At 71.8% G+C, this 226,121-nt stretch carries 216 protein-coding genes and 2 pseudogenes (2 of these 218 running past the window's edge); 96 read left to right on the plus strand and 122 right to left on the minus strand.

Annotation, left to right across the window (positions count from 1 at the left end; translation table 11 throughout):
• Positions 1–131, minus strand: partial view of a tRNA (guanosine(46)-N7)-methyltransferase TrmB gene (gene trmB / locus ELX43_RS16230; RefSeq protein WP_127784318.1) — the start only. 568 nt of this gene lie to the left of the window's left edge; 131 of the gene's 699 nt are visible here — the first part of the coding sequence; the start codon lies at positions 129–131; its stop codon lies off the left edge, out of view.
• Positions 132–327: 196 nt separating this feature from the next.
• Here trmB and ELX43_RS16235 point away from each other — a divergent pair, with 196 nt between their 5' ends.
• The 4 genes from ELX43_RS16235 to ELX43_RS16250 are packed head-to-tail and all read left to right on the plus strand — an operon-like array spanning position 328 to position 5,043.
• Positions 328–1,863 carry a dynamin family protein gene (locus ELX43_RS16235; protein ID WP_164860676.1) on the plus strand — a complete coding sequence of 512 codons (1,536 nt, stop codon included), beginning with the start codon at positions 328–330 and terminating at the stop codon, positions 1,861–1,863.
• Complete coding sequence (locus ELX43_RS16240; protein ID WP_127784320.1) at positions 1,860–3,686, plus strand: dynamin family protein; 1,827 nt, start codon at positions 1,860–1,862, stop codon at positions 3,684–3,686. The genes ELX43_RS16235 and ELX43_RS16240 overlap by 4 nt, the downstream gene beginning before the upstream one ends.
• A gap of 30 nt (positions 3,687–3,716) precedes the next feature.
• Complete coding sequence (locus tag ELX43_RS16245; RefSeq protein ID WP_127784321.1) at positions 3,717–4,547, plus strand: thymidylate synthase; 831 nt, start codon at positions 3,717–3,719, stop codon at positions 4,545–4,547.
• A 7-nt stretch (positions 4,548–4,554) separates the two neighbouring features.
• Positions 4,555–5,043, plus strand: coding sequence for a dihydrofolate reductase (locus tag ELX43_RS16250; protein ID WP_127784322.1), 489 nt, complete (start codon positions 4,555–4,557; stop codon positions 5,041–5,043).
• Positions 5,044–5,064: 21 nt separating this feature from the next.
• On the opposite strand, the gene ELX43_RS16255 is transcribed toward ELX43_RS16250, so the two are convergent.
• Positions 5,065–5,598 (minus strand): gluconokinase, encoded by a 534-nt coding sequence (locus ELX43_RS16255; RefSeq protein ID WP_127784323.1) that lies wholly within the window; start codon positions 5,596–5,598, stop codon positions 5,065–5,067.
• A 104-nt stretch (positions 5,599–5,702) separates the two neighbouring features.
• On the opposite strand from ELX43_RS16255, the gene ELX43_RS16260 reads away from it, so the two are divergent.
• The 4 genes from ELX43_RS16260 to ELX43_RS16275 all read left to right on the plus strand — a co-directional run bounded on the left by ELX43_RS16260 (position 5,703) and on the right by ELX43_RS16275 (position 10,780).
• A complete protein-coding gene (locus ELX43_RS16260; protein WP_127784324.1) occupies positions 5,703–6,332 on the plus strand; it encodes a DUF6802 family protein in 630 nt (209 codons plus the stop codon).
• A gap of 223 nt (positions 6,333–6,555) precedes the next feature.
• Positions 6,556–8,385, plus strand: a complete 1,830-nt coding sequence (locus tag ELX43_RS16265) for a phosphoenolpyruvate carboxykinase (GTP) (RefSeq protein WP_127784325.1) — start codon at positions 6,556–6,558, stop codon at positions 8,383–8,385.
• A 122-nt stretch (positions 8,386–8,507) separates the two neighbouring features.
• A complete protein-coding gene (locus tag ELX43_RS16270; RefSeq protein WP_127784326.1) occupies positions 8,508–8,690 on the plus strand; it encodes a hypothetical protein in 183 nt (60 codons plus the stop codon).
• Positions 8,691–8,974: 284 nt separating this feature from the next.
• A complete protein-coding gene (locus ELX43_RS16275) occupies positions 8,975–10,780 on the plus strand; it encodes an acyl-CoA dehydrogenase (protein WP_127784327.1) in 1,806 nt (601 codons plus the stop codon).
• A gap of 10 nt (positions 10,781–10,790) precedes the next feature.
• Here ELX43_RS16275 and ELX43_RS16280 read toward each other — a convergent pair whose 3' ends face one another.
• The 3 genes from ELX43_RS16280 to ELX43_RS16290 all read right to left on the minus strand — a co-directional run bounded on the left by ELX43_RS16280 (position 10,791) and on the right by ELX43_RS16290 (position 13,088).
• The gene (locus tag ELX43_RS16280; RefSeq protein WP_127784328.1) at positions 10,791–11,273 is read right to left on the minus strand and encodes a C40 family peptidase; all 483 of its coding nucleotides are present in this window, start codon (positions 11,271–11,273) and stop codon (positions 10,791–10,793) included.
• 208 nt (positions 11,274–11,481) lie between these two features.
• The gene (locus tag ELX43_RS16285) at positions 11,482–12,000 is read right to left on the minus strand and encodes a C40 family peptidase (RefSeq protein WP_241249330.1); all 519 of its coding nucleotides are present in this window, start codon (positions 11,998–12,000) and stop codon (positions 11,482–11,484) included.
• 212 nt (positions 12,001–12,212) lie between these two features.
• Positions 12,213–13,088 (minus strand): ROK family protein, encoded by an 876-nt coding sequence (locus ELX43_RS16290; protein WP_127784330.1) that lies wholly within the window; start codon positions 13,086–13,088, stop codon positions 12,213–12,215.
• Positions 13,089–13,191: 103 nt separating this feature from the next.
• Between ELX43_RS16290 and ELX43_RS16295 the strand changes: the two genes are divergently transcribed.
• Positions 13,192–14,190 (plus strand): hypothetical protein, encoded by a 999-nt coding sequence (locus ELX43_RS16295; RefSeq protein WP_127784331.1) that lies wholly within the window; start codon positions 13,192–13,194, stop codon positions 14,188–14,190.
• Between the two features lie 15 nt (positions 14,191–14,205).
• Here ELX43_RS16295 and ELX43_RS16300 read toward each other — a convergent pair whose 3' ends face one another.
• On the minus strand, positions 14,206–14,973 hold the full coding sequence (locus ELX43_RS16300; protein ID WP_206518288.1) for a pentapeptide repeat-containing protein: 768 nt from the start codon (positions 14,971–14,973) through the stop codon (positions 14,206–14,208).
• A gap of 92 nt (positions 14,974–15,065) precedes the next feature.
• Positions 15,066–16,454 (minus strand): PLP-dependent aminotransferase family protein, encoded by a 1,389-nt coding sequence (locus ELX43_RS16305; RefSeq protein ID WP_127784333.1) that lies wholly within the window; start codon positions 16,452–16,454, stop codon positions 15,066–15,068.
• Positions 16,455–16,554: 100 nt separating this feature from the next.
• Here ELX43_RS16305 and ELX43_RS17690 point away from each other — a divergent pair, with 100 nt between their 5' ends.
• The gene (locus ELX43_RS17690; protein WP_164860677.1) at positions 16,555–16,707 is read left to right on the plus strand and encodes a hypothetical protein; all 153 of its coding nucleotides are present in this window, start codon (positions 16,555–16,557) and stop codon (positions 16,705–16,707) included.
• Between the two features lie 6 nt (positions 16,708–16,713).
• Here the strand turns inward: ELX43_RS17690 and ELX43_RS16310 are convergent, their stop codons facing one another.
• A complete protein-coding gene (locus ELX43_RS16310) occupies positions 16,714–17,418 on the minus strand; it encodes an SOS response-associated peptidase (RefSeq protein ID WP_127784334.1) in 705 nt (234 codons plus the stop codon).
• Positions 17,419–17,583: 165 nt separating this feature from the next.
• Between ELX43_RS16310 and ELX43_RS16315 the strand changes: the two genes are divergently transcribed.
• Positions 17,584–17,820, plus strand: a complete 237-nt coding sequence (locus tag ELX43_RS16315; RefSeq protein WP_127784335.1) for a hypothetical protein — start codon at positions 17,584–17,586, stop codon at positions 17,818–17,820.
• 18 nt (positions 17,821–17,838) lie between these two features.
• Here ELX43_RS16315 and ELX43_RS16320 read toward each other — a convergent pair whose 3' ends face one another.
• The 3 genes from ELX43_RS16320 to ELX43_RS16330 form a co-directional block, all read right to left on the minus strand.
• On the minus strand, positions 17,839–18,981 hold the full coding sequence (locus ELX43_RS16320; RefSeq protein ID WP_127784336.1) for an acyl-CoA dehydrogenase family protein: 1,143 nt from the start codon (positions 18,979–18,981) through the stop codon (positions 17,839–17,841).
• Between the two features lie 162 nt (positions 18,982–19,143).
• Complete coding sequence (locus ELX43_RS16325) at positions 19,144–20,778, minus strand: catalase (protein WP_127784337.1); 1,635 nt, start codon at positions 20,776–20,778, stop codon at positions 19,144–19,146.
• A gap of 65 nt (positions 20,779–20,843) precedes the next feature.
• Positions 20,844–21,320, minus strand: a complete 477-nt coding sequence (locus ELX43_RS16330; RefSeq protein ID WP_127784338.1) for a Fur family transcriptional regulator — start codon at positions 21,318–21,320, stop codon at positions 20,844–20,846.
• 89 nt (positions 21,321–21,409) lie between these two features.
• Here ELX43_RS16330 and ELX43_RS16335 point away from each other — a divergent pair, with 89 nt between their 5' ends.
• Genes ELX43_RS16335 through ELX43_RS16345 form a run of 3 tightly spaced genes read left to right on the plus strand, consistent with a single transcriptional unit; the run spans position 21,410 to position 23,134 of the window.
• Positions 21,410–21,802 (plus strand): ankyrin repeat domain-containing protein, encoded by a 393-nt coding sequence (locus ELX43_RS16335; RefSeq protein ID WP_127784339.1) that lies wholly within the window; start codon positions 21,410–21,412, stop codon positions 21,800–21,802.
• The gene (locus ELX43_RS16340; RefSeq protein WP_164860678.1) at positions 21,792–22,736 is read left to right on the plus strand and encodes a 2-dehydropantoate 2-reductase; all 945 of its coding nucleotides are present in this window, start codon (positions 21,792–21,794) and stop codon (positions 22,734–22,736) included. The genes ELX43_RS16335 and ELX43_RS16340 overlap by 11 nt, the downstream gene beginning before the upstream one ends.
• Entirely contained in the window at positions 22,733–23,134 is a 402-nt protein-coding gene (locus tag ELX43_RS16345) for a PPOX class F420-dependent oxidoreductase (RefSeq protein WP_127784341.1), read from the plus strand. The genes ELX43_RS16340 and ELX43_RS16345 overlap by 4 nt, the downstream gene beginning before the upstream one ends.
• On the opposite strand, the gene ELX43_RS16350 is transcribed toward ELX43_RS16345, so the two are convergent.
• The 5 genes from ELX43_RS16350 to ELX43_RS16370 all read right to left on the minus strand — a co-directional run bounded on the left by ELX43_RS16350 (position 23,131) and on the right by ELX43_RS16370 (position 28,278).
• Entirely contained in the window at positions 23,131–24,465 is a 1,335-nt protein-coding gene (locus ELX43_RS16350; protein ID WP_127784342.1) for an amidase family protein, read from the minus strand. The genes ELX43_RS16345 and ELX43_RS16350 overlap by 4 nt on opposite strands.
• Before the next feature lie 71 nt (positions 24,466–24,536).
• Complete coding sequence (locus tag ELX43_RS16355; RefSeq protein ID WP_127784343.1) at positions 24,537–25,046, minus strand: pyridoxamine 5'-phosphate oxidase family protein; 510 nt, start codon at positions 25,044–25,046, stop codon at positions 24,537–24,539.
• Between the two features lie 27 nt (positions 25,047–25,073).
• A complete protein-coding gene (locus ELX43_RS16360; protein ID WP_127784344.1) occupies positions 25,074–26,384 on the minus strand; it encodes a DUF2786 domain-containing protein in 1,311 nt (436 codons plus the stop codon).
• 85 nt (positions 26,385–26,469) lie between these two features.
• Positions 26,470–27,153: a hypothetical protein gene (locus ELX43_RS16365; RefSeq protein ID WP_206518040.1), complete on the minus strand. Its 684-nt coding sequence runs from the start codon at positions 27,151–27,153 to the stop codon at positions 26,470–26,472.
• 120 nt (positions 27,154–27,273) lie between these two features.
• Positions 27,274–28,278 (minus strand): toluene hydroxylase, encoded by a 1,005-nt coding sequence (locus ELX43_RS16370; RefSeq protein WP_164860679.1) that lies wholly within the window; start codon positions 28,276–28,278, stop codon positions 27,274–27,276.
• A gap of 506 nt (positions 28,279–28,784) precedes the next feature.
• On the opposite strand from ELX43_RS16370, the gene ELX43_RS16375 reads away from it, so the two are divergent.
• From ELX43_RS16375 to ELX43_RS16385, 3 genes are all read left to right on the plus strand, one after another.
• Entirely contained in the window at positions 28,785–30,491 is a 1,707-nt protein-coding gene (locus ELX43_RS16375) for a helix-turn-helix domain-containing protein (protein ID WP_206518041.1), read from the plus strand.
• 100 nt (positions 30,492–30,591) lie between these two features.
• A complete protein-coding gene (locus ELX43_RS16380; RefSeq protein ID WP_164860680.1) occupies positions 30,592–31,293 on the plus strand; it encodes a protein phosphatase 2C domain-containing protein in 702 nt (233 codons plus the stop codon).
• Between the two features lie 82 nt (positions 31,294–31,375).
• The gene (locus ELX43_RS16385) at positions 31,376–32,062 is read left to right on the plus strand and encodes an EcsC family protein (RefSeq protein WP_127784348.1); all 687 of its coding nucleotides are present in this window, start codon (positions 31,376–31,378) and stop codon (positions 32,060–32,062) included.
• A gap of 75 nt (positions 32,063–32,137) precedes the next feature.
• Here the strand turns inward: ELX43_RS16385 and ELX43_RS16390 are convergent, their stop codons facing one another.
• The gene (locus ELX43_RS16390) at positions 32,138–32,812 is read right to left on the minus strand and encodes a hypothetical protein (RefSeq protein ID WP_127784349.1); all 675 of its coding nucleotides are present in this window, start codon (positions 32,810–32,812) and stop codon (positions 32,138–32,140) included.
• A 347-nt stretch (positions 32,813–33,159) separates the two neighbouring features.
• On the opposite strand from ELX43_RS16390, the gene ELX43_RS16395 reads away from it, so the two are divergent.
• Both ELX43_RS16395 and ELX43_RS16400 read left to right on the plus strand, forming a co-directional pair.
• A complete protein-coding gene (locus tag ELX43_RS16395; protein WP_127784350.1) occupies positions 33,160–33,633 on the plus strand; it encodes a nuclear transport factor 2 family protein in 474 nt (157 codons plus the stop codon).
• Positions 33,630–34,460: an SDR family NAD(P)-dependent oxidoreductase gene (locus ELX43_RS16400; RefSeq protein ID WP_241249345.1), complete on the plus strand. Its 831-nt coding sequence runs from the start codon at positions 33,630–33,632 to the stop codon at positions 34,458–34,460. The genes ELX43_RS16395 and ELX43_RS16400 overlap by 4 nt, the downstream gene beginning before the upstream one ends.
• Here the strand turns inward: ELX43_RS16400 and ELX43_RS16405 are convergent.
• From ELX43_RS16405 to ELX43_RS16465, 13 genes are all read right to left on the minus strand, one after another.
• Positions 34,457–34,669 (minus strand): hypothetical protein, encoded by a 213-nt coding sequence (locus ELX43_RS16405; RefSeq protein WP_127784352.1) that lies wholly within the window; start codon positions 34,667–34,669, stop codon positions 34,457–34,459. The genes ELX43_RS16400 and ELX43_RS16405 overlap by 4 nt on opposite strands.
• A 58-nt stretch (positions 34,670–34,727) precedes the next feature.
• Entirely contained in the window at positions 34,728–37,796 is a 3,069-nt protein-coding gene (locus tag ELX43_RS16410; RefSeq protein WP_241249992.1) for a DEAD/DEAH box helicase, read from the minus strand.
• 226 nt (positions 37,797–38,022) lie between these two features.
• Entirely contained in the window at positions 38,023–39,531 is a 1,509-nt protein-coding gene (locus tag ELX43_RS16415) for an aldehyde dehydrogenase family protein (RefSeq protein WP_127784353.1), read from the minus strand.
• Complete coding sequence (locus tag ELX43_RS16420; protein WP_127784354.1) at positions 39,528–40,403, minus strand: aromatic ring-hydroxylating dioxygenase subunit alpha; 876 nt, start codon at positions 40,401–40,403, stop codon at positions 39,528–39,530. Before ELX43_RS16420 ends, ELX43_RS16415 begins: the two co-directional genes overlap by 4 nt.
• On the minus strand, positions 40,390–41,775 hold the full coding sequence (locus ELX43_RS16425; RefSeq protein ID WP_206518042.1) for an amidohydrolase: 1,386 nt from the start codon (positions 41,773–41,775) through the stop codon (positions 40,390–40,392). Before ELX43_RS16425 ends, ELX43_RS16420 begins: the two co-directional genes overlap by 14 nt.
• Before the next feature lie 4 nt (positions 41,776–41,779).
• Positions 41,780–43,318, minus strand: a complete 1,539-nt coding sequence (locus ELX43_RS16430) for a GMC family oxidoreductase N-terminal domain-containing protein (RefSeq protein ID WP_127784355.1) — start codon at positions 43,316–43,318, stop codon at positions 41,780–41,782.
• Positions 43,305–43,919 carry a thiamine pyrophosphate-dependent enzyme gene (locus ELX43_RS16435; RefSeq protein WP_206518043.1) on the minus strand — a complete coding sequence of 205 codons (615 nt, stop codon included), beginning with the start codon at positions 43,917–43,919 and terminating at the stop codon, positions 43,305–43,307. The genes ELX43_RS16430 and ELX43_RS16435 overlap by 14 nt, the downstream gene beginning before the upstream one ends.
• The gene (locus tag ELX43_RS16440) at positions 43,916–44,416 is read right to left on the minus strand and encodes a thiamine pyrophosphate-binding protein (protein ID WP_127784356.1); all 501 of its coding nucleotides are present in this window, start codon (positions 44,414–44,416) and stop codon (positions 43,916–43,918) included. The genes ELX43_RS16435 and ELX43_RS16440 overlap by 4 nt, the downstream gene beginning before the upstream one ends.
• Positions 44,417–44,454: 38 nt before the next feature.
• Positions 44,455–45,060 (minus strand): glutathione S-transferase family protein, encoded by a 606-nt coding sequence (locus ELX43_RS16445; protein ID WP_164860681.1) that lies wholly within the window; start codon positions 45,058–45,060, stop codon positions 44,455–44,457.
• Entirely contained in the window at positions 45,057–45,719 is a 663-nt protein-coding gene (locus ELX43_RS17820) for a Rieske (2Fe-2S) protein (protein WP_206518044.1), read from the minus strand. The genes ELX43_RS16445 and ELX43_RS17820 overlap by 4 nt, the downstream gene beginning before the upstream one ends.
• A 28-nt stretch (positions 45,720–45,747) precedes the next feature.
• A complete protein-coding gene (locus ELX43_RS16455) occupies positions 45,748–46,782 on the minus strand; it encodes an ABC transporter substrate-binding protein (protein WP_127784358.1) in 1,035 nt (344 codons plus the stop codon).
• Positions 46,783–46,792: 10 nt separating this feature from the next.
• The gene (locus ELX43_RS16460; RefSeq protein WP_127784359.1) at positions 46,793–48,400 is read right to left on the minus strand and encodes an ABC transporter permease subunit; all 1,608 of its coding nucleotides are present in this window, start codon (positions 48,398–48,400) and stop codon (positions 46,793–46,795) included.
• A 134-nt stretch (positions 48,401–48,534) separates the two neighbouring features.
• The gene (locus tag ELX43_RS16465; RefSeq protein WP_127784360.1) at positions 48,535–49,890 is read right to left on the minus strand and encodes an 8-oxoguanine deaminase; all 1,356 of its coding nucleotides are present in this window, start codon (positions 49,888–49,890) and stop codon (positions 48,535–48,537) included.
• A gap of 456 nt (positions 49,891–50,346) precedes the next feature.
• Between ELX43_RS16465 and ELX43_RS16470 the strand changes: the two genes are divergently transcribed.
• Together ELX43_RS16470 and ELX43_RS16475 are read left to right on the plus strand one after the other, a co-directional pair.
• Positions 50,347–51,105, plus strand: a complete 759-nt coding sequence (locus ELX43_RS16470; RefSeq protein WP_241249349.1) for an ABC transporter ATP-binding protein — start codon at positions 50,347–50,349, stop codon at positions 51,103–51,105.
• 128 nt (positions 51,106–51,233) lie between these two features.
• A complete protein-coding gene (locus ELX43_RS16475) occupies positions 51,234–52,160 on the plus strand; it encodes a hypothetical protein (protein ID WP_127784361.1) in 927 nt (308 codons plus the stop codon).
• A 12-nt stretch (positions 52,161–52,172) separates the two neighbouring features.
• Here the strand turns inward: ELX43_RS16475 and ELX43_RS16480 are convergent, their stop codons facing one another.
• Entirely contained in the window at positions 52,173–52,814 is a 642-nt protein-coding gene (locus tag ELX43_RS16480; protein ID WP_127784362.1) for a hotdog domain-containing protein, read from the minus strand.
• 96 nt (positions 52,815–52,910) lie between these two features.
• On the opposite strand from ELX43_RS16480, the gene ELX43_RS16485 reads away from it, so the two are divergent.
• Both ELX43_RS16485 and ELX43_RS16490 read left to right on the plus strand, forming a co-directional pair.
• A complete protein-coding gene (locus ELX43_RS16485) occupies positions 52,911–53,555 on the plus strand; it encodes a TetR family transcriptional regulator (RefSeq protein WP_127784363.1) in 645 nt (214 codons plus the stop codon).
• Positions 53,552–54,061, plus strand: a complete 510-nt coding sequence (locus ELX43_RS16490) for an O-acetyl-ADP-ribose deacetylase (RefSeq protein WP_127784364.1) — start codon at positions 53,552–53,554, stop codon at positions 54,059–54,061. The genes ELX43_RS16485 and ELX43_RS16490 overlap by 4 nt, the downstream gene beginning before the upstream one ends.
• Here the strand turns inward: ELX43_RS16490 and ELX43_RS16495 are convergent.
• Positions 54,058–54,615 (minus strand): potassium channel family protein, encoded by a 558-nt coding sequence (locus ELX43_RS16495; protein WP_127784365.1) that lies wholly within the window; start codon positions 54,613–54,615, stop codon positions 54,058–54,060. The genes ELX43_RS16490 and ELX43_RS16495 overlap by 4 nt on opposite strands.
• 84 nt (positions 54,616–54,699) lie before the next feature.
• The gene (locus tag ELX43_RS16500) at positions 54,700–55,965 is read right to left on the minus strand and encodes a DUF2786 domain-containing protein (RefSeq protein ID WP_127784366.1); all 1,266 of its coding nucleotides are present in this window, start codon (positions 55,963–55,965) and stop codon (positions 54,700–54,702) included.
• 152 nt (positions 55,966–56,117) lie between these two features.
• Here ELX43_RS16500 and ELX43_RS16505 point away from each other — a divergent pair, with 152 nt between their 5' ends.
• The 6 genes from ELX43_RS16505 (at position 56,118) to ELX43_RS16530 (ending at position 61,952) form a co-directional block, all read left to right on the plus strand.
• Positions 56,118–57,167 carry an iron-siderophore ABC transporter substrate-binding protein gene (locus ELX43_RS16505; RefSeq protein WP_127784367.1) on the plus strand — a complete coding sequence of 350 codons (1,050 nt, stop codon included), beginning with the start codon at positions 56,118–56,120 and terminating at the stop codon, positions 57,165–57,167.
• A gap of 68 nt (positions 57,168–57,235) precedes the next feature.
• Positions 57,236–58,228, plus strand: a complete 993-nt coding sequence (locus ELX43_RS16510; RefSeq protein ID WP_206518046.1) for an iron ABC transporter permease — start codon at positions 57,236–57,238, stop codon at positions 58,226–58,228.
• Positions 58,225–59,295, plus strand: coding sequence for an iron ABC transporter permease (locus ELX43_RS16515; protein ID WP_206518047.1), 1,071 nt, complete (start codon positions 58,225–58,227; stop codon positions 59,293–59,295). The genes ELX43_RS16510 and ELX43_RS16515 overlap by 4 nt, the downstream gene beginning before the upstream one ends.
• Before the next feature lie 2 nt (positions 59,296–59,297).
• Positions 59,298–60,122: an ABC transporter ATP-binding protein gene (locus ELX43_RS16520; protein ID WP_206518048.1), complete on the plus strand. Its 825-nt coding sequence runs from the start codon at positions 59,298–59,300 to the stop codon at positions 60,120–60,122.
• Positions 60,119–61,084, plus strand: coding sequence for a siderophore-interacting protein (locus ELX43_RS16525; protein ID WP_127784370.1), 966 nt, complete (start codon positions 60,119–60,121; stop codon positions 61,082–61,084). The genes ELX43_RS16520 and ELX43_RS16525 overlap by 4 nt, the downstream gene beginning before the upstream one ends.
• Before the next feature lie 43 nt (positions 61,085–61,127).
• On the plus strand, positions 61,128–61,952 hold the full coding sequence (locus ELX43_RS16530; protein WP_127784371.1) for a DNA-formamidopyrimidine glycosylase family protein: 825 nt from the start codon (positions 61,128–61,130) through the stop codon (positions 61,950–61,952).
• 11 nt (positions 61,953–61,963) lie between these two features.
• Here the strand turns inward: ELX43_RS16530 and ELX43_RS16535 are convergent, their stop codons facing one another.
• From ELX43_RS16535 to ELX43_RS17695, 3 genes are read right to left on the minus strand one after another with little or no spacing between them, the layout of a single operon-like run.
• Positions 61,964–62,806 (minus strand): DUF72 domain-containing protein, encoded by an 843-nt coding sequence (locus ELX43_RS16535; protein ID WP_206518049.1) that lies wholly within the window; start codon positions 62,804–62,806, stop codon positions 61,964–61,966.
• The gene (locus ELX43_RS16540; protein WP_127784372.1) at positions 62,799–63,614 is read right to left on the minus strand and encodes an alpha/beta hydrolase; all 816 of its coding nucleotides are present in this window, start codon (positions 63,612–63,614) and stop codon (positions 62,799–62,801) included. Before ELX43_RS16540 ends, ELX43_RS16535 begins: the two co-directional genes overlap by 8 nt.
• A 10-nt stretch (positions 63,615–63,624) precedes the next feature.
• Positions 63,625–64,179, minus strand: a complete 555-nt coding sequence (locus tag ELX43_RS17695) for a hypothetical protein (RefSeq protein ID WP_164860682.1) — start codon at positions 64,177–64,179, stop codon at positions 63,625–63,627.
• Positions 64,180–64,269: 90 nt separating this feature from the next.
• Here ELX43_RS17695 and ELX43_RS17700 point away from each other — a divergent pair, with 90 nt between their 5' ends.
• From ELX43_RS17700 to ELX43_RS16555, 3 genes are all read left to right on the plus strand, one after another.
• A complete protein-coding gene (locus ELX43_RS17700; protein ID WP_164860683.1) occupies positions 64,270–64,569 on the plus strand; it encodes a type VII secretion target in 300 nt (99 codons plus the stop codon).
• 65 nt (positions 64,570–64,634) lie between these two features.
• A complete protein-coding gene (locus tag ELX43_RS16550) occupies positions 64,635–65,354 on the plus strand; it encodes a hypothetical protein (RefSeq protein ID WP_206518050.1) in 720 nt (239 codons plus the stop codon).
• Positions 65,355–65,356: 2 nt separating this feature from the next.
• A complete protein-coding gene (locus ELX43_RS16555; RefSeq protein WP_127784374.1) occupies positions 65,357–65,725 on the plus strand; it encodes a hypothetical protein in 369 nt (122 codons plus the stop codon).
• Here ELX43_RS16555 and ELX43_RS16560 read toward each other — a convergent pair whose 3' ends face one another.
• The gene (locus ELX43_RS16560) at positions 65,726–66,808 is read right to left on the minus strand and encodes an alkene reductase (protein ID WP_127784375.1); all 1,083 of its coding nucleotides are present in this window, start codon (positions 66,806–66,808) and stop codon (positions 65,726–65,728) included.
• A gap of 67 nt (positions 66,809–66,875) precedes the next feature.
• On the opposite strand from ELX43_RS16560, the gene ELX43_RS16565 reads away from it, so the two are divergent.
• Positions 66,876–67,310 carry a hypothetical protein gene (locus ELX43_RS16565; RefSeq protein WP_127784376.1) on the plus strand — a complete coding sequence of 145 codons (435 nt, stop codon included), beginning with the start codon at positions 66,876–66,878 and terminating at the stop codon, positions 67,308–67,310.
• Here the strand turns inward: ELX43_RS16565 and ELX43_RS16570 are convergent.
• Positions 67,307–67,768, minus strand: coding sequence for a glutathione peroxidase (locus ELX43_RS16570; protein WP_241249993.1), 462 nt, complete (start codon positions 67,766–67,768; stop codon positions 67,307–67,309). The genes ELX43_RS16565 and ELX43_RS16570 overlap by 4 nt on opposite strands.
• 124 nt (positions 67,769–67,892) lie before the next feature.
• Between ELX43_RS16570 and ELX43_RS16575 the strand changes: the two genes are divergently transcribed.
• Positions 67,893–68,852, plus strand: coding sequence for an FAD-dependent oxidoreductase (locus ELX43_RS16575; RefSeq protein WP_127784378.1), 960 nt, complete (start codon positions 67,893–67,895; stop codon positions 68,850–68,852).
• A gap of 7 nt (positions 68,853–68,859) precedes the next feature.
• On the opposite strand, the gene ELX43_RS16580 is transcribed toward ELX43_RS16575, so the two are convergent.
• The 3 genes from ELX43_RS16580 to fgd form a co-directional block, all read right to left on the minus strand.
• The gene (locus tag ELX43_RS16580) at positions 68,860–69,654 is read right to left on the minus strand and encodes an SDR family oxidoreductase (RefSeq protein ID WP_127784379.1); all 795 of its coding nucleotides are present in this window, start codon (positions 69,652–69,654) and stop codon (positions 68,860–68,862) included.
• 104 nt (positions 69,655–69,758) lie between these two features.
• Positions 69,759–72,578, minus strand: a complete 2,820-nt coding sequence (locus ELX43_RS16585; RefSeq protein WP_127784380.1) for an FAD-binding and (Fe-S)-binding domain-containing protein — start codon at positions 72,576–72,578, stop codon at positions 69,759–69,761.
• Positions 72,579–72,587: 9 nt separating this feature from the next.
• The gene (gene fgd, locus ELX43_RS16590) at positions 72,588–73,601 is read right to left on the minus strand and encodes a glucose-6-phosphate dehydrogenase (coenzyme-F420) (protein WP_127784381.1); all 1,014 of its coding nucleotides are present in this window, start codon (positions 73,599–73,601) and stop codon (positions 72,588–72,590) included.
• A gap of 268 nt (positions 73,602–73,869) precedes the next feature.
• On the opposite strand from fgd, the gene ELX43_RS18105 reads away from it, so the two are divergent.
• Positions 73,870–74,271: a hypothetical protein gene (locus tag ELX43_RS18105; protein ID WP_241249351.1), complete on the plus strand. Its 402-nt coding sequence runs from the start codon at positions 73,870–73,872 to the stop codon at positions 74,269–74,271.
• Positions 74,262–74,789, plus strand: a complete 528-nt coding sequence (locus ELX43_RS18110; RefSeq protein WP_241249353.1) for an HNH endonuclease — start codon at positions 74,262–74,264, stop codon at positions 74,787–74,789. Before ELX43_RS18105 ends, ELX43_RS18110 begins: the two co-directional genes overlap by 10 nt.
• A gap of 8 nt (positions 74,790–74,797) precedes the next feature.
• Here ELX43_RS18110 and ELX43_RS16600 read toward each other — a convergent pair whose 3' ends face one another.
• From ELX43_RS16600 to ELX43_RS16635, 8 genes are all read right to left on the minus strand, one after another.
• On the minus strand, positions 74,798–75,559 hold the full coding sequence (locus ELX43_RS16600; RefSeq protein WP_127784382.1) for an MOSC domain-containing protein: 762 nt from the start codon (positions 75,557–75,559) through the stop codon (positions 74,798–74,800).
• On the minus strand, positions 75,559–76,443 hold the full coding sequence (locus ELX43_RS16605; protein ID WP_127784383.1) for an MOSC domain-containing protein: 885 nt from the start codon (positions 76,441–76,443) through the stop codon (positions 75,559–75,561). Before ELX43_RS16605 ends, ELX43_RS16600 begins: the two co-directional genes overlap by 1 nt.
• Positions 76,444–76,558: 115 nt before the next feature.
• Entirely contained in the window at positions 76,559–78,154 is a 1,596-nt protein-coding gene (locus ELX43_RS16610; protein WP_127784384.1) for an acyl-CoA synthetase, read from the minus strand.
• Positions 78,155–78,210: 56 nt separating this feature from the next.
• Positions 78,211–79,635, minus strand: coding sequence for an amidase (locus ELX43_RS16615; RefSeq protein ID WP_127784385.1), 1,425 nt, complete (start codon positions 79,633–79,635; stop codon positions 78,211–78,213).
• A 159-nt stretch (positions 79,636–79,794) separates the two neighbouring features.
• Positions 79,795–81,201, minus strand: coding sequence for an ABC transporter substrate-binding protein (locus tag ELX43_RS16620; RefSeq protein WP_127784386.1), 1,407 nt, complete (start codon positions 81,199–81,201; stop codon positions 79,795–79,797).
• A gap of 118 nt (positions 81,202–81,319) precedes the next feature.
• The gene (locus tag ELX43_RS16625; protein WP_206518051.1) at positions 81,320–82,765 is read right to left on the minus strand and encodes an MFS transporter; all 1,446 of its coding nucleotides are present in this window, start codon (positions 82,763–82,765) and stop codon (positions 81,320–81,322) included.
• Between the two features lie 10 nt (positions 82,766–82,775).
• Positions 82,776–83,414, minus strand: coding sequence for a TetR/AcrR family transcriptional regulator (locus tag ELX43_RS16630; protein ID WP_127784387.1), 639 nt, complete (start codon positions 83,412–83,414; stop codon positions 82,776–82,778).
• Between the two features lie 33 nt (positions 83,415–83,447).
• Entirely contained in the window at positions 83,448–84,383 is a 936-nt protein-coding gene (locus ELX43_RS16635; protein WP_127784388.1) for a TauD/TfdA family dioxygenase, read from the minus strand.
• A 184-nt stretch (positions 84,384–84,567) separates the two neighbouring features.
• Here ELX43_RS16635 and ELX43_RS16640 point away from each other — a divergent pair, with 184 nt between their 5' ends.
• Positions 84,568–84,936 carry a very short patch repair endonuclease gene (locus tag ELX43_RS16640; protein ID WP_127784993.1) on the plus strand — a complete coding sequence of 123 codons (369 nt, stop codon included), beginning with the start codon at positions 84,568–84,570 and terminating at the stop codon, positions 84,934–84,936.
• 7 nt (positions 84,937–84,943) lie between these two features.
• On the opposite strand, the gene ELX43_RS16645 is transcribed toward ELX43_RS16640, so the two are convergent.
• From ELX43_RS16645 to ELX43_RS16665, 4 genes are all read right to left on the minus strand, one after another.
• Entirely contained in the window at positions 84,944–86,329 is a 1,386-nt protein-coding gene (locus ELX43_RS16645) for a DNA cytosine methyltransferase (RefSeq protein ID WP_127784389.1), read from the minus strand.
• A gap of 60 nt (positions 86,330–86,389) precedes the next feature.
• Positions 86,390–87,688 carry a hypothetical protein gene (locus ELX43_RS16650; RefSeq protein WP_127784390.1) on the minus strand — a complete coding sequence of 433 codons (1,299 nt, stop codon included), beginning with the start codon at positions 87,686–87,688 and terminating at the stop codon, positions 86,390–86,392.
• 1,134 nt (positions 87,689–88,822) lie between these two features.
• Positions 88,823–90,700, minus strand: coding sequence for a DUF2075 domain-containing protein (locus ELX43_RS16660; RefSeq protein WP_241249364.1), 1,878 nt, complete (start codon positions 90,698–90,700; stop codon positions 88,823–88,825).
• 491 nt (positions 90,701–91,191) lie between these two features.
• Complete coding sequence (locus tag ELX43_RS16665; RefSeq protein WP_127784393.1) at positions 91,192–93,069, minus strand: BCCT family transporter; 1,878 nt, start codon at positions 93,067–93,069, stop codon at positions 91,192–91,194.
• A gap of 276 nt (positions 93,070–93,345) precedes the next feature.
• Here ELX43_RS16665 and ELX43_RS16670 point away from each other — a divergent pair, with 276 nt between their 5' ends.
• The 5 genes from ELX43_RS16670 (at position 93,346) to ELX43_RS16690 (ending at position 101,287) form a co-directional block, all read left to right on the plus strand.
• Complete coding sequence (locus ELX43_RS16670; protein WP_127784394.1) at positions 93,346–96,768, plus strand: TM0106 family RecB-like putative nuclease; 3,423 nt, start codon at positions 93,346–93,348, stop codon at positions 96,766–96,768.
• A gap of 80 nt (positions 96,769–96,848) precedes the next feature.
• A complete protein-coding gene (locus tag ELX43_RS16675; protein WP_127784395.1) occupies positions 96,849–97,649 on the plus strand; it encodes a VOC family protein in 801 nt (266 codons plus the stop codon).
• A gap of 185 nt (positions 97,650–97,834) precedes the next feature.
• Positions 97,835–98,983 (plus strand): zinc-dependent alcohol dehydrogenase, encoded by a 1,149-nt coding sequence (locus tag ELX43_RS16680; protein ID WP_127784396.1) that lies wholly within the window; start codon positions 97,835–97,837, stop codon positions 98,981–98,983.
• A gap of 17 nt (positions 98,984–99,000) precedes the next feature.
• On the plus strand, positions 99,001–99,576 hold the full coding sequence (locus ELX43_RS16685; RefSeq protein ID WP_127784397.1) for a hypothetical protein: 576 nt from the start codon (positions 99,001–99,003) through the stop codon (positions 99,574–99,576).
• Positions 99,577–99,646: 70 nt separating this feature from the next.
• Positions 99,647–101,287, plus strand: coding sequence for an NERD domain-containing protein (locus tag ELX43_RS16690; RefSeq protein WP_206518052.1), 1,641 nt, complete (start codon positions 99,647–99,649; stop codon positions 101,285–101,287).
• A 4-nt stretch (positions 101,288–101,291) separates the two neighbouring features.
• Here ELX43_RS16690 and ELX43_RS16695 read toward each other — a convergent pair whose 3' ends face one another.
• The 6 genes from ELX43_RS16695 to ELX43_RS16720 form a co-directional block, all read right to left on the minus strand.
• Positions 101,292–101,714, minus strand: a complete 423-nt coding sequence (locus tag ELX43_RS16695) for an organic hydroperoxide resistance protein (RefSeq protein WP_127784399.1) — start codon at positions 101,712–101,714, stop codon at positions 101,292–101,294.
• A 94-nt stretch (positions 101,715–101,808) separates the two neighbouring features.
• Entirely contained in the window at positions 101,809–102,513 is a 705-nt protein-coding gene (locus ELX43_RS16700; RefSeq protein ID WP_127784400.1) for a type 1 glutamine amidotransferase domain-containing protein, read from the minus strand.
• Between the two features lie 141 nt (positions 102,514–102,654).
• Entirely contained in the window at positions 102,655–103,893 is a 1,239-nt protein-coding gene (locus ELX43_RS16705) for an amidohydrolase (protein ID WP_127784401.1), read from the minus strand.
• 130 nt (positions 103,894–104,023) lie between these two features.
• Positions 104,024–104,449, minus strand: a complete 426-nt coding sequence (locus ELX43_RS16710; protein WP_127784402.1) for an LppA family lipoprotein — start codon at positions 104,447–104,449, stop codon at positions 104,024–104,026.
• Positions 104,450–104,532: 83 nt separating this feature from the next.
• Complete coding sequence (locus tag ELX43_RS16715) at positions 104,533–106,233, minus strand: alpha/beta hydrolase (RefSeq protein ID WP_127784403.1); 1,701 nt, start codon at positions 106,231–106,233, stop codon at positions 104,533–104,535.
• The gene (locus tag ELX43_RS16720; protein WP_127784404.1) at positions 106,230–106,520 is read right to left on the minus strand and encodes a hypothetical protein; all 291 of its coding nucleotides are present in this window, start codon (positions 106,518–106,520) and stop codon (positions 106,230–106,232) included. The genes ELX43_RS16715 and ELX43_RS16720 overlap by 4 nt, the downstream gene beginning before the upstream one ends.
• Positions 106,521–106,688: 168 nt before the next feature.
• Between ELX43_RS16720 and ELX43_RS16725 the strand changes: the two genes are divergently transcribed.
• Positions 106,689–107,852 (plus strand): NAD(P)/FAD-dependent oxidoreductase, encoded by a 1,164-nt coding sequence (locus tag ELX43_RS16725; protein WP_127784405.1) that lies wholly within the window; start codon positions 106,689–106,691, stop codon positions 107,850–107,852.
• Here ELX43_RS16725 and ELX43_RS16730 read toward each other — a convergent pair.
• Both ELX43_RS16730 and ELX43_RS16735 read right to left on the minus strand, forming a co-directional pair.
• A complete protein-coding gene (locus tag ELX43_RS16730) occupies positions 107,849–109,141 on the minus strand; it encodes a cyclopropane-fatty-acyl-phospholipid synthase family protein (protein ID WP_241249366.1) in 1,293 nt (430 codons plus the stop codon). The genes ELX43_RS16725 and ELX43_RS16730 overlap by 4 nt on opposite strands.
• Positions 109,138–109,359: a ferredoxin gene (locus ELX43_RS16735; protein WP_127784406.1), complete on the minus strand. Its 222-nt coding sequence runs from the start codon at positions 109,357–109,359 to the stop codon at positions 109,138–109,140. The genes ELX43_RS16730 and ELX43_RS16735 overlap by 4 nt, the downstream gene beginning before the upstream one ends.
• Positions 109,360–109,522: 163 nt before the next feature.
• Here ELX43_RS16735 and ELX43_RS16740 point away from each other — a divergent pair, with 163 nt between their 5' ends.
• Positions 109,523–110,722, plus strand: coding sequence for a cytochrome P450 (locus ELX43_RS16740; protein WP_127784995.1), 1,200 nt, complete (start codon positions 109,523–109,525; stop codon positions 110,720–110,722).
• Between the two features lie 341 nt (positions 110,723–111,063).
• Here the strand turns inward: ELX43_RS16740 and ELX43_RS16745 are convergent, their stop codons facing one another.
• Positions 111,064–111,366 carry a hypothetical protein gene (locus ELX43_RS16745; protein ID WP_127784407.1) on the minus strand — a complete coding sequence of 101 codons (303 nt, stop codon included), beginning with the start codon at positions 111,364–111,366 and terminating at the stop codon, positions 111,064–111,066.
• A 386-nt stretch (positions 111,367–111,752) separates the two neighbouring features.
• Between ELX43_RS16745 and ELX43_RS16750 the strand changes: the two genes are divergently transcribed.
• Complete coding sequence (locus ELX43_RS16750; protein ID WP_164860684.1) at positions 111,753–112,535, plus strand: SDR family NAD(P)-dependent oxidoreductase; 783 nt, start codon at positions 111,753–111,755, stop codon at positions 112,533–112,535.
• An 80-nt stretch (positions 112,536–112,615) separates the two neighbouring features.
• Here the strand turns inward: ELX43_RS16750 and ELX43_RS16755 are convergent, their stop codons facing one another.
• Positions 112,616–114,703, minus strand: a complete 2,088-nt coding sequence (locus ELX43_RS16755) for a neutral/alkaline ceramidase (RefSeq protein WP_127784409.1) — start codon at positions 114,701–114,703, stop codon at positions 112,616–112,618.
• A gap of 127 nt (positions 114,704–114,830) precedes the next feature.
• Here ELX43_RS16755 and ELX43_RS16760 point away from each other — a divergent pair, with 127 nt between their 5' ends.
• Together ELX43_RS16760 and cmrA are read left to right on the plus strand one after the other, a co-directional pair.
• Positions 114,831–115,676: a PaaI family thioesterase gene (locus ELX43_RS16760; RefSeq protein WP_127784410.1), complete on the plus strand. Its 846-nt coding sequence runs from the start codon at positions 114,831–114,833 to the stop codon at positions 115,674–115,676.
• 61 nt (positions 115,677–115,737) lie between these two features.
• Complete coding sequence (gene cmrA / locus ELX43_RS16765) at positions 115,738–116,550, plus strand: mycolate reductase (RefSeq protein ID WP_127784411.1); 813 nt, start codon at positions 115,738–115,740, stop codon at positions 116,548–116,550.
• Here the strand turns inward: cmrA and ELX43_RS16770 are convergent.
• From ELX43_RS16770 to ELX43_RS16785, 4 genes are all read right to left on the minus strand, one after another.
• Complete coding sequence (locus ELX43_RS16770) at positions 116,547–117,002, minus strand: hypothetical protein (RefSeq protein ID WP_241250004.1); 456 nt, start codon at positions 117,000–117,002, stop codon at positions 116,547–116,549. The genes cmrA and ELX43_RS16770 overlap by 4 nt on opposite strands.
• 82 nt (positions 117,003–117,084) lie before the next feature.
• Positions 117,085–118,344: a molybdopterin-dependent oxidoreductase gene (locus ELX43_RS16775; RefSeq protein ID WP_241250005.1), complete on the minus strand. Its 1,260-nt coding sequence runs from the start codon at positions 118,342–118,344 to the stop codon at positions 117,085–117,087.
• A gap of 85 nt (positions 118,345–118,429) precedes the next feature.
• Positions 118,430–119,476 carry an NAD-dependent epimerase/dehydratase family protein gene (locus ELX43_RS16780; RefSeq protein ID WP_127784414.1) on the minus strand — a complete coding sequence of 349 codons (1,047 nt, stop codon included), beginning with the start codon at positions 119,474–119,476 and terminating at the stop codon, positions 118,430–118,432.
• A 128-nt stretch (positions 119,477–119,604) separates the two neighbouring features.
• Positions 119,605–120,600 (minus strand): ferritin-like domain-containing protein, encoded by a 996-nt coding sequence (locus ELX43_RS16785; RefSeq protein ID WP_127784415.1) that lies wholly within the window; start codon positions 120,598–120,600, stop codon positions 119,605–119,607.
• Between the two features lie 338 nt (positions 120,601–120,938).
• On the opposite strand from ELX43_RS16785, the gene ELX43_RS16790 reads away from it, so the two are divergent.
• Positions 120,939–122,228: an MFS transporter gene (locus ELX43_RS16790; RefSeq protein WP_127784416.1), complete on the plus strand. Its 1,290-nt coding sequence runs from the start codon at positions 120,939–120,941 to the stop codon at positions 122,226–122,228.
• Positions 122,229–123,025: 797 nt separating this feature from the next.
• Positions 123,026–124,309, plus strand: coding sequence for a GGDEF domain-containing protein (locus tag ELX43_RS16795; RefSeq protein ID WP_127784417.1), 1,284 nt, complete (start codon positions 123,026–123,028; stop codon positions 124,307–124,309).
• A gap of 18 nt (positions 124,310–124,327) precedes the next feature.
• Here ELX43_RS16795 and ELX43_RS16800 read toward each other — a convergent pair whose 3' ends face one another.
• Positions 124,328–125,098, minus strand: coding sequence for an S-methyl-5'-thioadenosine phosphorylase (locus ELX43_RS16800; RefSeq protein ID WP_127784996.1), 771 nt, complete (start codon positions 125,096–125,098; stop codon positions 124,328–124,330).
• A gap of 211 nt (positions 125,099–125,309) precedes the next feature.
• On the opposite strand from ELX43_RS16800, the gene ELX43_RS16805 reads away from it, so the two are divergent.
• The 5 genes from ELX43_RS16805 (at position 125,310) to ELX43_RS17705 (ending at position 130,706) form a co-directional block, all read left to right on the plus strand.
• Entirely contained in the window at positions 125,310–126,371 is a 1,062-nt protein-coding gene (locus ELX43_RS16805; RefSeq protein ID WP_127784418.1) for a YbhN family protein, read from the plus strand.
• 108 nt (positions 126,372–126,479) lie between these two features.
• On the plus strand, positions 126,480–127,031 hold the full coding sequence (locus tag ELX43_RS16810; protein ID WP_127784419.1) for a YceI family protein: 552 nt from the start codon (positions 126,480–126,482) through the stop codon (positions 127,029–127,031).
• A 119-nt stretch (positions 127,032–127,150) separates the two neighbouring features.
• Positions 127,151–127,951 carry a DUF427 domain-containing protein gene (locus ELX43_RS16815; protein ID WP_127784420.1) on the plus strand — a complete coding sequence of 267 codons (801 nt, stop codon included), beginning with the start codon at positions 127,151–127,153 and terminating at the stop codon, positions 127,949–127,951.
• Between the two features lie 27 nt (positions 127,952–127,978).
• Positions 127,979–129,013 (plus strand): YihY/virulence factor BrkB family protein, encoded by a 1,035-nt coding sequence (locus ELX43_RS16820; protein WP_206518054.1) that lies wholly within the window; start codon positions 127,979–127,981, stop codon positions 129,011–129,013.
• A 115-nt stretch (positions 129,014–129,128) separates the two neighbouring features.
• The gene (locus ELX43_RS17705; RefSeq protein WP_164860685.1) at positions 129,129–130,706 is read left to right on the plus strand and encodes a GH25 family lysozyme; all 1,578 of its coding nucleotides are present in this window, start codon (positions 129,129–129,131) and stop codon (positions 130,704–130,706) included.
• A 75-nt stretch (positions 130,707–130,781) separates the two neighbouring features.
• On the opposite strand, the gene ELX43_RS16830 is transcribed toward ELX43_RS17705, so the two are convergent.
• Genes ELX43_RS16830 through ELX43_RS16850 form a run of 6 tightly spaced genes read right to left on the minus strand, consistent with a single transcriptional unit; the run spans position 130,782 to position 133,385 of the window.
• Positions 130,782–131,327, minus strand: coding sequence for a hypothetical protein (locus ELX43_RS16830; protein ID WP_127784421.1), 546 nt, complete (start codon positions 131,325–131,327; stop codon positions 130,782–130,784).
• Positions 131,324–131,968, minus strand: coding sequence for a DUF6286 domain-containing protein (locus ELX43_RS16835; RefSeq protein ID WP_127784422.1), 645 nt, complete (start codon positions 131,966–131,968; stop codon positions 131,324–131,326). The genes ELX43_RS16830 and ELX43_RS16835 overlap by 4 nt, the downstream gene beginning before the upstream one ends.
• Positions 131,965–132,360, minus strand: coding sequence for an Asp23/Gls24 family envelope stress response protein (locus ELX43_RS16840; RefSeq protein WP_164860686.1), 396 nt, complete (start codon positions 132,358–132,360; stop codon positions 131,965–131,967). The genes ELX43_RS16835 and ELX43_RS16840 overlap by 4 nt, the downstream gene beginning before the upstream one ends.
• On the minus strand, positions 132,353–132,532 hold the full coding sequence (locus tag ELX43_RS17710) for a hypothetical protein (RefSeq protein WP_164860687.1): 180 nt from the start codon (positions 132,530–132,532) through the stop codon (positions 132,353–132,355). The genes ELX43_RS16840 and ELX43_RS17710 overlap by 8 nt, the downstream gene beginning before the upstream one ends.
• Complete coding sequence (locus ELX43_RS16845; RefSeq protein WP_346773858.1) at positions 132,529–132,927, minus strand: hypothetical protein; 399 nt, start codon at positions 132,925–132,927, stop codon at positions 132,529–132,531. Before ELX43_RS16845 ends, ELX43_RS17710 begins: the two co-directional genes overlap by 4 nt.
• The gene (locus ELX43_RS16850) at positions 132,924–133,385 is read right to left on the minus strand and encodes an Asp23/Gls24 family envelope stress response protein (protein ID WP_127784424.1); all 462 of its coding nucleotides are present in this window, start codon (positions 133,383–133,385) and stop codon (positions 132,924–132,926) included. The genes ELX43_RS16845 and ELX43_RS16850 overlap by 4 nt, the downstream gene beginning before the upstream one ends.
• Before the next feature lie 316 nt (positions 133,386–133,701).
• Here ELX43_RS16850 and ELX43_RS16855 point away from each other — a divergent pair, with 316 nt between their 5' ends.
• Entirely contained in the window at positions 133,702–134,265 is a 564-nt protein-coding gene (locus ELX43_RS16855) for a type 1 glutamine amidotransferase domain-containing protein (RefSeq protein WP_127784425.1), read from the plus strand.
• Positions 134,262–135,131, plus strand: a complete 870-nt coding sequence (locus ELX43_RS16860; protein WP_127784426.1) for a Rieske 2Fe-2S domain-containing protein — start codon at positions 134,262–134,264, stop codon at positions 135,129–135,131. Before ELX43_RS16855 ends, ELX43_RS16860 begins: the two co-directional genes overlap by 4 nt.
• A gap of 111 nt (positions 135,132–135,242) precedes the next feature.
• Here ELX43_RS16860 and ELX43_RS16865 read toward each other — a convergent pair whose 3' ends face one another.
• Positions 135,243–135,632, minus strand: a complete 390-nt coding sequence (locus ELX43_RS16865) for a hypothetical protein (protein ID WP_127784427.1) — start codon at positions 135,630–135,632, stop codon at positions 135,243–135,245.
• Here ELX43_RS16865 and ELX43_RS16870 point away from each other — a divergent pair.
• On the plus strand, positions 135,607–136,143 hold the full coding sequence (locus ELX43_RS16870) for a hypothetical protein (protein WP_127784428.1): 537 nt from the start codon (positions 135,607–135,609) through the stop codon (positions 136,141–136,143). The two genes, ELX43_RS16865 and ELX43_RS16870, sit on opposite strands and share 26 nt — an antisense overlap.
• 122 nt (positions 136,144–136,265) lie before the next feature.
• A complete protein-coding gene (locus ELX43_RS16875; RefSeq protein ID WP_127784429.1) occupies positions 136,266–136,439 on the plus strand; it encodes a CsbD family protein in 174 nt (57 codons plus the stop codon).
• 66 nt (positions 136,440–136,505) lie between these two features.
• Here ELX43_RS16875 and ELX43_RS17715 read toward each other — a convergent pair whose 3' ends face one another.
• Positions 136,506–136,661: a DUF6131 family protein gene (locus ELX43_RS17715; protein WP_164860688.1), complete on the minus strand. Its 156-nt coding sequence runs from the start codon at positions 136,659–136,661 to the stop codon at positions 136,506–136,508.
• A 226-nt stretch (positions 136,662–136,887) separates the two neighbouring features.
• Between ELX43_RS17715 and ELX43_RS16880 the strand changes: the two genes are divergently transcribed.
• Positions 136,888–137,829: a diiron oxygenase gene (locus ELX43_RS16880; RefSeq protein WP_127784430.1), complete on the plus strand. Its 942-nt coding sequence runs from the start codon at positions 136,888–136,890 to the stop codon at positions 137,827–137,829.
• On the opposite strand, the gene ELX43_RS16885 is transcribed toward ELX43_RS16880, so the two are convergent.
• Both ELX43_RS16885 and ELX43_RS16890 read right to left on the minus strand, forming a co-directional pair.
• A complete protein-coding gene (locus ELX43_RS16885; RefSeq protein WP_127784431.1) occupies positions 137,826–139,463 on the minus strand; it encodes an acyl-CoA synthetase in 1,638 nt (545 codons plus the stop codon). The two genes, ELX43_RS16880 and ELX43_RS16885, sit on opposite strands and share 4 nt — an antisense overlap.
• 153 nt (positions 139,464–139,616) lie before the next feature.
• Positions 139,617–140,369 carry an adenylate/guanylate cyclase domain-containing protein gene (locus tag ELX43_RS16890; RefSeq protein ID WP_241249368.1) on the minus strand — a complete coding sequence of 251 codons (753 nt, stop codon included), beginning with the start codon at positions 140,367–140,369 and terminating at the stop codon, positions 139,617–139,619.
• Positions 140,370–140,515: 146 nt separating this feature from the next.
• Between ELX43_RS16890 and ELX43_RS16895 the strand changes: the two genes are divergently transcribed.
• The gene (locus ELX43_RS16895; RefSeq protein WP_127784432.1) at positions 140,516–141,295 is read left to right on the plus strand and encodes a MerR family transcriptional regulator; all 780 of its coding nucleotides are present in this window, start codon (positions 140,516–140,518) and stop codon (positions 141,293–141,295) included.
• A gap of 8 nt (positions 141,296–141,303) precedes the next feature.
• Here the strand turns inward: ELX43_RS16895 and ELX43_RS16900 are convergent, their stop codons facing one another.
• Positions 141,304–141,507 (minus strand): hypothetical protein, encoded by a 204-nt coding sequence (locus ELX43_RS16900; protein ID WP_127784433.1) that lies wholly within the window; start codon positions 141,505–141,507, stop codon positions 141,304–141,306.
• 193 nt (positions 141,508–141,700) lie between these two features.
• On the opposite strand from ELX43_RS16900, the gene ELX43_RS16905 reads away from it, so the two are divergent.
• Positions 141,701–142,717, plus strand: coding sequence for an alpha/beta hydrolase (locus tag ELX43_RS16905; RefSeq protein ID WP_241249378.1), 1,017 nt, complete (start codon positions 141,701–141,703; stop codon positions 142,715–142,717).
• Positions 142,718–142,744: 27 nt separating this feature from the next.
• Here the strand turns inward: ELX43_RS16905 and ELX43_RS16910 are convergent, their stop codons facing one another.
• The gene (locus tag ELX43_RS16910) at positions 142,745–144,307 is read right to left on the minus strand and encodes an LCP family protein (RefSeq protein ID WP_127784435.1); all 1,563 of its coding nucleotides are present in this window, start codon (positions 144,305–144,307) and stop codon (positions 142,745–142,747) included.
• A 178-nt stretch (positions 144,308–144,485) separates the two neighbouring features.
• Between ELX43_RS16910 and ELX43_RS16915 the strand changes: the two genes are divergently transcribed.
• Together ELX43_RS16915 and ELX43_RS16920 are read left to right on the plus strand one after the other, a co-directional pair.
• On the plus strand, positions 144,486–145,784 hold the full coding sequence (locus ELX43_RS16915) for a MurT ligase domain-containing protein (protein ID WP_206518055.1): 1,299 nt from the start codon (positions 144,486–144,488) through the stop codon (positions 145,782–145,784).
• On the plus strand, positions 145,777–146,490 hold the full coding sequence (locus tag ELX43_RS16920) for a glutamine amidotransferase (protein WP_127784436.1): 714 nt from the start codon (positions 145,777–145,779) through the stop codon (positions 146,488–146,490). Before ELX43_RS16915 ends, ELX43_RS16920 begins: the two co-directional genes overlap by 8 nt.
• Here ELX43_RS16920 and ELX43_RS16925 read toward each other — a convergent pair whose 3' ends face one another.
• A complete protein-coding gene (locus ELX43_RS16925; protein WP_127784437.1) occupies positions 146,491–147,327 on the minus strand; it encodes a mycofactocin-coupled SDR family oxidoreductase in 837 nt (278 codons plus the stop codon).
• A gap of 210 nt (positions 147,328–147,537) precedes the next feature.
• Between ELX43_RS16925 and ELX43_RS16930 the strand changes: the two genes are divergently transcribed.
• A complete protein-coding gene (locus tag ELX43_RS16930) occupies positions 147,538–148,503 on the plus strand; it encodes a cation diffusion facilitator family transporter (protein WP_127784438.1) in 966 nt (321 codons plus the stop codon).
• Positions 148,504–148,507: 4 nt separating this feature from the next.
• Here ELX43_RS16930 and ELX43_RS16935 read toward each other — a convergent pair whose 3' ends face one another.
• A complete protein-coding gene (locus ELX43_RS16935; RefSeq protein ID WP_127784439.1) occupies positions 148,508–150,361 on the minus strand; it encodes an SDR family oxidoreductase in 1,854 nt (617 codons plus the stop codon).
• Between the two features lie 160 nt (positions 150,362–150,521).
• Between ELX43_RS16935 and ELX43_RS16940 the strand changes: the two genes are divergently transcribed.
• Positions 150,522–151,118, plus strand: coding sequence for a TIGR03086 family protein (locus ELX43_RS16940; RefSeq protein ID WP_127784440.1), 597 nt, complete (start codon positions 150,522–150,524; stop codon positions 151,116–151,118).
• On the opposite strand, the gene ELX43_RS16945 is transcribed toward ELX43_RS16940, so the two are convergent.
• Entirely contained in the window at positions 151,090–152,376 is a 1,287-nt protein-coding gene (locus tag ELX43_RS16945; protein WP_127784441.1) for an MFS transporter, read from the minus strand. The two genes, ELX43_RS16940 and ELX43_RS16945, sit on opposite strands and share 29 nt — an antisense overlap.
• Complete coding sequence (locus ELX43_RS16950; RefSeq protein ID WP_241249389.1) at positions 152,373–152,807, minus strand: MarR family transcriptional regulator; 435 nt, start codon at positions 152,805–152,807, stop codon at positions 152,373–152,375. The genes ELX43_RS16945 and ELX43_RS16950 overlap by 4 nt, the downstream gene beginning before the upstream one ends.
• A 96-nt stretch (positions 152,808–152,903) precedes the next feature.
• Here ELX43_RS16950 and ELX43_RS16955 point away from each other — a divergent pair, with 96 nt between their 5' ends.
• Entirely contained in the window at positions 152,904–153,740 is an 837-nt protein-coding gene (locus ELX43_RS16955) for a siderophore-interacting protein (protein WP_241249392.1), read from the plus strand.
• Here the strand turns inward: ELX43_RS16955 and ELX43_RS16960 are convergent.
• The 11 genes from ELX43_RS16960 to ELX43_RS17015 all read right to left on the minus strand — a co-directional run bounded on the left by ELX43_RS16960 (position 153,737) and on the right by ELX43_RS17015 (position 165,684).
• Positions 153,737–154,498 (minus strand): hypothetical protein, encoded by a 762-nt coding sequence (locus ELX43_RS16960; protein ID WP_241249394.1) that lies wholly within the window; start codon positions 154,496–154,498, stop codon positions 153,737–153,739. The two genes, ELX43_RS16955 and ELX43_RS16960, sit on opposite strands and share 4 nt — an antisense overlap.
• A 5-nt stretch (positions 154,499–154,503) precedes the next feature.
• The gene (locus tag ELX43_RS16970; protein WP_127784443.1) at positions 154,504–155,301 is read right to left on the minus strand and encodes a hypothetical protein; all 798 of its coding nucleotides are present in this window, start codon (positions 155,299–155,301) and stop codon (positions 154,504–154,506) included.
• 20 nt (positions 155,302–155,321) lie between these two features.
• The gene (locus ELX43_RS16975) at positions 155,322–156,752 is read right to left on the minus strand and encodes an MlaD family protein (protein WP_127784444.1); all 1,431 of its coding nucleotides are present in this window, start codon (positions 156,750–156,752) and stop codon (positions 155,322–155,324) included.
• A complete protein-coding gene (locus tag ELX43_RS16980) occupies positions 156,749–157,930 on the minus strand; it encodes an MCE family protein (RefSeq protein WP_127784445.1) in 1,182 nt (393 codons plus the stop codon). The genes ELX43_RS16975 and ELX43_RS16980 overlap by 4 nt, the downstream gene beginning before the upstream one ends.
• On the minus strand, positions 157,930–159,216 hold the full coding sequence (locus ELX43_RS16985) for an MCE family protein (protein WP_127784446.1): 1,287 nt from the start codon (positions 159,214–159,216) through the stop codon (positions 157,930–157,932). Before ELX43_RS16985 ends, ELX43_RS16980 begins: the two co-directional genes overlap by 1 nt.
• Positions 159,213–160,277, minus strand: a complete 1,065-nt coding sequence (locus ELX43_RS16990) for an MCE family protein (RefSeq protein WP_127784447.1) — start codon at positions 160,275–160,277, stop codon at positions 159,213–159,215. The genes ELX43_RS16985 and ELX43_RS16990 overlap by 4 nt, the downstream gene beginning before the upstream one ends.
• Complete coding sequence (locus ELX43_RS16995) at positions 160,274–161,296, minus strand: MCE family protein (protein WP_127784448.1); 1,023 nt, start codon at positions 161,294–161,296, stop codon at positions 160,274–160,276. Before ELX43_RS16995 ends, ELX43_RS16990 begins: the two co-directional genes overlap by 4 nt.
• Positions 161,293–162,462 (minus strand): MCE family protein, encoded by a 1,170-nt coding sequence (locus ELX43_RS17000; RefSeq protein WP_127784449.1) that lies wholly within the window; start codon positions 162,460–162,462, stop codon positions 161,293–161,295. The genes ELX43_RS16995 and ELX43_RS17000 overlap by 4 nt, the downstream gene beginning before the upstream one ends.
• A 10-nt stretch (positions 162,463–162,472) precedes the next feature.
• On the minus strand, positions 162,473–163,324 hold the full coding sequence (locus tag ELX43_RS17005; protein WP_127784450.1) for an ABC transporter permease: 852 nt from the start codon (positions 163,322–163,324) through the stop codon (positions 162,473–162,475).
• Positions 163,325–163,328: 4 nt separating this feature from the next.
• Entirely contained in the window at positions 163,329–164,099 is a 771-nt protein-coding gene (locus ELX43_RS17010; RefSeq protein ID WP_127784451.1) for an ABC transporter permease, read from the minus strand.
• A 274-nt stretch (positions 164,100–164,373) separates the two neighbouring features.
• Complete coding sequence (locus tag ELX43_RS17015) at positions 164,374–165,684, minus strand: phosphatase PAP2 family protein (RefSeq protein WP_127784452.1); 1,311 nt, start codon at positions 165,682–165,684, stop codon at positions 164,374–164,376.
• 147 nt (positions 165,685–165,831) lie between these two features.
• Between ELX43_RS17015 and gdhA the strand changes: the two genes are divergently transcribed.
• Positions 165,832–167,178, plus strand: a complete 1,347-nt coding sequence (gene gdhA / locus ELX43_RS17020; RefSeq protein WP_127784453.1) for an NADP-specific glutamate dehydrogenase — start codon at positions 165,832–165,834, stop codon at positions 167,176–167,178.
• Here the strand turns inward: gdhA and ELX43_RS17025 are convergent.
• Positions 167,175–167,732, minus strand: a complete 558-nt coding sequence (locus ELX43_RS17025) for a helix-turn-helix domain-containing protein (protein WP_127784454.1) — start codon at positions 167,730–167,732, stop codon at positions 167,175–167,177. The two genes, gdhA and ELX43_RS17025, sit on opposite strands and share 4 nt — an antisense overlap.
• Positions 167,733–167,841: 109 nt before the next feature.
• On the opposite strand from ELX43_RS17025, the gene ELX43_RS17030 reads away from it, so the two are divergent.
• Positions 167,842–168,864, plus strand: coding sequence for an NAD-dependent epimerase/dehydratase family protein (locus ELX43_RS17030; RefSeq protein ID WP_127784455.1), 1,023 nt, complete (start codon positions 167,842–167,844; stop codon positions 168,862–168,864).
• Entirely contained in the window at positions 168,861–170,120 is a 1,260-nt protein-coding gene (locus tag ELX43_RS17035; RefSeq protein ID WP_127784456.1) for an NADH:flavin oxidoreductase, read from the plus strand. The genes ELX43_RS17030 and ELX43_RS17035 overlap by 4 nt, the downstream gene beginning before the upstream one ends.
• A gap of 40 nt (positions 170,121–170,160) precedes the next feature.
• Here the strand turns inward: ELX43_RS17035 and ELX43_RS17040 are convergent, their stop codons facing one another.
• A complete protein-coding gene (locus ELX43_RS17040; protein WP_241249396.1) occupies positions 170,161–171,375 on the minus strand; it encodes an alpha/beta hydrolase in 1,215 nt (404 codons plus the stop codon).
• Positions 171,376–171,516: 141 nt separating this feature from the next.
• On the opposite strand from ELX43_RS17040, the pseudogene ELX43_RS17045 reads away from it, so the two are divergent.
• A pseudogene (locus ELX43_RS17045) lies at positions 171,517–172,917 on the plus strand (wax ester/triacylglycerol synthase family O-acyltransferase); the annotation flags it as partial.
• Between the two features lie 393 nt (positions 172,918–173,310).
• Here ELX43_RS17045 and ELX43_RS17050 read toward each other — a convergent pair.
• The gene (locus ELX43_RS17050; RefSeq protein ID WP_241249398.1) at positions 173,311–174,207 is read right to left on the minus strand and encodes an alpha/beta hydrolase; all 897 of its coding nucleotides are present in this window, start codon (positions 174,205–174,207) and stop codon (positions 173,311–173,313) included.
• A gap of 354 nt (positions 174,208–174,561) precedes the next feature.
• Between ELX43_RS17050 and ELX43_RS17055 the strand changes: the two genes are divergently transcribed.
• Positions 174,562–175,275 carry a lysophospholipid acyltransferase family protein gene (locus tag ELX43_RS17055; protein ID WP_241250007.1) on the plus strand — a complete coding sequence of 238 codons (714 nt, stop codon included), beginning with the start codon at positions 174,562–174,564 and terminating at the stop codon, positions 175,273–175,275.
• Positions 175,276–175,282: 7 nt separating this feature from the next.
• Positions 175,283–176,362 (plus strand): tocopherol cyclase family protein, encoded by a 1,080-nt coding sequence (locus ELX43_RS17060; protein WP_127784460.1) that lies wholly within the window; start codon positions 175,283–175,285, stop codon positions 176,360–176,362.
• Here the strand turns inward: ELX43_RS17060 and ELX43_RS17065 are convergent.
• On the minus strand, positions 176,359–176,847 hold the full coding sequence (locus ELX43_RS17065) for a ribonuclease H (protein ID WP_127784461.1): 489 nt from the start codon (positions 176,845–176,847) through the stop codon (positions 176,359–176,361). The genes ELX43_RS17060 and ELX43_RS17065 overlap by 4 nt on opposite strands.
• A gap of 111 nt (positions 176,848–176,958) precedes the next feature.
• Here ELX43_RS17065 and ELX43_RS17070 point away from each other — a divergent pair, with 111 nt between their 5' ends.
• Positions 176,959–178,224: an FAD-dependent oxidoreductase gene (locus tag ELX43_RS17070; protein WP_277601707.1), complete on the plus strand. Its 1,266-nt coding sequence runs from the start codon at positions 176,959–176,961 to the stop codon at positions 178,222–178,224.
• 53 nt (positions 178,225–178,277) lie between these two features.
• On the opposite strand, the gene ELX43_RS17075 is transcribed toward ELX43_RS17070, so the two are convergent.
• A complete protein-coding gene (locus ELX43_RS17075) occupies positions 178,278–179,000 on the minus strand; it encodes an SDR family oxidoreductase (protein ID WP_127784462.1) in 723 nt (240 codons plus the stop codon).
• A gap of 105 nt (positions 179,001–179,105) precedes the next feature.
• Here ELX43_RS17075 and ELX43_RS17080 point away from each other — a divergent pair, with 105 nt between their 5' ends.
• The 8 genes from ELX43_RS17080 to ELX43_RS17115 all read left to right on the plus strand — a co-directional run bounded on the left by ELX43_RS17080 (position 179,106) and on the right by ELX43_RS17115 (position 186,473).
• Positions 179,106–179,954, plus strand: coding sequence for a LysR family transcriptional regulator (locus tag ELX43_RS17080; protein WP_127784463.1), 849 nt, complete (start codon positions 179,106–179,108; stop codon positions 179,952–179,954).
• 121 nt (positions 179,955–180,075) lie between these two features.
• Positions 180,076–180,789, plus strand: a complete 714-nt coding sequence (locus ELX43_RS17085) for an iron-containing redox enzyme family protein (RefSeq protein WP_127784464.1) — start codon at positions 180,076–180,078, stop codon at positions 180,787–180,789.
• 89 nt (positions 180,790–180,878) lie between these two features.
• Positions 180,879–181,259, plus strand: coding sequence for a Rieske 2Fe-2S domain-containing protein (locus tag ELX43_RS17090; RefSeq protein WP_127784465.1), 381 nt, complete (start codon positions 180,879–180,881; stop codon positions 181,257–181,259).
• Positions 181,256–182,509, plus strand: a complete 1,254-nt coding sequence (locus ELX43_RS17095) for an FAD-dependent oxidoreductase (protein ID WP_127784466.1) — start codon at positions 181,256–181,258, stop codon at positions 182,507–182,509. Before ELX43_RS17090 ends, ELX43_RS17095 begins: the two co-directional genes overlap by 4 nt.
• Entirely contained in the window at positions 182,509–183,966 is a 1,458-nt protein-coding gene (locus ELX43_RS17100; protein WP_127784467.1) for an aldehyde dehydrogenase family protein, read from the plus strand. Before ELX43_RS17095 ends, ELX43_RS17100 begins: the two co-directional genes overlap by 1 nt.
• A complete protein-coding gene (locus ELX43_RS17105) occupies positions 183,963–184,421 on the plus strand; it encodes a Rieske 2Fe-2S domain-containing protein (RefSeq protein WP_127784468.1) in 459 nt (152 codons plus the stop codon). Before ELX43_RS17100 ends, ELX43_RS17105 begins: the two co-directional genes overlap by 4 nt.
• A gap of 68 nt (positions 184,422–184,489) precedes the next feature.
• Positions 184,490–186,046 carry a gamma-glutamyltransferase gene (locus ELX43_RS17110; RefSeq protein WP_127785005.1) on the plus strand — a complete coding sequence of 519 codons (1,557 nt, stop codon included), beginning with the start codon at positions 184,490–184,492 and terminating at the stop codon, positions 186,044–186,046.
• A complete protein-coding gene (locus ELX43_RS17115; protein ID WP_127784469.1) occupies positions 186,039–186,473 on the plus strand; it encodes a RidA family protein in 435 nt (144 codons plus the stop codon). Before ELX43_RS17110 ends, ELX43_RS17115 begins: the two co-directional genes overlap by 8 nt.
• Before the next feature lie 62 nt (positions 186,474–186,535).
• Here ELX43_RS17115 and ELX43_RS17120 read toward each other — a convergent pair whose 3' ends face one another.
• Positions 186,536–187,006: a heme-binding protein gene (locus ELX43_RS17120; RefSeq protein ID WP_127784470.1), complete on the minus strand. Its 471-nt coding sequence runs from the start codon at positions 187,004–187,006 to the stop codon at positions 186,536–186,538.
• A 173-nt stretch (positions 187,007–187,179) separates the two neighbouring features.
• The gene (locus tag ELX43_RS17125; RefSeq protein WP_206518056.1) at positions 187,180–187,845 is read right to left on the minus strand and encodes a TetR/AcrR family transcriptional regulator; all 666 of its coding nucleotides are present in this window, start codon (positions 187,843–187,845) and stop codon (positions 187,180–187,182) included.
• A gap of 80 nt (positions 187,846–187,925) precedes the next feature.
• Between ELX43_RS17125 and ELX43_RS17130 the strand changes: the two genes are divergently transcribed.
• Positions 187,926–189,065, plus strand: a complete 1,140-nt coding sequence (locus ELX43_RS17130) for an NAD(P)/FAD-dependent oxidoreductase (RefSeq protein ID WP_127784472.1) — start codon at positions 187,926–187,928, stop codon at positions 189,063–189,065.
• A 220-nt stretch (positions 189,066–189,285) separates the two neighbouring features.
• Entirely contained in the window at positions 189,286–190,980 is a 1,695-nt protein-coding gene (locus ELX43_RS17135; RefSeq protein WP_164860689.1) for a PucR family transcriptional regulator, read from the plus strand.
• Here ELX43_RS17135 and ELX43_RS17140 read toward each other — a convergent pair.
• Positions 190,967–192,367, minus strand: a complete 1,401-nt coding sequence (locus ELX43_RS17140; protein ID WP_164860690.1) for an MFS transporter — start codon at positions 192,365–192,367, stop codon at positions 190,967–190,969. The two genes, ELX43_RS17135 and ELX43_RS17140, sit on opposite strands and share 14 nt — an antisense overlap.
• A gap of 183 nt (positions 192,368–192,550) precedes the next feature.
• Between ELX43_RS17140 and ELX43_RS17145 the strand changes: the two genes are divergently transcribed.
• Positions 192,551–194,149 (plus strand): hypothetical protein, encoded by a 1,599-nt coding sequence (locus ELX43_RS17145; protein WP_127784475.1) that lies wholly within the window; start codon positions 192,551–192,553, stop codon positions 194,147–194,149.
• A 28-nt stretch (positions 194,150–194,177) separates the two neighbouring features.
• Here ELX43_RS17145 and ELX43_RS17150 read toward each other — a convergent pair whose 3' ends face one another.
• Positions 194,178–194,813, minus strand: a complete 636-nt coding sequence (locus ELX43_RS17150; RefSeq protein ID WP_127784476.1) for an alpha-ketoglutarate-dependent dioxygenase AlkB — start codon at positions 194,811–194,813, stop codon at positions 194,178–194,180.
• A gap of 35 nt (positions 194,814–194,848) precedes the next feature.
• On the minus strand, positions 194,849–196,258 hold the full coding sequence (locus ELX43_RS17155) for a deoxyribodipyrimidine photo-lyase (RefSeq protein ID WP_241249400.1): 1,410 nt from the start codon (positions 196,256–196,258) through the stop codon (positions 194,849–194,851).
• Between the two features lie 46 nt (positions 196,259–196,304).
• On the opposite strand from ELX43_RS17155, the gene idi reads away from it, so the two are divergent.
• The gene (idi, locus tag ELX43_RS17160) at positions 196,305–196,862 is read left to right on the plus strand and encodes an isopentenyl-diphosphate Delta-isomerase (protein ID WP_127784477.1); all 558 of its coding nucleotides are present in this window, start codon (positions 196,305–196,307) and stop codon (positions 196,860–196,862) included.
• A 9-nt stretch (positions 196,863–196,871) separates the two neighbouring features.
• Here the strand turns inward: idi and ELX43_RS17165 are convergent, their stop codons facing one another.
• A complete protein-coding gene (locus ELX43_RS17165) occupies positions 196,872–197,159 on the minus strand; it encodes a putative quinol monooxygenase (protein ID WP_127784478.1) in 288 nt (95 codons plus the stop codon).
• A gap of 161 nt (positions 197,160–197,320) precedes the next feature.
• Between ELX43_RS17165 and ELX43_RS17170 the strand changes: the two genes are divergently transcribed.
• Positions 197,321–197,983 (plus strand): lipocalin family protein, encoded by a 663-nt coding sequence (locus tag ELX43_RS17170; protein WP_127784479.1) that lies wholly within the window; start codon positions 197,321–197,323, stop codon positions 197,981–197,983.
• 39 nt (positions 197,984–198,022) lie between these two features.
• On the opposite strand, the gene uvrA is transcribed toward ELX43_RS17170, so the two are convergent.
• The 5 genes from uvrA to ELX43_RS17195 form a co-directional block, all read right to left on the minus strand.
• Positions 198,023–200,500 (minus strand): excinuclease ABC subunit UvrA, encoded by a 2,478-nt coding sequence (gene uvrA, locus ELX43_RS17175; protein ID WP_127784480.1) that lies wholly within the window; start codon positions 200,498–200,500, stop codon positions 198,023–198,025.
• Between the two features lie 108 nt (positions 200,501–200,608).
• A complete protein-coding gene (locus ELX43_RS17180; protein ID WP_127784481.1) occupies positions 200,609–201,901 on the minus strand; it encodes an amidohydrolase/deacetylase family metallohydrolase in 1,293 nt (430 codons plus the stop codon).
• A gap of 33 nt (positions 201,902–201,934) precedes the next feature.
• Entirely contained in the window at positions 201,935–202,741 is an 807-nt protein-coding gene (locus ELX43_RS17185; RefSeq protein ID WP_127784482.1) for an ABC transporter ATP-binding protein, read from the minus strand.
• A gap of 42 nt (positions 202,742–202,783) precedes the next feature.
• Positions 202,784–203,689 carry an ABC transporter permease gene (locus tag ELX43_RS17190; RefSeq protein WP_127784483.1) on the minus strand — a complete coding sequence of 302 codons (906 nt, stop codon included), beginning with the start codon at positions 203,687–203,689 and terminating at the stop codon, positions 202,784–202,786.
• Positions 203,690–203,712: 23 nt separating this feature from the next.
• Positions 203,713–204,690 (minus strand): ABC transporter substrate-binding protein, encoded by a 978-nt coding sequence (locus tag ELX43_RS17195; protein ID WP_127784484.1) that lies wholly within the window; start codon positions 204,688–204,690, stop codon positions 203,713–203,715.
• 273 nt (positions 204,691–204,963) lie between these two features.
• Here ELX43_RS17195 and ELX43_RS17200 point away from each other — a divergent pair, with 273 nt between their 5' ends.
• A complete protein-coding gene (locus ELX43_RS17200) occupies positions 204,964–205,665 on the plus strand; it encodes a FadR/GntR family transcriptional regulator (protein WP_241249416.1) in 702 nt (233 codons plus the stop codon).
• Positions 205,666–205,678: 13 nt separating this feature from the next.
• On the opposite strand, the gene dnaB is transcribed toward ELX43_RS17200, so the two are convergent.
• The 6 genes from dnaB to ELX43_RS17230 form a co-directional block, all read right to left on the minus strand.
• Positions 205,679–207,070 carry a replicative DNA helicase gene (gene dnaB, locus ELX43_RS17205; protein ID WP_127784486.1) on the minus strand — a complete coding sequence of 464 codons (1,392 nt, stop codon included), beginning with the start codon at positions 207,068–207,070 and terminating at the stop codon, positions 205,679–205,681.
• 541 nt (positions 207,071–207,611) lie between these two features.
• Positions 207,612–208,067: a 50S ribosomal protein L9 gene (rplI, locus tag ELX43_RS17210; RefSeq protein WP_127784487.1), complete on the minus strand. Its 456-nt coding sequence runs from the start codon at positions 208,065–208,067 to the stop codon at positions 207,612–207,614.
• Positions 208,068–208,081: 14 nt separating this feature from the next.
• The gene (rpsR, locus tag ELX43_RS17215) at positions 208,082–208,318 is read right to left on the minus strand and encodes a 30S ribosomal protein S18 (protein ID WP_127784488.1); all 237 of its coding nucleotides are present in this window, start codon (positions 208,316–208,318) and stop codon (positions 208,082–208,084) included.
• Between the two features lie 67 nt (positions 208,319–208,385).
• Positions 208,386–208,919, minus strand: a complete 534-nt coding sequence (locus ELX43_RS17220) for a single-stranded DNA-binding protein (protein ID WP_127784489.1) — start codon at positions 208,917–208,919, stop codon at positions 208,386–208,388.
• Positions 208,920–208,966: 47 nt separating this feature from the next.
• Entirely contained in the window at positions 208,967–209,290 is a 324-nt protein-coding gene (gene rpsF, locus ELX43_RS17225; protein ID WP_127784490.1) for a 30S ribosomal protein S6, read from the minus strand.
• 151 nt (positions 209,291–209,441) lie between these two features.
• Positions 209,442–210,440, minus strand: a complete 999-nt coding sequence (locus ELX43_RS17230) for a hypothetical protein (protein WP_127784491.1) — start codon at positions 210,438–210,440, stop codon at positions 209,442–209,444.
• A 195-nt stretch (positions 210,441–210,635) separates the two neighbouring features.
• Between ELX43_RS17230 and ELX43_RS17235 the strand changes: the two genes are divergently transcribed.
• A complete protein-coding gene (locus ELX43_RS17235; RefSeq protein WP_127784492.1) occupies positions 210,636–211,406 on the plus strand; it encodes a deoxyribonuclease IV in 771 nt (256 codons plus the stop codon).
• A 24-nt stretch (positions 211,407–211,430) separates the two neighbouring features.
• Here ELX43_RS17235 and ELX43_RS17240 read toward each other — a convergent pair whose 3' ends face one another.
• Entirely contained in the window at positions 211,431–212,984 is a 1,554-nt protein-coding gene (locus ELX43_RS17240; RefSeq protein ID WP_241250014.1) for a glycosyltransferase 87 family protein, read from the minus strand.
• A gap of 254 nt (positions 212,985–213,238) precedes the next feature.
• Between ELX43_RS17240 and ELX43_RS17245 the strand changes: the two genes are divergently transcribed.
• A complete protein-coding gene (locus tag ELX43_RS17245; protein WP_127784493.1) occupies positions 213,239–214,129 on the plus strand; it encodes an SGNH/GDSL hydrolase family protein in 891 nt (296 codons plus the stop codon).
• A gap of 114 nt (positions 214,130–214,243) precedes the next feature.
• Here ELX43_RS17245 and ELX43_RS17250 read toward each other — a convergent pair whose 3' ends face one another.
• The gene (locus tag ELX43_RS17250) at positions 214,244–216,466 is read right to left on the minus strand and encodes a transglycosylase domain-containing protein (protein ID WP_127784494.1); all 2,223 of its coding nucleotides are present in this window, start codon (positions 216,464–216,466) and stop codon (positions 214,244–214,246) included.
• Between the two features lie 31 nt (positions 216,467–216,497).
• Positions 216,498–216,908 (minus strand): DUF5318 family protein, encoded by a 411-nt coding sequence (locus ELX43_RS17255; RefSeq protein WP_164860714.1) that lies wholly within the window; start codon positions 216,906–216,908, stop codon positions 216,498–216,500.
• Positions 216,909–217,078: 170 nt separating this feature from the next.
• On the opposite strand from ELX43_RS17255, the gene ELX43_RS17260 reads away from it, so the two are divergent.
• From ELX43_RS17260 to ELX43_RS17290, 7 genes and pseudogenes are all read left to right on the plus strand, one after another.
• Positions 217,079–217,771 (plus strand): PadR family transcriptional regulator, encoded by a 693-nt coding sequence (locus tag ELX43_RS17260; RefSeq protein ID WP_127784496.1) that lies wholly within the window; start codon positions 217,079–217,081, stop codon positions 217,769–217,771.
• Complete coding sequence (locus ELX43_RS17265; RefSeq protein WP_127784497.1) at positions 217,764–218,855, plus strand: inositol-3-phosphate synthase; 1,092 nt, start codon at positions 217,764–217,766, stop codon at positions 218,853–218,855. The genes ELX43_RS17260 and ELX43_RS17265 overlap by 8 nt, the downstream gene beginning before the upstream one ends.
• A gap of 124 nt (positions 218,856–218,979) precedes the next feature.
• Positions 218,980–220,482, plus strand: coding sequence for a carboxyl transferase domain-containing protein (locus ELX43_RS17270; protein ID WP_127784498.1), 1,503 nt, complete (start codon positions 218,980–218,982; stop codon positions 220,480–220,482).
• 50 nt (positions 220,483–220,532) lie between these two features.
• Positions 220,533–222,185: an acyl-CoA synthetase gene (locus tag ELX43_RS17275; RefSeq protein ID WP_127784499.1), complete on the plus strand. Its 1,653-nt coding sequence runs from the start codon at positions 220,533–220,535 to the stop codon at positions 222,183–222,185.
• 185 nt (positions 222,186–222,370) lie between these two features.
• Positions 222,371–222,925 (plus strand): annotated as a pseudogene (locus tag ELX43_RS18115) (MFS transporter); the annotation flags it as partial.
• 446 nt (positions 222,926–223,371) lie between these two features.
• The gene (locus ELX43_RS17285) at positions 223,372–223,848 is read left to right on the plus strand and encodes an MFS transporter (RefSeq protein ID WP_127784501.1); all 477 of its coding nucleotides are present in this window, start codon (positions 223,372–223,374) and stop codon (positions 223,846–223,848) included.
• Positions 223,845–224,435, plus strand: coding sequence for a TetR/AcrR family transcriptional regulator (locus tag ELX43_RS17290; RefSeq protein WP_127784502.1), 591 nt, complete (start codon positions 223,845–223,847; stop codon positions 224,433–224,435). The genes ELX43_RS17285 and ELX43_RS17290 overlap by 4 nt, the downstream gene beginning before the upstream one ends.
• Here the strand turns inward: ELX43_RS17290 and argJ are convergent.
• Both argJ and ELX43_RS17300 read right to left on the minus strand, forming a co-directional pair.
• Complete coding sequence (gene argJ, locus ELX43_RS17295) at positions 224,432–225,586, minus strand: bifunctional glutamate N-acetyltransferase/amino-acid acetyltransferase ArgJ (protein WP_127784503.1); 1,155 nt, start codon at positions 225,584–225,586, stop codon at positions 224,432–224,434. The two genes, ELX43_RS17290 and argJ, sit on opposite strands and share 4 nt — an antisense overlap.
• A gap of 33 nt (positions 225,587–225,619) precedes the next feature.
• Positions 225,620–226,121, minus strand: partial view of an alpha/beta fold hydrolase gene (locus ELX43_RS17300; protein ID WP_127784504.1) — the 3' portion only. It continues 281 nt past the right edge of the window; only the last 502 of its 783 coding nucleotides appear in the window; its start codon lies off the right edge, out of view; it ends in the stop codon at positions 225,620–225,622.

The following is a 226,121-nucleotide window of genomic DNA, read 5'->3' on the forward strand; positions in this document are numbered from 1 at the left end:
GCGTCGGTGCCCATGGCCGGCCACCACTCGTCCCAGGCGCGCTGGCGGGCCGGGGTCAGCGCGTCGCGCCGGGACCGGAAGCTGACCACCCGGGCGCGGGGCCGGTCGAGCGGGGCGGACGTGTCGGACATCGGGTGTGCTCCAGAGTCAGGGCTTCGGGGGTCAGGGCTTCAGGGGTCGGGGCCGGTACCAGGCTGCCTCATGGCCCTGACCGGGTCGTCGACGGACCCTGCCCACTGTGACGGGAGCTGACTGCTGCCGGTCACCCCACGGCAACGCTGCGTCATGGCACGATCGTCCGACAGGCGTGCACCGGAGGGAGGGCTGATGACCGCTGTCGTGGGCCAGGCCCTGCCCGGCGCCCCGGCCACCTCCCTGCGCGACGCCCTGCTCGCGACCTGCCACGACCTGGCCCAGCGCTGCTCCCCGGAGACCGCGGCCGGCGTGGGGCACGTCGCCGCACGGCTCAGCAGTCCCCTGCAGGTCGCCGTCGCCGGACGCATCTCCTCGGGCAAGTCCACGCTGGTGAACGCCCTCATCGGCCGCCGGGTGGCGCCCACCGCGGTGGGTGAGTGCACCCGTCTGGTCACCCGCTTCTCCTACGGTGACGTCGACCGGGTGGAGGTCATCACCCACGCCGGGGCCCGCACGGTGGTGCCGCTGACCGCCGAGGGCATGATCCCGGCCGACGTGGCCACCCTCGCCGGGGTGCGGCCCGAGGAGGTGTCCCACCTCGAGGCCTACCTGACCAGCGCGCTGCTCGCGGAGCTGACGGTGGTGGACACCCCCGGCCTGGGGTCGCTGGACATCGCGTCGTCGGCGCGCACCGATGCGCACCTGGTGGGCAGCACCCGCAGCGCGGTGGCCGGAGCCGAGGCGGTGCTCTACGTCTTCACCCAGACCGTGCGCGCCGACGACGCCGAGGCACTGGCCGCCTTCGCCGGTGCCACCGCCGGGCAGGAAGCGGGCCCGGTGAACGCGCTTGGGCTGTTGAACAAGGCCGACACCGTGGCCCCGGAGTCGGTGGCCGAGGCCGGCGGAAACGTCTCGCAGGCGGCACGGCTGCTCGCCGCCGCCCAGCAGCGGCTGCTGGGGTCACGGGTGGCCGAGGTGCTGCCGGTGATCGGTCTGCTGGGCGAGACCTGCGAGACCGGGGGCCTGGGGGCGCGCGAGGTGGAGGCGCTACGGGTGCTCGCCGCCGTCCCCGACGACACCCGCATCGCGATGCTGCTGGCCACTGACCTGTTCCTCTCCCTGGACTGCCCCCTGGACGTGGCCACCCGGCGGCACCTGCTGGAGGTGCTCGACCTCTACGGGGTGGCGTGCGCGGTGCGGGCCCTGCGCGCCGACCCGCACATGTCCGTGGGCCGCCTGCGGACCGCCCTCAACGCGGTGTCCGGCCTGGCCCAGGTGCGGGAGCGGCTGGCGGTCGTGTTCAGCGCCCGCGCCGAGGGGATCAAGGCCTCCGCCGCACTCGCCTCGCTGTCCGCGCTGGCCCGCAGCTGTCCGCAGCCGAGCGACCAACGGCTGCTGCGCGGGGCGGTGGAGCAGCTGCTGCGACGGCCGGAGACCCACCAGCTGCGCCTGGTGGAGGTCCAGACGCTGCTGCGCACCGGGGCGGTGCCGCTGCCGCCGGCACTGGTGGGCGAGGCGCTGCGGCTGCGCCCCGGCACCGCCCCCGCTCACCAGCTCGGGCTGCCCGGCGCCACCCGCGCCGAGCTGGCCGAGCGCGCGCTGCAGCGGGCGGGGTGGTGGCGCTCGTTCGCCACCTTCGCCGAGGACACCGGGCAGGCACGGGTGGGCCAGGTGGTCCACCGCGCGTACTTCCTGCTCTGGCAGGAGCTGCGGGACGCTGCTCGGTGAGCGGGCTGCCGACCGCGGTCCGCGCCGCGATCACCGAGCTGTCCGCGCTGCTGGCCGAGGCCGACCCCACCGCCGCCGCGCAGCTGAGCCGCCAGCAGGCCAGGCCGACCGAGGCGCCCACCGTGGTGCTGATCGGCGAGACCAACCGCGGCAAGAGCTCGTTGGTCAACGCCCTGCTCGCCACCCCGGAGCTGTCCCCGGTGCAGGCGGGGCCAGCGACGTCGACCTACCTGGTGCTGCGCCACGGCCCCCAGTGGTCGGCTCAGGGTCGCTACGCCGACGAGCGCCCACCGGTGCCAGTGGATCTCGCCGAGCTGCCCGCGTGGGTGTGCGGCGGCCCGAACGGGCGTGCCGAGCCGGTCGCCCCGCCCCGCTACGTGGAGGTCTGCGGCCCTGTCCCGCTGCTGGCCAACCTCACCCTGGTCGACACCCCCGGGGTCGGCGGGCTGCGTCCCTTCCACGCCGAGCTGGCCACCGAGGCCGCTGCCACGGCCACCGCCCTGCTGATGGTGGTGGACGCGAGCAGCCCGTTCACGCGCGGCGAGCTGGACTTCCTGCGGCAGGTGAGCGAGCGCGTGGAGACGGTGGTGTTCGCCCTCACCAAGACCGACGCCCACCGGGGCTGGCGCGAGGTGCTGGCCGCCGATCGCGCCCTGCTCGCCGAGCACGCCCCCCGCTTCGCCGAGGCACCCTTCCTGACGGTGTCGGCCCGTCTGGCCACGCTGGCCGCCCAGGCCCCCAGCCGCGAGGTCGCCACCACGCTCCGCCTGCAGTCGGGCATCAGCGACCTGCAGGAACAGCTGCAGCGGCTGGTCACCCACCGAGCCGCGATGCTGGCCGACGCCAACACGCTGCGCGCCCTGCACTCCGCGCTGGGCCACGCCGCCCAGCAGCGCCGCGACCGGGTGCGGGTGCTGCGCTCCGGGGCGGGCACCGCCACCGAGCTGCGCCGCCGCCGCGCCGAGCTGCTGGCCCAGCGACGCACCGGGCAGCGCGGCTGGTCGCTGCGGCTGCGCGCCCTCGTCCAGCACGCCAGGGTGGAGTCCACCCACGAGGTTGCCCGGCACGTGCGGGAGGTGCAGGCCGCGTTCCGTGCCGCGGTGGACAACGCCGACCGGGAGGCCCTCGCCGCCCTGCCCGGCCAGCTCGAACCCGCGCTGGCCGGGGTGGCGGACAAGGTCAGCGCGGCACTGGCCGAGCGGCTGCGCCTGCTGGTGGAGCAGGTGCTGGCCGAGCTGTTCACGCCCGAGGAGCTGGCGGCGCTGGCTGCGCAGACGGTCCGTGCCCAGCAGGTGCCGCTGGTGATCCGGCCGGTGGAGAAGCGCCAGGCGGCCGCGGAGGACCGGTTGATGGTGATCGCCGGCGCCTCCGGTGGCATCGGTCTGGGCCGGCTGGCGCTGATGCCGCTGGCCCTCGTGCCGGGGCTCAACGTGGTGCTCATCCCGCTCACCCTCGGCCTGGGGGCGGGCGCCGCGTGGTGGATGGCCCGTGCCCGCGGGCACCTGGCCGACAAGACCCACGTGAAGCAGTGGTCGGGCGAGGTGTTCGCGGAGGCTCGGGCCAGCCTCGACCAGGTGGTGGCCGAGCAGCTGATCGACGCCGAGCACCAGCTCAGCGCGGCGCTGGACGAGGCCCTGGCGACCCGGCTGGAGCAGATCGACGGCGAGCTGCACGCGGTGGACGAGGCGCTGCGGATGGACGGTGCCGAGCGCGCCGAGCAGCTGAGCGCCACCGAGCGGCAGCTCGCCTCGCTGCTCGCGGCCCAGGACCGCGCGGCGAGCTTGCTCACCCGGGTACGTGCGGTCCGCGACACTCGGGCCTAGTGCCCTGCGCGCTCGCCTAGGGTGGTCGCGGTGAACACCTCGGCTGCTCCCGGTACCCAGCCCGCCCCGAACACCCAGTACGAGGCCCTGCTCGCGCACGTGCTCGAGCACGGCACGCCCAAGGCCGACCGCACCGGCACGGGCACCCGCAGCATCTTCGGCCACCAGCTGCGCTACAACCTCGCCGAGGGATTCCCGCTGGTCACCACCAAGCGGGTGCACTTCAAGTCGCTGGCCTACGAGCTGCTGTGGTTCCTGCGGGGCGACTCCAACGTCGCCTGGCTGCACGAGCACGGCGTCAGCATCTGGGACGAGTGGGCCGGGGCCGACGGTGAGCTCGGCCCGGTCTACGGCGTGCAGTGGCGGTCCTGGCCCACCCCGGACGGCGGCCACGTCGACCAGATCGCCGAGGTGATGCAGACCCTGCGCACCAACCCGGACTCCCGCCGGATGATGGTCTCGGCCTGGAACGTCGGCGAGATCAGCCAGATGGCGCTGCCGCCCTGCCACGCGCTGTTCCAGTTCTACGTGGCCGACGGCAAGCTGTCCTGCCAGCTGTACCAGCGCAGCGCCGACCTGTTCCTGGGCGTGCCGTTCAACATCGCCAGCTACGCCCTGCTCACCCACATGGTGGCCCAGCAGGCAGGCCTGGAGGTCGGGGACTTCATCTGGACCGGCGGCGACTGCCACATCTACGACAACCACGTCGAGCAGGTCCGCGAGCAGCTCACCCGCACCGCCTACGGCTTCCCCCAGCTGAAGCTGCAGAAGGCGTCCTCGATCTTCGACTACTCCTACGCCGACTTCGAGGTGGTCGGCTACCAGCACCACCCGGCCATCAAGGCGCCGGTGGCGGTGTGAGGCCGGCATGGGTCTGAACCTGATCTGGGCGCAGGCCGCCAACGGCGTCATCGGCCGGGACGGCGACCTCCCCTGGCACCTGCCCGAGGACCTCGCCCACTTCCGGCACACCACCCGCGGTGCCACCGTGGTGATGGGCCGCGCCACCTGGGAGTCGCTGCCGCCGCTGGTGCGCCCGCTGCCCGGCCGCAACAACGTGGTGCTCACCCACCAGCCTGGCTGGACCGCGTTCGGCGCCACCGTGGTGCACTCGCTGGAGGAGGCCGTCGCCCTCGGTGCCGGCGACACCTGGGTGATCGGCGGTGCCAGCGTGTACGCGGCGGCGATGCCCCTGGCCGAGCAGCTGGTGGTCACCGAGCTGGCTGACCCGGTGGACGGCGACGTGCACGCCCCCGAGATCGGCTCTCGATGGCAGGTGGTGGACCGCGACCCCCAGCGGGGCTGGCACACCTCCACCACCGGCCTGCGGTACCGGATCGTCACCTACGCACGGTGAGGAGCTGGCCGAGGCCGGGCGCTACTGCACCCGGGCGACGCCCTCGCCCAGCCGCAGCGCCCGGGCAGCGCGCTCGGCCAGCACGGCGGGCGGGGCGGTGACGTCCTCGGTCATCCCCGCCTCGTCCCGGCCCAGCGGCTCCAGCGCGGCCAGCTGCGAGCCGAGCAGCTCCGGGGGCATGAAGTGCCCGACGCGTGAGCCCAGGCGGCGCGACAGCAGCTCTGGCGAGCCGTGCAGGTGCAGGAACCAGATGTCGCCGGCGGCAGCGCGCAGCACGTCGCGGTGGGCCCGCCGCAGGGACGAGCAGGCCATCACCGCAGTGCGCCCGGCGTCGGCCCGCTCCTGCATCCAGGCACTGACCGCCAGCAGCCACGGCGACCGGTCTGCCTCCTCCAGCGGCTCGCCCGCCGACATCTTGGCGACGTTGGCCGGCGGGTGGAAGTCGTCGGCGTCGCCCACCTCCGCCCCCAGCCGCTCAGCCAGCAACCGCGCCACCGTGCTCTTGCCGGCACCCGCGACGCCCATCACCACCACCTGGGGGCTTCGGCTGCGCATGGCGCGACCCTAGCGCCGGCCGCAGCCGCGAGCATGCCCTGAGGGAACCGAACCCGAGGCGAGGGAGTCTCATCTCCGACCCGAACCTGCCGAGAGGAATGTCCATGCACATCGACGAGAGCCCGGCCGAGCTGCTGACCGTCACCGTGGACGGGGACGAGCACACCTACCACGCCACCGTCGACGCGGACGCCGACGGCATCGCGGACACCGTCCACCTGGACACCGTCGACGGCAGCTACGAGTACTCCGACACCGACGGGGACGGCGCGGCGGACGAGCTCACCCGCTACGACGTGCACGGCAAGGTCCTCGGCCACGCCGTCCTCGATCCCGCCACCGGCACCTGGACCGCGGACGACAGGACCACCACCACCCCCGCAGCCGTGTCCACCGCGCCCACGGTCTCCGCCGAGATCCAGGCCGCCGCAGACCAAGCCGGTCCCTCCACCGTGGACTCCGACGGCGACGGCGTGGCCGACACCGCCGTGCTGCAGACCGCCGGCCGGACCGTCCTGGTGACCGACGTGGACGGTGACGGCACTGCCGACGTGCTGACCGAGGTGACCAGCAGCGGGGAGCACACCTCCTACGAACAGGGTGCTGACGGCCAGTGGCGGGAGGCCGGGGGCGGGGACCTCGGCGACGGCACCGGCAGCCCCGGCGCGGGAGCCACCGAGCCGCCGGCGCCGGCCGTGACCGACCCCGTCACCGGCGAGTGGATCGCCCGGTAGCGCGCTTGCGCCGACTTTGCCAGGGGCCGTGACCAACTTGTGACCAATTCCCCTAAGTGGAGTCGCTTTTCTCCGGGCCGCCCAGTTAACCTAAGGACGTACTGAACCCGGCGCTCGTGCCCGCCACCCGGCAGGCACCCGAGCCGCGTCCCTTCAAGGGCCGCAGCCGGGCCTGTCGGCTCCGCTCGTCAGGTCCTGCTTCGGTCCACTTCAGGAGAGTCTGATGACGGCAGCGACCATTCCCGGCCTCGACGAGCAGAACGGCACCGTGCCAACCCAGCACAGCGACCTGCTGGCCTGGGTACGAGACGTTGCCGAGCTCACCCAGCCTGACCGTGTCGTCTTCGTGGACGGCTCGGACGAGGAGTGGGACCGACTCACCACGCAGCTCGTCGACGCGGGGACCTTCACCCGGCTCAACCCGGAGAAGAAGCCCAACTCCTTCTGGTGCGCCTCCGACCCGGCCGACGTGGCGCGCGTCGAGGAGCGCACCTACATCTGCTCCCGCGAGGAGTCCAGTGCGGGCCCCACCAACAACTGGATGGACCCCACGGAGATGCGGTCGCTCATGACCGACCTCTACCGCGGCTGCATGAAGGGCCGCACCATGTACGTGGTGCCCTTCTGCATGGGCCCGGTCGACGCCGAGGACCCCAAGCTGGGCGTGGAGCTCACCGACTCCGAGTACGTCGTCGTCTCCATGCGGATCATGACCCGCATGGGCAACGTGGCGCTCGAGCGCTTCGGCACCGACGCCCCCTTCGTCAAGGCGCTGCACTCCGTGGGTGCGCCGCTGGCCGAGGGCGAGACCGACGTCGCGTGGCCCTGCAACGACACCAAGTACATCACCCACTTCCCGGAGGACCGCGAGATCTGGAGCTTCGGCTCCGGCTACGGCGGCAACGCGCTGCTGGGCAAGAAGTGCTACTCGCTGCGCATCGCCTCGGCGATGGCCCACGACGAGGGCTGGCTGGCTGAGCACATGCTCATCCTCAAGCTGACCTCGCCGGAGGAGAAGGTCTACTACGCCACCGCCGCGTTCCCCAGCTCCTGCGGCAAGACCAACCTGGCGATGCTCGAGCCCACCATCCCGGGCTGGAAGGTCGAGACCCTCGGCGACGACATCGCCTGGATGCGTTTCGGCGAGGACGGCCGGCTGTACGCCGTCAACCCGGAGTTCGGGTTCTTCGGTGTCGCCCCCGGCACCAACTGGGCCACCAACCCCAACGCCATGCGCACCATCGAGCGCGGCAACTCGCTGTTCACCAACGTCGCGATGACCGACGACGGCGACGTGTGGTGGGAGGGCATGGAGGGCGACCCCCAGCACCTGACGTCCTGGAAGCAGGAGGACTGGACGCCGGAGAGCGGCGAGCTCTCCAGCCACCCCAACTCTCGCTACTGCACCCCGATGTCGCAGTGCCCGGTGCTCGCGCCGGAGTGGGACGACCCCAAGGGTGTGCCGATCTCGGCGATCTTCTTCGGCGGCCGCCGGGCGACCACCATCCCGCTGGTCACCGAGTCCCGCAACTGGCAGAACGGGGTCTTCATGGCCTCCACCATGTCCAGCGAGAAGACCGCTGCCGCCAGCGGCAAGGTCGGTGACGTCCGCCGCGACCCGATGGCCATGCTGCCCTTCATCGGCTACAACGCCGGTGACTACCTGCAGCACTGGATCGACCTGGGCAAGTCCGCGGACGAGTCCAAGCTGCCGAAGATCTTCTACGTCAACTGGTTCCGCCGGGGCGAGGACAAGCGCTTCCTGTGGCCCGGATTCGGGGAGAACGCCCGCGTGCTCAAGTGGGCCATCGAGCGCATCGAGGGCAAGGCCGCGGCGCGGGAGACCGCCATCGGCTACGTGCCCACCAGCGCCGACATCGACCTGGACGGCCTCACCGGCGGCCTCGAGGACGTCGACCTGGCGCTGGAGGTCAACGACGAGGAGTGGAAGCGCGAGATCCCCTCCATCGAGGAGTGGTTCACCATGTTCGGGGACAAGCTGCCCAGCAGCCTGAGCGACGAGCTCGACGCGCTCAAGCACCGCCTGGGCTGACCACCGACGACGCACCCCACGCGGGTGTGAGCGCTTGCCCGAGGGGCGGGTACCGCAGGCCAACCGGCCGGGTGCCCGCCCCTCGGACGTGCAGGGGGAGAGTGGAGCGCGTGGAGACGGTCATGGTGATCGCTGCGCTGGCCGCGCTCTGGCTGGTGTTCAGCCTGGTGGTGCGCCGGCTCCGGCGGCGTGGGCTCACCGGCGAGCACCCGGGGGTGGGCGTCGTCCGGCCCGAGCAGCTGCGCGAGTCGAGGTCCAGGCCGAGCCGTAGCTGGCGGGAGGGCCACCGGCCCTGGCACGAGTGAGCGCGGCCCGGGGAGGTTCACCCTCACCCGGGCCGCGCTGCCGCTCGACGGTCGACGGCGGGTGTCGCGGCCGTACCGCCCCTCCGCGGTCCTGCCTCGACGTGGTCAGCTCCTCTCCTCGTCCCCGGCGGGGTGCGAGTCTCTGCACAACCCCTCAGCCGTCGTCGCCGTGCACAGGTGAGACGGCCGCTCCGGCCCGGGGCGACTCGGTGGGCCTACCCACCGCCGCTGAGTAGTTCCCCCCAGCCCGGCCCGGGCCTGCCGCCGCGTGGTGAGATGACGGCATGGACAAGTCGGGACTGATCCTCTCTCGCCGCGACCTTGCCTTCCTCCTGCACGAGTGGCTGGACGTCACCTCGCTGACCACCCGGCCGCGCTTCGCCGAGCACTCCCGGGAGACCTTCGACGCGGTGCTCGAGCTGGGCGAGCAGATCGCCACCGAGCACTTTGCGCCGCACAACAAGAAGGCCGACGCCAACGAGCCGGTGATGCGCCCGGACGGCACCGTCGAGCTCATCCCCGAGGTCGCCGCCGCGCTGGACGTGTTCGCCAAGGCGGGCCTGATGTCCGGCCAGCTCGACGAGTCCCTCGGTGGCATGCAGCTGCCCAGCGTCGTCGCCCGCGCGATGCTGGCGTGGTTCCAGGCCGCCAACGTCGGCACGTCGGCGTACCCGTTCCTCACCATGGCCAACGCCAACCTGCTGGTCGCGCACGGCACACCCGAGCAGGTGGACACCTGGGTGCGCCCCATGACCGAGGGACGCTTCTTCGGCACCATGTGCCTGTCCGAGCCGCAGGCCGGGTCCTCGCTGGCTGACATCACCACCCGAGCGGAGCCGCAGGCTGACGGCACCTACCGGCTCTTCGGCAACAAGATGTGGATCTCCGGCGGCGACCACCAGCTGAGCGAGAACATCGTCCACCTGGTGCTGGCCAAGGTCCCGGGCGGTCCGGCCGGGGTCAAGGGGATCTCGCTGTTCATCGTGCCCAAGGTCCTGCTCGGCGACGACGGCAGCCTGGGCGAGCGCAACGACGTGGTGCTCGCCGGGCTCAACCACAAGATGGGCTACCGGGGCACCACCAACACCATGCTCAACTTCGGCGAGGGCCAGCACACCCCTGGCGGCGCGGCCGGCGCAGTGGGCTACCTGCTGGGCGAGGAGCACCACGGGCTGGCCTACATGTTCCACATGATGAACGAGGCCCGCGTCGGGGTGGGCCTGGGCGCCACGGCGCTGGGCTACACCGGCTACCTGCACTCGCTGGACTACGCCCGCACCCGCACCCAGGGCCGACCGGCCACCGCCAAGGACCCGGCCTCGCCGCCGGTGCCGATCATCGAGCACGCCGACGTGCGCCGCATGCTGCTGGCCCAGAAGTCCTACGTGGAGGGCGGACTGGCGCTGGGCCTGTACTGCGCCCGGCTGGTGGACGAGCAGGACACCGCGCCGGAGCCGGCCGATCGCGAGCGGGCGGCGCTGCTGCTGGACGTGCTCACGCCGGTGGCCAAGAGCTGGCCGTCGCAGTGGTGCCTGGAGGCCAACAGCCTGGCCATCCAGGTGCACGGGGGCTACGGCTACACCCGCGACTACGACGTCGAGCAGATGTACCGGGACAACCGGCTGAACCCCATCCACGAGGGCACCCACGGGATCCAGGGCCTGGACCTGCTGGGGCGCAAGATGAGCATGCGCGGTGGGGCGGGCCTGCGGCTGCTGGGCGAGTCGGTTGCCGCCACCGTGCAACGGGCGGACCAGGCCGGCGGCGAGCTGGCAGAGCTGGGCGCGCAGCTGCGCGTGGTGGTGGAGCGAGTGGGGGCGGTGACCGCCGCGCTGTTCGCCGCCGGCGACCCCGCGGTGACCCTGGCCAACGCCTCGGTCTACCTGGAGGCGGTGGGTCACACGGTGATCGCCTGGATGTGGCTGGAGCAGCTGCTCGCGGCCCAGCCGGGCACCGGGGACTTCTACGCGGGCAAGCGACAGGCTGGCCGCTACTTCTTCCGGTTCGAGCTGCCGAAGGTCGGCGCCCAGCTCGACCTGCTGGCGTCGTTGGACACCACGGTGCTGGACGCCGACCCGGCGTGGTTCTAGCGGCTGCTGGCTAGATGCGGCGCGCGCCCGTCAGCTCGCCGTAGGGCACGGCCCCGACCTTGACCACGTCGCCGGAGGTGGGCGCGTAGACGTACTGGCCGTTGCCGACGTAGATGCCGACGTGTCCGCCGCCGTAGACGAACACCAGGTCACCGGGGGCCAGCTGGTCGTAGGCGACCGGGAAACCGACGCCGGCCTGCTCCCCTGTGGTGCGGGGCAGCGAGATCCCCACCTGACCGTAGGAGAACTGCACCAGGCCGGAGCAGTCGAACGCGCCGGGGCCGGTGGCGCCGTAGACGTAGGGCTTGCCCACCTGGGCCAGTGCCACGTCCATGGCGAGCACGGACGGGCTGACGACGCTGGCACTGGCCGGTGCCGGCGCGGCCTGCGCGGCGGCGGTCGGAGCCATCGCCAGCACGGAGGCGCCGGCGGCGGCCGCCAGCACCAGGCGGCGGAAGGAGTGACGGGGCTTGGTCGCGATCTCGGAAGGCATGTTTCCTTGGGGGTTCGGGGACGGTTGCGTCGAACCCCGCCCACGTGCGCCCGACGTGGCGCGCATCGCACGGGGTGAACCGGGCTGGGCGGGAAGTGACTCTAACGGTAACGAAATGGTCACGAAGGTCAACAGCCTCGGCTCAAGCCGTGACATACCGCACTGTGGTGACCGGTGCGGTGCGCGGCACCGCACCGGTCGGGGTGCGCTAGGTGACGTGCCGGATCGCGGTGATCTGCCCGTAGGGCACCGAGGCGACCTTGACGACGTCGCCCGAGGTGGGCGCGTGCACGTACTTGCCGTTGCCGACGTAGATGCCGACGTGGCCGCCGCCGTAGGCGAACACCAGGTCACCGGGCTGCATCTGCGAGGCCGTCACCGCGACACCAACCTTCACCTGCTGGCTGGTGGTGCGGGGCAGCGAGACACCCGCCTGCTTGTAGGCGTACTGCACCAGGCCGGAGCAGTCGAAGGAGCTCGGGCCGGTGGCGCCCCACACGTAGGGCTTGCCCACCTGCGCCAGCGCGACGTTGACGGCACGCTGAGCCGCGTTGCTGACGGTGATCTTGCTCGTCGTCGCCTTGTAGGCCTTGGGGGCGACCTGCTTGACGGTCGCCGTCGTGGACTTGGTCGTGGTGGCCGCACCCGTCGGCACCTGGGCCTGAGCGGTTGCGGTGGGCGCCAAGGTCATCGCAGCAGCAGCACCGGCGACGGTCGCGAGCATCATCCGACGCGCCTTGCGACGAGACTCAGTCGCTGGGACGGAGAACATTGCTCCCTCTCTGGGTCGGGGACAGGGTCACCTTGCTCCGGCCGTCCGACCTGGGCATTCGCGCGGCCCAGCTCGATCCCGGCCGTGTCAACGAAGGCAATATCGAAGGTAACCACCAGGCAAAATCAGTCAACCGACCTAGGCACTCGTTGTGACCAAGGCAGCACTCAGAGGTGCAGAGCAGCGGCGCCGACCACCCCTGCCGCGGCGCCGAGCTGAGCGGGCACCACCCGGAGGTCACGGGTGAAGCCCAACCGGGCGTACCGCTGCACCGCCTCCCGCAGCGGCTGCCAGAGCGGCTCCCCGGCGAGGGAGAATCCGCCGCCCAGCACCACCAGGCCCACCTCCAGCAGCGCGGCGCTGGAGGCGAGCGCCTGACCAAGGCCGGTACCGGCCCTGGCCAGGGCTGCCACCGCCACCGGGTCGTCCGCAGCCGCGGCGGCCGCCAGCGCCCGACCGTCCGCCCCCGCCCAGCCGCGGGCCCGCGCCCACCGCACCGCCGCCGGCCCGCTGGCCACCGTCTCCAGGCACCCGACGCCGCCGCAGGCGCAGGGCTCCCCGTCGGGCTCCACCACGACGTGCCCGATGTGGCCGGCGTTGCCGGTGTGACCGTGCACCACCGCCCCGGAGCGGACCACGCCGCCGCCGACCCCCGTGGAGGCGACCACCCCCAGCAGGTCCTCGACGCCGCGGCCGGCCCCGAAGCGCTGCTCGGCAATGGCCATGCAGCCGCCGTCGCCAGCCAGGCGCACCGGTCGGCCGGGCCACGCGTCCTCGACCGCCGCCACCAGGGGAAACCGACGCCAGGTCGGGATGTTCAACGGGCTGACCGTGCCCGCCGCTCGGTCGATGGGCCCCGCGGACCCGATACCGATGCCGGTGGGCTGCTGCGTGCCCGCCGCCCGCCGCAGGACCTGGTCGACGGCCTGCCACACGTCCCGCTCCGGGGTGGCCACCGTGGCGGAGCTGAGCACGGTGCCGTCCTCGTCGAGCAGCGCCGCCGCGAGCTTGGTCCCGCCCACGTCCAACCCGAGCACCGCCATGCCCCGCAGTCTGCCAACCGCGAGACGGCCTGCGGGTCAGCGAGTCCCGCAGGACCGCCGCCCATGATCCACGTCACGCCGACCGGTGAGGCACTATCAACGAATGGCTTGGCTCATCCCGTCCCCGCGCGAGCTCCTCGGTGCTGCCCGCGGGGTCGCCGACTGGTCCCTGGAGACGGCGGCACTGGCCGTGACGCTGCCCGGCCGGGTCGGGGCCGCACTCACCGACGTCGAGCTGCTGCTGCAACGGGTCTCCAAGGTGGTCGACGAGGCCGAGGCCACGGTCGGCGAGGTGCGCACGGTGGCCATGGACGCCAAGGCGGTGGTCGGGATCGTCGAGCTGGTGGCCGCCCAGGCCCAGGCCGTGGTGGGCACGGCCAGGGTGGTGGCACTGGAGGCCGGGGACGTGGTGGGAACCGCCCGCGCCGTGGCGCTGGACGCCGCTGACGTGGTGGGCACGGCCAGGGTGGTGGCACTGGAGGCCGGCGACGTGGTGGGAACCGCCCGCGCCGTGGCACTGGACGCCGCTGACGTGGTGGGCACGGCCCGGGTGGTGGCCCTGGACGCCGGGGAGGCGGTGGGCGCCGCCCGCGGGTTGGTGGTGCAGACCGGCGACGTGCTGGGCTCGGCCCGTGGGCTGACGCTGGAGGCCGCAGACACCCTGTCCACCGCACAGGGGGTGGCCGGGGGCGCCGGCGAGCTGGTGCTCTCCGCCGAGCAGCTCTCCGGGGTGGCCCAGGAGCTGCTGGACCTGTACCGGCCCCTCGCCCAGCAGGCCGCACCCAAGCTGCGCAGCTTCCTCGACTCGCTCTCCGAGAAGGAGCTGCAGGCGATCATCCGGTTCGTCGACCACGCGCCGGTGCTGGTCGAGCACATGGAGAGCGACATCCTGCCCATCTTGGAGACGCTGGACCGGGTGGGCCCGGACGTCAGCGACCTGCTCGAGGTGGCCAAGGACGTGCGCGAGGCCGCGGTGGGCATTCCCGGCTTCAAGTTCTTCCGCAAGCGCGGGGAGCAGAAGATCGAGGACGACGAGGACGAGGCCGGTCCGGTGCGGACGGACCCCACCCCGGACGGCCCCACCCGGCCCCACCAGGCCTAGCCCCGCCCGCGCAAGCTAGGGCAGCCAGTGCGCTGGCCGTTCCAGGGTGGCAGGCAGCCTGGTGGCTGCATCACCGCGGGCGGCGCGCAGCTGTGACGCGGTGAGGAACAGGGCTCCGCGCAGGTCCGCCCCGGAGAGGTCGGCGTCGCGCAGGTCGGCACCGATGAGGTCCGCCAGCCGCAGGTCCGCCCCGCGCAGCGTGGCCGCCACCAGGTACGCGCCCCGCAGGTTCGCTGCCCGCAGGTCGGCACCGGCCAACGCCGCACCGACGAGGTCGGCGCCCCGGTGGTTGCGCCTGCTGCGGGCCTTCCGGGACAGCGGCACCTCGGCCCGCGCCAGCTCGCTGGCCCGCAGCAGCAGCGCGCTGACCTCGGCACGGTGCGCGGCCACGTCCAGCGCGAGCAGCGCCGCTGCGTCGCCGTTGCTGAGGCGCTCGATCAGCGCAGCGGCCTGGGCCAGCTCGGTCCGCAGCGGCTGCGCTGCGGCCAGGGTCTGGGCCTCGGCCAGGTACCAGAGCAGCTCGTGCAGCTGCCGGACCACGGGCAGCACCGCGAACATCTGCCGCGCCGTGTGGGGCGCCTGCCGCCAGTCGTGTCCGCCGAAGGTGTGCTGCGCGACGTGCTGGCCGGCGCCGAAGCAGTCGAACACGGTGCAGCCCCTGAACCCGGCGGGGCGCAGGTGGTCGTGGATGCCACAGCCGAAGTCCGGCTTCAGGTTAGGGCAGGGATCGCCGGCGTCCTTGTCGATGGCGAAGTCGGCCGACGCAGCGAAGGGCAGCGCCACGCAGCAGAGGCCGAAGCAGCTGCTGCAGTCGGCCACCAGGTTGCGACTCCCCGTGCTGGCCACCACCCCATCCTAGGAGCCACGTCGTGCGGTCAGGACCGCAGCGGGTCCAGCGCACGCGCCAGCCGTCCCACCGCGGTGACGATCTGCGCCTCGGTGAGGCTGGCGAAGGACAGCCGCAGGTGTGCTCGAGCCTGCTCGCCCAGCGTGTAGTGCCGGCCGGGGACAACCGTCACCCCCTCGGCGAGCGCAGCCCGGGCCGCGTCGGTCTCGTCGATGCCCTCGGGCAGCTCCAGCCACAGCGACACCCCGCCCCGCGGTGGGGTGAAGCGGCAGTCGGGCAGCTCCGCCGCCAGCGCGGCGGCGAGGGTGGCGCAGCGGCTGGCCAGCCCGGCTCCGAGGGCCCGCAGGTGGCTGGACCACGCCGGGGCGGTGACGATCTCCACCGCCGCGTGCTGCAGCGGGCCGGAGACGAACAGGTCGTCGACCAGCCGCATGCCCATCACCCGCTCGGCCACCGGGCCGCGGGCCAGGATCGCGCCGATCCGCAGGCCGGGCCCGGTGGCCTTGGTCAGCGAGCTCACCGTGAGCACGTGCCCGTGCTCGTCGTCGCGGCTCAGCGCCGGCGGCGGCGGGGTGCCGTGCCCGAGCCAGCGGGCCCAGTCGTCCTCCAGGATGAACGCGCCGAAGCGCCGGGCCAGCTCGAGCACCTCGCCGCGCCGCTCCGCGGCCAGCACGCTGCCGTCCGGGTTGGCGTAGGCCGGCTGCAGGTACACCAGCCGCGCCCCGCTCAGCTGCAGCGCCCGCTCCAGCAGCTCGGGGCGCACGCCGTCGCCGTCGGTGGGCACCGGGACCGGGGTGAGCCCGGCGCTGCGGGCGATGGCCACTGCCCCCGGGTAGGTGGGCGTGGCAAACAGCACCGGCTCGCCCGCCGGCACGATCGCCCGCATGATGGCCGACACCGCGCCCTGCCCGCCCGGGGTCACCAGCACCTCGTCGGGCTGCCCGCCCACCTGGGCGGCGAACCACGACCGCAGCTCGGGCACACCCGCCACCGGGGGCCGGGCCCACACGTCCGGCCGGCGGGCCGCCCGGGCCAGCGCCGCGGAGAGGCGGTGGTCCGGGCGCAGCTCGGCACCGAGGTAGGCCGCCGACATCTGCAGCACGTCGGGGTCCACGGTGCCCAGCGCCTCGGGCAGCCCGGCGGTCTGCACCGGGCTTGCCCCGAGCGTGACCTCCTGCCAGGTGGTGTCGCGGGCCACCGAGCGACGACGCGGTGCGGTGAAGCTGCCTCGGCCCGGTCGAGTGACCACCGCACCGTCGGCCACCAGCCGGGCCACCGCCTGCGCGACGGTGGTGGCGCTGACGCCGAGCTCGTCCACCAGCACCCGGGTGCTGGGCAGCCGTGTCCCCGCCGGGGCGCCCTCGATGCGCCGAAACACCTCTCTCGCAACCCGACCCACACTGCTATCGTCAAACATGAGACGCAACGATAGCGCTATCGCCCCCAGTTCGCTGCCGCTACTGCTCGGGCGGCAGTCCACGCCGCACCGGAGCTGGGTCCGCTGGACCAGGACAGCTGTGGCCTGGCGGCCCACCCCGCGCCTGCTGCGCCTGTTCGCCCCCGCCGTCCCGCTGGTGGGCCTGCTGCCCACCGATCACCGGGACCGCGACGCCGCGCGCCAGCGGACGGACCTGCGGGCCGTGCGCGACCGCGAGCAGCACTGGAGCTAGCGGTGCTCAGACCGGGCGCAGCAGCTCGGGGCTGTTGTTGGCGACGTTGTTCACCGCGGTGCTCACCACGTAGGGCTCCAGGTGCGGCTCCCCCACCTCGGCCAGCAGCTGCTGCACCTCGTGCGGGTTGGTGATCGTCGGGTCCAACCACGCGTCGCGGAGCTCCCCGGGCACGAGCACCGGGCTGCGGTCGTGGATGTGGCCCAGGGTGTCGCTGGCGGTGGTGGTCAGCACCGTCACCGACAGCACCCACCGGTCCGGATCGTCCGCGGCCGCCTGCGGGTCACGCCACAGCTCGTAGAGGCCGGCCATGGCCAGCACCCCGTCGCCGTGCAGGAAGTGCGGGACCTTGGTGGCGCCCTGCTTCTCCCACTCGTAGTAGCCGTTGGCCGGCACCAGGCAGCGCCGGCGACTCGCGGCTGCCTTGAAGGACGGCTTCTCGGTGATGGTCTCCATCCGCGCGTTGATCAGCTTCGCGCCGATCTTGCGGTCCTTGGCCCACGAGGGGATGAGACCCCAGCGGGCGGTGCGCAGCTGGCGCACCGCGGCGGAGTCGGGGTGGTCCTTGGGCACCCGCTCCAGCACCGTGCGCACCGGGTCGGTGGGTGCGACGTTGTAGGACGGCGGGAGCGGCTCACCGACCGCCTCGGCGGCGCCGAACACCTGGAGGAGCTCGTCATCGGTCTGGGTGGTGGCGAATCGGCCGCACATGCGCCCCAGTCTGCCCCGGCGCCCTGACGGCACGCGGCGCAGCCAGTGTCTGGTTCGTCATAAATCAGTGGAACATCCCGGCGGCGCGGGCCTACCTTTGTTGTGAGCACGAAGCACCAGGCGGCCGGGCAAGCCAGCGCGGCCGCTGACGAAGGAGTGACCCCCATGGCCAAGGCCGAGAAAATGTTCGCCCTGCACGTGGTGCCGCTGGAGGACGCCGTCGCGCACCACACCGACGACTGCGTGTGTGGCCCCAGCGTCACCTTCCGCGACGACGGGCGGGACACCTTCCGCTTCCAGCACCACCGCCTGGAAGATCGCGCCGGTGGCTGGGCCTACCTCCGGGTGGTGCAGCAGGACCTGCCCGAGCTGGACCGCCAGCGCGAGTCCGACGCCGGCTGACCCGCCCGAGTGCCGGCGCTAGCCCGCCGCCAGCCCCCGGCTGATCACCAGGCGCTGGATCTGGTTGGTGCCCTCGAAGATCTGCATCACCTTGGCCTCGCGCATGTAGCGCTCCACCGGGAAGTCCCGCACGTAGCCGTAGCCGCCCAGCACCTGCACGGCGTCGGTGGTCACCTTCATGGCCGCGTCGGTGGCCACCAGCTTGGCCACGCTGGCCTGCCGGCCGTAGGGGCGACCCAGGTCGCGACGCCGGGCCGCGTCGAGGTAGGTGGCGCGGGCGGAGTCCACCGCCGCCGCCATGTCGGCCAGCAGGAAGCCCAGGCCCTGGTGGTCGATGATCGCCTTGCCGAAGGTCTTGCGCTCCTTGGCGTAGGCGACGGCGTCGTCCAGCGCGCGCTGGGCCAGCCCGGTGGCGACCGCGGCGATGCCCAGCCGCCCGGAGTCCAGCGCGCTGAACGCGATGCGCAGGCCGTCCCCCTCGGCGCCGATCAGCCGACCGGCGTCGATGACGGCGTCGTCGTAGCTGGCAGCGGTGGTGGGCACCCCGCGCAGCCCCATCTTGTCCTCCGGCCGGCCGAAGCTGAGCCCCGGCGTGTCCGCCGGCACCAGGAAGCAGGAGATGCCCTTGGAGCCCTCGCCGGTGCGGGCGAACAACGTGTAGAAGTCGGCCCTGGACCCACTGGTGATCCAGGCCTTGCTGCCGTTGAGGACGTACCCGGCGTCGGTGCGGCGGGCCCGGCAGGTCAGCGCCGCGGCGTCGGAGCCGGCCTGCGGCTCCGACAGGCTGTAGGCACCCAGCAGCCGTCCACCGAGCATCTCCGGCAACCACGCCTGCTGCTGCTCGGCAGTGCCGTAGGTGGCCAGGGGAAAGCAGGACAGCCCGTGCACGCTGGTGGCCACCGCGACGGCGGCCCAGCGGGAGGCGAGCTCCTCGAGCACCTGCAGGTAGACCTCGTAGGGCTGACCGCCGCCACCGAGCTCCTCGGGGTAGGGCAGGCCCAGCAGGCCGGCCTCGCCCAGCGTGGCGAACAGGCCCTCGGGACAGGTGGCGTCGCGCTCGTGCTGCTCCACCACCGGCGCCAGCTCCTTGTCCGCCAGCTCGCGGGTGAGCGCGATGAGGTCCGCGGCCTCGGCGGTGGGCAGCAGGCGGTCGACAGCCACGGTGGGGCTCCTTCAGCTAGTACGGCGTGCGCGGAGCACCACGGTATCGACTGCAGGATGGGCCGACACCGGAGACAGCACAGCGGGGGCGGGAGCACGATGTGCTCCCACCCCCGCTGGAGTGCTGCTGACCGTCACGGGCGAGTGGCCCCGTGGCCAGCATCAGCTGGTCTGGACGTCCCGCTCGACGGGGACGCAGTGGGTCATGACGACGCCGGTGACGTCGCGACGACCGTTCTTGCCCAGGTTCGCGGCCCGCTTGAGCTCGGCCTCGCTGAGGGTCTGCGTGGCCAGGGGGTCGAGGTGGCGAACGTCGTCCGCCGTCATGCCCAGGCCCTCGCCGACGCGCTGGCCCAGCTCGTCCTCGGCCATGAACAGGTGCCACAGCATGCGCTCCTGGATGGGCTTGTCGCACTGCGACAGGTTGCCGATCCAGTTGCTGACCAGCTCGTCCTTCTCCCAGTCCATGGAGAGCAGGTAGCGCTCACCAGCCTGCTGGTAGTCGTTGGTCCGCTCGATGCGGGCGCGGGTGAGGCGTCCGCTGATCTCCGGGCCCTGCTCGCTGTGGGCGGGCTTGGGCGCCTCCTGCAGGCCGCCGGTGATGGACGGCTCGTAGTTGACGCTCGGGTTCTGCCCCTCCGCCAGGTCGACGCCGAAGGTCATCTGGCCGTCACGCTGGTTGGTGGCGACCTTGGCGTTCTTGGCCGAGTTGACCGGCAGCTGCAGGTAGTTCGGGCCGACGCGGTGGCGCTGGGTGTCGGAGTAGCTGAACGTGCGGCCGACGAGCATCTTGTCGTCGGAGAAGTCCAGGCCGTCCACCAGCACGCCGGTGCCGAAGGCGATCTGCTCGCTCTCGGCGAAGAAGTTCACCGGCTTGCGGTTGAGCACCATCTTGCCGACCTTGCGCAGCGGGAAGTCGTTCTCCGGCCAGGTCTTGGTGTCGTCCAGCGGGTCCCAGTCCAGCTCGGGGTGGTCGTGGTCGTCCATGAGCTGGACGTACAGCTCCCACTCGGGGTACTCGCCGTTGTCGATGGCCTCGTAGAGGTCACGGGTGTGCACGCCGAGCTCGCGACCCTGCACCACGGCAGCGTCCTCCTCGGTCCAGCTCTTCACGCCCTGCTTGGGCACCCAGTGGTACTTGACCAGCTGGGTCTCGCCCTGCTCGTTGACCCACTTGTAGGTGTTGACGCCGAAGCCCTGCATGGTGCGGTAGCTGGCCGGGATGCCGCGGGGGCTCAGGACCAGGTTGAACATGTGCAGCGACTCGGGAGTCTGCGAGGCGAAGTCGAAGACGCGGTTGGCGACCTGACGCTCGAAGGTGACCGGGTCGGGCTTCTGCGAGTGGATGAAGTCGGGGAACTTGATGGCGTCCCGGATGAAGAAGACACCCAGGTTGTTGCCGACCAGGTCCCAGTTGCCGTCCTCGGTGTAGAACTTCACCGCGAAGCCGCGGGGGTCGCGGGCCGTCTCGGAGGAGTCCTTGCCGCCGGCCACGGTGGAGAAGCGGACAGCGAGCTCGGTCTGCTTGCCCTTCTCCTGGAACAGCTTGGCGCGCGTGTACTTGGAGATGGGCTCGTCGCCGCAAGTGCCGTCAGCCTCGAAGTAGCCGAACGCCGTGGCGCCACGGGCGTGCACGACGCGCTCCGGGACTCGCTCGCGGTCGAAGTGGCTGATCTTCTCGAGGAACTGGTAGTTCTCCAGGGTCGCCGGGCCACGCGAGCCGACCGTGCGCGAGTTCTGGTTGTCGTAGACAGGGTGTCCCTGTCGGTTGGTAAGAGTCCTGGCTTGGTCAGTCATCGGTGGAGACCTTTCGTTCGGTGTTCTCAGGTGCCGCGATTGTGCAGTTCAGGGGGCCGTGCGGTTCAGGGGGAATCGTGCCGCTCTAGGGGCTGGCCCGGCTGCGTGGTCGCCGCGCAGCTGGGGCACCACCCCCAAAAGATTACTTCGGTGGCCTCGACCCGAAAGCCGTCGACCGGTGCGGTGCGCACGCAGGCGTCGCTGCCGGCCAGGGCCGGGACGTCGCTGGTCTGTCCGCACCCGCGGCAGACCAGGTGGTGGTGGTCGTCGGGCACGTGCGTCTCGTACCGCACGGGGTGCCCAGCCGGCTCGATCGAGCGCAGCAGCCCGGCGCGGGTGAGCGCGTCCAGGCAGTCGTAGACGGTTTGCGTGGACACCGAGCCGAGCACGGGGCGGACCTGCTCCAGGATGGCCCCGGCCGGCAGGTGCTGTCGGTCCAGCCGCGCCTGCTCCAGCGCCTCGAGCACGGCCACGCGGGGCTTGGTCACCCGCAGGCCGGCAGCGCGCACCCGAGCGGCGGCGGAGCTGGCTGCTGGTGTCATGTGCCCATCAGACCGCAAACTCTGGAATGAGTCAAGAAAAGCGGCGAGTCTGACAGCACACACCTCGCCATCGCCCTAAGGTTGCTGTCATGGCATCCGAGCTCACCGAGGAAGAACTGCAGTTCGTCCAGTCCCTGTTCGAGCACGCCCGGGAGGGGCGCACCGGTCCGCTGACCGAGGCCCTCGACGCCGGCGTTCCGGTCAACCTCACCAACACCAAGGGCGACACGCTGCTGATCCTGGCGGCCTACCACGTGCACCTGGACACCGTGCAGGCCCTGCTGGAGCGCGGCGCGGACACCTCGAGGGTGAACGACATGGGTCAGACCGCGCTCGCCGCGGCCGTCTTCCGGCAGGCCGAGCCCATCGTCACGGCGCTGCTCGAGGCTGGGGCCGACCCCGAGGAGGGGCCGAAGTCGGCGGTCGCCATCGCTGAGTTCTTCAACCTCCCGGAGATGGCGAAGCTGCTGCGTGCGCGCTGAGCAGTCGGTGGACGAGCCGCGCATCGCCCTCGTCGGAGCCGGTGCCGTGGCCGGCCTGGTGGCGTCCTGGCTGGAGCTGGCCGGCGCGCCCACCCCGCTGCTGTGCACCCGCACGCCGGTCGAGCAGCTCACCATCACCGGCGACGGCCGGGGCGGACGAGGCACGCGCACCGTGCCGGTGACCCCGGTGCCCGGCCCGGCCGACGCCGAGCCGGTGGACTGGGTGATGCTCACCGTCAAGGCCCAGGACACCGCCGCCACCCAGCCGTGGCTGGACGCGCTGGTGGGGCCGGACACGGTGGTGGTGGTGCTGCAGAACGGTGTGGACCACGTGGAGCGGGTGCAGCCGCTGGTGGGCACGGCGACGGTGCTGCCCGCCCTGGTGCGCGCCTCCGCCGAGCGCACCGGCAGCGGCGCCGTCACCCACCACCTCGGCAACCAGCTGATCGTGCCGGAGGAGCCCGCCGGCAAGTCGCTGGCGGCGCTGCTGGACGGCGGCGCCTCGGTGCGCCAGGACCCCGACTTCCGCACCGCCGCCTGGCACAAGCTGATGGTCAACATCGGCTCCAACCCGCTGACCGCGCTCACCCTGCGCCGCTGCGAGGTGCTGCGCGAGCCCGAGGTGGCCGAGCTCTGCCGGTCGCTGCTCATCGAGACCGCCGCGGTGGGCTCGTCCGTGGGGGCCCGGCTCAGCGGCGCCGACGTGGAGGAGGTGCTGGAGCTGTTTCGCTCCTACCCCGACGACAACGGCACGAGCATGTACTACGACCGGGTGGCCGGCCGCCCGTTGGAGCACGACCTGCTCTGCGGGGCCGTGGTGCGCGCCGCTCAGGAGCACGACGTGCCGGCCCCGCTGAACCAGGCGATCTGGGCCCTGACCAAGGCTCTCAGCGAGGGCAGCACCGGCAACACACCAACCGAGGGGAACCCATGACCACCCACGCAGGCGAGCTCGACCGGCTGGGCACCGCCAAGTACGTGCTGCTCACCACCCGGCGCCGCGACGGCACCACCGTGCCGACCCCGGTGTGGGTGGCCCACGACGGCGCCGCGCTGGTGATCTGGACCGCCACCGACGCGGGCAAGGTCAAGCGCATCCGCCGCGACCCGGCCGTCACGGTCGCCCCGTGCGACGCCCGGGGCAAGCCCCGGGGCTCCGCGGTCAGTGGCACGGCCACCGTGCTCGACGCCGACGCCACCGAGCGGGTCCGCCAGCTCATCCAGCGCAAGTACGGCATCGCCGGCCGGGTGGCGATCCTCGGCAGCCGGCTGCGGCGGGGTCGCAGCGGCACCGTCGGAGTGGCCGTCACGCTCGACCAGCAGCAGCCCTAGCGGGTCGGGGCGGTGCGGGTCCAGGGCCGCATCCGCTCCAGCTGCAGCGCCAGCCCCAGCAGGGTGGCCTCGCCACCAGGCCGGGCCACCAGCTGCACCGACAGCGGCAGGCCGTTGGGGTGGGTACCGGCGGGCACCACCATCGCCGGCCAGCCAGCCAGGTTCCACGGTGCAGCGAACGGGGCGTAGCGGATGTTCGCCCACAGGTTGGACAGCCAGCTCTTCTCGCCCCAGCGGTCGGCCGGCAGCGGAGGCTGCGCCAGTGCGGGCGTGAGCAACACGTCGTGGTCGGCGAAGAACGCCTCGGCCTTGTGCTGCCACTTGTCCCGACCAGCGGGCTTGGGCAGCCCTGCCCGCAGCAGTGCTCGGCCCACCGCGGCGTGCCTGGCGGTGCGGGCCTCCAGCAGCGACCGATCGCTGAGCGCTCGCGCCTCCAGCTCGGTGCCGACGAGCCAGCGCACCAGCTCCGACTGTCCCACCGAGACCGGGTAGGACGGGTGGGCCTGGGCCACCCGGTGGCCCTCCTGGGCGAACAGCTCGCCAGAGCGGCGGGCGGCCTCGGCGTAGTGCCGGTCGACCCGCACTCCCGGCACTGGAGAGCGGGTGGAGACCGCGATCCGCAGGGCCGTGGGCTCGCGCACCTGGGCCAGCTCGGGCTGCTTGGCCAGCACCGAGAGCACCGTGGCGCAGTCGGCGACGGTGGTGGCCAGCGGGCCGTTCTCGGCCATGTCGAACCACGCGCCGTCGCCCAGCTGGGCGGGCACCACGCCGAGGCCGGGCTTGAGCCCGACCAGGCCACAGCACGCCGCGGGGATACGGATGGACCCCATGCCGTCGTTGCCGTGCGCAACGGGCACCATGCCCGCGGCCACCGCGGCGGCGGACCCACCCGAGGATCCCCCGGGGCTGCGGGTGGTGTTCCAGGGGTTGCGGGTGACGCCGAAGGCGGAGTCGGTGGTGCCGAACACGCACAGCTCAGGCACCCGGGTCAGCCCCACCACGACGGCGCCCGCCGCCCGCAGCCGAGAGACCACCGGGTGGTTGCGCGGCTGGGGGGTGGCGTCGCTGCCCAGCGACCCCTCCCGCATCGGCTCGCCGGACACCGCCACGTTGTCCTTGACCGCCACCGGCACCCCGGCCAGCGGCAGCGCGTAGCGGTCGGCCCGGGCGTCCACGGCGTCAGCCTCGGCAAGGGCCCGCTCGGTGCGGACCACCTGGAAGGCGCCGAGCTCGCTGTCCTGCTCAGCTATCCGCGCCAGCGCCGCCTCGGTGGCCGCTCGAGCGGTCAACGATCCCTCGCGCACGGCCGCAGCAGTTTCGGTAGCAGTCATCACCCCGCGGACGCTACGCGGGAGCTCGCCGGTTTGCCCCGTTCCGCAGGTCGCAGCGGGACTGTCGCGGCTCAGTCGGCGAACCGCCACCGGGTGGGCCGGCTGGCGAAGTCCTCCTCCCGCTCGATCACAGCCACGGCTCGGGCCGGGGTCACCTCGACCACGAGGTGCGCCAGGACGAACGCGGCGTCGAGGTCGGCGAAAAGGGGCTGGTACTTGCCCACGTACCGGCGGGCCCACTCCTGCCGCCGGGCGTCATCGGTGACCACCTCGGCGCTGCCCTGCAGGGACAGGCACTCCACGGTGTCGTCCAGGGCAACGGCCACCCGCGGGTTCGCCGCGAGGTTGCGGGCCTTGCGCGAGCGTGGCCCGCAGGAGAACGCGAAGCGCTGCTCGTCGTCGTCCCACACGCCCCACACCGGCAGGGCGTGCGGCGCTCCGGCGCCGGAGACGGTGACCACCCAGTAGCTGCGTCCGGCGCCGAGCCGCTCGGCCGCCCAGCTCCAGGGCAACGGGCGCCAGCCCTGCGCCTGCACGCCGTAGTCGGGCATGTACGGCATCTCCGCGACGGGCTCAGCCATGGCCACACCGTACGACGCTGCAGGGTGCTACCGCCGCCGGAGACCGCCCGTTCCGAGGTCGGCCTCGTCGGCTGCGGCACGCCCCGCGCGCCAGCCCTGCGGGTCGACCGGACTGGTCCGCTTGGTCACCACCTGTGGGAACAGCTCGGTGAACACCTCGCGGACCGCCTCGGAGCGCTGCTGCAGCACCGGGACGAGGGCGGTGCCGTACACGTCGGCTGCCGCTGCGTGCGCCTGCTGCTGGGAGTCGGCCAGCCGCTCCCGGATGCGCACCGCGTAGGACAGCAGGAACGCCCGCCGAAAGGCCTTCACCCCGGTGTGTCCCGGCGCGGCGGCCGACACCGCGCGGGTGGCCTGGACCAGCAGCGACGTGAACAGCACCTCCACCAGCTGCAGGTCGGTGGGCAGGCCGACCACCGTGGCGATCCCGTAGGCGGAGGTCCACACCACCCGCACACCGTTGGCGGCGCCCACGCCGTCCAGGAGGTGCACCTTGGCCTCGCCGTACGGGTTGTCCACGTGCAGCCGCCGAGCGCGGACCTGCTCGGCGAGCCGGGCACCGGCCGCGGCTCCGACCACCGCAGCGTCGATGGCGTGCCTGGTCATCAGGTCCTGCGCCTTGGCGGTGAGCGCCTCGGCCTCCTCCGGAAAGTCGGTGGACTCGGCCTTGGCGAGCAGCGCGCGCACCCGGCCCAGGACCTTGGCGTCGACCGCCGCGCTGGGGGCCGGGCGAGGCGCGGCGGCGGCGCGACCCCACTGCGACGGGGGCGGGCACAGCGGCTGCAGCCCGCCCCGCAGCGAGCGCAGGTAGCCCAGCAGCCGCAACGCGTCCTGCCAGGCCTGCACGGCCGTGAGCTCCTCGGACCCGCGCCAGGCGCTCAGCACCGCTGGTCCTGCCGCCGGCACCGTGGGCAGGGCCGCCAGCTGCTCGCGCCACTCCGCGGGGGCCCGCTCCTCGGCGTGACTCGTCCGGGCCTCGCGCGTCACCACGGCCGCGGCCAGGCGCCCCACGCGCTGGGTCCACTGCCGGCGCGCCACGTGCACCACGTCGGCCGGCTGCCAGCCGTTCTCCCACAGCCGTGCCACCTGCTCGACCAGCGCCTGGGCCGCCCGTCCGGACGCGGCACCCTGCTCGCCGTCCAGCTCGGTGAGCACGATGGCCGCCTGCTCCAGCGCCGCGGCGTCAGCCCACGGCCCGAAGGCGCGCTGGGCGCCCTCGTCGATCACCTGCTCCACCAGCTCCGGCCCCACGGGCCCCGGTCCGGGCCTGCGGCGGGCGTGGCCGCCGGAGGGGTGCCTGAAGTGCCGGTACCGGGCGTCGACGCGGTGCTGGGCCATGACCACATCTTGGCCGGGCCCCCCGACAGCTCTGGATCCCGGCGGTTCGGAGACGGACCAGCGGGCACCGGCGGTGGACGCTCAGCTACTCGGGGCTCACCTCGAGCGTCTCCAGCTGGTCCAGCTCGTCGGCGCTGAGCTCGCCGAGCTCGGCCAGCACCACGTCCTGCTGGGCGCCGATCCGGTCGTTCACCAGCTCGGTCAGCGCGAACACGATCGCCCCGGTCTGTCGCACCGTCATCAGGTCCACCAAGGGTTGCTGCAGCGAGGTGAGGGCCAGCCCACCGGCCAGGCCGTCCTCGTTCTCGGAGATGGCGACGAAGAACCGCTCGCGCGGGTTGTCCACCGGGCTGCTGTAGTGCTCCGCCAGCTCTATCAGCGCCCGGTGCCACTCCAGCAGCTCCCCCTCCAGCTCCGTCTTGGCCAGGTCGTGCTCGGTGAGCCGGGTGCCCAGCGCCGAGGGGCTGAAGCAGCGGGCGTAGGACAGCAGCGCCGTGGTCCACAACGACTCCACCAGCACGCGGTCCGCGGCGCGCTCGGCGTCTGCCGCCTGCTGATCGGTCTGCTCCTCGCTGCCCTCGGCGCCGCCGAGAGCAACCACCAGCCGCTCGCAGCACTGCAGCACCATCCGCAGGTCGTCGAAGGTGGCGGTGTACCCGGCCAGGATCGCAGCGCCCTCGGAGTCCAGCCGCCGCAAGAGCTGGGGCCCGCCCTCCTCAGGGGCGCTCACGCCCGCGCCCAGGCTCGGCCACCAGCGCTCGGCAGGCATCGTGGCGTGCTGTCCATGGCGTGTCCTCCTGGCGTGCTGCTGGTGGTGGTCCTGCTGTGCACCACGGCACCACCGGTTGGCCGCGCCCGCAACCCGGTGCCCGCCGGCAACGAGCACTGCTCAGCGGTTCAGCTCCTCGGGCCGGTCGAGCCCGAGGTCGGTGAGCACCAGGGCGAGCCGGGTCCGGGCGCGGTCCAGGCCATCCTCGAACCGTGGTGGGGCCACCGGCGGTTGGGACCAGAGGGTCTGCAGCTGGCGGGCGGCGTCCAGGCAGGGCGGCACCCACACCGCCAGCCAGAGGTCCATCAGCGCCAGGTTGTGCATCGCGAACTCCCGGTCCGCGGCGAGCTGGCCGAACATCGTCGTGGTGTAGCGGAGGTCGCGGCCGGCGTAGCAGCGCTGGCCGGTGCGCAGCACCGTCGAGGTGATGTTGTCCCCGTTGCGCAGGCAGGCCTGCTGCACCAGGTGGTTGCGGAAGAGCTCCCCCACCAGCGGCTCGAAGACTATGTTGGCCACGAACACCGCCTCCGCCCAGTCGGTCACGGCCGCGAGCTGCTCGGTGACTCGCCGCACCCCCGCCCAGGCCGGGTCGTGCTGCCACACCCGCACGTGGGCTCCGCCCTCGAAGTGCGGGACCTCCTCGGCCAGGGTGTGCAGCAGCAGCGCCAGGTTCTGGCCGAAGCGGATGCGGTGCATGCTGTTCAGCGCGATGGCGTTGCGGTGCGCGGGCGTGGGGCTGCGCCGGTTGGCCTCGGCGAAGAGCCCGCGCCCGAGGTTGCGCTCCACGTGCATCCACGCGCCGACGTTGTTGGCCACGAACCGTGACCACCGGGGGTCCCAGCGACCAAGGTCGCCGGTGGACCTGGCGACCTGCACCTGCCGCGCCACTGCTGCCCCGACCGCCGCGGTGTCCTGGTGGACGATCGCCTCCCCCGCCAGGTTGCCGTCGTGGAACTCCTGCCACCCGGGGGCGCTGCGGGAACCTGCGCCTCGGGTGGTGGCGCGTGGCGGCGCGTGCCCCCAGGCACGCAGCACGGTCCAGTCCAGCGGCAGCCCGACTCCCCCCTCGGCCGAGGCGTTCCACCAGCTCGGGCCGCCCTCGGCGTGGTCGGGGTAGGGGCTCACCTGCGGTTCTCTCGCTCTGGCCCGTGCCGGACGTGGCTCGAGTCCGGTGAATACCGCCTTGGCTACATGGTCGGGAATGCTCATGCGTGGTCCTCTGGTGTCGGCCCTGGCTGGGCTCCTCGTGGGTGGGCGTGCGGTGGGGTCAGGGGGTCAGGACTTCCTGGTTGACCCTCACCCTGCGGAGGCCGCGCCGGGCCGGGACTTCTCACATTGAGACCGGCCCCGCGCTGGTCGGGCGTGTCCAGGAACCACCGCTCGCACGGGCCCGTCCAGCACCACGCTTCGACAGGCGCACCGCAGCGGTGGTGGCTACCGTGAGGGGGACGAGACCCACCGCCGCGGGCGGGGAGCCGAGGTCGGTGCGCAGCCGAGAAGAGGCTGCCCGACCGCGTGATGAGTTGGGCGAGGCAATGAGGCCAACACCACCGAGTTCAGCGCCAACCAGGCCAGGGACGGCGTGGAGCAGCGCAGCACAGCGGGTCAGCCTGCTCTCCGCCGAGCCGGAGGTGCGGGGGCCGATCCTGGCCTCGTGGCGCCGATCACGCGACCGTGACCTCGCTGCCGACCAGATCGAGCTGCCCTACGTGCAGGACCCGGACACCGACACTCCGCTGACGCGCAGCGCCGAGCCGGTGCTGCGCCACCTGTGCGAGCAGCTGGACGGACAGCCGGTGAGCGTCGTGCTCACCGATCCCAGCGGCTTGGTGCTCCTGCGGCTGACCGCCGACTCCCAGCTGCAGCGTCACCTCGACCACGTCCAGCTCGCCCCCGGGTTCTCCTACGGCGAGCACTACGCCGGCACCAACGGCATCGGCACCGCCCTGGTGACGGGCAAGCCCACCGAGGTGATCGGGCCCGAGCACTACGTCGAGAGCCTGGAGAACCTGGCGTGCGCCGGCGTGCCCGTCCGCCACCCCGTCTCCGGTCGCACCGTGGGCGCCGTCGACCTCACGTGCTGGCGCAAGGATGCCGGGCCGCTGCTGCTCACCCTGGCCAAGACCACGGCGGAGCAAATCCGCCAGCAGATGCTGACCGAGACCGGGTCCAACCATCTGGAGCTGTTCCACGAGTACATGCGCACCTGCCACCGCACGGCCGGCGTGGTCTTCGCGGTGAACCACAACATGGCCATGCTCAACGACTACGCCCGAGCCACCCTCGACCCGGCCGACCAGGCCGCGCTGCTGAGCCACGCCGCGGAGCTGCTGGGCAACGGCAGCCGGGTGTCCACCGTGGTGGAGCTGCCCACCGGCATCACCGCCCGGATGCACTGCCGCCCGGTCCGAGAGAACGGCAAGGTCGCCGGGCTGGTGGCGCACGCGAAGCTCGGCGAGCCTGACCACAGGCACAACCTGACCAGCAGCGACCCGGTGCGGATGCCGCTGCCCGGGCTGGTCGGGTACGCACCGCTGTGGCTGCGGGCCTGTCACGAGACCGAGCGGGTCGTCCGCTCGGGCGAGTGGCTCGCGCTGGAGGGCGAGCCGGGCGTGGGCAAGACTGCCCTGCTCCGGGCCGCACAGTCCCGCCAGCAGCCCGACCGCCGCCTGGTGCTGCTGGACGCCGCCGACGCCTCGACCAACCTGGAGTGGTTCGCCGGGGCGAGCCAAGCCTTGCTGCGCAGGGACCACAGCCTCGTGGTACGCCACGTGGACCGGCTCCGGCCGGCGCAGCTGCGCGAGCTCGGCGCGTTGCTGCGCGAAGCCGCCACGGTGGAGCGCGCCCAGCCGCTGTGGGTCGGGCTGACCTTGGAGCGGGTGAGCGAGGGCCGCGAGCTCAACCGCCTGCTGGGCCTGTTCCCCCGCACGGTGGAGGTTCCGCCGCTGCGCCTGCACATGGAGGACCTGCCCCAGCTGGTGGCGCTGTTCCTCAGCCGCCTCCAACACGGCGCCGACCTGACCTGCGCCCCGGAGACGATGCGGCTGCTGATGCGGTCGTCCTGGCCGGGCAACGCAGCGCAGGTGCTGCAGGTGCTGCGGCAGGTGGCGCAGCGCCGGCGCAGCGGCGTCATCCAGCCCGAGGACCTGCCACCGGCGGCCCAGACCGTGAGCCGCCGGTTGCTCAGCCCGCTGGAGTCGATGGAGCGCGACGCGATCGTGCAGGCGCTCAACGACGCCCGGGGGAACAAGGCCGCCACCGCCCACGCCCTGGGCATGTCCCGCGCCACCATCTACCGCAAGATCCACGACTACGGGATCGTCCCGCCCGTCGGCTGACGACCGAGCCTGCGCCCAGCGGCGCTCAATTCACCATCGACCGGACCCGCGTGATGCACTGTGGAGCAATGCAGGCCCACCGCTTAGTACAGGAGCACGCGTGAACACCAGCCGGTACGCCGCCGCCAGCGACGTGGGGCAGGTGCGGGAGAACAACGAGGACGCCGCCCTCACCACCGACACCGTGTGGATCGTCGCCGACGGCATGGGCGGCCACGCGGGCGGCGAGGTGGCCAGCCGGATGGCGGTCGAGGCAGCCGCCGAGGTGCTCGGTGACCAGCCCGCCGACGTCGACCTGGTCGCCACTGCCTTCGCCACCGCGCACGGCCGGGTGCGCGACGCCGCCCACGGCGAGCTGGCCGGGATGGGCACCACCATGGTGCTCGCCTGCCGCGACGCCGATGGCGAGGTGCTGGTGGGCAACGTGGGCGACAGCCGGGCCTACCTGCTCGCCGACGGCGCGCTGCAGCAGGTCACCACCGACGACAACCAGGCCGAGGTGCTGCTCGCCCACGGCGACATCACCGCGGAGGAGGCCCGGGTGCACCCCGGCCAGTACCTGCTCACCGCGTCCCTCGGCGGTGGCCAGCCCACTCCCCCCGTGCCGGCCGTGCACCACCTGCCCTCCCACGCCGGCCGGCTGCTGCTGTGCTCCGACGGGCTCAACAGCGAGCTGACCGACGAGCAGATCGCGGCCGGCCTGGCGACCGAGGACCCGGCGCAGGCGGCCACCGAGCTGGTCCAGGCAGCAGTGCAGGCCGGCGGGCGTGACAACGTCACCGTCGTCGTCATCGACCTCTGACCCGCGGGCCGACCGCTGAGGCAGAGAGCCGACCGCTGAGCGCGGCAGGCACTTCTGCGGCTGACGTCGCTACGGTGGGGCCATGAGCGAGCTCTCCGACAACCCGGCCCTGCGTGCCACCGGCGACCAGCTGGTGGAGCGGGTGCTCACCGCCGGGGTGGACGGGCTCGGTCCGTGGCGCAGCGCCGAGGCCGTGGCCACCGAGGCGCTCGCGGCCGAGGGGGATCCCGAGCCGGCGATCCAGCGGCTGCTGGTGGCGCACCGCAGGATGGTGGGCGCCACCGGGTTCGCCACCAGCATCGGCGGCGCTCTCGCCCTGGTGGTGGGCCTGCCCGCCGATGTCACCAGCTACCACGTGGCTGCCGCCCGGCTCTCGGCGGCGATCGCGCACCTGCGCGGCTACGACCTGGCCGCGCCGCAGGTGCGCAGCCTGGTGCTGATCACCCTGCTCGGCGAGGAGGGCACCAGCCTGCTCGCCCAGCACGGGGTGAGCACCGACGGCAAGGACGTCCTCACCGCGCTGAGCGGGTTGTCGACCGCCGAGCTGAGCGAGCTGAACCGGTCGGTGGGGTACCAGCTGGTGGCCAAGTTCGGCCAGCGGGGCGCGGTCAACCTGGTGAAGCTGGTGCCGTTCGTCGGCGGCGGGGTGGGGGCCGGGGTGAACATGGTGGGCATCACCACCACGGCCCGCTCCGCCCGCACGCTGTTCCTGCCCCGGCCGGTGGCGGGCCGCTTCGCCGGACCGGGCGTCACCGTGATCGACCAGTAGCGCTCGCTACCGGCGCCTAGAGCTGTCTAGCGTCGGCCCAACACTCCCGAAGAGAGCATGATCGAGCGGTGAAGCTCAGGCGCGCAACCACTCCGACCGCGCGGCCTGGCCGTCCGGGCTGAGCGTGTCCTCCACGGGGGTGGGCCAGCCCTGCCAGCGCACACCGTCGACCTCGGCCGAGGACAGCGTCATGGTGCGCAGGTTGCCCTTGGCGTTGCGGTACTCCACCTCCTCGGTCTCGAACGCGGCGACGAGCCCTGCGCGGACGAGCCACTCCAGGGCGTTGCCGCCGTTGACCAGGACTCGGCGCACGCCGGAGCTGCGCAGCTGCCAGCGCAGGAAGTCCGCGTCCGCCGCCACCAGCTGCTCCCGGACGGCCGGAGGGAGCCCGTGCCAGACCGGGTTGGTCGCCCACTGGACCAGGTGCAGGTGGCAGGCGGTGCCGTCGTAGTAGCTGCCCGCTCCCACCGCGCCGAGCAGCTCCTCCAGCGCGGCGAAGGCAGGGCGGTGCGGGTTGGCCTGGAAGTAGCCGTAGCAACGCGCCACCACCGCGGCGACCTGCTCGTCGGTCAGCGTCGCGGCGTCGGTGACGTCCAACGAGCGCAACGACTCCACCCGGCGGTACTCCCCGGCCAGCCAGGTCCCCGTGGGAGTGGTCAGCTCGAGCTTGCTCGGGTTGACCGTCAGGGTGGCCACCGCGGCCACGCTGGGGTCGCCCTGCGCCACGATGGGCAGGCTGCGCGGGATCACCGAGCACCCTTCAGGAATGGGGCGGCGGACACGATCGGCGAGCTCTTGCGGGACTGGGTGCACCCCCCCATTCTCCCTGCCGGACGACGCCTCGTTCACCACCGCGTCGTGGGCCCTCGACAGCATTGCCCACGGCCTCGCCGGCGGGGTTGCGTCCGGCGCCGCTCGCGCTTTATGCGCCCATCTAGTGATAGGTCAATAACTCTGGATACCCGGCTCGACGGCACGCAGGCGAGCGGGATCGGCAAACGACCGTTCCGGTGAACGGACACTGTGAGAGACATCACGCCTCATCTGCCCTAGGTTGGCGCCGGCGACCACGGAGGTCGCCGGCGAGGGGAGCCGTGGTGACGGTGACACAACTGGAGCAGCTGGTGCAGGTGGAGCGCATCAAGAAGCTCAAGCACGACTACTGGCGAGCCTGTGATGCTAAGGACCCCAAAGGGTTTCGCAGCTGCTTCACTCGAACGGGCTCGTCCATCGACTACGGGACGCTCGGCGCGACCGACGCCGACGGCATGGCCGCGGTGTTCGAGCGCATCGCGCTGGCCCAGGACGGTGGCGGCCACCGGGTGCTGGACATGCACCACGGCTTCCACCCCGACGTCACCATCGTCGGCCCCGCCGAGGCCACCGGTCGCTGGACCCTGCAGTTCCGCCAGGTCGACCTGCACGCACGCACCGAGACGGTGCTCAGCGGCGAGTACGACGACCACTACGTCATCGAGGACGGCGACTGGAAGATGGACCGCTGCCACTTCACCCGGGGCTGGTCGATCACCCGCCCGCTCACCGACGACACCGTGGTGGAGCAGCCGTGAGCGCGCACAAGGTCGCCCTGGTCACCGGAGGCGGACGAGGCGTGGGCAAGGGGGTGGCCAGCGCGCTGGGCGCGGAAGGCTGGACCGTCTACGTCACCGGCCGGCACGCCGACCGGCTCGCGAGCACTGCCGAGGCCATCACCGCCGCCGGTGGAGCCGGCCACGCCATGGCCTGCGACCACCACCAGGACGACCAGGTGGCGGAGGTGTTCGCGCGCATCGCCGACGAGCAGGGCCAGCTGGACCTGCTGGTGAACAACGCGTGGGCCAACCCCGATGGATACGCCGGGTTCACCCAGCCGTTCTGGAAGCGGCCGGTGCAGGACTGGGACAGCCTCATCGGCATCGGGCTGCGCGCCCACTACGTTGCGTGTGTCGAGGCGGCCAAGATCATGGTGCCGCAGGGCTCCGGGCTGATGGCCAACATCTCCTCCTTCGGCTCCCGCGGCTACCTGCACTCGGTGCTCTACGGGATGTCCAAGACCGCACTGGACAAGATGGCCGCGGACATGGCCGTCGAGCTGGCCGGCACCGGGGTGACCGCAGTGTCGCTGTGGCTCGGCCTGGTGCAGACCGAACGGGTCAAGTCCATGGGCGACAGCTTCGAGGGGTTCTCCATCGCCGACGCCGAGGAGCCGGAGTACATCGGCCAGGTGATCAACGCCCTCGCCCACGACGAGAAGCTGCGCGCCTACAACGGCCACACCGTCATCACCGCCGAGTACGGGCGCGACCACGGCCTGACCAACTCCGACGGGCGCCAGCCGCCCACCCACCGGCCGTTCTTCGGTGGCGGACCGCTGTTCCCGCCGCTGCAGGAGGTCTAGCCCAGGCGCCGGTAGCAGTCCCGCAGGTAGGCCACGGCCCGGTCGCTGCCCAGCGCGGTGCGCAGCAGCGCCGGGTCGAGCTCGTCCACCACCGGCCGGAACCGCACCGGCGGCACCGGGACGCGGGCGCTGGGCTGGTAGTAGCGGTCCAGGCAGTCAGCCAGGTCCGTGTCCAGCGGGCCCACCGGTGCGCTCGCACGCTCACTCACCGTGCCCTTGGGTTCGGTCGCACGCTCACTCACGGTGCCCTTGGGTTCGTTCGCACGCTCACTCACCGACGGCCTCCTCGCCCAGGGTCATCAGCGCGCGCAGCTCGTCCGTGCCGAGCTCGGTCAGCCAGGTCTCCCCCGCGCCCACCACCACATCGGCCAGCTCCTGCTTTCCGGTGAGCAGCGCGTCGATCCGCTCCTCCACGGTGCCCACGCACACCAGCTTGCGCACCTGCACGTCGCGCTGCTGACCGATGCGGAACGCCCGGTCGGTGGCCTGGTTCTCCACCGCTGGGTTCCACCAGCGGTCCAGGTGCACCACGTGGTTGGCCGCGGTGAGGTTGAGCCCGGTGCCACCGGCCTTCAGCGACAACAGCATCACCGGCGGGCCCGCTGGGCGCTGGAACGCCTCCACCATCCGGTCGCGGCGCCCCTTGCTCACGCCGCCGTGCAGGAAGGGGACCGGCACGCCCAGCTCGCGGCCCAGCCACGGCGCGAGCAGCTCCCCGAACTGGGTGAACTGGGTGAACAGCAGCACCTTCGACGGCGGACAGTCCGGGTGCTGACCGGCGGCCTGGGCCAGCACCGAGTACAGCAGGTCCTCCACCAGCTCGAGCTTGCCCGAGCGGTGCTCACCGTCGCGCAGCACGCCGCTGCCGTCGGCCAGGAAGTGCGCCGGGTGGTTGCACACCTGCTTGAGCCGGGTGAGCGTGGACAGCACCAGCGCCTTGCGCTGCATCCCCCGCGACTGCTTGATCGTGGCCAGCATGTCGTCCACCACCGCCTGGTACAGCGCCGCCTGCTCCACCGTGAGGTTGGCCCGCACCGTCATCTCCAGCTTCTCGGGCAGGTCGGCGATCACCGCAGGGTCGGACTTCACCCGGCGCAGCATGAACGGCGCGGTGGCCGTGCGCAGCCGGGCCAGCGCCTCCGGGTCCTGCTCGCGCTCGATGGGCACCGCGAAGCGAGCCCGGAAGGCCTGCGGCGAGCCGAGCATGCCGGGGTTGGCGAAGTCCAGCAGGGCACGCAGCTCCTCCAGCCGGTTCTCCACCGGAGTGCCGGTGAGGGCGACGCGGTGCCGGGCCGGCAGGGCGCGGGCGGCGCGGGCCTGCTCGGTGGCGCTGTTCTTCACGTGCTGCGCCTCGTCGAGCACCACGCGGTCCCACTGCACCGCGGCCAGCTCGTCGCGGTCGCGCGCCAGCAGCTGGTAGGTGGTGAGCACCAGGTCGCTGCGCCGGGCGAGCGCCCCCAGGGCCGCCCCCCGCGCCCGCTCCGGCCCGTGGTGCACCGCCACCCGCAGCCCCGGGGCGAAGCGCTCGGCCTCCCGCTGCCAGTTGCCCACCACCGACATCGGGCACACCACCAGCGTCGGCTCGGTGCGCTGAGCCTGCTCGTGCACCAGCAAGCCCAGCAGCTGCAGGGTCTTGCCCAGGCCCATGTCGTCGGCCAGCACCACCCCCAGGCCCAGCCCGCTCATGAACGCCAGCCAGTCCAGCCCGCGCTGCTGGTAGGGCCGCAGCTCGGCGTGCAGGCCGGGCGGCAGGCCCACCCCCTCGGGCGCCTCGCTGGGCACCCGGCCCGCCAGCAGGTCGCCGAACCATCCCTCGGCCACCACCTCCGTCACCGGCGCGGGCGGCTGGTCGTCGCCGGCGAGCATCGCCAGCAGCTCCGCGAGCGTGGCGTCGCTGCCCTGGTGCTCGGCGACGTAGCGGGCTGCGCGACCGGCCACCTCGGGATCGACCTGCACCCACTCGCCGCGCAGCCGCACCAGCGGTGCCTGCGCCCGCGCCAGCCGGGTCAGCTCGGCGCGGGTCAGCTCCACCTCCCCCAGCGCCATCCGCCACCGGTAGCCGAGCAGCTGCGCCATGCCCAGGGCTGCCTCCTCCGCCGCCACGTGGGCGTCCGGCGCCACCACCCGCAGCGCCAGCGTGGGGTCGCGCCGGGCCCACGCCCGCGGCAGCAGCACCGTGATCCCCGCCGACCGCAGCGCGGCCGCACCGGTGGTCACCAGGTCGAGCGCCTCGGCGGTGGTCAGGATCAGCACGTGCTCGTGCAGGTTGGGGGTGTGTCCGCGCAGCGGCGGGTAGGCGGCCATCGCCCGGCCCAGCGCGTGCATGGCGGCGCTGTCGTGGGTGGCCGAGCGCGGCAGGCTCCGCAGCGGCACCGGGGCGGTGTCGGCGGTGCGCACGCAGGCCTCCAGCATCCAGCGCGGGCTCGGCTCCTCGGTGGCGCCCGGGTAGGGCTCCTCCGCCTCGTCGTCCGGGGGCTCCAGCAGCCGGAACACCACGTCCGGGGTGTCCAGGGTGGAGCTGGTCGCCCAGCGGTGCAGCCGGGTGCTCAGCCGGGCCGGGTCCGGGGCGTCACCCTCGGCCAGCGGCTCGCCGGTGTCCAGGGCCTCGAACAGCGGGTGCGCGGGCCGGCGCACCCGGGGCTCCACCAGCGACAGCGTGGCGCTGGTGATGCTGTCGCACAACGACTCCAGGAGGCTGTCCACCACCGCGGTGCCGCTGGGGGTGCACCCGTTGACCACCTCCGCGCGCAGCACCGGGGGCAGGGCCGCGCCCACCTGGGTGCGCCACGTGCGGATCGGGCCGTCGTCGGCAAGCACCCACCGGGCCCGCCACTGCTGGCCGTCGCGCACCACGGTCGGCACCACCCGTCCGGAGTAGACCCAGCGGGCAACACCGGCGGCCACGTCACCGAGGAACGCCAGCTCGTCAGCGACGACCCAGGCCCCGTTGCTCGGGGTGCGCAGCGAGGCAACCTCCATCAGCAGGTCAGCCGAGTCCACCCGGGCCACCGCGCAGGCGGGGACCTGCCACGGCGCCAGGTCCGTGCCGCGGGCTGCCCCGGCGTCGGGCGCCCGCAGCGCCGGCGAGGGCAGCGGGGCGGGTGCCAGGCCGGCGATCGTGCCGGTGGGCAGCAGCAGGGTGGGCAGCCGGTCGAGCTCGTACGGGGTGAGCGCCTCCTTGAGCGGCCCCGACCAGTCCGAGGGCGGAGGAGGCAGCCTCGCGGGGTCGGCCACCGCCAGCGGGTGCAGCCCCGCCGGAACGGGCGCACCCGCACGCTCGTCGGTCTCGGTCCACAGCAGGAGTCCCGCCGCCGACGACCACAACCCGTGCGCCACGAACAAAGCTGCTGCTCCTCTACGGTCTGCGGAGCGCGACTGCCTCAGCGGCGCGTTCACCAGGGGGTGGCGTTGGTTCGCCCGGCGTCGGAGCCCGAGGCCGGGCACCCACCACCAGCCTACGAACCTCCCGCTGCCCGACGCCAAGCTGCTGCCGTCTCGGCCTGGCACACCACCCCGCCGCACGGACTCGCGATGAGACCGCACGCCCCACCGGCCTGGTTCCTCACACGGTCATGCACACCGTCTTGGTCTCGAGGTAGCTCTGCAGCCCCGCCGCACCGTTCTCGTATCCCCAGCCGGACTGCTTGTGGCCGCCCTTCACCAGCTCGGGTGAGAAGTAGGAGTGGCAGTTGATCCAGACGGTGCCGGCGCGGATCGCGCCGGCCAGCCGGTGGGCACGGGAGAGGTCAGAGGTCCAGACGCTCGCAGCGAGGCCGTACTCGGTGTCGTTGGCCCAGGCGACCACCTCGTCGACGTCGTCGAACGGGGTCACCGTCACCACCGGGCCGAAGATCTCCTCCCGCATCATCGGCAGGTCCGGCGCGGCGTCCACCACGACGGTGGGCTCGTAGAAGCTGCCCACGTCGCCCACCTCCCGGCCCCCGGCCACGACCGTGGCACCGCGGCGCACACCGTCATCGACGTACGAGGCCACCGTTGCCCGGTGTCGCCGGCTCACCAGCGGACCGAGGTCAGTGCCGCTGTCCAGCCCATGCCCGAGCCGCAGCGCCCCGGCAGCATGCGCGAGCCCGTCGACCACCTCCTCGTAGACGGAGCGCTCGGCATAGACCCGGCTCCCGGCGACGCACACCTGCCCGCAGTTGGTGAAGATGCCGCGCGCGACACCCGGAATGGTCTCGGCCAGATGGGTGTCGCCGAGCACCACCACTGGGGACTTCCCGCCCAGCTCCAAGGTCAGCCGCGTGAGGTTACCGGCCCCTGCCCCCGCCACCAGCCTCTTCCCCACCTCGGTGGAACCGGTGAACGTCACCTTGTCGACTCCCTGGTGCTCAGCCAGCATGCGTCCGACCTCGCCGCCACCGGTCACGATGTTGACCACCCCTGCCGGCATCCCCACCTCGGAGAGCAGCTCACCGAACCGCAGCGCCGTGAGCGAGGTGTCCTCAGCCGGCTTCAGCACCACCGTGCACCCGGCAGCGAGCGCGGGGGCCAGCTTCATCGCGGCCATCAGCAGCGGAGAGTTCCACGGCACGATCGCGGCCACCACACCGACGGGCTCGTGCACAGTGTGCGCGAGCACCTTCCGACCCTGCGGCTGGTAGGTGATCGACGGCGTCACTGTGCTGCCCGTGATCTTGGTTGCCCATCCCGCGTAGTACCGAAACTGCTCGGCGGCGGCGGGGATCTCCGCGAATCGCGCCGTCGCCCAGGCCTTGCCCTGGTCCAGCGTCTCCAGCTCGGCCAGCTCATCGGCATGCGCATCGATCACCTCGCCAAGACGCCACAGGATCCGCGCTCGTGCGCTCGGGGTGAGGGCGGTCCAGCTGCCGTCAAGGGCCGCGCGCGCGGCCTCCACCGCGGCGTCGACATCCGTCGCGTCCGCCGACCCGAGCACGGCCAGAACGCGGTCCGTGGCCGGATCCACCGACAGGAGCTCCGGACCGCCCCCGGTGCGCCACTCGCCATCGATGAGCAGCTTCTTCGCGGCCCCGGACAAGAAGTCGGCGCTGTGCCGGACGGTGGCGGCTGGCGCCACGGACAGGCTGGTCATCGGGAGCCCTCCTTGCTGGGGTGAACCTGGGTGAAGGGGAGCGCACCCCAGCGCAGCCCCTTGGACTTGAGCCAGCGCCGGTAGGTGACGGAGGAGCTGTCTGCGCGGGTGGGGATCTCTTCGCGAGGTTCGAGCGGAAGCAGCAGCGGACGCTGGTTCTCGACGATGATCCGGTCCTGCAGGAAGATGATCTGCTCGAAGTGCAGCAGATCGGTGTGCTCCGAGTCCGGGTCCACGAGGTACATCACCGGCTGCGCCCGGCACAGGTCCTCAGCGATCGGCTGGATGAACAGGGCAATGGCGTCCCTGCGGCTCGGATCCACCGGCGACACCCGGTACAGCATGACCATGTACGGCGCGGGGACTCGGTAGGTCAGCTGGGCGTAGGCGCCCTCGGTCGCGGCGGAGACCTGCGGCTGGAAGAACCTGCAGTTCGTGGCCCACACCTCGTCCACGTCGTGCCGGATCTCCGCCTGGTACTTGGCGACCTCGGTGTTCGCATCACCACCCAGGATCCCGGTGTGCACGAACGGGAAGTGCGCCATGTCCAGGAAGTTCTCCACCACGCGTCCCGGCGAGGTCCGCAGGGTGATCCAACCGCAGGGCACGTAGCGGCGGTCGGGCTCACGGGACTCCTCAATGTCGAACACGTCGCGGGCCGGCGTGCCCAGCGTGGTCCACACGAAGCCGTACCGCTGCCGAACCGGCACCGGACTGCCGTCAGCCGTGACTACCGGCTTGCCACCGGGCTCACGGCCGCAGCAGAGCTCCGCGCCGAGCAGCCGGGTGTTGACCACTCCGTCGACGAGCTCGTCCTCGGCGCACACGGCGTACCACTGGTCCAGAACCACCGGGTCGTCACACTTCTGCATGGAACACGCCTTTCAGGTCACCTTCATGGGTGCTCGCCAACCACTGGGCACGGCGCGCGAACAAGCCGGGCACGGCCGCCCGGGCACGGGCGATGATCGACGGCAGGTCGTGCTCGACCAGCTTCCCGTCACGGACGACGACACAGCCGTCCACCATCGTCAGGTCGACGTCGCCGCCCCGGACGGCGTGGACCAGGTTGTGGTGCAGGTTCGCGAAGGGGCCGTCCACGAACAGCGGCGTCATGCGCGGCGTGTCGGTGCGCACCGCAATGAGGTCCGCCTTCTTGCCTGGTTCCAGGGACCCGATGTCAGCGTCCATCCCGAGCGCGCGGGCACCACCCGTGGTGGCGGCCTCCAGGACCGTCCAGCTGTCCATCGCGGCCGCGTCGTTCCTGACGAGCTTGCCCAGCAGGGACGCGACCTTCATCTCCTCGAACATGTCGAGGTTGTTGTTCTCCTTCTCGCCGTCCGTTCCCAGCCCCACCGCGACCCCCGCGTCGAGCATCGCGGTGATCGGCGCGATGCCGCTGGCCAGCTTCATGTTGCTGACCGGGTTGTGGGCGACTCCAACCCCGCGTTGCGCGAGGTGCCTGATCTCGGCGTCGTCCAGCCACACCGCGTGCGCGAGCATGGTCCGCGGCGTGTCCAGGAACCCGAGCCGCTCGAGGGCGAACACCGGGCGCGCGCCGAACCTCCGATCGAACTCGGCGATCTCGATCTCTGACTCGCTGCAGTGCGTGTAGAAGCCGGTGTCGTAGTCGCGGGCCAGGTCGACGGCGCGCCGCTGGCCGGCGTCGTCGGCGTAGAACACGTGCTCGAGACCGACCCACACGGTCACCCGTCCGTCGGCCGCTCCCTGGCAGCGCTGCAGCAGGCGCTCGTTGTCGTCGAGCGAGTCGAAGTAGTCGTGGTCTGGGTGGGCACCGACGTAGCTGACGGTGACTAGCCGGTTTCCGATCTCGGCCGCAGCGGCCACGCTGCGCTCCATGAAGCGCCACATGTCGACGACGGTGGTGGTTCCCGCCAGCACGCTCTCCGCGTAGCAGAGCCACGACGCGGCTTCGGCCTCGTCCGCGGTGAGGACGCGGTGCATCGGGTCGATGTGCACCCGCAGCCACTCCCACACCGGGAGGTGCTCAGCAGTTCCCCGCAGGAGCCCCGAGTGCGAGTGGGTGTTCACGAGCCCCGGCATGAGCAGCCGCCCGGACAGGTCGACCTCGGTGGCGTCGGGGAACTGGGACCGCAGCTCGGTGGCGGTGGCGACCGCGACGATCCGGTCGCCCGACACCACCACGGCTCCGCCGGGGACCACGGTTCGATCGGCGTCCATCGTCACCACCGCATCGGCGGTCAGCAGGGTCAGCTGGGGCACGACGTCATTCCTCTCCACGAATCAACGCGGCGCCGCGCTCGGCGAGAGCGATCACTGGTGCGTTGGTGTTGCACGACGGCAGTACTGGCATCACCGAGGCGTCCACCACCCGCAGGCCGTCGGCGCCGTGCACGCGCAGCTCGGCGTCGACGACCGCATCCGCCCCGTAGCCCATGGCGCAGGTGCCTGCGGTGTGGAAGAACGTGGAGCAGCTCATCCGCACGAACTCCGCGGCTTCACTCGGTCCGAGACGCCGCTCCGGCGCCACGGGGCGTTCCACGAGCGCTCGGTACGCCACGGTGTCCGCGAGGTCGAAGACACGGTCGAGCCCCGCGACCAGGGCAGCGAGGTCCCGCGGATCGGACAGGTAGCGCGGATCGATGTGCGGACTCACCCCCGGGTCGGCCGACCGCAGGGTCAGCTCCCCCACGCTGTGGGCGCGCATGAGGCCGGGCGAGACCGCAAAGACGTCGCCGGTGAGGTCGTGGCGGGCAGCCACCTCCGGGGTGGCGTGCGCTCCCTGCACCACGAACGCGTGCAGGTCCGGGTGCTCCAGCTGCGGATCGGACCGCCAGTTGAGGATCGCCCCGCCGCCGTTGTCCCGCGCGGGGCCCAGCGGAGCACGGGCGCGGAAGTTCACGCCCATCAGCAGCGGGTGGTCCTGCAGGTTGCGCCCGACGCCCGGCAGGGACAGCCGCACTGGGAGCCCGTGGCGGCGCAGCTGAGCAGGGTCGCCAATGCCAGCGAGCAGCAGCAGGTGCGGGCTGGAGATGGCCCCCGCGCACAGCAGCGTCTCCACGTCCGCGTGGATGTCGGCGGCGCCGTCCGGGCCGTCGACCCGCACCCCCGTGCAGCGGTTCCCCTCGAACAGCAGCTCTCTGACGGTCACTCCCACTCGCACGGTGAGGTTGCCGCGGCGGGCCGCCGGGTCAAGGTAGGCACGGGCAGTGCTCACGCGCTGGCCATCGGCGATCGTGAGGTTGGCCAGCGACGCGCCCGCGACGTCGGGGCCGTTGGAGTCGTCGAGCACTACCATGCCGAGCTCAGCGGCGGCCTCCAGCAGCGCGCGGGCGGCCGGGTGCGGATCCACGGGACGGGTTATGCGTATCGGGCCACCGGCACCCCGCAGGTCGGTGGCACCTCCCTCCCAGTCCTCCGCTCGTCGGAAGTAGGGCAGCAGGGACGCGAAGTTCCAGCCCTTCGCCCCCGCCGCCTCCCACGCGTCGTAGTCGGCGGAACAGCCGCGGTACCACAGCATCGCGTTGATGCTGCTGGAGCCGCCGAGCACCCGTCCGCGCGGAATCGGCACCGCCCGGCCGCCGAGCCGAGGGTTCGGCGCGTAGGTGTGGCCCCAGTCGTAGGCACCGCCGAGCAGTGCTGCCCACGTGGCGGGCTTCTCCAGCTGCGTGGCGCCGGCGTGGCCTGGACCCGCCTCCACGAGCAGGACCCGGGTGTCGGGGTCCTCGGAGAGCCGAGCGGCAAGAACGCACCCCGCTGACCCGCCGCCCACGATGACGTAGTCGAAGACCTCAGTTGTGCTCACTGGGCCCCATGATGGTGATCTCTTCCGTCGCCTCCACGTGGCGGACGAAGATGTACTTGTCCTCCCGTCCGTCGCTGTGCTTGCGCCTGATGCCCGGCTGAACGGCGCTGGACACCTTCGCCACCAGCACGTAGGGCTCGTCCGCCGCCAGCCCAGCCACGCAGTGCTTGTCGAACTCCTCCACGGTGGTGGCCGTGTAGGCGTGCTCGATGCCCGCGCCCCGAGCGATGGCGGCGATGCTCACGATGCCCTTGGCGGTGTGCGTGGGAGGCCCGCCGATGGACTGGTAGCACTCGTTGTCCCACACCACGGTGAACAGGTTGCGGGGCCGCTCGTTGGCCACGGTCGCAAGGATGCCGAGGTTGAACAGCATCCCGCCGTCGGTGTCGAGGGAGATGATCCTGCGGTGGGGCAGACCGGTCGCCAGCCCGAAGGCCTGCGGCGTCACGCAGCCGAGCTGCTGCTGGAACAGGCTCGCCTCCCGCATGTGCGGCGCGGCGTTGTACCACTCATCGACGCTGGCGCCGAGCGAGACGATCACCAGCTCGTCGGACAACTTCTCGGCGAGCAGCGTCATGCAGTCGAAACGGGTCATGGTCATCGGACGAGTCCTCCACCCAGAGCCACAGCGGAATGGTGATAAGCCGCGTAGGACCAGTCGAACGCGTCCGTGATCGCGCGTTCCACGGAGTCCACCTCGCGGACGATGCGGTACGGAATCCGGAGGGCATCGAGAATCGGCTCCATGGTGATTCCGTGCGGAACAGCCCACCAGTTGTTCTCGCCGAGCTCGCCGCGGTAGCTCATCAGCATGATCACGGGTATCCCGGCGCCGAGGCCCATGCGAGCCAGGGGCTCGACGGAGGCGCGCAGCCCCGAGTTCTCCATGATGAGGGCTGCCCGCTTGCCGGACAAGAAGATTCCGCCGCAGATGGCGGCACCCTCCCCCTCGTTGGTCACCTGGATGGTGCGGATGTCCGGGTCGGCGTCAAGCGCGGGGTAGAGCTCCTTGAACAGCGAGTCAGGCAAGTAGCAGACGGTGCTGACACCGGCCCGCTTGAGGCCGCGGATGACCGCTGCAACGGTAGATGAGTCCATTGTCGTGCTGGACCCTTTCTCTTGGAGGGAAATGGTCTTCAGGGAAAGACCGGAATGCCGGGCATCTCGGTGAAGCCGGGCAGCAACTTGACCTTGCGCATCCAGTGCCGCAGGGCCGGGAAGCGGTCGTGGTCAACCCCGATGTCGCGGCTCAGTGCGGCGGCCGGGAACAGGGCAAGGTCGGCGATGGTCGGACGGTTCCCCACCACCCAGTGGTCCTGGAGTCGTTGTAGCGCGAGGTGGTCGTCGAGCGTGCGCAGCGCCGACACCGCAGCACCCGGGTCGAACGGTTCGGTGGTGTACATGGCGGTGTCCCTGGCCGTGTACACCGCAGCCAGCGGTCCGGCCGAGAACTCCAGCCAGGTGTCAACGCCCGGTCCGGCCCAGGTCCGCCGGTGATCGGTCAGCTGCACGAGGTGCTGGAGGACCCGCGCAGTCCCCACCACGACGGTGCCGCCATGCTCGACCACCGGCAGCTCTCCGGTCGGGGTCAGCCTCCGGTAGACGGCCCCGCGGTGCTCACCACCCGGGTACACGTCGACCGGCCGGACTTGGTGGTCGATGCCCAGCACCGACAGCGCCAGCCGCACCGCGTAGCACCGTGGATCAAGCGCAAAGTCGTGCAGGACCAGGGTCCCGGTCACGCGGTCACCAGCTCCGTCGTCGCGTGCACACGGTCGCGGAGCTCGTGGGCCCACCGCACGACGGAAGTGACCGCGGCAGTGTCGGCTCCCGCCTGCGCGACGACGTGCAGAGCGGTCACCTCGTCGCCCATCGCCTGAGTCCCCACCAGCACCGGCGTGCCGCCGACCACTACCCGCACGGTGGTCCCGGCGACCTCCCCGCCCCCCGTGCACGAGATCATCTCGTCGAGGACGCGGTGCCGGTCGGCCTCGACGAACACCGAGCACGCCGGTACTGACTCTCCTTCTGCCCGGCGGTCGGCGGAGAATGGGCCCTCGTCGTCACCCGGCAACGCCACCCACACCATCGCGGACTCCTCCCGCACCCGGTAGCGCACCGTGCGCACGGCTGCTGGAGGAGCGAGGTCGGGGTGGGCGGGGATGTGCCGACACGCACCGACCTGGTCGAACTGCCAGCCGTGGTACAGGCAGACCAGTCGCTCGCCGCGCACGAATCCCAGGCTCAGGCGCATGCCCCGGTGGGGGCAGCGATCGGCCCACGCGTGCACGGATCCGTCAGCACCGCGCCACAGCGCGACCGCCGCACCGCCGATGCTGGTGCCCGTTGCCGAACCGGGCTCGATGTCGCGCGCGAGCGCGACCGGGATCCACTCCGTCATCAGATGTTCTCCCTCCTGGGGTGCGCCGTCAGAGACGGTCGAGGATCGACGTGGTGAACAGCTGGTCGGCCGTCACAGCAATGCCAGCGGTGTTGAGCGTCTTGATGTTCTGCTCCATCAGCGCCGGTGGGAGGGTCAACAAGCCCCCGGCGTTCGTGTCCGGCGTCACCATGATCTGGGGGATGGTGCGCGACTCGACGAGCTGCTGCGCGCGGTCGAATCCCTGGTCCTTGCCGAACACGTTCACCGTCAGGTCGGCGCCAAGCTGGGGATCGGCAATGTTGGCCTCCCAGCCGCGGCGCTCCGCCAGCAAGAACGCGCTGAGTTGCTCGGGGTTCTCGCGCACGGTCTGGGTCTTCGCGAAGTAGACGCCGGAGAACAGCGTGTAGCCGTGGTCTGCAAACAGAAAGGTGTGGGTGTCGATGCCCTTTGCCTCGAGCTGGGTCGGCTCGTTGATGACAAAGACGACCTGGCCATCCACCTCGCGGTTCGCGACGGGGGCAGGGTCGAACTGCACCGGAACCACGTCGATCGACGCCGGGTCGATGTTGTTGATCTTCAGCAGCAGGTTGAACACGGTCTCGTTCGCCGCCGCGACACCGATCTTCTTTCCGACCATCTCCTGTGGCGACTTGATCGGGGTGTCCGCCAGCGACAGGATGCAGAACGGACTCTTCTGGAACCGGGTGCCGATGATCTTGAGATCGGCACCCTGCGTGATCGCCTTGGCCACCACGTCGGCCTCGCTGCCGCCGACCAGCGCCTTGCCGGACATCACCACCGTCTCCCGGCTGGTGTTCGGTCCACCGTTGAGGAACTCCACCGACAGCCCGCCGTCTCGGTAGAAGCCACGGTCGGAGGCGATCCAGCTTCCCGAGTGCTCAGTGGTCGGCAACCAGCTGAGCTGGTAGGTCATCGCCCTGGTGCCGTCCGCGGCCACCTGGTTCGTGGCGCCGGACGCGCACGCCGACAGGACGGCCGGGCCGCCGAGGGCGAGGGCGCCCAGCCCCAGTGCGCCCCGAAGCAGGGTGCGGCGTGAGAGCGGAGATGTTGCAGGGGTCATTGATGGCTCCTTAGTGAAAGCGGATGCGGGTGAGAGCGTTCTCGGCAGCGGCGGCGAGCGCGTAAGCGGTGAGGGAGACGACTGTCATCAGCACGACCGCAGCCCAGAGTCGGTCGTAGCTGGCATTCATGGACGCGCGGAGCATGAGGAAACCGATGCCGTCCCCGGTCGCCAGCCACTCAGCGAGCAGCACCCCCATCACCGCCGAGGGAGCAGCGATCCGGGCGGCGGCGAAGACGCTGGGCAGCGCGTAGGGGACTCGAGCCCGAGCCATGACGCCGAGCGTGGAGGCCCCGTACGCGGTCAGCAGGTCGACCGCGCCCTGCGGGACCGTGCGCATGCCCGTGACGATGGTGACGAGCGAGGGGAAGAAGGTCACGATGCCGGCGATCACCAGCACCGTGACCAGACCGCGGCCGAAGACCAGCGCGATGAGCGGGGTCATCGCCACCAGGGGTACCGCCCGCAGCGCGATGGCCAACGGCATCACGGCGGCGTCCACTGCCGGCCACACGAGGATGGCCACCGCAGTGGCGAGCGCGGCAGCGGTGCCGAGCACGTATCCACCCAAGGCGTGGACCACCGTCGTCTCGAGGGCTTCGAACAGCTGCGTCCGGTCTTCCCCGGGCGTGGTCAGGTAGGTCCACACGTCTGCGGGACCCTTGGCGAAGTACGGGTCCAGGCCACCGATCGCCAGCTGCCACAGCACGGCTGCGCCCGCCGTGGCACCGACCGCGGTGACGGTGGTCGTGGCGACCCGCTTCAGCATCGACTGCGGCGCCGGGGCCGCCCCTGCGCCGTTGGCCATGTCCGCCGACCAGTAGCAGACCTTCCGCTCGACCAGGGCGGTGGCGGCGTAGGCGGCTCCGGCAAGGAGCGTGGCGTACAGCGCCAGCGCCCAGGTGCGCTCCACGTCGAGGGACTGCTGGGCGTAGACCATGGCGACGCCCAGCCCGGACTGCGCGCCCAGGTACTCGCCGATGATCGCCCCCAGCACCGCTGCGGGAGCCGCAATCCTCAGTCCGCCGAACGTCGCGGGCAGCGCCGCGGGCAACCGGATTCGGCGGAACTGCTGCCACCGGGAGCCGCCGGCGCAGTCCACCACGTCCAGGGACGAGCGATCTGCCGACTTCGCGCCCAGCATCAGCGCCACCAGCGTCGTGAAGAACACGCTCTGCGCGGCGATCGCGATCTGGGGGCGATCACCGTCGAGCACGGCGGTGAGGATCGGCGCGATCGCGATGACCGGAAGGCAGTACAGGGCCAGGGCCACCTGCGTCGCAATCTTCTCGACCGGACGCACGGTGAGGAACACCAGCGCCAGCGCGAACGCCAAGCCGTTGCCGAAGAGCCAGCCCAGGCCGGCTTCCTTGGCCGTTTGCACCAGGTTCGGCTGCACCAGCGACCAGTCAGCCACTGCTTGCGTGAGAATCGCGGTCGGAGCGGGCAACGCGTAGTAGGACGAGAACACCGTGGCGGCAAGCACCTGCCACACCACGAGCACCGCGACGACTCCGCCGGCCCGCCGCAGCAGCCCTCCGCCCCGTTGACGGAGCAGGCCGACAGCCGCCCCGGGGGCCGCCGTGCGGCCCGCGCCGGCCATCGGTACCGCGGTCATCGCGCCCACCCCTTCGCGCGCAGCGGCGGGTTCTCCAGCGCACCCGCCAGGTGGGCGGGAACAACACGGGGCTTGTGACTCTTGCTGATCACCATCACGTGCAGAACCTCCGATCTGGCTCGGCTGGCGAGACGTCAGTGCACGAGTGCGTGCTGCAGGCGGGTGGCGATGCGGCGGTGGTCGGTCAGCGCATCCGCCAGGCCAGGCAGGACCAGCTGACCGGAGTCGACCAAGATCCGGCCGTTCACCACGGTCGTCCAGGCGCGCGCAGGGCCGCACCGCAGCAGCGCCTCCACGGGGTCGCTGTGCGCACCCGCGAGCGAGACCGGGTCCATGTGCCAGGCGACCAGGTCAGCGACCGAACCCGGGACGAGCTTGCCCAGCTCGTCCTCCCAGCCGAGGCACCGTGCCGAGCCGACGGTGGCGATCTCCAGCGCGTCGCGCGCAGTCATGGCGGTCGGACCACCGGCGAAGCGCCCCAGCAGCAGCGCGGTCCGCGCCTCCAGCCACAGGGACGCGTGATCGGTGGAGGCGGAGCCGTCACACCCCAGTCCGACGGGCACTCCGGCCCGGCGCATCGCTGCCACGCCCGCCGTCCCGCTGCCGATGAGCATGTTGGAGCTCGGGCAGTGCGCCACACCGACGCCGGCGTTCGCCAGCCGCTGGATCTCGTCGGCGGACGGGTAGATGCAGTGCGCGACCCACGAGCGGTCACCGGCCCAGCCGACGTCCTCGAAGTGCTCGACCGGGGTCCGTCCGTACCGCTCCAAGCAGAAGGTGTGCTCGTCGACGTCCTCGGCGAGGTGGGTGTGCATTCGCACCCCCGTCCGTTCGGAGAGCTCCGCGGTCTGCCGCATCAGCGTGTCGTCCACAGAGAATGGCGAGCAGGGTGCCAGCGCAATTCTGGTCATCGCCCCAGGCGCGGGGTCGTGGTACGCATCGATGAGTCGCTGGCTGTCCGCCATAATGGTGTCGGTGTCTTGCGTGACGCTGTCCGGCGGCAATCCGCCATCCTTCACCGACAATGACATGGAGCCGCGGGTCGGATAAAAGCGAAAACCAATGTCGCGGGCGGCTCGGATCTGTGCGTCGACGAGATTGGGGCGGGGGTGCACGTAGAGGTGGTCGGTGGACGTCGTGCACCCGCCCAGCAGCAGCTCGGCAATCCCGACGTAGGTGGAGACGTAGACCGCTTCCTCGTCCAGGCCCGCCCAGATCGGGTAGAGCCCGGTCAGCCAGTCGAAGAGCGATCCGTTCACCACCGGCCCGTAGGAGCGAGTGAGGTTTTGGTACATGTGGTGGTGGGTGTTCACCAGGCCGGGCGTGACCGTTCGCCCACCCACCGAAACCACTTGTTCCGCAGCAGGTTCCGTGCCAGCCTCGCCCACTGCCGCGACACGGCCGGACGTCACCGCCAACCAGGCGTTGCTGAGCTCAGACCCGGGCTCGAGGACGAGGTGGCCGATGTCGCGAATGACCAGGTCGTGCATGAGGTACCTCCCACAGACAGACGAATGTGTGTCTGCGATGGCCCTCGCGCCCATCACTGGAGATGACGTCCTCCGCTGGAGGGGAGCTCCAGCTCGTTGCCGGCTGAGCCGGACGGACTGCTCGGGCCAGTGGTTCACGCCCTCGCAGAAAGGAAGCTACGCGCGGCGAACAACGGCGTGGTTGCTGTCGCGTTAACGGTGCGTAACGCACCACTGCCGCTTGACAGCAGATGTTGCGGCCGGGCACGGTGAGCGCTCGGCAAGCGCAGCGCAATCATCTGCCGGAGCGTGTGCTTTCGCCAGGTCACCATTTCCGGATGCTGTCTCGGCCATTCTTCCCAGCCCCCTTCCGTGCCCACCGATCGGAGCTCCGACAACGTGATTGCCACTCGCTCACCCGCGGAGCACAGCACCGCCGCTGCCCGTCCCCAGCGCCCGCTCGGCACGGGCCTCGACGTGACCGGCCTGACCCGTTCCTTCAAGTCTGGGCGCACCTCCGTCGCGGCCCTCGACAACGTGGACCTACGCACCTCGGAGGGCCAGTTCCTGTCCTTGTTGGGCCCCTCGGGCTGCGGCAAGTCCACCGTTCTCCGCATCCTCGCGGGACTGGACCAGCCCGATGCGGGGCAGGCCCTCGTCCACGGCATGAGCCCGCGAGAGCTGCGCACGGCGCACGAGCTGGGGGTCGCATTCCAGGACTCGGCGTTGCTGCCCTGGCGCACCGTCGAGGCGAACATCGCGCTGCCGCGGCAGGCGGCTGGTCTGGCAGCCGAACCGGAGCTAGTGCGGGAGCTGATCGACCTGGTCGGCCTCAGCGGCTTCGAGAAGGCCAAGCCGGCGCAGCTGTCCGGCGGCATGCGCCAGCGGGTCTCGATCGCCAGAGCCCTCGTGCTCCGTCCGTCGGTCCTGCTGCTGGACGAACCCTTCGGTGCGCTCGACGACATGACTCGCCAGCGGCTGAACCTGGAGCTGCAGCGCATCTGGACCGAGAAGCCGGCAACCACCCTCATGGTCACCCACGGCATCAGCGAGGCCGTGCTGCTGTCCGACGCCGTGGCGGTGATGAGCGCGCGGCCCGGTCGGGTGATCGAGGTCGTGCCGATCGACCTGCCGCGTCCCCGCACCGCGGCGACGATGCGGACCGCCGAGTTTCACGCCTACGTCGACACGCTGACCGAGCTGCTGTTCCACGGCGGTGAGCTCCCCGACGGCTGACCTGATCCCTGAACCTGGGTGAGCCCCGCGCACCCCGGCGATGAGACCGCACGCCCCACCGGCCTGGTTCCTCTATCGTCGGTGAGCAGAACCATCGCTGCCGCGCTCGCTGAGAGGCAGGGGCATCCATGCTGGTCGGCCTGCTCTGCGCCCTGCTCGCCTGCATCAGCTACGGCACCTCGTCGGTGCTGCAGGCCTACGCCGCCCGCCGCTCCGCCGCCCGGGCCAAGGCGCAGGGTGCGACCAACCAGGCCACCAGCTCCGGCGCCCCCACCCTGGCCGCCACGCTCGCCGCGGTGCTCAGCTTCTGGTACGTCGCCGGCACCCTGCTCGACGTGCTGGGCTTCGCCAGCAACGCCGTCTCGGCGCGGCTGATCCCGCTGTTCCTGTCCCAGACGATCATGAGCTCCAACCTGGTGGTGACGGCGCTGCTGGCCGTGGTGGTGCTGCACACCCGGCTGTACCGGCGGGACTGGGTGGCCATCGCGGTGGTCGTGGCCTCGCTGCTGGCCCTGGGGGTCTCGGCCGGCAAGGAGGGCGGCGGCGACGTCGACCCGGTGCTGCACTGGAGCCTGCTGGGGATCGCCGTCGCGCTGCTGGTGATCGGCCAGCTCACCGTGCGCCGGCTGGGCAGCCGTGGATCGATCGCCGCCGGGTTGTTCGCGGGGCTGGGGTTCGGGGTGCTGGCCATCGCGGTGCGGGTGACCGAGGGGCTGGACCCGCTGGACGTTCCCGTGCTGCTCAGCGACCCGGCCTCGTGGACCATCGCCCTGGGCGGCATCGGCGGGTACTACCTCTTCACCGTCGCCCTGCAGCTGGGCTCGGTCACCGGGGCCACCGCCGCGCTGGTGGTGGGCGAGACGGTGATCCCGGGCGTGGTGGGCGTGTGGCTGCTCGGCGACGCCGCCAAGCCCGGGCTGCAGTGGCTGGCGGCGCTGGGCTTCGTCTTCGCGGTGGTGGGCGCGGTGGCCGTGGCGGTGTTCGGCAACGCCGAGGCTGAGGGCGGCGGGGCGACCGAGCCCGGCGGTGAGCAGCCCGCCCCGGCCACCGGGTAGGCCGCCGTGGCGCTAGTCCTGCTCCGGCTGCTGCATGCCCGGCAGCGCGATGAACAGTCCCTCCGCGGAGACGCAGACCTGACCCTCGTGCTCGATGCTCCCGACGGTGCGGATCTTGCGGCCCTCGATGCTCAGGCACTCGGTGCGCACCGTCAGCGGGACGTTCAGCGGGGTCATCCGGTGGTAGGTCATGGTCAGCGACGCGGTCACTCCGGGCTTGCCCGCCCAGCCGTTGCACACCCCGAGGGCGTGATCCAGGATCAGCGCGCTCACCCCACCGTGGGCGTGGTGCGGCGGCCCGTGGTGCAGCCAGTTCAGGGTGACCTCGCCGATCATCGTGCGGGGTCCGTCGCCGACCAGCCGCAGGGGCGGGGCCACCACGTTGCGGGCCCCCGAGGCCGGGTCGTGCTCGGGCGGGCGCTTCCACCCGCGCAGCTCGTCAGCGACCTGCTCGTGGCTCGGGGCGCCCACGGCCAGGCGGGCGGCGATGGCGTCGAGCTGGGCGGCGATGTCCTGCAGCTCCTCGGCCGGCAGGTCGGTGCGCAGCAGGGCCTCCCCCACGCGCCGGGTGGCCTCCACCACTGCCACCGGGTGGCCGGTCGGACTCTGGCCGTTGGGGCTGGCCGAGCCGAAGCCGGTGTCTGCCTGGGTCATCTGCATTCTGCCTCTCGGGGCTGTTCGCCCGGACGGGCAGGGAAACTAGTATGTATTCTAATTGTGTACCACCCAGGACGGTGGAAGGGTAGGCAGATGCCTCGTGTAGCCGACAGCAGGTCAGCGGCCGCTCCCACCACCCAGCCGCAACGGGCCCGCAGGGTGCGCATCCTGCAGGCCGCGACCGAGCAGGCCATGGCCAAGGACTTCGACCGGGTGCAGATGCACGACGTGGCCGAGGCCGCCGAGGTCGCCATCGGCACGCTGTACCGCTACTTCCCGTCCAAGACCCACCTGTTCGTCGGCGTGATGGCCCGGCAGGTGCAGGGCCTGAGCGAGGGCTTCGCCCGCAACCCCCCCACCGGCGGCACCCCCGCCTCGCGCATCTTCGACACGCTCTGGGGCATCCACGGCTACCTGTTGGACAACCCCACGCTGGCGTCGGCGATGATCCAGGCGGTGCAGTCGGCCAACGCCGAGACCGTGCCCGAGGTGCGCGTCATCGACACCTCCATCCGGGAGGCGCTCGCCCGGGTGCTGGGCACCGACGACCCCGACCAGGACACCGCCGCGGTCATCCGCATCCTCATCATGATGTGGTTCGGCATCCTGCAGTCCAGCCTGAACGCCCGGTTCACCACCGCGGAGGCGGAGTACGACCTGCGGCTGGCCTGCCACCGGCTGCTGGACGGGCGGGCGGTGGGCACCAGCGGAGCCCCCGGGGCGGAGGACCAGCCGTGACCGAGCTGCGGGTGGTCGAGGGCGACATCACCGCCCTGCCGGTGGATGCCGTGGTGAACGCAGCCAACTCGGGGCTGCTCGGCGGTGGCGGGGTGGACGGGGCGATCCACCGTGCCGGCGGCCCGGAGATCCTCGCGGCGTGCCGGCAGCTGCGCGCGAGCAGCCTGCCCGACGGGCTGCCGGCCGGGCAGGCGGTGGCCACCACGGCGGGTCGCCTGCCGGCCCGGTGGGTCATCCACACCGTGGGCCCGGTGTACTCCCGCAGCCAGGACCGCTCAGCTGTGCTGCGCTCGGCCTACACCGCCAGCCTCGCCGTGGCCGACGAGCTGGGCGCGACGAGCGTGGCCTTCCCGCTGATCTCCGCCGGGGCCTACGGCTGGCCGCTGGAGGACGCCGTGAGCCAGGCGCTCACCGCGATCCGCAACGCACCCACCACGGTGGACGAGGTGACGCTGGTGGCGTTCTCACCGGCGGTGGCCGAGGAGATCCAGCGCCAGCTCCGCTAGGACGGCGGGTCGTCCCCGGCGGCGGACCGGCTGCGCCCGGCGCGCACCGCCAGCAGCACCAACCGCCCGCCCAGGCCCAGCAGCACCAGGTTGGCCAGCATCTGCACCGTCACCACCGCACGGGCCGCGTCGGTGTCAGCGGTGATGTCGCCGAAGCCGACCGTGCTGGCCACCGTGACGGTGAAGTACAGCGCGGCCATCCGGGACAGCGGCTCGGCGAAGCTGGTCGGGCTGGCCTCGCTCATCAGGTGGTAGACCATCGCGAACCCCACGAGGTAGGTCGGCACCACCGCGGCCAGCGCCTCCGCCGCCTGCACCACCGGGTACCGGTCCCGGGTGATCCGGTAGACCTGCCACGCCGCGACCACCACGACGACGACGAGCACGGCGACCAGCAGCACCCAGGTGCGCACGTCGTCCACCCGCCGCAGTGGAAGCACGAAGTACGCCACCACCAGCACCACCGCGGTGCCGGTGGGCCACACCACCGCCCGACGCAGCAGCGAGCGGCGCTGCTCCGCGCTGAGCTGCGCGTAGGAGCGACCTGTGGACACCCACGCCTCCCCGCACGCCGCCGACCGGGGCCAGGACCCGACGCTACGCAGCCCGACAGCGCCCGGCCAGGCGAGCGCGGTGGGTTACTGGGCCAGGCGGGTGCGGTTGGCGCCCAGGTCAGCGGAGTCGGCAGCCGCGCGGCCGGCGTGCCAGCCCTGCGCGTCCACCGGTCGGCTGCGGCGCACCACCACGTCGGGAAACAGCTGGGTGAACACCTCCGCCACCGCCTCGCCGCGCTCGCGCAGCACCGGCACCAGCTCCGCGCCGTAGGCCTGCGCGGCCTCGTCCTGGGCGTGGCGGCTGCTGCGCTCGAGCAGCTCGCCCACCCGCACCGCGTAGGCGATGAGGAAGGCCCGCCGGAAGGAGCGCGAGCGGTTCTCGCTGCCCTGCCCCGGCTCGGTCATCGCCCGGGTGGCCTGCAGCAGCAGCGAGGTGAACAGCAGCTCCACCAGGTCGAGGTCCTCGGGCAGACCCACCAGGGTGGCCACGCCCAGGCTCTCCGCCCAGATCAGCCGGGCCCCGTTGGCCTCGGCCACCACGCTGAGCAGCTGTGCCTTGCCGTCGGGGTAGGGGGTCTCGACGTGCACCCGGCGGGCGCGCACCTGGCCGAGCACCCCGCTGCCGGCACCGGCCCGCAGCACGGCCACGTCGATGGCGTAGCGCGTCATCAGGTCCTGGGCCTTGGCGCTGAGCGCCTCAGCCTCCTCGGGATAGTCGGTGGACTCCGCCTTGGCCAGCAGGGCCCGGATGCGGGCCAGCATCTTTGGCTCGCCAGCGCCTCCGCTGCCCGCCACCGGGGTGAGCACCGGGCCGGTGGACCACTGTGACGGCGGAGGGCTGAGCACCTGCAGCGTGGGCAGCGTGGTGAGGCGGTGCAGCAGGCACGCCACGTCGTACCAGGCCTCGGTGGGTGAGAGCAGGTGGCGCCTGCTCCACGCCGCGGTGTCCGCAGCAGCCGTCTCGGCGCCGATCGTGTGCAGCTGCACCGACCACTCCTCCGGCAGGTCCGGCCGGGCCCGGACGTCGCCCGCCACCAGCCCCACGGCCAGGTCGACCACCGTGGCCGGCCAGTCACGCCGCACCACGTGGGCCACGTCGGCGGGCTGCCACCCGTGATCCCACAGCGTCTCCAGCACCGGCTGCAGCACCGGCCAGGCGCCCTCGGCCTCAGCATCCAGCCGCGCCAGGCGCTGCACGTACCCGTCGAGGCGACGGGTCTCGGTGCGGGTGCCGCCCACCAGGGCCGCCGCGGCGTGCAGCAGCTCGGCCACCGACGCGTCGGCAGCCGGCTCGGGGGCCAGACGGGAGGTGCGCTGGGCACCCGGACGCTTCTTGCTCGAGGAACCCACGGGTCCATTGTCCGTCTTCGCCCACTTCCTCCGACCGTGGGCTCCCTCACCGTCCACAGCAACGCTGCAGGCAGCGCTGGTGCCGCCCCGGTAGGCAGCGACCCACCCCTGCTGTTAGGTTCCCCTTACCTAACCGTCGTCTGAGGAGAACCATGTCCCTTTGGAGCCGCACACGCGCGATCGCCGCCGTGTCCGTGGTGCTCGGACTCGCCCTGGCTGGATGCTCGACCGGAACCTCCGACGACAGCGCCGCCACCGAGCCCACCACCAGCTCGTCCACGGCCTACCCGGTCACCATCAAGCACTCCTTCGGTGAGACCACCCTCGCCAAGCAGCCCACCCGCGTCGCCACCGTCTCCTGGGTGAACGCCGACGTGGCGCTGGCGCTGGGCGTCGTCCCCGTAGGGATGTCCAAGGACGAGTTCGGTGGCAACGACAAGGGCTCGACCCCCTGGAAGGACGAGGCTCTGAAGAAGGCGGGCGCGGAGATCGGCACCAGCAAGGCGCCGGCGCAGTACTCCGAGACCGACGGCATCAACTTCACCGAGGTCGCCAAGGCCCAGCCGGACGTCATCCTGGCCGCCTACTCCGGCATCACCCAGGAGGAGTACGACAAGCTGAGCAAGATCGCCCCCGTGATCGCCCCGCCGGGTGTCGCCTACGGCACCTCCTGGCAGGACTCCGCCAAGATGATCGGCCAGGCACTGGGCAAGTCCAGCGAGGCCGACACGCTGATCGCCGACAACGAGAAGCTCATCGCCGAGAAGGTCGCGCAGTACCCGCAGCTGAAGGGCAAGACCTTCATCTACGGCAACCTCGACCCGTCTGCGGCGGAGAAGATCTACCTCTACACCGACGTGGACAACCGGCCGCGCTTCCTCTCCTCGCTGGGCATGACCCTGGCCCCGGTGGTGGCCCAGAACGCCAAGGGCGAGGAGTTCTACGTCAGCTGGTCCCCGGAGCGGGCCGACCAGCTCGCCGCCGACGTCTTCGTCAGCTGGGTCGCCGACGCCAAGACCGTGGACACCATCAAGGCCGACCCGCTGCTGAGCCAGATCCCCGCGGTGAAGAACGGCGCCCTGGTCACCACCAGCGACAACACGCTGACCCTGTCGCTGTCGGCGGCCAGCGTGCTGAGCATCCCGTGGGCGCTGGACCAGTACCTCCCGCTGCTGGCGGACGCCGCCGGCAAGGCCTCCTGACGGTGACGCAGACCCCCACCCGCGCGGCGACCGCCGCGAGCACCCCGAGCCGGTCACGCGCATCCCGCGTGGCCGGCTCGGCCGCGCTCGTGCTGGCCCTGCTCGTGCTGGCGGTGGTCTGCGTCCTGTCCCTGAAGTACGGCGCCCGGACGGTCGCCTGGAGCACGGTCTGGCAGGCCTGGACCGACCACGACCCGGCCGACACCGACCACACCGTGGTCCGCGCGCGGCTGCCGCGCACCGTGGTCGCCGTCGCGGTCGGCGCCGCACTGGGCCTGGCCGGCGCGGCCATGCAGGGCCTGGCCCGCAACCCCCTGGCCGACCCCGGCATCCTCGGCATCAACGCCGGTGCCTCGCTGGCCGTGGTGATCGCCCTCTTCGTCTTCGGCCTGAGCTCCCTGCAGGCCTACATCTGGTTCGCCCTGGCCGGTGCCGCCGTCGCCGGGGTGGTGGTCTACACCGTCGCCAGCATCGGCCGCGAGGGCGCCACCCCGGTGAAGCTGGCCCTGGCCGGCGCCGCGTTCAACGCCGGCATCGTCTCCCTCACCAGCGCCGTGTTGGTGAGCAGTCGGCAGACACTGGACACCTTCCGGTTCTGGCAGGTCGGAGCCGTCGCCGGTCGCGGCTGGGACGAGGTGCGCACCGTGGCGCCCTTCCTGCTGGTGGGTCTGCTGCTCACCCTCGCCACCGGCCGGGTGCTCAACGCCCTGGCACTGGGCGACGACGTGGCGCGGGGCCTCGGCCAACGGGTCGGGCTCACCCGCGTGGTCACCGGGCTGGGCGTGGTGCTGCTGTGCGGCGGCGCCACTGCGCTGGCCGGACCCATCGGCTTCGTCGGGCTGGTGGTGCCGCACATCCTGCGAGGCTTCGTCGCCGGGGACTACCGGTGGATCCTGCCCGGCTCGGCGCTGCTCGGCGCGGTGCTGGTGGTGGTCGCCGACATCATCGGCCGGGTGGCGCTGCCCCCTGGCGAGGTGCCGGCCGGGGTGATGACCGCCGTGATCGGCGGCCCGGTGTTCGTCTGGCTGGTCCGTCGCCGCAAGTCCGTGGCCAGCTCGTGAGCCTCCGCACCGGCACCGGAGCCGACCAGGAGGCGCTGACCGAGGCCCGCGCCACGGTGCGCGCAGTCCGCCGCGGTGACCGGCGCCGCACCACCCTCACCGCGGGCGCGCTGGCGCTGGCGGTGCTGGTCATGTTCTTCGTCGACGTGCTGCTGGGCTCCTACACCGTCACCATCCCGGACTTCTTCCGCATCCTCCTCGGCGAGACCATCCCCGGCGCCAGCTTCATCGTGATGGAGGACAAGCTGCCCCGGGCGGTCATCGCCGTGCTGGTGGGCGCGTCCTTCGGCATCAGCGGCACCATCTTCCAGACCATGCTGCGCAACCCGCTGGCCAGTCCCGACGTGATCGGCGTGACCGCCGGGGCCAGCGCGTCGGCGGTGTTCGCGGTGGTGGTGCTGGGCGCCACCGGCACCACGGTGTCGCTGGCCGCCTTCGTCGGCACCTGCGCCGTGGCGCTGGCCATCCACGTGCTGTCGCGCTCCGGTGGCCTCGGCGGGCAGCGACTGGTGCTGGTGGGCATCGGCATCGCCGCCGTGCTGCAGGCGGTCACCTCGTTCCTGCTCACCCGCACCAGCATCCAGTCCGCCTCGGACGTGGTGCGGTGGCTCAACGGGTCGCTGAACAACAGCAGCTGGGACCGCGCCGCACCGCTGGCCATTGCCCTGGTGGTGCTGCTGCCGGCCGCGGTGCTGGGTGCGCGCTACCTGACCGGGCTGGCCCTGGGCGACGACACCGCCGCCGGGCTGGGGGTGCCGGTGGCCCGCGCCCGCCTGCTGCTGCTGCTCATCGGCGTGGCGCTGGCCGCGGTGGCCACCGCAGCAGCCGGGCCGGTGGCCTTCGTGGCCTTCCTCGCCGGCCCCATCGCCCGGCGGCTGCTGGGCGGCCGGGTGGCACTGCCGGTCGCCGCCGCCGTGGGTGCGCTCATCGTGCTGACCGGCGACTACGTGGCTGCCAACCTGCTGCCCGGGGCGGCCGTGCCGGTCGGCGTGGTCACCGGTGCGCTGGGTGCCCCGTTCCTGCTGTACCTGCTGATCACCGCCAACCGGGTGGGCCGAGGAGGATGACCGTGAACCGCGAACACACGCTCGAGGCGCGGTCGCTGACCCTGGCCTACGACCAGCGCACGGTGGTGGACGACCTGTCCCTGACGCTGCCGCAGGGGCAGGTCACCATGATCGTGGGAGCCAACGCCTGCGGGAAGTCGACGCTGCTGCGCGGCCTGGCGCGACTGCTGAAGCCGGCCTCGGGGGCGGTGCTGCTGGACGGCCGCGCCATCCACCAGCTCTCCACCCGCACGGTGGCCCGCTCGCTGGGCCTGCTGCCCCAGTCGCCGGTGGCGCCGGAGGGCATCACCGTCGCCGACCTGGTCGGCCGTGGCCGCTACCCGCACCAGGGGTGGTTCCGGCAGTGGTCCGACGCCGACGAGGAGGCCGTGGCCCAGGCGATGGCCACCACCGACACCCTGGAGCTGGCCGGGCGCAGCGTGGACGAGCTCTCCGGCGGACAGCGCCAGCGGGTGTGGATCGCCATGGCGCTGGCCCAGCACACCGACATACTGCTGCTCGACGAACCCACCACGTTCCTCGACGTGGCCCACCAGGTCGAGGTGCTCGACCTGCTGACCGACCTCAACCAGGAACGAGGCACCACCGTGGCGATCGTGCTCCACGACCTCAACCTCGCCGCCCGCTACGCCGACCACCTGGTGGCCATGAAGGCGGGCGCGGTGGTGGCCAGCGGCAGCCCGGCGGAGGTGGTCACCGAGGAGATGGTGCGCACCGTCTTCGGGCTGCGCTCCACCGTGGTGCCCGACCCGGTGACCGGCACGCCGATGGTGGTGCCGCTGGGCCGGCACCGCTCCGGCGCGACGACCGCCCCGGTGCGCCGATGACCGCCCCGGTCGAGGTGCCCACGCTGCTCGCCTTCCCGGTGACGGTGGCCGCGGTGCAGCGCCTCTCCCCCAGCTACCTGCGCATCACCTTCCGAGGTGCTGACCTGGCGCAGTTCCACCGCGGCGGACCGCTGGGCACCCGCGACCTGCGGGTGAAGGTGATCGTGCCCGGCGAGCTGGGCGATCCGTGGGCGCCGCTGGACCTCTCGCCCGGCTGGTACCCGCGCTGGCTGGCCACCGACCCGCGGGTGCGGGGATGCATGCGCACCTACACCGTGCGCGGGCTGCGGCTGGACCTGCCGGTGCCCGAGCTCGACCTGGACTTCGTGCTGCACCTGGACGCCGACGGCCACGGCGGCCCCGCCACCCAGTGGGCGGCCGCGGCCGCCGTGGGCGACCCGATCACCATCCTCGGCCCCAACCAGGCGACCGGCGGGGTGCTCGGGGGCATCGAGTGGCACCCGCCGCGGGCCAGCGAGGAGCACCCGGTGCGGGTGCTGCTGGCCGGCGACGAGACCGCGGTGCCCGCGGTGACGTCGGTGCTGGCCACGCTGCCCGCCGGCTACCACGGGCAGGCCATCCTGGAGGTGCCCTGCGCCGAGGACACCTTCGCGGTGACCACTCCCTCCCAGGTGGAGGTGGTGTGGCTGCCCCGGGACGGCCGGCCGCACGGCGCTGCGCTGGCCACGGCGGTGCGCGCCGCCCTGGCCGACGTCCCACCCGCGACCGCGAGCCGGGACGCACCGCCGGCCGACGTGCTGCCCGAGGTGGACATCGACCGCGACATCCTGTGGGAGGCCGCCAACGACGAGGACGGCTCGTCGTCGTTCTACGCCTGGATCGCCGGCGAGGCCGCCACCGTGCGTGACCTGCGCCGGCACCTGGTGCGCGACCTCGGGGTGGACCGCACCGACGTGGCGTTCATGGGCTACTGGCGGCTGGGCCGGGCCGAGGGCTCCTGACACCGGCGGCCTGGCGAAGTCGGCGGGCTGCCAGACTGACCCGGTGCCTGAGCTGCCCGAGGTCGAGAGCGCCCGACAGGTCCTGGAGCGTGCGCTGCACCGGCGCATCACCGAGGTCGACGACACCGACACCTACGTCTGCCGCCCGCACGTCCCCGGCGAGATCGCAGCCGCCCTGCGCGGCGGCGAGCTCGTCGCCGCCCACCGCGTGGGCAAGTCGCTGTGGTGCGAGACCACGACCGCCGACGGCGACGCCGGCCCTCGGCTGGGCATCCACCTGGGCATGAGCGGGCGCATCTACGTGCTCGACCCGGAGGGCCCGCACGTCTCCGGCGGCCGCTACGGCGGCGGGGAGCCGTTCCTGGTCGCCGGCGACAACGACAAGCCGGTGTGGACCCGCTTCCGGATAACCTTCGCCGACGGCGGCGAGCTGACGCTGTTCGACAAGCGCCGCCTGGGCCGGGTGCGCCTGGAGCCGGACATCCACCTGCTGGGGCCGGACGCCCAGCAGATCGGCCGGGAGGAGCTGCGTGAGCGGGTGGGCGCCAGCCTGGCGCCGATCAAGGCGCGGCTCATGGACCAGACGGTGGTCGCGGGCATCGGCAACCTGCTCGCCGACGAGGTGCTGTGGCAGGCGATGATCCGGCCCAGCCGACCGGCCAGGGACGTGACCGCGCCCGAGCTGGACCGGCTGTGGGAGGCCCTGGGCCGGGCCATCGATTCCGCCATCGCGATGGGCGGGGTGCACACCGGTGAGGTGGTCGCCGCGCGGAAGCGGGACGGCACCTGTCCGCGCTGCGGGGCGCCGATGGAACGGGCCACCGTGGGCGGGCGCACCACCTACTGGTGCTCGCGCGAGCAGGCCTAGCCGGGCTCGGCTCAGGTGGCCGCAGCCGCCGCCACGCCCAGCCGCTCGGCCAGCGCCATGGCGTCGAACGGGGCGTGCACCTTGACGTCGTTGTCGAAGTAGACGAACACGTCGGCCTGCTCGGCCCAGCGCCGGATCTTGCGCGCCCACGCCTGCAGGGCCTCGTCGGTGTAGCCGCTGGTGTAGAGCTCCTCGGCGCCGTGCAGGCGCACGTAGACCACGTCGGCGGTCACCGTCTCCAGCAGCGGCCACTTGCCCGCGGTGTCCGCCACCACCAGGCCCACCTGGTGCTCCTGCAGCAGCGCAGGCAGCTCGGGGGTGGTGAAGCTGGCGTGGCGCACCTCCAGCACGTGGCGCAGCGGCCGGTCCTGGCTGGGCGTGGTCCAGCTGCGGCCGTCCATCCGCTCGTCGTGCCGCTGGGCCAGCTCGGCGGCGGCGAAGGTGGTGCGGGGCAGCAGGGCGAAGAACTCCGCGAGGCGATCGGCGTGGTAGCCGAGGTTGGGGGGCAGCTGCCACAGCAGCGGGCCGAGCTTGTCCTCCAGCGCCAGCACCCCCGAGGCGAGGAAGTTCGCCACCGGGGTCTGCACGTCGCGCAGCTTCTTCATGTGCGTGACGAAGCGCGGCCCCTTGACCGAGAAGACGAAGTCGTCGGGGGTCTCGGCGTACCACTGCTGGTAGCTGGTGGGTCGCTGCAGCGAGTAGAAGGACCCGTTGATCTCGATGGTGCGCAGCTTGCTGGCCGCGTAGGACAGCTCGCGGCGCTGGACCAGCCCCTCGGGGTAGAACACCTTGCGCCACGGCGGGTAGCGCCACCCGGAGATCCCCACCCGTACCTGGTGCGCCGCCTCACTCACCGGGGTTGAGCGCCCGAGTGACGAAGTCGGTGACGTCGTTCAGCACCTCGTCGCGGTTGGTCTCGTTGAAGATCTCGTGCCGGGCGCCGCGGTAGACCAGTGCCTCGAAGCGGGTGCCGCGCAACACCTCCACCCCGGACCGGGTGGCCGCCAGCGGTACCAGCTGGTCGTCCTCGCCGTGCAGCCACAGGGTGGGCAGCCCGCCGAGGTCGGGGCCGTCGTTGACGGCGGTGATGGCGGTGGCGAGGGCCTCCAGCGTCGGCCGCTTGAAGGGTCCGTGCCACACCAGCGGGTCCTCGGCGTAGGCAGCTCCGACGGCGGGGTCGCGGGAGAGGGTGGTGACGTCCAGCGGCTCGTCCGGGATCTCCGGCAGCCCGAGCAGGTGCTCCACGGTGGGCCAGCTGCCGAGGACCGGTCCGGACAGCACGAGCGCGGCCAGGGAGTGCCCGTAGCGCTGGGCGTACCGCGCGGCGATCAACCCGCCCATGGAGTGGCCGACGAGCACGGTGGGCAGGCCGGGGTTGTCCTCGCCGGTCTGGCGCACCAGCTGGTCGAGGTCGGCCACCACGGACTCGAAGTCGGTGATCACCGCCCGCTCGCCGCCGCTGAGGCCGTGGCCCTGGTGGTCCAGCCCGGCGACCACCGCGCCGTGGGCCACCAGCGCGTCGGCCACGTGCTCGTACCGCCCCACGTGCTCGCCGTAGCCGTGGGCCAGCACCGCGACGTAGGTGGCGTCGGGGTTGGGCCAGGTGCGGGTGGCGAGACTCTGGGTGCTTCCTCGTACCTCGCCCGTGCGCGCGTCAGCCATGCCCGTCTTTCTACCGCAGGTCGCCCTGCAGTGCGGCGACGAACGCGGGGTGCGGGTCCTGCACCAGCACCGCGGAGGTGTCACGGGTACAGGTGGTGCCGGTGAGCGTGGCCAGGCTGCCCCGGGAGAACGGCAGCACCGACAGCAGCACCAGGGCAGCGCCACCCAGGAGCGGGGCCATCAGCCACCCGACGGGCTCGCCCAGCGCCAGCCGGAGCACCACCACCGCGAGCAGCAGCACCACCCCGAGGCCGAGCACCGCCCGGGTCAGCGCGCTCCACCTGCGGCGGGTGCGGGCGCAGTCCGCGCACAGCGGCCACCCGGCCAGCTGCACGTAGGTGGCAGCGCCCATCCGGCCGGCGAGGTCACCCATGCGGGCCAGCGGCATCCATCGCGGCGAGGCCGGCAGGTCAGGGAGCTCTCCGGGCGCCGGCAGCCACTTGGCGGCCAGGTCCACCCGCCGCGCCGCGGGCGCCCCGTGGCGCGAGCACACCGGGAGCTGCGTCGCGTCCAGCCGTGGCGGCCCCTCAGCGGGGACGGCCACGGGAACCTTCAGCTCAGTCATGACGAATCATCTTGCCGCAGGAACCCTTTCGGCGTGGGCAGCGTCAGAATCCCGACCGTCCCCGCGATCGCCCTCTCGAGAGGAGTCCTCATGCCCTTCGCCGTCGTCCCCCAGGACGTGGAGAGCTACGCCACCCAGCTCGACGACCTCGCCAGCCAGGCCCAGCAGGCGGGCACCTACCTGCTCCAGCACGTGTCGCTCACGGCCAACGAGGGCCGCATGTTCGCCACCGTGGTGGCCGCGGCCGACGAGGTCTGCCGCGAGCTGCCGCCCAACTACACGAGCATGGAGCGGCTGAGCGCGGACGCCGCCGTGGAGCTGGACAAGGCGAGCGTCTTCTACGCCAGCACCGACACCGCCACGGCCGCCGACCTCGACTCCCGCTACTGAGCCAGTCCAGTACTGAGCCAGTCCAGTACTGAGCCAGTCCACTTCTCCCCCCTCCAGGAGTGACGATGACCCCCCAACCCGTTGACGAGCTGGTGCCCCCGGTCGCGCACGACCCGGTGCCCGACCTCGTCGAGAAGATTCTCGGCGTCTCCGACTACGTGAGCCCGGCCTACTGGCTCGGCTGGGTGGCCGAGCAGGCCACCGGCACCAACCCCTGGCAGTGGATCGCCGACCAGTACGCCGGCGACTGGCAGGCGGTGCAGAAGGCGGGCAAGGCCCTGGAGAACCTGGGTGAGTTCAACACCGGGTACGGGGTGGCCCTGCGCACCGGGATGAGCACCCTGTCCGGCACCTGGGACGGGAAGGCGGCGGGCTCGGCCAGCACCTACTTCACCACCTTGGGCGACGCGGTCGAGTCGCAGGCGCCGGACCTCAAGGCCATGGGCCAGGAGCTCATCACCATGGCCACTGGCATGTACGAGACCGCCAACGCCATCAGCGGGCTCTTCGCCACGCTGCTGGACCTGCTCATCGCCGCCGCCGCCGAGGCCGCCGCCACCGCCGCCACCAGCTGGACCGGCGTGGGCCTGGTGGCCGGCGGCGCGGCTCTCGCGCTCACCCTCGCCAAGGCCACCAGCGTGTGGCGCGCGGTGCTCGACGCGCACTCCGCCGCTTGGATCGCCTGCCAGGGGCTGGTCGGGGTGATGGCCGGCTACCTCGGCGGCCTGCACGACCTGGACGTGCACGCCCTGCCGTCCGCCGCCTACGACCACCCGGGAGTCTGACCGTGCCTGTCCCGAAGGAGCGCCTGCTCGACGTGGCCGGCGGCGACCCCGTGCTCTCTCGCCAGCTCACCGACTCGCTGCGCACGCTGTCGCAGCGCAGCGACGACCGTGACTTCAGCCGCCTGGTCGAGGATGTGCTGGCCGGGCGGCGCACCCTGCGCGAGGCACACACCGACCCCGCCTACGCCCGGGTGATGAACGTGCACGTGCGCGCCTTCGCCCAGCGCTGGGAGGCGCTGACCGACGAGGAGAAGGCCGAGCTGGCGGCCGAGGGCGAGCGGCAGGCCGCCGCAGCCCGGTCCGGCCCGGGTGAGCAGGACGAGGACGACGGACCGGACGGCCCGCTGCTGCGCTCGCCGTTCGACCGCTAGCTAGCGGCGGGCCAGCGGCGGGTAGTCGGTGTAGCCCTCCGCGCCGCCGCCGTAGAGCGTCTCCTGCTGCAGCTCGTTGAGCGGCGCCCCCAGGGCCCAGCGCTCCACCAGGTCGGGGTTGGCGATGAACGGCCGGCCCACCGACACCGCGTCGGCCGCCCCGTCGGCGAGCAGCCGCTCCATCTCGTCGCGCTCGCTGAGCACGGCGAAGCCGGTGTTGAGCACCAGCACGCCGCTCCAGGCGTCCCGGATCTTGCTCAGCACCGGGTCGTCGGACTCGATCAGCACGTGCAGGTAGGCCAGGTCCAGCGGCTCGAGCTGGGCCAGCAGCTCGGCGTAGGTGTCCCAGTTGTCGGTCTCGGTGATGCCGTTGGCCGCGTGCCCGGGTGAGATGCGGATGCCCACCTTGTCGGCGCCGATGGCCTCGGCCACCGCGCGCGCCACCTCCACCACCAGGCGGGCCCGGTTCTCCGGGCTGCCGCCGTAGGAGTCGGTGCGCAGGTTCTCCCCGTTGGAGAGGAACTCGTGCAGCAGGTAGCCGTTGGCGGCGTGCAGCTCCACCCCGTCCAGGCCGGCGTCCACCGCGCGGGTGCACGCGGCGACGAAGTCCGCCACGATCCCGGGCAGCTCGTCGGTCTCCAGCGCGCGCGGCGTGGGGGTGTCCTGCATCCCGCTCTTGGTGAACGTCTGCCCCGGGGGCGCGATCGCCGAGGGAGCCACCGACTCGTGGCCGGAGTTGTCCGGGTGCGACATCCGCCCGGCGTGCATCACCTGCACCACGATGGTGCCGCCCTGCTCGTGCACGGCGTCGGCCACCCGCGCCCAGCCGGCCTGCTGGGCGTCGGTGTGCAGGCCCGGGGTGTTGGTGTAACCCTTCCCGCCGGCGGAGGGCTGAGTGCCCTCGGCGATGATCAGTCCGGCGCTCGCGCGCTGGCGGTAGTGCTCCACCTGCAGGTCGGTGGGAACCCCGTCGTCGGTGGCGCGGCTGCGGGTGAGCGGTGCCATGAACAGACGGTTGTTCGCGACCAGGGAGCCGACGGTGATCGGCTGCAGGAGGGGAGAGTCAGATGCGAGAGCGGTCATGGGTGGCACAACCACCGGCCGAGGCCGGTGCTTCCCGATGTGGGTCTTCCCACAAGGGATTTCGGCAGTGACCGGGGTGCAGTGGACCGGGGTGCACTGGCTCTACCCGACCAACCCGGGACGGCGGTGCTGGGTGGGCCGCGACGCCCAGGACGTGCTGGCGCCGGGCAACGTGCGCTCCCGCGAGCGCGTCGGCGAGGACGGCACCGCCACCTGGCTGCTCAGCTCCGGCTACCGCACCATGCGCCCCGGCGACCTGGTGTGGCTCTACGCCGCCGGCCAGCAGGTGCTCTACGCGGTGGCGCGGGTGCTGGACGTGCGCCACGACGAGGCGGAGGGCTCCTGGGTGGCGCAGGTGGCGTGGTGCCACGAGGCGACCGAGGTGCTCGACGCCGACCCCCTGCCGCGTGCCTTGTTCGGCCAGGTGCCGCAGAGCGTGCAGCGGGCCAACGCCCGCACCGTCGAGGTGCTGCAGGACTGGCTCAGCTCGGCGGGGCTCTAGCCGGACAGCACCGCGCTGATCGCCTCGCGCACCTCGGGTGCGTCCGGAGTGGTCATCGGGCGGAACCGGTTGACCACGGTGCCGTCCGGAGCCACCAGGAACTTCTCGAAGTTCCACTGCACGTCACCGGCCGCGCCGTCGGAGTCCGGCACCGCCGTCAGCGCGGTGTAGATCGGGTCGCGGGAGTCGCCGTTGACGTCGACCTTGTCGGTCATCGGGAACGTGACGCCGTAGGTGGTGGAGCAGAACGTGTCGATGTCCTCGGCCGAGCCCGGCTCCTGGCCACCGAACTGGTTGCAGGGCATGCCGATGACCGTGAACGCCTCCCCGCCCAGCTCCTGCTGCAGCTGCTCGAGCTGGGTGTACTGCGGGGTGAGGCCGCACTTGCTGGCCACGTTGACCACCAGCGCGGCACGGCCGCCCAGCAGCGCACCGAAGGTGGTCTGCTCGCCCTGCAGAGTGGTGACCGGTTGGTCGAGAAGCTCGCTCACGGTGAAACCTCCTGCATGGTGACCACGGCTGGTGCTGGTGGCGCTGACGCTAGCCGTTGACACCGGCGGCCGACGTCGGGAGTCTCGGGTGATGGCTGAGAAGTCCCCGTCCGCGGTGGTGGTCGGCGCAGGGGTGACGGGGTTGACCACCGCCATCTGCCTGGCCGAGGCCGGCTGTGCGGTGCAGGTCTGGGCCGCCGAGGCCCCGCAGGACACCACGTCGGCGGTGGCCGGTGCGCTGTGGGGTCCGTCCTTCCAGGAGCCACTGGCCAAGACGCTGCAGTGGACGGAGCAGTCCCTGCGCGACTTCCGCTCGCTCGCCGAGGACGACCGCACCGGGGTGCGGCTGGCTCCCACGCTGACCGTCGGTGAGCTGCCGCCCAGCGACGAGCTGCCGCCGCAGGCCCGGCTGATCCCCGACCTGCGGCCGTGCCCGGCGTCGCAGCTGCCGCGCGGCTTCGGCAGGGGCTACACCGCGACCATGCCGCTGGTGGACATGCCGCGCTACCTCGACTACCTCACCGACCGGCTCGCCGACCTCGGCGGCAGCCTGCAGATCCGGCCTGTGGTGTCGCTGGCGGAGCCGGTGGCGGCGGCGGAGGTGGTGCTCAACTGCTCGGGCCTGGGGGCGCGGCAGCTGGTGGGCGACACCGAGGTCCAGCCGTCGTTCGGCCAGTGGGTGGTGCTCACCAACCCCGGTCTGGACCGGGTGTTCCTGGAGCTCGCCAGCGCCGCGGAGACCACCAGCATCTTCCCGCACTCCGACCGGGTGCTCTGTGGCGGCGTGAGCATTCCCGGCCGCCAGGACCGCACCCCTGACCCGCAGGTGACCGAACGGATCCTGCAGCGCTGCCGCGCGGTGGAGCCCCGGCTGGGCGAGGCCGAGGTGAGCGCGGTGCGCACCGGCCTGCGCCCGGAGCGACCGGCGATCCGGCTGGAGGCGGAGACCATCGGCAGCACCCGGGTGGTGCACAGCTACGGCCACGGTGGCAGCGGGGTCAGCCTGTCCTGGGGCTGCGCCCGTGCCGCCGCGGCGCTGGTGTTCCGGTAGCCGGGGGCTAGAGGTCGGGGAAGGGCATGTCCATGTTGGTCACGGCCAGTCCGCCGTCCACCGCCAGCACCTGACCGGTGACGTAGGACGACGCCGGACTGGCGAGGTAGAGCACCGCGGCGGCGATGTCCTCCACGGTGCCGATGCGCTGCAGCGGGGTGGCGTCCTCCAGCGCCTGCTTCATGGCTGGGTCGGCGGCCACCACCTCGAGTGACTCGGTGAGGATCGCCCCCGGCGCCACGGCGTTCACCCGGATCTTGGGGTTGAGCTCGGCGGCCAGCAGCCGCACCGCGTGGTCCAGCGCGGCCTTGCCCGACCCGTAGCCCACGTAGCCCCGGCCCACCACGTGGCCGATGGCGCTGGAGATCATCACGATGCTCGCGGCGTCGGAGCCGAGCAGGTGCGGCACGGCGTTGCGCACCAGGCGCAGCCCCTGGATCACGTTGGTCTCGAAGGACATTGCCAGGGAGCGGTCGCTGGTCTTGAGGAACGGCTTGGGGGTGCTGCCGCCGGTCACGCTGACCACCACGTCCAGGCGGCCCAGGTCGGTGACGGCCCGCTCCACGGCAGCGGCGACGGCGTCGGGGTCGGCGGCATCGGTGGCCAGCGGCAGCGCGCGACGGCCCAGGGCGCGCACCTGCTCGGCCACCCCGTCGAGCTGGGACTGGGTGCGGGAGAGCAGCACCACGTCGGCGCCGGCCTCGGCCAGGGCCAGCGCGGAGCGGGCGCCGATGCCGCGCCCCGCCCCGGAGAGCAGGGCCACGCGGCCGTCCATCCGGAAGCTCGACATCACGGCGTCCATCCGTACCTCCTGCTGATTCTGCGACCTGGTGCAGGCCAGCAGACACCGCGGGGACCGCCGGTGGCCGGCCGCTCCCGGTGAGCGGTATCTGCCGGAGTCCCTGCTCAGCCCCGGTCCAGCCGGGACGCGAGCAGCTGCGCGAGGTGCTGACCGGGCCGGTCGCTGAGGTCAGCCAGCTGGGTGCGGCAGGAGAACCCGTCGGCGAGCACGGTGGTGCTCGCGCCGGCCGCGCGCACGGCGGGCAAGAGCTGCTGCTCGGCGACGGCCACCGACACGTCGTAGTGCCCCTTCTCCATGCCGAAGTTGCCGGCCAGGCCGCAGCAGCCACCCAGGCGCTGCACCTGCGCACCGGCTCCGTGCAGCAGGGCCGCGTCGGCACCCCACCCCATCACCGCGTGGTGGTGGCAGTGCGGCTGCGCCACCACCTGCTCCCCGGCCAGCGACGGCGGCTGCCAGCCCCGCTCGGTGAGCAGCTCGGCCAGGGTGCGGGTGGCGCCGGCGACCGCCGCCGCCGCCGGCGTGCCGAGCAGCTCGGCGGTCTCCGCGCGCAGCACCCCCGTGCAGGAGGGCTCCATGCCCACCACTGGCACGCCGGCCTGCACCGCCGGCGCCAGCCCGTCCACGGTGCGTCCCAGGATCCGGCGCGCGGCGGTGAGCTGACCGGTGCTGATCCAGGTGAGCCCGCAGCACTGCTGGCGCGGGGTGAGCCGCGGCGCGTAGCCGGCGGCCTGCAGCACCGCCACCGTGGCCTGGCCGACCTCGGGGGCGAAGTAGTTGGTGAAGGTGTCCACGAACAGCACCACCGGGTCGCCGTCGGCGCTGCGCTGGCCGGCGGTGCGGGCGAACCAGGCGCGGAAGGTCTCCGGGCTGAACGGCGGCACGGCGCGGCGCGGGTCGGCACCGGCCGCCGACAGCGCCGCTCGACCGGCGCCGGGCAGGCGCAGCGCGGCGTTGACCACCCGTGGGGCGTGGCTGGCCAGGCGCGCCCACCGCGGCAGCCAGCCCAGCGAGTAGTGCGCCACCGGGCGCAGGCGGCGCCGGTAGCTCTGGTGCAGCACCTCGGCCTTGTAGGCGGCCATGTCCACCCCGGTGGGGCAGTCGGAGGCGCAGCCCTTGCAGGACAGGCAGAGATCGAGCGCGGAGTGCACCTCGGGGGCGCGCCAACCACCGGTCACCGCGGTGCCGTTGAGCATCTCCTGCAGCACCCGGGCCCGGCCGCGGGTGGAGTGCACCTCCTCGCGGGTGGCCAGGTAGGACGGGCACATCACCCCGCCGGTGGCGGTGTTGTCCGCCCGGCACTTGCCCACCCCGGTGCAGCGGTGCACCGCCTGGCTGAAGTCCCCGTCGTCGTGGGCGTAGGCCAGCGCGAGGTCTCGCCGGAGGGTGGGCGCAGACGGGACGCGCAGGTCGGCGTCCAGCGGCACCGGGTCGACGAGGATCCCCGGGTTGAGCAGGTTGTCCGGGTCGAAGGCGTGCTTGACCTGGCTGAACAGCTGCAGCGCGGCGGGTGAGTACATCACCGGCAGCAGCTCGCTGCGGGCGCGGCCGTCGCCGTGCTCGCCGGAGAACGACCCGCCGTAGCCGGCCACCAGCGCGGCGGCGGCCTCCACGAACGCGCGGTACACCGCCGTGCCGTCGGGGCGGTGCAGCGGCACGTCCACCCGCACGTGCAGGCAGCCGTCGCCGAAGTGTCCGTAGGGCAGGCCGCTCAGGCCCAGCTGCGTCATCAGCGCCTCGAAGTCGCGCAGGTAGTCACCCAGCCGCGCCGGGGGCACCGCGGCGTCCTCCCACCCGGCGTGCGCGGGCAGCCCGGCGGGGCTGCGGCCGGACAGGCCCGCGCCATCGGCCCGGATGCGCCACAGCTGGGCGGCCTGGGCTGGGTCGGTGACCACCCGGGCGTCCAGCGCCCCGCAGCTGCGGGCCACGGCGTGCGCGGTGTCCAGGGTGGCGCCCAGGGTCTCGCCCACCACCTCCACGAACAGCCACGCCCCGCCGGCCGGCAGCTCGGGCACCGCGAGCGGCCCGCGGCGCCGGCGCAGCACGTCCACGATGCGGGAGTCCATCCCCTCGCAGGCAGTGGGGGCGAAGGGCAGCACCGCGGGGACAGCGTCGCCGGCGGCAGCGATGTCGGGGTAGCCCAGCGCCACCAGCACCCGGTGGGCGGGCTCGGCGACCAGGCGCACCGTGGCCTCGGTGACGACGCCCAACGTGCCCTCGCTGCCCACCAGCAGCCGGGCCACGTCAAAGCCGTTCTCCGGCAGCAGGTGCTCCAGCGCGTAGCCGGAGACCTGTCGGGAGAAGGTGCCCAGCTCGGTGCGGATGGTGGCCAGCCCGCCAGCGGTGATCGCCTCCAGCGCGTCCAGGGTGGGCGAGGACGGTCGGGTGCCGGTGGCCAGGGTCAGCGCCTCGCCGGTGCCGGTGAGCACCCGCAGGCCGAGCACGTTGTCGGAGGTGCGGCCGTAGCCCAGGGCACGGGTACCGCAGGCGTTGTTGCCGATCATCCCGCCCAGGGTGCAGCGAGTGGAGCTGGACGGGTCGGGGCCGAAGCGCAGCCCGTGCGGCGCCACGACCCGCTGCAGCTCGGCCTGCACCACCCCGGGCTGCACCACCGCGGTGCGGGCCTCGGCGTCCACGTCGAGCACCGCGCCCAGGTGCCGGCTGAAGTCCAGCACCACCCCGGCGCCGACGGCGTTGCCCGCGATCGACGTCCCCGCCCCACGGGCGGTCAGCGGCACCCCCGACTCGCGGCACACCGCCAGCACCGCCGCCACCTCCTCGACGTGCCGGGGCCGCACCACCAGCAGGGGCGGCACCCGGTACAGCGAGGCGTCCGAGGAGTAGGCGGCGCGGGTGGTGCCGTCGTCGAGCACGTCGGAGACGCCGGCACCGCGCAGCGCGGCGGCCAGGGCGGCGGCGTCAGTCATCTGGCTGGGTCAGGCGAGCTGGCGCAGCCGCGGCTCCAGGTCGGCCTTGAACAGGTCGAGGAAGCGGCGCTGGTCGTGGCCGGGGGCGTGGAAGACCAGGTGGTTGAGCCCGGCGTCGACGTAGGGCTTGACCTTGGCCACCGCCTCGTCGGGGTCCGACGCCACGATCCAGCGCTTGGCCACCTGTTCGATGGGCAGCTCGTCGGCCGCGCGCTCCATCTCGATGGGGTCCTCGATGGAGTGCTTCTGCTCGGGGGTGAGCGACAGCGGGGCCCAGAAGCGGGTGTTCTCCAGCGCCAGGTCCGGGTCGGTGTCGTAGGAGATCTTGATCTCGATCATCTTGTCGATATCGGCGACGTCGCGCTCGACCTTGGCCGCGCCCTCGGCGACGGCGGGCAGCAGCTTGTCGGTGTAGAGCTCCATGCCCTTGCCCGAGGTGCAGATGAAGCCGTCGCCGGCGCGGCCGGCGTAGCGGGCGACTACGGGTCCGCCGGCGGCGACGTACACCGGGACACCGCCCTCGGGGACGTCGTAGATGGAGGCGCCGCGGGTGCGGTAGTACTCGCCGTCGAAGTCGACGCGGTCGCCCAGCCACAGCTCACGCATGAGGGTGACGGACTCGCGCAGGCGGGCGAAGCGCTCCTTGAACTCCGGCCACTCGCCCTGGTAGCCGGTGGCGATCTCGTTGAGCGCCTCGCCGGTGCCCACACCGAGGAAGACGCGGTCGGGGTACAGGCAGGCCATGGTGGCGAACATCTGCGCGACCACGGCGGGGTTGTAGCGGAACGTCGGAGTCATCACCGAGGTGCCCAGCTGCAGGCGCTCGGTGCGCTCGCCGACGGCGGTCATCCAGGCGATGGAGAACGGTGCGTGCCCGCCCTCGTGGCGCCACGGCTGGAAGTGGTCACTGACCGTGGCAGAGTCCATGCCGGCGGCCTCGGCCAGCACGCCCAGCTCCACCAGCTCGCGGGGGCCGAACTGCTCGGCCGACGCCTTGTACCCGAGCTTCAGTGGTCGTGACATCAGCAGCACTCCGATCGACGTGGGCTCGCGGTGTCCGAACCGTTGTACCGCTAGTTGACCACTTCCGGCGGGCAGGGGCGGTGGCGGGCATCCCGCTGGCCGGGCTGAGGCAGGTGGCTCTCCCGCTCCTCTGGGGGCATTGAGGGCCCTTGTCGCCCTCAGGGACGCCGGACAAGGGCTTAGGGCCCCCGATGCCCACCAGTGCTCGTCGAGCATGGCAGTGGAGCACCTTCACCACGGCTGGGGTTCAGCTGGTTAGCTCCGTTGCGTGACAGAGGTATTCGACGACGCGCGGCTTCGGCTCGAGGCCATGGCGTGGCTGGCCGTCAGAACTCACGACGGGCTGAACCCCATCTCCTCCGCCGAGCTGCGTGACTTCACCTTTGACGGCGAGCCCTTTCGGCTGATGGACAACCAGCGCGGCATCCGCAAGCCCCGCCAGCTCACCTCCGCCCTGTCCATCCGGACCGTCTATCGCCCCGAAGGGGTCACCCGGCCGTACGAGGACGCGACCGGTGCTGACGGCCACCTGCGCTACAAGTGGCGTGGCAACGACCCCGACCACGCCGAGAACCGTGCGCTGCGGGAAGCCATGAAGCAGGAGGCGCCACTGATCTGGTTCTTCGGCGTGGTCCGGCGCTCTACCAGCCGGTCTATCCCGTGTACCTGATTGGCGAGGAGGTCGACCACCAGCAGTTCGCCATCGCCACCGAGGCCGGCCACGCGCTGCGACCAGACTCTCCAGTGGAAACCGCCGCCGATGCGTTGCTGCGCCGGTACGCGGTGGCCGAGACCAAGCGACGGCTGCACCAGCCGGTGTTCCGCGCCACCGTCATGCGGGCCTACGAGACCCGGTGCGCGGTGTGCGCGCTGCGCCACGGTGAGCTGCTCGATGCCGCCCACATCGTCCCGGACGTCGAGGAGCAGGGTCTTCCGGTCGTCACCAACGGCCTGGCGCTGTGCAAGATCCACCACGCCGCGTACGACACGCAGATTCTCGGCATCCGTCCGGACAACGTGGTCGAGATCCGCACCGACCTGCTCGACGAGGTGGACGGCCCCATGCTGCGCCACGGGCTGGTGGAGCGGCACGGTCAACCGCTCATGGCGGTGCCCACCAAGCGATCCGAGCAACCCAGCCAGAAGCTGCTGGCGATCCGCTACGAGCGGTTCCGCGCCGCGGTCTGACGGCGTGGTTACCGGGTGGTCACCGCGTCGCCGAGGTGCACCGTGCCGGGCTGCAGGACGGTGGCGTACATGCCCAGCAGCAGCCCCTCGCGGTGGCTCTGCAGCGCGTCGAGGGTGTTGAAGTCGCGGCTGCCGTCAGCGGGGTTCTGCTTGGTCACCACGCAGCGGGGCACCCGGTCTCCCACCGACAGCACCACCTCGCCGATGCGCACCTGCCCGCCGGCCCAGCCCTCCTCCTCGTACGGGGCCAGCCCGTCCAGCTCCAGCAGCATCCGGAAGCGGTCGGCCCACTGCTTCGCCGGGGCGGCCACGTCCGCCCGCAGCTGATCCATGCTGGCGTTGCCGATCACCGTCACCGGGTGCACGTCCACCCCCGCGCCGGGCTGGTCCACCCGCACCAGGCGCAGCTCCTTGCCGACGGCCTCGCTGATCGCCTTCGCGAACGGCCCACCCACCACCGTGCCGGCCACCGGGCGGCCGTAGAAGCCGGTCTGCACCCGCTCCGCGGTCAGCTGCACCGGCTCGGCGAGCACGGTGCCGTCGGGCAGCCGCGTGCTGAGCACCGGGCTGTCCGGCCCGTCGTCCTGCACCTCGCAGTGCACGGTGGCCAGCGGTCCGCACTGCTTGCCGTTGACCAGCCGGCCCTCGGGGTCGATGAAGTGGAACAGCCGGTTGTGGCGACAACCGTGCTCGTCCAGCTGCACCGAGTCGGGGTGCTGCAGCGCGGTGCCCTTCACCGGCGTCACCGAGATCCGGGTGACCGCGGCCATCAGAGCACCACCTCGTCGCCCACCCGGACCACGCCGCCCTGCTCCACGCCGGCGTACACCCCCGCGCAGGCCCACACCCCCAGGCCGGGGATCTCCTTGCGGTGGTGCTTGGCGATGGTGCGCAGCGTGGCCGGGTCGGCCGGCAGGTCGTGCTGCGCGAGGGTGGTCATCACGCAGCGCATGGTCAGCATGGTGACGCCGATGCGGGCGCGCTCGCCGATCGCGACGGTCTGCCCCACCCAGCCGTCCTCGACGAAGCCTGGCGCACCTCCGTCGAGCACCAGGTTGGGCCGGTACCGCCGCACGTCGAAGTCGGCCTCGGGGTTGAGCTCGGCAAGCCGCTGCAGCGTGGCGGTGCTGAGCACGTGCAGCAGGGCCAGGTCGTAGAAGGTGCCCGGCGCCAGCATCCCCAGCGGCATCGTGCTGACCGTCTCCCCCGTGGGCTCGGTGCCCGAGGCGGTCGAGGCGATCACCTCCGGCGGCGCCAGGCCGTCGATGTCCGGCCACACCTCCTCGAAGCGCGCGTCGCCCGGGTGCTCGCACACCAGCCGCACCGGTCGGCCCACCGCCGCCGACAGCGCCTCGTCCACGCCGGGGTCGTCGCTGCGCAGCACGCTGCCGTCGGCGAAGGTGATCTCCACCGGCGGCGGCACCTCGCCGGAGTGCGGCTCGGCCACGAAGCGCGCCCGCATCTGCAGCAGCGCGGCCCACTTGCGGGGGTTCTTGCCGCTGGCCACGGTGCCGTCCTCGGTGTCGAGCAGGGCGTAGGCACGATCGCCCACCACTCCGCGGTCACCGATGACGCAGCTGTCGAGGTCTTCCCCGAGCATCGACTTCACCGGGAAGCGGTGCAGCGAGGCAACGGTCGTCGTGGGGGTGCTCATCAGGCTTCTCCTTGCGCGGCGCAGTCACCTCCCACCTTGACACGCCACCCCGACGAACACGCGCTTCTCGTGACTCTCCGTAGCGATTTCGCGTGTCGCTCCTGCTTTTCGGACGCTACGGGGCCGACACCGTCGCCTTGGCCCACCGGTAGTCGGCCTTGCCGCTGGGCGAGCGGGGGATCTGCGGCACCACCACGATGGACCGCGGGATCTTGTACCCGGCCACCAGCGTTCGGCAGTGCTCGACGAGCTGGTCCAGGTCGGTGTCCTCGGCGCCCTCGCGCAGCTGCACCACGGCAGCCACCCGCTCGCCGAACCGCTCGTCGGGTGCACCGGCGACCAGCGCATCCATCACCGCGGGGTGGTTCTTCAGCGCCTCCTCCACCTCCTCAGGAAACACCTTCTCCCCACCGGTGTTGATGCAGCCCGACCCACGGCCCAGCAGCACGATGGTGCCGTCGGCCTCCATCCGGCCCATGTCGCCCATGACGGCCATCCGCACGCCGTCGACCACGGGGAAGGTGTCCGCGGTCTTCTGCGGATCGTTGTAGTAGGCGACGGGCACGTGCCCGGTGCGGGCGATCCGGCCGATGGTGTCCGTGCCCGGCTCGATGGGCTTGAGGTCGTCGTCCAGCAGCAGCATGTTGTCGTTGCGCCGGATGCGCATGGTGCCGTCGTCGCCGATCTCCACCGTGCCGTGGCTGCCGGTCTCGGACGCCCCGAACGCGTCGCGGACCACCAGTCCGGGCACCAGCTGGGCGAGCTGGTCCTTGGTGGTGCGGGAGAACAGCGCACCACCGGACCCGAACGCGCGCAGCGAGCTGAGGTCGAACTGGCCGGGGTGGGCGGCGATGGCGTCGGCGATGGGCCGAGCGATGGCGTCGCCCACCACGGTCACCACCACCACGTTCTCCCGCTCGATCAGCCGCAGCGCCTCCACCGGGTCGAAGCTGGTCATGAGCACGCGGGGTGCGGCCATCAGGAAGCCGGTGAGCACCGAGTACACCGCCGCGCCGTGCATCAGCGGCGGCGTCAGCAGCGCCACCCGCGGGTGGGTGTTGGCCACCGCAGCGGCCACCACCTGCTCCACGGTGTCGTGCGGGACTCCGTCGATGTTCGCCCCGGACAGCGCCGCGTAGTAGAAGTCCTTGTGCGGCCACACCACGCCCTTGGGCATGCCGGTGGTGCCACCGGTGTAGATGATGAAGTGGTCGTCCTCGCTGCGGGGGGCGAAGTCGCGGGCGTCGGACTGCGCCGCCACGCTCGAGGCGTAGTCGTCCACCCGCACGGCGCCCCAGGTGGTGTCCGCGGCCTCGTCGCCGACCACCACCACCGTCTCCACCGTGGGGCACTCCGGCAGCGCGCTGGCCACCGTGGCGGTGAACTCGCCCTGCACCACCAGCACCTTGGTGTCGGAGTTGTTGTAGAGGTACACCAGCTCGGCGTCGGTGTAGCGGAAGTTCACGTTGATGGCCACGGCGCGGATCTTCAGGCAGGCCAGCAGCGTCTCGACGTACTCGATGCTGTTGCGCATGTGGATGGCCACGTGGTCGCCGGGCTGCACGCCCACCGACTGCAGGTAGTGCGCCAGCTTGTTGGCCCGCAGCTCCAGCTCGCGGTAGGTCAGCCGGTCGTCACCGCAGATCACCGGGACCCGGTCGGGGATGGCGTCGGTGACGGCTTCGAGCAGGTCGGCGAGGTTGAGCGACATGGACGAACCTTCCGGAAGGGGTGAGCGGAGCTCGGGGGGAGCGCAGGGGCGCAGCACTACAGGGGCGGGTGGCGGTCAGCCCACGGCTGGGCCTGCTCCAGCTGGGCGGCCAGGCGCACCAGCACGTCCTCGCGCCCGTAGGCACCGGCCAGCTGCACCCCGACGGGCAGGCCGCCCGCGGTCCAGTGCAGCGGCAGCGAGATGGCCGGCTGGCCGGTGATGTTGAGCTGCGGGGTGTACTGCAGCAGCTGCACCGTGCGCTCGAGGCGCTGCTCCGGGTGGGTGAGCCAGCCGATCTCCGGCGGGACACCGTTGAGCACCGGGCTGAGCAGCACGTCGAAGCCGTCCTCCGCCCACCAGGTGGCCATCCGGCGCTGGTAGCGGTTGATCCACCGAGTGGTGGCCAGCAGCTGCGCGGCGGTGATCGCCCGGCCACCGGTGACGCTGCCCGCGGTGACCGGCTCCAGCAGGGTGTCCACCGAGGTGCCCAGCACCTCCGCCCACCGGTCAGCCTCGGCCGCCATCGAGCTGGAGACGACGGCTCCGTAGTGCGCCCACAGGTCGGTGTCGCCCATCGCCGCCGGGTGCGACACCTCGACGTGGTGGCCCAGCTCGGCCAGCAGCTTCGCGGTGGCGTTCACCGCGGCCGCGGCGTCGGGGTCAGCGGACGCCCCGGCCATCGCGGGGTGGTCGAGCACGCCGATGCGCAGCCGACCCGGGTCGGCGCCCACCTCCGCGGCGAGGGGACGGGCCAGCGGCGGCGCCGGGTACGGATCACCCGGCTCGGCGCCGGACATCACGTCCAGCAGCGCGGCGGTGTCACGGACCGTGCGGCTGAGCACGCCGTGGGCGGACAGCCCCATCCAGCCCTCCCCGGCGTCGGGGGCCATGCTCACTCGCGCGCGGGTGGGCTTGAGTCCGACCAGGCCGCACTCGCTGGCCGGGATCCGGATGGAGCCGCCGCCGTCGCTGCCGTGCGCCACCGGCACCATGCCCGCCGCGACCACCGCGGCCGCCCCGCCAGAGGAGCCGCCCGTGGAGCGGGCGGTGTCCCAGGGGTTGCGGGTGGGTCCGGTGGCCAGCGGCTCGGTGGTGATGGCGCCGGCGAGCTCCGGGGTGGTGGTCTTGCCCAGGATGACGAACCCGGCGCGCTTCAGCCGGGCGACGAAGGCGCTGTCGTGGTCGCTGCGCCAGTCCCGCTCCCGCAGGAAGCTGGTGCCGGCGTAGAGCGGGTCACCGGTGGAGTGCGCGGCGATGTCCTTGAGCAGCAGGGGAACGCCGCGGAACGGGCCGTCGGGCAGGTCGGCAGAGGCCTCCGCGCGGGCCTGCTCGAAGCGCTCGGAGACCACCGCGTTCACCTGCGGGTCGAGGCGCTCGATGCGCTCGATGGCGGCGTCCACCAGCTCCAGCGGGGTGAGCTCCCCGTCGGCCACCAGCTGAGCCTGGCCGTGGGCGTCGGTCCAGCGCAGGGCGTCGGTCATCGGGTCCTCCCGGACAGCACGGGGTGCACTCCTGGCGCGCCCCTGGGTGATGGCCAGCAGTAGAACCCGCAGCCGAGCCACAGCGGGGTGTGATCCCGAACACTGAGACAGGTGAGTGGGGCGGCGCTGGCACCGGCGCCGCCCCACTCACCTGCGCGATCAGCCTTGCGGCTTGATCACGTCGGGGGTGAGGAAGGTGGTCGCGATGCGCTCGGCGTTGAGCTTGGTGCCCCAGGCCGCCTCCGGGACCTTGCCCAGGTAGGTGTCCTTGCACTCGAACTCACCCAGCTTGGCGGGCACCACCTGCTTCCAGGACGCCCCGTCGAGCTTGAGCAGCACGCCGCACTTGGTGGGGATGTTGGCCCCCGGGTCGGTGGGCGCGTTGAGCCCGCCGGCGGTCCACTCGTGCACGGTGGCGAGCTTGTTGATCACGCACTGCCGGGTGAGGTCGGAGCCACACTCCTTGGCGGCGTTGGCCCACAGCAGGAACGACGAGGTGGCCTGCATGCTGAGCAGGGACGGGTCGGCGCTGCCGGCCTTCATGATGTCCAGGTAGTCCTGCACCGCGGGTACGGCCGAGGCGTTCTCCAGGGGCTGGAAGGCGCTGGGTGCGTGGAGGTTGTCCGCGATGCCGCCGTTGGCGCCGTTCCACTTGGCGAACTCGGTGGTGTAGCCGTTGGCCACCATCATGTAGTCGGTCTGCACTCCGGCCTGCTTCATCGCGGTGAGGAAGTTGAAGACCGGGACGTCCGGGCTGGTGGCGACCCAGACCATCTTCGCGCCGCAGTCCTTGAACTTCTGCGCGAACGGCGCGTAGTTGGCCTCGCCCTGCATGTTCACCGTGACGCCGCAGTCGATGACGTTGAAGCCGGCGTCCTTGATCAGCGGCAGGCTCTTGGTGACGTTGGTGGCCGCCGCCGGGTTGTTGGAGTTCATCACCGAGAACGCGCCCCTGGTCTCGGGCTTGAGCGCGGCGAGCTGGTTGTAGATCGCGGCCGGGTTGAGGTCCACCGGGTTGGGCAGCGCCTGGTACATCATCGGGGCGTTGGCGAAGTTGGCCCCGACGGCGAAGGCGGGCACCGCGGGGAGCGTGCAGCCGATGCGGGTCTGCTCCGCGCCGTCGTCGCCGGCGAAGCCCTCCCCGACGAGCATGAAGTCGCTCTTGCACGCCTGCTGCATCACCGTGTTGACCTTGGTGATCGCCGCGTCGTAGTTGGTGCCCTTGATCTGGCGGCCGTTGATGCCGCCCTGGTCGTTGCACCACTTGATCATCGCGGTGACGCCGTCGCCGACGTCCTTGTTCAGCCCGGGGCTTCCGGCGAAGCCGCGGTCGTCGCCGTAACCGATGCTGATGGCGCTGTCGGTGACGCCCTGGTCGGTGGAGCCCTTGGCGTCACCGTTGCCGCACGGCGAGTCCATGGTGCCGAACTTGGTGGCCGCGCCTGCGGATGCGCTGGCGCTGGGGGCCGCGCCCGCTGGGTCCTCGGCGCGGTCGCTGCTACACCCCGCGACGGCGATCAAGAGTGCGAAACCAGCTGCCCCCAGCTTGATGGTGGATCTGTGCACAGCGTCTCCCCCGGTCTGCGGGCTCGAGCAGCCCGTGTGACGCAGGACACTATGGGCCGGTCGGACTCCCGTCCAGACATGTGTTCACGACGTGGGAGCGGTGGAGTCGTGGCGCTCCTCAGGCGGGAGCGGCCGCGGTGCGCTCCTCGTCCTGGAGCAGTGCCGCGGTGCGTGCCGCAGTGCGCAGCGACCACTTGTTGGTGCTGAGCCCGCCCACCACGAACACCGCGGCGCCACCGGCCACCACCACCCACCAGGCGGCACGGCTGGCGTCCGGAAAACCGGTGCCCACCGCGGCCCCGGCCAGTCCCGCGCTGAGCAGCGACCCGACCACCGCCACCCCCAGCGCGGTCCCCACCTGGCGACTGGTGGAGGCCACCGCTGCGGCCACCCCGGCCTGGGCTCGGGGCATGCCCGCCATGGCCGTGTTGGTGATGGGGGCGTTGACCAGGCCGAAACCGGCGCCGAAGACCACCAGGCTGGCGATCACCCACACCATCGGGGTCTCGGCGCCGACGTCGACGAGCATCAGCCCGCCCGCGCACATCGCCGCCCCGGCGAGCAGCAGCGGCACCCGTGGCCCGCGGGAGCCGACGATGCGGCCCGACAACGGGGCCAGGAAGAAGGTCATGACCGCCAGCGGCAGGATGCACAGCCCGGCTCGCAGCGCCGAGAGCCCGCGGGCCTCCTGCAGGTACAGGGTGCCCAGGAAGAGCAGCCCGGCAAACGCCCCGAAGGCGCTGACCGCGATGACGGTGGCGCCGGAGAACGGGGCGCTGCGGAAGAAGCGCAGCTCCACCAGCGGATCGGCACGCCGCGGCTCGTAGCGCAGCAGCGCCACCAGGGCCGCCACCGCCACCCCCAGCAGCACCAGCGTGCGCCAGGAGCCCCACCCCACCCGGGGCGCCTCGATGATGGCGTAGGTGAGGCTGGCCAGCAGCACGATCACCAGCGCCTGCCCCACCAGGTCCGCCCGGCGCGGGCGGGGCGCCTTGGACTCGGGGACGTAGCGCCAGGCCAGGCCGAGCGCGAGGATGCCCAGCGGGATGTTCACCCAGAAGATCGATGGCCAGCCTGCCGTCTCGATGAGCACGCCGCCGAGCACCGGGCCCACCCCCAGGCTGATGCCGACCACCCCGCCCCACACCCCGATGGCTTGCGCGCGCTCGCGCGGATCGGTGAAGACGTTGGTGATGATGGACATGGCAACCGGGTTGAGCATCGATCCACCGATGGCCTGCACCATGCGGAAGGCCACTAGCCAGCCCAGGCTCGGGGCGATGCTGCACAGCGCCGAGCCGGCGGTGAACAGCACCAGCCCCAGCTGGAAGACGCGGCGGCGGCCGAAGCGGTCGGCCATGGAGCCGGACAGCATGAGCAGGCTCGCCAGCACCAGGATGTAGGCGTCCACGGTCCACTGCAGACCGGACAGGGAGGCGCCCAGGTCGGCGCCGATGGACGGCAGCGCCACGTTGACGATGGTGTTGTCCATGCCCACGATCAGCAGGCTCATGCAGCAGATCGCCAGCACCAGCAACCGGCGTCCGCGGCTCAGCTCAGGCATTGCACCGATGCTAGTTCTGTTGCCCGGGCGCAGCCTGCAGTGCAGCCACGCCGGTGTCGACCAGGTCGTCCACCAGGTGCTGGAAGCTGGCGTGCAGCTGCGGCAGGCCGGCCAGCTGACGCTGCTCGTGGGCGGCCAGCGCGCTGGGCAGCATCCCGAGCACCAGGTACACACGGGCCCGGGCCGCCTCCGGCGACAGCTGGGGCAGGCTCAGGGCCAGGCGCCGGGCCACCTCCAGGAGCGCGTCGGTCACCTCCCGCAGGTCCGCGTCGGTGAAGTTGGTGACGGGTGCGGCACTGGCGATGAACTGTGCGTAGTGCCCTTCCGGTGCGGACTCCAGGAACTCCGCCAGCGGCACCAGGTAGGCGCGCACCAGGGCGCGGACGTCGGAGCCCTGGCCCTGCCGGTCGAGCTCGTCGAGCACCTCCTGGCGGGCGAGGTTGATGTCGCGCATGCGGTAGGCGAACACCGCGTGCACCAGGCCCTCGCGGCTGCCGAAGTGGTACTGCACCGCGGAGTTGTTGCGCTGGCCCGCCGCCGCGGCAACCTCGCGCATGGACACTCCGTGCAGCCCGCGCTCGGCGAAGAGTCGCTCGGCCGCCTCCACCATCTGCTGCCGCGCGCCCCCTGCCCTGCCCGGTTCGCTCATCCGTGCAGCATGCACGGCCGGCTCTGGCCAGCCTCAGCCGGCAACGCCCACGGGCCGGTCGCCGATGATGGAGATCCGCTCCATCACCCGGCGGGCCGGGAAGTAGTCGCTGGCGGCGTAGTGCTGGCAGGCCCGGTTGTCCCAGAAGGCGATGGTGTTGGGCTCCCACCGCAGGCGGCACTGCAGCTCCGGACGCTGGACGTGGCGGTAGAGCGTCGTGAGCAGCTCGTTCGACTCGGCCGGATCCATGCCCACGATGTGCTGGGTGAACAGCATGTTGACGAACAGGCACTTGCGTCCGGTCTCCGGGTGCACGCGGACCACGGGGTGGTGCACCGCGGGGAATTGCGGCCGCAGCGCCTCCACCGCCTCGGCCGGCATGGAGCGGCCGAAGGAGCTGATCCAGTCGTGCTCAGCCACCAGGGGGTCGATCCTGGCCTTGAGGTCGGCGGGCAGCAGGTCGTAGGCGGCGCCGGTGTCGGCCCACAGGGTGTCGCCGCCGACGGGGGGCACCTCCACCGCGCGCAGCACGGCGCCGAGTGAGGGCGTGGCGTGCCAGGTGATGTCGTGGTGCCAGTTGTTCTCCGTGCCCGCGGTCTCGGCGTCCTTGGCCAGGGTGACGACGTCCACGTCGGTCTGGCCGGGCTGGATGTACTTGAAGAACGGGTGCTGCTCCAGCTCGCCCCACTGCTCGGCGAAGGCCCGGTGATCGGCGCGGTCGATGTCCTGGTCGCGGAACACCAGCACCTTCCACTCCAGCAGGGCACGGCGAAGCTCGGCGAGCAGCTCGTCGTCCAGGCCGCCGGTGAGCCGGACGCCACCGATCTCGGCGCCGATGGTGGGGGTCATCGGGCGCACGGTGAAGCGCTCGTAGGGGCGGTCGTCGAAGGCCTCCGGCACGCGGGGGGCGATCAGCGGGCCGTACGCGGCGAGGACGTCCGTGGGCCCGGGATAGATGAGTGTCTCCATGTCCGGACGCTATAAGTCAGTGTCTTACTACGTCAAGAGCTGCTGCACCACGGGTCGCATCCGGGTGCGATGCTGGGAGGGCGCGAAGGGAGGCAGACCTGTGACCAGCCAGGACCAAGTGGTGGTGCCCCGCCGAGGCAGTGAGCCCTCGCGGGTGCGACCGGCCGCGCCGCTGACGGCCAAGATGTCGGCGCTGGCGCGCCGCGACACCGCGCCCGAGCTGGCGCTGCGGCGGGAGCTGCACCGCCGCGGGCTGCGCTACCGCCTACAGGTCAAGGTGCCCGGCAACCGCCGCCGCACCATCGACATCGCGTTCACGCGCGCGAAGGTGGCAGTGTTCGTGGACGGCTGTTTCTGGCACGGCTGCCCGGTTCATGCGACCAAGCCCATGGCCAACAGCGACTGGTGGCGCTGGAAGATCGAGGGCAACCAGGCGCGCGACGAGAACACCACGCAGCTGCTCGAGGACGCGGGGTGGAGCGTGCTCCGCATCTGGGAGCACGAGAGCGCTGACGCAGCCGCCGACCAGGTGGTCCGGGCGCTCGGGCGGTGACTTTGCGTCAGCCGGCGAGCGCGACCGGGGTTCGCGCCCCTGGACGACCCAGCTCGGCCAGCACCTCTTCCTTCTCCAGCGCCACATCGGGGTTCAGCGGCGCAGCATCGACAGCAGCCACCAGGCCAGCCGCGTTCTGTGCGATGACGTCCCGGTCGCGCAGAACCTGCTCCCGCAGCACGTGGTAGGCGACGGCGACGTTCACGCCGTTGCCCAGCTGCTTGTAGGTCAGCGCCTCACGCTGCTCGCCAAAGGTGAAGTCCTCCGGCAGGCCCTGCAGGCGCGCCGCCTCGCGCGGGGTGAGCCGGCGCTTGTGCGCGCCCAGGATGCTGGTCTGGGTGATGGCCACCAGCGCGGGTGTGTAGGTCGGCTGCTTGGCCCGGATGCCGGAGGGGCGGAAGTGCATCACCGTCTCCCAGAGCGACGGGGCGTCCTTCGCCTGCCACTCGAGCTTGCGGCGCGACGCCGGGAAGTGCGCGAGCCCGTTCCAGCGGCTCAGCCACTCGTCGATCGCCTGCCGGTGCGTGGTGTAGAGCAGGGCGTTCTTGTGCAGGAAGTTCTTCTTCCAGTCCGGAGTGCCAACGGGGATGCGCAGGTGGTCCAGGGGCGTGAAGTGATCGGCCCACACCGGAAATCCCGGGAGCTGGCGGACACCGTCGCGCCGCAGGGTGGCCACGAAGTCGTCCCAGGCGTTGATCCACTCGACCTCGTCGCCGTTCAAGGCGTAGCGCTCGCGTCCGTCGACCTCCGACTCGGCGGTGAGCGGCAGGTGCTGCTCCAGCGACCACGACTGCGGGTCCCACGAGTCGACGGGACCGCGCGTCACCACCGGGAGCGGGTCGATCTTGGCCGCCTCCGACCCGGCCAGCGTCGCGACGATGAAGACGCGCTCGCGGATCTGTGGGCGCCCGCCCCGCTCTGGCGGCAGCAGGTGGGGGGAGAACACCGCGGGCTGGCTGGAGACCTGGTAGCCGAGCTCGCGGAGGCTGGCGATGATCACCTCCCACTCGTGGCGGTGGCGCGGTCCGGCGATGTTGCGCACGTTCTCCAGCAGGACCACTGCCGGTCGGCGCTCCTCCAGCACCCGCAGGATGTTCCAGAACAGGGTGCCGCGCGCCTCGTCCATGCCCCGCTGGAAGCCTGACTTGCTGAACGGCTGGCACGGGAAGCCAGCGGCGAGCACGTCGTGCTCGGGGACGTCCATCCGGTCGGTCGTCGCGTCCACGATGTCGCACAGCGGGTCCATGCTCCAGTTGCGCTCGTACACCGCAGCGGCGTGCCGGTCGATCTCGGAGGCGAAGACACACGTACCACCCATGGCGGTGAGCGCGGCATGGAAGCCCCCGATGCCCGCAAAGAGGTCCACGAAGGTGAAGCCGGGTGCCGCAGTCATGGAAGGAGCTTAGAACGTGCGTTCGAGCTTGGCAAGCTGCAGCACGGCGAGTCGGCAACCTCACAAGTCGCGGCTGGCCAACAACATCGGAGAGCTACGCGCCTTGGCAAGGTTGAGGCTGAACTTCGGCTTTCGAGGGGCGCCCGACGCCTGGTTCCCCTGCCGCATCAGTGACATCACCTTCTCCTCCAGCGCTTGCCCGAGCACCGACTCATTCGTGATGAAGTACGCCTCCAGGCGCCGTGGGGTGAACGCGTGCTTGGACCGCCGGGCGTATCGAGGCGGAGCCGCCCGTCTCGCTGGCACCTTGCCCGCGGTGGCCCGTTGGTCGCGCTGCCACTGCCGGAATGCGCCGTCGTCGTACTGGGCCTCACCGGACAGGACGATGAACCCGAGACCCTTGCCCTCCTTAAGGCAGGCGACCACCCCGTCGACCGCGTTCAGCGGAGACACTCCAGTCGACGCGGCGTGGAGCTTGAAGTCCCACACCTGACCGAGGGCGTAGTCGAACGTGGTGTTCTCGTACTTCGCCGGTTGCCCACCGAAAGCGTTGATGCACGCCGGAATCCCGACGAACTCGAGGAAGAAGCCGGCCCACTCGTCCTGAGCCCACTGCGAGTACTCAGCCTCCCGCATCCGCTCGACGCAGTCGCGACCCACCATCTGCGCGGGCAGGGCGAGGGCCAGCGCCTCGAGGATTCCCTCGGCCTCGTGACGGGGAGAAGACGCAACACCCGGGACAGGGCCCCGGTTGCGGCGGCCCAGCTGGCGCTCCGCAGCCTCGAGCAGCGTGTTGAGTCCTTCGAGCGTGATCGTGTGCCCCGCCGACCAGCAGGTGTCAGTCCAGCTCGCTCCCAACCTTGTCGCGATGGCAGCGCCGAGCGCTGGCTTGGCAAGGGTCTGATCGACCTCGAGCTGGAGACCGGTCACCAGCTGGAGCAACGCCGACTTCCGCTCCTTGCTCCCCGGCCCCAACGACTCGGGGGGTCCGTCGAACAGTGCGCTGATCCGGGTGACGGCCTCGAGCTTGCTCCGAGCCGCTACGAACTCAGGAGGAGCAGCTCGCCCTTTCTGTCGGCGCTTCTCCCGCTCTCGCTCAGCTCCAACGAGCAACGCATTGAGCCCGGCCAGCGTGATCGTGTCTCCCGTCGACCAACACTCCGGCGTCCACTCGACCTCCAGCTGGCTGGCTATCTCCGCTGCCAGGCCGGGCTTCGGCAACGCCAGGTCCACAGTCAGACCAAGTCCGCCAGCCAGCCCGACCAGCGCGGACTTGCGCTCCTTGCTTCCGGGCCCGAGCTTCTCGGGAGCGGCCCCCGCGAGCGCGCTGATCCGCGTGACTGCCTCCAGCTTGCTCACCGCAGGAAGAAACTGACCGCTTGCGCCCACCATGCGCCCCCAATCTCACGCCCACCCCGAGCCGAGACCGGAACCTTATCTATTGCGCAACAAGGTAAACGGCGCGCGTGTCCTGGCCGACGGCCTCACGACGCTGGTGCGCGTGTGGACGAGAACCACGTGCACCGGTTCCGGTGCCGACCCAGGGCCTGACGATCGGGGCGCTGCGCTGACTCTGCGGGCAGTCGCACACGCCTTCGGTCATATGTCATGTACTCCGACCCTTTGAGCTCTGGTGACACCGCGAGCAGGAGTCCTCGAGTCACGGTGAGCAGGTGGAGGTCGAAGAGTGTGTGCACATCTGCGCGAAGAAGCAGTCCGTTCGACACGTGCTGCGTGTGGGCGCCCGCGTAGGAATCAATGTGGGCCGCTTCAAGGACCGCAAGGACTCTCGAGCCGGTGACTGCGCACTGACCTCCGTAGGCCGCGATCAAGCCGGCCCGAAACCCCTCCTGTCCGCGGCGCTGCGCCACCGCACTCAGGACCTTTCGACGCGTGTCTGTCTCGCTGTGCTGGTATTGCACGTCACTCAGAGGTAACGCGACGTCCGATCGAACGGGGACCACCGTGCGGGTCGGCTTCGGCGGGGCGAGCGCGCTTGACCGAGGATTGAACAAGGACCGCAGGTACTTGGCGCCGGTTTCGCTGTCGATGCGCACCGGACCGCGATTGAGAGCTGAAGCGGTTCCTGTTCGTCGTTGCACCTCCGCCCAACGCGGCTGGCTGACCGGCCGATCCGACACTGTATTGAAGCCGAACCTTGCGACATAGCGCGCTACCTGACGATCACGCCAAGGAATAGCTGGCCTGCTCGGAACTGGCGCCACTGGCGACGACGACGCACGGACCCACGACACAACACTGGCCCCGCCCAACCAGAAGATGACGTCGTCGCCGGCCACAATGGGCGTACGGCGGGTGAGGTCCCAGGCGTGATGGTTGCGTGCGATGGCCCAGTGATCGGGAAACTCTTCGCCGATTGGTATGACCCATGCGGTCAACGGACGTGCTCCTACCCGTGTTCACATCGGGTGGGGGCGTGTCCTTGGCGGAAGCCCGTCGGGCCGTGCTCAGCTGATGGTTGTCAGAAATCTCTTACGCGAGCACTAGTTCACGCAGTGCTTGTCGTGTCTGGGCGTCCGTGGAGTACAGCACCGTTCCGACCATTCCCCGCGTCAGCAGCACCTTGTAGACGTGACGCACCAGCTGATCGAACTGTGCGTCCGACACCTTGGTGGTGCTGCGCATGTCGGGATCGCGGTTGGCCGCCCGCACGGTGGTGAACCGACCATCGCGCCACACCAGGTCCGGACCAAGGATCACTCCGCTCCAGTCGTACTCGAAGCCCTGCGCGGTGTAGATGCAGCCGACCTGCCCAAACCCGCCGTCCTCGGTGGCCCACAAGGCGGAGGGCGGCGCCTCGCCCACGCGCCGGTCGCCCTTGAGGTTCCAGGGCCGCGCCCACGCGCCGACCTGCACGTCCGGCACCAGGGTGCCGTCGGGTCGTGGATCGCTCCAGGGCCAGCAGTAGCCGGCGGACATCCGCGCGGAGTAGCCACCCTCTCGCTGCTGCTGGAGCAGCTGCTCCAGCTCCTCCGGGCTGTCGGCCACGCGGACCTGGAACTGTGGATCGCCATGCCACTGCTCCGGTGCGCCTGCCTCACTCAATCCGAGGAGCTTCTGGGTCCACAGCAGGTACTCCTGGCTGCCTCCACATCGGAACTGCTCGCCCAGGTGAACGTGCTGGGTCTCTAGCCCCATCGACTCGGCGTGGCGGAGGATCTGGTTGAGCGAACCCATCTCCCCTGGGCGCACCACCTGGTGCTCGTCGAGCAAGAAGACCGGCACGCGCGCCGCCGCGATCAGCTCATCGATCTGCGGTCGGTCCGTGCGCAGCGCGGCCTTGGTGTAGCGATCGACCGAGGTCGCGCGGATGCGGTGTGCCTCGTCCAGCACCAGCACGTCCAACCCGTTCGTCTCCGCGGTCATGAACTGGTTGAAGTACTTGAACATCGACTTGACCCGGGGGGCGCGATGCCCGGCCACCTTGCGCAGAGTCTGGGTGAACGAGCGCGAACCCGTGGCGTGCAAGACCGAACGACCCTGCCGCGCCAGCTCCCCCAGCAAGGACAGCGCCACCACGCTCTTGCCGCTGCCCGGCCCGCCACTGACCACGACCACCCGCTTGGTGTTCGACGCCCGTGCCTGTTCCACCGCGTGCAGCACGAGGTCGACAGCGAGCTGCTGGTTACCCAGCAGCCGAAACTGCTCCCGGTCACGCACCTCGTCCGCCGCCACCTTCAGCAGCTGCTTGGAGGGGGCAACGGCCGAGCGGACCAAGGTGTCGGCAACGGAGTGGCCGGCTGATCCCGGAGCCAGGCGTGAGCGCAAGAAGCTGAGCAGGTCACCCCGGTCAGCACCGGTGAACAACCGGCCGGTCGTGGATACGGGGTAGCGGCGCAGGTCCGCAACCGACGCTGGGTCGGTGGCGTTGTGCAGGTAGGCCAGGCCCGCCAGGGCGTCTGGCTGGTCTTGTAGTGCGCGGAGGAAGTCAGCGAGGTAGGCGCAGTAGCCCTGCACCTGCGCCACCGGGTGGAGCTTCGGCCCGCCGGGCATGCCCGGCACGTCCACCAGCTCCACGCTGCCCTCGTACGAGCGCGCGGACGACCACTGCTTGAGCTCCACCACGACGTAGGACGGTTCTCCGGTGTCCGGATGCGTGCCGGCGAGCACCACGTCGGCCCGTTGCGAGGTGAGGGGCAGGTGGTACTCGACCAGCATCTCCACGCTGCCCAGGCCGGCGTCCACCAGGTCGCGGGCCAGCACGGGCAGGCTGCGGCCCCACGAGGTCTGCTCTGCCGGACTCGGTCGGTGTCCGGTGCGGATCAGCATCTGCTCCAACAGCTGTTCGACGAGTGAATCAGGGCTGGCGAGGCCGACGATGTTGGTCGGCGTTGTGCGCAGCAGCGTCACGGACAGGTCCCCCCGGGCAGCACGAAGTGATTCGTGCGGGTGGGGGCATGTCCTGGCGCGCTGCATCTTTCAGCGCTCGGAAGCCGGTCGGGCCGCGGCATCAGGGTAGCGGCACCAGAAGCCGGGGCGACCACCACGCGCCGCGCATCCGCAGGCCCGCACCGTCGGCATGAAGCCCAGGCCAGCATCCGTGTCACCGGCGTGACCGCCACCGACCTGGACACGACCATCCATGCAGCGCCCGAGTCCCCCCGGCGCTGGGGTCGGCCAGAACCGCGCCGAACACATCGCCGCGGCGCCCGACATGCCGTTGCGAACCACGCCAACGCCGTCGTCGTTAGGGACGGGATGGTGCTGCCCGGGCTGGTTGGGTGGTCACGCCGTCACGCCGGTGCCCGGATCGCCGCAGGGATGAGGGAGCGCCGCTCCGGGCGCCGTCAGGTGGCGCGCCGGGCAGCCCCGCCAGCGCGCGCGGCAGCGACTGAGCCGGGTCAGCGACCCTGCGCGCTGTCCGCGGCCTGCGAGCGGCCCTCGGCCGAGTCCGCGAACTGCGGAGTGTCGAACGACTCGCCCCGCAACGGGTCGCGCGGGCTGTTGTCGGCGGAGTACTCCACCGACCCGGTCGTCCGGTTGACCTCCAGCTCGCCCGCGGTGACGGGGTGCACCGCCACCAGCAGGTGGCCCGAGTCGCTCGACGCCGCGGCCTCCGGAGCGGGAGCCAACCCGGAGAAGGTGGCTGAGATGCCGGCGGCGGTGCGGCGGCGCGGTCCCGGCTCGCGCACTGCCGCCGGCGAGTCCGAGACCGGTGCGGCCTGGCCGTCCGGCCTGGCGATCCGCACGTAGTGCGGCGTGCTGGCCACCTCGTAGCGGAAGGCCTTCAGCATGGACACGCAGGCCAGCACCAGCACGATGGAGAACGGCACCGCGGTGGCGATCGAGGCCGTCTGCAGGGCGGTCAGCGACCCGGCGCCGCCCACCAGCAGCAGCACCGCGGCCGCCACACCCTGCAGCAGGGCCCAGTACACCCGGGTGATCTTGGGGGTCTCCAGCTCGCCGCCGAAGGCCAGGATGTCGATCACCAGCGACCCGGAGTCGGAGGAGGTGACGAAGAAGAACACCACCACGGCGATGGCCAGCAGGCTGGTGACCGTGGCCAGCGGAAAGCCGTCGAGCAGCGCGAACAGGGTGGTGTTGGTGTCCACCGCGCCGTCGTCGAGCATGTCGTTGTCGTTGCGCTGCCGCAGGATGCCGGCGCCACCGAAGATGGTGAACCACAGCGAGCCGATGATGGTCGGGGCCAGCAGCACCCCGAACACGAACTCACGGATGGTGCGCCCGCGGGAGATGCGGGCGATGAACATGCCGACGAACGGCGCCCAGCTCATCCACCAGCCCCAGTAGAAGATGGTCCACGCGCCGGCCCAGCCGTCGTCGGCGAAGGGCGAGGTGCGCAGCATCAGGTCAGGCAGCGCCTGGACGTAGCCACCCAGGTTCTGCACCCACGACTGCATCAGGAACAGCGTGGGGCCCAGCAGCAGCACGAAGATCGCCAGCGCCGCCGCCAGCACCATGTTGATGTTGGACAGCCACTTGAGTCCCTTGGTCACCCCGGAGACCACGGAGAACATCGCGATACCGGTGACCGCCACGATGAGCGCCACGGTGAACCAGTTGTTGGTCTCGATCCAGCCGAGGTACTCCAGGCCGGCGGAGATCTGCTGGACGCCGAAGCCCAAGGAGGTGGCCACGCCGAAGAGGGTGCCGACGATGGCGACGGTGTCGATGGCGTGCCCGACGAAGCCCTCCACCCGGGCACGGCCCAACAGCGGCTCCAGCAGCCACCGCACCGACAGCGGGCGGCCCTTGCGGTAGGTCATGTAGGCCATGCCGAGGCCGACGACGACGTAGATGGCCCAGGCGTGCAGGCCCCAGTGGAACAACGTCAGCTCCATCGCCTGGTTCGCGGCGGCGTCGGTGGAGCCCGCCACACCCCCAGCCTCCGGCGGGGTGACGTAGTGCGACAGCGGCTCGGCCACGCCGTAGAACACCAGCCCGATGCCCATGCCGGCCGAGAAGAGCATGGCGAACCAGGACAGCACCCCGAACTCGGGCTTCTCGTCGTCGCGGCCCAGCCGGATGTTACCGATGCGGCTGGCCCCGCAGTACAGCGCGAAGAGCACGAAGCCGGTGGCGCTGAGCACGTACCACCAGCCCACACCGTCGGTGATCGCCGAGTTCAGCGACTCGAAGGCGTCCGAGGCGGTGGTGGCGAAGACCACCGAGAACACGATCATCGCCACGATCACGATCGAGGCGGGGATGAAGACGGGTTTACGGAGTCCGCTCCACGCCTTGTGCACTGAGCTCACGCGACATCGTTCCTCTGCTGTCTGCCCTGTCGGGGGCCGGTCTCGGGATGCCGCGGCACACCAACCAGAGCTGGCCTCGCACCCAGCTGGGTCTGCGGGGGCGCTCTGCGGGTACCGCGCACCGATCACGGACGCGCGCGGCTAGAGCTAACAGGGCCGGAGACACCGTGGATCGCCGTCGCGTCGTCATGGATCCTCACGCAGCGTAGTCGCCGAGCCGGCGTCCGGACCTGTCGGACCCCGCCCCTACCCTGACCAAGGACTGGGGAGGTAGCCGTGCGACGGTTCGGACAGACGTGGTTGTACTCGCCGCGGGACGTGCTGGCCGTGCTGGAGTGCGAGCACCGCCTGCAGCTGGAGCACGCCGCGGCGCAGCACCTGCTGCCGCGCGCCGCCGGGGGCCCCGACGCCACGCTCGAGCTGGTCAAGAGCCACGGCCTGCGGCACGAGCACGACGCGCTGGCTGCCCTGGGCCGCGTGGCCGAGGTCCGCACCATCGACGTCCCCGGCCACGACGACCCGGCCCTGCTCGACGCCGCCCAGGCCACCACCGACGCCATGGACGCCGGTGTCCCGGTGATCTACCAGGCGGTGCTGCTGGTGGACGGCTTCCTCGGCTACGCCGACTTCCTGGTCGGCGTCGACCTCGGCACCGGCAAGCCCCTGCTGGAGGCCGACGGGCGGCAGCGCTACGAGCCGGTGGACACCAAGCTCGCCCGCCACGCCAAGCCCACCGCGCTGCTGCAGCTGGCCTGCTACGCCGACGCCCTGGTCCGTCTCGGCCGCCCGGTGCCCCGCCAGGTGCACCTGTGGCTGGGCGACGGCTCGCGCCAAGCCGTGCCCGCGGCCGACGTGCTGCCGCTGGCCCAGGAGTACCGCGGCCGGGTCCTCGCCCAGCTCACCGCCGAGCCGGCCGTACCCACCCCGACCTGGGGCGACGCCCGCCCCGCCTGCGGCACCTGCGGCTGGTTGGAGCACTGCGCCGACGGACGCCGGCAGGCCCGCGACCTCAGCCTGGTCGCGGGCATGCGGCGCGACCAGATCCACCGGCTGCGCGAGCAGGGCGTTGCCACCGTGGACGCGCTGGCCACCGCCGCCGATGGGCAGCGACCGCCCACCATGGGTACCGACACCTGGACCCGGCTGCGCGCCCAGGCGGCGCTGCAGGTCGCCGGGGCCGGGGCGCTGCCGCCGCGGCACGAGGTGTTCGACCCCGCGGGCCTGGCGCTGCTGCCGGCCCCCGACCCGGGCGACCTGTACTACGACATCGAGGGCAATCCCTTCGCCGAGGACGGCGCGGGGCTGGAGTACCTGCACGGCCTGGTCGACACCAGCGAGCGGTTCACCGCGTTCTGGGCACACAACCGCCCCCAGGAGAAGCAGGCCTTCGAGCAGCTCGTGGACGCGCTCACCGCCGCGGCCGCCGCCCACCCGGGCATGCACGTCTACCACTACGCGCCCTACGAGCGGACCGCCCTGACCACGCTGGCCGCCCGGCACGCCACCCGGGAGGAGCAGGTGGACCAGCTGCTCCGCGACGGGCGGCTGGTCGACCTCTACGGAGTGGTCCGCCGCGCCGTGCGGGTGTCCACCGAGAGCTACTCCATCAAGAAGCTCGAGCCGCTCTACATGGGTGCGCAGCTGCGCACCGGCGACGTGACCAACGCCGGTGACTCCATCGTGCAGTACGAGCAGGCCGTCGAGCACCGCCGCGCCGGGCGCCACGCCGCCGCCGACGAGCTGCTGGAGTCGATCCGCGACTACAACGAGTACGACTGCGTCAGCACCCACCGGTTGCACCAGTGGCTGCAGTCGCTGCAGGCCACCACCACCTCCGCCCCGCTGCCCCCGGCCGAGGTGGTGGAGCGGGAGACGCCGGAGACCGAGCTGCTCGCCGAGCGGTTGCGCACCGGGGTGCCCGACGCCGACCGCACCCCCGAGCAGCAAGCCACCGCGCTGGTTGCCGCAGCGCTCGGCTACCACCGGCGCAACCAGAAGACGTTCTGGTGGGAGCACTTCGACCGGCTGCGTCGTCCGCTGACCGAGCTGGTGGACGACGACGCGGTGGTGGTGCTGGAGTGCGCGGAGGGCAGCGAGTGGGCCAAGCCCACGCCCCGCAGCAACCTGGCCCGCACCGTCACCGCGGACACGGTGTCCACCCCCGAGGACGTCGCCAGCCTCGGCCAGCAACCGTTCGTCGTCTACGGCTCGCCGTTGCCCGAGCACCTGGAGCCCAGCGCCGACTCCGACCGCGCCACCCACACCGGCGCCAAAGACCTCACGGTCGCGGTCGGCTCCGTCAGCTTCACCGAGCGTGCACCCAAGGGCAGCGAGGGGTGGACGCAGCTTCCGCTGGCGCTCACCCCCGCCGCTCCGCCGCACACCGCGGCCCTGGAGGCGGTGCTCTGCGGCCTCGGCGAGCACCTGCTCGACGATCCCGCGCCGCGCGCGGCCTGGTTCGCGCTGCTCACCGCCTGCCCGCCGGTGACCCCGCTGCCGCGGACCAAGGACAACGTCGCCGACATCACCGCCGCGGTCGCCGCCCTCGACCACGGGGTGCTGGCCGTGCAGGGACCGCCCGGCACCGGCAAGACCTACGTCGGCAGCCACGTGATCGCGGCGCTGGCCCAGCGGGGCTGGCGCATCGGGGTCACCGCCCAGGGGCACAAGACGGTGGAGAACCTGCTGGAGCGGGTGGTGGCCCTCGGCGCCACGGTGGCCAAGGAAGTCCCCGCCAGCGGCCCGCGCGGCACCGAGACGTGGCAGACCCCGAAGAAGCTGGTCGACTGGATGGCCGCGCAGGAGGGCGGCTACGTGGTGGGCGGCACGGCGTGGACCTTCGCGCGTCCGGCGGTGCGCGAGCACCCGCTCGACCTGGTGGTGGTGGATGAGGCCGGCCAGTTCAGCCTGCCCGACGCCCTGGTCACCGGCTCCGCGGCCAGCCGCATCCTGCTGCTCGGCGATCCCCAGCAGCTGCCCCAGGTGAGCCAGGGCCAGCACCCCGAGCCGGTGGACGTCTCCGCGCTCGGTCACGTGCTGGGCGAGCACGCGCTCATCCCGGCCACGCACGGCTACCTGCTCGACGTCACCTGGCGGATGCGGCCGGAGGTGTGTGCCCCGGTCTCGGCGCTGCAGTACGAGGGCGCCCTGCACTCCCACGAGCAGTGCATCCGTCGCACCCTGGCCGGCGTCGCCCCGGGGGTGCACCTGGTGGACGTCGACCACCACGACAACCGCACCCGCAGCGACGAGGAGGTGGCCGCAGTGGTGCAGCTGGTCAGCGGCCTGCTCGGTGCCGAGTGGACCGACGTCGACGCCGCGCCCCGGCCGCTCGACCAGTCCGACGTGCTGGTGGTCGCCCCGTTCAACCGCCAGGTGGTGGCGCTGCGGCGCGGCCTGGACCACGCCGGCTACCCGGACGTGGCGGTGGGGACGGTGGACAAGTTCCAGGGCCGCGAGGCGGCGGTGGTGATCGTCAGCATGACCACCTCCAGCGGGGACGACCTGCCCCGCGGCGTGGAGTTCCTGCTCAACCGCAACCGGCTCAACGTGGCGCTGTCCCGGGCCATGCACACCGCCTACCTGGTGCACTCGCCGCTGCTGCGGCGCATCACGCCCACCTCCACCGACGGCCTGCGGGCCCTCGGCGCCTTCTTGGGGGTGCTGCACTCGGCCGAGGCGCCGCCGGCTGCGGGGTAGCGGCCAGTCCGGCGATGAATCGGCGCCCGGCGCCGCGTCTGCCCGGGAGATGGCAGCACCACCCACCCCAAGGAGACGTCATGACCGAGCCTGTGTCCTCCCAGTCCGCCAGCACGCCCACCGCATCCGCGCTCGCCGGAGCACCCGTCTGGATCGAGCTGTTCAGCTCCGACCTCGACCGTGCCGACCGCTTCTACGGTGAGCTGCTCGGCTGGTCCGCTGCGCACATGGGGCCCGAGTACGGCAACTACGTGCAGTACAGCCGGGACGGCAAGCTGGCGGCCGGGGGGATGCCCAACGACGGCTCCTCCGGGGGCCCCGACGCGTGGTCGGTGTACCTGTCCACCGACGACGTCGAGGGCACCACCGCGTCGGTGACCGCCCACGGCGGCGCGGTGCTCGTCCCCCCGATGCCGGTGATGGACCTGGGCACCATGGCCGTCTACGCCGACCCCGGCCAGCACCCGATCTCCGCCTGGCAGCCCGGCACCCACCCTGGCTTCGGCGCGCTGGCCGAGCCGGGCTTTCCGGCGTGGTTCGAGCTGCACACCCGCGGCTACGACCAGACCGTGCAGTTCTACCGGGACGCCTTCGGCTGGGACGCACACACCGCCAGCGACGCGGAAGACTTCCGCTACACCACGCTGGGCGAGGGTGCGTCGCAGAGCGCCGGCATCATGGACGTCAGCAGGTTCCCGGACGACCACCACACCGGCTGGAGCATCTACTTCACCACCGAGGACACCGACGCCTCGGTCGCGCAGGGCCGGGAGCTGGGCGCCACCGTGATCCGCCCGCCGGAGGACACGCCCTTCGGCCGGCTCGCCACCCTCGCCGACCCCACCGGGATCGTCTTCAAGCTCTCCGGCCCCACCGGCTGACCCACCGCGCACGCCCACCCCGCCGGGCACTCCTGCTGCCACACCAGGTTTCAGCGAGTGCCCGGCCGCCCGGGGTGGCAAACTCGGGGCACGCTCCGCGGGACGGTCCGTATCGGATCTAGAAGCACCCGCCGCCACGTCGCGGCGCGGTCCTGCACCAGACGATGTTGCGCCCTGGAGGCTTGATGCGAGCGATGGTGTACCGCGGGCCCTACAAGGTCCGGGTGGAGAACAAGGACATGCCCAAGATCGAGCACCCCAACGATGCGATCATCCGGGTGACGCAGGCGGCGATCTGCGGCTCTGACCTGCACCTCTACCACGGGATGATGCCCGACACCCGGATCGGGCACACCTTCGGCCACGAGTTCATCGGCGTGGTCGAGGAGGTCGGCCCCTCGGTGCAGAACCTGCAGCGCGGCGACCGCGTGATGGTGCCGTTCAACGTCTACTGCGGCGCCTGCTACTTCTGCGCGCGGGGGCTGTACTCCAACTGCCACAACGTCAACCCCAACGCCACGGCGGTCGGCGGGATCTACGGCTACTCGCACACCTGTGGCGGCTACGACGGCGGCCAGGCCGAGTTCGTGCGCGTGCCCTTCGCCGACGTCGGGCCCTCGATCATTCCGGAGTGGATGGACGAGGAGGACGCGCTGCTGTGCACCGACGCCCTGGCCACCGGCTACTTCGGTGCCCAGCTGGGTGACATCGTCGAGGGCGACACCGTCCTCGTCCTCGGCGCCGGCCCCGTCGGGCTGTACGCCGCCAAGTCCGCCTGGCTGATGGGTGCCGGCCGCGTGATCGTGGTCGACCACCTGGAGTACCGGCTGGAGAAGGCGCGCACCTTCGCCCACGCCGAGACCCGCAACTTCGCCGAGTACGACGACATCGTGGTGGAGATGAAGAAGACCACCGACTACCTCGGCGCCGACGTGGTGATCGAGTGCGTGGGCGCAGAGGCCGACGGCAGCTTCCTCCAGCAGGTGACCTCAGCCAAGCTCAAGCTGCAGGGCGGTTCACCCACTGCCCTCAACTGGGCCATCGACTCCGTGCGCAAGGGCGGCAACATCTCGGTGATGGGTGCCTACGGCCCCATGTTCAGCGCCGTGAAGTTCGGCGACGCGCTGAACAAGGGGCTGACCCTGCGGATGAACCAGTGCCCGGTCAAGCGCCAGTGGCCGCGCCTGTTCGAGCACATCCGCAACGGCTACATCAAGCCGAACGAGCTGGTCACGCACCGCATCCCGCTCGAGCACATCGCCGAGGGCTACCACCTGTTCTCGGCCAAGCTCGACGACGTCATCAAGCCCATCATCGTGCCGGACGCCAGCTAGCTCGGAAGGAGCGCCACATGACCTACACCGCCGACCGGCCCCAGCCACCCGAGTCCGCCGACGAGCTGCGTGCCCGCATCCCCGGGTGGGGCGCTGACCTCGACCCCAAGGACCGTCCCTCGGTGCCCAAGCTGCGCTTCGACCCCGGTGCGACCGGCGCGCACTGGGACTTCCCGGAGCGCCAGCCCGAGCACCAGCCCCGGGAGCGCTCCATCGAGCACGCGATGCTCACCCCAGTGTTCGGCACGTCGGCGCCGCTGCACGGCGTGTCCGGAGCGATCCGGCGCCTGGCCTACCGCCGGTACAGCGAGGCCCGGGCGGCGCACTGGCTCATCCTGCTCGGCGCCGACCGGGTCGACGCCGTCGGCAGCCACGTGCGGTCGTTGCTCACCCTGCACCCGGACAACCCGATCACCGAGACGGGCATCCGGGCCGAGCTGACCGGGCACGGCCTGACCTCGCGGTTCGGCCGCAAGCGGGTGGACAACGCGCACACCTGGATCGACCCGATCCTGGTGGCCGGACCGTGGGTGGCCGCCGCCGGAGGGGTCGCCGCCGGGCTCGCCGCCCTGGAGAAGCGCCGCCGCGCCTGACGCTGCGCACAGCTGTCGGACCCCCCTGGGCATGATGTGGTTCTCACCACACACATCGGGGGATGCGACAGTGCCAACACTGCTACCGGAGAGTCCGCGCCTGGCCAACGGCGCCGAGCAGGTCGTGTGGGACGCGCTGCGCGAGCAGTGCGGCAGCAAGGACCTGCTCGTCGCCGGCCAGCGGGTCACCAACCATGCCAAGGACTTCGAGATCGACGTGGTCGCTGTGCTGGACGGGGCCGGCATCGTCACCATCGAGGTCAAGGGTGGCGACGTCTGGCACGACGGGCAGTCCTGGCGGCAGCGGCACGGACCGATCGACCCCGTAGGACAGGTCCGCGGCGCCAAGTACGCGCTCCGCAGCTACCTCGAGTCCGACCCCCGCTGGGGCCGCCGCGGTCGGGTGCGGTGGGCGCACCTGGTGGTGCTCCCGCACGCGGCCGTCGAGATGGACTTCGCCCTGCCCGACTGTCCCCGGTGGTCGGTGGTGGACCGCACCCAGCTCGGCAGCATCGCCGAGCTGGCACGCGACGCGCTGCGCCAGCAGGCCAGCGCCAACCGGTGCGCCAACCCCGAGGACGTCGAGGTGGTGCAGGAGGTGCTGGGTGGGCGCATGCTGCCGCAGCGCGACGTCGTCGCTCGCGCCATGGAGCACGAGGACGCCGCGGACCGGCTCACCGAGGCCCAGTCGTCAATCCTGTCCGCGACGAGGGCGCTGCACCGCATCGAGGTGCGCGGCGGCGCCGGCAGCGGCAAGACCTACCTGGCCTGCGAGCAGGCCCGCCGGCTCACGCGGGAAGGACAACGCGTGGCGCTGCTGTGCTACTCGCACGGGCTGGCCTCGTACCTGCGGCGGTTGTGCGCTGAGTGGCCGCGCAACCAGCGGCCGGCCTACGTGGGTGAGCTGCACGAGCTGGGGATGCGGTGGGGTGCCGACGAGGGGCCACCGGAGAACTCCGACGAGGCGCCCCGCTTCTTCGAGCAGCGGCTGCCCCAGCAGATGACGGAGCTGGCCGAGGCGCTCCCTCCCGGTCAGCGCTTCGACGCGGTGGTGGTCGACGAGGCGCAGGACTTCGCCGACTCGTGGTGGTACCCCGTGCTGGCCGCGCTCAAGGACCCCGAGCGCAGCGGACTGTACGTGTTCAGCGACGAGGGCCAGCGGGTGTTCGAGCGATACGGCAGCCCGCCGGTGCCCCTGGTCCCGCTGATCCTGGACGCCAACCTGCGCAACACCCGGCCCATCGCGGAGTCGTTCACCCCGCTCGCCGGGCAGCGCATGCGCCTGCAGGGTGGCGAGGGCCCAGCCGTCCGCTTCGTGCCCTGCAGCAGCGACGACGCCGTGGACTGCGCCGACGACGCCGTGGAGGCGCTGCTCGAGGCAGGCTGGCGTCCGGAGGACGTGGCCCTGCTGACCACCGGCAGCCGGCACCCCGAGCAGAAGGAGCGGCAGCAGCAGGGCCACGAGGCCTACTGGGACAGCTTCTGGGACAGCGAGCAGGTGTTCTACGGCCACGTGCTGGGCTTCAAGGGGCTGGAGCGGCGAGCCGTGGCCCTGGCGGTGAACTCCCTGGCCGAGCACTCCCGCATCCGCGAGCGGCTCTACGTCGGGCTCAGCCGGGCGCGCGACCAGCTCGTCGTCTGCGCCGACCCGCAGCTGATCCGCAGGGTCGGTGGAGCTGAGCTGGCCCGCCGCCTCGGCGTCGACGACTGAGCGGTCAGTCGTCGCTGACCACGAGGGTGACCTCGATGTTGCCGCGGGTGGCGTTGGAGTACGGGCACACCTGGTGAGCCTTCTCCGCCAGCTCGGTCGCCTGCGCGTGCTCGGTGTTGGGCAGGGTCACCTCGAGGGTGACGGCCAGGCCGAAGCCGCCCTCCTCCCGCGGACCGATGCTGACCTGCGCGCCCACGCTGGAGTCGCCGATGTCGACCTTGGCCTCGCGGGCCACCATCTGCAGCGCGGAGTGGAAGCAGGCGGCGTAGCCGGCGGCGAAGAGCTGCTCGGGGTTGGTGCCCTCCCCGGACCCGCCCATCTCCTTGGGCGCGGCAAGGTCGAAGTCGACGCGACCGTCGGAGGAGCGGGCGTGGCCGTTGCGGCCGGCTCCGGTAGCGAGGGCCTCGGCGGTGTACAGGGTCTTCATGGCTGTTCTCCTTCGGTGAATGTCGCCCCTGCGGACCGCAGGTGGGCGGTGTAGCGGACGAGCGTGTCGCGAGGCTCGCTGAGCTCCTCCTGCCTCAGGAAGCGTTGAGCTGCTCCACGACCAGCTCGGCCACCCGCGTGCTCGACGCCGGGTTCTGGCCGGTGACCACGGTGCCGTCAACCACGGTGTACGGCTCCCAGGCCGCACCCAGCTCGAACTTCGCCCCCGCCTTGCGCAGCCGGTCCTCCAGCAGCCACGGCGCCTTGTCAGCCAGCCCCGCCTGCGTCTCCTCCTGGTCGGTGAAGGCGGTCAGGTCACGACCGGTGAAGGCCCAGCTGCCGTCGGTGCGCACAGCCGGGAGGAAGGCCGCCGGTCCGTGGCACACCGAGGAGACCACCTTGCCCGCGTCGAGCAGCTCGATGAGCAGCCGGCCCAGCTGCGGGTCGACGGCAAGGTCCTCCATCGGGCCGTGCCCACCGGGGATGAACACTGCGTCGTAGTCACCAGCAGAGACCTCCTCCAGCGGCACCGGCTTGGCCAGCACGTCCGCGAGGGCGTCCAGCTCGGCGCGGAGCTTGTCCGACGCCTCCTGCCCGCCCACGGCGTCGGGGGCGAGGCTGCCCTCGTCCACGGTGGGCCGGACCCCGTTGGGGGTGGCGAAGGTCAGGTCGACACCGGCCTTGCGGAACACCGAGACCGGGCTGAGCAGCTCCTCGGCCCAGAAGCCGGTGGGGTGCTGGGTGCCGTCGGACAGGGTCCAGTGGTTGGCGCCGGTGACGACGATGAGCACGGAAGACATGTGGTTCTCCTTGCGATCGAGTGGCCGCGAGTCGGTGCTCGCTTCTCCCCAGGTGCAGCGACCACTCCCCGCCGTGCATTCCATCTGCCCCGTCGGCGCAGGTCAGGGCGCGGATGCAACGGCACCCACCCACCCCCAGGCTCACGAGGCCGGCAGCCACGTCCTGACCGCCGTCACCAGCGCGCTCACGCCGATGCTCAGGGTCGGCTCGATGGCGGGGGCGTACCGGGGCGAGTGGTTGGACGGGATGCTCGCCATGGCGGGATCGGTCAGGTCGCCGGTGGTGAACAGGGCGGGATCGGTTCCCCCCAGCAGCCAGTAGGACAGCGGGGCGTTGGCCGCGGTCGCGAGGTTTCCGACGTCCTCGCTGCCGGCCCCGGCGCCCGGGTCCATGATGTTGCCCGCGCCCAGCCACTGGGCGAACGCCTCCAGCGTCCTCGACAGCGCGGTCGGGTCGTTCACCACGATGGGGAAGCGCTCCGTCTCGGTGATCACGGGTTGCTCCGGAGCCCCCGCGGCGGCCGCCTCGGCCCTTGCGATGCGCTCCACGCTCGTGAGCATCTGCTGGCGAACCGCTTCGGTGTAGCTGCGGAGGTTCAGCCTCAGCTCGGCCTCCCCCGGAATGACGTTGGCCGCGTCGCCGGCGCGCAGCGCGCCGACGGTGAGGACTGCGACGTCGGTGCTCGGAACCTCTCGGGAGACGATGGTCTGCAGCCGCAGCACCGTGGCCGCCGCCATGACGACGGGATCGATGGAGCTCTGCGGCATGGAGCCGTGGGCGCCCTTGCCGATCATTCGCACGCTGAGCGAGTCCGAACCTGCGTAGGCCGGGCCCGGGTGCGCGGCGATCTTCCCGGCGGGCAGCGGGGCCACGTGCTGGCCCAGCACGACGTCGGGCCGGGGGAACCGCTCGAACAGCCCGTCGTCCACCATCGCCTGCGCACCGGACCCCAGCTCCTCCGCCGGCTGGAAGACCAGCACGAGCGTGCCTGCCCAGCCCGCGCCGTCGGCGGCGAGGGTCTCCGCGGCGCCCAGCAGGCAGGTGATGTGCAGGTCGTGGCCGCAGGCGTGCGCCACCGGCACGGTGTTGCCTGCCTCGTCCACGGCGGTTGCGGTGCTCGCATAGTCCAGTCCGGTCTCCTCCTTCACCGGCAGGGCGTCCATGTCCGCCCGCAGCAGGGCCACCGGCCCGCTGCCGCGCTGCAGGACCGCCACCACGCCGGTCTTGCCCACCCCGGTGGTGACGGTGAAGCCCAGCGCGGCAAGCCGATCCGCGATGATTCCGGCCGTGCGGTGCTCCTGGTAGCCGAGCTCGGGGTGGCGGTGCAGGTCCTTGTAGAGCTCGGCAAGAGACGGATCAGCGGTGGCTGGGTGCGACATCGGGGCGTCCTCTCGGCAGGCCTGCGCGGCCCACGCGCGTCGAACACCGCGAAAGACCCTCCCACCAGTCATACGCCGATCGGGCCCCGGGCGGCAGGGCCACGATCGGCCCCACCCGCACCCGACCAGGTCAGGGCAGGTGGCAGCCCGTCGCGCCGCTCACCAGCGTGGTGACCTTGGTGCCCAGGTCGAGGTAGGCCCCGTCCGGCGAGACGAACCGAACCTGGTGGTTGTCGGGCCGGTCCACCTTGACCACCACCTCGGTGAACCCGGCGTCGGCGGCGAGCCGCTGGGCCGCCTCCTGGGCGGCCGCCCACTGCTCGTGAATGGCCCGGGGGGCGAGCAGGTCGCCGACGAACACCGTGGTCGCGTCCAGGCCGCTGAAGGGGGCACCACAGCCGGCGCTGCTCTGCTCGCCGACCGGCTGCCACTCCAGCCCACCGGCAGCCTGGCTCACCGCCTGGGCGACGGCGTCGCGCAGCGAGACCACCGAGGCGGTGGCCTCCGCGGAGCTGGGCCGCGCCTGCAGCACCGAACGGGCCTCGTCGGCATTCATGGTTTCTCCCGAGGTTGTGCTGCACCCGACGAGCAGGGCAGCGGTGGCGATGACGACGGCCACGGCGCTTCGCCGGACAGCCGTCACAGGAAGGGGTTCCAGTTGACGACGTCACCAGCACCGAAGTGCTCGCCGTCCACGATGTCCGCGCGGTTGCCGGCGATCACCGCGGCCATGTTGTACTGCGCCATGGTGCCGTCCTTCACGTACTCGCTGTGCCCCTCCGAGCCCGAGCGCTCCTCCCCGTCCGGGGTGTATCCCGAGTCGGTGGACAGCGTGTTCACCCCGTCCATCTGGTTGGGGTCGTAGCCGAACGCGGCGAAGTCGGCCACGGGGTCGTTCTTGGCCTCCGCGACGAAGACGTGTCCCTCCGGCACCTTCAGGTCCTCGACGTGCGACGTGCCCAGGCCAGGGGAGCCGTAGAGCACCGCGTTGTCCACCCCGGTGCCCTGCTGCAGGGCCAGCCCGGTGGTCAGCGAGCCGTAGGAGTGGCCGAGCGCCGTGAGGTTGGGGTCGGTCGGGCGCGAGGCGTCGATGCCGTTGAGGAAGCTGCTCAGGTTGTCCGCGCCCTTCTGCGCAGCCCCGTCGTTGGTGACCATGTCGTCGTTGTCGAAGTCGTCGAGGAACCCGCCCATCGAGGGCGCCTCGTAACCCATCCAGGTGACGGTGGCGACGGTCTCGTCCGAGCGTCCGTCCAGGCGGAGCTGGCTGAGCGTCTCCTGCCGCAGCGCCGACTGGTCCTTGTCGTAGCCCTCCAGGCTGTCGCGAGTGTTGGAGTCGAGCCCCGAGGTGAACACCGACACGTGGTCGGCGGTGTCGACGTTGCCGGTGGCGATCGCCGTCTTGACCATGTCGCCAGAGCTGTCCAGCAGCAGCAGCTGCTTGTCGTCGCCCTCCAGGGTCGCCTCGATGGCATCCAGGTCCTTGAGCTTGTTGTTGACGACGTCGAGCCGCCCGTCGTCGAAGGTGAAGGCTCCGCCGAAGACGTTGTCGTCCAGGTTCTGCTGCAGCCGCTCGGCCTCCGCCTCCAGCGCCGCCCGCTCGTCGGCCAGGCGCGCCCGGTTGGCCTCGTCGCGGACCTCGGCCGGGACGCCGTCCATGTTGCCGACCACGTCTGGGTGGTTGCTCAGGTAGTCCTGCTGCTGCGCAGGGGTGAGGCTGTCCCACCAGGAGGCGTTCTCCGCGGGCGAGCCGTCCTCCGGCGGGGGCAGCGCTCTGAGGCGGCCGGAGTCGCTGCCGGTGGCGCCCGCGCCGTACAGGCTCGTCCCGTCACCGTCGTCGATCTCGTCGTGCGCCGCGGCCAGCAGCACCTTGGCCAGGTCGGCGTCCATGTCCGTGGCGGTGGCCAGCACCCGCTCGAGCCGTGTCACCAGCTCGTCGCGGATCCGCACCCGGTCGGCCTCCGCCGCCTCGGTCAGGCACATCTCGGGTGACGAGACGTCCCGGACCACGCCGTCGTCGCCGAGGCTGAAGCCGTGCTGCGAGGCGAGGGTGTCCGCCTCGCCGAGCATCTGCTGCAGCGTGGTGACGGTGGCCCCGGCCTGGTCCAGCGCCCTGGCCACGGCCGCGGCCTGGGCGGCCGTGCGGCGCAGCGCCTCGGAGATCTCGCCGTGGCGGGTCTCGGCGGCGGTGGCGCCACCCCCCTGCCACTGCGCCGGTCGAGCGGACGCGTCGAGCTCGTCCTGCAGTCCCACGAGCGTGCCGCGGTGCCCCAGCGCGGCCGTCGCCGCCGAGTCGACCCCGCCGAACGACCAGCGGCGCACGTCCCCGATGGTGAGGCTCACGGCACGGCCCGGAAGTCGCGCGCGAGGGCACCGTCCTGGCTGGAGTACGCCTCGGCCGCGGTCTTGAGCCCGGTGGCGTGGGTGTCGACCTGGCTGGCCAGGCTGTCCACCCGCGCCTTCCACGCGGTGCCCAGCGTCGCCGCTGCCGAGGCGCTCTGCGACGCCGGCAGCGCGGTCTCCACGGTGTCGGCCACCACGGGCAGCTTCACCGCGCCCACCTGCTCAGCCAGGTCCTTCGCCGCCGCTGATGCTGCGCGGATCAGGTCCGGCACGGTCGTCAACGTCATCTGGGGCCTCCCCCGAACCTCGTCCCGTCCGCAAACGCTTTCTGCGCCACACGGTCTCACGTGTCCTGGTCACCCTAACCGGCCGCCGCACCGCCTGGGGGCGTGCTGATGTTCCCAGCGCTGCCCGCGGCTCGGCCGTAGCCTTGCCGGCGGGGCGAGGGGGTGGCGATGACGGCCGAACCAGCACGGACCGCGCACTGGGACCTGGTGGTCGTGGGCGCCGGGCCCGCCGGCTCTGCCACCGCCCTCGGCGCGCTGTCGGTCGACCCGAACCTGCGGGTGCTGCTGCTGGACCGCGACGTCTTTCCCCGCGACAAGACCTGCGGTGACGGCGTGACCCCGCACGTCCTGGACGCCCTGGCCGAGGTGGGGGTGCACGGCATGCTCGACGACTGGACGCCCGTGCCCCAGCTGCGGCTGGACCTGGGCGCCGACAGCGTCTGCCGGCCACTGGCGCGCCAGACCTGGGTGGTGCCGCGTGCCGTCCTGGACGCCCGCCTGGTGGCGGCAGCCACCGCGGCCGGTGCCGAGCTGGCCCAGCACCGGGTGCGCGCGGTGCGCCCGCACCCCGACCGGGTCGTGGTGGACGAGAAGCTCTCCGCCACGGTGCTCGTCGGGGCGGACGGCGCCCAGTCCCTGGTGCGCCGCGCCAGTGGGCTGACGCCGGTGCGCCGGCGGGCCCTGGCGCTTCGTGGCTACGCCCCCACCCCGACGGCCCGTGCCGCCCAGCAGGTGATCGCCTACGGCCACGGGCCCCAGCCCGCCTACGCGTGGTCGTTCGACCGGGGCGACGGCTACGCCAACGTGGGCTACGGGGAGCTGCTGCACCCGGCGGGGGCACCGCCCTCCCGTGCGCTGCTGCTGCGGCGGCTGGCCGAGCTGCTGCCCGGCGCCACCGACGGCGTGGCCGAGGTCAAGGGCCACCTGCTGCCGCTGTCGTCGTGGCGGTGGCCGCACCCGCAGGGCCGGGTGCTGCTGGTCGGCGACGCGGCCGGGCTGGTCAACCCGATGACCGGGGAGGGCATCTACCACGCGGTGACCAGCGGCATCGTCGCCGGCCGCACCGCGGCCACCGCCATCAGGCAGGGGCTGGGCCACCTGGCGGGCGGGCGCTACCGGACGGCGCTGCGTGCCCGGCTCGGCTCGCACCAGCGGCACACCGCGGCGGTGGCCCGGCTGTCCTCCAGCGGGTTGCTGGTGCGCGCGGGCATCCGGGCCGCGGCCGCCGACCAGGTGGTGTTCGACGACCTGGTGGAGGTGGGACTGGCGTTCGGCCGGGTCAGCCCACGCACCGTGGCCCGGGTGCTCGCCGGGCCACGGCGCAGCCGCTAGCCCAGCCACTCCCCGCGGGTGGGCGGCAGGCCGCTGCGCAGCTGGGCGTCCGGACGCACCGCCAGCACCTGGTTGAGGCCGGTGCGCAGCTGCTCGAACGCCAGCGCCGACGCCGCCAGGTACAGCCGCCACACCCGCGCCCGGCCCGGACCGCCCAGCTCCACCGCCTCGTCCCACCGATCGTCCAGCCGCTGCACCCAGGCCCGGCAGGTGCGTGCGTAGTGCTCGCGCAGCGACTCCACGTCGCGCACCTCCAGCCCCGCCTGCTCCAAGGTGTCCACAGTGGTGGCCAGCGGGTGCAGCTCGCCGTCCGGGAACACGTAGCGCACCAGGAAGCTGCGCCGCGGGTCCATCACCGGGCCGGGCCGCCGGGAGATGGCGTGGTTGAGCAGCCGCCCACCCGGGGCCAGCAGCCCGTGCACCTGGTTGGCGTAGACCTGCAGCTGCTCCTGCCCGACGTGCTCGGCCATGCCGATGCTGGAGATGGCGTCGTAGGGCCCGTCGGACACCTCGCGGTAGTCCTGCAGCCGGATCTCCACCAGGTCGCTGAGCCCGGCCTCGGCCACCCGCTTGCGGGCCAGCTCGGCCTGGGCGGTGGAGATGGTGACCCCCACCGCGTGCACGCCGTGCTCGCGGGCGGCGTGCAGCACCATCCCGCCCCAGCCGCAGCCGATGTCCAGCAGCCGCATGCCCGGGCGCAGGCCCAGCTTGGTGGCGATGAGTGCGTACTTGGCCTCCTGCGCCTGGTCCAGGGTGGACTCCGGGGTCGGCCAGTAGCCGCAGGAGTAGGTCATCGTCTCGCCCAGCACCAGGCGGTAGAACTCGTTGCCGACGTCATAGTGGTGCGCGATGGCGTCAGCGTCCCGGCGCAGCGCATGCCGGCGGCCCCGCAGCCGGGACTCCTCCGGCGGCGGCGCCGGCGGCAGCCCCACCGCCCGCAGCCGCAGCGCGGTGCGCACCGCCCCGAGCCGGTCCGGCCAGCTCAGCGACAGGTCGGGGCGCTCCTCGGCGGCGAGCAGGTCCGGCAGCGACAACGCGGCGTACAGGTCACCCTCGATGTCCAGGTCACCACTGACGTAGGCGCGGCCCAGGCCCAGCTCGTCCGGGCTCCACAGGAAGCGCCGCATTGCCCGCGGCGTGCGAATCACCAGAGTTGCCGGGGAGTCGGGTGGTCCGGCCTCGGAGCCGTCCCAGGCACGCAGCCGCAGCGGGAAGTCCTCGCCCAGCAGACCGCGCAGGATCGGACGGAGCTCCTCCACCACCGGCCGGCGCTGGCCGGAAGCCCTCACGGGAACACCTCGTCGCCGGTCTGCGCGTCGGTGGCGGAGATGGCCTCCACCGGGCAGCTCTCCATCGCCTCCTGCACCTCCGGGGAGTCCTGGACGGGGTTGGTGGCTACCACCGTCTGCCGCTCCGGTCCCTCCAGGAACACCTCCGGGGCGCTGCCGCGGCAGTACGCCGAGCCGATGCAGGTGGCGTCAACCTCGACGTTCAACGAACGAGCCATGGATCCCTCCTCGGTAGAACATGTTCTTGACCGGCCCATCTGCGCTGGTTACCGTGGTTCTGGTCGTGTGACGCAGCGCACTTGATCGGAGGATCGTCCGATGACAGCGTCTGAGCAAGGCCACACCCCCACCAAGCGCGGTTGTCCGGTGAACGTCGACCTGATGAATCCGGACACGTTCGCTGCCGGCCAGCCCCTGGGTGAGTTCGCCACCATCCGCGAAGAGGCCCCCGTGTCCTGGTACCCGGCACCGGGCACCTCCGGGGACGGCTTCTGGCTGGTGACCACCCGGGCGGACATCGAGGAGGTGTCCCGCCAGCCCGACGTCTTCTCCTCCTACGAGCGCGGCACCATCATCAGCGCCGACACCTTCGGCCAGCCCGAGGAGCAGCTGCAGACCATGCGGCTGCTCATGCTCAACATCGATCCCCCGGAGCACAGCCACCTGCGCAACATCGTGCAGCGGGCCTTCACTCCCCGCACCATCCGCAGCCTCGAGCCGCAGCTCACCGAGTTCGCCCACCAGATCGTCGACCGAGCCCTGGCCCAGGGTGCGGGCGACTTCGTGGAGGACATCGCCTCGGAGATGCCGCTGCTGGCCCTGTGCGAGCTGATGGGCATCCCCAACGCCGACCGCGCCAAGATCTTCGAGCTGTCCAACCGCATGGTGGGCTTCGACGACCCGGAGTACCAGACCTCCCCGGCGGATGGTCAGGTCGCGTCCATGGAGATGTACGTCTACGCCGACGAGCTCGCCGCCGAGCACCGGGCGAACCCCAAGGACGACATCATCTCCCGGCTGCTGCGGGCCGAGATCGACGGCGACAACCTCACCTCCGAGCAGTTCGACGTCTTTTTCCTGCTGCTGGCGGTCGCCGGCAACGAGACCACCCGCAACGCGATCTCGCACGGGATGCAGGCGTTCTTCGACAACCCCGAGCAGTGGGAGATCTTCAAGACCGAGCGGCCGCTGGACACCGCGGCGGAGGAGATCATCCGCTGGGCCACCCCGGTGATGCACTTCCAGCGGACCGCCATGCGCGACTACGTGCTGGGCGGCCAGCAGGTGAGCAGGGGCGAGCGAGTGCTGCTGATGTACACGGCAGCCAACCGGGACGGCGCCGCCATCGCCGAGCCGGACACCTTTGACGTGCGCCGCGAGGCCAACCCGCACGTGGCCTTCGGCGGTGGCGGCCCGCACTTCTGCCTGGGCGCCAACCTGGCGCGGGCGGAGGTCCGGATCATGTTCGACGTGCTGGCCGACCGCATCCCGGACATCACCCCCACCGAGCCCCCCCGGGCGCTGCGGTCGATGTTCATCAACGGGATCAAGCGGATGCCGGTGCGCTACCCCGCCACCTGACTCAGCACCACCCGTCTGGCGCAGCACCCGCCTGATCCCCCAACCGGGTCAGCGAGGAGACACCATGCCCACCGTGACCGACCAGCCAGCAAAGACGGTCCTCGACGGCGCAACATCCCTCGCCTGCTCTGAGCTGAGGCCGCCCCGACCCAACCGCCTTTTCCTGCGGCACACGTCACAAATGGCTCAAGGGTGGCGTCGAGAGTCCGCGACCGCCGATCCGGAAATGGCGCTCCACCCTTGTCGCCGGCGCACGGAGTGCAGTGCAGGAAAATGTCCCCTCTCCGCGACTGCGGAGAGGGGACATCGTCTCGTGCTGCCGCGCGGAGCGCGGCGGCCGGTCAGGAGCCGTTGTAGCTCTCGCGGCTGCCGGACTTCGCCAGGCCACGGGCGATCATGTAGCCGATGCTCAGCCAGGTGATGTAGCGCAGCGCCTCAGCGGCACCGAACGGGTCCTGGGTGCCCTCGTCGTTGCCGCTGACCATGAGCGCAGTGATGGCGACCGCGAGAACCGCGACGACGTACACGATCAGCTCGGTGGTCTTGGTGGCCATCTTGGTCTCGGTGCTGCGGCGCGGGGTGCGGTTGTCCACCTGCGCGTGGCCGCCATCGGTGCGCACTGCGGGTCCTTGGTTGCTGCTCATGTTGCTCCTTGGGATCAGGATGGTCAGCCGCTTGAGGGCTGGACCACCGGAGTCACCGCCTAGTGGAACTGCGGCGAATTCATGTAGATCCCGACTGCTTCAGAATGCGTACTGCGTCAACCTAGTCACTAAATGTAGAAACATCAAAACTGAGTGGTGCAGACAAGGCGCCGAAATGGCCTCAGCTCAAATGGCGGGCGGAGGACCCTAGCCGGTTTTAACCCCGACCGCGCGGTGAGCTGAACACCCTGGCGCGACGGGCACCGCCGGGCCGGGTCACCGCGATAGGCTCAGGCCCGTCGAGTCCCACGAGGACCCCCTCGGCCTGCGCCCCGCCAGGACGAGCCGTCGCCGCCCCGCGGCCGATCTGTACAGGAGCTGCAACAGTGCTTGACCTCACCGCAACCTCGTCCATCGTCACCGGTGGCGCCTCCGGCCTCGGGGAGGCCAGCGCCCGCCAGCTTGCCGCCCGTGGCGCCAAGGTCGTCATCCTCGACCTGCAGGACGACAAGGGCAAGGCCGTCGCCGAGTCCATCGGCGGCGAGTACGTCCGCGCCGACGTCTCCGACCCCGACCAGGTCATCGCCGCCGTCGAGGCCGCCGAGAAGCTCGGCCCGCTGCGCAGCCTGGTGGCCGCCGCCGGTGTCGGCTGGGCCTCCCGCACCGTGGGCAAGGACGGACAGTTCTCCTCCGCCCACGACCTGGAGCTCTACACCAAGGTCCTCACCATCAACCTGATCGGCACGTTCAACTGCGTGCGCCTGGCCGCCACCGCCATGGGCCGCACCGAGCCCGTGGACGCCGACGGCTCCCGCGGTGCCATCGTCACCCTGGCCTCCGTCGCCGCGTTCGACGGCCAGATCGGCCAGGCCGCGTACTCCTCCTCCAAGGGCGGCATCGTCGGCATGACCCTGCCCGTGGCCCGCGACCTCGCCGCCATCGGCGTCCGGGTCAACTGCGTCGCCCCCGGCCTGATCGACACCCCCATCTACGGCGAGGGTGAGGGTTCCGAGGCGTTCAAGGACAAGCTCAAGCGCGACGTGCTGTTCCCCAAGCGCCTGGGCACCGCCGACGAGCTGGCCTCCATGGTGCTGGAGCTCATCACCAACACCTACGCCAACGGCGAGGTCGTCCGCGTCGACGGTGGCGCGCGCCTGCAGCCGAAGTAGTCGCTGGTTCACAGCCGCTCCACACCAGACGGGAGGCGGGACCGAGCACTCGGTCCCGCCTCCCGTCCGTTGTGTGCGTGCTACCCCGTGACGGTGAACGGGCGCGAGGTGCCGGTGAACGGCGTGATGGCACCCCACGGGTTCTTGGCGTCACCGGAGTAGGTGATGCGGTAGGTGCCCGGCGCCGCTGCGGCCGGGACGTCCCAGGTGATGGTGACCACGGAGCCGGTCAGCCCGTCGTGGGCGTAGCCGAAGCGGGTGGACCAGTCGCCGTCGTCGGCCACCCGGGTCCAGCCGTCGCCGTCCTGGCGCTCCACGGTGAGGAAGGTGCCGCCCCGCCGGAGGTTGTTGTTCGGGTTGGCCCCGGAGAACACCGTGGTGGCGCGCTCGCCTGGGGCGTAGCTGGCGGCCGGCTGGGTGAGCACCGTGCCAAAACCGACTGCGGTGGTGTCGAAGAGCACCTGGCCCGCCGGGCTGACCAGCTGGTTCGCGCCCAGGTCGGGCTTGGGGCCCCCGGTGCTCACCGGCTCCCCGGCGGCCATCGCGGTGGCCAGCCCGGACACCGTCTGCTCGAGGGCAGGCAGCTGCCAGCGGCCGAACATGGTGGAGGCGCCCTCGTAGTTCTGGGTGTCGTACTCCTCCGGCGTGGTCAGGTAGTGGGCGTAGGCGTTGGAGTAGCCCTGCACCAGCACGTTGTCCAGCGAGGTGCCCACCGCGGCGGCCACCTGCTGGCGCAGCCGCAGGCCCGCCACCACGGTGACCTCGGTGGGCATGGCCACCAGGTAGAAGTCACCGATGCGCACCAGCTGCACCGGCAGCACCGTCTGCACGGCGTTGTCCACCAGGCCCACCGGCAGCAGCAGCTCCTTGGGGCCCTGGCAGTCCCCTAGTGCCGGGTCGAGGTTGTAGAGCACCGTGCTCAGCGCCGCCGGCACCGGGTTGCCGCCGTACTGGCCCTCCTTGAACAGCGCGACCCCGCCGCCGCCGTCCTCGGTGCTGCCGGCGGCGAACGCCGCCCCCAGGATCGGGCTGCAGGTGCGGTGGGTGGCGCCGTCGCCGGTGAACTCCGGACGCACCTCCACGTTGCTGAGGTCCACGTAGACCGTGCGGGTGTCCAGGCCGCCGGACAGCGGCGCGGCCGACGCGCTCGACGCAACCTGGGCCTGGGCGGAGGCGGACTGCCGGGCACCGACGGCCTGGGAGCTGGTGAACTGCTGCTCGCCCTCAGCCTCGTGCAGGTCCAGGTTGGGCGACATGTCCCCGGAGTTGCTCTGGGCGAAGGCCGCGACGAAGGCGGGGTCGTCGCCGCCGAGGTAGTCCACCCCGGCGTGGTCGTGCTCGTACTGGTAGGCCGCGTAGCCCTTGTTGTCCGGGCTGATCAGCCTGTTCTGGGTGGACATGCTGGTGCCGTGCACCGGGAACCAGTTGATAGCGCCGTCCACCCGGCCGTCCCTGGTCACCTGCAGCGTGGTGGAGGTGGGGTCGATGCCGTCGGGGAAGTGCGCCTTGTCCTCGGCCGGGTTGCGGTCGAAGGCGACCTTGGTGCGGTTGGCGCTGGTGCCGGTCAGCTGGTCCCGGGACACGCTCAGCTGTGCCGGACGCAGGTCGTCGTGCGCCTTCACCGCGGAGTCCACGATGCCCGCGACCTGCGCCTCGAAGGTCTTGGGGCGGTATCCCAGGGTGGTGACGTTGTAGAGGCCGTGCCCGGCGGTGCCACCACCGGCGGAGTGCGTGTGGGTGACGGTGAGCAGCACGTTGTCCTCGCCGAACTCCCCGGGGAAGCGCTCACCCAGTCGGCGCAGCACCTCCTCGCGCACGCTCTGGAACATCAGCCCCGCCTCGACGGTGGAGTGCAGCAGCCGCTTGTTGCTGGCGCGGTCGACCACGATGAACGTGCGGGCCCGCAGCCGCTGGTGGATGCCCGCGGTGGTCTGCTCGAGGTCGGCGTAGCCGAGCATGCCGGCGTCGGCCGCCTCCCCGGTGACCTCGCCGATGCCGCGCCCCACCAGGTAGGGCTGGGCGTCCTCGGCGCTGGGGGTTGGGGCCGCCTGGGCCGGAGCCGCCGCCAGAGCGCCGTCCAGCACCGTCACGGCGAGCACCGCGCTCAGCAGCACCGCCCCCGGTCGACGAGCCAGCCTGCCGGTGAACCTGCGTGCCCCAGTGCCCATGCCCTGCCTCTTCCCGTCCTGCTCCGATGTGGACACAGTCTGGGCCACGCGCCCCGCAGGGGCTAGCGCTCGACCACGACACGCGCAGGTGGGAGGCGGTGAACGGTGGCGTGACTAGGCTCAGCCAATGCCCGTCGAGAGCTCTGCGACCACCCGGACCCACACTCCCGAGTCGTTGTTCCGAGTGGGCCCGCCCGACGACCTCGGCGACGTCAGCATCACCCGGATGCGCACCGGCGCCTGGATGATCGGTCCGGACGGGCAGCCGGCGGCCGGCGCCATCGGCGTGCTGGTGGACGACTCGGTGGGCCACCGCATCTTCACGCAGCGCCCGGCCGACAAGGCCTCGGTCACCTCCGAGCTGTCCATGGACATCGTGCGGATGCCCGACGTCGACCCGCGCGGCACCGACGAGCGCACCAGCTCACCGGACCTGCGGGCAGAGTCCCGCATGCTGCACGCCCACCGCGACGGCGGCGTGGCCGAGTGCCGCGTGCTCGACGACCAGGACCGGCTGATCGCCGTGGCCACCACCTGGTGCCGCTACATCCCGCTGCCCGAGGGCGTCACCATGCCCACCAAGACCGACGACTGGCCGCTCACCGAGCCCTCCGGCGACCGCGACCTGTTCGGGACGCTGGGTGCGCGGCTGCAGCCCACCGAACACGGCACCGACCTGGTCCTCGCGCCCTCGCTGGACCTGACCAACCCGCTGAGCATGACCCACGGCGGGGTGCTGCTGGGCGGCACGGAGATCGCCGCGCACCACGCCATCGCCGAGATCATGCCGGAGGGCATCACCAGCTCGGTGCGGATGAACTACCTGCGTCCGGCGCCGATGGACGCCGAGCTGACCTTCTCCGTGGAGATCGTGCACCGCGGCCGGTCCGTGAGCATTGCTCGGGTGACCACCCGCGGCACGGAGGGCAAGGCCTGCACCATCGGCACCGTCACCTCCCAGCGGCAGGGCTGATCCGGCCTCGCTACCGTGGGCCGGCCGCCGCCTGCCCGCCCTCGCCCCAAGGAGCACCCTGATGAGCCTGCCCGTCCCCACCGCCGACAGCCGCGCCGTGGTGACGGGTGCCTCCTCGGGCATCGGCACCGCGCTGGCCACCGAGCTCGCCGAGCGCGGGTACTCGCTGATCCTGGTGGCCCGGCGCACCGAGCTGCTCACCGCGCTGGCCGAGCGGCTGACCAGCAGCCACGGCGTGCAGGTGGAGGTCCGCGCGGTCGACCTCAGCGACCCGGTGGCCCGGGAGAAGCTCGCCGGCGAGCTGGCGGAGCGGGAGATCTCCGTGCTGTGCAACAACGCCGGGGTGGCCACCTTCGGCCCGGTGGCCCAGCTGGACGCCGGGTTCGAGCGCGACCTGGTGCAGCTGAACGCGGTGGCGGTGCACGACCTGACCCTGGCGGTGCTGCCCGGCATGCTCGCCCGCCGCAGCGGCGCCATCTTGGTCACCGGCTCCGCCGCCGGCAACCTGCCGGTGCCCAACAACGCCACCTACGCCGCCACCAAGGCCTTCGCCAACACCTTCACCGAGTCGCTGCGCCACGAGCTCAAGGGCACCGGCGTGCACGTGACGCTGCTGGCCCCCGGTCCGGTGCGCACCGAGACGCCCGACCCGGCTGAGGCGTCCATCGTGGACAAGGTGCTGCCCGACTCGGTGTGGGTGACCAGCGAGTCGGTGGCCAAGGAGTCGATCGACGCACTGGCTCGCAACAAGATGCGTGTGGTGCCAGGCATCGTGGGCAAGGTGATGTCGGTGGCCGGCGGCTACGCCCCCCGGGCCCTGTCCGCCCCGGTGATCGGCACGCTGTACCGCAAGCTCGGCGAGGGTGAGGGCTAGCGACCCGGCTCCTCGTCGGTGCGGGCCAGCCCAACCCGCCCCGCGTAGGCCAGCGCGCTGAGACCGAACACCACGGCCGTCGCCAGCAGCCAGCGCCGCAGGAACGGCTGCTGGGTCTGGCCGGTGGCCGCGAGGTAGGTCTGCGCCCCCTGCTCGACGATGCCGGGGAAGAACAGCAGGAACGCCAGCCCGCTGACCAGCACCGGCACCCGCACGTAGTTCACCACCGGGACCCGCAGCGGGCGGCCCGGCCAGCGCCCACGAACCGCCCGGAGCCCGGTGACCAGGGACCGGTCGGCCAGGGCGTAGAGCGGGAAGAGCAGCAGGTCGTGCAGCACCACCGCGCCGAGGAACCACACCAGGACGGACTGCCACCACGTCTCCCGGTTCCACAGCGCCTCCGGGGTGAGCACCGTGATCACGTAGCCGACCAGTGCGAAGCTGGCCAGCATCGCCAGCAGGTGCAGCGGGTGCGCGCCGTAGAAGGCCCGGAACGCCTGCACGGCCCGGCCAACAGCGGGGCGCGGCGACACCTCAGGCCGCCCGGAACTCGAGGGCCCGCACCCACTTGGTGTTGTGCACCCCCGGCAGGGCCGGCACGATCACCCGCGCGGGGTAGCCGTGGTCGGCGGACAGCTCCACCCCGTTGACCCGCAGGGCCAGCAGGGAGTCCGGGTCGAGCACCTGGTTGGCCTGCAGCGCCGCCTGGCTGAACGGACCGCTGGTCCCCAGCGACTGCACCAGCGCCGATGCCGGGTCCGCCACCCCGGCCAGCGCCGCCAGGTCCCGCAGCCGCACGCCGCTCCAGCGCTGGGTGGTCGACCAGCCCTCCACGCAGGCGATGGGCAGCACCGCCGTGTGCTGGGGCAGGGTCAGCAGCTGGGCCCGGTCCAGCGTTCGGGTGCCCGCCCCGCTCAGCTCCAGCCGCCAGGACGGTCCGGCCTGGTCCGTGCTGATGCCCGCGGCGGTGACGGTGCGGTTGACCGGGAAGTCGTTGGGGCCGTCGCCCAGGTCGCGGCCGCGGGGCAGCAGGAAGGCCAGCGGGCGCAGCGCGTCCACCGTCTGCCCCACCGACACCACCGCCACCAGCGCCGCACCCCCGCCCACCAGGCCCAGCGCCCCGCGCCGGCTGAGCGTGGCCGGGGCGGGGTCGAGGGCCACCAGCCCGTCCGGGTCGGGCGGCTCCGGGCGGGTGTCGGCGCGAGAGGTCCGCAGCACCTCGCGCAGCGACACCGAGCGCAGCGCCGTCACCAGGCGCGGCAGCTTCAGCCCCACGTGCACCACGAAACCGGCGAGGAACACCCAGGCGCCGAAGTAGTGGGCGGTGTAGAAGCTGAACCCGAACACGTAGTCGTACTGGATGTTCAGCACACCGGTGACCAGCTCGAAGAGGATGCCACCGACCAGCGCGAGCAGCGACAGCCGCTCCAGCACCTGCGCCAGGGAGCGGGCCGGCGGCCAGTCGAACAGCGTGGGCACCACCGACCACAGCTTGGCCAGCACCACCGGCACCAGCACCAGACCCAGGCCCACGTGCAGCCCCTGGTTCAGCCGGTAGAGCCACACCGGTCGGGTGGGCCACTCGAAGAACGGCAGGTGCAGCCACCCCACGTCGGCGGGGATGGCCTGGTTGAGCTGCGGACCGTAGGCGACGTAGGACAGCAGCCCGGTGACGGCGACGACCGGCAGTCCCACCAGCAGCACCAGCCCGAGCACCGACGTCAGCCACGGACCGCGCAGCGGCGAGCGCCACGCACGGGTGCGGCCCAGCCCCGGGGGCCGGTGACGTGCCAGCCCACGCCACAGGCGGGCGGGGAAGGCGAGCTCCGGATCGGTCACCCCTCCAGTGTCAGCGTGCTCGCCACCAGGGGGAAGTGCCTCAACCGCTGCCGGGCCGCGGTCGCAGCGGGGCGGTGGCGAAGGCGCTGATGCCTGGCTCGGGCTGCACCAACGCCCGGAAGCCGAGGACGCGGGCCGCCCGCTCCGGGCTGGCCACCACGTGCCGCACGTCGCCGGGGCGGTACTGGCCGGTGGTGACCGGCGCCGGCCCGCCGTGCGCACGGGAGAGCGTGGCGGCCACCTCGCCGATGGTCACCGGTGTCCCGGAGCAGACGTTGAACGGCTGGAAGCCGGCGAGCGCCGCCTCCACCGCGAGGCGGTTCGCCTGGGCCACGTCGTGCACGTGCACGAAGTCGCGTGCTTGGTGGCCGTCCTCGAACACCCGGGGCGCCTCGCCGGCCTCCAGCGCCGAGCGGAACAGTGCTGCGACCCCGGAGTAGGGAGTGTCGCGCGGCATCCGCTCGCCGTAGACGTTGTGGTAGCGCAGGGCGGTGACCGCCCCGGTGGTGGCCAGGCTCCAGGCCAGTGCGTAGTGCTCCTGGGCGAGCTTGCTGGCGGCGTAGGTGCTGCGCGGGCGCAGCGGCGCAGCCTCGTCCACCAGCGCCCAGTCCACCCGCTCGGCGCAGCGAGGACAGGCACTGTCGAAGCGGCCGTCGTCGAGGTCGGCCGTGGTGCGCGGCGACGGCTCGACCTCGCCGTGCACCGGGCAGGTGTAGCGCCCCGCGCCGTAGACCACCATGGACGAGGCCAGCACCAGCCGCACACACCCGGCCCGCGCCATCGCGGCGAGCAGCACGGCGGTGCCCAGGTCGTTGTGGTCGGCGAACATCGGTGCGTCGGCAGCATCGACCCCGGCGCCGACCATGGCCGCCTGGTGGCACACCACGTCCACCCCGTGCAGCGCCGCCGCCAGCGCCCCGGCGTCCCGCACGTCCAGGCGCCGCACCCCGTCCGGCGTGGGCGCCTGCTCGCCGTGGGCGAGCGGCAGCATCGCGTCGACCGCCACCACCTCGTGCCCGCCTGCCGCCAGCGCGTCCCAGACGTGTCCCCCGATGAAGCCGGCTGCGCCGGTCAGCAGTACCCGCATGGGCTGAGGCTAGGCAGTTCTCCGCGACCGGGCGGTTCGGCGTGGCCGGCACGGCCGAACGGCCAGGTCCCCGGTGCGGGGTCCTGGCCGTTCGGCTGGGGCGGTGCTCAGCTGGTGCAGCCGAGAGATCAACCGATCCCGGCGACATCCTTGGCGATCGAGGCCAGCTGCGTCTGGCTCGCGGAGACGACGCCACTGCGGTTCTTGTGGGCCTCCTCGTAGGCGATGATCGTCCGGACGTCGTCCGGGTCGCTCAGCTTCTTGATCGCGGCCACGGCCTTGGTGATGGTCATCGAGTCGTAGCCCTTGATCGGCAGCTCCGACGCGCTCAGCTGACCACTGCTCTTGCGGCTGTCGTGCACCGCCTCGGCAGCGTTGGAGTTGCCGTCGCGACGGGCCACCTTCTCGGCCTGGCGCATGCTGGCGTCTCGGCCGGCAGCCACCGCCTCGCGGGCAGCGTCGGTGACGTCGCCGGCCTTGTCCGCGACGTCGCTGGCGCGATCGGCCACGTCGTCAGCGAAGTCCTCGGCCTTGCTGCGGGTCTGCTTGACCGTGGCCACGGCGCGGTTGAGGCCATCGGCAGACCAGCGCGCCGGGCTGTTGACGATGCGGGTGGCCGTGCCGGCGACCGCCTGCAGCGGCGTGGGACGCAGCGCGGTCGGCCCACCCAGCGCCTCCTCGGCCAGCACCGTGCTCAGCCAGTCGATGGTGGCCTGGTGGGCCACCTCGAGGCGCTCGGCCAGGGTGCGCACGCGCGCCATGTCGGCGCTGGTGGCCAGCACCTTCAGGTAGCGGGCGCGGTCGAAGAGCTGGTGCTCCAGGGACAGGTCCTCCAGCAGGGCGCCGTCCAGCGGCTCCGCCTGCTCGACGACGGTCTTGACCATGGCCGCCAGCCGGCCGAGCAGCGGGGACACCACGTCGGGCACGCCGCCCACGTCGCGGAGCACACGCTCGATCTGCAGGGCGCGGGTACGGGAGTTCTTCTCGTTCTCTGCCAGCTCGCGGCGCACCGCATCGGTGCGCGCCTGGGCCTGCCGAGCCTGGGCGATCTGGGCCTCGGTGTTGGTCAGCTGCAGCAGCATGCGGAGCTGGGTGATGATCTTGCTGGTGTCATTGTCGGACACGTTGGTCGTTCCTCTCTTCAGCAATCCAAAGGGTGGGGACGGACGGGCTCTCGACTGAACTCCTGTTCGTACATTTGCAGTGTTGTCGCGCCTCCGCGCGACGAAGTGGCGCATCCCACGTGCCGTGGTGCTGGACAGAAACAGCGTTGACCTGCGCTGACCGGGCGAATGGGTGCGTTCAGCGTCGAAGGAGAGCCCGGTGGCGGATCCACGCGAGTCGCCCGCCCCCGACCGGCAGACCGCCTAGAGTGCCCCCGAGCGACCTGGGGGCGGAACGTCCTGCGGAGCAGTGCTTCTTCCTCGCGCTCAGGTGAGTCGCAGCAGGGAGGCGGGAGCCCGTGGGAGCACGCCAGGAGGCCGACGGCGCCCGCTCGGCCACCAGTCCGCCGACGTTCGGCGACGTGCTCCGGGTGCGGGAGTTCCGCTGGCTGTGGTTCGCCGACATCCAGTCCATGTTCGGCGACCAGCTCGCTCGCGTGGCGCTGTCGGTGCTGGTGTTCAGCGAGACCGGATCAGGAATCCTCACCGCCGGCGTCTACGCCCTCACCTACCTGCCGGCGCTGCTCGGCAGCATCCTGCTGGGCACGCTCGCCGACCGCCTGCCCGTCCGCCGCCTGCTCGTTGGCGGCGACCTGCTGCGCGCAGGCCTGCTGGCGCTGATGGCACTGCCCAGCATGCCGCTGGCAGTGGTGGCAGCCCTGCTGGTGGTGTCCGTCCTCGTGGGCACCCCGTGGCGAGCCGCCGAGACCGCACTGGTGGCGGAGGTCCTCGACGGGGAAGGGTTCGTCCTCGGTACCAGTCTTCGGATCGCCACCACCCAGGGCAGCCAGCTCCTCGGGTTCGCGGTCGGCGGCGCGGCAGTGGCCGCCGTGGGGGCGCACACCACCCTGGCGGTGAACGCCGCAACCTTCGTGGTGTCTGCCGTGCTGATCCGGTTGCACGTGCGGGCCAGGCCGGCGGCCCGGCACGGCGTGCCCACCGGGAGCCACGGCTGGGTCGACGGTCTCACCCTGGTGTTCCGGACTCGCCGGCTGCGGTCCCTGGTGGGGCTCGCGTGGCTGGCTGGCGTGTTCGTCGTTCCCGAAGGGCTGGCGGCCCCGTACGCAGACTCCCTCGGCGGCGGCGCCCGCACCGTGGGTCTGCTGCTGGCCGCGGGCCCCGCTGGCGTCCTGCTGGGATCGCTGTTGTTCGTGCGCCTGCTGCCGCACCGGCTGCGCACCGCCCTGGTGGGGCCGTTGGCCGTGGCCGCGGGCGTGCCGCTGCTGTTCTGCGGCCTCCAACCAGGCCTGGAGGTCACCCTGCTGCTGTGGGCCGTGTCCGGCCTCTGCTCGGCCTACCAGGTGCAGATCGTCGTGGAGTACGTGCTCGCGGTGCCCCGCCCGCAGCGGGGCCAGGCCATCGGCATCGCGTCGGCCGGCCTGCTCGCCGCGCAGGGTGTCGGTCTGCTGGTCGGGGGCCTGGCCGCCGAGCTGTGGAACGTCTCCGTCGCTGTTGCCGCCGCAGGCGCTCTCGGGGTCGCCCTGGCCGCCCCGCTGGCGCTGCGCCGGGCACGGTCCACCGACGTGGTAGCCGAGGTGCCCGTGGCGTCCCCACCTCGTGGCCCTGCGGTGACGGAACAGCCCGGCTGAGACGCGCTGCCCACCAAGACGCGCTGGCCACTGAGACGCGCTGGCCACTGAGACGACGGCGTGCCCCGGCGAGATCACCGGGCCCCGCCGTCGTACCTCAGTCCCACTCGAATCCGCGCACTCGCATCACCTTCCTGTCTGATCCGCACACACATCTGCTCCGCCCATCAGCCCCACTCGAATCCACGCATTGCCGGCACCCCCTTCCGCACTGCTGCACGCCTTTGCTGGACAATTCTTGTCAGCCCCACTCGAAACCACGCATCGCAGTCACCTCCTCAGCTTTCCTCGCCGAGCCACAGCTCGGACTGCACACGGGACACGCCCCCACGTCGCTCACCAGGCTGTACGGAAGAAGCCACTCTCGCCGTGGCCGTGCACCCTGGACGCGTCGGGACGCGCCAGCTCACTCGTCAGCCCCACTCGAAACCGCGCATCAAGGTCACCTCGCTCTCCAATCGGGGGCAGCACTCAGTGCACTGTCAGCCGCCATTGAACAATGGCGCATCCAGTCACCTTCCAGCCCAATTGTGCGACTTTTTTCGCCGATGTGGTGGAGGTGCTGGATTGGTCGACTCGCGCGTGTCGGTGACCTGCCAGCTCGAGCGCCACCACCGGGCCCGCGCCTCCGGAGCAGCCGAATTCCGCTGGTGGCCAAGCCCTGCTGACGCTCCTGCCCAGACGGGAACTTCACCCACCTGGCTCAGCCCTGCTGCTGTATCGTCAGCCGGGCGCAGGGGGAACTGCTCACATCCAGTGGCAGCCACGAAGGTGCGCCGGACTGGGGGCGGTCGCTCGTGATCACTCAGTCCGGCATCGGCGATTCCGCGCCCCGGTCGTTGATCACGTGGTTTCGCGAGTGGCAGCTGTGGACCCTGCCGCGCAGCGCGCGCTGGTTCATCGTCGGCGTCGAGCTGTTCACTGTCGGGTTGACCGTGTTCATCACCGTCGACAGCGAGCAGCGCTCCGGGGTGCCGTCACACTTCCTGCTGCTGGCCAGCATGGGCATTCTCTACGGCGAGGCCGCCGATCGGATCGAGCGGTTCAAGCGCTACCTCGGCAGCGACCGCATCTGGTCCAACCACAAGTCGGTCTGGGCCTTCGCCGGCGCACTGAGCCTGCCTGCCGGGTACGCAGCCATTCTGCTGATGCTGGTGTACGGCCACCATCTCCTGCTGTGCCACCGACACCGTTCTGCCCGGCCGCACCGCCTCATGTTCACCACGGCCACGATGGTCCTGGCCACCCTCGCGGCGTCGGGGGTGCTCAACCTCGCTGGCGGCAGCCTCTTCAACGGCGGACTCCTCTCTGCCGTCACCACGTTGGGTGCCCTCGCGGTCTTCCCCGTGGTCAACCTGGGCGTGCTGATGGCGGGCATGGGCCTGGCCAGCAGACCCACCCGACTGCGCACCCTGCTCCCGGACCGGGAGAGCGTGGGCTTCGAGATGATGACGCTGGGGCTGGGCCTGGTGACCGCGCTGTTCGTGCTGCACATGCCCTGGCTCACCCCGTTGGTGCTCGGCCTGCTGACTGGACTCCACCGCAGCTCGTTGGTGAAGGAGCTGCAGGTCGCAGCCAGCACCGACTCCAAGACCGGGCTGCTCAACTTCACCGCGTGGCAGGAGCGCTCTCGGGAGGGCCTCAGCCGCGCCGCCCGCGCCCGGGTGCCGGTCAGCGTCATACTCATCGACCTCGACCACTTCAAGCTGGTCAACGACAACCACGGCCACCTGGTGGGCGACCGGGTGATCCGCGAGGTCGCCGGAGTGCTGCGCGTGGAGCTGCGCGGCCACGACCTCCTGGGCCGATTCGGTGGGGAGGAGTTCGTGGTGCTCCTCGAGGGACCCACGCTGCGCCAGGCCACCGAGATCGCCGAGCGCATCCGGGCGTGCATCCCTGCGAGCAGCATCGCCGGCACCCCGGTGACCGCCTCGGTAGGGGTGGCCTTCTGCCCGCGCCCCCACGGGGTCACCGTCGAGCAGCTGCTCGAGGTGGCCGACACCTCGCTCTACGCAGCCAAGCGGGCGGGCCGCGACCGCGTCGAGATCGCCAGCCACACCCCCACCTCGCTCGCCAGCTAGCCAGCCAGCGTGCGGCGGCTACGGCAGCGTGATGGGCAGGGTGATGCCGTCGTGCACCCGTCCGCAGGGGCAGTCCCGCTCGACGGGTGCGGCCGCGATTGCCGCACGCACCAGGTCCTTGAGCCGGCCGATGTTGCGGCCGAACTCGGCGAACACGTCCACCGCCCGCACGCCGGACCCGGCGGTGATGCCGGCGTCCAAGTCGGTGACCAGCGCGATCGGGGTGTAGCAGAGGGCCAGCTCCCGAGCCAGCACCGCCTCGGGGTGCCCGGTCATGTTCACCAGGCTCCATCCCTGCGCGGCGAACCACTGGCTCTCCGCCCGGGTGGAGAAGCGCGGGCCCTCCACCACCACCATCGCCCCGCCGGGGAGCACGCCCGGCTGCAGCGCCGCTGCCTGCAGGTCGGGGCAGTACGGGTCGGCGAACTCCACGTGCACGCCGCCGTCGTCGAAGTAGGTGTGTGCGCGCCCAGACGTGCGGTCCACGAGCTGGTTGGGCACCACCACCGAGCCCGCGGGCAGCTCCGGCTGCAGGCTGCCCACCGCGCACGGGGCGAACACCTGCCGCACCCCGACGCTGCGCAGCGCCCAGAGGTTGGCCCGGTGGTTCACCTTGTGCGGCGGGTACTCGTGGTCAACGCCGTGGCGCGGCAGGAACGCGACCTGCCTGCCCGCCACCTCGCCGATGGTGATGGGTCCGCTCGGAGCCCCGTACGGGGTCTCCAGGGTGACCGTGTCGGCGTCGTCGAAGAACGAGTAAAAGCCGCTCCCGCCGATCACCGCGACCAGATCCTGCACTGACTCACACCTCCGGGTAGCGGTTGTCTCCGGTGACGGCACGCCTCGGCGGCTCGCCACCCACGCACGCACCCTGCCACGACCGGCGTCGAGCGGCTCCGCGCATCCGGACAAGCAGCGCGAATCGACGCTGGTGGAGCGACGTCGACCCGTGGCGGCGGGCGTGCGCCACAAGCGCAGCCATCATCGTTACCCTCCAGTGGTGCCAGGCGACCAAGGCGTTTCCCCGTCAGCGCAGCGCCAGCGCTGGATGCGGGTGCTGCGCTGGGTCGCCGGCACCGCCCTCGTCGTGGTGCTCGCCGTCGAGGTGGTGCTGCTGGCACCGTCGTTGCGCGACGCCTGGCAGCGCCTCGGCGACGTCAGCTGGTGGTGGGTGGCCGCGTCGATCACGGCACAGGCACTGTCCATGAGCGCGTTCGGCCGGTTGCAGCGCACCCTGCTGACCGCCGCCAAGGTCCCGGTGCGCCAGCGTGACTCCACCGCCGTGGTCTACGCCGCCAACGCGCTGAGCGTCAGCCTGCCCGGTGGGCCGCTGTTCTCCACCACCTTCACCTTCCGGCAGACCCGCAAGTGGGGGGCGAGTCGCGTGGTGGCCTCGTGGCAGCTGGCCATGAGCGGGGTCCTCGCCACCGGGACCCTTGCCCTGGTGGCCGTCACCGGCGGCCTGCTGGCGGGCAGCGCCTCCAACATCGCCGGCCTGGTCACCGCCATCGTCCTCGCCCTGGTCCTCATCCTCGGTGTCCGCCTCCTCGTCACCCGGCCCAGCCTCCTGGTCACCATGGCGCGCCCGCTGTTCCACGGCTGGAACGCCGTGCGCGGACAGCCCGCCGACAAGGGCATGGAGCGCGTCGGGGAGATCCTGTCGCAGCTGGAGGCGGTGCAGCTGCGCGTCCCCGATCTGCTTCGGGCCTCCTGGTGGGCCCTGGCCAACTGGATCGCCGACGTCGCGTGCCTGTGGGCGGCCTGCCTGGCCGCCGGGGCCAACCCCAGCGTGGGCGGGGTGCTCATCGCCTTCACCGCCGGCAAGATCGTCTCCAGCGTGCCGCTGCTCCCGGGCGGCCTGGGCATCGTCGACGGCACGCTCACCGCCACCCTCGTCGCTGCGGGACTGCCCGCTGTCACGGCGCTGCCCGCCGTGGTCGTCTACCGGCTCATCAGCTTCCCGCTGGTGGCGGCCGCAGGCTGGCTGGTCTTCGCGGTGCTCTTCCGCTCCACCAACCTCGATCCGGACGACGAGGACCCCGAGGGCGACGGCCCGCACTGACGATGGCGAACAGCGCGGCCACCAGCAGCCAGTCGGTGCCGTGGGAACAAGTCGGAGCGCCGGCCTGTTAGTATTGTTGAAAGTTCAACCACGCACCTGGAGGCACTCATGACGTCCACCCTCGCCCTGCCCGACCTGTCCGTCGGCACCTGGACCATCGACCCCACCCACTCGAGCGTCTCGTTCAGCGTGCGCCACCTCATGGTGAGCAAGGTGCGGGGCTCCTTCCACACCTTCAGCGGCACCATCGAGGTCCCCGCCGAGGGCACCCCGACCGTGAGCGCCGAGATCGCCGTCGACTCCTTCGACACCGGCAACGCCCAGCGCGACGGCCACGTCCGCTCCGCGGACTTCATGGAGGTGGACAAGTACCCGACCATCACCTTCCGCTCCACCGGGGTGCAGGGCTCCGGCTCCGAGTTCACCCTCGTCGGCGACCTCACCATCCACGGCGTGACCAAGTCGGTCGAGCTGGCCGTGGAGTTCAACGGCGTCAGCCCGGGCATGGGCAACGGCCCCGTCGCCGGCTTCGAGGCCAGCACGGAGATCAGCCGCAGCGCCTTCGGCATCGACATGGAGATGCCCCTGGAGGGTGGCGGTGTAGTGCTCGGTGACAAGGTGAAGATCACCATCGAGATCGAGGCCGGCCCGCAGGCCTGACCACTGCGGACGCCCAGCGCCGTCCGCCGCGCTCCGAAGCCGCCCGCCCCCACCGTCGTTGGGTGCGGGCGGCTTCGTGCTGCGCGGCACCGCGCGGAGCCCACCACTAGGCTCGCGCCATGTCCTTGACCCGTGGCCTCGGCCCGCTCGCACGTCCCGCCCAGGGCCGCCTCAACGGCGACATCTGGTCGGCACTGCCCGCGCACGCGCTCTACGCGCACCCCGAGCCGCGCCGGGTCACCGCCGTGCTGGACGGCACCACGGTGCTGAGCACCGACCGCGCCGTCATGCTGCACGAGACGGGCCTGCCGCCGGTCTGGTACCTGCCCGTGGACGACTTCAGCATCGGCGTGCTGGAGCGCAGCGACACCCGCACGCACTGCCCGTTCAAGGGCGACGCCAGCTACTACAACCTGCGGGTGGGTGGCCGGCTGGTCCCTGACGCCGCCTGGTTCTACGCCGACCCGCTGCCCGGTGCCGCCGCCGTGGCGGGGACGTGCTCGCTGCGGACGGACGCCGTGGACGAGTGGTACGAGGAGGACCAGCAGGTCTTCGGCCCCCCGACCGACCCCTTCCACCGGGTGGACGTACGCCCGTCCAGCCGGCACGTGGTGGTGCGCCACGGTGAGACCGTGCTGGCCGAGAGCCGGCACCCGGTGGCGCTGTTCGAGACCGGCTTCCCCGCCCGCTTCTACCTGCCCGAGGCCGACGTGCGCGCCACGCTGCGGGAGAGCGACACCTCCACCGTCTGCCCCTACAAGGGCACTGCGTCCTACTGGAGCCTCGCCGGCCCCGATGGCGACGTCGAGGACGTCTGCTGGAGCTACCCGGAGCCGCACGCCGAGGCCGCCGCGGTGGCCGGGCTGCGCTGCTTCGCCGGTGCCGGCGTCACCACCACCGTTGACGGCGTCGAGCAGTGACCTGCCGCCGGTGGTAGGGGCGCCACGATGAAGGGCACCTTCACCGAGCGGGTGGACGGTTTCCAGCGGCGGCACCGGTGGGCCGGGTACCCGCTGGCCGTGGTCTACAAGTTCTTCGACGACCAGGGCAACTACCTCGCCGCACTCATCGCCTACTACGCCTTCGTCTCGCTGTTCCCGCTGCTCTACCTGTCCTCCACGGTGCTCGGCTACGTCCTCTCCGACGACGTCCAGCTGCAGCAGCAGCTGATCGACTCCGCGGTGGGGCAGTTTCCGGTGATCGGCGACCAGCTGCAGCACCCCGACCGGATGACCGGCGGGTTCGTCCCCGTCAGCATCGGCGTGCTGGGCTCCCTCTACGGCGCCTCCGGGGTCGCCCAGGCCACCCAGCACGCGATGAACACCGCCTGGGGGGTGCCGCGCAACAACCGGCCCAACCCCTTCGCCGCCCGCGGGCGCAGCGTCCTGCTCATCGCCACCGTGGGCCTGGCCGTGCTGGGCATCACCGCGCTGTCCATCTTCGCCCGCTACGCCGACGGCTTCGGCATCCGCGGGCCCGGGGTGGGCACCTTGCTGATGCTGACCACCGTGGTGCTGAACAGCTGGATCTTCTCGCTGACCTTCCGGCTGGCCAGCACCCGCAAGCTCACGCTGCGCAACGTCCTGCCCGGGGCGGTGGCTGCCGCCGTGGCCTGGCAGCTGTTGCAGGTGTTCGGGGCCACCTTCGTCCAGCGGGTGATCGCAAGGGCCAGCGCCATCAACGGTGTCTTCGCCCTGGTGCTCGGGCTGATCGCCTTCCTCTACATCGCGGCACTGGTCGTGGTGCTGTGCGCGGAGGCCAACGTGGTGCGGGTGGACCACCTCTACCCGCGGGCACTGCTCACGCCCTTCACCGACAACGTCGACCTCACCGCCGGGGACCGCCGGGTGTACACCACGCGGGCGGAGGCCACCCGGCACAAGGGCTTCGAGGACGTGACGGTGACCTTCCAGCAGCCCCCAACGCGGTCGGAGCCGAAGACCGGGGAGAAACCGCAGCAGCGTCCGGGACCGAAGCCCTGACCAGGGCGGACCTGGGCGGACCGGCCCCGTCAGCCGCAATAGCCAAGGGACGCAAAGTAATCCCTTTGGTAACAATTTTCCCCGTTGTCACTTTGGTACCTCTAGTGTCACGTTCATGCAGATCTCGCTCCGCGCGGCGCGGCGCCGCCCCCGAGCCACCGTGGCCACGCTCCTGGCCGGCCTGATGGTGCTCGTCGCCGCCGGAGTGGCCACCGCAGCCATCAGCGGACCCGACGTGTCCAGCCACCAGCACCCCAACGGGGCGAGCGTGGACTGGGCCAAGGTGAAGAACAACGGGCGCGAGTTCGCGTTCGTGAAGTCCACCGAGGGTGTGGGCTACACCAACCCCTACTTCACCAAGGACTGGGCGGCCATCAAGGCCAACGGGATGGTGCGCGGCACCTACCACTACGCCCGCCCGGACCGGGTGCCCGGATCGGCGGCGGCGCAGGCCCGCTACATGGTCTCGGTGGCCGGCACCATGCAGGGCGCCGGCGAGCTGGCTCCGGTGCTCGACCTCGAGGACTCCGGTGGTCTCACGCCCCCCGAGCTGGTGGCCTGGGCTCGCACCTGGCTGGAGACCATCACCTCGCTGACCGGTCGGACGCCGATCATCTACACCTACCCGTACTTCTGGCGCTCGGCGATGGCCAACAGCACCGCGTTCACCAAGTACCCGCTGTGGATCGCCGACTACAACGGCGCCTCCGCCCCCAAGACCCCGTTGCCCGGCGGCTGGACGAGCTGGACGTTCTGGCAGTACACCGACCGCGGCACCATCCCCGGCGTGAGCACCGGGGTGGACATCTCCCACTTCTGCTGCGACTCCGGCACCCTGGCCTCGCTGTCCAACGGCGGCGTCGGCGGCAAGCAGTCCGTCGGAGCCCCCTCGGCCATCCTCGCCCACCACCAGGCCCTCGGCGGCACCCGCTCCTACCTGGGCGCGACGACCAGCAGCGAGTACGCGGTGCCGGGCGGGCGGGCGCAGAACTTCGCCGGCGGCGTCGTCTACTGGTCGGCATCCACCGGCGCCCGCGCGGTGCGCGGCGCGATCCTGGAGCAGTACCTGGCCCTCGGGGGCCCGTCCTCGCCGCTCGGCCTGCCCGTCACCGACGAGCTGTCCACGGCCGACGGCGCCGGTCGGTACAACAACTTCGCCAGTGGTGGGGCCCTGTACTGGTCGCCGAAGACCGGCGCGCGCGAGGTGCGCGGCGACATCGACAAGAAGTGGGGCGCACTCACGTGGGAGGCGGGCCCGCACGGCTACCCGGTGACCAACGAGCTGGGCACGCCCGACGGCAAGGGCCGCTACAACCACTTCCAGCAGGGCTCGATCTACTGGACGGCCACCACCGGGGCGCAGTCGATCCGGGGTGACATCAAGCAGAAGTGGGCCGCGCTCTCGTGGGAGGCCGGTGTGCTGGGCTACCCCACCACCGACGAGCTGGGCACCCCCGACGGGCGCGGGCGGTACAACCACCTGCAGGGCGGGTCGATCTACTGGACGCCGACCACCGGTGCGCACGAGGTGCGCGGAGCGATCAAGCAGGCGTGGTCGGCGCAGGGCTGGGAGCGTGGCGCGCTGGGCTATCCCACCAGTGGTGAGCGCGCCGTGCCCGGCGGCCGCCAGAGCGACTTCCAAGGGGGCTCGCTGTTCTGGGACGCGGCGACCGGCGTGGTCAGCACCCGCTGACCGAACGCACCCCGGACGAAGGACCGCCCCCAGCGCAGCACGCGCGGGGGGCGGTTCTCTCGTCACTGTGGTGTCTCAGCTGCGGGCGACGCGGACGTGCAGCCGAGTCGCCAGCTCGGAGCCGTCCAGCGCCGAGTCCACCTCCTCGCGCACCCGCTCCGCGGCGTCGCGCACGGTGGCCAGGTCAGCGCTGGGGTCGACCGTCGCCGTGAGCACGATGGTCGGCCGGCCCCGGTCGAGGCTGGCCCGGCCGGTCGCGGAGCGCACCCCGTGGGTGGCGCCGAGCGAGCTGGCGGCGGCGTTGGCCACCGCCCCGACGTCGGCGCGCAGGATGCCTCGGGTCCCGCTGCCGGGCAGCCGGATCTCGGTGAGGCGGGCGCGCGGCACGTGCGCCGCCAGCCACCACAGGCCTAGCAGCACGAGCACCACACCGGCGGCGCCGGCCGCCCACGGCCACCAGCCCTGCTCGGTGGCGGTGACGATCCACGAGGCCTGCAGGGCGTCCTGCGCCCAGGGCAGCTCGTCGGCCTGCCACAGGATGCCCAGCACGCCGAGCGCCACCAGCGCAGCGCCGATGACGAACGCGAAGAACCGGTCGATGCCGACCGTCACCCTGCTCACGAGGCACCCCCGTCGTGGCTGATCTTGGTACGCACCTTCACGCTCGGTCGGCGATCCAGCGCCTGCAGGCGCGTGCTGACCGCCTCGGCCACCGACTCCCGCAGCGCGTCCGCCTCCTTGCGGGCGGCCGTGATGGTCACCGTCACCCGCCGTCGGCCGGTGGTGGCGCGGGCGGTGGTGGTGCCGGCGACGTCGTCCGCGGTGGCCGCGGCGATGCGGGATACGTCCCGGGGCCGCATCCACAGGCCGCCGTCGCTGGTGATCTTCAGCTCGGTCCGCCGGCGGGGCTTGAGGGCCAGGTAGAGCCACCAGAGGCCCACCAGGATGGCCACCACGCCGACCGGAACCATCCAGGTCTGCGGGGTCAGACCGTCAACCCAGTCGCCGAGCTCGGCCACCCACGACTCACCGTCGAGCGCGTCGCTGCCGAGCACGGCCTCACGGATGCCCACCAGTCCGATGACGATGACGACGCCGGCCAGGAAGATGCCCACCGACGCTGCGCCAGGAGCGGCCACCGGGGTCCGCCCGGCCAGCCCCGGACTTGCCGCCTCGCTGCGGTGCCGCCCGGTGCGCTCCTCCTGGTCGGCGCCGGCAGCAGCTTCTGCGCCGGTGCCGCCCTGCGCGGCCGCGGCGGTCACTGGACTGTCCTCGGGGCCTCGGCGAGGTCGGTGTGCACCACGTCGTCCACCCGGACGTCGACGCGGTCCACGGTGAGGCCGGTGTACTCGCCGAGCTGGTCGGCGACCTGGTCGCGCACGGCAGCGGTCACGGCCGCCACCGACCGCGGCCACTCGGTGGCGATGTTGACCTTCACCCGCACGTGCCCGCCGCTGACGTTGCTGTCCACCTTGGGCAGTCCGCGCCCGGTCATCCAGCCCAACCCGCTGGACTGGCGGACCACGCCCTCGGTGTGCAGCGCGGCGTACTCCGCCACCCGGTTCACCGCCCGGTCGTGCACGGTCAGCGAGCCGCGCTCCCCGGGTTCGGCGGTGACGGTCGAGGAGCGGTCCGTCACCGGGTGCTCAGCCACGGTTGCGCCCGCGGAAGAGCTCACCCAGGTCGAGCTTCCCGTCGTAGTGCGCGCCGACGGCGACACCGAGGATCCCCAGCACGATGGCGATGAGGAAGCCGCTGAAGCCGCCCGCAGCCGCGGCGATTCCGAGCAGCAGTCCCGCGTACAGGCCAGTGGTGGTGACGTTCATGCTGTGCTCCAAGGTTGGGGTGAGCTCGGTCGAGCGATCTCGGTGAGCGGGTCGGCCCCGGGCACCGCCACGTCCTCGACGACCACGTCGACCGGTCCGTCGATCAGCGCGGCAGCGGCGCGGCGCACCGCCGCGGCGACCTCGTCGATGTCACGGCCGTAGACGACCGTGACGTGCACCGTGGTGGTGCCGGTGTCGGCAAGCCGGATCCCGGCCACCTTGCGCCCGGGCAGGTAGGTGGCGGCCTCACCGAACATGCCGCCGTGCAGGCCCGCCACCCCCGGCACCGCGAGCACCGCCGCAGCCAGCTGGTCGGCGCGGTCGGGCGGTGGCGGAGCGGACTCGCCGGCGGCAGCCTTGCCCGCCGGGGATCCGTCCGCCCGTGGTGCGGTCACTGCACCCGGGACGGCGTGTCCTCGCCGTTGTCGTCCTGCCCGTCGTTGAGGTACACGTCGTGGACGTCGATGTTGACCTCAGTGACCTCGAGCCCCGTCATCCGCTCGACCGCGCCGATGACGTTGCGACGGATGCCCGCGGCCAGCTCGGCGATGCCCACGCCGTAGTCGGCCACGATGTCGATGTCGATGGCGGCCTGGCGCTCGCCGACCTCCACGGCCACGCCCTGGGCGTGGTTGATGCGCGCCCCGGGGATCCGCTCGCGAAGCGCCCCCACCGCGCGGGACGCGCCGCCGCCCACCGCGTGCACCCCGGCAACCTCGCGGGTGGCGATCCCGGCGATCTTGGAGACCACGGTGTCGGCGATGGTGGTCTTGCCGGTCGAGGTCGCCAGTGGCGACGAGGACTCGCGGGAGCTGACGTCCTTGCTGGTGCTGACGCCCTGGGTTTCGGTCATCGTGCGATCTCCTTAGTCGGTGCGGCGCCAGCGTCACTGCTGAGGCACGGGCTGCTGCCCGCCTGCGCGCACGCTGACGGGCAGTCCCTGAGGTTACGGTTCACGGCCCGCCACCGCTGGGGGAAGGCGCCGGTCGCGCGCTCCGCCGCTGAGTACACGCCGGACACCTCCCCCGCATCGCGGTCTCGTCCTGCGAGTGCCCATGGGCAGCGCTACTTTCGGGACGGCCGCCAGGTTCGCACCGGCGGCTGGTTTCCACGGTGAGGCGCTGCCAGCAACCGGGCGCCCCACCCACGCGAGGACGACAGGAGAGCCGATGAGCAACGAGCTGGACGGAAAGCGGATCGCCATCCTGGCCGCCGACGGTGTCGAGCAGGTGGAGCTGGTGCAGCCGCGCGACGCCGTGGCGGCCGCCGGCGCCCAGGTCACGCTGGTCTCCCCCAGCGCAGGGAAGATCCAGGCGATGAACTCCGACATCCACCCTGCGGACAGCTTCGCGGTGGGTGCGGTCACCGCGGACGTCTCCGCCGAGGACTTCGACGGCCTGATCCTGCCCGGCGGCACGGTCAACCCCGACAAGCTGCGCATGGACGAGAACGCGGTCCGCCTGGTGCGCGACATGGCCGCGGCCGGCAAGCCCATCGGCGCCATCTGCCACGGGCCGTGGACGCTGATCGACGCCGGGGTGGCCCAGGGCCGCACGCTGACCTCCTACCCGAGCCTGCGCACCGACCTGCGCAACGCGGGCGCCACCGTGGTGGACGAGGAGGTGGTCACCGACAACGGCCTGGTCACCAGTCGCAACCCCGGTGACCTGGACGCGTTCTGCGCGAAGATCATCGAGGAGTTCGCCGAGGGCGTTCACGAGGTCCCGGCATGAGGCTGCGGGTGGACGAGCCGGCGCACGCGCTGGAGAAGCAGGCCGGCCTGGACCAGCCGGCGGGGCTCTACGCGGCCGCCATCGAGAAGGTGCTGCCCCGCGGACCGGTGCGCGACGCGCTGCACGGGGTGTGGCTGGGGCACCCGCTGCACCCAGCACTGGTGCAGCTCCCGGTCGGCGCGTTCGCCAGCGCCGTGATCCTGGACTGGCTGCCTGGCGACCGACGCGACGCCGACACCCTGCTCGCGGTGGGGCTGCTGGCCAGCGTCCCCGCCGCGGTGACCGGCGCCGCCGACTACAGCCAGGGCCAGCCCGACCAGCAGCGGGTGGGCCTGGTGCACGCCGCCGCCAACGGCGTCGCCAGCCTGCTGTACCTGGGCTCGCTGGCGCAGCGTCGTCGAGGACGTCGCACCGCGGGTCGGCTGACCGCGCTGGCGGGCTTCGCGGTGTCCGGGATCGCCGCCTCGCTGGGAGGGCACCTGAGCTTCAGCATGGCCATGGGCGCCAACCGGGCGGAGGGCGTGCCGGACGTCGTGCCCAGCGGCAGCACCGACCTGGGTCCGCTCACCGAGCTGCCCGAGGGCGAGGCGGTCCGCCGGATGATCGGCCCGGTGCCGGTGATGGTGCTGCGCCAGGACGACGCCGTGCACGTGCTGGCCGACCAGTGCTCGCACGCCGACGGGCCGCTGCACCAGGGCACCGTGAGCCGTGACGCCGCGGGCGAGCTGTGCGTGGAGTGCCCGTGGCACGGCAGCGTCTTCGCCCTCGCCGACGGTGCCGTGCGGCGCGGGCCGGCGACGGCAGACCAGCCGGTGTTCGACACCCAGGTGGTGGGCGGCCGGGTGCAGGCGACGCTGCGGTCCTGATCGGACTCCAGCCGAGCTGCGTCGTCACCCTCCGCGAATCGCCTGTGCTGCATCGGGTCCAGCCGTCCGTGCGGCCGGAGGATGCGATCGAATAGTGATCTGACATCACTTTCAGTAGTCGTATGATCGCCATTCGGAGCACTTCTCGAGCGCTGCACGGATGGAGAACGCGATGAGAGCACGGAGCGCGACCACAGCCCTGGTGCTGGCGGGCGGACTGGCGCTCAGCGCCTGCTCCTCCAGCGACGACACCTCCGCCTCCCCCGCGCCGGCGCCCAGCAGCGCCGCCGTGCCCTCGGCCGCGGCAACCAGCACCGTGGGGGCGCCCAGCAGCACCCCCTCGGCGACCACGCCCGCGCCACCACCGGTCACCACCGGCTCCACCTCCGCCACCCCGGTGAAGCCGGCCGCCTCCGGCTGCGCCCCGACCGGCGGCGGCGCACCCGCCACCTCCAGCACCCGGGAGGTGATCGACGTGGACGGGGACGGCCGTCGCGACACCGGGTGGCTCGACCGCGGCACCACCCTCGGCATCACCACCGCCTCCGGGGCCACCTTCAGCCTGCCCGTCGACCTGGCCGGTGGCGGGTCCCGCTCTGCGCTGGTGGCCGACCCCGACGGCCGCGGCAGCACCATCGCGGCCCTGGTCAGTGACGGCCGGACGGTGGAGCTGTTCGTGGTGCGCAACTGCGGGCTGTTCCCCGCCCACAACGCCCAGGGCGAGACCTACCGGTTCGACCTGGGCCTGCGTGGCAACGGCACCGGGGTGGGCTGCTCGCAGGTGCAGGGCAGCAGCGGCCGCACCCTGGTGGGGCTCAACCAGCGCCTGGACGACTCCGGGCAGTCGGTGGACGTCACCCGTACCCAGGTGTTGATCGAGGGCACCTCGGCCCGCAACGGAGCCAGCGACACAGTGGCGGCCCTGCCGGGATCCGGCGCGGCCGACACCGCCAGTGGCGTCACCTGCGGGGACCTGAGCATGGCGACCGACGGGATCCGCGAGCGCGGCTGACGCGTGGTGCCACCCGTGACCAGCACTGCTGCAGGACAACAGCTGGCGGGCTACGGTGGGACGTACTGCACGTCCGGCACATCGGGCGCGCTTCCGGCACAGCGACGTGAAGGAGACCTGTCATGGGACTTGCGGACAAGGCACAGAACAAGGCCGAGGAGCTCGGCGGCAAGGCCAAGGAGGGCGCCGGCAAGGCGACCGACGACAAGGACCTGCAGGCCGAGGGCAAGGGCGACCAGGCCAAGGGCAACCTGAAGCAGGCCGGCGAGAAGGTCAAGGACGTCTTCAAGGACTGAGCCGTCGGCGAAGTACGCAGAACGGCCCCCGTCCGTGGACGGGGGCCGTTCTGCGTCTGAGTCAGGTCAGTAGTAGTGCTTGCGGCCACCGACCGCGCGGCCCGCGGCACCGAGGGCGAAGAGCACGATGCCGACGACCAGGAGCACGGCACCGATGGTGGTGAGAACAGGCACGCTGACCAGCAGGCCGATAACCAGAAGGATGACGCCAAGGGTGATCATGACTCTCCTTTGTCAATGTCGGACAGACCCGAACGGGCCCACCCGGAGCGGTACGAACCGGATGCACCGCGGCCGCTGACCCTATTGATTGACAGATATGTCGGCAACCCTGCTGGTCACCGGGCCGCTGAACTCGACCTGCGCGCACGTTCGGCATTGTCCCAATGAGCATTGTCACGTTAAGGTGGTGACTCAGGCCACAGCAGCCGCCTCACCGGGAGCGACCATGAGCACCTCGACCACCTCCGCCGCCAGATCCGCGGCTAGCACCAGGAGCCGAGCCTGGCCGGTCACCGACCGCGGGCAGACCGCCACCCGGCTGCTCGCCTCCTCGGCCAAGAAGTCCTACGACCCTGCCGTGGACGTGGACTGGGCCGCTGAGGTGCCGGACGACCTCTACGGCCTGAGCCCGGAGTGGTCGTCGCTCTACGGGACGTCGCTGTGGGACCGGATGACCCACCAGCAACGGGTCACGCTCACCAAGCACGAGGTCGCCAGCATCAGCGGGGCCGGAATCTGGTTCGAGATGATCCTCATGCAGATGTTGGTGCGGGACATGTACGGCCGCGACGCCACCGAGCCGCACTTCCAGTTCGCCCTCACCGAGATCGCCGACGAGTGCCGCCACTCGGTGATGTTCGCCCGCGGCGCGGCCGCCTTCGGGTGCCCCTCATACCGGCCCCAGCGCCTGGTCCTCGAGCTGGGACGCGGCTTCGCCGCCACCGCCACCGGTGCCGTCGCCTACGGCGGCACGCTGTTCGTCGAGGAGCTGCTGGACGTGATGCAGCGCGACTTCATGAAGGACGAGCGGGTGCAGCCGATCAGCCGCACCATCAGCAAGATCCACGTGCTGGAGGAGGCGCGCCACATCCGCTTCGCCCGGGAGGAGATCGTCCGCCGCGTGCAGGACATCACCCCCCTGCAGCGGGCCCGGGTGCGTGCCGTGCTGGCCGCCACCGCCCTCACCGTGGTGGAGAGCCTGGTGCACCCGGACGTCTACGCGGCTGCGGGGCTGGACGTGCGGGAGGCGCGCCGGGCCGTGCGGAACAACCAGCACTACCACGCCCAGCTGCGGCACGGCGCGTCCCGGACGCTGTCCTTCCTGGACGACGTGGGGCTGGTCGGCGGCCCCTCACGGGTGCTGCTGCAGCGCGCCCACCTGGTCTAGGCGGGCATCTCGGCCAGCGCGCGCCGCAGCAGCTTCCCGGTGGGGTTGCGGGGCAGCTCGTCGAGGAACACCACGTCGCGGGGCACCTTGTAGCGAGCCAGGTTGCTCTTCACGTGGGCGCGCACCTGGTCCTCGTCCAGGCTGCTGTCCTCTGCCCGGACCACGAACGCCCGCAACCGCTGACCGAACTCCACGTCGCCCACCGCCACCACGGCGGCATCGACCACGCCGGGCAGCTGGACCAGCAGGTTCTCGATCTCCAGGGGGAAGACGTTCTCCCCGCCGGAGACGATCATGTCGTCGTCGCGGCCGTCCACGAACAGCCGGCCCTCCTCGTCGAAGTGCCCGACGTCGCCGCTGGAGAGCAGGCCGTCGATCAGCTCCTTGTGCCCGCCACCGGTGTAGCCGCCGAAGGCGAGCCCGCTGCCGGCGAAGATCCGGCCCTGGGTGTGCGGGGCAGTCACCTCGTGACCCTCCGCGTCGAACAGCTTGACCGTGCAGCCGTGCGGCGGCCTGCCCACGGTGCCCGGCGCTGCCCGCCAGTCCGCCGGCGTGGCCACGGTCGCCACGGCCACCTCGGTGGAGCCGTAGAGGTTGTGGATCACCTCGCCGAACTCCGCCGTGGCGCGCTCGCCCAGCGCCGGCGACAGCGCGGAGCCGGCGGTGAAGATGATGCGCAGGCAGGAGGTGTCGTGACGGGCCAGCACCTCCGGGCCGAGGTCGAGGATGCGCTGCAGCATGGTGGGCACCAGGACCAGCGCGGTGCAGCGGTGCCGGGCCACGGCGGCCAGGGTGGCCTCGGCATCAAAGCGCCGGCGCACCACGGTGGTGGAGCCCAGCCCCATCATGATGAGGAACTGCGACAGGCCGGTCCCGTGGAAGATCGGGGCGGCCAGAAAGGTGGCCTCGCCGCGGCGCAGCGGGATGCGCTCGAGGAAGTGCGCCGACGCCAGCGGGGAGCGCACCTGCCGGGGAGCGCCCTTGGGGGTGCCGGTGGTGCCGCTGGTCAGCAGCACCAGCCCACCGACCTGCGCGGGGCGCGGCACCGGCCCACTGTCGGTGGAGCTGATCAGCTCCTCCACCGTGGACAGCTCGGGGCGCGCCTCGTCGGTCCAGGCCAGGAAGCGCAGCACCGACTCCGGCAGCTCCGCCAGCAACCCGGCGAACTCCTGGTCGCACACGATCGCGGTGACCCCCTCGCGCTGGGCCACGTCGGCCAGCTGCGGGGCGCTGAAGCCGGTGTTCATCAGCAGCAGGCGCGCACCGATCTTGGCCGTCGCGATCATCGCCTCCACCAGCCCTGCGTGGTCGCGGCAGAGCACGGCGACCACCGATCCCGCGGTGATCCCCTGGGTGCCCCACGCACGGGCGAGGGCGTTGGTGCGCAGGTCCAGCTCGCGGTAGGTCAGCGAGCGTCGCTCGTCCACCAGCGCCACCGCGTCGGGCACCCGTGCGGCCGCCGCGACGGCGGCGCCGGCCACCGGCCCCAACCGCCGGAAGGCCACCATCGAGGCCAAGGTGTGGTCGGGCCGCGTCAGGTTCACCAGCCCGGCCCGTTGCATCACGGCGATGTTGTGCACCGGGTCGGTGACCTTGCTGAGCTCGTGCAGGACGCGCTGGGGCAGGGTGGGCATGGCTCCCTCAAGTGTGGCGTGGGTTACTCCGCCACGAACCTACCCGGAAAACAGTCCTAGCGGACGGTTAGTTTTCCGCGACCCATGAGATCCCTGCCCTTGTTGCTGCACAGCGGCTTTGGCAGCCAGTCGTGGCCTGCCGCGGGTGCGAGATCAGCGGCCCTGTGGTTCGACCACGTAGACCTTGAGGTCGTCGGGGACGCCCTTGACCCTGGTGAACCGGAAGGTCTTCTTGGGCCGGCTGCTGATCGCCTCTGCGTCCAGGCCGGCCAGCGTGGGCTCCGACACCAGGATCTCTCCGGCCGAGGCCTTCTCCACCAGCCGGGCCGCGACGTTGACGTCCACCCCCAGGTAGTCGCCCCCGATGGCCCGGGGACAGCCGGTGTGCACCCCGGCACGCAGCCGCAGCGTGAACCCGTCGGTGGCGACCTCGGCCAGCTGCTCGCGGGCCGCGACCGCCGCGTCGAAGGCGAGCTGGGCGGACGGGAACACCGCCATGACACCGTCGCCCAGCCGCTTGACCACTTGTCCACGGCGCTGCAGCATCGGCGGCTCGATGGCCGCGGAGACCGCGCGCAGCACGCGCAGCGCCTCGTCGTCGCCGGCGCGCAGCGCCCACGAGGAGAAGCCCACCAGGTCGGTGAACAGCAGCGTCACCTCGCTGCTGCCCTGGCCCTTGCCGAAGCGCTCCGCCAGCGACTGGTACAGCTGCAGCACGCCCAGGCCGGCCTCGCGGGAGGCGCGGGGACTCTCGTCGAAGAGCCGGTCAGCCACCCGCACCACGGTGGAGATGCCGCTGGTGCCGGCCACCGACAACGGGTCGCCGAGGCCAGGATCACCCGGCATGGAGTGCCGCAGGCGCCGCAGCACCTCCACGGCGCGGGGGTGGCGGTCGAGCTCCCGCACGTGCCCCACCACCCGGGTCGCGGCACTGCGAGCGCGGCCGGGTGAACGTTGCACACTCGGAACCTAGCCGATGGGGTGCCCGACGACGAGCGCCGCAGCGTTCGCGCTCGCCGAGCGGCGCGCCGGCGGTCGATATAGTCGTCCAGGTGACCGAGCACCGCATTGACGAGCTGGCCCGCCTGGGTGGCACGACAGTGCGCAACGTGCGGGTGTACCAGGACCGCGGACTGCTCCCGCCACCGCGCAAGCAGGGGCGCACCGGCTGGTACTCCGACTCCCACCTGGCTCGGTTGCGGCTGATCGGCCGGCTGCTGGACCGCGGCTACACCTTCGCCACCATCAACGAGCTGCTCACGGCTGTGGCCCAGGGGTGGCGGGTGGAGGACCTGCTGGACATCGAGCAGGAGCTGGCCGAGCCCTGGACCGACGAGCGGCCGCGACGGATGTCCGCCCTGGAGCTGCGGCGGATGTTCGGCAAGGAGGCGTCCCGCGCGGTGCTGCAGCGGGGCTGCGAGATCGGCCTGCTCACCCGGCAGGGCACTGGCTACCTGGTCAACAGCCCGCGGCTGCTCGCCGCCGGCCGGGACCTGGTCACCGCCGGTATCCCCATCGACGCGGTGCTGGACCTGGCCGAGGCGCTGCAGCACGACATGGCGCGCGTGGCGGAGCGCTTCGTCGACCTGCTGGCTGGACACGTGCTGCCCGACGACGGGCGGCCACTGGCCTCCAGCACCGAGCAGCTCAACGAGATCGCGGCCCTCATCCACCAGCTGCGCCCGCACGCCGCGCAGGCCGTGGACGCCACCTTCGGCCGTGCGATGAAGGAGGCCACCGCCGCCGCGTTCGACGCGGCCGCCTCCCGGCTCACCGAGGGCCCCGCCGCCGAGGAGCAGCGGGACGAGCGCGAGACCCCCAGCAGCGACTGAGCCCTGGGTCAGTCGGTCGAGCGCTCCGCCGCCCCGCCCAGCTGGTCGTTCATCACCTGCAGCTGGTCCACCATGCCGGCCATCCGCTCGCCGTTGAGCTGCCGCAGCTCCACCAGCACGGCCTCGAGCAGCTCGTTGGTGTGGTTCAGCGCGCCCTTCATCTCGTCGATCCCACTCTTGAGGTGGCCAAGCCCGCCCACGTCACCCAGCATCTGCGTCTCCTCCTGCTTGTCGGTGGGTCTCGAGCCGCGCGATCGAGCCGCCCGAGGTCCTCGGGCCACCCGAGGCACCCAACACCCAGTGTGACCATGCACGATGTCACCATCGTCCGCGCCACGCCGGGGATGGGTGCGGGCTCCGCACCCCCGCCCGGCGACGCGGAGCCGGTCGAGACGAGGAGAGCCCGTGTTGCGCAAGACGATGGTGATTGCCGGTGCCGCGCTGGCCGCCGGCGCCGGCCTGTGGCGGACCCAGGCCCACGCCGACGCCGAGGCGGTGCGGTCCGACCCGCAGGCCCCGCTGCTCGACGACCTCGACGTGCCCGGGGAGCAGCGCTGGGTCACCTCCACCGACGGCACCCGGCTCAACGTCGAGCTGCACGGACCGGAGGGCGCACCGGTGGTGGTCTTCGCCCACGGCTGGACCTGCTCCACCCGGTACTGGATCCCCCAGGTGCGAGCGCTCGCCGACACCTACCGGGTGGTCACCTACGACCAGCGCGGGCACGGTGCCAGCGGGAGCAGCCGTGGCCGGTTCACCCCCGAGCTGCTGGCCGCCGACCTCGAGGCCGTGCTCGAGAACGTGCTGGCGCCGGAGGAGCAGGCGGTGCTGGTGGGGCACAGCATGGGCGCGATGAGCATCGTGGCGTGGGCCGGGCAGCAGCCCGACCAGGTCTCCCGCCGCGTCCGGCGGGTGCTGCTGGCCAGCACCGCGCTGGACTCGCTGCTCACCGAGACCGCCGTGGTGCGCCTGCCCAGCCGCTTCCCCCGCCTCGCCGAGGCGATCGGCCGCGGCGCGGTGGGCATCCCCACGCCCTTCGGCCCGCCGTCGCCGCTGGCCTACCGCGCGGTCAAGTACGTCGCGCTCTCGCCCAGCGCCAGCCCGGCCCAGGTCGCCTTCTGCGAGGAGATCGTGCTCAGCAGCCGCACCCGCGACCGCGCCAAGTGGGGCTCAGCGCTGGCCCGCCTGGACCTGCGCGAGTCGCTCACCCACCTCACCGTGCCCACCACCGTGCTGGTGGGCACCGCCGACCGGCTCACCCCGCCCAGCCACGCCAAGCGGCTGGCCGAGGCGCTCAAGCGCGACGGCCACCTCGACCTGCTGGTGCAGCTGCCCGGCGTGGGGCACATGTCCAGCGTGGAGAACGTGGACGCCTTCAACGCCGAGGTGCGCCGGCTGCTGGAGGCCGAGCCCGCCGGCTGACAGAACCGGCGCCGAGGTGCCGCGGGGTCAGTCCACGCAGGGGATCCCGGAGCTGTCCGCCGGCAGCGCCTGGGGTCCGCTCGGGGTGACTGCCGGCGCCGCACCGGCTGGCGCCTCACCAGCCGGCGCCGACGGGGGCGCCAGCCGGGTCCTGGCGTCCTGCGCCAGTGCGGTGGGGACGCGGAAGCCCTTGCCCAGCACCACCTTCACCCGGCCGATCGGCAATGCCGGGTCGGGGGTGGCCGCCTGGGCACCCAGCAGCCCGGACACCACGTCGGCAGTGTCGCGCGCTCCCTCGCCGAAGGTCACCGCGGTGGCCTCGGCGGCGGTCACCTCCTGGGCGCCGGCCAGCATCCCGGCGGCCACCAGTGCCCTGGACACCGTGCTGGCCGCCCCCGAGCCGGCGGCGCTGTGCACGTCCACCGTGTACGGGCCGGCGAAGGCAGGCACTGGCGGATCCGGGTCCTGCATCCCGAAGGCGATGCGCACCTGCTTGCGCACGGCGGCGGAGTCCACGATGTTCACCGCCTGCCCGTCCACGGTGTCGAAGCGCTCCACTGGCAGGGTGGCGAACTCGACGTTGCCCCCGGTGAGGTTGGTGGCCTGCTGGACGAACGTGGGGATGTCCCACCCGGCGGAGAGCACCACGTCCTGCTTGACCACCTCGATCAGGCTCTGCAGCTGGGAGAAGTTGGTGAAGGTCCCGGCCCTGCTCAGCTTGTGGGTGACCGAGGCCAGGAAGGCCTGCTGGCGGCGGGTGCGGTCCAGGTCGCCGTTGGCCAGCCCGTGGCGCTGCCGCACGAAGGCCAGCGCCTGGGCACCGTTGAGCGTCTGGCGCCCGGCCACGAAGTCCGCCCCGGAGTAGTAGAGGTCGCGCACCGGGTTGTTCAGGCACACCTCCACCCCGTTGAGGGCGGTGGCCATGTCGTAGAACCCAGCCAGGTTCACCTCGGCGAAGTGGTCGATGGTGACACCCAGGAAGTCCTGCACGGTCTGCACGGTGGACCGCCTACCTGCCTCGCGCCCGGCGCTCTCCAGGGTGCGCCGGTCGGAGACGCCGGTGCGGGCCAGCTCGTCCTCGGCAGCGACCTTGGCGCGGCCGTAGGCCTCCTTGATCTTGACGTGGTCGCGCCCGGGGATCCCGCGCACCGGCACGTAGTCGTCGCGCGGGATGGAGAACGCCGCGACCGTGCTCCCGTCCCGGGGGATGTGCATGACGATGAGCGTGTTGGTGTTGTAGCCGCCCTCGGTGCCGTCGCCGGCGTGCAGCTGCTCGAGCACCTCCGCAGGCAGCTGCTCGCCGTTCTGGTCCTTGCGGGAGTCCAGCCCGATCAGCAGCACGTTCACCGCTCCGTCGGTGGACGGCGCCACGCCCTCGCCGCTGACCCCGCCAGCCAGCGCGTCCGAGGTGGTCATGCCCTGCGTGACGTCGCGCAGCACGTACCAGCCCACGCCGGTGCAGGCCACCACCGCCAGCGAGCAGAGCAGGGCCACCGACTGCAGCAGCAGCGACGCTGCCCGGCTGCGGCCGGCGGCCCGGAGGCGGTGACGGCCGCTCTGCTGCGGGGCCGGGCGAGCGTCCAATGGCATGCCTTCCGCACAGGGAGTAGTCCTGAGTATCTCGTGGTTCACCTGTGATTACCGTGAGTCCGGCCACTGCGCGTCCTCGCGTCCTGGTGGGCGGACACGCCCCTGTGACGCACGCACCGTGGCGTGTCGCTTTTGCCCCGGCTAGATCCGCTCTGCCCGCCCCGCATAATGAGTAGCGATGACTACTGCTCCGCTTCCCGACGCCCCCCTGCAGCCGCCCGTGGGGCCGCTCGCTGCTGCGCCCAGCGCACCGCGCCTGCCCCTGCGCACGGCGCTCGCGGTGCGCGCAGGCCGGGCCACCGCCTGGCTGTCCCGCCGCACCGGCCGCGGCGCCGGGCGCATCATCGGCGGGCGCGTCACCCTCGCCCTGGAGCCGGACGCGCTGCGCAAGCTCACGGCCGGGCGCCAGGTCGTGCTGGTCACCGGCACCAACGGCAAGACCACCACCACGGCCATGACCGCCTCGGTGCTGCGCCAGCTGGCCGACGTCGCCACCAACGACGACGGCGCGAACATGCCCGACGGGCTGGTGGCCGCACTGTGCGCGGCCCCGCGCGCGCCGTTCGCGGTGCTGGAGGTGGACGAGCCCTACGTGCCCGCCGTCATCGACGCCACCGACCCCGCCGTGCTGGTGCTGCTGAACTTCAGCCGGGACCAGCTCGACCGGGTGGGCGAGGTCAGCCACCTCGACGCCAGGCTGAGAGAGGCACTGGGCCGCCACCCCGCTTGCACCGTGGTGGCCAACGCCGACGACCCGGTGGTGGTGTCCTCCGCCGGCAGCGCCAACCCGGCGGAGTGGGTCAGCGGCGACGCGCTGTGGCTGCACGACTCCACCACCTGCCCGCGCTGCGCCCGGGTGCTCGTGCGCGACGGCCGGCACTGGGCCTGCGAGTGCGGGCTGCGCCGCCCCGAGGCCGGCTGGACGGTGACCGACACCGAGCTGCTGCGCGGGGGCGCCGTCCTGCCGCTGTCGGTGTCGCTGCCGGGCCGGTTCAACCGGTTCAACGCGGTCACCGCCATCGCCGCGGCCAACACCCTGGGCGCCGACCTGGACGCCGCCGTCGCGCTGATGGGGCAGATGGGCGCGGTCAGCGGCCGCTACAGCACCGTCACCCTGCAGGGCCGTGAGCTGCGGTTCCTGCTGTCCAAGAACCCGGCGGGCGCCACCGAGACGCTGCACATGCTCAGCGCCACCGACACCCCCGTGGTGGTGGCCATCAACGGCCGCGAGGCCGACGGCCGGGACCTCTCGTGGCTGTGGGACGTGCCGTTCGAGGAGCTCACCGGCCGCACCGTGATCGCCACCGGCGAGCGGTGCCAGGACCTGTCCGTGCGGCTGAGCTACGCCGGTGTGCAGCACGAGACCGTGCCGGTGCCGCGGCAGGCCTTGCTGCACGCACCAGAGGGGACCGTGGACGTGTTCGCGAACTACACCGCCTTCCGAGAGCTGATCGCGGAGGTGACTCCCAGTGCCTGACTCCGAGATCACCATCGCGATGCTCTACCCGAGCCTGCTGAGCACCTACGGTGACCGCGGCAACGCCCAGGTGCTGCTGCGCCGGCTGGAGTGGCGCGGCATCAGCGCCCGGGTGCTCGACGTCGACCTCGACGCCGACATCCCGGAGAGTGCCGACATCTACCTGCTCGGCGGGGGCGAGGACGGTCCCGGCCGCACCGCCGCCGCCCTGCTGGCCCAGCAGCCGGCGTTCAGCCGCGCGGTGCAGGCGGGTCGCCCGGTGCTCGCGGTGTGCGCGGGCATGCAGCTGATGGGCCACCACGTCGGCGAGCTGGAGGGCGGCTACCGCGGCCTCGGCCTGCTGGACGTCACCACCACCATCACCGCGCCCACCCGCACCATCGGCGAGATCGCGGTGCGCCCGGACGGCGACTGGTCCACCGAGCTGATCTCCGGCTTCGAGAACCACCGCGGCTCCACCGCCATCGGGCCCGACGCACGCCCGCTGGGCCGTGTGGTGCACGGCGTGGGCAACGGTGCCGGCGAGCCCGTGGAGGGCGCCTGCGCCGGCCACATCATCGCCACCTACCTGCACGGGCCGGTGCTGGCCCGCAACCCACACCTGGCCGACCGGCTGCTGGAGTGGGCGGTGGGCGCCCCGCTGGAGCCGCTGCCGATGCCGAACATCGACGAGCTCCGGCGGGAGCGCCTCGCCCGCGTCCGCTAGCTAGGCGGTCACCCTCGCCGCGACGCCCGCGTCCACCGGCACCACGATGCCGGTGAGGTGGGCACTGGCCTCCGCGGTGAGGAACAGCACCACCCGGCTGACCTCCTCGGACTCGATCGCGGGGACCGGCTGCACGTGCAACGACGCGAACACCGGCGCGACGTCGTCCCAGGTCGGGTTCTCCAGGTCACCGCGCATGAGGTGGTACATGGTGTCGTTGTGGATCATCGGGGTGGAGATGTTGCCCGGGGCCACCGCGTTCACGGTGATGCCGTTGTAGGCCAGGTCCTGAGCGGCCGACTTGGTGATGCCGATGACGCCCCACTTGGACGCGGAGTAGCCGATCATCCCGGGTCCGCCCTGGCGGCCGAGCATGGACGAGACCGTGACGATCCGGCCGTAGCCGCGCTCGATCATTCCCGGCGCCACCGCGGTGATGGTGTTGAAGACGCCGGTGAGGTTGGAGCCGATCACCTCGTCCCACTGCTCGGTGGTCAGGGTCTGCACCCCGCCCATCACCGAGACGCCGGCGTTGGCCACGGCGATGTCGATCTTGCCCAGCTCGGACTCCGCCCGGGCCACCAGCGCCTCCAGCGCGGGCCGGTCGGCGGTGTCCAGCTTCTGCGAGATGCACCGGCGCCCCAGGTCGGTCACCATCTTCTCGGTCTCGGCGAGCTCGGCCTCGGTGGCCAAGGGGTAGCGGACGGCAGGGCTGTCCTCGCAGCGGTCACAGATGACCAGGTCGGCACCGCGCTCGGCGTAGGCCAGGGCGTGGGCCCGGCCCTGCCCGCGGGCGGCTCCGGTCACGAGCGCCACGCGACCCTGAAAATCGTCCATTACGAGCTCCTCTGGTGATGACGTGTCGGCCACGTCGTCGTGACCGACAGCACTCATTGCACAGAGGTGCACCGACAGCGTCAAGCATCGCGCCCACCGCGGTGCCGGCGAGGGCTACCCATCCCGGTCACGACCCGGTAGCGTATGCATACATGCGCATGAATGCATCACCTTGCCAGTCCGGTCTCGCGGCGGGGACCGTGGCGAGCCATGGGTGAGACGCACGCAGAGCCCCGTCGCGAGGGCCGCAAGCACGAGGGGCGCAGTCACCAGGGGCACAGCCACGGGGTGGCGGCCAACGCCGACCGCCGATACCTGGCCATCGCGCTGGTGCTGCTGCTGGGCTTCATGGCCGTCGAGGTGGTGGTGGCGCTGGTGTCCGGCTCGCTGGCCCTGCTCGCCGACGCCGGCCACATGCTCACCGACGCCGGCGCGATCGCGGCGTCCATCTGGGCGCTGAACCTGGCCGCCAGGCCCGCCCGTGGGGTGTGGACGTTCGGCTTCAAGCGCGCCGAGATCCTCTCCGCTGCCGTCAACGGCATCACCTTGCTGGTGGTCGGGCTGCTGGTGGCCGTGGAGTCGGTGGACCGGCTGATCCACCCACCGGAGGTGGAGGGCGGGCTGGTGCTGGTGGTGGCGATCGTCGGCGTCGTGGTGAACCTGGCCGCCACCTGGGTGCTCGGCCGCGCCAACCGCACCAGCCTCAACGTGGAGGGCGCGTTCCAGCACGTGCTGACCGACCTCTACGCGTTCCTCGCCACCGCGGTGGCCGCCGCGGTCATCATGGCCACCGGCTTCACCCGCGCCGACGCCATCGCCTCGCTGGTGGTGGTGGCCCTGATGCTGCGGGCGGCCTACAGCTTGCTGCGAGCCTCGGGGCGCATCCTGCTGGAGGCGGCACCGGAGCAGGTGGACCTGCCCGCGCTGCGCAGCCACCTGCTGGAGATCGAGCACGTCACCGACGTGCACGACCTGCACGCCTGGAGCGTCACCTCCGACCTGCCCGCGCTGAGCGCGCACGTGGTGGTGGCCGACGGCTGCTTCGACAGCGGGCACTGCCCGCAGATCCTGGACCAGCTGCAGGCCTGCCTGCGCGGGCACTTCGACGTGGAGCACTCCACCTTCCAGCTGGAGCCGGCCGGGCACGCCGACCACGAGGACGGCGCCCACCCCTGACGGCCTAGAGGTTGTTCAGGTCGACCTTGGCCACCTGGCGCGCCAGCGCCGGGGTGAGCCGCGACATGGCCAGGAACACCTTGGACTCCGCGGTGATGGTGGCGACGGGGGTGTTGCGGTAGGTCGCCTCCACGATGTGCCGCGCCGCCCGCTCCGGGGTGTAGTTGCGCCGGCCGTAGGACTGCACCGCGTGCTCGCGCCGCTTCTCCTGCGCGGCCGGGCTCAGTCCCACGTGCTCGGTGCTGCGGGAGATGTCGGTGTCGATGAAACCCGGGCAGATCGCCACCGCCCCGACCCCGTCCGGGCCCAGCTCGGCCCGCAGGCACTGGGTGAGCATGAGCACGGCGGCCTTGGTGGTGGCGTAGGCAGGGTAGGTGCGCGAGGGTGCGTAGGCCGCCGCCGACGCGATGTTCACGATGCGTCCGCCCTGCCCGCGCTGCACCATCTGCGCCCCGAACAGCCGGGACCCGTGAATGACGCCCCACAGGTTGATGTCCACGATGCGCTGCCAGTCGGCGTCGGTGGTGGCCAGGAACGGGCCGGCCATGCCGATGCCCGCGTTGTTCACCACCACGTCCGGCACCCCGTGCTCGGTGCGCACCTGCTCGGCGAAGCTGGCGAAGGCCTCGCCGTCAGCCACGTCCAGGTGGTAGGCCGCCGCACTCACCCCGTGCCGACGGGCCTGGTCCACGGTCTCGGCGGCCGCGTCGTCGTCGAGGTCGGCCACCACCACGTCGGCGCCCTGGCGGGCGAAGGTCAGCGCCGTCTCCCGGCCCATGCCGCGGCCACCGCCGGTGACCACCACCAGCTGACCGGCGAAGCGCCGGCCCTCCAGCGCTGACGCGTGCGCCACCGCCAGGTCACGAGCCTGCGTGCCGTGCTCGACGTGCTCCACCAGCTCGCTGGTGCAGCGGGCGATGACGTCGGGGCGGCTGCTGACCACCCAGTGCCCGCCGGCGATCGTGCGGGTGCGCAGGTCGGACACCCACGGTGCGGGCGCCTCGGTCTGCATCGCGGCGGTGACGTAGCTGTCGCCGCTGGGGGCGAGCACCTGCACCGGCACGTCGGTGCGCTGCTCCGTGGGCCCGCCGATGCGCGAGCCCATGTTGGCGCGGTAGAGCTGCAGCCCGTTGATCTTGTCCGCGGTGGACCGGTGCGGGCGCACGTGCCGCCCGCTCGGGCTCTGGTGCCTGCGGATGTCGAGCTCCACCATCTGGTCGAGCACACCGGCGCGGCACGCCAGCTCCGGCAGCAGCGGCAGCTGGAAGAAGCCGATGTAGGTGGAGTGCAGCACCTGGCGCGCCAGTGCCTTCAGTGCGCGCGGGCTGGGCCGCAGCTGGTCGCGCATCCAGGCGCCCACGTGGTCCAGGCTGGGGCCGGAGACGGAGGTGAAGGAGGCGATGCGCCCGGCCAGGCGCGCCCCGGTCACCGAGTGCCAGGTCTGGATGGAGCCCCAGTCGTGGGCCAGCAGGTGCACGGGCCGCTCCGGGGAGACGGCGTCCACCACGGCGGCCAGGTCGGCGGCCAGCTGCTCCATCCGGTAGGCGCTGCGGCCGCGGGGCTTGTCGGAGTCGCCGGCGCCGCGGACGTCGTAGGTGACCACCCGGTAGCGCTGGCGCAGCTCGGCGACCACCCCGTCCCACACCGAGCTGTTGTCCGGGTAGCCGTGCACGCAGACCACCGTGGGCACGTCCGGGTCGGTGCCCCGCCCCGCGGGGTCCCGCACCTCGTGCACGTGCACGGCCAGGCCGACGCCGTCGGTGGAGACCACCCGGCGAGTGCTGCGACCGGGCTTCGGTCGCTCTGCCGCGGTACCGCGGCCCGCCGTCGTCACGCTGCCGGCCCCGGCACTGCTCATGTCTCTGCTCGCATCCACCGTCGTGACCTTTCGGCAGGCCCTGCGAAGTGTCAACCGCAGCCAGCGGTGGGAATCAGTCCCAGTTGCTCCTACCGTCGGTGAGGGAGGCCCACCGACGCCGTCGCCCGGGAGCGGCGACGTCACCGAAGGGAGGCAGGCCATGGATGCCGCCGACGTGTTCGTGCTCGCCGACAACGCCCTCAACGACGTGGTGCAGCAGCTGCGGGAGGAGCACTGGACGCTCTCGTTCCCGCCGGCGCTCACCACGCGGCCGGCCGCGCCGCTGAGCCTGTGGCAGGTGATCGGGTACCACGCCTACGACGACGCCTGGGTGCCGGACATGCTGGCCGGGCGCACCATGAAGGACGTCGGCCCGGGTCGCTACGACGGGGACCTGCTCGGCGACTCCCCCCAGCGCGCCTTTGCGGCCCTGGTGGAGCGGGCCTGCGCGGCGGCGTGTGCGGTCGACGACTACGACCGGGTGGTGCACTGCAGCTTCGGCGACGTCTCCGCGCGCGAGTACTTCTGGCAGACCAGCTACTTCCGGGGCATCCGGGCGCACGACGTCGCCAGGGTCATCGACGTGGACAGCGTCCTGTCGCCCAGCCTGGTGCGGGCGCTGTGGGAGGCGCTCAGCCCCCGCGTCGCGCAGTGGCGCGCCGCCGGCGTGCTGGGGCCCGAGGTGCCGGTGCCGGCCGGTGCGCCGCTGCACGACCGGCTGCTGGGCATCACCGGACGCGAACCAGCCGGCGGCTGAGGCCGGCTCGCACGGCGTCCACCCGCTCGCGCACGGTGACCTCCCCCAGGCGGTGCACCGCCATCGCACCCAGCCCGGCCGCCACCAGGCAGGCAGTGGCGCCGAGCAGCAGCCCGGCCCGCCCGCCCAGCTCCTCGCTCACCCAGCCGGCGATGGGCCCGCCGATGGGGGTGGAGCCCAGGAACGCCACGGTCCACAGCGCCATCACCCGCCCGCGCATGTGCGGGGCGGCTTCCAGCTGCAGCGTGGAGTTGCCCTTCGACATCACCGCCACGCTGGCGGCGCCGACCAGGCCCAGGCACAGCAGCGCCGTCACCAGGTTGGGGGCCAGCGCCGTCAGCAGGATGGTCAGCCCAAACACCACGGTGCTGGTCACCAGCGTGCCCAGCCCGGTGCGCCCGCGGGCGGCCACGTACAGGCCGCCCACCACCGCACCCAGCCCCATCGCACCGGTCATGAACCCGTAGGCCTCCGGTCCGCCGTGGAACGTGGTGTCGGCCAGGATGGGCAGCACCACCTGGAACTCGTAGGCCAGGCAGCCCACCAGGGCCATCATCAGCAGCGGGATGGCCAGCGTCGGGGTGCGCCGCACGTAGGCGAAGCCCTCGCGCAGCTGACCCTTGCCCCGGGTCGCCGGCGGGGACGGCTGCAGCCGGGACACGTCCAGGGCGAGCAGCGAGAGCACCACCGCGATGAAGCTGACGGCGTTGATGAAGTAGCAGACCGCCAGTCCGCCGGTGGCGATGATGAGGCCGGCGGCCGCGGGCCCGATCGCCCGGGCGGAGTTCACCAGCACCGAGTTCAGGCTGATGGCGTTGCGCAGGTGCTCCGGGCCCACCATCTCCAGCACGAACGCCTGGCGCGCCGGGTTCTCGAAGGTGTTGTTCAGCCCGAGCAGGGCGGCCAGGACGTACACCTGCCACAGCTGCACCGTGTCGGTGTAGATGAGCAGGCCCAGGACCAGAGCGAGCACGCCCATCATCGACTGCAGGCCGATCATCAGCCGCCGCTTGTCCACCCGGTCGGCGATGACGCCGCCGTAGGGCCCCAGCAGCAGGATGGGCAGCGTCTGCAGCGCCACCACCGTGCCCAGGGCAGTGCCCGAGCCGGTGAGCTCCAGCACGAGCCACGACTGGGCGACGACCTGCATCCAGGTGCCGATGAGCGAGACGGCCTGGCCGAAGAAGTACCTGCGGTAGTTGGGGTTGGCCAGCGAGGAGAAGGTCTCCCGGCCGAGCGAGCGAGCGGCCCCGGTCATCGGGGCCCGCCCTCGACCACGCCCAGGAGGGTCTCCAGCGCTGCCGCCGAGGAGAGCAGCGTCTCGCGCTGGTCCTCGGGAAGCGCCTCCAGGCTCGCGGCCAGCAACCGGGTCCCCTCGGCCCGGATGCGCAGGAACACCTCGCGGCCGGGCTCGGTCACCTCCACGGTGGCCGCGCGGCGGTCCTGCGGGTGCACCCGGCGCTCCACCAGCCCCTGCTCGTCCAGCTTGGCCACCACCCGGGAGAGCATCGTGGGGTTGACCCCCTCGATGTCGGCGAGCTCGCCGATGCCCAGCGGACCCCGGCGGACCACCGTGCCGAGGATGGACATCTGCGAGCGGCTGAGGTCACCACCCCGGGAGCTGCGGTCCAGCCACCGGGAGGTGCGCCCCAGCGCCGAGCGCAGCCGCGCCACGTCCTCCGTGTTCACCGGTGTCATGCTCACCTCAGGTTCCCCTTACACTTACTTGCCAACAAGCATATGCCTCTCCCCTCGTGCCCGACCACCCAACCTGAGGAGGCCGCGGTGACGCAGCCAGCCACCAAGCCCAAGCGCGCGCCCATCGCCACCGAGGTGCTCTCCAGCACGCGGCTGAGCCCGCACATGGTGCGCGTGGTGCTGACCGGCCCGGGCTTGCGCGACTTCCCGGTGGGCAGCTGCACCGACCACTACGTGAAGCTGCTGTTCCCGCCCGCCGGCGCCAGCTATGGCATGCCCTTCGACGTGGAGCAGGTGCGCGAGCAGCTGCCCAAGGACCAGTGGCCGTGCACCCGGACGTTCACGGTGCGCGCCTACGACCCCGCGGCCACGACGCTGACCCTGGACTTCGTGGTGCACGGCGACACCGGGCTGGCCGGTGCGTGGGCGCTGCACGCCCAGCCGGGCGACCAGATCTCGCTGATGGGCCCCGGTGGTGGCTACACGATCGACCCGGACGCCGAGGAGCACCTGCTGGTGGGCGACGCCACCGCGCTGCCCGCCATCGCCGTGGCGCTGGAGCAGCTGCCGGCAGGTGCCCGCGCGCAGGTGGTGGTGGAGGTGGACGGCCCCGCGGACGAGCAGGAGCTGCCCAGCGCGGCCGACATGCGGGTGCGGTGGTTGCACCGTGGTGACAGCACCGATCCCGACCTGCTGCTGGCGGCCGTGCGCGAGCTCACCGTGTCCCCCGGTGCACAGGCCTTCGTGCACGGCGAGGCAGCCGCCGTCCGCTCGGTGCGGCGCTACCTGCGCACCGAGGTGGGCATCCCGGTGGCGGCGCTGTCGGCGTCGGGCTACTGGAAGCGCGGCCGCACCGACGAGGTGTGGCGGGCGGAGAAGAAGGAGTGGAACCGCTTGGCGGAGCTGGACGACCAGGGGCGCTAGACCGGGGTCATGGCCGCGACCAGCCAGCGGCCGTCGACCTTCTCCATGGTCAGCACCAGCCGGCTGCCCGACATCGACGGGTCCGGCGCGTCCTGGGTGGTGGTGGACTGGTTGAGGTAGACCAGCGCGTCCACCTTGTCCGGGCTCGCGGTGGAGGCTGCCGCTCCCACCACGGTGGCGCGGGTGGTCACGGCCTTCTGCTTGGCCGCCGGAACGACCGTGGCGGTGGTGACCTTGGTGTAGTCGTCGCGGAACGAGCCCGTGGTGCGCTCCGCGGCGTTGCGCAGCTCGTCGTCCACGGTGGTGTGGTCGTAGGACAGCAGCGCGACGGCGCTGTCCGAGGCAGCCTGCACGGCCTCCGTGCGCGCCTGCTCCAGCGCCGTGGTCTTCAGCTGCGGGTGCAGCGGCCAGCCGGTGGTGCGCTGGGTCAGGAGCACTCCGACCACCACCGCCAGGGCCACGACCACCAGGGCACCGGCGCCGAGCAGCGCCCGGCGCTGCACGCCGTCGGCCAGCGGCGAGGCGGTGGTGGCCCCCCTCGTGGCGGCCGGCTTCGCCGTCGCGGACCCAGTCTTGGCTCCGGCGGTCGCGGCCGTCTCGGTCTCGGCCTCAGCCGACCCGGTCTTGGCAGCCTCGGCCGACTCGATCTTGGCCGTCTCGGTCTTGGCCGTCTCGGTCCCGGCAGACGCGGTCTCCGACGTCTCGGCCGGCTCCCCGTCCTCGGTGTTGGGCAGCTGCTCGTCGCGGCCCCTGCGCATCAGCTTCACGGTACGAAGTCCACCTTCGAGACCGTCATGCGGCCTCCATCGTCGACCACGGTCACTCGTAGTCGGTAGCTGCGGTCCTCCGGCTGCGGGGACGAGGAGTTGGAGACCTTGGCGCTGGAGGCGACCAGCACCACCCCGGTGTTGTCGTCGAGCCGCTCCAGGGCGGAGGCCTCGATGGTGCCGGCGGAGTCGACTTGCGCCTGCTGCACCACCTGGATGTAGGAGTCCTTGCCGGCGCCGAACTCCTCGGCGAAGGTCCCGCTGGACCCGTCAAGCAGGTTCTGCACGTCCTCGGCCGCGGTCTGGTGCCGGATGTTCGTCAGGTTGAGCACGCCCTGCCGCGCGGTCTGCACGAACGCCTCGCGCCGGGCGTCGTCCTCGGCGGAGGTGGTGGCACGCAACAGCAGCACCGTGGCCGCGGCCAGCGCGAGCACCAGCAGCAGCGCACCGCCCGCCCCCACCAGGGTGCGCACCCGGGGTCGCGACGGGGGCAGGTCGGGCCCTGCGCCGGCCGGGGCAGCCGTGGCCGAGTCAGCCGGGGTGGAGGCAGCCGGGGTGGAGTCAGCGGTGGTGGCGGTGCTCGCCTTGACCAGCGACGGACGCTCGATCTTCGCGGTCTCCTCGACGGGAGCCGGTGCCGGTGCTGGTGCTGCGGTCGGCGCCGGAGATGCAGTCGGTGCGGCCGTGGACTGCGGCTCCTCCGCCGTCTCGGTCTGCTGCGGGGCGGTGGAGCCGACTTCACCGGCCGCCGGGCCCTGGGCCCTGGTGGCTCTCCTGCGTGAACGTTGCTGCACTACCAGCTCACTTCGTGTCACTACTGCTCTGATCCCGTCGGTGCTGTCAACAGCTGCTGCCAGGTCATGCCGGGTCGGTAGGTGCTGCCCATGGCGAGGTCGGCCTGGGCGTAGGTCTTGCCGTCCGATCCAACATACTTGCCGGTAACGGGGTCGTAAGGTGCCGTGGCCGTGACGGATTGAGGCGTGGGCTGCACCTCCGGCGCCGCTGCCGACTGGGCCGTCACCGGCTGCGACGGCGTCGTCACGCCGGGGTTGGTTCCGACGGGGACGTAACCCTCCGGGTCGCGGCACAGCTCGGGCGTCGGCGCCCGCTTGCCGGGCACCTCGGCGCAGGGCAGGTTGCGCACGCCGCGCACAGCCACCCCGTTGGCCGCGTCCTGCGGGATCTTGCAGTACAACCCGTCCGGGGTGAAGGGCACGTCCACCTCGGTGGCCAGCCGCCGCTCCGAGGCGGGCAGGTAGCCGGTGGTGCACGGCGGTGGCGTGTTGAGGGCGTAGACGAAGTCCAGGTTGGCTCGGCCGGTGCCGGCCGAGGGGAGCACCACCGACACCAGCGCGGCGGCCAGCGGTGGGTAGATCACCAGCACCTGTTCCAGCGCAGCGTTGTAGGTGACCGCCACCTGCCCGACGCTGGTCAGGTTGGCCAGCAGGATCGGCAGCGTGGGCTGCAGGTCCTGGAACAGCGCGGTCGCCTCGCGGGAGAAGGGCTGGCCCTTCACCAGCAGCGCACGCACGTCGGAGTCGCTGCTGCGGACCTGGTCGGTGAACGTGGCCAGGTTGCTGGTCCACGCCCGGATGGCGTCACTGGTGACCACCTGGGTGTCCAGCAGCGGGCCGAGCTCCTCGAGCAGCGTCCGGGTGGGCCCGATGTTGTTCTGCGCCTCCTGCAGGAACAGCCGGGTGCTGTCCAGCAGGCGCTGCAGGTCGGGGCCGGAGCCGCTGAAGGCGTTGAAGGACTCGTCCACCACCTTGCGGAAGTTGCCGGGCGGGATGCTCGCCACCAGCGCGTTGGCCTGGTCGAGCAGCGGCCCCACCTCCGAGGGCACGGTGGCCCGGCCGAGGGGCACCACGTCGCCGTCCTGCAGGAACGGCCCGCTGGCGGTGCGCGGCATCAGGTCCACGTACTGCTCACCGATGGCCGAGACGCTCTTCACGGCCACGTCGAGGTCGCTGGGCACCTCGGCGCCGGAGTCGACGGACAGCTCCGCCTCCACCCCGGTGTCGGTGAGCCGCACGGCCGAGACCTTGCCGATGGTGTTGCCGCGGTAGGTGACGTTCGCGAACGGGTAGAGACCACCGGCGGCGGGCAGCTGCACCGTCACGGTGTGCCGGCCGACACCGACCAGCGCGGGCAGCTGGATGTAGTACAGCCCCATCACCGTCACGCCGACGACGGTGAGCACCGCGAAGATGGCGAGCTGCATGCGGACGAAGCGGGAGAGGATCACTGGCCGGTCCCCGTTCCTGCTGGCTGGCCGGGCAGCGCCTGGCTGGGTGGTTGCTGCTGCGGCGGGGTGTTCAGCGGCGCCTGCAGCGGGTCGGCCGCGGTGGTGCCCTGCCCGGCGTTCTGCTGGAGCACGTTCTGCAGCTGGGTGAGCACCCCGTAGAACGGCGTTCCCTTGAGCAGGGCGCTGTCGGTGCGGGCCAGCGTCAGGTCGATGGTGATGCCCAGGTTGGCGTAGTCGCCGTGGAAGGCGTTCTTGAAGGAGTTCATCGGGAACGGGAACGTGCCGAGCACGCTGAGGCTCTCCGGGAGGTCCTTGCCCGCGTCGGCGAGCGCGGCGAGGCTGGGTGAGAGGTACTGCAGGTTGGCGATGAGGTCGTCCTTGGAGCTGGTGACCACCCGGGTGGCGGCGTACCCGAGGTTGCCCAGGGACGCGAGCGTGGTGGTGAGGTCGGCGCGCTGCTGGTTGAGCACGGCCAGCGCCGGCGGGATGGAGTCCAGCGCCCCGCCGAGCACCTGGTTCTGCTGGGCCACCTGGCCGGCGAGCCGGTTGAGGCCCTCCATCGCCCGGATGATGTCCTGCTTCTGGGTGTCCAGCCCGGTCAGCAGGGTGTTCAGCTGGGTGAACAGGCTGCGCACCGAGTCCTCGCGGCCCTTGAGCGCGTTGTTCAGCTCGGAGGCGATCTCCTGGATCTGCGACAGCCCGCCGCCGTTGAGCACCACCGACAGCGACGACAGCGTCTGCTCCGTCGTCGGGTAGGCACCGGCCTGGCTGAGCGGGATGGTGGCCCCGGGCTGCAGCTGGCCGACCGGCGCCTCGGAGACCGGCGGGTTCAGCTCGACGTGGTTGGAACCCAGCAGCGACGTCTGGCCGATCATCGCGGTGGCGTTGGCGGGCAGCTGGACGTCCTCGTTCAGCGACAGCGTGACCTTGGCGTGCCAGCCGACCAGCTCGATGCCGCTGACCTTGCCGACGATGACGTCGTCCACCCGCACCGGGGAGTTCTGGTCGATGGTGGTGACGTTGGGCATCTCCACCTGCACCGTCCACGCTCCGCCCCCGGAGCCCTCCGTGCCCGGCAGCGGCAGCGAGTTCAGTCCCTTGAACTCACACCCGCCGAGCACCACCGACGAGACCAGCACCGCCGCGCCGATCCCGGCCGCACGTCGTGACCTGCTCATCAACGTCCTCCCTCCGGCATCAGCAGACCCGTCAGGCCGGGGACCTTGGGCTCGGCGACGGTCGGCCACTTGACCCCGGTGTAGCCGGGGGCGCCGGGCTTGTCGGCCGCGGGCAGCGTGCCGGTGGCGACGTCCAGCCCGGGCTCGCTGAGCTGGAGGTCGGTCGGCTCGGCCCGGTAGCCGTTGACCGGGTTGAGGCCCAGCGCCGGGTAGTTGAAGTTCAGCGTGTTCAGGTACGGCGCGAGGTACTGCACGCACAGCTTCGCGCTCTGGTCCGCGGCGGCGGTGGCGAGCCCAGCGATGCCACCGCAGATGAAGTTCACCGGGTTCTGGAAGTTGGAGATGGCCAGGTTGCCGACCAGGGAGTTGTGCCCGGGCTGGTAGATGTTGAAGAAGTTGGCCAGCGAGTTGGGTCCGGAGTGCAGGATCCGCTCCACCTCCGGGCGCTTGTCGGCCAGCACCTGGGTGACGTCGGCGAGGCTGCTCACCGCCTCGGACAGCCCGGTCCGGTTGCTCCGCACGAAGCGCTCCACGTCGCCGACCGCGATGTTCAGGTCGGCCAGCGCCCCACCCAGTGCGGTGGTGTTCTTGGCCAGCACGTCCGAGACGCTGGCCAGGCGGCCGCCGAACTCCACGATCTGCCGGTCGCTGGCCGCCAGCGCACTGACGAAGACCTGCAGGTTGCGCACGATCGAGAAGAGGTCGTCCCGGCCGTCGGAGAGCGTCTTCATGGCCAGCGAGAGCTGGTTCAGCGTCTGCCGCAGCGACTGCCCGTTGCCGTCCAGCGCGGCGGCGGCGGAGTTCACGGTCTCCCCGAGCGCCCCGGTGGTGCTGGACTCGTTGGGGCCCAGCGCGGTGGCCAGGGTTCCCAGCTGGTCCTTGATCTCGTCCCACTCCACCGGCACTGCGGTGCGGTCCTCGTTGAGCACCGCGTTGTCGGCCATCACCGGCCCACCGTCGTAGACCGGGGCCAGCTGGACGAAGCGGGAGGAGACCAGGCTCTGGGCGACGATGAGGGCCTTGGCGTCCGCCGGCACCGGCTGGTCGGCATCCACCGACATCGTCACCTTGGCGCGGTCGCCCTCCGGCTCGATGGAGTCGATGGTGCCCACCTTCACGCCGAGCACGCGGACGTCGTCGCCCTCGTAGATGCTCGTGGTGGAGGTGAAGTAGGCGACGACGGTGTGCTGCTTGGTGCCCGGCAGCAGCACGTAGGTGGCGGCGGCGAGCACCGCGACGACCAGCGCGATGATCGCGCCGCGGACCACCATCGACCTGGTGCTCATCGGCCACCTCCCGGTGCGGGGGCAGCAGGGGCAGCCGGTGCCGGTGGCTGGCCGGCCTGCGCCTGGTTGAGGTAGGGCTGCAGCGCAGCGTCCACCAGGGGCTTGACGTTGTCGCCGGGGATCAGGTTCTGCACGTAGGCGTTGAAGAACGGCCCGCTGGAGACGGCCTCACCCAGGGTGATCTGGTACTTCGACAGCCCCTCGAGGCCAGCGTTGAGGTTGTCCCGGTTCTTCTGCAGCACGTCCAGCACCGAGTTCAGCCGGGTGAGGGTGGGGCCGAGCTGGGCCTCGTTGTCAGCCACCAGCCCACGCAGCTGGTTGGCGACGGCCTGCACGTTGGTGAACAGCTCGCCGATCACCCGCCTGCGGTTGTCCAGCTCACCCAGCAGGGTGTTCCCGTCCAGCACCAGGGTGTTCAGCTGGGTGCTGCGCTGGGAGAGCACCGTGGTCACGCTCTCCGCGTTGCGGAGCAGGTCCTGCAGCAGGGCGTCGCGCGAGCTGATGCTGGCGGAGAGGTTGGTCAGCCCGGTGAGCGCGTTCCGCAGGTCTGGTGGGGTGTTCTGCAGGGTGGCCGCCAGCGTCTTCATCGACTCGCTCAGCTGGTTGGTGTCCAGGGCGTCCACCGTGTCGGTGAGGTCGCCCAGCGCACCGGTCAGGGAGTACGGGGAGGTGTTGCGGCCCTGGGGGATGGGAGTGTCGGTCGGCAGCTCCCCCGGCCCGGCGGGCCGGACCCCCAGCGCCTTGCGGCCCAGGATGGTGCTGGTCTCGATGTCCACGCCGGTGTCCTGCCCCAGGGTGATGCTGTCGCCGACGGTGAAGGTCACCAGCACCTGCGGCCCGCTCAGCTTGACGCTCTCGACCTTGCCGACGTTCACGCCGGCCACGCGGACGTCGTCGCCCGGGTTGATGCCGGCAGCCTCGGGGAACAGGGCCTGGTACTCCGTGCCGCTGGCGAAGATCGGCAGCTTGTCGTAGTTCAGCGCCGTCATCACCAGCCCCGCGGTCACCACGATGCCGACCGCCCCGATCGGCACCGGGTTCATCTCGCGAAAGCGCCTCACGCCGCGCACCTGCCCGTCTTCTGGTCGTTCAGCGTGACCGTGGTGGGCTTGCCGTCCGGGCCGGTCAGCTTCAGCACGATCTGGCACAGGTAGAACTGGAAGAAGCTGCCGTAGACGCCGGTGCGCACCAGGGCCGCGTAGGTCTCGGGCAGCCGCGACACCACGCTGTCGATCTCGCCCTTGCCCTCGTCCAGCACGGTGGCCAGCCGGTTGCCCTGGTTGATCGCGCCCTGCAGCGGCTCGCGGCCGTCCAGCAGCAGCGAGGTCAGCTGGTTCGTCCCGGTGTTGACGCTGTTCAGGGCGTCACCGATCACCGCCCGGTCCCCGGAGAGCCCGCTGACCAGCTGCTGGAGCTGGGTGACCGTGGTGTCGAACTGGGTGCTGCGGGTGGCGACGGTGTCGAGCACGGTGTTGAGGTTGGTGACCACCTGACCGATGAGCTGGTCCCGGTTGGCGAGGGTGTTGGTCAGCGAGCCGGTGCGGGCCAGCACCGACTGCACGGTGCCGCCCTGGCCCTGCAGCACCATGATGATCTCCGAGGACAGCTGGTTGACCTGGGCCGGGTCGAGGGCGCGGAACAGCGGCTTGAACCCGTTGAGCAGCTCGTCGAGGTCGAGGGCGGGCGTGGTCTGGGAGGCGGGGATCGAGTCACCGTCCTCCAGCGGCAGCGGGTTGCCCGAGCCCTCCAGCAGCTCCAGGTACCGGTCGCCGGTGAGGTTCTCGTAGCGGACCACTGCCTTGGTGCTGGCGGCGAGGCGGTACTTGGTGTCCACCTCGAAGTCCACCTGCGCCGTGTTGTCCGCGGTGACCTTCACCCCGTTGACGGTGCCCACCGGCACGCCCGCGATGCGCACCCGCTCGCCGGTCTTGATGCCGGAGGCGTTGGTGAACAACGCCTGGTAGGAGGTGGTCGGCGTGAACCGGATCTGGCCGAAGATGACCACCAGCCCGGCCAGGATCAGCACCATCACGGTGGTGAAGACACCCAGCTTGACCAGGGTGGAACGGGCCGAGGTCATGAGCCTCCTCCGGCTTGCTCGCCCTGCAGGTAGTCGATGATGTCGGGCACCCGCGGGGTCTGGACGTTGGTGCCCGGCTTGTTGGGGTTGCTGCCGGTGTTGGTGACCAGGTACTTCCCCGGCAGCTGGTCCAGGGTCAGGTTCGGCAGGCCGTTGCACCGCGGGCCGCCGGAGGCGCCGATCACGGGCAGGCTCTGCGGGTACTGGTAGATGTCGCCGCCGGCGATGAACGAGGTGTCCACGCCGATCCAGGGGTTGATGCCGCCGGCGATCTCCTCACCGAGCCCGCGGGCGGTGTTCAGACCCTTGAAGAAGCAGGTGAACTCCGGGGAGTACTCGTAGAGCAGCGCGGTGGTCGGGCGCAGCAGGCTGACCACGTCGGCCAGCCCTGCCTGGTTGGTGTTGAGCACCTGGGTGCCCACCGTGCCCAGCCCGGTGAGCCCCAGCAGCAGCTGGTCGAGGTTGCCCTGCTGGTCCACCACGGTGTTGCTGGTGGTGGTGAGGTTCTCCAGCGTGCGCAGCAGCCCGTTGGCCGAGTCGGCGTAGACGTCGGCCACGATGGCCCCCTTCTGCAGGTCGTTCTGCAGGGCCGGGATGCTGGGGTTGAGCTGGGTGAGGACGTTGTTGGCCTGGTCCAGCGTCTCGCCGAGCTGGGTGCCCCGGCCGCGCAGAGCCTCGGCGATCGCGCCCAGGGTGGCGTTGAGCTTCTGCGGCTGGGTGGCCTCCAGGAGCCGGTTGAGGTTCTGGAAGACGGTGTTGAACTCCACCGTCACGTTCTGCGAGGCGATCCGGGCACCCGCGGCGATGGGCGTGGCGGAGGGCTGCTCGGGTGGCAGGAAGTTGACGAACTTGGCACCGAAGACCGTGGTGGACTTGATGTCCACCCCGGAGTTGGCGGGGATGAGCCGCAGCATGTCCGGCTGCAGCGCGAGGGTGATCTCGGCGTCGTCACCGCTGACGCGCACCTCCGACACCCGGCCCACCTCGACGCCACGCACCTTCACCTTGGCGCCGGGATCCATCACCAGGCCGGTGCGGGCGGTGGAGATGGTGACCGGCACCGTGCTGGTGAAGCTGCCCCGAAACATCCCCAGCGCCACGACGACGATGGCCAGCAGCGCGACGACCAGTGCCAGCGCCGCGAGCTTGTAGTGGTGTCGCACCATGGCTAGCCCCTCATCCCGACAGGTTGAAGTTGCCGGTGCCGCCGTAGATGGCGAGGGAGACGAGCAGGGTCACCACCACCACGGCGATGAGCGAGGCGCGCACCGCGTTGCCGACGGCCTCACCCACGCCGGCGGGACCACCGCTGGCGGTGTAGCCGTAGTACGTGTGGATCAGCATGATGACCACGGCCATCAAGATGGCCTGCAGGAACGACCACAAGATGTCGGTAGGTATCAGGAACGTCGTGAAGTAGTGGTCGTAGACCCCGCCTGACTGCCCGTAGATCACCACCGTGGCGAACCGGCTGGCCAGGAAGGACATGATCACGGCCAGCGAGTACAGCGGGATGATGGCGATGAGCCCGGCCACCACTCGGGTGGTGACCAGGTAGGGCATGGAGGGGATGCCCATCACCTCCAGGGCGTCGATCTCCTCGCTGATCCGCATGGCGCCGAGCTGGGCGGTGGAGCCGGCGCCGATGGTGGCGGCCAGGCCGATTCCGGCGATGACCGGCGAGGCGATGCGCACGTTGATGAACGCGGCGAAGAACCCGGTGAGCGCCTCCACGCCGATGTTGCCCAGCGAGCTGTAGCCCTGCACCGCGATGGTCGCGCCCGAGGCCAGCGTCAGGAACCCCACGATGACCACGGTGCCGCCGATCACGGCGAGCGCTCCCGAGCCCATGCTGATCTCGGCGATCAGCCGCAGGGTCTCCTTCTTGTAGTGGGTGACCGCCCGCCAGGACCAGCGCAGCGCGGTCCAGTAGAAGACAGCCTGCTCGCCGAAGCTGTCCGTGGACCCGGAGAAGCGCTGGCCCACGCGCCGCGTGCGGGGGAACTTGCCGGTCATCGCGATAGCCATCGACTCAGCCCGCCGTTGCCTTGATGCCGACCGCGGTGACGATCACGTTGATGACGAACAGACCCATGAAGGAGTAGACCACCGTCTCGTTGACCGCGTCACCGACGCTCTTGGGACCGCCCTTGACCGACAGCCCGCGGTAGCAGGCCACGAGCCCGGCGATCAGGCCGAACAGACCCGCCTTGACCTCGGAGATCACGACCTCGGGCAGGTGGGTGAGCAGGGTGAGCCCGGAGACGAAGGCCCCGGGGTTGACGTCCTGCAGGAAGACCGAGAAGAAGAAGCCGCCGAGCAGGCCGATGGACACCACCAGCCCGTTGAGCAGCAGCGCCACGAAGGTCGAGGCCAGCACCCGCGGGACCACCAGGCGACGGATGGGGTCGATGCCCAGCACCTCCATCGCGTCGATCTCCTCGCGGATGGTGCGGGCGCCCAGGTCGGCGCAGATGGCGGTGGCACCGGCACCGGCCACGATGAGCACGGTGACGATCGGGCCGACCTGGGTGACCGCGCCGAGCGCGGCGCCGGCACCGCTGAGGTCGGCCGCGCCGATCTCCTTGAGCAGGATGTTCAGGGTGAAGCTGACCAGCACGGTGAACGGCAGCGCCACCAGGACGGTGGGCAGCATGGAGACCCGCGCGATGAACCAGCACTGGTCGACGAACTCGCCCCACTGGTAGGGACGGCGCCACGAGAACCGGAGCACGTCCAGGGTCATCGCGAAGAAGCTGCCGAGGTTGCGCAACGGCGTGTCGATCAGCGCAGGAACCGCCATCGTCGCGCCCGCCCCCTCTCCGCCTCGCCGACCGGCAGACGTGACGCCCGCCGGGTTCTGAGTGTGACAAGAACCATACTAACTAGAACACGTTACAGCTCTGCGGTGTCAAATCCTGGTAACGGACCTGGCCACCGACCCCGAGTACTCAACGTCGGCAGCGCCAAATAGGTGCGCGGGATCACAGTAGACACTCCGCGGCGCGTATCGAAAGATCGCGCAAACAGCAAATCTGCCCCGGTCGGAGCACCCAGAGCCGGTGCGGTGTCCCAGCTCAGCTGGACGGGGCCGTGCCCCCTGCTGCCTGGCCCGTGCGGGGCGTCGCGATCTGGCGTCCGTGCAGCCGGCCGTAGCCGACGCAGACCAGCCCCAGCGCGGCCAGCACCAGCACTCCGAGCACGGCCGGCCGGTCGGCGTAGAGCGACGCGGCGTACCGAAAGCTGAGCAGCAGCAGGGCCACCACCGCGCTGCCACCGGCCACCAGCCACACCCGTCCCGCCGACCAGCCGTGCACGCGGGAGCGCAGGGCGGCCTCGATGGTGAGGGCGAAGACCGCGCCCACCACCAGGTCCACGCCGTAGTGGTAGCCGAAGCCCAGGGTGGCGGCCAGGGTGCCGACCAGCCAGAACGTGCCCACCGCGCGCATCGCCCGCCCCATCGGCCGGGTGTGCACGAAGATCACCACCGCCCACGCGGTGTGCAGGCTGGGCATGCAGTTGCGGGGGGTGAAGTCGTTGAACAGCAGGGGCTCGGGTGCCGCGACCACGGGTACCACGTCAGGCCACTGCGTGGAGTAGGCGAACTCCCCACCGTCGGCACCGAAGGCGAACATCGGCCCCACCACCGGGAACAACAGGTAGAGCGCCGGTCCCAGCAGCCCCACCGCCACGAAGGTCAGCATGATGTTGTGCCGCTGCCAGCCCCGCCACAGCTGCACCCCGGCGGCGAACACCGCCATCAGCGGCAGCATCGAGTACACGGTGAGGAAGAAGTAGTGGCCCACCACGCCCAGGTGGTCGAAGAGCCGGCCCACCAGCCACGCCGGGGAGAGCAGCGCGTGGTCGGCGACCGCCAGGTACTCGTCCAGCACCTCCGGGCGCAGCGCCGCCGTCAGCTCCAGCCAGACGTTGCCCAGCGCGGTGGCCGCCACCAGGGCCGCGCCACAGCCCAGCCCCCGCAGGGCGGCGAGCCGCTCGGCGCCGTGCAGTCGAGTCGTGGCGTGCACCGCGAGGCCGGTGAGGGCGACCAGCGCGCCGGCGCCCACCGAGCGAACCTCGCCGTTGACCACCAGCCGAGCCAGCGACAGCACCGCATCCACCGCGAGCGCAGCGCCGAGCGTGGGCCACCACAGCCGCCGGGGCGCGAGCACCAGCGCGATGAGCAGGCCGCAGTAGATGCCCGGCGCGGAGGGCTGCTCGGTGACGTACACGCTGAGCAGCGCCAGGGTCGGGCCGGTGAGCTGCTGGCTCGCGCAGAGTGCCTCCACCAGACCGAGCAGCACCAGACCGGCGAGCACTCCCAGCAGCACCCGCAGGTGCGATCGCAGCCACGCCCGGGTGGTGGTGGTGGGGTCCGCGAGAAGCACAGCAAGACGGTAGTGGACGAAGACCGCTCCCGGCTTCGTGCCAGCCTGTAGGGGGAGCGCGCGGACCCGGACAGGTCATCGCGGCTCCGCCGTGCGCGGTGCACACCCCCGCTGCCGCGCAGACACCGAGGAGAGGACCCAGGCGTCATGTCGGACATCCGAGCGACGATCGAGCACATCTACGAGGGAGTGCTGCGCCGAAATCCCGGTGAGAGCGAGTTCCACCAGGCGGTTCGCGAGGTGGTCGACTCCCTGGCACCGGTGCTCGAGCGCCACCCGGAGTACACGACCTTCAACATGATCGAGCGCATCTGCGAGCCCGAGCGCCAGATCATCTTCCGGGTGCCGTGGCAGGACGACGCCGGCAACCCGCAGATCAACCGCGGCTTCCGGGTGGAGTTCAACTCTGCGCTGGGCCCCTACAAGGGCGGCCTGCGCTTCCACCCCTCGCTGTACCTGGGCATCGTGAAGTTCCTGGGCTTCGAGCAGGTGTTCAAGAACGCGCTGACGGGCATGCCGATCGGCGGCGGCAAGGGCGGGTCGGACTTCGACCCCAAGGGCCGCTCCGACAGCGAGATCATGCGGTTCTGCCAGTCCTTCATGACCGAGCTCTACCGCCACATCGGTGAGTACACCGACGTCCCCGCCGGCGACATCGGCGTGGGCGCGCGCGAGATCGGCTTCATGTTCGGCCAGTACAAGCGCATCACCAACCGGCACGAGTCGGGCGTGCTCACCGGCAAGGGCCTGGGCTGGGGCGGGGCGCGCGTGCGCACCGAGGCCACCGGCTACGGCCTGGCCTTCTTCGTCTCCGAGATGCTCACCGCGCGCGGCAGCTCGCTGGAGGGCCAGACCGTGGTGGTGTCCGGCTCGGGCAACGTGGCGACCTACGCCATCGAGAAGGTCAACCAGATGGGCGGCAAGGTCATCGCCTGCTCCGACTCCGGTGGCTACGTGGTGCACGAGGACGGCATCGACCTCGACCTGCTCAAGCAGATCAAGGAGGTCGAGCGCGGCCGCATCAGCGACTACGCCGACCGCACGCCCGGCGCCAGCTTCGTCAAGGACGGGTCGGTGTGGGACGTCCCCTGCACGGTGGCGCTGCCCTCGGCGACCGAGAACGAGCTGGACGAGGACGCCGCGGTCCGCCTGGTGCGCAACGGGTGCGTGGCCGTGGCCGAGGGCGCCAACATGCCGACCACCCCGGACGCCCTCGCGGTGCTGCAGGACGCCGGTGTGGCCTTCGGCCCCGCCAAGGCGGCCAACGCCGGCGGGGTGGCCACCTCGGCGCTGGAGATGCAGCAGAACGCCTCGCGGGACAGCTGGAGTTTCGCGTACACCGAGCAGCGGCTGGCCGAGATCATGCAGCGCATCCACGCCGACTGCTTCGAGACGGCCGAGGAGTACGGCGAGCCCGGCAACCTGGTGCTCGGCGCCAACGCCGCCGGGTTCCTGCGGGTCGCCAAGGCGATGCACGCCCAGGGGCTGGTTTAGTCGGCGATCGGCGCCAGCAGCCGAACGATCTCCTCGTGCACCTGCGGGGTGTCGTCCTCCGTGGCCACCAGGCTGAGCAGGAGGGCGGCCCCGCCGGCGAGCACCAGGGCGGCACGGGCGCTCCGCAGGGCCTGCCCCTCGTCGTCGGCACCGGCGAACATCGCGGTGGCCGGGACGGAGAAGCCCTGCCACAGCTCGGTGCGCAGGTCCTCGCGGTCGCGCAGCGCCGCCAGCAGCCCGGGCACGGCGGCACGCACCTCCGGGCGGGAGAACAGCTCGCTGGCGCCGTCGACGACCCACTGCACCCAGCCGCGCCGGTCGGTGCCCGCGAACGGGGTGAGGTCCGGCGCCTCGCCGAGCAGCGCGTCCAGCACCAGGTGCGCCTTGGACGGCCACCGCCGGGTCAGCGCCGAGCGGCCCACCCCGGCGCGGGCGGCGATGGAGCGCATGCTCATCTCCTCCCAGCCCACCTCCAGCAGGAGCTCCCGGGTGGCGGCGAGCGCGGCGGTGTCGATGCGCGGGTCGCGCGGACGTCCTGCGGCTGGTGAACTCATGAAAGCTCCCGACAGCTGGTGAAGAACCATTCCCCTTTTTCGGGGCCAGTGGTACCGTAACAAGGATGTGGCTGGCCCGCGGGGGGCGCACTCCGAGCAGAGGACACGGATGAAGATCGCGGTCACCGGCGGCACCGGGTACCTGGGTGCCCACACCACCAAGGCGCTGCTCGACGCCGGCCACCAGGTGCGCCTGCTGATCCATCCCGACGACTCGCCGCAGGACTCCCTGGGTGCGCTCGGCGTGGACGTCACCGCGCTGGAGACCGTGGTCGGGGACGTCCGCGACGGTGACGTCATCACCGAGCTGCTCATCGGTTGCGACGCGGTGCTGCACGCCGCGGGCATCGTCGGGGTGGACGACAGCCGCGAGAAGCTGATGTGGCAGGTCAACACCCAGGCGACGGCCACCCTGCTCACCCGCGCGGTCGGCCTGGGGCTCGACCCGATCGTGCACGTGGCCAGCTACAGCGCGCTGTTCCCCTGCAAGGACCCGGTGATCGGCCCGGACAGCGAGACCGCTGACGGGCGCAGCGCCTACGGGCGCACCAAGTCCGCCGCCGACCGCATCGCCCGTGGGCTGCAGGCCGGCGGCGCTCCCGTGGTCATCACCTACCCCTCCTCGGTGGTGGGCCCGGCCGCGGGCACCCAGCGAGGCATCACCGCGATGGGCTGGGCCGCCATGCTGCAGCTGGGCATGGCACCCGTCTTCGACGGCGGCATGGCCATGATCGACGTGCGCGACGTGGCCGCCGTCCACACGGCGCTGATGGAGCCAGGCCGCGGGCCGCGCCGCTACGTCTGCGGCGGCGAGATGGTTCCCTTCGGGACCATGGTGGACCTGCTGGAGGAGTTCTCCGGACGCAAGATCCGGCGCATCCCGATGAGCCAGGGCGCCATCCGGACGCTGGGCCGGATCAGCGACCTCGTCGGACGGTTCCTGCCGATGTCGGCAGGCATCAGCTACGAGGCGGCCTGGCTGCTCACCGCGGCCACCCCCATGGACGACTCCCGCACCCGCTCCGAGCTCGGCCTGACCTGGCGCCCGATCCGGCAGGCCCTGATGGACACCATGTGCCAGACCGCACCGGCAGGCGCCCTCGCCAACCCCACCGAGAGGGGCCAGCAATGACCACGCCCGAGCCCGGCACGCCCAGCACCACCCGCGCCTCGCTGGGCACGCCCGGCGTGGGAGCGCCCACCGGTGCCGTGCCCTTCGAGCAGGCCAGGCTGGGACCGCTGACCCTGCGCAACCGCATCATCAAGGCCGCGACCTTCGAGGGCGTCATGCCGCGCGGCACGATCACCCAGGACCTCATCGACTTCCACGCCCGCGTCGCCCGTGGTGGGGCAGCGCTCACCACCGTGGCCTACTGCGCGGTCTCCGCGGACGGGCGGGTGCACCGCAACACCCTGGTGATGGACGGCAAGCAGGACGCGGAGCTGCGCCGGCTCACGGACGCGGTGCACGCCGAGGGCGCGCTGGTCGCCGCCCAGCTGGGCCACGCCGGCTACGTCGCTGACCAGCGGTCCAACCGGATGCCCAGCATGGGGCCGTCCACCCGCCTCAGCGCGCCGGGCATGGGCCTGGTCAAGGCGGCCACCCCGGCCCAGCTCGAGCGGGTGCTGGGCGACTTCCGCCGAGCCGCGCAGGTCGCGGTGGACACCGGATTCGACGCCATCGAGATCCACCTCGGGCACAACTACCTGCTCAGCTCCTTCCTCAGTCCCAACCTCAACCGCCGCAAGGACCACCTGGGCGGCAGCATCGAGAACCGCTCGCGCTTCCCGCGAGAGGTGGTTGCCGCCGTGCGCGAGGTGGTGGGCTCCGGCGTCGCCGTCACCGCCAAGCTGAACATGGCCGACGGCGTCCCCCAGGGGCTGTGGCTGGAGGAGAGCCTGCAGTTCGCCCGGCTGCTGCAGGACGACGGGCACCTCGACGCGATGCAGCTCACCGGTGGCAGCTCGCTGCTCAACGGCATGTACTTCTTCCGCGGCGAGGTGCCGCTGCGCGAGCTCGCCGCCACCCAGGCGACGGTGGTCGGGTGGGGCCTGCGCGCGTTCGGCAAGAAGATGCTGTTCCCGGAGTATCCCTTCGAGGAGGCGTTCTTCCTGCCCTTCGCCCGCCAGTTCCGGGCGGCGCTGGACATGCCGCTGATCCTGCTCGGCGGCATCAACGAGCTGGACACCATCCAGCTCGGCCTGGACGAGGGCTTCCAGTTCGTGGCGATGGCCCGGGCCCTGCTGCGCGAGCCGGACCTGATCAACCAGTACCAGTCCAAGGGCCGCACCACCGGCCTGTGCGTGCACTGCAACAAGTGCATGCCCACCATCTACACCGGCACCCGGTGCGTGCTGGCCGACGCTCCCGAGCCGGCGCTGCACTAGCAACCCGGCACCCGCGGCCCTGCCGCAGGCTTGCTCGGGGCTAGCCCTGCGGCGCGGCGACCTCCGTCGGTGCGCTCTCGTCCGGGTCGGTCGGCGTGGGCGGCTGCTGCGCCGTGGCCTGCCGGTAGGTCCAGCTCAGGAAGCGCTCGGCGCCGCGCACCACGTGGGCGCTGCGGATGGACGGGAAGATGTCGAAGGCGTGCTGTGCCCCGCTGATCTCGGCGTAGGCCACCGGGTGGTGGGAGATCTCCCGCAGCCGCTGGACGAACTCCCGCGCCTCGGCCACCGGCACCAGCGAGTCCAGCCGCCCGTGGATGACCAGGAAGGGCGGTGCGTCCTCGGTGATCCGCTCCAGGGGTGAGGCTTGCAGGTAGGACTGCGGGTCCACCTCGTAGCGCGCGGGCATCACCACCCGGCCCAGCACCTCCTCGCGCCGCTGCACCGCGGCGGCCGTGTTGGTCTGGCCGGCGAAGTCGTAGACGCCGTAGTGCGGCACGCAGGCCTGCACCGAGGTGTCGGCGTCCTCGAAGCCGGGCTGCCAGCTCTTGTCGTCGGAGGTCAGCGCCAAGAGCGCGGCCAGGTGCCCGCCGGCCGACCCGCCGGTGACGGCGAGGAAGGAGGGATCTCCGCCGTAGTCGGCGATGTTCTCCCGCACCCAGGCGATGGCCCGCTTGAGGGCCACCACGTGCTCGGGCCACTTCGCCCTGGGGCTGAGCGGGTAGTTGGGTGCCACGCAGATCCAGCCTCGCTCGGCCATGTGCTGCATCAGCGGCACGCCCTGCTGCGCCTTGTGGCCGATCACCCAGCCGCCGCCGTGCACCTGCAGCAGCACCGGCCGGCCCTGCTGGGGCTCCCGGCCGTGGTAGACGTCCAGCCGGTAGCGCTTCCCGCCCTCGGCGTAGGCGATGTTGGACTCGCGGACCACCTCGTCGTTGGCCATCCGGAAGGGCATCGCCAGCTGGCCCCAGGGGGTGGCCAGGTCGTCGGCGTCCGGCTCCCGCTCCAGGCCGGAGGCGTAGTCGTCGCCGAGCGCCTCCCGCAGCGCGTCCTCGATCTCGCCCATGGCCAGCTGGGAGTCACGGATCAGCTTGACGTAGCCCGCGGCGGACACCGCCTGCAGCGCCAGCGCCAGCCGGTCGTCCCACCCGCGGGTGCCGTGCCTGCGGACGTGCAGCGCTGCACCGGCCGCGTTGAGCGCCAGCAGGTGCGGCGCCAGCTCGGTGGTGAGCCACCCGGAGAAGAAGGCAGGAATCACCGACCAGGACTTGTCGTACGGCCGTACGGCATTTCCGATCGCCGCCAGCTGGAGCGCCTGCCTACCCACATGTCCGAGACCCATTGCGCAATCCTATCTTTTACCTAGAACTGGTTCTATCTTGCGGCTACCATCCCGGGAATGGAACGCCTCAGCGGCCTTGACGCCAGCTTTCTCTACCTCGAGACCCCGACCCAGCTCTTGCACGTGTGCGGGCTGCTGGAGCTTGACCCGGAGACCGTTCCCGACGGATATTCGTTTGACAAGCTAAAGCATGAGATCTTTCTGCGCACCCGCGCAATTCCGGCGTTTCGGCGAAAGCTTTACGATTCGCCGCTGAATGTCGACCACCCGGTGTGGATCGACGACGCCGACTTCGACATCGACCGGCACCTGCACCGCACCGCGATCCCGGCCCCGGGCGGGCGTGAGCAGCTGGCCGAGGCCTGCGCGCACATCGCCGGGATACCGATGGACCGCCAGCGCCCCCTCTGGGAGTTCTGGGTGATCGAGGGGCTGGCCGACGGCAAGATCGCCGTGATGACCAAGATGCACCACGCCAGCGTGGACGGCGTGAGCGGGGCCAACCTGCTGGGCGCGCTCTGCGGCATCGAGCCGGACGCCCCGCGCCCGGAGCCCGACCCCAGCTATCGTCCGGCCCGCAAGCCCAGTGCCCTGCGCCTGGCGATCGACGGGATCACCCACCTGGCGCTGCGCCCCCTGGACATCGTGAAGCTGCTGCCGGAGACGGTGGCACTGGCCGGCGACTGGATAGTCCGCCACCAGCGCGGAGACTCCATGCCGCCGCCGTTCTCCGCGCCCCGCACCTCGTTCAACGGCACCATCACCGGCCACCGCAGCGTGGCCTTCACCGCTGCCAACCTCGACGACGTCAAGGAGATCAAGCGCGCCTTCGGCACCACGGTGAACGACGTGGTGCTGGCCGTGTGCGCCGGCGCCCTGCGCAGCTACCTGGAGTCTCGGGGCGAGCTGCCCGAGAGCCCGCTGCTGGCGATGGTGCCGGTCTCGGTGCGCGAGGACGAGAACGCCGCCAGCGCGAGCAGTCGCAACAAGGTCTCCGGCCTGTTCTCGTCGTTGCCCACCGACATCGCCGACCCGGTCAAGCGGCTGGAGACGATCGCCACGGACAACGCGGTCACCAAGGAGCACCACCAGACGATCAGTGCCGCCATGCTGCAGGACTGGGCGGAGTTTGCGGCACCCACCACGTTCGGGCTGGCCGTGCGGGCGTACTCCAGCCTGCGCCTGGCCGAGCGGCACCCCGTGGTCTACAACCTGGTGATCTCCAACGTGCCCGGGCCACCCATCCCGATGTACTTCCTGGGCGCTGAGGTGCTGGGGCTGTACCCGCTGGGCCCGGTGTTCCACGGAGCGGGGCTCAACGTCACGGTGCTGTCCAACAACGGAAAGCTGGACGTGGGCATCATCGCGTGCCTCGAGCAGGTGCCCAACCCGTGGGCGATCGCCGACGAGGTCCCGCGCCAGATCGAGCTGCTGGTGGCCGCGGCGCGCAAGCGCACCGGCAAGGAGGCCCCCACCGCTCCCAAGGCAGCCCCGACCAAGAAGGCAGTCTCGACCAAGAAGGCGATGCGCAAGGCGCCGGCGAAGAAGGCCACCAGCGCTGCCACCAAGACCGCCTCCAAAGCTGGCGCCACCAAGGCGGCTGCAAGCAAGGCGACAGCGACCAAGACGACAGCACCCAGGACGGCAGCAGCCAAGTCGACAGCGACCAAGGCCCCCGCCACGAAGACCAGTGCCAGCAAGACCGCAGCTGCGACGACCGCCGCCAAGTCCACCGCCACGAAGAAGGCGGCGGCACCACGCAAGACCGCACCACGCAAGACCGCACCGCGCAAGACGGCGGCCAAGGCCACCGGTCCCAGCACGGCTACCGGCTCGACCAGCTCCGCAGCGTCAGGCGGGAGCCAACCGACCGGCGACGGAGGCACAGGCAGCCAGTAGCGCTGGCTTGAACTTCTCCGCGTTCAACACGCAGGAGGCGTGCCCCGCCGGGATCTCGTAGCTGGTGGAGCCGTAGATCTGGTTGGCGATCCAGCGCTGGCGCCCCGGCGGGATGATGCGGTCACGCCCGGTGATCACCACCGACGTGGGGACGTCGACGTCACCGATCCACTCCGAGGAGTTGAACCGGCTGATCGCCGACACCGACTGTCCCAGCGCCAGCGGGCTGGTGGAGCGGAACTCGCCCAGCACCCACCGGTAGGTCTCCTCCGCAGGCAGGTACGGGTGCGGGGCCAGCGTGGCCAGGTGCTCGGCGCGACGACGCGTGGTGGACACCGCCATCTCGGTCAACCGCATGGCAAGGCGGTCCCGGCTGTTGCGCTTGAAGGAGCTGCTGGTGGCGCACAGCACCAGGCCCGCCACCCGCGAGGGGTGCCGGCGCCAGGTCAGCTGGGCCACCAGCGAACCCATCGAGTACCCCACCGGGACGAACTGGTCGATGCCGAGCGCGTCGGCCACCGCCACCACGTCGCTCGCCGCGTCGTCCAGCGAGGACCCCGCGGCCCGGATGCCCTGGCCGTGCCAGCGCTGGTCGAGCAGCACCACCCGGTAGCGCTTGCTCAGCTCCTCCAGCACCGGGTACCAGGTGAGCATCGCGGTGCAGGCGAGCGCATGCAGCATCACCAGGGTGGGCCCCTCACGGCGGCCGATGTCGGTGACGTAGGTCTGGCCGCGGCCGGGGAGGTCGACCACCTGCCCGACGTGCCGACCCACCAGCTCGGGCAGCGGAACGAGGCGGCGCACACCACTCAACGGCAGGTCACTGAGCACGTCTTTGGGCTCCTTCATCCGTCGGAGTGCTGAACGCATCTCCACCATCGGAGGGTAGGGCACGACGCGCCATTTCCGTCGGACCCGATGCGGTTTTGCACCCATGCCGTTATCCAGCACAAATCCACCCAGGCGCAAAGCCGCCCACCGAAGTCGGCGAGCGAACTGCGGACCCACCCCATAGAGTCTGGCAGGCACCACGATCCGTGTCACAACCACGGGAGGAGAGGTATGTCGGACGAGAAATCCGCTGGGGGACTTCGGGGATTGATCGATCGTCGGGCAAACGAGTACTCCCTGGACAGTGCCGGCGAGCGTTTTCAGCAATTTCTCGTCTGGGCTTCACAGCCGGTGCTTGATTGGTACTTTCGGATGGAAATCAAAGGGTGGGAACGACTTCCGAAATCGCCCGCCCTGCTGATCGGAGTGCACGCCAGCGGTTTGCTGCCGGTGGAGGCGTACTTGACTGGATTTCAGTGGTATCGCCGATTTGGTGCCGACCGTCCGCTGCACGGGACCGCGCACGACGTGCTCATGTCCCTGCCGGGCTGGGGCCAGTTCCTCCGCAAGATCGGCACCGTCCCCGCCAGCAAGTCAGCGATCACCGAGGCGCTCGAGGCCGGTCACGACGTCATCCTGTGGCCCGGCGGTGACGTGGACGCGCTGCGACCATGGACCCAGCGCGACCAGGCCATCCTGGACGACCGGATGGGCTTCGTGAAGCTCGCGACCCGGCTGGGGGTGCCCATCGTGCCGGTGGCCAGCGTCGGCGGGTCGGACACCTTGTTCATGCTCACCGAGGGCCGCACCCTGGCCCGGCTGCTGCGCCTGGACAAGGTGGCCCGGGCCAAGTCGTTTCCCATCGCCCTGGGCTTCCCGTTCGGGCTGGCCCCGGGCGTGATCCCGCAGGTGCCGCTGCCGGCCAAGATCCGCACCGAGTTCCTGCCCGTGGTGGACGTCGGGGACGACCCGGAGATGGCCGAGGACCCGGACTTCGTGCAGGCCAAGTACCAGGAGGTGGTCGACGCGCTGCAGGAGTCGATGACCCTGCAGGCCGGGCACCGCTCGTTCCCGCTGCTGGGATGATCCGTCGATGACCGCACCCACCACGCCGGCCACCGCACGCACCCTGCCGGGCCGGCTGCTGCAGGCCTACCGGGCCACCGGCGCCGACCTGCCCTTCGGCGACCCCCGCGACGCGCACGGCGTGGCCATGGAGGGCTACTTCTGGCGGTTCACCCAGCCCGACACCGGCCGGGTGGTGCTCGCCCTCAACGGCGTCAACCGGGCCGAGGACGGGCACTGGGCCACGCTCGGGCTGGCCAGCCACCCCAACGGCTTCCTGCGCACCACCGTCCACGACGAGGGCGCGGCCGCCCCGGTGGGCATCGGCGCCCACGCCGGGTCCGCCTTCCGCGGGGAGGGCGACCGGCTGACGGTGGACCTGGGTCCGGACGCGCGCCTGGACGTGCACATCACCGAGCCGGTGCCCTGGCCACGGCGGCGCTGGGGCGGCTCCAGCGTGTTCCAGTCGGTGCCGGCGCTGAACCAGTACTGGCACCCGTGGCTGCTGGGCGGTCGCGCGCAGGGCAGCGCCGTGCTGGGCGGCGAGCGGTGGGACCTCGACGGCGCCCAGGTGTACGCGGAGAAGAACTGGGGCCGTGGGGGATTCCCCGACTCCTGGTGGTGGGGGCAGGCGCAGGCCTTCGCCGAGCCGCAGGTGTGCGTGGCCTTCGCCGGCGGGCAGGTCACCGCCGGGCCGCTGCACACCGAGGTGACCGCGCTGGTGGTGCTGCTGCCCGACGGCACGCTGGTGCGCCTGGGCGACCCGGTGGTCTCCCCGGTGCGGGCGGAGGTGAGCGACGAGCGGTGGCTGCTGCACGGGCGCAGCCTCGGCTGGAGCGTCGACGTGGACGCCAGCTCCCCGCTGCACGCCGCGCACGTGCTGCCGGTGCCGCTGCCGGCCGAGCGACGCAACGTGCCCGGGGCCATCGAGCACCTGGGCGGGCGGATGCGCGTGCGGGTGAAGCGCCGGGGACGCCTGGTGTGGGAGGGGGAGTCGGCGCTGGCGGCGCTGGAGCACGGCTCGATCGACCGCGCCGCCCAGGAGGTCGCCCGTCGCGGCGGGGTGCCCGGGGCCACCGGCGCACCGCCGGGACCATCCCGGGGCTAGAAGAGCGAGAGGTCTCCCGGCGGTGCCGGCGTGGCGGCGGCCACGGGGAGCTTGCCGGCCGCGGCCAGCAGGGCGGCCTGGCCGGCGAGCACGTCGGCCTTCTCGTTGAAGTGGTTGCCCTGGTGGCCCTTCACCCACTGGAAGCGCACCTTGCCGGCCCGGCTGGCAATGGCCGCCTCGATGGCCTTGACCAGCTCCAGGTTCTTCACCGGCCCACCGGAGGCGGTCTTCCAGCCCTTGCGCTTCCAGCCCTGCACCCACACCGAGGCGCACTTGATGGCGTACTGGGAGTCGGACTCGATGTAGAGCTCGTCGCTGCCCGGGTGCGCGCGGATGGCCTCCAGCACCGCCTGCAGCTCGGCGATCTGGTTGGTGCCCACCGCCGCGCCGCCCGAGGCGGACGTGCCCTCGTGGTTCACCCAGGCCCAGCCGATGGCTCCCCCGGGGTTGCGCAGGCAGGAGCCGTCCGTGCTGACCATGATCACCGCGCCAGTATGGCGGCCCAGGGTGGGTGACCGGCGCCACCCTGTCGCGCCGGTGCGTCGCGGTCCACACTGAGTCGACGCGGGCTGGTGCGAAGCGGCAGGAGGCGTCACGTGGCGAGTGCAGGAGCGCGACCGGAGCACGTCGTCGTGGTGGGCGCCGGCATGGTGGGGCTGAGCGCGGCGTGGTTCCTGCAGGAGCGCGGCGTGCGGGTCACCGTGCTGGACGCGACCGGGGTGGCCGCGGACGCCTCCTGGGGCAACGCGGGCTGGCTGACGCCGGCGCTCACCCTGCCGCTGCCCGAGCCGGCGGTGCTGCGCTACGGGCTGCGCGCGATGCTGCGGCCGTCCTCGCCGGTGTACGTGCCGCTGACCGCCGACCCGCGGCTGCTGCGGTTCCTGGTGGGCTTCGCCCGGCACTGCACCGAGTCCCGGTGGCGGCGCGCGCTGGCGGTGTACCAGCAGCTCACCCCGCTGGCCCTGGAGGCCTACGACGCCCTGGCTGAGGGCCCGCACCCAGTGCCCGAGCCCACCCACGTCGCCGATCCCTTCGTGGCCGCCTTCGCCGACGTCGCGGAGCGGGAGGTGCTGGTGGGTGAGCTGCAGGCGGTGCAGGAGCTGGGCGGCAAGGTGGCCTACGACCTGCTGGACCGGGAGCAGACGCACGCACTGGGGCTGCCGCTGGGCGAGGGCGTGGTGGCCGGGCTGCGACTGCACGGGCAGCGGTTCCTGCACCCGCCGCGGTTCGTCGCGGCGCTGGCCGACTCGGTGCGCGCCCGCGGCGGGGAGGTGTCGGCGGGCTGGCCGGTGCGGCAGGTGCGGGAGACGGCCAGCGGGGTGCAGGTGCGGGGGCCGGCGGGTGAGCAGGTGAGTGCCGACGCGGTGGTGCTGGCCACCGGTGCCCGGCTGAACACCCTGGCCCGGCCGTTCGGGGTTCGGGCGCTGGTGCAGGCCGGGCGCGGGTACAGCTTCACCGTGCGCACCGAGTCGCCGGTGGACGACCCGGTGTACTTCCCCACCCAGCGGGTGGCCTGCACGCCGCTGGGTGGGGATCAGCTGCGGGTGGCCGGGATGATGGAGCTGCGCCGCCCGGACGCCCCGCTGGACCCGCGCCGGGTGCAGGCGATCGTGGCGGCAACCCGGCCGATGCTGCGCGGGGTGGACTGGGCCGCCCGCACCCAGGAGTGGGTGGGCTCGCGGCCGTGCACCACCGACGGGCTGCCGCTGCTGGGCCGCACCCGCTCACCCCGGGTGCACGTGGCCGGTGGGCACGGCATGTGGGGCGTGGCCCTGGGGCCGGCCAGCGGGCGGCTGCTGGCGGACGCGATCACCGGGCATCCGGTGCCGGACGTGCTCGGTCAGCTCGACCCGCTGCGCTAGCCGTACTCAAAGAGGCGCGTGGCCGGCCCGCGCGATCGACCTGGCGGCGACGGTCACCAGGGCAGCGGCCCCTCCTCGTTGAAGTACCCGCCGGTGGGGCCGCCGTCGGGCAACGTCGCCAGCTGCAGCGCCACCTGAGCGCCCTGCTCCGGGGTGCGGGTGCCGCGGAAGCCGTTGAGGTCGGTGGCGACGAAGCCGGGGCAGGCGGCGTTGATCAGGATGTTCGTGTCCTGCAGCTCCTTGGCGTACTGCACGGTGACGCCGTTGAGAAAGGTCTTCGACGGCGAGTACGCGGCCGAGATGGGACCGGTGTCCGAGCCGGGAGCGCTCTGCAGGGTGAGCGACCCCACGCTGCTGGACATGTTCACGATGCGCGGCGAGGCCGAGCGGCGCAGCAGCGGCAGCACCGCGTTGGTCACCCGGATGACACCGATGACGTTGGTCTCCACGGCCGCGCGCACCGTGGCGGGGTCGACCAAGGTGGGCAGCTGCTCCGCGCTGCCGGTGATCCCGGCGTTGTTCACCAGCACGTCCAGGCCACCGCGCTCGGCGAGCAGCTCGGCCGCTGCGGCCACGCTGGCGTCGTCGGTGACGTCCAGCGGAACACCGAACGCGTCGATCCCGTCCGCCCGCAGCGTGGCCACCGCGGCATCGCGGCGCTGCTCGTCCCGGGCGCCCACCCCCACGCTCCACCCCAGGCGGCCGAGGCCGGCCGCGATCTCGTACCCGATGCCCTTGTTCGCGCCGGTCACCAGCGCTGTTCTCTGTTCGCTCATGCCGGCAACTGTGCCCGGCCCAGGGTGGCAGCGTCCAAGACCGATCGGGTGAGCCGTGATACCGCACGGGTATCGATACAGGGAGGGTCTGGGTATCGTTGCGGGGTGGAAACCCGAGAGCTGAGGTACTTCGTGGCCGTCGCCGAGGAGCTGCACTTCGGCCGGGCCGCAGAGCGGCTCGGGATGGCGCAGCCCCCGTTGTCGCGCGCCATCAGCCAGCTCGAGCGGCGCCTGGGCGCGACGCTGCTGGAGCGCAGCCGCCGCGCGGTCACCCTCACCGAGGCCGGGTCGGTGCTGCTGGAGGAGGGCCGCGCGGCACTGTCCGCGGTGGCGGCCGCCGAGCGGCGCACCCGCCGCACCGCCCTGGCCGCAGCCGGTGAGCCCGCCGTCGTGCTCGCCACCAAGGCCGGCGCGTCCAGCGAGCTGCTGGCCAAGCTGCTCCACGCCTACGCCGCCGAGCCCGGCTCGGCCACGGTCGACGTGGTCCTCTGTGGAATCGGTGAGCAGGCGCAGCTGCTGGCCGACGGCCGCGCCGACGTCGCCCTGCTGCACCAGCCCTTCGACGCCACCGCCGGGTTCGACACCGAGGAGCTGTGCACCGAGGGACAGGTGGCGGTGCTGCCGGCCGGGCACCCGTTCTCCGGCCGCCAGCACGTCACCACCGCCGAGGTGTCCGCGCTGCCCGGACTGCCGCTGCCCCGCTGGCCCCGCGTCGACGGCACGTACCCCGACGGTCCTGGCCCGCAGGCCCACGACCACACCCAGGTGCTGCAGATGATCGCCCTGGGTCGGGCGTCAGCGATCCTGCCGGAATCGGTCCGCGCCCAGCTGCGCGAGAGCCACACCACCGCCCCGGTGGTCGACGCACCCGCGGTCACCACCGTCATCGCGTGGCCGACGCACAGCCGCTCCCGGGTGGTCGCCGACCTCGTCCGAACGGCGACCCGCCTCTAGCTTGGGCACCGTGCACAGGAACAGGGCAAACCCCTGTGCCACTTGACCGTCCTCGGGCTGCTCGCTGGCCGCTTGACTAGTGCCATCAGCACGCGAGCCACCCGAGAACGGAAGGCATGACATGACCGAGCTTCTCAACCAGGAAGACTTCCGGGCCGCCCTCAAGGACGCGATCAAGGGCCGCGAGGCGAAGAACGCCTCCTTCAGCAAAGCCTGGGCCGACGGCGAGCTGCAGCGCCACCACTTCGCCCGCTGGGCGGAGAACCACTACCAGTACGTCGGCCCCTTCGCCGACTACCTGGGCTACATCTACTGCAACACCCCGGACACCTGCGTGGACGCCAAGGACTTCCTGCTGCAGAACATGTACGAGGAGGAGCTGGCCGACATCCGACACACCGACCTGCTCATCCGCTTCGGTGAGGTCTGCGGCACCACCAAGGAGCGCATCGAGGACCCGAACAACGCCAACGCCGTCACCCGCGGCCTGCAGGCCTGGTGCTACGCCGTGGCCATGCGCGAGCACTTCGTCGTCGCCACCGCGGCCCTGGTCGTCGGCCTGGAGTCGCAGGTGCCCGACATCTACAAGAAGCAGATCGTCCCGCTGCGCGGCGTGTACGGCTTCACCGAGGACGAGATCGAGTTCTTCGAGCTGCACATCACCTCCGACGTGGTGCACGGCGAGCGCGGCTTCCAGATCGTGCTGGAGCACGCCAACACGGTGGAGCTGCAGCAGCGCTGCCTGCAGTTCGTCCGGTGGGGCGCGGAGATGCGCTACTCCTACACCAAGTCGCTGTTCGACAGCTACGTGGCGCCCGACCTCGTCACCGCCTGAGCCACTCCGCTCAACCGGGATCGACCGGGGCGCTGGGCAGCTGCCTGGCGCCCCGGCCCCTTCACCGCCCCCCAACACCGGAGGTCAGCGTGACCAGCTGGGTGCACGTGGCCGAGCTCCGCGAGCTCAGTCGACGCAAGAAGAAGCTGGTGGTCGTGGAGGGCCGGGCGATCGCCCTGTTCCTCCTCGACGACGAGGTGCACGCCATCGACGACGTCTGCGGCCACAAGCAGCGCTCGCTGGTCAAGGGCACCGTGCTGGACGGGCAGGTGATCTGCCCCGGCCACCAGTGGAAGTTCGACCCCCGCACCGGCCAGGCCGAGGACCAGGCCCTGTGCCAGCCCGTCTTCGCCGTCCAGGTGACCGACGACGGCCGCATCCTCCTGGACCCGGTGCCCCGGGTGAGCACTCCCCGGGGCACCGTCGCCGTCCCCGAAGCCCCCCACGAAGCGAGCGAGGTGTCCCCATGACTGCACGCCCCACCCTGGTCGTCGTCGGTGCCGGGCACGTGGCCGCCGCCGCCGCCCGCGGGCTGCGTCGCCGTGGCTTCGACGGGCGCGTCATCGTGCTCGGCGACGAGCCGACCGGCCCCTACCAGCGGCCGATGCTGTCCAAGGAGCGCCTGACGTCGGCCACCGAGGACGGCCTCTGGCTGCTCGACGCCCCGTGGTGCGCCGCCAACGACGTCGAGGTGCGCACCGACAGCCGGGTGGAGCGGATCGCCGCCGACACCGGCGAGGTGCTGCTGTTCGACGGTTCCGCGGTGCGCGCCGACCTGGTGCTGGTGGCCACCGGCGGCCAGGCCCGGCAGCTGCCCGGCGTCGGCGGTGCTCGGGTGCACCACGTGCGCACCCTCGCCGACACCGACCGGCTGCGCGAGCGCCTGCAGCCCGGCCGGCGCATCGGCGTCCTGGGCGGGGGCTTCCTGGGCACCGAGGTGGCCGCGGCCGCCCGCAGCCGGGGCGCCGACGTGGTGGTGGTCGACCGCGACCCGGTGCTGCTGTCCCGCGTGCTCGGCGCCGACATCGGTGCCGCCGTGATGGGCCTGCACCGCGACAACGGCGTGGAGCTGGCGCTGGGCCAGCCGGTGCAGGACGTCCGCGTCGGCCCCGACGGCGTGCACCTGAGCGTGGGCGCCACCACCGAGGTGGTCGACGACCTGGTGGTCTGCATCGGCATCGAGCCGGACATGGCGGTGGCGCTGCGCTCGGGCCTGCGGGTGAGCAACGGCATCGACGTCGACGCCCAGGGCCGCACCTCCCTGCCCACCGTGTTCGCCGCCGGCGACGTGGCCGCCCACGACCACCCGCGCTACGGCCGGGTGCGGGTGGAGCACGTCGACGTCGCCCAGCAGCAGGCCGCCGCCATCGCCGCCACCATCGCCGGCCGACCCACCACCTTCGACGGCCCGCACTGGTTCTGGACCGACCAGTACGACGTCAACCTGCAGGGTCTGGGCCTCAGCGACATCCGGCCCAGCGACGTCGTGGTCACCCGCGGCGACGTGGCGGGCCTGGACGGATCGCTGTTCTGGCTCCGCCACGGCGTGGTGGTGGCCGCCGCCGCCATCGACCGCGGCGAGGACGTGATGGCCGCCCGCGAGCTGATCGACCTGGCCGCGCCGGTGGACCCCGAGCAGCTCCGCGACGACACGACCGACCTGGACGAGCTGGTGGAGACGCTGGCCGACGCGATGTACGACGAAGAAGTGGTGGTCTGATGACAAGCTCCGTCCGCAACCTGCTCGACGGCGAGTGGCTGGAGTCGGTGACCGGCCGGTCCTTCGAGCGCCGCGACCCCGCCGACACCCGGGTGCTGGTGAGCACCGCCCCGGAGTCCAGCGCCAAGGACGCCGACGCGGCCGTGGGCGCCGTCGCCGCCGGCTGGCGCACCTGGGCCGACACCGCCCCCGAGGCCCGCGCGGTGGTGCTCGAGCGCGCCGCCGGCCTGCTCGAGGCACAGGCCGACAGCCTGGCGCAGGACCTGGTCCGCGAGGAGGGCAAGACCGCGGCCGAGGCGGCCTTCGAGGTCAGCCGCACCCCGATGAACCTGCGCTTCTACGCCGGCGAGGCGGTCCGCACCTCCGGGCGCACCCTGGCCTCGGCGGAGGGCAGCTGGGTGTTCACCACCCGCGCGCCGCTGGGCGTGGTCGCGGCGATCACCCCGTGGAACTTCCCGCTGAACATCCCCTCCCGCAAGCTCGGTCCCGCCCTGGCCGCGGGCAACGGCGTGGTGTTCAAGCCCAGCGAGGTCACCCCGCTGCTCGGGCAGCGGCTGGTGGACGCGCTGCTGGAGGCCGGCGTGCCCCGCGGCGCGCTGGCCGTGCTGCACGGCGGCGCGGAGGTCAGCCAGGCCCTGGTGGCCGACGACCGGGTGGGCGCGGTGACCTTCACCGGCTCCACCCCGGTCGGCGAGGCCATCCACCGCGCGGTGCCCGCCAGCCGGCGCACCCAGCTGGAGATGGGCGGCAAGAACCCTGTGGTGGTGCTCGAGGACGCCGACCTGGACCGGGCCACCGCCCTGATCGTCAAGGGCGCCTTCGGCCTGGCCGGTCAGGCCTGCACCGGCACCAGCCGCGTGCTGGTGCACGAGTCGGTGCACGACGAGCTGCTCGAGCGGGTCGCCGCCGCGGCCCGGGCGCTCACCGTGGGCCCGGGCACCGCCGCCGGGGTGAACCTGGGGCCGCTGGCCACCGCCCGGCAGAAGGCCACGGTGCTCGGCCACGTCGAGCGGGCCCTGGCCGACGGGGCTCGCCGCGTGGCCGGCGGCCCGGAGGACGGCGACATGGAAGCCGGCGCGCTGGCCCACGGACACTTCGTGCGGCCCACCGTCTTCGCCGACGTCGACCCACTCTCCGCCCTGGCCACCGAGGAGGTGTTCGGCCCCGTGCTGGCGTTCCTGCGGGTCGGCTCCTTCGACGAGGCGCTGGCCATCGCCGACAACACCCGGTTCGGGCTGTCGGCCGCGATCGTCACCGCCGACCTCGGCCGGGCGATGCGCTTCGCCAGGGAGGCCCCCGCCGGCCTGGTCAAGATCAACCAGCCCACCACCGGGCAGGCCATGAACGCGCCGTTCGGCGGCATCAAGGACAGCAGCACCCAGACATCGAAAGAACAGGCAGGTGACGCCATGATGGCCTTCTACACGGTGGACAAGACCGTCTACCTGAGCGCATGACCGACCACCAGCCGCAGGTCGCGGCCACCCCCACCGACAGCACACCCACCAACGGCACCCCGGTGGACAACGCGTCACCCCCGCCCTGCGAGTTCGTCGCGGTCTGCCGCGCCGGGCAGGTCCGGGACGGCTACGTCCGCCGGTTCTACGCCACCACCGAGCACGGCGAGCTGGAGCTGGCGATCTCCCGGCTGCACGGCAAGGCCTACGCCACGTCCAACTACTGCACCCACCTGGACTGCCTGCTCAGCTCGGGCAAGCTGCAGGACGACGGCATCCGCTGCTCCTGCCACAACAGCGTGTTCGAGCTGGAGGGCGGCACCCCCATCCAGCCGCCGGCCACCGAGCCGATCGCCACCTACCCGGTGCGCGAGGAGGACGGAAAGGTGCTGGTCGGGCTCACCGAGCGCGACGTGCTCGAGGGCGGGCCCCGGCGACGCCGGCTGCCGAAGTGACCGTGTCCACCGGCTCCTGGCCCGACAGCTGGGGCCCGGTGCGCACCTCCACCCTGGCCACCGGCGGGATGGTCAGCAGCTCCCACCCGGCAGTGAGCCAGGTGGGGGCGGGGGTTCTCGCCTCCGGCGGCACCGCGGTGGACGCCGTGCTGGCGATGACCGCGCTGTCCTGGATCGCCCTGCCCGGCCAGTCCGGCATCGGCGGCGACGCGTTTGCCGTGGTCCGCGAGCCCGACGGTCAGGTGTGGACGGTCAACGGCAGTGGCTACGGTCCGGACGGGGCGAGCGCGGAGAGCTGGGCCGAGCGTGGCCAGCGGGTGCTGCCCGGCACCGGACCGCTGTCGGTCGCCACCCCCGGCGCGCTGGGCGCACTGTCTACCCTGCACACCCGCGGCGGCACCCGGCCGCTGAGCGAGCTGTGGTCGGGTGCCGCGGCCGCCGCCCGCACGGGCTTTCCGTGCACCGCGAAGAACCGCGCGGACATCGCCGAGCACACCGCGGCGCTGCGGGCCGACGAGAGCCTGGCCCGCTGGCTGCTGCCGGACGAGCACCTGCCCGCGGTGGGCCAGCGACTGGCCTGCCCCGAGCTGGCCACCAGCATCGAGGCGCTGGCCGCTGATCCCACGCTGCTGCACCGCGGGTGGATGGGCGAGGCCGCGGTGGCGCTGCTGCAGGCCGGCGGGGCGCCGTTCTCCGGGGACGAGTGGCCGCTGGGCCTCGACGTCCCGGCCGAGGCCGCCATCAGCGCGTCCTGGGGCGAGCACGTGGTGCACCAGACGCCGCCGCCCACGCCCGGCTGGATGGTGCTGCAGCAGGCCGGGCTGCTCGACGGACGGCTGGCCGGTCGCTGCACCTGGGACGCCGAGGCGGTGCACCTGCTTGCCCTGGCCGCCCGCCGAGCCTTCGCCGACCGCTACCGCAGCTGCGGCTCCGACAACGACGCCTGGCGGGCGCTGCTGGACCCGGCCGTGCTGGCCGCGACCCGTGCCGAGCTGGGCGCCCGCCCCGATCCCGCCACCGTGCCGGTGTCGGTGGCCGGTGACACCACCAGCTGCGTCGCGGTGGACGCCGAGGGGCGTGCGGTCAGCGCAATCTCCTCGCTGGCCTTCACCTACGGCGCCCGGATCAGCGTTCCCGGCACCGGGATCGCGCTGAACAACCGGTTGGCGCGTGGGTCCTACCTGCTGCCCGGACACCCCAACGCCCTGGCTCCCCGGCGCAAGCCGCTGCACACCCTCAACGCCTGGATCGTCACCGACGCGGCCGGGCGGCTGCGCCACGTGGGCAACACCCCGGGCGGCGACGGCCAGGTGCAGTGGAACACCCAGCTGCTGGCCCACCTGCTCGACGGTGGCGTCGACCCGCAGACCGCGGTGAGCGCGCCGCGGCACACCGTGCACCCCGGCTCCGACGCCGACGCGCTGCACCAGCCGGAGACGCTGCAGGTGGAGAGCCGGCTGGGCGCGACCGTGTTGACCGAGCTGGCCGAGCGCGGGCACGACCTGCGGGACATGGGCCCGTGGGGCGCCGGGGGCAGCGCCCAGGTGATCAGCGTGGACCACGACCGGGGTGTGCTCGCCGGTGCCGCGGACCCCCGGATGGACGGGGTGGCCCTCGGTGTCTGATCAATTCACCAGTGCGGTTCCACCGCAGGGCGACTACGTGGCCGCGGTGGTGCACGGCGGGCTCGTCCTCACCGCGGGGATGACCCCGCGCCGCGCCGGGGTGCTGCAGGTGCGCGGCACGGTCGGCGACGACGTCGACCTGGCCGCCGCGCAAGAAGCCGCAGCCATGGCGGCGGGCAACGCGCTGCTGGCCGTCGCGGAGGCCGCCGGCGGCCTGGAGCGGGTGGCGCGGGTCCTGCGGATGACCGTCTTCGTGGCCGCGGTCGACGGCTTCACCGAGCACTCCCGGGTGGCCGACGGGGCGTCGCGGGCCCTCACCGCCCAGCTGGGCCCCCGGGGTCGCGCGGCCCGCAGCGCGGTCGGGGTGGCCTCGCTGCCCTCCGGCGCACCGGTGGAGGTGGAGCTGACCGTCGCGCTCGCCGACTAGCGAGGGTTGCACGCACCAGTAGGGGCGCACCCACGGGTGCGCCCCTACTGTGTTGGCCTGGCTCAGGCGGTGACGGTGCTCGCTGCGGCCTGCTGCGCGGCCACGTGGTCGGCAAAGGCCTGCAGCGCTGCGGCGCCCACGGCCTTGTCCTGCTCACCGTTGCCACCGCTGACGCCCACGCCGCCGACGATCTGGCCCTCGTGCACGATCGGGAAGCCACCCACGAAGACTGCGAACTTGCCGGGCAGCATGTGCTGGATGCCGAACGCCTCGTTGCCCGGCAGGACCGGGCCGTTGGGCGGCTCGTTGAACAGGTGCGTGGCCCGCTCGTGGCCGGCTGCGGTGAACGCCTTGGCGATGGAGATGTCCACGCCGGTCAGGCGGGCGCCGGGCAGCCGGTGCAGAGCGATGACGTTGCCGCCGTCGTCGACCACGCAGATGGTCTGCTTGACGCCGATCTCCTCGGCCTTGGCCCGGGCGGCGACGAGGACGGGCAGCGCGTCGTCGAGGGTGATGCGGAAGACCTGGTGCACAGGACGCTCCTTCTCCGGGCGAGCCGGTCAGACGATGGGCACAGCCCCGGGGGGACCGTTTCCACCAGCCTGGCGGCTCACCGTAGTGGCGCCAATGGTGAGAGTGCCCGTGCTGAACCGCTTTTCGCTGTGCACAATGCCCACTCTGATCTGAACCTACCGAGGAGCGACACCTAGTGGCTGGTCGTGATGCCAGCCAGGAAGATGTCCACTCCGGCGAGAAACTGCTCGCGGTCGTCGTGCTCGTGGAGCAGCGATGCTGTCTCCTGCGCGATGGGGTCGGAGTCGTGCCGCGTCCACTCTGCCGCCAGGGCCTTGAGGTACGCCTCTCGATCCGCGTCCCGGGGAACCCGGCGTGCGCCGGCCGCGTGTTGTGCTGCCGAACCGAGGATGTAGCTGACCAACGCTGATCCGGCATCTGACCGGGCCGACCCGGTCACGCCGAGGCGGTGAAGCTGCGCGCCGATGCCCTTCCAGATCCGGAAGACCGCAGCCTGCAACGGCTCACGGGAGAGCTGAGTCCCGACCCACGGATGCGCATCGATCGCGTCGAAGATCCCCAGCGCCAGAGCACGGATGCTCCGCCTCGGGCCCTCGTCACCTTCGGCACGCGCCACGACTCGGCCGATGATGCCGTCGGTGGCCGCGGCAAGGAGCTCTTCCTTGTTGGCGACGTGGTGGTAGATCGCGCCCCGACCGGTCGCGAGATGTGTCGTCAGCGCCCGGACCGTCAGACCACTCTCGCCTGCCGTGTCGAGCAGCTCGATGGTCGCCTCGACGATCCGGTCCCGCGAGAGCGCGTCTGAGCGCCGTGGACCTCGCGGCGTGGAGCTGGTCATGAGCACCATCTTGACACGATTGGACCATAGGTCCAAAGTACCGATGGACCAACGGTCCAATAGTTCTCGAGAGGGACACCATGATCACTCCAGTCACCGTCGTCGGCGCGGGCCTTGGCGGCCTCACCCTCGCTCGCGTCCTGCACCTGAACGGCATTCCCGTCACCGTCTACGACGCAGACGCCTCACCCGAGGCACGGACGCAGGGCGGGCAGCTCGACCTGCACGAGCACAACGGCCAGCGCGCGCTGGAGATCGCCGGGCTCACCCGGGAGTACCGCGGGATCGTCCACCGGGGCGGCGCAGCCCAGCGAGTGGTCGACCAACACGGCACAGTGCTTGCCGAGCTGCCCGACGACGGCTCCATGGCAAGCCCCGAAGCCCTCCGGGGCGACATCCGACGGATCCTCCTGGAATCCCTTCCGGCGGGCACGGTGCAGTGGGGGAAGAAGCTCCTCTCCGCCACTCCGCTCGGCCGAGGACAGCACGAGCTTGCCTTCGCGAGCGGGCCCGCGGTCCGCGCCGAGGTCCTGGTCGGTGCTGACGGCGCGTGGTCGAAGGTCCGGGAGCTGCTCTCCGGCCAGAAGCCCACGTATGCGGGCGTGAGCTACGTGGAGACGTACCTGCACGACGTGGACGAACGCCATGCCGCAACGGCGGCTGTAGTTGGCAGTGGCGCGCTGTACGCCCTTGCTCCGGGCAAGGGGTTCCTCGCACACCGCGAACCGGGCGGGACCATCCACACCTACGTCGTGCTCAGCCGTCCAGCCCAGTGGTTCGCCGACATCGACTTCACCGACGCCGCCGCCGCCAAGGCGCGCGTCGCGGCCGAGCTCGAGGGATGGGCGCCCGAGCTCATCTCGTTGATCGCCGACGGAGAGACCGGACCCGTTCTGCGCAGCATCTACCGGCTCCCGAACCGCCACCAGTGGGACCGCGTCCCCGGCGTCACACTTCTGGGGGACGCCGCGCACGTGACCCTCCCCGGGGGCGAGGGTGCGAACATCGCGATGCTCGACGGTGCCGAGCTGGGCCAGGCGATCGCCGCCCACCCGGACGACGTCGAGGCCGCCCTCGCCGGCTACGAGGAAGCGATGTTCCGACGCAGCGAGGCCGAAGCGATCGCCGCGCACGAGACCATCGAGCTCATCTTCGGCGCCAGTGCACCCTCCGGCCTTGTCAACCTCTTCACGGGAACCGACGGGCCCTCGTCCGGCTAGGCCAGAGCTGTTGCGGTCCGATTGTTAACCGAGCCGAAACTGCCATTTACACCCAGTAGTTGTGACACGGTGCACACTGCACATCATCGGCCCTGTGCAGTTGTGCACGTTGCGCATGGACGGCGGTCGTCGCTTCCGGAAGTTTGACCCTCGTGGCCCCCCGCACGCCGGACCCGCCGGCGGTGGGCGTCGCGCGGATGTTGTCCCAGAGGAGCCAGCCGTGCCGCACCATCACGACGAAGACGTCCTGACCCTGGCCCGACTGCTGCAGGAGCCGGTGCTGCGCCGCACCTGCTGGCACCCCGGTCCGCACGAGACCACGGTCGCGCTGGAGTGGGTGGTGCCCTGGGCGGTCGCGGCACAGCGCGACGACCGCCTCGACGGGGTGCTGGTGCACGCTGCCCAGCACGAGATCCCCAGCTACGGTGGGCTGGACGCGGTGGCCACCGCGCTGGCCGAGCGGGGTGCGGCGGCGCTGCTGGTGGACGGGCACCAACCCGGCCCGGATGATGCCGCCGCGGCGGCCCGGCTGCCGCTGGTCACCACCGCCGACTCCGTCTCCTTCGCCGCGGTCAACCGGCTGGTCGCCGACCTGACGCTGGCCCGGGAGACGCACGTGCTGCGCTACGGGCTCAGCGTGCACCGCGCCCTGGCCGAGCTGCTCTACCGCGGGGCCGAGCTGCCGGCGCTGTGCAGCCAGATGTCGCGCATGTCGCAGTGCCCCGTCGCGGTGCTCGACGCCACCGGCGCCCTGGTGGCCATGGAGCAGGCCAACCCACGGATGGTGGAGCCCCGCCAGCTGGCGCAGGTGTTCCAGGAACGGGCCGAGCGCCTCGGGGCGGGCGGTGACCCCGCCGAGCTGCACCCTCGGGTGGTGCCCTTCACCGTCGGGGGCCGCGAGGTGGCCTGCGTGCTCAGCCCGATCGTGCTCGGCGGTCGGCACGACGGTTGGCTGGTGCTGGTGGAGCCCTCCACCGAGCCGCACCCGCACGACCTGGCCGAGCACCAGGTGCTGGTGGAGCAGGCAGTCCCCATCGTGGGCACCGAGATGCTGCGGCTGCGCAGCGTGCACGGCGCCCAGGAGCAGGCCCGCGGCGACTTCGTGCACGGCCTGCTGCACGGGCACTTCGCGTCGCTGCAGGAGCTCAGCGCCCGCGCAGCGCACTACGGCCTGCCGGTGCGCTCCACCTTCGCGGTGGTGGTTGCCTCCGGGGTGGTCGGCGTCGGGGACAGCTCGGCCGGGCAGGCGCTGAGCCTCGCCGCGCTGACGTCCCGGCTGGTGCCCGAGCAGGAGCGCCACACCCAGGCGGCGGTGGTTGGTGACGTGCTGGTGATGGTGCGCGAGCTGTGCACCGCCGCCGAGGGTGCTCCCGCAGCTGGCGTCGCCGAGGCCGCCGAGTACGCCGCCGCCCTGCACCGCCACCTCACCGGGCGACGGGCCCAGGCCGGGCGCCCGGTGCACGTCTCCTACGGGCGCCCCGCGACGGGGGCGCTGTCGCTGCCGGACAGCTACCGGGAGGCCCGGATGACCTTGGGCCTGCAGAACCGGCTCGGGCTGGCCGAGGTGTGCAGCTACCAGGACCTGCAGGTGCACGCCGTGCTGCAGGACGTCGCCGTCAGCCGCACCGGGCGGGACTTCGCCGCCGACCTGCTGGCGCCGCTGCGCGACCCGACGGTGGGCGACATGGAAGAGGTGGTGCTGGCCTACATCGCCAGCGGGGGCAACGTGAACGCGGCGTCCCGGGACCTGCACATCCACCGCAACACCATGCTCTACAAGCTCGACCGGGCGTCGCGGCGGCTGGGGATGGACCTGCGGCAGGCCGACAACCAGTTCGCGGTGTGGCTGGCGCACACCCTCGACCTGCTGGCCACCACCACCGCTGAGGTCAACCGCGTGGTCAGCCCACTCTGAGCGCGGATGTGGGTTGCAGGTGGTCGTCGCGTCCGCCGAAGCTCAGCGCCAGGCCCAGCACCGCCACCACGGCGCAGCCGCCGAACAGCCAGCCCAGCGCCCCCGGGTAGGCGGCAGCCACCCCTGCGGTACCCAGCGCGGCGCCGACGAATCGCATCATGTTGAACAGGCCCAGCCCGGGCCCCAGCTGCCCGGCCGGCGACCTGGTGGCGCCGGTGAGCGCCGGCGTCTGCACCAGCGCGACGCCCAACCCGGTGCCCACCAGCACCAGGGCGATCACCGGCAGCGACCGAACCCCGGAGCCGACGACCACCGCCAGGGCGACGTCGCCCAGCACCAGCACGCCGAGGCCGACCCGCAGCACCAGCCGAGGTCCCACCCGGTCAGCCAGCAGGCCCACGAACGGCGCGGAGACCGCCCACACCAGCGGGAGGGCGAAGGTCAGCAGCCCGGTGGTGGTCACCGACAGCCCCACCGCGCCGGTGAGGTGCAGCGGCACCGCGACCAGCACCGCCGCCAGCGACGACTGCTGCACGAAGACGCCGGTGGCGCTGCGCAGCCAGCGGATCTCCACCAGTGCCCGCGGGTCGATGAACGGCGCGGGCCGGCGCAGCCCGGTCACCACGAACACTGCCAGGGAGGCAAAGCCCAGCACCACGCCCAGCAGCGGCAGCGCCAGCGGCACCCCGGCCTGGGGCGCCGCGGTGGCGGCGCACATCAGCAGCGCCACCCCGGCGGTGAGCGACCCCGCCCCCAGCCAGTCGATGCGCGCGCCGCGGCCGACGTGCTGGGGCACCACCACCAGCGTCAGCACCAGCACGCCCACCGTCACCGGCACCAGCCCGGCGAAGATCGCCCGCCAGCCGAACAGGTCGGACACGATGCCCCCGACGGGTGGACCCACCGCCTGGCCGATGCCGTTGGCCGCGCCCCAGGCGCCCATGACGCGGCTGCGCCGGTTCTCCGGCCAGCTGGCCGAGAGCATCCCCATCACCGCCGTCGGCACCGCCGCGCAGCCCAGACCCTGCACCGCCCGGGCGGCCACCAGCAGCGGCAGGCTGGGGGCCAGGGCAGCGCCCAGCGTGCCCAGGGTGAGCACGGTGAGGGCGAGCACCAGCGTGCGGCGCCGCCCGAGCCGGTCGCTGACCCACCCGGTCAGCGGCATCATCACCGCGAGCACCAGCACCGACGTGGACGCCACCAGCACCCCTTGGGTGACCGGGGCGCCGAAGTCGTCGGTGATCTGGCGCAACGGGACGTTGACGATGTTGTTGCTGACCGTCCCGAGGAAGGTCGCGCCGAGCAGGGCGGCGAGCAGCCACCCTCGCCGCGAGGGGCCGGTGGCGGCCGAGACCGCCTGGTCAGACGCCGTGAGACGTGCCGTCACCCTCGTCCTCTCGCCGGCCGCAGTGTTTTTACGTCTGCGAAACATCGTGCAGCACCACATGAGCAGGGACTACGGCACGCTGCACATTTGTGGGCCACCCGGGTGTGCACATCGTTCATGGACGGGCCTAGCCAAGTCAGGGAGTTTCGCCAATATCACATTGGGCTTCCCCGGGAGACGACGATGCAACTGACAGCAGCTCACTGGGTGTTCCTGGCCGGGGTGGTGGTGATCCTCGCGACCATGGTCATGCGCAAGAACATCGTGGTCCCCGCGGTGGTGGCCACCTTCCTCACCGCGCTGGTCTGGTCGAAGAGCCTGGCCACCGGGCTCTCCGCGATCTTCAACGCCAGCCTGGTCGCCGCCACCTCGCTCTTCAACATCTTTCTCATCATCGCCATGGTCACGGCAATGCTGCGCGCCCTCGAGGGGCTGGGCGCCGACCGGAAAATGGTCGCGCCATTCCGTGGCGTGATGCGCAACGGCCACCTCGCATTCTGGACTCTGGTGATCGTCACTTACTTCATCTCGCTCTTCTTCTGGCCGACGCCCGCGGTGCCGCTGATTGGCGCGGTGCTGGTGCCGGTGGCCATTCGGGCCGGGCTGCGGCCGCTGGCCGCGGGCTTCACCATCGCCATCGCGGGCCAGGGCATGGCGCTGTCGTCGGACTACGTGATCGGCGTGGCGCCGGGCCTGTCGGCCACCGCGGCTGGGGCGGACCCGGCCGTCGTCGCGGACCGGGCCTTCGTCATGTCGCTGGTGGTCGGGGCGGTCGCGCTGGCCATCGGCTATGCCATGGAGATCCGCAAGATGCGCAAGCCCTCCGACGCGCTGCTGGAGGAGTGGGAGTCCACCGCCGAGCGTGGGGCGCCCACCGCGGACGCCGAGGTGGTTGAGGAGCTCGCGGAAGGGTCTACCGCGGTAGCGGTGGAGCGGCGAGAGCTGGTCGGCGCCGGTACTGGCGGGCACGGCGGTCCGCCGCCGGTGGTCGGGCACGGCCCGGCGCTGCGCGGCACCCCGGCTGGTGAGCCGATGCCACCGGAGCGGCACAGCATCCTCCCGGTCGACAAGCCATGGGCGGCCAAGGCCTTCGCGGTGCTGGTACCGGCGGCATACCTGGCGCTGATCATCTACATGGTGCTGGCCAGCGCCTCCGACTCGGTGACCGACCTCAAGGGCGGCGACGCCGCGGCACTGGTCGGCGGCATCGCGCTGCTGATGGTGTTCGGCGCCGCCTTCGTCCGCGACCGCAGCACGTTCATGGAGGCCTCCGCTGAGCACATCGTGGACGGACTGGTGTTCGCCTTCAAGGCGATGGGTGTGGTGCTGCCCATCGCTGGGTTCTTCTTCCTCGGCAACGGCGACTTCTCCGCCCAGATCCTCAGCCTGGGCGAGGACGCGCAGGGCCCGTCGCTGCTGTTCGACCTGGTGCTCTCCGCCCAGGACAGCCTGCCGCAGAACACCATGATCACCGCGTTCGGCATCTTGCTGGTCGGCCTGGTCGCTGGCCTGGAGGGCTCCGGCTTCTCCGGCCTGCCGCTCACCGGGTCGCTGGCCGGCTCGCTCGGGGAGACCTCCGGGGTGAGCAGCCCGACGCTGGCGGCCATCGGACAGATGGGCAACATCTGGTCCGGCGGCGGCACCCTGGTCGCGTGGTCCTCGCTGCTGGCGGTGGCCGGCTTCGTCCGGGTGCCCGCGGTGGAGCTGGCCCGCAAGTGCTTCATCCCGGTGATGAGCGGCCTGGTGGTGGCCACCGTGATGGCGGTGGTGGTCTTCGGCTGACGCCCGGGTTCTTCGGCGGGCTCGTGGATCAGCGGACGTGCGCGGGGCGGTACTGCACGCTGATCCGCGGGCCCGTCGGCCGGGTCGACTTGGGCACGGCGTGCTCCCAGGTGCGCTGGCAGCTGCCGCCCATCACCAGCAGGTCGCCGTGGCCCAGCGAGTACCGCAGCGTGGGTCCACCGCCCTCGGTGGGCCGCAGCAGCAGCGGCCGATCGGCGCCGAGGGACAGGATGGCGACCATGGTGTCGGTGCTGCGGCCACGCCCCACCCGGTCGCCGTGCCAGGCCACGCTGTCGGCGCCGTCGCGGTAGAAGCACAGGCCCGCGGTGGTGAACGGCTCGCCCAGCTCCGGACCGTAGTGGGCGTCCAGGCGTCGGCGGGCCTGCACCAGCAGTGGGTCGGGCAGCCGGTCGCCGTCGCGGTAAAAGCAGACCAGCCGGGGCACGTCGACCACCCGGTCGTACATCTGTCGGCGCTCCGCCCGCCAGGGCACCCCGTCCACCAACCGGTCGAACACCGCCTCGGAGCCGGTGAGCCAGCCGGGCAGCACGTCCACCCAGGCGCCGTGGCTGAGCTGGCGGCGCTGCACCGCGGCACCCAGCTCGCCGAGCACCGGGCCCTCGTCGGCGACGTCGAACAGCGACGACTGCAGCGCACCTGCCATGGATCCACGGTAGCAGAACCAGTCGAACATGTGTTCTAGTTCTTGCCGGTGACCGCGCCGTACCGCTGCAGCGCCACCTGCCGCTCGTGGGCGTGGTCCACCAGTGGCTCGGGGTAGCCGGGCGGGGGTCCGTCGGGCAGGGTGTGCACCGCCTTGCCGGGCACGCCCCGCAGCTCCGGCACCCACCGGCGCACGTAGTCGCCGTCGGGGTCCACCTTCTGTCCCTGCGTCACCGGGTTGAACACCCGGAAGTAGGGGGAGGCGTCGGTGCCGGTGCCGGCCGTCCACTGCCAGCCGTGCTGGTTGTTGGCCAGGTCGCCGTCCACCAGGTGGTCCATGAAGTGCCGCGCGCCCCACCACCAGGGCAGGTGCAGGTCCTTGGTGAGGAAGGACGCGACGATCATCCGCAGCCGGTTGTGCATCCACCCCTCGTGGCGCAGCTGACGCATCCCGGCGTCCACGATGGGAAAGCCGGTGCGTCCCTCCCGCCAGGCGGCGAAGGCCCGCTCGGCGTCCGGGCCGCTGTCGTAGCCCAGCGCGTCGAAGCGCCGGTCGTAGCTGCGCCGGGCGGAGTCCGGCCGGTGGTGCAGCACGTCGGCGTAGAAGTCCCGCCAGGCCAGCTCGGTCTGGAACGTGGTGGCGCCCTCGCCGTGGTCGCTCGCCAGGGTGTGCAGCAACGTCCGCGGGTGCACGCAGCCCCACTTCAGGTACGCCGACATCCGGCTGGTGACGTCGCGGTCGGGCCGGTCGCGGTCGGTGGCGTAGCCAGGCAGGTCCTCGGTGCGGAACTGCTCCCACCGGGCCAGCGCTGCCGCCTCACCGGGGTCCGGGAGCTCGAGTGCGCCCAGGTCCACGTCCGCCGGGACGGCGCACCGCGAAGCAACCGGGGGCGGGTCCAGCCAGCTCACCGTGGCGGCCGAGGTCTGCGCCGGCGGGCGCCAGCCGTGCTCGGCCCAGGCCCGCCGGAACGGGGTGAACACCCGGTAGGGCGTGCCGTCGGGCTTGGTCACCCGGCCGGGCGCCACCGCGTAGGGCGAGCCGGTGGTGACCAGCTCGGTCTCGCCCAGCGCATCGCGCACCGCGCCGTCCCGGCGGCGGCCGTAGGGACCGAAGTCGGCGCTGACGTGCACGGTGCGCGCCTGCACCTGCCTGGCCACCTCGGGCACCACCTGCACCGGGTCGCCACGCACCAGCAGCAGCCGACCCTGCAACGCCGCGTCCAGCTCACGCAGGCAGCGGTAGAGGAAGGTGGTGCGCGGGGCACCGGCGGGACCCAGCAACGCGTCGTCCAGCACGAACAGCGCCACCGAGGAGCGGGCGGTGGCCGCGGCCGCGCTCAGCGTCGGCAGGTCACCCAGGCGCAGGTCCCGGCGAAACCACACGATCGCCGTCTCGTCCTGGTCCACGCTGCGCTGCACCGGGGCCAGGGTTGCTGGCGGCGCCAAAGATCGCAAGTGTGCTGCTGGGAGGCAACTTCTCTACCCTGGTTCCGTGAGTCACGCCCCCGCCGCCGTCGAGCTCGTGGTCCTGCTCGACGAGTCTGGCCACGAGATCGGCACCATGCCCAAGAGCGAGGTGCACACCGCGCACACCCCGCTGCACCGGGCGTTCTCCTGCTACGTCTTCGGTCCGCACGGACAGGTGCTGCTCACCCAGCGCGCCCTGGACAAGTCCACCTTCCCCGGGGTGTGGACCAACACCGTGTGCGGGCACCCGGCGCCCGGCGAGGACGACGTCGACGCCATCCGCCGCCGGGCCGAGCACGAGCTGGGCATCACCGTCACCGACATCCGCCCGGCGCTGCCGGACTTCCGCTACCGCGCCGAGTTCCAGGGCGTGGTGGAGAACGAGATCTGCCCGGTGTACCTCGCTCGCACCGGCGACACCCCGCAGCCCCGCCCGGACGAGGTCAACGACTGGGTGTGGCTCAGCTGGGAGGAGCTGCCCAGCGAGGTCGCCCGACGCGCCGCGGAGTTCTCGGCGTGGAGCCAGACCCAGATCTCCCAGCTGCGCCAGCGTGCCGTGGTGCGCGACTACCTGCAGGACTGACCGGCCCGGTCAGAGCGCGTCAAGGTACTCCAGCTCGGGCGCGGCCGCCAGGAACCCGGCCATCACCTTGCCGCCCTCCTTGAAGTGCGCGGACTCCCCGTGCGCCTTGGCGGCGGCGCCGTCGGCGTAGAGCTCGAGCATCTTGTAGACGTTCGGCTCGGTCTTGGACCGGGTGAGCTGGTAGAGCAGGTTGCCCGGCTCGTTCTCCCGCACCTGCACCCCCAGCGCGGCAATGGCGGCCTCGAAGTCGGGACCCGTTCCTTCGCGGACGGTGAGGGTGGCGATGACGGCAAGCATGGGCGGTTCCTTCGGCGAACGTCGAGTGGCGCAGGGACACAAGCAGACGCTCGGAGTACAGCCGACCACGCAGGGGGCGTCAACCACTGCCCGGCGAACCGGGGGGCGCGGGTGCGGCGAAGACCAGGTGACTCTGCCGGACACTGACCTGGAGGCCGACCATGCGTGCACAGATCCGGCGGGCGCTCACCGCCGCCACCCTCACTACCGCCACGCTCGGCGCCGTGCTGAGCGGCGGCCTCGCCACCGCCGCCGCGGCCCCGGCTCCAGTGCAGACCCAGGCGCCCGGGCCGCTGCAACCGGTGCCCACGGACCTGTCCCGCTACCTGGGCACCTGGAACCAGCTGGCGTCCATCCCCGCGTTCTTCGACGTCTTCTGCGTCCGCGACACCCAGGCGCGCTACAGCCTCAACGACGACGGCACCGTGCGCGTGCAGAACCGCTGCGCCGGACCGTTCGGCATCCCGGTGCCCATCGAGGGCACCGCACGGGTGAGTGACCCGGTGACCACCGGAGCCCTGCAGGTGACCTTCCTGGCTGCGTTCAACCAGCCGGTGTTCCTGGGCGGCACCAACTACGTGGTGGCCGCCCACAGCCCCGACACCCTCGACGAGGACTACACCTGGGCGCTGGTGGGCTCGCCCGACCGCAGCACCGGGTTCGTCCTGTCGCGCACCCCCGCACTGGACGAGGCGCAGTGGCGCACCGTGCTCGCCGCGGTGACCGACGCGGGCTTCGACCCGTGCCGGCTGAACACCACGGTGACCACCGGTGGCCTGCAGACCGCGCAGCCGCTGTGCACGCTCGACCCGTCCGGCCGCTGACCGCGGGGGCCTGACCCGCGCCGATTCGGGCCCGCCCGGCTACCGGTCAGCCTCGTGGGCCGCGAGCCGGGTGAGCAGGTAAGGCGCCGTGGCGCTGCCCTCGGCCCGGGCCACCGTCTCCGGAGTGCCTGCGGCCACCACGCACCCGCCCTGGTCCCCACCGCCGGGGCCCAGGTCGATGACCCAGTCGGCGCTGGCGATCGTGTCGAGGTCGTGCTCGACGAGCACCACGGTGTTGCCTGCGTCCACCAACCGGTGCAGCAGGCGGAGGAGCAGGGTGGTGTCGGCGGGGTGCAGGCCCGCGGTGGGCTCGTCGAGCAGGTACAGCGCGTGCCCGCGGCGGGCACGCTGCAGCTCGGTCGCCAGCTTGATTCGCTGGGCCTCACCACCGCTGAGCTCGGTCGCCGGCTGGCCCAGGCGCAGGTAGCCCAGCCCGACCTCGCTCAGCGTGGTCAGGCTGCGCGCGGCAGCGGGCACGTCGGCCAGGAACTCGACCGCCTCGTCGACGGAGAGCGCCAGCACGTCGGCGATGTTCTTGCCGCGGTGGTCGATCTCGAGAGTCTCGTCGTTGTAGCGCGCGCCGTGGCAGGTGGGGCACGGCGCATAGGTCCCGGGCAGGAAGAGCAGCTCGACGGAGACGAAGCCCTCTCCCTGGCAGGTCTTGCAGCGACCCTCGGCAACGTTGAAGGAGAAGCGGCTGGCGCCATAGCCACGCTTGCGCGCCTCCGGGGTCGCCGCGTACAGCTTGCGCACCGCGTCGAAGAGGCCCGTGTAGGTCGCCAGGTTGGAGCGCGGCGTGCGCCCGATCGGGCGTTGGTCGACGCACACGAGCCGATCGAAGGACTCCAGGCCGATGGCGTCGTCGACGTCGACCTCGAGCTCGCTGCCCTCCTCGTCGGGGGCCTGGCCGAGGCGGCGGCGCACCAGCTCAGCGAGCACCTGGCTGACCAGCGTCGACTTGCCCGAGCCGGACACCCCGGTCACGGCGGTGAGCACGCACAGCGGCACGTCGACGGAGAGGTCCTGCAGGTTGTGCCGGCTGACCCCATGCAGGCGCAGCCACCCGTGGGGCGTGCGCTGGGGACGCTGAAGTGGCTCCGCACGGCCGAAGAGGTGCTTTCCGGTGATCGACCTCTCGACGTGCTCCAAGCCTGCCACCGGCCCGGAGTAGAGCACGTGCCCCCCGCGCTCGCCGGCCTCCGGGCCGATGTCGACGATCCAGTCGGCGCGGCGCACCACGTCGAGGTCGTGCTCGACGACGAACAGGGAGTTGCCCGAGCCCTTGAGCGCGTCGAGCACGTCCAGCAGCGGCTCGGCGTCGGCGGGGTGCAGGCCCGCGGAAGGCTCGTCGAGGACGTAGACCACCCCGAAGAGGCCGGAGCGCAGCTGCGTGGCGATGCGCAGCCGCTGCGCCTCACCGGGTGAGAGCGTGGTGGAGCTGCGCCCCAGCGAGAGGTAGCCCAGCCCCAGCTCGAGCAGCACCTGCACCCGGGCCACCAGGTCGGCGCAGATGCGCACCGCGACCTCGGTGCCCTCCCCCGAGCTGGCCGAGGAGGTCGCCGCGGCAACCTCGGTGAGCTCGGCCACCGGGCGCAGCAGCGCGACCAGCTCGGTGAACGACAACGCGTTGGTCTGCGCGATGGTCATCCCCGCGAAGGTCACCGCCAACGACTCCGCCCGCAGCCCGGCACCATGGCAGCCCGAGCACCCGACGCTGCGGACGAAGCGCAGCGCCTTGTCCCGCATCATCTGGCTCTTGGAGGTGGCCAGCACGTGGTGCACGTGTGCGCGAGCACTCCAGAACAGCCCGTAGTAGCCGTGGTCGATGCGGTCGCGCTCGGGCTTGATCAGCACCTTGGGCTGCTCGTCGGTGAAGAGCAGCCAGTTGCGGTCCTTCGCGCTCAGCGTGTGCCAGGGGGCGTCGACGTCGATCCCCAGACCGGCCACGATGCTGCGCAGGTTCGCGCCCTGCCAGGCACCGGGCCAGGCGGCGATCGCGCCCTCACGGATGCTGAGCGAGGTGTCCGGGACCATCAGCTCCTCGCTGACGTCGTGCTCCACCCCCAACCCGTGACAGCGCGGGCAGGCCCCCGCTGCGGTGTTCGGCGAGAACGCCTCCGCCTCCAGCCGCGAGGCACCGTCCGGATAGGTGCCGGCGCGCGAGTAGAGCATCCGCACCAGGTTCGACAGCGTGGTCAGCGTGCCCACCGTCGAGCGGGCGCTGGGGGCACCACGCCGCTGCTGCAGCGCCACCGCCGGCGGCAGACCGGTGATCTCCTGCACGTGCGGGGCGCCGACCTGCTGGAGCAGCCGACGTGCGTAGGGCGCCACCGACTCGAAGTAGCGGCGCTGCGCCTCGGCGTAGAGCGTGCCAAAGGCCAGGGAGGACTTGCCGGAGCCGGAGACGCCGGTGAAGACGACCAGCGCGTCGCGGGGCAGGTCGACGTCGATGTTCTTGAGGTTGTGCTCGCTGGCTCCGCGCACGTGGACGAAAGGATCGCTCGGGTCTGGGTGCACACCCTGTGTGTAACCGCTTGCGGACGGTCGCGCACCTTGATCGCTGTGAGATTGAACGTGGCTAGCTGCCGAACACCGCCCAGCAGCTGGTCAAGGCCGGCTCCGCGTTCATGCCGGGACGGCCTGCGGCAGGATCGGCGAGTCGGCGTCCACGCGCACTCCGTCACGCAGGCAGAACATCGGCTGCAGCAACCGGTCGGTGGTCACCACGGTGCCGTCGTTGTCCTGCAGGCGGAACGAGCCACGCTCGTCGCGGAGCACGGTGATGTCGGCGCCCCTGCCCACGGCGAGCGATCCCAGCTGGTCGCTCATGCCGAGCATCGCCGCCGGGTTGGCCGTGACCATCTCGACCACCTGGTGCAGTGACAGCCCGAGCGCCAGCATCGAGCTCATCGCCTGGGTCAGGCTGAACCGGGCCTGACCCAGGAACGGGTGGTTCTCCTCGTCCGGGTGCTCCACGGGGGTCCCGGCCGGGGCTGGAACCTCGGTGTTGTAGCCGTGCATGTCCGCGCCCAGGGTGTGCGGGACGATGCCGGCCCGCAGGGCCTTGGCCGCCAGGCGGTAGGAGAAGTGGCTGCCATGACCCACGTCGACCTTCAGCCCCCGATCCAGCGCCGCCCGGATGACGGAGTGCACCTCGCCATCGCGGTTGACGAAGCCGCCGGGGTGCCGGGTGAAGGGATGGGCCAGCACGTCCCCCTCCCTGAGCAGCGGGATGACCCGCTCCACGATGGTGTCCGCGTCCTCCCCGTTGGCCCCGCTCGCGGGCAGCCCCCACAGCTGGCCGAAGTGCACGTACAGGGGCAGCCCCACCTGGTGGGCGATGTCCGCGGCCAGCTCGATCACCTCGATGCCCCAGCGGGCGAAGCCACCGATCTCGGCGTGTGCCTTGATCCCGCGCACCAGGTCGAGGTTGGCTGCCGCCGACGCCACCGTGGCCTGCACGTTGACGCCCGTCGGGCTGTACAGCTGGTCGTAGAGGTGCCCCTCCAGCCCTCCGACGAGGTAGGCCGACAGGAACGCCAGCACCCGCGTCTGCGCAGGCTCGGCGATGAAGTGCCGGAAGCCCGGCAACGTCATGCACGACGGTCCGCCCTGGTCGACCACGGTGGTCACCCCGGAGCGCACGCCCACCACGTCCGGGTTGAGGCCGAACCGGCCCGAGACGTGCTCGAACACGTGCGCGTGGGTGTCGATCAGGCCAGGCAGCACCAGCGTGCCGCGGACGTCGGCAACCTCGGTGGCCGCCACCCCTGCCAGGTCGGCGCCGATCGCGGCGATGCGACCGCCGCGGATCCCGACGTCGAGCACCGCGTCCAGCCCCGAGGCTGGGCTGATGACGTGGCCGCCGCGCAGCACGGTGTCGTACGGACCGGCGCTGTGCTCATCGGTGAGGGGCATCTGTTGCTCTCCTGACATGTGGTGTCGGGCTGGTCAGGCCGCAGCGTGGTTGCCCTGGTGGACCAGCGCGTCGAGGGTGCGCTTGTAGTCGTTGAACTTCGGCGAGGTCACGTCCCGCTTGCCCGGCAGGTCGATCTCCACGACCTCGCGCACGTACCCGGAGTTCCCGTGCGAGGAACCGCCGGCCATCACCACCACCCGGTCGGCCAGGTAGACCGCCTCCTCGATGCTGTGGGTGACGAAGACGATGGTCACCCCGGCCTCCTTGTGGATGCGCGTGAGCTCGGTCTGCATGGTCGTGCGGGTCAAGGCGTCGAGCGCACCGAACGGCTCGTCCATCAGCAGCACCGACGGCTGGTTGGCCAGCACCCTGGCGATGGCGACGCGCTGCTGCATGCCACCGGAGAGCTGGTGCGGGAACCACTTCTCCACCCGGGTCAGCCCGACCGCCTCGATGGAGCGCGTGGTGGTCGCCTTGACGTCCGCTCGGGGCATCCGCGCCTGCTTGGGCCCGTAGGCGACGTTCTCTGCCACGGTGAGCCAGGGGAACAGCCCGTAGTCCTGGAAGACCACCCCCCGTTCGGGGCCCGGCCCCGTCACCACCTCACCGCCGACGCTCACCGTCCCGTTGGTGGCGGACTCGAAGCCGGCCAGGATTCGCAGCAGGGTGGACTTCCCGCATCCGCTGGCGCCGATGACGCACACCAGCTCCCCGGTACCGATGTCGAGGTTCACCCCGGAGACGGCGTAGTCGTCCGCGCCGGCGTAGCGCTTGTCGAGACCGGTGATGGTGATGCCCGCAGGTGGGTTGCGCCGACGGCGGGTGGAGTAGATCTTCATGGGTCTTCTCCCTGGGGGGTGGGGTGCGGGGCGAGCCCGGACTTAGGGCACGAGCGGACGGCGGCCGCTGGCCAGCCGCACGAGCAGGACGAGGAGGCGGTCGGCCAGGAACCCGGCCAGTCCGATGACGATCATCACGGCGACGATGAGGTCGGTGCGTGACTGTTCGCGGGCCTGCGTGATGAGCGCGCCCAACCCGGTGCTGATGCCCACGGTCTCGCCGACCACGAGAATCACCCAGCCCAGGCCCAGCGCGATGCGCATCCCCCCGATGATGCTGGGGATCGCGGCAGGCAGCACCACCTTGTACAGCGTCTGCACCGGCCGGGTGCCCAGCATCGCCGCGGCCTCGAAGAGCCGTTCGGGAATCGCCTGCACGCCGGAGATGGTGTTGAGCAGCACGGAGAACACGGAGGCGAGGAAGACCAGGAAGATGGTCGAGCGGTCGCCGAAGCCGATGATGAGCAGGGCGAGCGGCGCCCAGGCCGTCACGGGGATGGGACGGACGAGGTTGATGGTCGGCTCGAGCATCCGGTAGACCACCCGGGAGCGGCCCATCACGATGCCCAGCGGCACCGCGATCACCACGGCGATGAGGAAGCCCTGCACCACCCGCAACGTGCTGGCGTACAGGTGCAGCCAGAGCACCCCGCTGTAGGAGTCGTTGATGACGCCGCCGAGCGCGAGGTCCGCCAGCCGCCGGGCCACGTCGTAGGGCCTGGGCACGAACTCCATCTGGATGCCGAAGGGCAGCGTCCACCCACCGCTCACCCCCTGGTCCCACAGCAGCAGCAGCACCAGCGGCACCGGCAGCGCCCACAGCGTGGCGGCCAGCCGTCGACGCAGCCCGCTGCCGCGGCGCGCTCCCGTGGCGGCCGCCGGTCGCGAGGGCGCGGTCCCAGTCGCGGCGAGCTGGGCGGCTGGGGTCAGGTCACCGGAGGCGGTCATGTCCGTCTCCGTCCTGGCGGGGGTCACCGCGCCGCCTGGATCGCGTCCACGAACGTGGTGTCGAAGACCTTGGCCATGTCCGGGACCCCGGAGAGCTGGTCGAAGGCGACCATCTGCTCGGCCAGGGCGCCGACCTGGGCGCGGTAGGCGGTGTCCAGCTGCCAGCGGGGGGTGATGTTCTTGATCGCGGTCTCGGTGACGGTGCGGTCCACGCCGAAGGTGCTGACCAGCCCGTCGACCCAGGCAGCGTGGTTGGCGTTCATGTGGTCCACCGCCTTGGTGAAGCTGTCCACGACGGCCTGCGCCAGCTTCGGGTCCTTGCCGGTGACGGTGCCAGTGGTGGCGAACACGATGTTGACGCCGCCGATCGCGGTCTCGTAGGGCGAGGTGATCTGCTTCGCCCCGGACTGCATGACGATGGAGGGCGCCGTCTCCGCGCTGAGGAACGCGTCGATCTGACCGGACTTGTAGGCGGTGGCCATGTCGGAGAAGGCAAGGTTCACCAGCTGCACGTCCCGGCTGGGGTCGAGCCCGTTGGCCTGCAGCGTCAGGCGCAGCAGCAGCTCCTGCGAGGCACCGGCGGGAAAGCCGATCTTCTTGCCCTTGAGGTCCTTCACCGAGGCGATCTCGGACTTGCCGACGAAGCCGGAGCCCCCGTTGGCGGCCGAGGCCACCATCCGCAGGTCCTGCCCGGCAGCAACCGCGGCGATCACCGACGGCGCACCCATCACGGCGTAGTCGATGGAGCCGGAGGCCAGTGCGTTCTTCATGTCCGGCGAGCTGTCGAAGAGGACGATCTCGTACTTGGTCCCCTCCGGGGCGAACTGCTCCATGAAGTACGGCTGGTACAGGTGCGGCTGGCCGCGCAGCGTGCCCACCTTCACGGCGTTCGGATCGCTGGCGGCGGTACCTCCGGGTGAGGAGATGCACGCGGTCATGGACGAGCCCAGAGCAAGCACGGCGATCAGGGCCACCAGGAGGCGACTGAGGGTGCGGGTCATCGTAGGTTCCTTTGCTCGGGCGTCGATTGGTCCGACCACCGGACACGGAGCACGTTATGGCTCGGCCGTACCGCCGAACAGGGGGAACCGGCGAACGTAACGGGTGTTTAACCAGCCCGCAATGCCGCGGTTTGGGTGTTCCACCGCCCTGGCGTGCTTCGCCCACAGCTGTTCGGTGGTTGCGCGGCACCCGGTGCCCAGGAATGATTGGTCAGACCAGAGAGAACGGATGGTGCGCATGGCACTTCACGCAGGGCGCCTGCCATGACCCCGGTGTCAGTGCCTCCGCTGGTGCGTCGCACCCACAGCGTGAGCGCAGAGGTCGCCGCCCACCTGGAGCGGCTCATCGTCAGCGGAGAGCTGCGCCCGGGCGACCGGTTGCCTCCGGAGCGGGAGCTGGCCGCGACGATGGGAGTCTCCCGCCCGTCGCTGCGGGAGGCGATGTTCGAGCTCGAGTCCAAGAAGCTGGTGGAGCGCCACCAAGGTCGCGGCAGCATCGTGGCCGAGCCCGCACGAGGCACGGCGCAGCTCTACGACAGCCTGAGCGACCTGGACGTGCAGATCGGCAACGCCAGCGAGGTACGGGACCTGGTGGAGCCGGGAATCGCCGAGCTGGCTGCCCTGCGCGCCGTCGAGTCCAACCTCGTGGCGCTGGAGAGCGTGCTGACCCGGTCCGGGGCGGACCTCACGCCTGAGGCGTCCATCCAGCTGGACGTCGAGTTCCACAGCCTGCTCGCGCACGCAGCGCAGAACCCGCTCCTGGTGGCGCTGTGCTCCATGACGATGACCTGGACCGAGCCCACCCGGGCGCTGTCCCACCGGACGGCGCTGGGACGACGCATCTCCGTCGACGGCCACCGGGCCATCTTCGCCGCGGTGCTGAGCCAGGACGGACCGGGAGCAGCTGCGGCCATGACCCGACACCTGCAGGACGTGCGCGAGCTCAGCGCGCTGGCTGCCCCGCACCACCCCTGAGCACCCCCCAGTCCTAGCCGCGGGCCATGTCCACGAAGCGGGAGTAGTGCAGCTGCGGGGCCACGGTGATGGTGGCCAGCGGGCCGTTGCGGTGCTTGCCCAGGATCAGGTCGGCCTCGCCCGCCCGCGGGTCGTCGCGCTCGAAGGCGTCCGGGCGGTAGATCAGGATGACCATGTCCGCGTCCTGCTCCAGCGAGCCGGACTCGCGCAGGTCGGAGACCATCGGCTTCTTGTCGGTGCGCTGCTCGGGACCACGGTTCAGCTGGGAGATGGCCACCACGGGCACCTCGAGCTCCTTGGCCAGCAGCTTGAGGTGGCGGGAGAACTCACTGACCTCCTGCTGGCGGGACTCCACCTTCTTGCCCGAGCTCATCAGCTGCAGGTAGTCCACGATCACCAGCTTGAGGCCGTGGCGCTGCTTCAGCCGCCGCGCCTTGGCGCGGATCTCCATCATGGTGAGGTTGGGTGAGTCGTCGATGAACAGCGGCGCCTCGCTGATCTCGCCCATCCGGCGGGCCAGCCGGGTCCAGTCGCTGTCGGTCATCTTGCCCGAGCGCATGTCGCCCAGCTTGATCTGCGCCTCGGCGGAGAGCAGCCGCATCACGATCTCGGTGCGGCTCATCTCCAGGCTGAAGATGACGCTGGGCATGCCGTGCTTGATGGAGCACGAGCGCACCCAGTCCAGGCCGAGCGTGGACTTTCCGACACCGGGGCGGGCGGCCACGATGATCATCTGCCCCGGGTGCAGGCCGTTGGTGATGGCGTCGAACTCGGTGAACCCGGTGGGCACGCCGTTGGACATCCCGCCCCGGCTGGCGATGGCGTCGATCTCGTCCATCGTCGGCTGCAGCAGCTCCTCCAGCGGGACGAAGTCCTCGCTGGTGTTGCGCTCGGTGACGGAGTAGACCTCGGCCTGGGCGCGGTCGACGACCTCGGCCACGTCCTGGCCGTCAGCGCCCGCGTAGCCGTACTGCACGATGCGCGTGCCCGCCTGCACCAGCCGGCGCAGGATCGCCTTCTCGGCCACGATGGCGGCGTAGAAGCCGGCGTTGGCCGCGGTGGGGACGGTGGCGATGAGGGTGTGCAGGTACGGGGCCCCGCCCACCCGGCGCAGCTCGTTGCGGCGCTCCAGCTCGGCCGAGACGGTCACGGCGTCGGCCGGCTCACCCCGGGAGTACAGGTCCAGGATGCAGTCGTACACGGACTGGTGGGCCGGCCGGTAGAAGTCCTCCGGGGTGAGCACCTCCAGCACGTCGGCGATGGCGTCCTTGCTCAGCAGCATGCCGCCGAGCACCGACTGCTCGGCCGCCATGTCCTGGGGCGGCTGCCGACCGAAGTCCTCCGACGGCGTCGACTCCTGTGGCGCCGAGGACAGCGACCGTCCTCGATCATCAACCAGCGCCACGGGCACCTCACCTGACCTTCTGCTCATGAGCTCAGCCCTGCGAGCTTCCGCAGGGATTCCTACCGCGACGCACCGTCAGGAACGTCGCCTTCACGCCGGCGCCACCGCGCTGGGCGGTGCACACCGTGGCGGTGACGTGCAGACGTTAGGAGCCTGAAGACACAACATCAATCGACCCTGTGCACGCACCTGTGGACAAGTTGGGGACGGGCGGGCGCGTTGGTGTGCACCCCCTGGGGACAACCTGTGGACAGACAAGAAAGTTCTCACCCAACCCGCAGGTCAGCGCCGTTTTCAGCCTGTTGGCAGATGTGGATTACTTCTGGGCACGGCGTGTCGTGGGGGTTGACAGGTCGGGCGTGTCGACTCCCGGAAACGGTCCGGCACGGCAAAGTTACCCACAGGCACGCCTGACCAGGCCATCTGCACACGGTGATCAAGTTTCACGCTGCGCTAACTGCCGTCGGGCCCGAGCACCGCCCCCAACGCGCGCAGAGCCCCCAGGCGAGCAATCGCCTGGGGGCTCTGCAGAGCGGGTGGATCAGCTGGCGACAGTGACCTCGAGGACGAGCTCAGCCGTCACCTCGGGGTGCAGGTGCACCTTCACGCTGTGCTTGCCCGCGGTCTTGATGTGCGACGCGGGGAGCTCGATCGTGCGCTTGTCCAGCGTGGGACCACCGGCGGCCTTGACGGCACCGGCGACGTCGCCGGCACTGACCGAGCCGAACAGCTTGCCCTTGGTGCCGGCACGCACCGGCAGGGTGACCGAGTCCAGGCCCGCGATCGCGGCCTTGACCTCGTTGGCGTGGTCCAGGCCGCGAATGGCCCGGGCCTCCTGGGAGCGGCGGATGCTCTCGACCTGCTTCTCGGCACCCCGGGTGGCCTTGATGGCCAGTCCGCGGGGCATCAGGAAGTTGCGGCCGTAGCCGTCCTTGACCTCGACGGTGTCGCCGGGGGCACCGAGGTTGGGAACGTCAGCGGTGAGAATGAGCTTCATCGTTGTTCCCCCTCTCAGCGTGCGGTGGACGTGTAGGGCAGCAGCGCTACCTCACGGGCGTTCTTGACGGCCACGGCAACGTCCCGCTGGTGCTGGGTGCAGTTGCCGGTGACCCGACGCGCGCGGATCTTCCCGCGGTCGCTGATGTACTTGCGCAGCAGCGTCGTGTCCTTGTAGTCGATGTGAGCGGTGCGCTCCTTGCAGAAGGTGCACACCTTCTTCTTCACCTTGCGAACTGGCGCCTTGGCCATGGATCTTCTCCGGTCTCTATCTCAAACCTGGGACCCCGCACGCGGCGGGGTAATTCCTGCGTGTCGATCAGAAGGGAGGCTCGTCGTCCGAGCCGCCGCGCGCGCCACCGAAACCGCCGCCGCCGCCCACGGACGAGCCCGTCTGCGGGGCGGAGCCCCACGGGTCGTCGTTGGCTGCGCCGCCGCCTCCGCCGGACGGTGCGGAGCTGAATCCGCCGCCGCCTCCGCCGCCACCCCGGCTGACCTTGTTGACCTTGGCCGTCGCGTACTTCAGCGACGGGCCGACCTCGTCGACCTCGAGCTCCACGACGGTCCGCTTCTCACCCTCGCGCGTCTCGAACGACCGCTGGCGCAGCCGTCCGGAGACGATGACCCGGGAACCGCGCGTCAGTGACTCAGCGACGTTCTCCGCAGCCTGACGCCAGATGTTGCAGCGCATGAACAGTGCGTCCATGTCTTCCCACTGGTTGGTCTGTGCGTTGAACTTGCGGGGGGTGGACGCCACCGTGAAGGTGGCGACCGCCGCACCTGAGGGAGTGAAGCGCAGCTCGGGGTCGGCGGTGAGATTGCCGACGATCGTCAAGTTGGTCTCGCCTGCCATGGGTCCTCCTGGAGTCGTGGGAGTGGCACAAGCGCTGAGCGGGAGGCTCAGCTCTCGGTGCGCACTGCCTTCGGTCGAACCTTCTTGGGCTCGTTCCGCAGCACCTTGGTACGGAGCACCGACTCGTTCAGGGTGAGCTGACGGTCCAGCTCGGTGACGGTGGCCGGCTCGGCGGCAATGTCGACGACGGCGTAGATGCCCTCGGCGTGCTTGAGGATCTCGTAGGCGAGCCTGCGCTTGCCCCAGACCTCCACCTTCTCGACCGAGCCGCCGTCCTTGCGAACAACGTTGAGGAATGTATCCAGGGACGGAGCGACTGTGCGCTCGTCCAGGTTCGGGTCGAGAATGACCATGAGCTCGTAATGACGCATAGGACCTCTGCACCTCCTGTGGACTAGTGAATTCGGCCGCGGCGGTTCCGCGGCAGGAGGGTCGTTGCGTCAGCAACCGAGCAAGGGTAGCAAACAGCCCCCTGACCAGCGAAATCGCTGGGTAGGGGGCTGTTTGGCTGGAGCGGGTGTCTCAGGCGGGCAGCGGAGCGGTGCGTCGCAGCACCCAGGTGCGCACCACGGCGGCCGTGGTCAGGGAGAGCAGCAGGGCCGCGACGACGGCTTCTGCGGGGACCTTGGTGGAGGCCGCGGGGACGGTGGGCATCGCCGTGACGACGCTGGCCGAGGAGGCGGGCTGCACCGCAGGGGGCTGGGCCTGGCTGGTGGCCGCACCGGCCCCGGGGCGGAGCAGGTCGGTCTGCGGGGCCAGGCCCGGGGCCTGCGCCGCACCGGGCACGCCCAGGCTGGGCAGCGCGGGCAGCCCGTAGCCGCTGAGGGACTTGGGCGGCAGGGTCGGGGCGACACCGACGGTGTACCCGGCGCCGCCCGAGGGCACGGCCGTCAGGTCGTTGTAGGTGTAGCGGGGCACCCGGCCGTAGCTGCTCTGCCCCGCCGGTGCGGCGGTGGAGGCGGAGCCGGCCGTCTGGGTGGTGTTCGGTGCGACGCCGGCGCCAGGGGCCACCGCGCCGGGGACCGGGCCGGCAGCGGCGGGAGCGGCGGCGACCGCGGCGGCGCTGGGGACGGCCTCAGGGGTCTGCACCGGCCCCGGCGGGACCACGGTGAGGGTGCAGGCGCTGCTGATCGCGTCGCGCAGCGGCTGGACCGCGGGCGGCGGGATCGCCGGGATCGCGACGACCAGTGCGTCGGCGATCTGCGCGCCGGTGACCGGGGCGCGGTCGGCGGAGACGACGAAGGGCGGCAGCGACAGCGACTTCAGCGCCGGGGTGAGCGCGTCCACCAGGGCCGGACCCACCAGCGGGATGGTGCTGAGGCCCTGCATCTGGGGCGCGAGCAGCGTCTTGGCGCTGACCACCAGCCGGTCGCCGGGGTTGGCCTGCACCGGCACGGTGCAGCTCTCCACCGCGACGTCGGCGGGAGCGGCCGCGGCGGTGCCTGCGCCCAGCACGGACAGTCCCGTGGCGCACACCCCCACGAGTCCGGTGACCGCTGCTGCCCTGGAAAGTCCCCGCATGCCGTGCTCCTCACGTCCCGCGTGCGCTGCGCCCGGTACGGCACCACGCCCGACGGTGCGGCGTCCCCGTGACCGGAGCACCGCACCCACATGGGCAACTGTAGGTGACCCACCGCACAGCTGCTGTCGTGAGTCTAACGACCGGGTGCCGGGCCGGTGACGGTCGTTGGCGGACAGGGACCCTACGCTGGGGCGATGCGCATAGGTGCTCACGTCCGCAACGACAGCGACCCCATCGGTACCGCCACCGAGCTCGGTGCCGAGGTCGTGCAGCTGTTCCTCACCGACCCGCAGAAGTGGCACAAGCCCACGCCGCACCCGCAGGCCGAGGCGCTGCTGGCCAGCGACGTGCAGGTGGTGGTGCACGCCCCCTACGTCATCAACGTGGCCAGCCTGAACAACCGCATCCGCATCCCCTCCCGCAAGGCGGTGACCCAGCAGGCCGAGGCCGCTGCGGCCATCGGCGCCTTCGGGCTGGTGGTGCACGGCGGGCACGTCCGTGAGGGCGAGGACCCCGCCGAGGGTTTTGCCAACTGGCGCAAGATGTTTGAGCGTCAGAACGACGCAGGGGGCTTCGCCGTGCCGGTGCTCATCGAGAACACCGCCGGCGGGGACAACGCCATGGCCCGGCGCTTCGACGACATCGCCCGGCTCTGGGACGCCGTCGGCGGCCTGGGCGCCGGCTTCGTGCTGGACACCTGCCACGCCTGGGCGGGCGGGGAGGACCTGGTGGACGCGGTGGACCGGGTGCGGGCCATCACCGGCCGCATCGACCTGGTGCACCTGAACAACTCCCGCGACGAGTTCAACTCCGCCCGCGACCGCCACGCCAACATCGCCGCCGGCTCCATCGAGCCGGAGGTGCTCGCCGCGGTCTGCCGCTCCGCACAGGCGCCGGTGGTGCTGGAGACGCCCAGCGCAGGCATGGCCGCCGACCTGGAGTACCTGCACAGCGTGCTGGACTGAGCCCACTGGCGCGGCCGGGCCCGGTTAGACCGGGTGCGGCTGGGCCGGGACTGGGCGGGGGTCGGGCGAGCGGGGGCGCAGCCACTGCGGCAACCACCGCGGGGGCTCGTCCGGCGCGCGGTCGAGCACGCCGCCCACCGGGTCGTCGTCGATGCCGTCGGCGCGCACCAGGTCCTGCTGCGGTCGGTAGATCTCCCGGACCACCAGCACCACCAGCGCCAGCACGGCCACGTCGCGCAGCACCACGGCCCCGGTGAAGTACTGCTCGGGCAGGCCCCGGTTGGTGGTGCCCAGGTAGTAGTACATCCGCGGCGCCCACACCAGCGCGTCCAGCGCCATCCAGCCCAGCAGCAGCCGGGTGCGCGGGATGGCCAGCACCGCCAGCGGCACCAGCCACAGCGAGTACTGCGGGCTCCACACCTTGTTGGTGAGCAGGAAGCCGGCCACCAGCAGGAAGCACAGCTGGGCCACCCGCGGCCGCCGCGGCGCGGTGAGCGCCAGCCAGCCCACCCCGGCGCAGACCGCGACGAAGAGCAGCAGGCTGACCGCGTTGAGCACGCTCGGGGACTGCCCGTGCGCCAGCGGTCCGTCGAAGCCGGCCCAGCCGGTGAAGGAGCGCACCACGTTGTACAGCGAGTCCGGGTCGGCGCCGCGCACGGAGTTCAGCCGGTAGAACTCCTTCCAGCCCTCCGGGTACAGCAGCGCCACCGGCAGGTTCACCGCCGCCCAGGCGAGCGCGGCCCCGCCCAGGGCGCGCCACCAGTGGCTCTGCCGCCAGCGGGCCAGGTCACCGCTGCGCAGGCAGAGCAGCAGCAACGGGCCCAGCAGCAGCAGCGGGTACAGCTTGGCCGCCCCGCCCAGGCCGAGCAGCACGCCGGCCAGCACCGGCCGCCTGCGCGCCCAGGCCAGCAGCCCGGCCGCCGCCGCCGCCGTGGCCAGCGCGTCGAAGTTGGTGAAGGCGTGCACCGCCACCAGCGGCGACACCGCCACCAGCGCGGCGTCCCAGATGCGTCGGCGCGCGACGACGGCGGTGGCCCACACCGTCACCAGCCAGGCCAGCGCCAGACCCAGCGCGACCACGGTGAAGTAGAGGACCACCTCCAGCGCGCCGGGCAGCACGCTCTGCTGGGCCAGCACGTACCAGCTCTTGGCCACCAGCATGGCGCCGTACTGGTACATCCCGGTGAGCACCGGGTACTCCATATGGCGAACCTGCTCCTGGTCAGTGCCCGGGTTCTCCACCCACGACTTCTTGTAGGGCAGGGCGCCCTCGTCGAGGTGCTCGGCGCCGTAGAGCGGGACCGTGTCGGAGTAGCACATCGCGAGGTACTGGCGGCCGTTTCCCCAGTCCAGCTGCAGGGCCGAGGCCGGGCCGGTCTGCTGCAGGCACGGCGCCTTGGCGAACCAGCCCAGGGCGAGGAACACCACCGCGAGCAGCAGGATGATCCGCAGCGGGGTGAAGAACCGCACCCGTCCGACGAGCGCGTGGCGGCCCACCGGCCCCCCGACCAGCTCGCTGGCCTGCGCCACGAGGGGATCGGTGCGCGTGGGCGCCACCCGGTCGACGCCGAGCCGCAGCCCGCGGGTGTCGTCGGCGAGGCGAGCAGGCGCGACACGTCCGCGGGGGTCACCAGGCACGGACCCGACCCTACGCAGCCGGTCGCGACCGGCGGCCGCCGGTGACGGCTCGCGGCAAACACTCACGTTCTGTACTTAATGGACTACTAGGCGTAAGACTCTCCAGGAGTCGACTCGCGCTCCGCCGCACCCGAAGTCACACTGCGAGGCGCCGGTCACTGGCTCTCCGCCGCACCGAACGATCGAAGGACCACATGAACATTCGCCGCCTCGCGGGAGCCCTGGCTGTCGCCCTGGCTGCCGCCGCCACCTCCCAGGCCGCCGCAACCGCAGCCCCGCAACCCACCACCTACCTGCTCTCCCTCGGCGACTCGCTGTCGGTGGGCTACCAGCCGGCGCACGACGGCCAGCCCGCGGGCGACACCGAGGAGGGCTACGCCGACAAGCTGTACGCCCAGCTGAAGGTCACCGAGCCCACCCTGGAGCTGGTCAAGCTCGGCTGTACCGGCGAGACCACGACCACCATGATCGAGGGCGGCCGCTGCACCTACGACGGTGCCGTCTCCCAGCTGGAGGCAGCCAAGACCTTCCTGCGCAACCACCCGGGTCAGGTCCGCTACATCACCAACGACATCGGCGCCAACGACGTCCAGAAGTGCGCGCAGGGCGGCTCCATCGACATCCGCTGCGCCGTGGACGGCCTCGGGACGATCAGCAAGAACCTGCCCCGCATCGTCCTGGACCTCAACGTCGCGGCCGTGACCTCCCACCCGGTCTTCGTGGGCATGAACTACTACAACCCGTTCCTGGCGTCCTACCTCGACGGGGGCAGCGGCGTCTTCACCGCTGCGCTCACCTCGCTGTTCTCCTACGCGGTGAACTCCGTGCAGGGTGCGGTCTACAGCGGCTTCGGCGTGCGCGTGGCCGACGTCTCCGCCGCCTTCGACAGCTACCGCTTCCTGGAGGCGCGGGACCTGCCCGGGGTCGGCCCGGTGCCGCTGCCGGTGTACCAGATCTGCACCCTCACCTACATGTGCACCGACGACCCGGACATCCACGCCAACCCGGCGGGCTACCAGGTGATCGCCGACGCGTTCGCCGCTCAGCTGCCCCGCACCCAGCCCCAGCCCGCGCTGGTCGGCTAGCCAGCACCAGCCGCCGGGCGCTGCCCGGCACCCACGACGACGACGGGACCAGCCACGTGGCTGGTCCCGTCGTCGTGTGCTGGTCCCGTCGTCGTCGTCTGGTCCGTGGTGCGGCTAGTCGTCCTCCGCCTCGGCCGGCAGCGTGGTGGTGGGCCCCGGCGCCGCGGTCCTGGTCGTCGTCCGCGGGGTCGTCGTGGTCGCGGAGGTGGTGCTGCTCGGCGCCCGGGTGGTGGTGGGCGCCGTGGTGGTGGGCGTGGGCGTCGGGGTGGTGGTGGGCGCGGTGGTGGTGGGCGCCGGGGTGGAGGTGGTGGTGCTCGGCCGCGTGGTGGTGCCGGTGCTGCGCGTGGCCGAGGAGGTCTCCGCGGGCACCCCGCCCGAGCCGCCGTTGAGGGCCGGTGCGTTGGGGAACCGCTCCTGCGGCGTGCCCTGCAGCGCCCCGTCCATCGTCGACTTCCAGATGTCCGACGGCAGCCCTGAGCCGTAGATGTTGGCGCCCCCGCTGGTCTTGATGGGGTCGTCGCCGTCACTGCCCACCCAGACCGCGGTGGACAGCGAGGGCGTGAAGCCGACCATCCAGGCGTCCCGGTTGTTGCCGGTCTCGCCCAGCTGGTTGGTGCCGGTCTTCGCGGCGGACTCCCGCCCCCCGGCGAGGTTGTGGTTGCGCGAGTACGCCGCGATCGGCTCCATGGCTGCGGTGACGTTCTTGGCGATGGCGTCGTCGATGGCCCGGGTGCCCTGCGGCAGACCCCGGTCCAGCAGCACGTTGCCGTCGGCGGTCACCACCTTCTGCACGAAGTACGGGTCGTGCTGGATCCCGTTGTCGGCCAGCGTCGCGTACGCGGCGGCCATGTCGATCGGCCGCACCGGGTAGGAGCCCAGGCCGATGCCCGCGTTGGGCGGGCCGTCGGCCTCCTGCAGCGTCCGCTGGTTGGTGTCCGGGAACACCGTCGGGACGCCGGCGGCGTGGGCGACGTCGGCCACCGCCTGCGGACCGACGTCCACCGTGAGCTGGTAGAAGACGGTGTTGAGCGACAGCTTCAGCGCGGTGGCCAGGGTGCACCGGCCACAGGAGGCGCCCTCGGAGTTGGTGATCTTCTGCCCGGCGATGGTCTGCGGGGTGGACCCGTCGTAGGTCTTGTTCAGCGAGATGCCCTTCTTCAGGGCGGCAGCGACGTCGAAGACCTTGAACGAGGAGCCGGGCGGGCGGCTGGTGGACTGGGCGTAGTCCAGCCCGCTGCCGTTGGGACCGCCGTAGTAGGCCCGCACCGCGCCGCTGCGCGGGTCCACCGAGACCACCGCCGCGCGCAGGTTGGGCGGCTGCCCGCCCAGCGTCTTGGCTGCACTGGCCTCCGCCGCCTGCTGCGCCTTGGGGTCGATGGTGGTGGTGATCTGCAGGCCCTCGGTGTTGAGCTGCTGCTCGCTGATGCCCGCCGTGACCAGCTCGCTGCGAACCTGGCGGACGATGAGCCCGCTGGGGCCCTGCGTCCCGCTGGTCATGTCCGGGTCGGCGGGGGGCAGGACCTTGGGGTAGACCTGCGCGGCCCGCTCGTCTGGGGTGAGCCAGCCCTCCTGCACCATCGCGTCGAGGGTCAGGCTCCAGCGCTGCTCGGCCGCCTCGGGGTGGTCGGTGGGGTCCAGCGCGGAGGGGCTGCGGATGGTGGAGGCCAGCACCGCGCCCTCGGCCACGGTGAGGGCGTTGCTCTCCTTGCCGAAGTAGGCCTGCGAGGCCGAGGCGATGCCGTAGGAGCCGCGCCCGAAGTAGATGGTGTTGAGGTAGGCGGCGAGGATGTCGTCCTTGGACGTCTGCTGGGCCAGCTTGGTGGAGATGACCAGCTCGCGGAACTTGCGGACCAGCGTCTGCTCGTCGCCGACCATGGCGTTCTTCACGTACTGCTGGGTGATGGTCGAGCCACCCTGGCGCTCGCCGCCGCGCACGTTGTTCAGCGCGGCCCGGGCGGTGCCGGTGATGGAGAAGCCGGGGTTGGAGTAGAAGGAGCGGTCCTCGGCCGCCAGCACGGCGAAGCGGGTGCTGGTGGGGATCTGCTCGATGGTGACGTCGGTGCGGTTGCCCTCCGGCGGCACGATCCGGGCGATCTGGTTGTTGCCGTCCTGGGCGTAGATGGTGGCCACCTGGTTGGCCTTGAGGTCGGACGGCTGCGGCACGTCCACCAGCAGGTAGGCCACCATGAACGCCACGATCGGGCCGATGATCGCCAGCCCGACGAGGCCGTAGGCCACCCTGCGCACGGTGCGCCAGCGGGTGGAGCCAGGGGGCCGTCCGCCGTCCCTGCGTCGGGATCTGGCGGGTTGGGTGTCGGTCACGTGCTGGTTCTCCATGGTTCTGCGTCGGCCTCGAGGTCGGGGTGCGTCACTCACTGGCGGTCCTGCGGGAGCGTCTGCGGCGGGCGGTCGGCGGGCTGGCCGCCGGTGCGCCGAGGACGTAGGACTGGGTGAGGTGGTTCCAGCTGCACGTGCGGCACACCTCGACCACGTACACCGAGAACTCGTCCTGGGTGGTGGCCATCCGCACCAGCTCCTCCGGGCTGCGTGCCGAGCCCGACACCGCTCCGAGGCGCTCCCCGCACACCCACGACACCAGGGTGAGGGGCTCCTTGCGGCACACCGGACACGTCACGTTGCTGGTGCGGCCGTGGAACTTCGCCGCCCGGAGCAGGCACGGATGGGCGTCGCAGACGTCGGCGACGTCGGTGCGGCCGGAGTGCAGGTCGGCGAGCAGGGCGCGGCGCTGCAGCGCGTAGTCCACCACCTGTCGCTGCATCCACACGTGATCAGAGTACGTGCGGCGTTTGCCGGGTTGAGGACGGATGTGCACCCGGCACCGGGCCCACACACGCCCGTCACCTGCGGACACCGGCCCGCGGCGCGCGCTCAATGTATCGGCGCGATATAGTCAGTGACTGCATCGCAAACGTTTCGAGGAGGTGGACCATGCTTGAGCTCGCTGTGCTCGGTCTGCTCCACGAGGCACCGATGCACGGCTACGAGCTGCGCAAGCGACTGACCGGTCTGCTCGGCGCCTTTCGTGCCTTCTCCTACGGCTCGCTCTACCCGACGCTGCGACGCATGCAGGCCGACGGGTTGATCACCGAGGAGGCCGACCCAGACGGCACCGGCACCAAGCGGCGCGCCCGTCGGGTGTACCAGCTGACCGTCGCCGGCAAGGAGCGCTTCGCCGAGCTGGTGGCCGACACCGGGCCGCAGACCTACACCGACGACGGCTTCGGGGTGCACCTGGCGTTCTTCAGCCGCACCCCGGCCGAGGCCCGCATGCGGATCCTCGAGGGCCGCCGCCGGCAGGTGGAGGAGCGCCGTGAGGGACTGCGCACCTCGATGGGCCGGGCCGGCGAGCAGATCGACCGCTACACCCACCAGCTGCACCGACTCGGGTTGGAGACCAGCGAGCGCGAGGTTCGCTGGCTCAACGAGCTGATCGTGGCAGAGGGCGAAGCCACCACCGGGGACAGCACCACGGGGGAACGCACCAGCGAGGACAGCACGACCACGGGAGGCTCCACGGAGCCGACCTCGAGCCCCCTCGAGAGCACCACGGTAAGACCCGCTGCTCACCGCAGCACCCAGACCGATAGTCGAACCAACAGAGGAGAGGCCGACCATGGCTGAGAATCGCACCAGCGTGCGCGTGGCAATCGTGGGCGTGGGCAACTGCGCCTCGTCCCTGGTACAGGGCGTGCAGTACTACCGCGACGCCCCCGAGGACACCACGGTGCCCGGGCTGATGCACGTGCGCTTCGGCCCGTACCACGTCCGCGACGTGGAGTTCGTCGCCGCGTTCGACGTGGACGCCAAGAAGGTCGGCTTCGACCTCAACGAGGCCATCGTCTCGAGCGAGAACAACACCATCAAGATCGCCGACGTCGAGCCCACCGGGATCGTCGTGCAGCGCGGCCCGACGCTGGACGGCATCGGCCGCTACTACGCCGAGACCATCACCGAGTCCGACGCCGAGGCCGTCGACGTCGCGGCGGCGCTGCGCGAGGCCGAGGTCGACGTCCTGGTCTGCTACCTGCCGGTGGGCTCCGAGGCCGCGGCCAAGCACTACGCCCAGGCCGCCATCGACGCAGGCGTGGCGTTCGTCAACGCCCTGCCGGTGTTCATCGCCTCTGACCCGGTGTGGGCGCAGAAGTTCGTCGACGCCGGTGTGCCGATCGTGGGTGACGACATCAAGAGCCAGGTCGGCGCCACCATCACCCACCGCGTGCTCGCCAAGCTGTTCGAGGACCGCGGCGTGCAGCTGGACCGCACCATGCAGCTCAACGTCGGCGGCAACATGGACTTCAAGAACATGCTCGAGCGCGACCGCCTGGAGTCCAAGAAGATCTCCAAGACCCAGGCCGTCACCAGCAACCTGACCCGCGACATGGGCGCCAACAACGTCCACATCGGCCCGTCCGACTACGTGGCGTGGCTCGACGACCGCAAGTGGGCCTACGTCCGCCTCGAGGGTCGCGCCTTCGGTGACGTGCCGCTGAGCCTGGAGTACAAGCTCGAGGTCTGGGACTCGCCCAACTCCGCCGGCATCATCATCGACGCCGTGCGCGCGGCCAAGATCGCCAAGGACCGCGGCGTGGGTGGCCCCGTCTTCGCCGCCGCCAGCTACCTGATGAAGTCGCCGCCGCGCCAGCTGGCCGACGACGTCGCCCGCACCCAGCTGGAGGCGTTCATCGCCGGCGAGGGCGAGGCCTGAGCCAGCCGGCTCCCACCTCCCCCCGCACCAGTGCGCGCCCGTCCCACCTCGGTGGGGCGGGCGCCGTGCTTTTCCCAAAGGTGTTGGTAACGAACGACTCTGGCGTAGGGAAAGATGACCGCCCATGACCGATGAGGCCCCCGACCGCCCGAGCGTGCTGCAGCTGCTGGAGACCGTGGTCGACGACGGGACCTTCGAGTCCTGGGACCAGCCACTCGTCTCGGTGCCCGGCAGCACCAGCTACGACGCTGCCCTGACCAAGGCGCGCGAGCGCTCCGGGCTGGACGAGTCGGTGCTCACCGGCAAGGGGCTGGTGCGCGGGCGCCCCGTGGCGCTCATCGGCTGCGACTTCAGCTTCCTGGCCGGCTCCATCGGGGTCGCCGCGGCCGAGCGCCTGGTCAGCGCCGTGGAGCGCGCCACCGCCGAGGGCCTGCCGCTGCTGGCCACCACCGCCTCCGGGGGCACCCGCATGCAGGAGGGCACCATCGCCTTCCTGCAGATGGTCAAGATCACCGCCGCCATCACCGCCCACAAGGCCGCCGGACTGCCCTACCTGGTCTACCTGCGTCACCCCACCACCGGTGGGGTGTTCGCCTCGTGGGGCTCGCTCGGCCACGTCACCATCGCCCAGCCGCAGGCCCTGGTCGGCTTCCTCGGCCCCCGGGTGTACGAGGCGCTCTACGACGCTCCCTTCCCCGAGGGCGTGCAGACGGCGGAGAACCTGCACCGCTGCGGCCTGCTGGACGGCGTGATCCCCGCCGAGGGCCTGGCCGGGCTGATCGACCGGGCGCTGGCGGTGCTGATGGCCCCGCGCCGCCTCGAGGTGCCCAGGGTGCCCGACGAGGACCTGCCCGACGTCGAGGCGTGGGAGTCGGTCACCCGCTCCCGCGACGAGCGCCGGCCCGGGGTCCGGGCGCTGCTGCGCCACGCGGCCACCGACGTGGTGCCCCTCAACGGCACCGGGGAGGGCGAGTCCGACCCGTCGCTGCTGCTGGCGCTGGCCCGCTTCAGCGGTGCTCCCTGCGTGGTGCTGGGCCAGGACCGGGCCCGCCAGACCACCGCCGACCCGCTGGGCCCGGCAGCGCTGCGCACCGCCCGCCGCGGCATGCGGCTGGCCGAGGAGCTGGGCCTGCCCCTGGTCACCGTGATCGACACCGCGGGGGCGGCGCTGTCGCCGGCGGCGGAGGAGGGCGGCCTGGCCGGGGAGATCGCCCGCTGCCTGGCCGACCTCATCACCACTCGCTCGCCCACCGTGTCGGTGCTGCTGGGCCAGGGCAGCGGCGGCGCCGCGCTGGCCCTGCTGCCCGCCGACCGGGTGGTCGCCGCCCAGCACGGCTGGTTGTCCCCGCTGCCGCCGGAGGGGGCCAGCGCCATCGTGCACCGCACCGCGGAGAAGGCGCCGCAGATGGCCGCCGAGCAGGGGGTCCGCTCGGCCGACCTGGCCGCGGCCGGCATCGTGGACCGGATCGTGGTGGAGCACCCGGACGCGGCCGAGGAGAGCGAGGCGTTCTGCACCCGGATGGGGGCGACGCTGTCGCAGGAGCTGGCCGCGGTGCTGGGTGCGGGCACCGAGGAGCGACTGGCCGCCCGCTGGAAGCGCTACCGCACGCTGGGGCTGCCGGGCTGACTGCCGCGAAGACCTTGTGGTGACGCAGATCACCTTCTAGGTTCAGCGACGTGGCCCTCAACATCGCTGACCTCATCGAGCACTGCATCGACCTCGTCCCGGAGCGGGTGGCCCTGGAGTCAGGGGAGCGCTCCCGCACCTACGCCGAGCTGGAGGACCGCAGCAACCGGCTGGCCCACCACCTGCTGGCCCAGGGCGTGCAGCCCGGCGACAAGGTCGGCCTGTACAGCCGCAACACCATCGAGTGCGTCGAGGCGATGGTGGCCATCTTCAAGGCCCGCGCGGTGATGGTGAACGTGAACTTCCGCTACGCCGAGCCCGAGCTGGAGTACCTGTTCACCAACTCCGACATGGTCGCGCTCATCCACGAGCGCCAGTACACCGACAAGGTCGCCGCGGTGGCCTCGCGCTGCCCCCGGCTGCGCAGCTTCGTCGCCGTCGAGGACGGCAGCAGCGCTGACCTGACCGCGCTCGGTGCGCTCGAGCTCGAGGCGGCGCTGGGGCAGGCCTCGCCCGAGCGCGACTTCGGCGAACGCTCCGGCGAGGACATCTACATGATCTACACCGGCGGCACCACGGGCATGCCCAAGGGCGTGATGTGGCGCCAGGAGGACGTGTGGCGGGTGCTGGGCGGGGGCATCAGCTTCCTCACCGGCGAGCACCTGGCCGACGAGTGGGAACAGGCCCGCACCGGCGCGGAGAGCCCGCAGGCCACCCGCTTCCCCATCCCGCCGTTCATCCACGGCGGCTCGCAGTGGGCGGTGCTGCAGAGCCTGTTCACCGGCGGCAAGGCCGTGGTGTACCCGGACTTCGACGGGGAGCGCACCTGGCAGATCGTGGAGAAGCACCAGGTGAACGTCCTGTTCATCACCGGCGACGCGATGGCGCGACCGATGATGGACGGGTTGCTCTCCGGCCGCTACGACACCTCCTCGGTCGTGGCGCTGACCAGCACCGCGGCGCTGTTCTCACCCAGCGTCAAGCGGCAGTACCTCGAGGCCCTGCCCCACGCCTTCATCACCGACTCCATCGGCTCCTCCGAGACCGGGTTCAGCGGCATGGGCGTGGTCTCCGCCGACACCGCCGGGTCGGCGGGGCCGGTGGTCAAGATCGACTCCTCCACCCAGGTCCTGGACGAGCACGGGGTCCCGGTGCAGCCGGGCTCCGGGCAGATCGGCATGCTCGCCCGCAGCGGCTACCTCCCCCTGGGCTACTACAACGACCCGGTGAAGACCGCCGAGACCTTCCGCGAGCTCAACGGCGTGCGCTACTCCATCCCCGGCGACTACGCCCGGGTGGAGGCCGACGGCACGGTCACCATGCTCGGCCGCGGGTCGGTGTCCATCAACACCGGCGGCGAGAAGGTCTTCCCCGAGGAGGTGGAGGGCGCGCTGAAGTCGCACCCGGCGGTGCTGGACGCCCTGGTGGTGGGGGTTCCCGACGAGCGGATGGGCACCGCCGTGGCCGCGGTGGTCGCCCGCCGGCCCGGCGTCAGCGTCACCCTGGCCGAGCTGGACGCCCACGTGCGCACCATGATCGCCGGCTACAAGGTGCCCAGGGCGCTGTGGTTCGCCGACGAGATCCGCCGCTCACCCGCCGGCAAGCCCGACTATCGGTGGGCCCGCACGCTGACCGAGGCCGACGAGTCCGCGCACCGCTCCGCCCCCGCCAGCCCCACCAGCGCGCACCGGGCGTCGAGCTGACCAAGCGCGCCCGGTGGGCAGGCCTGGACGCCGCCCAGCCCGGCCCAGCACGTGCCGGCGTGGCCGGGCTCGGTGCTCCCGGCAAGTAACCCGTCGTTGACATGTGTGTCGGGGCCGCTCTAGCGTGGGAGGTCAACGCTTGACGACCTGCGAGGCCTCTCGCGCCCCAGCCAGAACGGTGTCCCGTGCTCAGACCTCTGCCCAGCCGCACCGGCCGGCCGTCCTGGACCATCCTGCTGGGCCTCGCCCTGGCCGGCATGACCGTCGCCATGCTGCAGACCCTGGTGGTCCCCATCCTCGGGCTGATGCAGTCCACGCTGGGCACCTCGGCCGGGGGCATCAGCTGGGTGGTCACCGCCAACCTGCTGGCCGCGGCGGTGATGACCCCGCTGCTCGGCCGCTACGGCGACCAGCACGGCAAGCGCAAGGTGCTGCTGGGCTGCCTGGTGCTCATGCTCGCCGGGTCGCTGCTGGCCGCCACCACCACCTCGCTGGCGCTGCTGATCGTCGCCCGGGTGCTGCAGGGCGCGGCGGCGGGCATCTTTCCGCTGGCCATCAGCGTGCTGCGCGACGAGGTGGACGCCGACAAGCTGCCGACCAGCATGGCCGTGGTCAGCGCCACCCTGTCCATCGGCGGCGGCGCCGGACTGGTCGCGACCGGGCTGCTCACCACCGGTGGCGACAGCTACCACCGGGTGTTCTGGCTGGCCTTCGCCCTCTCCGCGGTGGCGCTGGTCGGGGTGTTCCTGCTGGTGCCCGACCCGCAGACCACCACGCGGGGGCGCACCGACGTGCTGGGCGCGCTCACCCTCGGTGCCACCCTCGCGCTGCTGCTGATGCCGCTGTCCCAGGGCAGCTCGTGGGGCTGGACCTCGCCGCTGACCATCGGGTGCCTGCTGGGCAGCGCGGTGATGGCCGCGGTGTGGGTGGCCGTGGAGCGGCGGGTCGACGACCCGCTGGTGGACATCGGCATGTTCGTGCACCGGCCGGTGCTGGCCACCAACATCGCCGGCATGCTGCTGGGGTTCGCCATGTTCGGCCAGTTCCTGGGCACCTCGAGCTTCGTGCAGGTCCCGGAGGGCCTCGCCGGGTACGGCTTCAGCGCCTCGGTGCTGCGCGCGTCGGTGGCCTACCTGCTGCCGGGTGCGCTGCTGGGGTGGTCGCCGCCCCGATCGGCGGACGGCTGGTGCACCGCTTCGGCGGCCGGGTGGTGCTCGCGGTGGGCACCGGCATCGGCACGGTCAGCTTCGCGTGGTTCGCCGCCTCGCACGAGCACCCCTGGGAGATCATCGTCGCGGGCATGCTGACCTCGGTGGCCGTGGCGCTGGCGTTCGCGGCGATGCCCGCGCTCATCGTGGCAGCCGTGCCGCAGACCCACACCGGCATCGCCAACGGCCTCAACTCCATCTCCCGCTCGGTGGGCAGCGCGATCGCCGGGGCTGCGGTGGCCACCATCCTCGCCGCCCGGCACGTGGCGGGCACCCCGGCCGGGGTGCCGGCCATCCCCGCGGAGAGCGGCTTCACCCTGGCGTTCGCGATCTCCGGGGTGTGCTGCGCGGTGGCCTGCGTGGTGGTGCTGGTGGGTCTGCCCCGCCCCACGGCCGCCGGCCCGCCGCCGGTGTACGCCCGCGCCGCGGCGGGAGCAGGACGCACCCCCCGATGAGCACCCACACCAGCACGCCGCCGCGACGACGCGACGCAGCGGCCACCCGCGAGGAGCTGCTCACCGCCGCCCGGGCCCGGTTCGCCGAGCAGGGCTACGGCGGCACCACGCTGCGGCAGGTCGCCGGCGACGTCGGGGTGAACCCGGCACTGGTGATCCGCTACTTCGACAGCAAGGAGCGGCTCTTCGTCGAGGCGCTGGGTCCGCGACCGCACTTCGGCGACGTCACCGACGTGCCGCTGGACCGGCTCGGCCCGGAGCTGGTCCGGCGCGCCATCGTGGAGCTGCGGTCCGGGCAGAGTGGCGAGAGCCTGCTGGCGCTGCTGCACTCCCAGTCCACCGAGCTGGGGATGTCGCGGTTGCGGACGGTGATCGTGGAGGACTTCGCCGACGTGCTCGGTGCCCGCCTGCCCGGGGCTCAGGCCAGGGCCCGCGCGGTGCTGGTGGGCGCGCAGCTGCTGGGCCTGAGCCTGGTCACCGAGGTGTTCCGGCGGCCCGGGGACGCGCTGATGCCCATCGAGGAGGTGGTGGCGATGTACGGCCCCGCCGTCCAGGCCCTCATCGACCACACCGGACCGACCGGCTAGGTGGTGTAGTCGGCGTTGATGTCGATGTAGCCGCGGGTGAGGTCACAGCCGTACACGGTGAAGCTGCCGTCCTCGATGCCCAGGCCCACCTCGATGGTGACGGTGTCCCCGCGCATCACCTCGCTGAGCTCCGCCAGCTGCGCCGCGTCGAGCAGGTGCGGGTACACGTGCTGCCCGCACAGCGACACGGTGACGTTGTCGGAGTCGATGTCCGTGTCGTCCTCGCACTTGCCGACGGCCATCACCACCCGCCCCCAGTTGGGGTCGGCGCCGTGCACCATCGTCTTCACCAGCGGCGAGTTCACGATCGACTTGGCCACCCGCTTGGCCTGGGCGTCGTCGCGGGCACCGGTCACCGTCACCTCGATCAGCTTGGACGAGCCCTCGCCGTCCCGGGCGATCATGGTGACCAGCTCCAGGGCCACGGCGTGCAGCGCGTCCTGCAGCTCGCCGCGGTCCACCGGGCCGGCAGCACCGTTGGCGAACACGGCCGCGGTGTCGCTGGTGGAGGTGTCGGTGTCGATGCTCAGCGCGTTGAAGGTGGTGGCCACCACGGCGCGGAACACCTCGTCCAGCTCGGCAGCACCGATCTCGGCGTCGGTGAAGAAGAAGGTGAGCAGGGTGGCCATGTTCGGCTCGATCATCCCCACGCCCTTGGCCACCCCCAGGACGGTGGCGTCGCCGACGGTGCGGCTGACGATCTTGGGCACCGTGTCGGTGGTCATGATCGCGGTGGCGAAGTCGTCCCAGGTGGACGGCTGCGGTGGTGTGGGCCAGGCGGCGATGTTCCCGCGGATGGCGTCCATCGGGTAGGTCCGGCCGATGACGCCGGTGGAGGCCACCAGCAGCTGCTCGGCGTCGGCCTGCACGGCCTCGGCCACCAGCCGGCGGACCTCCATCGCGTCGGTCACGCCCTGCACCCCGGTGGCCACGTTGGCGTTGCGGGAGACCACCACCACGCCCCGGGCGTCAGCCCCCACGGTCTTGCTCAGCAGCACGCTGGGGCCGGCGAAGCGCGAGCGGGTGTAGACGGCGCTGCACACGGTGTCGGTCTGGGAGACGGCGACAGCGAGGTCGGCGCGGCCGTCGTTGCCCACCCCCACCTCTGCGGTGTGCACGTAGTAACCCTGGGGCCCCGGTGTCGCAGTCATGGTCCCAGTCTTGCAGTCGGGGCAGCCGGCCCGTCAGGCACTTCCGGCCAGCAGCGCCATGCCCACCCGCACCGGGTCGTCGGACATGGGCACGTGGCCGAGCCCAGGCAGCACCACCACCTTGGCCTGCGGGTAGCGGCGACGAGCAGCACGCACCTGGTGGACCGGCAGCAGCAGGTCACGGCGTCCCCACGCGATGGTCACCGGCACCTCCGGGGCGGTCAGGTCCTCGTCCGGGAACCCCTGGTCCAGGATCTGGTCCACCACGCCGTTGCTCATCAGGGCGTGGGCGTCCGCCAGCGCGGCCGCCGGGTCCACCCGCCAGGGCTTGCCGAAGAACGGCGCCAGGCTCACCGAGCGCAGCAGCGGGTTGCGCAGCATCGCCGGCAGCCGCTCCCCGTTCGCCCGGGCCAGGCTCCGGGAGCCGCGGAAGACCACCTTGGTGAGCAGCCGGTCGGCGCGGCTGGTGCCGAAGCCGGCGGGCGACAGCGCCGTCGCCGAGGCGACGCGGCCGCGGGCGGCCAGCTGCAGCGCT

This window comes from Rhodococcus sp. X156 (genome assembly GCF_004006015.1).
Lineage (GTDB): Bacteria > Actinomycetota > Actinomycetes > Mycobacteriales > Mycobacteriaceae > X156.

What these genes read in the sequence shown, in the direction of transcription:
- ELX43_RS16550 (WP_206518050.1), top strand. Translation starts at nt 64,635, where the DNA reads ATGACCCCCCAACCCGTTGACGAGCTGGTGCCCCCGGTCGCGCACGAC.
- ELX43_RS17050 (WP_241249398.1), bottom strand. Translation starts at nt 174,207, where the DNA reads ATGAAGGAGCCCAAAGACGTGCTCAGTGACCTGCCGTTGAGTGGTGTG.
- ELX43_RS17820 (WP_206518044.1), bottom strand. Translation starts at nt 45,719, where the DNA reads ATGACGGAGTGGATCCCGGTCGCGCTCGCGCGCGACATCGAGCCCGGT.
- ELX43_RS17095 (WP_127784466.1), top strand. Translation starts at nt 181,256, where the DNA reads ATGACTGCACGCCCCACCCTGGTCGTCGTCGGTGCCGGGCACGTGGCC.
- ELX43_RS16940 (WP_127784440.1), top strand. Translation starts at nt 150,522, where the DNA reads ATGGATGCCGCCGACGTGTTCGTGCTCGCCGACAACGCCCTCAACGAC.
- ELX43_RS16315 (WP_127784335.1), top strand. Translation starts at nt 17,584, where the DNA reads ATGGCCAAGGCCGAGAAAATGTTCGCCCTGCACGTGGTGCCGCTGGAG.
- ELX43_RS16260 (WP_127784324.1), top strand. Translation starts at nt 5,703, where the DNA reads ATGCACATCGACGAGAGCCCGGCCGAGCTGCTGACCGTCACCGTGGAC.
- ELX43_RS17705 (WP_164860685.1), top strand. Translation starts at nt 129,129, where the DNA reads ATGCAGATCTCGCTCCGCGCGGCGCGGCGCCGCCCCCGAGCCACCGTG.
- ELX43_RS16540 (WP_127784372.1), bottom strand. Translation starts at nt 63,614, where the DNA reads ATGGCTGACGCGCGCACGGGCGAGGTACGAGGAAGCACCCAGAGTCTC.
- ELX43_RS17245 (WP_127784493.1), top strand. Translation starts at nt 213,239, where the DNA reads ATGAACATTCGCCGCCTCGCGGGAGCCCTGGCTGTCGCCCTGGCTGCC.
- ELX43_RS17165 (WP_127784478.1), bottom strand. Translation starts at nt 197,159, where the DNA reads ATGCTTGCCGTCATCGCCACCCTCACCGTCCGCGAAGGAACGGGTCCC.
- ELX43_RS16875 (WP_127784429.1), top strand. Translation starts at nt 136,266, where the DNA reads ATGGGACTTGCGGACAAGGCACAGAACAAGGCCGAGGAGCTCGGCGGC.
- ELX43_RS16455 (WP_127784358.1), bottom strand. Translation starts at nt 46,782, where the DNA reads ATGACCCCTGCAACATCTCCGCTCTCACGCCGCACCCTGCTTCGGGGC.
- ELX43_RS16850 (WP_127784424.1), bottom strand. Translation starts at nt 133,385, where the DNA reads ATGACCGAAACCCAGGGCGTCAGCACCAGCAAGGACGTCAGCTCCCGC.
- ELX43_RS16525 (WP_127784370.1), top strand. Translation starts at nt 60,119, where the DNA reads ATGACCGCCCCGGTCGAGGTGCCCACGCTGCTCGCCTTCCCGGTGACG.
- ELX43_RS17010 (WP_127784451.1), bottom strand. Translation starts at nt 164,099, where the DNA reads ATGGCGGTTCCTGCGCTGATCGACACGCCGTTGCGCAACCTCGGCAGC.
- rplI (WP_127784487.1), bottom strand. Translation starts at nt 208,067, where the DNA reads ATGAAGCTCATTCTCACCGCTGACGTTCCCAACCTCGGTGCCCCCGGC.
- ELX43_RS16235 (WP_164860676.1), top strand. Translation starts at nt 328, where the DNA reads ATGACCGCTGTCGTGGGCCAGGCCCTGCCCGGCGCCCCGGCCACCTCC.
- ELX43_RS17100 (WP_127784467.1), top strand. Translation starts at nt 182,509, where the DNA reads ATGACAAGCTCCGTCCGCAACCTGCTCGACGGCGAGTGGCTGGAGTCG.
- ELX43_RS16815 (WP_127784420.1), top strand. Translation starts at nt 127,151, where the DNA reads ATGTCCTTGACCCGTGGCCTCGGCCCGCTCGCACGTCCCGCCCAGGGC.
- ELX43_RS16725 (WP_127784405.1), top strand. Translation starts at nt 106,689, where the DNA reads ATGACGGCCGAACCAGCACGGACCGCGCACTGGGACCTGGTGGTCGTG.
- ELX43_RS16575 (WP_127784378.1), top strand. Translation starts at nt 67,893, where the DNA reads ATGGCTGAGAAGTCCCCGTCCGCGGTGGTGGTCGGCGCAGGGGTGACG.
- ELX43_RS16820 (WP_206518054.1), top strand. Translation starts at nt 127,979, where the DNA reads ATGAAGGGCACCTTCACCGAGCGGGTGGACGGTTTCCAGCGGCGGCAC.
- ELX43_RS16780 (WP_127784414.1), bottom strand. Translation starts at nt 119,476, where the DNA reads ATGCGGGTACTGCTGACCGGCGCAGCCGGCTTCATCGGGGGACACGTC.
- ELX43_RS17715 (WP_164860688.1), bottom strand. Translation starts at nt 136,661, where the DNA reads ATGATCACCCTTGGCGTCATCCTTCTGGTTATCGGCCTGCTGGTCAGC.
- ELX43_RS16710 (WP_127784402.1), bottom strand. Translation starts at nt 104,449, where the DNA reads ATGAATGCCGACGAGGCCCGTTCGGTGCTGCAGGCGCGGCCCAGCTCC.
- ELX43_RS17290 (WP_127784502.1), top strand. Translation starts at nt 223,845, where the DNA reads ATGAGCACCCACACCAGCACGCCGCCGCGACGACGCGACGCAGCGGCC.
- ELX43_RS16270 (WP_127784326.1), top strand. Translation starts at nt 8,508, where the DNA reads ATGGTGATCGCTGCGCTGGCCGCGCTCTGGCTGGTGTTCAGCCTGGTG.
- ELX43_RS16360 (WP_127784344.1), bottom strand. Translation starts at nt 26,384, where the DNA reads ATGGCCCAGCACCGCGTCGACGCCCGGTACCGGCACTTCAGGCACCCC.
- ELX43_RS16980 (WP_127784445.1), bottom strand. Translation starts at nt 157,930, where the DNA reads ATGAGCAGGTCACGACGTGCGGCCGGGATCGGCGCGGCGGTGCTGGTC.
- ELX43_RS16305 (WP_127784333.1), bottom strand. Translation starts at nt 16,454, where the DNA reads ATGTTTGACGATAGCAGTGTGGGTCGGGTTGCGAGAGAGGTGTTTCGG.
- ELX43_RS16685 (WP_127784397.1), top strand. Translation starts at nt 99,001, where the DNA reads ATGACCTACACCGCCGACCGGCCCCAGCCACCCGAGTCCGCCGACGAG.
- ELX43_RS17710 (WP_164860687.1), bottom strand. Translation starts at nt 132,532, where the DNA reads ATGAACGTCACCACCACTGGCCTGTACGCGGGACTGCTGCTCGGAATC.
- ELX43_RS16485 (WP_127784363.1), top strand. Translation starts at nt 52,911, where the DNA reads ATGCCTCGTGTAGCCGACAGCAGGTCAGCGGCCGCTCCCACCACCCAG.
- ELX43_RS17060 (WP_127784460.1), top strand. Translation starts at nt 175,283, where the DNA reads ATGACCGCACCCACCACGCCGGCCACCGCACGCACCCTGCCGGGCCGG.
- ELX43_RS16580 (WP_127784379.1), bottom strand. Translation starts at nt 69,654, where the DNA reads ATGGACGCCGTGATGTCGAGCTTCCGGATGGACGGCCGCGTGGCCCTG.
- ELX43_RS17180 (WP_127784481.1), bottom strand. Translation starts at nt 201,901, where the DNA reads ATGCCCCTCACCGATGAGCACAGCGCCGGTCCGTACGACACCGTGCTG.
- ELX43_RS17075 (WP_127784462.1), bottom strand. Translation starts at nt 179,000, where the DNA reads ATGAGCGAACAGAGAACAGCGCTGGTGACCGGCGCGAACAAGGGCATC.
- ELX43_RS16625 (WP_206518051.1), bottom strand. Translation starts at nt 82,765, where the DNA reads ATGCCTGAGCTGAGCCGCGGACGCCGGTTGCTGGTGCTGGCGATCTGC.
- rpsR (WP_127784488.1), bottom strand. Translation starts at nt 208,318, where the DNA reads ATGGCCAAGGCGCCAGTTCGCAAGGTGAAGAAGAAGGTGTGCACCTTC.
- ELX43_RS16885 (WP_127784431.1), bottom strand. Translation starts at nt 139,463, where the DNA reads ATGCCCACCCTGCCCCAGCGCGTCCTGCACGAGCTCAGCAAGGTCACC.
- ELX43_RS17125 (WP_206518056.1), bottom strand. Translation starts at nt 187,845, where the DNA reads ATGACCAGCTCCACGCCGCGAGGTCCACGGCGCTCAGACGCGCTCTCG.
- ELX43_RS16440 (WP_127784356.1), bottom strand. Translation starts at nt 44,416, where the DNA reads ATGGACTCATCTACCGTTGCAGCGGTCATCCGCGGCCTCAAGCGGGCC.
- ELX43_RS16415 (WP_127784353.1), bottom strand. Translation starts at nt 39,531, where the DNA reads ATGACCAGCCTGTCCGTGGCGCCAGCCGCCACCGTCCGGCACAGCGCC.
- ELX43_RS16770 (WP_241250004.1), bottom strand. Translation starts at nt 117,002, where the DNA reads ATGCTGGCCAGCTTCGCACTGGTCGGCTACGTGATCACGGTGCTCACC.
- ELX43_RS16280 (WP_127784328.1), bottom strand. Translation starts at nt 11,273, where the DNA reads ATGCCTTCCGAGATCGCGACCAAGCCCCGTCACTCCTTCCGCCGCCTG.
- ELX43_RS16345 (WP_127784341.1), top strand. Translation starts at nt 22,733, where the DNA reads ATGACCACCCACGCAGGCGAGCTCGACCGGCTGGGCACCGCCAAGTAC.
- ELX43_RS17105 (WP_127784468.1), top strand. Translation starts at nt 183,963, where the DNA reads ATGACCGACCACCAGCCGCAGGTCGCGGCCACCCCCACCGACAGCACA.
- ELX43_RS16630 (WP_127784387.1), bottom strand. Translation starts at nt 83,414, where the DNA reads ATGAGCGAACCGGGCAGGGCAGGGGGCGCGCGGCAGCAGATGGTGGAG.
- ELX43_RS17250 (WP_127784494.1), bottom strand. Translation starts at nt 216,466, where the DNA reads ATGGAGAACCAGCACGTGACCGACACCCAACCCGCCAGATCCCGACGC.
- ELX43_RS16640 (WP_127784993.1), top strand. Translation starts at nt 84,568, where the DNA reads ATGTCGGCGCTGGCGCGCCGCGACACCGCGCCCGAGCTGGCGCTGCGG.
- ELX43_RS16615 (WP_127784385.1), bottom strand. Translation starts at nt 79,635, where the DNA reads ATGACCGACGCCCTGCGCTGGACCGACGCCCACGGCCAGGCTCAGCTG.
- cmrA (WP_127784411.1), top strand. Translation starts at nt 115,738, where the DNA reads ATGAGCCTGCCCGTCCCCACCGCCGACAGCCGCGCCGTGGTGACGGGT.
- ELX43_RS16295 (WP_127784331.1), top strand. Translation starts at nt 13,192, where the DNA reads ATGGCTTGGCTCATCCCGTCCCCGCGCGAGCTCCTCGGTGCTGCCCGC.
- ELX43_RS16355 (WP_127784343.1), bottom strand. Translation starts at nt 25,046, where the DNA reads ATGGCTGAGCCCGTCGCGGAGATGCCGTACATGCCCGACTACGGCGTG.
- ELX43_RS16925 (WP_127784437.1), bottom strand. Translation starts at nt 147,327, where the DNA reads ATGGACGATTTTCAGGGTCGCGTGGCGCTCGTGACCGGAGCCGCCCGC.
- ELX43_RS16585 (WP_127784380.1), bottom strand. Translation starts at nt 72,578, where the DNA reads ATGACTGACGCCGCCGCCCTGGCCGCCGCGCTGCGCGGTGCCGGCGTC.
- ELX43_RS16600 (WP_127784382.1), bottom strand. Translation starts at nt 75,559, where the DNA reads ATGGCCGCGGTCACCCGGATCTCGGTGACGCCGGTGAAGGGCACCGCG.
- ELX43_RS16250 (WP_127784322.1), top strand. Translation starts at nt 4,555, where the DNA reads ATGGGTCTGAACCTGATCTGGGCGCAGGCCGCCAACGGCGTCATCGGC.
- ELX43_RS16985 (WP_127784446.1), bottom strand. Translation starts at nt 159,216, where the DNA reads ATGAGCACCAGGTCGATGGTGGTCCGCGGCGCGATCATCGCGCTGGTC.
- ELX43_RS16755 (WP_127784409.1), bottom strand. Translation starts at nt 114,703, where the DNA reads ATGGGCACTGGGGCACGCAGGTTCACCGGCAGGCTGGCTCGTCGACCG.
- ELX43_RS16900 (WP_127784433.1), bottom strand. Translation starts at nt 141,507, where the DNA reads ATGCTGGGTGACGTGGGCGGGCTTGGCCACCTCAAGAGTGGGATCGAC.
- ELX43_RS17145 (WP_127784475.1), top strand. Translation starts at nt 192,551, where the DNA reads ATGCAACTGACAGCAGCTCACTGGGTGTTCCTGGCCGGGGTGGTGGTG.
- ELX43_RS16910 (WP_127784435.1), bottom strand. Translation starts at nt 144,307, where the DNA reads ATGCCATTGGACGCTCGCCCGGCCCCGCAGCAGAGCGGCCGTCACCGC.
- ELX43_RS16435 (WP_206518043.1), bottom strand. Translation starts at nt 43,919, where the DNA reads ATGACCATGACCCGTTTCGACTGCATGACGCTGCTCGCCGAGAAGTTG.
- ELX43_RS16945 (WP_127784441.1), bottom strand. Translation starts at nt 152,376, where the DNA reads ATGACCGGGGCCGCTCGCTCGCTCGGCCGGGAGACCTTCTCCTCGCTG.
- ELX43_RS17025 (WP_127784454.1), bottom strand. Translation starts at nt 167,732, where the DNA reads ATGAGTTCACCAGCCGCAGGACGTCCGCGCGACCCGCGCATCGACACC.
- ELX43_RS16265 (WP_127784325.1), top strand. Translation starts at nt 6,556, where the DNA reads ATGACGGCAGCGACCATTCCCGGCCTCGACGAGCAGAACGGCACCGTG.
- ELX43_RS16310 (WP_127784334.1), bottom strand. Translation starts at nt 17,418, where the DNA reads ATGTGCGGCCGATTCGCCACCACCCAGACCGATGACGAGCTCCTCCAG.
- ELX43_RS16480 (WP_127784362.1), bottom strand. Translation starts at nt 52,814, where the DNA reads ATGACCCAGGCAGACACCGGCTTCGGCTCGGCCAGCCCCAACGGCCAG.
- ELX43_RS17030 (WP_127784455.1), top strand. Translation starts at nt 167,842, where the DNA reads ATGAAGATCGCGGTCACCGGCGGCACCGGGTACCTGGGTGCCCACACC.
- rpsF (WP_127784490.1), bottom strand. Translation starts at nt 209,290, where the DNA reads ATGCGTCATTACGAGCTCATGGTCATTCTCGACCCGAACCTGGACGAG.
- ELX43_RS16880 (WP_127784430.1), top strand. Translation starts at nt 136,888, where the DNA reads ATGAGCACCTCGACCACCTCCGCCGCCAGATCCGCGGCTAGCACCAGG.
- ELX43_RS17170 (WP_127784479.1), top strand. Translation starts at nt 197,321, where the DNA reads ATGCGTGCACAGATCCGGCGGGCGCTCACCGCCGCCACCCTCACTACC.
- ELX43_RS16605 (WP_127784383.1), bottom strand. Translation starts at nt 76,443, where the DNA reads ATGAGCACCCCCACGACGACCGTTGCCTCGCTGCACCGCTTCCCGGTG.
- ELX43_RS16325 (WP_127784337.1), bottom strand. Translation starts at nt 20,778, where the DNA reads ATGACTGACCAAGCCAGGACTCTTACCAACCGACAGGGACACCCTGTC.
- ELX43_RS17220 (WP_127784489.1), bottom strand. Translation starts at nt 208,919, where the DNA reads ATGGCAGGCGAGACCAACTTGACGATCGTCGGCAATCTCACCGCCGAC.
- ELX43_RS17130 (WP_127784472.1), top strand. Translation starts at nt 187,926, where the DNA reads ATGATCACTCCAGTCACCGTCGTCGGCGCGGGCCTTGGCGGCCTCACC.
- ELX43_RS16365 (WP_206518040.1), bottom strand. Translation starts at nt 27,153, where the DNA reads ATGCCTGCCGAGCGCTGGTGGCCGAGCCTGGGCGCGGGCGTGAGCGCC.
- ELX43_RS16860 (WP_127784426.1), top strand. Translation starts at nt 134,262, where the DNA reads ATGAGGCTGCGGGTGGACGAGCCGGCGCACGCGCTGGAGAAGCAGGCC.
- ELX43_RS17150 (WP_127784476.1), bottom strand. Translation starts at nt 194,813, where the DNA reads ATGGCAGGTGCGCTGCAGTCGTCGCTGTTCGACGTCGCCGACGAGGGC.
- ELX43_RS17035 (WP_127784456.1), top strand. Translation starts at nt 168,861, where the DNA reads ATGACCACGCCCGAGCCCGGCACGCCCAGCACCACCCGCGCCTCGCTG.
- ELX43_RS16995 (WP_127784448.1), bottom strand. Translation starts at nt 161,296, where the DNA reads ATGACCTCGGCCCGTTCCACCCTGGTCAAGCTGGGTGTCTTCACCACC.
- ELX43_RS17195 (WP_127784484.1), bottom strand. Translation starts at nt 204,690, where the DNA reads ATGACCCGCACCCTCAGTCGCCTCCTGGTGGCCCTGATCGCCGTGCTT.
- ELX43_RS17000 (WP_127784449.1), bottom strand. Translation starts at nt 162,462, where the DNA reads ATGGTGCGACACCACTACAAGCTCGCGGCGCTGGCACTGGTCGTCGCG.
- ELX43_RS17700 (WP_164860683.1), top strand. Translation starts at nt 64,270, where the DNA reads ATGCCCTTCGCCGTCGTCCCCCAGGACGTGGAGAGCTACGCCACCCAG.
- ELX43_RS17265 (WP_127784497.1), top strand. Translation starts at nt 217,764, where the DNA reads ATGGCTGAGAATCGCACCAGCGTGCGCGTGGCAATCGTGGGCGTGGGC.
- ELX43_RS16740 (WP_127784995.1), top strand. Translation starts at nt 109,523, where the DNA reads ATGAATCCGGACACGTTCGCTGCCGGCCAGCCCCTGGGTGAGTTCGCC.
- ELX43_RS16635 (WP_127784388.1), bottom strand. Translation starts at nt 84,383, where the DNA reads ATGGAGACACTCATCTATCCCGGGCCCACGGACGTCCTCGCCGCGTAC.
- ELX43_RS16930 (WP_127784438.1), top strand. Translation starts at nt 147,538, where the DNA reads ATGGGTGAGACGCACGCAGAGCCCCGTCGCGAGGGCCGCAAGCACGAG.
- ELX43_RS17005 (WP_127784450.1), bottom strand. Translation starts at nt 163,324, where the DNA reads ATGGCTATCGCGATGACCGGCAAGTTCCCCCGCACGCGGCGCGTGGGC.
- ELX43_RS17190 (WP_127784483.1), bottom strand. Translation starts at nt 203,689, where the DNA reads ATGACCGCCTCCGGTGACCTGACCCCAGCCGCCCAGCTCGCCGCGACT.
- ELX43_RS16290 (WP_127784330.1), bottom strand. Translation starts at nt 13,088, where the DNA reads ATGGCGGTGCTCGGGTTGGACGTGGGCGGGACCAAGCTCGCGGCGGCG.
- argJ (WP_127784503.1), bottom strand. Translation starts at nt 225,586, where the DNA reads ATGACTGCGACACCGGGGCCCCAGGGTTACTACGTGCACACCGCAGAG.
- ELX43_RS16960 (WP_241249394.1), bottom strand. Translation starts at nt 154,498, where the DNA reads ATGCGCAGGGGCCGCGACGAGCAGCTGCCCAACACCGAGGACGGGGAG.
- ELX43_RS16350 (WP_127784342.1), bottom strand. Translation starts at nt 24,465, where the DNA reads ATGACTGCTACCGAAACTGCTGCGGCCGTGCGCGAGGGATCGTTGACC.
- fgd (WP_127784381.1), bottom strand. Translation starts at nt 73,601, where the DNA reads ATGTCACGACCACTGAAGCTCGGGTACAAGGCGTCGGCCGAGCAGTTC.
- ELX43_RS16735 (WP_127784406.1), bottom strand. Translation starts at nt 109,359, where the DNA reads ATGGCTCGTTCGTTGAACGTCGAGGTTGACGCCACCTGCATCGGCTCG.
- ELX43_RS16855 (WP_127784425.1), top strand. Translation starts at nt 133,702, where the DNA reads ATGAGCAACGAGCTGGACGGAAAGCGGATCGCCATCCTGGCCGCCGAC.
- ELX43_RS16695 (WP_127784399.1), bottom strand. Translation starts at nt 101,714, where the DNA reads ATGAAGACCCTGTACACCGCCGAGGCCCTCGCTACCGGAGCCGGCCGC.
- gdhA (WP_127784453.1), top strand. Translation starts at nt 165,832, where the DNA reads ATGTCGGACATCCGAGCGACGATCGAGCACATCTACGAGGGAGTGCTG.
- ELX43_RS16385 (WP_127784348.1), top strand. Translation starts at nt 31,376, where the DNA reads ATGAGCGAGCTCTCCGACAACCCGGCCCTGCGTGCCACCGGCGACCAG.
- ELX43_RS17695 (WP_164860682.1), bottom strand. Translation starts at nt 64,179, where the DNA reads ATGACTGAGCTGAAGGTTCCCGTGGCCGTCCCCGCTGAGGGGCCGCCA.
- ELX43_RS17235 (WP_127784492.1), top strand. Translation starts at nt 210,636, where the DNA reads ATGCGCATAGGTGCTCACGTCCGCAACGACAGCGACCCCATCGGTACC.
- ELX43_RS16275 (WP_127784327.1), top strand. Translation starts at nt 8,975, where the DNA reads ATGGACAAGTCGGGACTGATCCTCTCTCGCCGCGACCTTGCCTTCCTC.
- ELX43_RS16335 (WP_127784339.1), top strand. Translation starts at nt 21,410, where the DNA reads ATGGCATCCGAGCTCACCGAGGAAGAACTGCAGTTCGTCCAGTCCCTG.
- ELX43_RS16460 (WP_127784359.1), bottom strand. Translation starts at nt 48,400, where the DNA reads ATGACCGCGGTACCGATGGCCGGCGCGGGCCGCACGGCGGCCCCCGGG.
- ELX43_RS16745 (WP_127784407.1), bottom strand. Translation starts at nt 111,366, where the DNA reads ATGAGCAGCAACCAAGGACCCGCAGTGCGCACCGATGGCGGCCACGCG.
- ELX43_RS16680 (WP_127784396.1), top strand. Translation starts at nt 97,835, where the DNA reads ATGCGAGCGATGGTGTACCGCGGGCCCTACAAGGTCCGGGTGGAGAAC.
- ELX43_RS16255 (WP_127784323.1), bottom strand. Translation starts at nt 5,598, where the DNA reads ATGCGCAGCCGAAGCCCCCAGGTGGTGGTGATGGGCGTCGCGGGTGCC.
- ELX43_RS17185 (WP_127784482.1), bottom strand. Translation starts at nt 202,741, where the DNA reads ATGAAGATCTACTCCACCCGCCGTCGGCGCAACCCACCTGCGGGCATC.
- ELX43_RS16915 (WP_206518055.1), top strand. Translation starts at nt 144,486, where the DNA reads ATGACTACTGCTCCGCTTCCCGACGCCCCCCTGCAGCCGCCCGTGGGG.
- ELX43_RS16610 (WP_127784384.1), bottom strand. Translation starts at nt 78,154, where the DNA reads ATGTCGCTCAACCTCGCCGACCTGCTCGAAGCCGTCACCGACGCCATC.
- ELX43_RS16560 (WP_127784375.1), bottom strand. Translation starts at nt 66,808, where the DNA reads ATGACCGCTCTCGCATCTGACTCTCCCCTCCTGCAGCCGATCACCGTC.
- ELX43_RS16760 (WP_127784410.1), top strand. Translation starts at nt 114,831, where the DNA reads ATGCCCGTCGAGAGCTCTGCGACCACCCGGACCCACACTCCCGAGTCG.
- ELX43_RS16505 (WP_127784367.1), top strand. Translation starts at nt 56,118, where the DNA reads ATGTCCCTTTGGAGCCGCACACGCGCGATCGCCGCCGTGTCCGTGGTG.
- ELX43_RS17270 (WP_127784498.1), top strand. Translation starts at nt 218,980, where the DNA reads ATGACCGATGAGGCCCCCGACCGCCCGAGCGTGCTGCAGCTGCTGGAG.
- ELX43_RS16705 (WP_127784401.1), bottom strand. Translation starts at nt 103,893, where the DNA reads ATGTCGCACCCAGCCACCGCTGATCCGTCTCTTGCCGAGCTCTACAAG.
- ELX43_RS16475 (WP_127784361.1), top strand. Translation starts at nt 51,234, where the DNA reads ATGCTGGTCGGCCTGCTCTGCGCCCTGCTCGCCTGCATCAGCTACGGC.
- ELX43_RS16420 (WP_127784354.1), bottom strand. Translation starts at nt 40,403, where the DNA reads ATGCAGAAGTGTGACGACCCGGTGGTTCTGGACCAGTGGTACGCCGTG.
- ELX43_RS17260 (WP_127784496.1), top strand. Translation starts at nt 217,079, where the DNA reads ATGCTTGAGCTCGCTGTGCTCGGTCTGCTCCACGAGGCACCGATGCAC.
- ELX43_RS16330 (WP_127784338.1), bottom strand. Translation starts at nt 21,320, where the DNA reads ATGACACCAGCAGCCAGCTCCGCCGCCGCTCGGGTGCGCGCTGCCGGC.
- ELX43_RS16720 (WP_127784404.1), bottom strand. Translation starts at nt 106,520, where the DNA reads ATGACGTTGACGACCGTGCCGGACCTGATCCGCGCAGCATCAGCGGCG.
- ELX43_RS16645 (WP_127784389.1), bottom strand. Translation starts at nt 86,329, where the DNA reads ATGACTGCGGCACCCGGCTTCACCTTCGTGGACCTCTTTGCGGGCATC.
- ELX43_RS16285 (WP_241249330.1), bottom strand. Translation starts at nt 12,000, where the DNA reads ATGATGCTCGCGACCGTCGCCGGTGCTGCTGCTGCGATGACCTTGGCG.
- ELX43_RS17110 (WP_127785005.1), top strand. Translation starts at nt 184,490, where the DNA reads ATGGTCAGCAGCTCCCACCCGGCAGTGAGCCAGGTGGGGGCGGGGGTT.
- ELX43_RS17085 (WP_127784464.1), top strand. Translation starts at nt 180,076, where the DNA reads ATGACCGAGCTTCTCAACCAGGAAGACTTCCGGGCCGCCCTCAAGGAC.
- ELX43_RS16810 (WP_127784419.1), top strand. Translation starts at nt 126,480, where the DNA reads ATGACGTCCACCCTCGCCCTGCCCGACCTGTCCGTCGGCACCTGGACC.
- ELX43_RS17230 (WP_127784491.1), bottom strand. Translation starts at nt 210,440, where the DNA reads ATGCGGGGACTTTCCAGGGCAGCAGCGGTCACCGGACTCGTGGGGGTG.
- ELX43_RS17055 (WP_241250007.1), top strand. Translation starts at nt 174,562, where the DNA reads ATGGAAATCAAAGGGTGGGAACGACTTCCGAAATCGCCCGCCCTGCTG.
- ELX43_RS16935 (WP_127784439.1), bottom strand. Translation starts at nt 150,361, where the DNA reads ATGAGCAGTGCCGGGGCCGGCAGCGTGACGACGGCGGGCCGCGGTACC.
- ELX43_RS17255 (WP_164860714.1), bottom strand. Translation starts at nt 216,908, where the DNA reads ATGCAGCGACAGGTGGTGGACTACGCGCTGCAGCGCCGCGCCCTGCTC.
- ELX43_RS16465 (WP_127784360.1), bottom strand. Translation starts at nt 49,890, where the DNA reads ATGCACGACCTGGTCATTCGCGACATCGGCCACCTCGTCCTCGAGCCC.
- ELX43_RS16675 (WP_127784395.1), top strand. Translation starts at nt 96,849, where the DNA reads ATGACCGAGCCTGTGTCCTCCCAGTCCGCCAGCACGCCCACCGCATCC.
- ELX43_RS16700 (WP_127784400.1), bottom strand. Translation starts at nt 102,513, where the DNA reads ATGTCTTCCGTGCTCATCGTCGTCACCGGCGCCAACCACTGGACCCTG.